The organism is Acetivibrio cellulolyticus CD2, from assembly GCF_000179595.2.
Lineage (GTDB): Bacteria > Bacillota > Clostridia > Acetivibrionales > Acetivibrionaceae > Acetivibrio > Acetivibrio cellulolyticus.
In genome coordinates this window covers 732,532-963,217 of record NZ_JH556653.1, presented here as the reverse complement: position 1 = coordinate 963,217, position 230,686 = coordinate 732,532, and the positions used below count along the sequence as shown (strand labels likewise).

The following is a 230,686-nucleotide window of genomic DNA, read 5'->3' as shown; positions in this document are numbered from 1 at the left end:
GTAGCGCAATTCGCCAGAGCCACAACACCTTTAATTTTACCTGAAGCAATAACATCAACCAAAGGATCAAGTTTGTTTCCTAAAGCACCTAGAACAGCTTCGGTTGAAAAGCCGGCTATTGCTTTTTGAATTCTCTTTGGAACATGAGGTTGAACCTTATTATGACGCTTTTTAAAATTCTCGATTCCAATATCAATTAGCTTTTCAGACATTTCATTTGCATTTTGGGGATTGTATGGGAACTTTTCCTGTGTTCTTGGAACACCAATAATAGTGCTGATTGATACTAAAGCTACCTGATATTTTTCTGCGTAAGAATCAATGGCAGGGGGAGAGCAGTTTTCTTCCATTGCCAAAACATCCACTGCACCAGTCGCAAGCATTGGCTCAATAGCAAGCCAGTTTCCCATAAGTCCTACAAATACTTCATCCATAGGATACCTTTGAAGAAGCTCCTGTCCTGTTTCAATCGAACCTATGACCCTTATGCCTTTTGCACCTGCTGCTCTTCCTTTTTCCTGATATTTAGGATCTTTAAGCTTTTCAATTGTCAGTGCACCAATCCATGGCTGATGACCATTAAATACTATATTTATATAATCAGGGTCGAATATTCCAAGATCAGTATTTACCTCATGTGGTGAGGGAGTACCGAAAATAATGTCCTGGACCATCTCAAGACCGATCTGAGAATTGTAAATGGTCGCCAATCCAAGACGCAATGCCTTTATAGCCAAGGAAACATAATCACCGTCAACATTTGTAAGAGAACTGGCCACACAGTTTTGTTCCTCATGAACTGTTCCAGCAGGGTAAATATTAAGCTTTTTCCACACAGCTTTTCTTTTTTTTGGTGCAAAGGCTTCAACCATAATGTTTTTATCTTCCACACCGATATGCTGTTGAGCTTCAAGAAGTTCTGCCAATTGAACAGCTAACTTGTTTATTTCCTGCTTGTTATCAATTCCGACTTTTTCACACATCCATCTTAGTTTGTTTTCATCCTTTATTTTGAAGGGCGATTTTCCTTCACCAATGGATTTTAAGGTTCTAAAAGCTTCATATGCATGATGACTATATGTTCCGGCACCTAGGGTGTTTTGTATTAAAAGCTTTCTCATTGCGTTTGCATCTGGTCCTATGCCGCAAACGCCCTTATCAATTCCTTTTTCCACATTCCATCTGCACGGTCCATGTGAACAAAGCTGACAGCTTAAACCTTCCAAACAGAATTTACAACGTATTTTCTCCTGTTGGATCCAACGGTCGAATACGTTTGTCATTCCATCTTCCCGTATTTTTTTTATCATTTCTTCAACAGTATCGTGATAACTTATGCGACCTTCGGTTTTCTCATTTATTGTTTCAGCCATGGTATCATCCTTCCAGAATATTTTAATATCTACATAATATAGTCTTCCAAATTTATGATAGAATATTTGATAAACATAAAAATTTCCTAACTACTTTTGATGGGAAATTTCCTGTAAAAATGATATAATTAAAATAGATAATTAGTTACTTCTAAATTTGCTTAAATAAAATCAACTATTCTGGTTAATATTTCTAAAATGAGGTAAAAAATAATGAATATTCTAGTTTTGAACGGAAGCCCAAAGGGAAAATACAGCATTACACTCCAAACTGTGCTGTATATTCAAAAGCATTTCCAAAACGATTGCTTCGAAATTTTACATGTGGGACAGCAGATTAAACAATTTGAAAGAGATATGGAATCAGCTGTTAAGAAGTTATTGGAAGCGGATCTTATATTGTTTTGTTATCCGGTTTATACGTTTATTGTGCCCTATCAGTTGCACAGATTTATTGAATTAGTGAAAGAACATCATGTGGATTTAAGTGGAAAGTTTGCTGCGCAGATTAGCACATCTATGCACTTTTATGATGTTACGGCTCATAAGTTTGTTGAAGAAAATTGTCTGGACTTAAATATGAAATATATTCAGGGTCTTTCGGCTGAAATGGAAGATTTATTATCTGAGCAGGGGCAAAAGGATGCTCTGAAGTTTTGGGAGTACATTCATTTTTGCTGCAAATCGGATTTGTATGAACCATCAAGTAAGATGCCTGAACGTGAGAGGAAGCTCTATATGCCGATTTTGTCTGTAGCTAAAAAATCGGATCAATTTGATACAGTTATTGTTACAAACTGTGAAGACAACGACGAAAATCTTAAAAATATGATTTTGGATTTCCAGAATGTCTATCCATACAATACGAGGGTTATTAATATAAGGGAGTTTCCATTTTCGGGCGGGTGCCTTGGCTGTTTCAATTGTGCCATTTCAGGAAAGTGCATATATAAGGATGGATTTGATGTTTTCTTAAGAGAAGAGATTCAAAAAGGAGCTGCAATCGTGTTTGCTTTTACAATAAAAGATCACAGCATGGGTGCAACCTTTAAGCGATATGATGACCGTCAGTTTTGCAATGGACACCGTACTGTAACTATGGGAATGCCGATGGGATATATCGTCAGCGGTGAATATAGTAAAGAGCACAACCTTAAGATAATTGTCGAAGGACGCTGTGAGGTGGGACACAACTTTTTATGCGGTGTGGCTACTGATGAAAAAGATGCGGCAAAATCGATTAAAGCACTGTCGGATAAATTGACCTATGCACTGCAAAACAAACTAGTACTGCCTCAAAACTTCTTGGGTGTAGGTGGTATGAAAATATTCCGGGATCTTATTTACCTCATGAGGGGGCTGATGAAAGAGGATCACAGATTCTACAAAAAGCATGGAATCTACGACTTTCCGCAAAAGAAAATTGGTACTCTTATCAAGATGCAACTGGTTGGAATGTTGCTGTCAATTCCAGCTGTCTGGAAAAAGTTGGCAATAAGATGAATGAGGGTATGATAGCACCTTACCGAAAGGTTATAGACAAGGGGAATACCCGCTAAGCATCAAGGATCTGCAATATGGTAAAATAGATAATTAGATAATGTAGGACAAAAGAAAAATTCTGACCAAATAAAAAAGTAGATAGTTAATTGAAAAATGCAAAGTAATTTTGTTTGGCGATTTGACAATGTAGGGGGGAAGTCATTTTGGAACTCTATATATTTTGGTATTTTTTTATTTATGCATTTATAGGATGGTGCGTTGAGGTTATATATGCAGCAGCAGATACAGGTAAATTTGTAAACCGAGGATTCTTAAATGGACCAGTATGCCCTATTTATGGCATAGGATTCATTACAGTACTTTATTTATTGAATCCAGTAAAAGATAATTTATTATATATGTTTTTAGGTGCAGTGTTTATTACAAGTACAGTAGAACTTATTGGCGGCTTTTTGCTCGAGAAAATCTTTCACCAAAAATGGTGGGATTACTCGGACAAGCCTTTTAATATTGGTGGATACATTTGTCCAATGTTTTCAATCATGTGGGGAATAGCTTGTATTGTTTTTGTAGACCGCATTCATCCTCTAATTTTCTCCCTTTCAAGTTGGATTCCTAAAACGGCAAGTAAGATTTTACTTATTGTTTTTACAGGTCTATTTATTTTAGATTTGATTGCCACCGTTAAATCTATTTTAAGATTGAATAAAAAACTCGAGGTGATTGATGAAATTACTTCTAAAATCAGGGAAACGTCCGATAGTATAGGGGAGAAAATTGCAAATGGAACTATATCTATAGTACAAAAGAAGGCTAATTTGGAAGAAAGTCTGAGTGCAAAAGGTGAGGTTTTAAAATCAGAGATAGCTAAAAAGATTAACTTCCAGGAAAAAATGGCGGCGCATCAAAATAAAACACTAAGTGATCTTTATAAGAGGAGAAGAGAACTTCTTGAATCTAATCCTTTTGGACAAGCAAGGTTATTGAAAGCATTTCCAGGCTTAAAATCCATTGATCACAAAGAAGCTCTTGAAAAACTAAGGAGTTCTTTTTTGAAAGGGTTGAAAACTCCTAAAAAAATAATAAAGAATAGCAAAAGACGCTAGTGATCACTTTGTTACATTTACAAAGGCTTTATTACCAGACTTCATTAAGCAATTTCCTAAATAGGTCATTTAGAGCTTCGTAATCTGCCATTTTTTCTTTTCTAACAGTTTTTAGATACTGCTCATAGTGATCTAGTTTGTTTTTGAAGAAATCAATGATTATCGGGTTTTTTGGTTCAATATCAATTTCCAGCCCGGAAATCTTTTTTTCAAGCAACTTACTAATTTGGCAGACCAGGGCTTCATCCAATTGCTGATCAGCCATAAGTTTGCAAAACTCCATTGGAGGAGTGGTATTGTTTTTTTCAATCCACATGCATGCCAGAAGAGGCCTTAATATATAGAAGTACCGTTTGATTTTGACTTGATCGGTACTCATTATTTCAGCATACTTGTTTCTGGCTATATGGAGATAATGATATATTGTAGGTACCGAAGAGAAATAAGCAGGCAACAAGTTTCTCAAATTTTGCGCTGCACTGTAGTTTTCCATGTATATGATAGGAGAACTGAGCCATTCCAGTAATGTAGGATTTGACTTTTTGTATTGCAGCAATGCCTTTTTGATATCCCAACCGTTAATATCCAATAAGTCATTGATGGGAACTTCAATAAAATCCTTTTTATCCTCAACGGATAGATACCAGTCAATAGGATGAACATAAATAAACCGGACATCATAGTCGCTATCGGAAGATGCAAATCCCCAACCTCTGCTGCCGGACTCGACAGCATAGAGTATCTTGATATTGTTAGTTTCTTCAATTTCCTTAAGTTTGGATAATATCACATCACGCATTGTTTTATCTCCCAGAAGTTCTGTTTTATATAATTATATCATACTGGAAAGATAAATTTTATATGGAATAGATTGCAAACTTTTTGTCTGTAACTTAAAGAGTGAATAATATATACTCAAAATGTAAACGGAATTAATGAAATAAATTACATAACACTGAGAGATCGGAGGTGCTTATATGTCACCATGAGAGAAATAAAGTATATGCTCTTTTCGATTTTCTCTCCATTTAGATGGAGTAGTGCAGAAATGAGTTACTTCGAATATGATGACTGGTAGAAAAATGTTTTGGTTCTGAATTAAGAAGTGAGAAGGGAAATAGGGTTTTAGGGCTAGAGTAACAAAAATTATTTGTGCTCAATGATACAAAACTGGCAGTTGACGACTGTCGGTTTTGTGTTCTGTTTAGGAACCGTCTGTGATAGAATTGTATATAGATTTTGGTGAGGAGATGTTTCATGTTTAGTGATTTCATAAAACATTACAACATAATAAGGGATATCCTTAGGGACTGCTTTCTTTACGGATGTTTTTCAAGAGATGGATTGGAGAGCAAAAGGAATGTGAGCTCAAGGAAAGTAAGCTATGAAATGTGCCGTATCCAGCAGTATGTAGAAGAGAAGTATATAAAAGTTGATAAGGACGGAAGGTATAAACTTTTAAGTCTTACATATGATTTTATGAGACATTCCGATAATTTCCTTGTAAATACATACATGACTAAGAGCTTTACGAGGACTGACCTTTTGACCTACTTCTTTGTGCTGCTATGCCTTCAATCAGAGGATCGTGCCTGCTCATTAAATACAATTGAAAACAGGCTTATTGATGAAGGTCATATCACCTTCTCCAAAATCAGCAGCAAGACCATTGAGAGAAAGCTTTCAGAGATGTGTGAAGATATCGGAATCCTATCCTGTGAAACTATAAAGAGGACCAAACACTATTCTATTGCAACTGATATGATTGAATCACTTGACAGTAGCGAACTCAAAGAATTGCATACAGCAATCAGCCTTTATAAGAATATTATTTTTCCTGTAACTTCAGGATATTTTTGTGAACATACTTTAAAAAGTTATATGACTTATGAGCGGAACATAAAAGATACGGAGATTAATATATTTAATTACAGAAATGTACATTTTCATCCTATAATTGAGGAGCAGGTTTTGTGGGAGGTTTTAAATGCCATACATAAAAGAAGAAAAATAAAGCTTTTTTATCATACAGCTAAAAGTCGTGACGATTGTGTAAACAGTAATATCTTTAGTCCATATAAAATAAGATATGATGTACGGCATGGAAGGTTTTATCTTATTTCTTTCAATATTAATAATAAATGTGTTGTTTCAAGGCTTGACAGGATAGAAAGTGTTGAAATACTTGAGGATACATTTTCAAGGGATGATTTTAATGAGGAATATCAAAAACATATGTGTTGCAGTTGGTCAAGTGTATCCTTAGATTATGGCAAAACCCCGGAGATTGTGAAACTGGAAATTGTAATTGACGAAGAAACAGAAGGTTATATTGTAGATAGAATTGTGAATGAGGCTCCAAACGGAACCATAGATAAAATAGATGAAGGACGTTATCATTTCACCATGCAAGTTAATGACAGTGGAGAGATTATCCCTTGGATCAGAGGATATGCCGGGTACATCAGGGTTTTAGAAAGTGCAGAGTTTGCCCGAAAGCTTAAAAACGACTGGAAGGAGATGCTTTTATCCTATGGAATTGTTTAATGAAGTAAAAAACAGGTACTTTCAGTTGGTTTATAAAATTATCAACGAATGTGAAAATGGCAAATCCAAAAAAGAAGTACTTCAAATTATTGATGAGGGAGAATTTGAACAGAAGGTCATAGGGAAAAACCAACAATCCTTTGCAGACCTTGTACTAAACAGATGCAACAGTGATGAGAATTTAAGCCTGCTGGTGGAGAAAGACGGAATGTTTTATCCATCTATTGAGAATTCCGGTAAACCACCTCTGCCTATCAGGTTTACAAAGCTTGAAAAAGCTTGGCTTAAGGCTCTTTTAGATAAAGATGGAGTGCGATTGATTTTGAGTAAGGATACCTGTGAAAAGCTTGCAAGAGAGCTTGAAGGCATTGATACTCCGATAAAAGATGAGTATTTTGAGATGACTAACGTAATTAATTTGCCTTCAATTGAAAATGTGGAAGCATATGAGAAAAACTTTGTTACATTACTGAATGCACTTATGCAGGAAAAACCTATAAGATATGACAATACTGATAAAAAAGGAAATGTATACAGCAACAAGTTGGCTTTACCTTTAGGTATTGAGTATTCCATGAGAGATGGAAGATTCCGGGTGTCTATGTACTGTATAGATGATAACAGGCCTATAATGGCAAACATTTTTAGTTTGTCGGCTCTTAGAATTGTTGATGAAGAAGTCAGTATTGACAGGGAAGCTGCTAAAAAATTATTGTTTGAACAGAAATACTCTGAAGAGCCTGTTATTTTGGAGGTAACAGATAAAAAGGCAGCAATGGAAAGGTGTTTTATGTGTTTCTCAGGAATAGAGCGGACTGCACGAAACTTAGGAGACAACAAATATGAGATTAGGCTTAAATATTATTTGTTTGAAGAGGAAAACCTTATCAGGAATATCATTTCACTTGGGCCATATGTCAGAGTGGTTTCACCTCAACGGATTGCCGATGAAGTTATAAGGCGGGTTAGAAAGTCTATTGAATTATACAATGGATGATACCTTGTTCGGCGAAGTATCCGAACAGGGTTAATGAGCAAAATCTAAGCATGTATATCAAAGTATCTATTTTTCATAAACTAGATAAAGTATTAAGAGTGTTAATAGTGCTAAAACAGCCATAATACCAAAAATAATGAGTACTATTTTCCACTCACTTCTTTTTTTATATTTTTTCCACCAACTATAATCTTTGATCTTTTTGTAAAATAAATAGTTACCTTATTATATTGATTACATCGAAAATCCCACAATCCACCACTTACGTCGAATGTTACCTTTTCTTCATCCCCTGGATCGGATATATAGACAGTTGTACTACTTATTCCTAAATAACTATGCGAATCTATAACAGAAATGCAGCAGTTTCCCTCTATTTTATAAACATCGCATAAAGCAAAATCAATCAAGATTTTGCCCAAATTATGGCCTCCAAATAATATAAAAGGCATTGAAAATATCAATAATACTAAAAATGATGCTATATCAGGCTCCAAATTTGCAAATATGTAAATACTAGGGGATATTACAACTAGGTATGCAATAATATTTGGGCAGGTAGCTTTCAATATATCTTTCATTTTATATTCGACTTTTTGCATAATATAAACCTCACTTGGTAAAATATAGTCCAAAAAATAATCATTATATAATAGTTTTATTCAGAATAAAATACGATATATTAACGCTATGTCCGACGTTTTTGGTGGATTATATAGTGGAAAGTTGGGTTGATTGAAATCCAAGTCAAAACAATGAATTCGAAATACTCTAGATATTTTATTTCGAATAATTTTTATACAAAACATTCTCTGCCTGTAATGCTTGAAAGCTTTCCTAAATAATTATCCAGCTGAATATATTTTTCAGAAATATACTGTTACATTTAATATATATTGTAATTTTTTTTGTGCTGTGATATAAAGAATAATGCTAGGCCGCATGCCAAGGTGTTATCGTGTTGTACGTGCAATCTTACCAATGGTAATTGTGTAGAAGATTATCAAAACATTGAAGGGAAGATACATAATGAAAAAGAAGAACCTGAGTATGGAAAAGAAAATAGGAATCATTATTTTGATTGTTGTTTTGATTCTTATAGCAGTATTCGGAGTGTTAAAGTTATTTTCGACACCAGCGATGCAAAGCTATCAGCCGCTCGTAACAAACAAAGATGCTAATGGGGATTCTTACAAAGTAGATAAAAAAACAGATAAAGTTCCAGTTGTCTATATGACAAAAGATATAAGTCCAAAAGGACTTGAAGCTATTTATAATGCTCTTGGTGTAAAAATGGAAGGTAATGTAGCTGTCAAAATAAGTACTGGAGAAAATGGCAGTAACTATTTAAAGCCTGAGTTGATTGGCGATTTTGTTCATTCTGTAAATGGTACAATTGTAGAATGCAATACAGCTTATGGGGGAGATCGTGCAAACTCCGCTTATCACTGGCAAATTATCAAAGACCACGGTTATATGAATATCGCAAAATGTGACATAATGGATGAAGATGGTTCTATGTCATTACCTGTTAAGAACGGTAAATACTTTAATGAAAACAAAGTTGGATATCATCTGGCTAATTATGACTCTTTTATCGTGCTTTCTCACTTTAAGGGACATATGATGGCAGGATTAGGCGGTGCAATTAAAAACATTTCCATCGGTATTGCATCTTCGGAAGGAAAGGTAATTATTCACACTGGTGGTAAGGGTGGAAATATAATGAAGGCTGATCAGGATATATTTCTTGAATCTATGGCTGAAGCTGGGAAGTCTGTTGTAGACTATATGCACGGAAAGATGATTTATATAAATGTTATGAATCGATTATCTGTTGACTGCGACTGTGATGGTTCGCCAGCAGAACCGGATATGCATGATATCGGTATTTTGGCATCAACTGATCCAGTTGCTGTAGATGAGGCTTGTGTTGATTTGGTTTATAATGCTGAGGACGGAAAATCATTGGTTAAGCGTATCGAATCGAAAAACGGTTTGCTGACTTTAAAGCATGCAGAGGAAATTGGACTTGGAAGCCGCGTTTATTATCTGGAAAGCATTGATAAAAAGTAATTTTGTGTAGTCTAATTAGTAACAAAGAATCGTCATTTTCTGCTATGTTTATAGCGATTGACTTTTGATTTATAAAGCAAAGGATGTTACGCTGTGGAAATAATGAAGCGTGAGTTTATATATTTATGGTATTACTTTTCTATACAGTTTGAACAGATTTTCTTTTACTGGGTGTTGGGTATGGTATTTGGCTCTGCTATTTCTGTATTTCTCAAAGATCAGATACACAGCACATTCAGTTCGCTTTGCGAGAAAAGATTAGGAGTTTTCGGAATTGTTATTGCTAGTGTACTTGGTATTGCATCACCTCTGTGCATGTACGGGACAATTCCGATTGCAGCCTCCTTTTCTGCAAAAGGTATAAGAGATGACTGGCTGGCAGCTTTTATGATGAGTTCGGTACTGCTCAATCCCCAACTACTGATTTACAGTATTGCTTTAGGAAAAGCAGCTCTGATGGTTCGTATACTGACATGTTTTTTCTGCGGAATAGCAGCTGGTCTACTGGTGCGTATTTTTTATAAAGGGAAATCTTTCTTTGATTTTAAAGAATTTCATGAACCTAAAAGCCGAGATACAGACACTAATATTATATTTCGATTCTTCAAAAATTTTGGACGCAATATAAGAGCAACGGGACTGTATTTTCTGATTGGCATACTATTATCTGCTTTGTTTCAGCGGTATGTTCCAGCTGGTGCTGTTGCTTCTTTATTCGGTAAGAATAAAGGATTCGGTATACTGATGGCAGCTACCATTGGTGTGCCGTTGTACGTTTGTGGAGGCGGTACAATTCCACTTTTGCAGGCATGGCTGGAAGATGGTATGAGCATGGGAAGTGCTGCATCATTTATGATTACAGGTCCTGCAACGAAAATTACCAATCTAGGAGCACTTAAATCTGCACTTGGGATAAAACGGTTTGCCTTGTACCTTGGGTTTGTTATAATTTTTGCTTTAATAAGCGGAATAACTGTAAACCTGTTAATTCATCATTAATGTGCATAGGAATCAATTCTACAAGTTTACAAAAGCCAATAACCAAAGTGAGCTGTTCACATTGAGGCAGTCCCTTTGGGTGAATAAAACGATGCAATAATTATATTTATTTCTTAATATCAAACAATTTTCCCATAAACAATATAGTATCTGTTGTATCTTCGGTAATGAAGAACAGCAAAGGCCTGTCGGCAATAGTGGGTAATTTTCTCACAGTTTTATCTGAAACTGTGAGAAGTCCTAAACTAACTAATCCGAAATTTTTTTAGACCTTCTGAGTTTGCAATTTATAGCAGTAATTATCCCTTGAATTGCAATAAACAACAGTACACCTTGAATGAATGTAATTAAGTTGAAACTAAACTGGCTGTGATTTGAATCGGATGTTTCCCCTACCTTCATCAAAGGATAAAACTCGTCAACACTATAACCTATTCCTACATAAGAGTTCACTTCACCACCTGAAAAGCATATAGCCGGAAACGGGCTTCCCATGGCAACATGTGTAATATATCCAAATCCAATAAACAGAAAAACCGTTATTATAGATACAACTATGTATCTTCCTATTATCTTCATATTTTTATTTCCTTTCGCTGTTTCTTTTTGAACAATATATATTAACATAACCCTTTCAATGTCTTGCATTGATTTTATCATAATTATTTTATAAACCCAAAGACTTTCTTAGTCTCAAATCTAAGTTTTTATAAAAAGTTTAATGAATAAGTTTTGAAATGATATTGACATGGGCGTAATTAAGTAATATATTACATAATAATAAGTAATATGTTACATAATTGACAGGAGATTCAGAATGGGTGCAAAAACAAAAATGGAGCAAATCGATAACCGTCACTTTCTGTTTGGCTTGCTGAATGCTTTTGCAAACCGCCTTCAGGCTGTAGGAGATGCGTTTTTTGAAGAGATAAGCTGGAAACAATACTTTGTACTGATAGGGGTCGGTATGTTTGAGACACCACCGACCATTAGTGAGGTTGCCGAGTTGACGGGAAGTTCGCATCAGAATGTGAAGCAGATCCTACTAAAGCTTGAAAACATAGGATTTGTAGAATTGTTTACCGATGAAAAGGACCGGAGGAAGTTGAGAATCAGGCTAACCGGCAAAACGGCTGGATTTGTGAAGAAGAACGAAAAGGATGAAGTTAAATTCATGGACGCACTGTATAAGGGGTTAAGCGAAAAAGACATTGCAGTTACAAAGAAAACATTGCTCAGAATGGAACAAAATCTGGATGATGTAAGGAGGTTTTATATATGATCGTTATTTTATCAGACGACAAAAAACAGTCTTTAGGAAATAAAATTTATGAATCAATCAGGTCAAGTGGGATGGAGGCGGAGTACATTTCTACTTCCGGCCTGAATATTAAGCCATGCTATTCTTGCGGCAGTTGTAGCACCAAAACTTATCGCAGATGCGTGATAAAGGATGATATGGATGCGATTCTTCGCAAGTGGGTTCGAGCGGATAAGATCATCATAGTTACTCCTGTTGTCTGGGGATCCTATTCTTTGGACACCAAGAAGGTCCTTGACCGGATTGCGGTAGTCGGAGACTTGCACTATTACGTGCACAAAGGGGAGATTGTCAAGGGGATACAATCCAATATGAAGATGGTGGTGGTCGGAGTGAAGGAACGTTGCTGCAAGGAAGAGAGTGAAGCTTTCAACAGCTTGGTTCATGAGAATATCAATATTATGAATATCTGCGGGAATGCCTTTGTTGCTGATCCAAACAGTGAGACTGCAGCTATTATGGAGGAGGTGTGCGGATGAGCGGACTTTTGATTATTAATGCAAGCCCCCGTAAGGAAGGGACCAGCGCGATGTTCTGCAAATGCTTTGAAGATTCTATGGGAGGCAGGGTCTGCCATTTGTATAAGGATGTTAACAGTGTGGATTGGTTGTTGCCCGAGATTGACAAGGCAGAGACCATTATCATTGCAGGTCCATGTTACATCGATACTTACCCTGCACAGGTGGTTTTTCTTCTTGAAAGGATTGCTGAGCATCCTGAACTTTGTCATGGACAGAAGGTCTATGGTATTATTCAGGGCGGCATGCCCTATGTGCATACGCACGAATCTGGTCTCCGTATGCTGAAGCTGTTCTGCAGGGATTGCAACATGCAGTATCGGGGCGGATTTGTAATGGGATTGGGACCGGTACTGGATGGAAAACCTTTGAAGTTCCATCCGAACGCAAAAAAGATTGTACCTGCTTTTAATGAGTTTATGGACTATGTCCGAAGGGGTGAAGAATCTCCCGACCAACTTTACCGTAATGCAGAAATGAAAATACCAGCTATTGTAACAAAGTTTTTAACGTTCTCGATGAACAGGAGCATTGATAAAAAGTTGAAACAGTGCGGGTTTGATTACAAGAACCCCAGTCCATATTTGGAACGTGAATAAGATATTGATACTCCAATAAAAGATGAATATTTTGAGATGACTAATATAATTAATTTGCCTCCAATTGAAAATGTGGAAGCATATGAGAAAAATTTGTCACTTTACTGAATGCACTTATGGCGAATATTTTTAGTTTGTCAGCTCTTAGATTAGACATATAGAATTCAGAGTATTTGATGTGATATAATAATTTATGTATAAATAGTTACAAACCTTATGTATATTTATATGCCATTTCATGTTTTTACAAAGGGGATGTTATAATGATGAAAAAAACCATTTCACTCATTCTGACTTTATTGCTAATTTTCAGCATTGTTCCGTTGAATTTCAGCATTCAGACTTTTGCAGAAGATAGTGGACAGCTTATGGTCTATCCCGAATATGATGAAAGAATTCCACGCTGCTATGATTATGGTGTAACAGTAAATCAAGGCAATCAATCTAAAACTCTTTCCGTATATAATCGAAACGCAAATGGTGAACAGATGGCTTTCAGATGCTTATCACCTGACTTTGATAGAAGATTCTGCGAATTTGCTTTCACAGGAGAGGTTCGGATTGATATTACCGTTTATCGTGATTTTGAAACATACAGCGTTTTGCCAAGTGCAAAGGGATATCGAAACGAATTTCATGATGGTGTTATCTCTGTATGGCTTGATAAGAATGATACAAACTTTATGATTCGTCTTGATGACGATGATGATACCATTCTTTCGATTTTTGCAGATGCTCCCGAAGATTATGAAATAGACAAAAATGACGAATCTGTTTTATATGTGGATGAGCCATGGTTTGACCCTGATGAAAATAGTGCATATTATACCCTTGATGAAAAGATAAAAACGATATATATTGCGCCGGGATCCGTGTTTTACAGTCGTCTGAATATTTATTCGAATGATGTTACCCTTTGCGGACATGGAATATTACTTGACCCATTTAGTGACGTGTACGACACTTCCGTGACAGAGAATAGAACGAACATCTATATGGACGTGGATGGTAACAATATTACAATTCAAGATGTAAAATTCGTAGATTCTCAAGGATACAACATGTATCTTATTGGTACTACCCATCTCATCAAAAATGTTAAGTGTCTAACTGCAAGAATCCGTACTGACGGTGTTGCAGTCGGTTCTGGAAATGTAACCATTACAAATTGTTTTTGGTATGTCAGCGACAATGGAATTACATATAGTGGTGGTTATGGGTATCATCGCATCAGCAACTGTATCATAGGAACAACCTGTGCCGCATTTTTTCCACAGCATCAGCTTCTCTATGATGTAGAATTTACAGATATGTATGTATTCCGTGCTAATGAGGGAATTATAAATAACTGGTATAACGGAGCAAAGATACAATCTGTTGCAAAGGGAGTTACATTCAACAACCTGGACTGTGTTGATGTTGTCAACACACCATGGATTTTCAGTGGTTTGAATATGGGCGATGCAAACAAGAATTTTTATTTTAACAATTGTCGTTTCAACGCAATCAGAGGTGCATCGATTGTGACTTCATGGAATACTACAGCAGGACAAGCTATTCATGTAATCAATAATGACACACTTATACATACATCAAATTACAAATTAAATTTTCATAACAGCTATATTGATGGTAAATTGATTACATCAGCAAGCGACTTCAAGCCTCAGTATAAGGATGATAATGAACTTGCCATTTCCATAAACAATGACAGTATGAAATCAGAACATCCCCTTGCCTGTGTGCGAAACAAAGTGAACTATACATACAACAAAAAGGTATATATCAACCAAAATTTGCAGAAATTACAGCATCAGCCCATTGGCGATGTAAGTGAAATATTATTACCTGAAACGGAAATCTGTAATTTGCTGGATATCAAAACAAATTCAAACACAAAAGGAATAACGCAAAACGATATCAAATATATTTCTCTTGATGAAATATATCTTTATTATACAAAAGCTGTATATGACAGCGAAAAATCAGCTGTGGTTCTCTCTCCTGTAGTGAATAGCAGTAAAAATCTATTGAAAGACTATTCATTTGCATGCCGATATAATCCTTATAGCAATCTGGGTACATCACTCAAATCATATGTTGATAATGGTGAAGTTGTAATGCGTAGTGTCGTTACTAGTAATATTTACAATCAAGGATTATACACTGTTGTAACAAATGAATTAGAAAAAAATGGCGCAGGGGAATATACCATCAGCTTTGAAGCAAAAAGTTATAACGGAAACAAAACTACGGTAGAGGTACGACCACACTATGTAAGATATGAAGGGTATTCTCTCATCGAAAAAACCCCAAAAAAATCCGTAACAGTGAATGGACAATGGCAGCGATATGAAGTAACCTTTGATATCAGCGACTGGGATTTCAGTGTCGATGCTTCAGCTATTATCCGTATTTGTAGCGACAATACCCCAGGATATGACGTTTTATTCAAGAATATTGCAATGACAAAAGTTACTCCTGAAGTTAAAAAAGGAGATATAGTTTTAGATGGAAATATAAATTCGCTAGACCTGGCGAAATTAAGACAGTATTTGCTTGGAATCACTCAGTTTTATTATGACGAGCTTTCAAGATCTGATGTTAATTCCGACGGTAAGGTAAATTCTATTGATTTCGCATATTTAAGACAATATATAATGGGAATGATTCATATTTTCCCGGGATAAGTTGGAGCGAAACCGACTATTTACATAGCATGCGATTCAACGGTATCATATGTGTTCCGTTGACAGCACAGATACAACACATTTTACAGAAACAGGTGCAAAAGTTGTTGCAAAGCTTTTAGCGGATGCTTTGGGTTCAATCGGAGTTAGTTTCTGTGAGAATGCCTTTTTGTCGAATAGGTACTGCGTACTAATTTTCCGTGTGTACTCGTATGGCCTATAGGTGAGGTCAAATTCTTATAATTTCTTGGTTCGTTTGAATATTCTTTTTTTAGTAACAGGGTCATTGCTTTTAACTTCAACCAGATCCAATATAAACATGAACACCGGAATACCAATAATAAGTCCCCAAACCTTGAAAAAATGCTCTCCAATAAGAAGGATGATAAATGTATAAAACACAGGTAACTCTGTTTTTGATGACATAAGCTTAGGATTCAGAACGTAAGCTTCGAGTGCATGAAGTACAGCTATCATACCCCAAACAAAAAGGACAGTCTTAACACCTCCGGTATTGAAAGCTATAAGGCTTAGCGGAACAAGTGAAATTATGACTCCAGCGACAGGTATAAGCCCTAATACAAAAATCATTATTCCAAGTCCAATAACCTTATCAAATCCCAATATTGAAAGCACTATTGTTGATAGAATACTGTTAATAAGTGCAATAAGAAATTGTGCTTCTATTACTTTACCAAATGAGTTAATAAACTTTTTGCCAAAATACTCGATTTCATTATAAAAAACAGATATTGAGCTGGTCTTGAATTTAAGTGTAAAGCGTGCAATTCTAGTTCTCTCTAGTAGGAAGAACAAACTGAGTATTATCGCAATAAACATATCAAAACTTAACTTACCTATACTGCTTGCAGACTTGGCTAATATATCCAACCCTTTTCCAACATACTTTGATATATCGAGGTTGTCGATATTAAACTTTTTTAAGGCACTTAGCAAATACTTCTCAATAGCTGCTTCGTTTTGCGTATAATAGCTAATAACCTGGTCTATTACATCTTTGCTTTCTTGTATTACTAGAGGTAGAAAGTTATAAATTCCTAAAATAGCAAGAAAAACAAAGATCATATAAAGACAGATAGTTACAACCCTATTACCGACTTTAACAAATTTAGAAATTTTAGAACTTATAAAGCTCTGAATTCTATACATTAAATATGCCATAATAAATGTCAGCAAAAACAGGTTCATCATATCTCTCATTAGATAAAGCAGAAAGAACAGAATTGCAAGAATCATAATTCTTATTGTAGATTTCTTTTTCAAAAAGTTAATAAGTTGGTCCACTAAAGTTTACACCTCCGTTTAGTAGGAATTATATAAGAATATTTCAATTTAAGCAATATTACAAGCATATTGTTAATATAAATTTAAACTATAGGGGACTAAAGGAATAAGTTGTGTATGCAATGGTATGACCTATAGGTGAGACCAGTATTATATGATAAACCCTCTACTTTGATATAAGTAAAGGGTTTGTTTAAGACTAAATCAACTGGGGCTTATTGCTCACGAGATTTTATTAACTTAAACTTTTGAGGAGAACTTTCGCTATTCTTAGAATGAGCGGCTTCAATTTCGATACGGTCCGGAAAATTCTTAACAATAAGTTTTTCTCCTGTTGCAAAGTTTATTGGTATATCCTGATAGTTGTTTTTATCCATACCATAAAAGTATACGGAAAGTGCATTCTTGTTTTTGAAAATATTTCCGATTAAACCGGAATACATATTGACGTTTATCGAGTATAATACCTCTCCTATAGCATTATATGGGCGCATAAAAAAGTTATAGTTGCTTGTATCTATAGGTTCTTCATAGGTTAATGAATTATCACAAGGGTTTTTAAGAGTCTGAATCATAAAATAATAAAGCCCATCCAGTTTTCTTTGCTCCAAATTAATATCATATAAAGGCCAGGCATCTTTTGCTTTATCAGATGATATTTTAGAAATAGTGTACTCATTTGTGAAAGCACTCTCAAATGATTTGTCCAAATTATTAAAAATATCATCTTTTAAATTTGCAACTTCCGTTAAATCATAGTTTATAAAGAAATCCTGATTATCAAAAAAGTATTCCCCAAGTAGTTTTACAATAGCAACATGGCATAGCGAATCTACCAACTTGGTATTTTTCAGAGATAATACTTCTTTTGCTTCATGCCAGGAGTTAATGTATTTATCTACGGCCTCTTGGTTTTTACTTTCAAATCTAAGCTTATTAATTTCCAGAAGTTCAATCTTAAATAGGGTTACCATAGCTGAAAGGATTATTTCATTATCGGCTGACTCTTGTGCAGACGAAGTCAATTCCTCTTCTGAAAAATTATTAGGTATTGCGATAGAATTTGAATTAATATATTGAAATATCTTTATCCTATCATCCTTTGTTTTACTAAGTATTGCGGTTATTTTTTCGTTTTTTAGATCAGTAGTATCAAAGTTGCTAATCAAAGTTTTTTCATCGGTATCAATTTTTTGAACCAATCCATCTAACAATGTATGTAGTTGCTTACCTGAATCGATTTCCTGCACACTCGCAGAGACAGGCGTAAGTTTTGCTTGGAAATCCTTTTCTGCAGGATGAATTAGGCATATGGTGATAAAAAATAAAAATGCAAGATAGGGAATAGCGGTAAAAAGTGCAAGGAATATCTTTGTAACTGTATTTTTAAAAAAACTTACTTTTTTATAAAAGATAGCTGAAAGCAAAAATATCAGCGGAAAGATGAATAACCAATAGGGCTTTTGATCAGCAAAACTTGCTGAAGCTATAAATGCTTTTGTGCACATAAATGAACTGATTGCAAAGGCTATAAATAAATTAATTCTCATATTTTACCTCATAATGAATATTTTTATCATTTATTATAGCATTTGCATATGTATAGCACAAGTTAAGAAATTACTGCGAATTCAAGGAAAAGGTTAGTAAGCAAAAATCTTTGATGGGGATGGAATTTCTATGACAAATGTCATATATAAAATGCTAAAGTCATTACAAAATGCTGTGGTAAGCCGTGATATAATTGATAAAAATACATTTCAAATTACGGACGAATGAGTTTTTATATTGAAATCTAAAATGTTTTGGGGGGAAGTTTATGTTTAGAAGAAAATTATCACTGTTTTTAGTTCTGGTATTACTGTTTCAGTTGGCCAATATAAGTCCAACATTGGCTAGTGATAAGCTTAAAGGTACAATTCAGGTTGATGTTGATGATGCCTGCGAGGTCTATTTTAATGGTCAATTGATTGGTGTAAAAAATGATGACAAGTATTGGTATACATCTCAGACCTTTTCTTTTGAGTATGATCCTGATGAAAAGAACGTAATCGCTGTTAAAGGATGGGATGTCATGGGGGGGTATAATGCCTTTGCAGCTGACATTTTGTACGATGGCAAGCACATTCTGACGAACACAAACTGGAAAGCTACTAACATTCAGGAAGATGGCTGGGAAAAAATTAATTATGACGATTCAAAATGGAACAATGCAACACTTATGACTACCTATCGTTATCACGACGCAGGAATTTCACCTCCAATGGTAAACAGACCTCCTTTTATATGGGGGCCTTATCAACTCAAAACTACATATTTCAGATGTGAATTAGGCAAAGGGACTGGTATCAAGGGTAAGTTGTCATATGAATATACCGTCCCGGATAAGGGGTTAACAACAGGGGGTAAGTATAATTGTCCACTGGAAGATACAAAGGTGGTATTATATGAGAAATATGACATGTTCCAGAAGAAAATAGATGAAGTCACAACCGATAAAGAAGGGAAATTCGAGTACAAGGGATTTATACCTTCAAGAAAGAATTCGGAGGTTTATTTCAAAGTTGAGGCCGAAGATGACAATTGTAAAGTAATGGAATCAGAAACATCCCTTAAAAAAGTAACATTCATATCCAAATCCAAATCTACAAAAGACATGGATGGACAGGTAATGGACTTTGGAAATGTTCAGGTCACACCTGGAGAAGCTTTTAATATATTTAAGGTTATTGATAAGGGCGCCAAATTCTGGTCAGATCAAACAGGAAGAAAACCTTCAAAGAAGCAGGTTTTTATGAACTCCAGTAGCACATTTGCCAGAGGTAGTGAAAGAATATATTTAACACCTGTTAATTATGTGCAAAATTGCACAATTCTTCACGAGTATGGACATTGTATCATGGCGCAATTCACTACTTTTCCAGCATATCCAAAAGATAATTCCCATATATATTCCTTAAACTGCGGGAATAGCGGTATGGCCTATGCTGAAGGCTGGGCAACATTTTTCGCGCAGAGTGTTTTAAATACACCTGTTGTAAACAGATCATGGGGAATGTATAACCTTGAAGACTTGTCTAATGCTCAGAACGATATCATTAACAGGTCCGAACTCAATGAAGTGTCGAATGCGTCAGTTATGTGGGATCTTTTAGATGCAAACAATGAAAATTATTCATCTGTTGATGCTGCTGGGAAAAAATTAAGCGATACTATTATTGACGGTTTTGCAAATAACAGGAATGTTTTTGAATCCAACAGCAGTATTTCTGCAAATCTTTTTTCATTCTACAATCTATATAATAAACTCAACTCCAGACCATATGAGATATGGCAAATTTTCGCCGAATACGGCATGGGTAATTTTGATTATAAAGGTCCTTCAATTAATTCGGTAATGGTTATAAACCCTGATCCAAAAGCTAATGAAATAGAAGCACTTGTTACAGATGATGTGAAAGTTGCTGCAGTAACCTTCAAAATAAGCCAGAGAGGTTATGAAAAAGTGCTGGCAGTTGATGATACTGCCCCATTTACATGTACTATTCGTGCAAGTGACTTTAAAACGGGCTCACATATACTTACAATCGAAGCCAAAGATGCCCAGGGAAATGCTCGATCAAAAAGTGCAAAAATTTACCAGAATAGTCTATCCGCCAAATATTCGGCAAAGCCTGATATAACTGTTTCTTCATCGAATGCTTATTCAGATGAGCCCCTAGATTTAAGTGTAGGAAATTCTACGGATGAAAGCATAAAATATATGGCGGAAAATCCCATTGATGAAAACCCGGAAAAACCTGTTGAAGTAGCTGATGAGGATATTGATGACCTCAGCCAGACAATTTTTGCTTTCAATATTGATAATGGAACCGGTGACATCGTGCTTGAGGATACAAGTATTGATTATGTTAAAGCCAAAGTCATTGAGAATGGCTATGACTGTGTAAAGACTTCAGACGTTACAATGGACTCTGTTAATAAGAGCACAAAAATGGAATTCAATGTTCAGGATGGCTGTGAGTATAATATTATGGTTGACAGTTCATCCGGTATATTTGATCTGGAGCTCTATCAACCTGACGGAACCCTATATAAAAAGTATCACAACCCTTCACCTCCATATGGCTTGAAGCTGAAAGATTTCGCTCCCGGTACCTGGAGTTTTAGTCTGGTACCTTCAAATGTTCCTCTTGGAAAAGCAGATACTGCAATCGGAATTGGTGAGCGCCCGTCAAAAGTAGTTTTATCGCAAATCGCTGATTGCAGTACTACTTCTTCACAGACGATACAAGGATCCGCTATTGGTGCAAACAAAGTGACAATGGAGGTTACATTGCCTGACGGCTCTAAAACATCCTATTCCGAGCCTGTAAAAGACGGATACTTTATATTTGAAAACATCAATTTTCCTGTGGGCAAAAGTACTGCAATATTTAAGGCAATTAACAAAAACAATTTTTCAGGTAATACTGAAGAGAGAACCATAGTTATTGATTCCACTCCTCCTGTTCTTGATGTAACATCTGATTTTGTAAAACCTGTACTGGATGTAGAAGACAAAGATACTGTTGTTTATGATAATAAGGTGAATATAAGTGGCAAAATTTCCGAAATATGTAATATTTCTATTAACAATAAGCAAGTAGAAGTATATAATGATGAGGATGGTGGCTATTTCTTCTCTTATCAAGTTTACCTTGATAACGGCAAAAACGATGTAACCATTAAGGCAACTGATATGGCAGGCAACACTTCAACCAAAGACATGACCTATACAAAAGAGGGAACTAATATTTACGAAGAAGATGAGCCGGTTATTACTCAATTGATTGATATCGGAGGTAACAAATTCAAGGCTGAAGTAATTGATAAGAGCCTATATAGAGTCGAAGCATTCTCAGATGGAAAACCCCTTACTGATCTCGGCGACTATACGTTCTCTTTTAGCGAATGTGAAGATGAGAATCCTTCGATTACAATTCGTGCAACTGATTTGTGGGGTAATGTTGGATATTTCAACATCTATGTTCCCAAAAACAGATATAACATCATAGCTCAAGCCCAAAAGGCTTTTGACTCAGATGATCCTCACAAAATAGAAGCATACGTATATGTTGAAAATCAAAGTATACTTGCTATTAATCCTGGGATTTTAAAGCTAAGATATTATTATACCGTTGATGGAGACAGCCAACAAACGATTGAAAAATTAGGTTCAGATACGAATGTTTATTCTATAGTTAAAATGGAGAATCCTTGCGATAATGCAGACTATTATGTCGAGATTGAAATAAGAAATAACGAAGCTCCTTTTTATCCAGGGGGTTTTTATGGCGGTTTTATAAACATGACAAAAGAAGGTGACTCCATTTATGATGAATCAAATGATTATTCATACAATCCTAATCCTAACCCAGGAAGTTATTATAATAAAGTTGCTGTATATTATGGTGATGTACTTATTGGCGGAACAACTCCAGGTACAATCGCAACAACTCCAACAAGCGGCTCAGACACTCCCGCAACAACTACTACACCATCACCAAGCGATTCCGTTGCTACATCTGCTACCAGCACTATATTAGCTAGCGCTACGGTAACACCAACACCAACAACGACAGAAACAGCAACACCAACACCTGTGCGAAGTGCAGCTGTCATAACTGACAATAAAACTACTCCAACTCCAACAAAGACATCAACCCCAAATAATGCTACACAAGCAACAAGCACTCCAACACCATTGATAACAATTGAAGTGAGTGACAACCCAATACCTGCATCAAAACCTTTAGTTGATATTAAAGGACATTGGGCTGAGACGTATATCATGTCAATGTATGAAAAAGGAATCATGTCAGGATATAATGATTCAACATTCAAACCGGACAATAAAATTACAAGAGCAGAAGTTATTGTTGTATTAATGAAACTATTTGGGTTTAAAGAAGCAGAAAATATAAATTTAAAATTTAAAGATACAGAAGAAATACCGGAGTGGGCAAAGGGGTATGTTCAAACAGCTTTTGATAAAGGCTTTATCAAAGGCTATAATGATAACACCTTCAAAGCGAATAATTTTATATCCAGACAGGAAATTGCAATAATGGTTGTAAAAGCACTGGGCGTTTCGGTCAACAGCCAGAAGACGAAATTTAAAGATGATGGCAAAATTCCTGACTGGTCTAAGGATTATGTCGCAAAAGCTGTTGAATTGGGTATTATAACTGGTTACAATGACAATACATTTAAGGCAAGCGGAAACGTAAGTCGAGCTGAAATTGCAGCAATAGCATTCAAAGTTTTAAAATACAGGAATTAATAATTAGAAGTCTAATAGGAGGCGGCTGATTAGTTTGATGATGTAACAAATTTGTGTATAAATGAATAATTATGCTATTCCTAAATATTTTAGTTTTATATAATTGACCTGTTTCGGCAGGTCTTTTTTACCTCAATGGGGCAAGGTGCATGTATCTTTGTACCATGGCGTAAAGCCACTTCATTTTATACATGAAAAATCATTTTAGGGTATTGAATATGGATAATATTTCTGTTATTATTTGCATTATGTTAATAGTGGTAGCTTTTAGCATTTTATCAAAAAGATACGGAAACTATATCGGGATTTTATCTGATTCATAGATTTTTAATCCGTAACTAATACAAAGTAATGGTTTGGATTCAATATTAGTACTTTACTAGAATGAATATATTAACATTGGGTACTAATCTACACAAATACTTAATAAAACACCCTAATTCGCACGAAAGGAGGATAAATTTAAAACTATTTTTAGGGTTCTATTTGCGTTACAAAAAGTTATCAATTTATACATTACAAAAGTACTTAATGTAATCTATTTAATATAACATAAATAATAAAAAATAGGAGGGTGATAAAATGTTATTTAATACAAAAATAGGAAAAATGGTTTTTGCAGCTTTTATAATTTCTATCATGATTATAGGTTTTGGAAGTATATCTTCTTACGCTGTAACAATAACTGATAAGGAACCGAATAACACATTGAATGATGCAAATTATATTCCTTATAATTATCTAGATCAATGGGTTACTGGTAATATTTCGACAACTACGGATGAAGACTGTTTTTGCATATATCTTTTAGGTAATGCTAATACTAAATATATAATAGACTTTACTAGCAGTGTACCAAATACTAAATTAACGATATATGAAACAAATCAATCTGAGGTTCAAAATGGTACGGCAAGTGTCTATAGTTTTTATACTGATAAAAGGTATCATGGACAAATAATTCATAATTCGGGTGGGCCTTTAGGCTTTACCTATATAAAAGTTAGTAACTCTCAAAATACGGTAGGTAATTACAGTTTCAAAATTAGTGAAGCTTTGCAAGAAAGTGAAGCTCCTACTAGAAATGATACTTCGATTTATGCCAACACGATTCCCTCAGATTATTTTGGGAAAAAAATAGCAGGTGTTATAGATTCTTCTTCAGATGTTGATTACTTCAAATTTACACCTAAAAATACTGGTAGTTATATAATTACTGGTGTTGGTGAGGGTTGTTTTCATGGCGAATTAGGCGAATTAATAGATACTAATTTTGTAAAGCTTGACTATAATGATTATAACAGCAATCAAACTGGCGCATCATTCGAATTAATTGGAGATCTTAAAGCAAATCAAACTTATTATATCAAGATGAGCGATAAAGAAGATTTGACAGGCAATTATTATCTAGAAATAAATCCGAGCGTCCTTGTGTATGATGAGTGGGAAAATAATGATTCTTTTAATACGGCGAATACTTTGCCGAGCTCTGACTTTGCAAAAGAAACAAAAGCATGTATTGGATCGATAGGTGATTTGGATTATTATAAGTTTATTCCTCAAGTAAGTGGTACATATGCTTTTGAGGCAAAGAGCATGTTGAACACACAAGCTTATTTATATGACAGTAATAAGAGTTTACTGATGTATAAGGATGGAGGAGGTGTTTTTCAGAACTTTAAGATAGTCTATAATTTAACAGCAGGTCAGACATATTATTTGAAAGTAGACCTTTTAAATCAATGTGTAACAGGTGATTATAACATTAAAATTACTCCTCCTGATCCTATTGGTTCTGATGGTGCCAACAATAGCTTTTCTAATGCACTTGTTGTTAGTAATAATAGTACTACTAGTGCGCAGTTGAACACATGGAACGATGTGGATTTCTATAAATTTACTGCTCCAACAAGAGGGTGTTATACGATTGAATGTGATAGTCTCATAGATACAGATGGAGAAATATATGCCGGTAATGGTGTAGATTTAATTTCGAGCGATACCGAATCAGCAGATAACTTTAGAATAGAATTAGATTGTACTGAAGACAATCAGATTTTTTATATAAAAGTTAATTCTTTTAGTGAATCAATAGGAAGTTACAAGCTGAAAATCACAAAAGGCAGAATATTACAAGTTCCTTTATATACACAGCAGCCCTATAGTGTTTTATGCGGTGCAGCTAGCACGGCAATGATTTTGTCTCATTATTTAGGAGATTCAAAAAATCGTACAAGAGAATTAGCTGTAAGCAGATACGAAAACAAAGGCGAGTATCCATGTATATTCAATCAAGTATATGCAAATGGTAATCAAATGCTTTCTGCTATCAAGAAATATACTGGAAATGAAGAGTTTCTTTATGGAACTCCTAGTATATTAGAGATTGGTTTAGATAATCTTAAAGACTTGTTTAGACGAAGTATTAATTCTTCAAATCCGATTTTAACAAAAATCTCATGGAAAAGGACTGGTGGTGAACACTTTCATGTTGTAAAAGGATACATAGAAAACGATAATGGTTTTTATATTGTTTATAATGACCCATGGGATGGTAAGGAATACACAAGGCTTCTTTCTGAATATGTTGCCAATGATGATTTTAGCTTAATTTATACCTGTATATATGGAAATAGTGAAAAGGCGGAATCTGTGCTTACCTTTAATGATTCCTTTGAGACGGCAACTATCATTCCACTTTTCAATGGTGAAGGTTATATATATGCTAAAGCAGAAAAAGTTGATGGTCCTGATTACTTTAAGTTTACACCTTTGACCCAAGGCACCTATACAATCGAGTCTTGTGATGATGACTTTAGATTTAATACTGGTAGAATCGTGCAGATACCGGGTTATATTTATAATCAAAATGAGGAACAAATTGGATATTCCGGTGCTATATCCAATTATTTTAGAGTTACATTAACTTTAGAGGCAAATCAGGATTACTATATTAAAGTACTGCCACAAGTCATTGTTGATAATGGAAATGAGTACTATGCAGTGAAAGTCACCAAAAATTAAACTATATATGTTGCAATAAAGAACAACATCAAGTCAATCAAAACTGGCTGTTGAAAACTATGCTTAATTAATTAGTTTTCAACAGCCAGATAAATAAATAGGGGACGGTTCCAAATTCGTTGTACAGTATTTATCATATCACATCGTTCCACATTATCACCTCATTAGTAATGCCAAGAAAAAACGATTTTCAATTGTTTCTTGAGCATTCCTTGTCTAAATGATAGCATTTTTGATTATTGTATTTCTTGACTCTACTTGCTAAATTACCGCATGATCAAAAAATCAGTTTCACTCGTGAGTGTAAGTTTATTGCTTTTTGAAATAAAATATAATTCCGGGCAGTAACAATGCCAATATAACCCCTTAAATCTTATTAAAACATCAAACACATCTGCATAGCTAACAGAATAACTTGAAGTTTCGGAGTAGGGCAAGGATTAGTTTAAATTTTTGTATTCTTGCCCTGCTCCGTCTTGTAACTAACGTTCAATTAATCCTCAAAACATTTCTTAATGTGACACTACATCAATCTTTTTTGCTGTTTCATCCCACGTAACTTTAGCTCCTAATATTTCACAAACCGTCCTAACTGGAAGCATTGTTCTGCCATTTACAATAACAGCAGGAACGTCGATATTCTTCTTTGCACTATCCACTAAAATAACATTTTCACCAATCTTCAAACTGATATTCTTGTTTTCCTTAACAATAGTAACAGTTTTTGACTTGTCGTCCCAGCTGACTTCTGCGTTTAAAGCTTCACACAATACACGGACAGGAATCAATGTTCGTCCACTCTTTACAACTGGCTTAATATCAGAATACAACTCTTTCCCATCTACATTAATTGAAATATCTGCTTCAAAAACTTCATCATTCATAGAATCATACAGTACAATGTCGTTTGTAACAATCTCAACCTTATATTCATCTGATACAATAACTTTTCCGTTATTATCCGATGCACTGATATGATAACTCAACACACCCGTTTTATCAGATCCGGGAATTGTAGCTACATAATAGCATTCAGAACTTTTATCCATTGCAATTTCTTTACCATTACTTAAAATCACCTTAACATCACTTGTGTACGCTAAATCAGTAATTTTAACAATCAGGTTAATTTCCTCATTTACGCCCACAGACTCATAATTTCTATGCTGAATTTTCGTATCCTTCCCCAAATTGCCGGAGTTCAAAGGATTGATTAGATATTCGGGATTATGGCCATCAGGGGCTGTAAATCCAAATGTCATAAGAGTGCCATCTTTTTTCAATGCCCGTACATTACAATAGCCTATATCTGACCATATTACATCGTCTAAAAGCTTATGGGGCTTCAATATTTCAGTTTCTTCGGAATCGATTCCGCATTTCCCTAAAGAGTTGTTGCCCCAAACATAAAAACTGTTGTCTTCCTGTAATGCTGTATAAACCTTATTAACCGGCTCATAGTGTGCCGCCTTAACCTTTTCCAAAAGCTTTACAGGCTCTGAAATTCTATTTTCAGGTGAATCTGATATAGTAAAATGCCATAAGCTACCGTCATTGCATATTGCAATTCCTTTTTGCAAGTTAGTTTCTGCATATTTAACATTATCCAAGACTTTCACATATGAGTTCTTGTTTGTGTTATTATCCTGCACAACACTTCCGGCTTTCACCCATAGCTCACCATTCTTTTTTATATATAGATTTTCATTGTACATAAAAATATCTTCCATATTATCGATATCCTTAAGTAAACTTTTTGCTAAAACCTCAGCGTAATTATCCTTTATATCATCAGGCATTACAAATTCGTCAATTCCCAAACCAGACCAATGCGAGTTATCCTTTTTAATTATACCCATCGGCAAAGTTACCTTGTTATCAAAGGAATCCACATTATCCATAATTAATTTTGGGGTCAATGATATTTTAGAATCTTCAGATACATTAATACGCCATACAAGCAGTTCTCCATTATTGGATATTGCATAAATATATGGATCACATGCCTTGAACTCTTTTATTTCATTTGCTAACTTGACGGGCTTTGAAAGTTGTTTGGTTGCCTCAGAAGAATAGAGATCCCTTTGTCCATTAAGGCTTATCCATAGAGAACTGTCATTTTTAATATAGCAAATTAAGTCATTGGATAAATACGTTTTACTTGCATTAATATTATCGTCAAACTGTTTATAATTCTTTTTTTCACCTTCAATGACCGTATTGTCAAGCCAAAGAGTTTCGTCGTTTTTTAACTGAAAATTAGCATTTAATTGTTTATAGTCGTTTGGAAGTTGTTGTAATATGTGATCATTTGCATCATTGACAATGTATTTCCACTTTGTTCCGTCGATTTTTTCTATTACTTCATCTTCCGTTACACTCTTAACATTATCTGAAATTTTTGTTTTCTCTATTCTGCCAATATAATACTCTAAGAGCCACAAAGAATTGTCTTCTGTTAATATCCAACCGTTATCAAATACGGTCTTAACATTTTTCGCTGCATTTTGGGGAATACTATAATTAGTCTTAGGACAAATAGCCCCAAATCCACACATGGAGCCATCATTTTTTAGGGCTATAACGCTTTGATAACCACAGCTTGCATATTTAACACTGCTCATAATTTTTTGAGGATTATCTTCACGCCCTTTTATTATATAAGGTATGTTGTCATCGTCTAATCCCCAAACCCATAAAGTGCCGTCCTCTTTAATTGCGCAGTTTGAAAGAATATCAGAATCGACATACTTCACATTTTTCAGAACAAGTTTTAAATCAAAGTTTGCACAGTCATTATATTGAATTTGCCATAAGGTTTTATCCTTTTTTATAAAATAGTCACTACTTACAAACTCAACATTATCTGAAATTTTTATTTTTTTAGCTTTCATACTACTGTATAAATCACTATTGATGCTTGGTACTGCATAAAGCACCCCATTATTATCAATTATGTTTATGTAATCGAAAGTTTCCGAAATTCCCTTTGCTCCTTTGTAAATCATTACAGGAGCGTTTGTCTTTGGATCACTACCCAAAAAGCCATTTCTGTTCCACACCCAAACAGAACCGTCCTTTTTAAGCGCTGCTAGACCCGAAACAGCTTTTACATTTTCCATGATTTTTATTGGTGCAGTATTGTCAATAACATTACTTTCAGCTACTTGTGCACTGTCATTTTCACTCCAGACCCAGAGTGATCCATCAGCTTTAATTGCTTTTAATTCAGATCCATTTCCAGCAGAATCAATATCTATAAAGCCGTATGCTAGCTTTTTATTTTGCTCAACATTAAATGGACTGTATTTCCAGATTGAACCATCTGATTTTAAGGCATAGTTTCCTTCAATTTTTAAAAAGCTGTTATCATATTTTTTTGATGAAGTATCTGCAGAGACACACTGCAAATTAGCATTACATGTAAACAATAGTGCAAAAATTAAACTTAATACAATATTAATTCTTTTCACAATTAACCCTCCTAATTCAAATATTTCCAGCTGATTTTATACTAACAGAACAGGTTGTTGAGTGCAATTACAAGAATATTAAATTTTTATATCTTAAAACGATATTTTTGATTTGTTCTATGGTGATATGAAGAACAGATGGATTATCTCATAAATCACAGCTATCAAAAGACACAAGGATAGTAAACCCTTAAATTATAAAAAAGCAATTGGGTTTATTAAAGAATTTTAGTTGCTATTCACTTTTATTTTATCAGTTCTATTTCTGTGTCATCTATAACAGTAGTTTCACAGGCAAGCCTATATCCTTGCCCAAGATTCTTTTTACCTAAAAGATCTTCTTCGCATTTAGTTGGTTCGGAGACTTTTCCGCTTATGACTTTTACGATACACTTTCCGCACTTGCCTTTTCCATTACAGGGTGATTTTATTTTTATACTCAAATCTTCTGCAATATCTAGAATGGTTTTTTCTTTCTTAACTTCAGTTTCTTTAAAAAATTTAATATTCATTGAGATTATTCTCCTTATAATATAAAATGTTTTGTTATTTATACCACAAAACGCAGGATATTATCAAAAGATTAATTGAAATAAAATTTAGTTAAAAAGTAAATATTATGGGTATAGATTAGATATAAATACGATAATGCTGGAAAAGTATTATTTACTTTTGAATTAATTTAACCCCAGCATGAAATAGGAGGAATTGCCGTGTCAAAGGATTTTTATACTGCAGTAGCAGATAGACGTACATTTTATGGAATTAGCAAGGAGACTCTTGTTTCAGATGAAAGAATAAAAGAAATAGTTGAATATACTGTAAAGCATACACCATCGGCGTTTAATTCGCAAAGTGCAAGAGTTGTTTTACTACTTAAAAAAGAACATGATAAATTGTGGGATATTACAAAAGAGGCATTAAGAAAAGTTGTTCCACCAGAACAATTTAGTCCTACTGAAGACAAAATAAATTCATTCCGTAATGGCTATGGAACAATTTTGTTCTTTGAGGACACTACAGTAATTGAATCTTTGCAAAAACAATTTGAATTATATAAAGATAATTTTCCAATCTGGTCACAGCAATCAAGTGGAATGCACCAGTTTGTAGTATGGACAGCACTTGAAATTGAAGGGTTTGGTGTATCGTTGCAGCATTACAATGAACTCATTGAAGATGAAGTGAAAAAAGAATGGAAAATACCAAACAATTGGAAGCTTATTGCACAAATGCCGTTTGGAAAACCAACAGCAAAGCCTGATGAAAAGCAATTTCAGCCATTAGAAAACCGCATTAAGGTGTTTGGATAGAAAGTAAAATTTAAATATGATAATGTGCGCAGAACACAAAAATAAGTAAAAGTTTGCAGCTAAACAAAGGTTGCAAACTTTTTGTCTGTTAACCAGGAAGTAATTCTCGTATACTGAAAATGTAGTGAGCAGTGAAGAAAAGAGTTACTTCATTTGGGTTGATTATTACTCTTTTCGATTTTCTCTCACTTAAATTTATAGGGTAGTGCAAATTAGAGATACTTCGGCATTTAACCGAGAGGTCGCCGGTTCGAGTCCGGTCATGGAATTCCCGTGTAGCTCAGATGGGAGAGCACTAAATAAACTCTAATTGATTTTCTCTCTGTAAAATGCTTGGGCAGTGCAGGTAGGAGTTACTTCGTGGGGCCGGTATGTGAAAACATGTGCAGGTGCAAGTCCTGCTCCCAAAACTTTTGGGATGGCGAAATAAGAAGACGCGCCGGATTATAGTCTCCTTCCGTTTTTCTCTCAGGCAATAATTTAATATGAAAGGAAAATAAATATGTCAAAATTTAATTTTGGAAATGCAAGAACAAATATAACTTACAATAATGAGGGTGCAATTGCCTATCATATGAGTGATAAGGAAAAACTGGTTACACAAGTTTTAACTAGCCTTTTTAATGAAAATAAGTTTTATGGCGATAACTCCAAAGATATATTAGATACTGCAAGAAGTCTAATCAAAAGTGATGCAGGATTTGTTGCAAACTTATGTGTTTTTGCAAGGAACGAAATGCACTTAAGAACAATATCACACGTATTGGTGGCAGAGCTTGCAAAGAGTGAAGAAGGTAAGGATTATGTTAGAAAAGTGTTGAATAAAATAGTTGAGCGTCCGGATGATATGACTGAGGTGCTTGCTTATTACATAAATACTTATGGCAAGCCAATTCCTAACTCCATTAAAAAGGGATTGGCAGACAGCTTAGCCAGATTTGATGAGTATCAGTTGGCAAAATACAACAGGGACAATGCAGTTAAATTGAAGGATATTCTTTGCCTGGTGCATCCAAAAGCTAAGGACGAAAAGCAGAATGACTTGTGGCAAAGGTTGTTGAAAGATAACCTTGAAACACCTGTTACATGGGAAACTGAGCTTTCAGCAAAAGGAAATAACAGAGAGACTTGGGAGAACTTAATTAATGGGAATAAGTTGGGTTACATGGCTATGATGAGAAACCTTAGAAATATCATCAAGTCGGAAGCATCCAATTTAAACAAAGTTTATGAGAACTTAGCAGACGAGAGCAGAGTATTAAAGAACAAACAGCTGCCTTTTCGCTACTACAGTGCCTATAAAGCATTGAAAAAAGAAGGTCTTGGAACATCAAAAATTTATGATGCTTTAGAAATCGCAATTAAAACATCAACAAAAAACATTAATAGATTAGCGGGCAAAACCTTAATTGCAGCTGATGTCTCAGGTTCCATGAATTCAGGCATAAGTTCAAAAAGCGAAGTGACCTGTGCAGAAATTGCAGTATTGATGCTGTCTATTGCAAATTATATATGCGAAGAAACTATTACAACTACCTTTGATAATAATTTATATCCATGTAGCTTGTCTACACAAGGCGGCATCATTGCCAATGCAAACAGTATTAGTGTAAATGGCGGCGGGACAGATATAACCTTGCCTATACGTTATTTGCTTGACAAAAAAATCTTCGTTGACAGAATTATTATGCTTTCGGATAATGAAATAAACAGAGGATATACCTACAGAATTGGATATGGTGGGCCAAAGACCTGCCAGGCCTTGGTAGAAGAATATAAGAAGAAGGTAAATCCTGATGTATGGGTGCATGCAATTGATATGCAGGGATATGGTACGCAGCAGTTTGCCGGTAAAAATGTCAACATCATTGCAGGCTGGAATGAGAAAGTGTTTGATTTTATATCTGCAACTGAGCAAGGCATTGATACCTTGATAGACAAAATCAGCGGTTACTATTTTAAAATAGCTTGTTGACAGATATAAAGATAGTGTAATACAATCTTTTTAAGTTTTAATAAATATATTGGGAATGGAGGATATACAATGTATAGAACTAACTGTTTTGAATTAAGGAAAATTGAAACATTGCGTGAGCGAATTTGTAAACCATTTATACATATACATTGGCTTAATCCTCTATTGTTTAAACGTAAGGCGTATTAAAGTTTTCATTATATAAAAGTTACGTGAAAATACAAACAAGAGTGGTTAAGTCTGAAATATGGATTTAACCACTTTTTATTATGTCCTTTCAAAGAATTGTTTTATGAACGTATGAGTATGATTATGGGGTGAAGAAATGGGAAAATTTAATTGGAATCCGGTATTTAATCTGGTTATGAAAATCAAAAATGATTATAGAGAAACTTTTGGTGATTTAGATACAGATGAATTTGAGAAGTGGCTGTCAAGACTGGGTAATGAGGAATATAATAATGTTTTTGGCCACTTAAAAGTAAAGCAATATAACGATTTTATTATTATAAGATATGGTATGGATGAAATGCATGAAAGTATGTGGACTGATTCTGAAAGTATTTTCAGAGAATGCAGAAGTGTTGTTATTGATGTTGCAAATGAGCAGCTAGTATTGGCACCTTTCAGGAAGTTTTTCAACCTTAACGAAGTTGAAGAAAACAAATTTGAAAGTGTACAAAATGAAATCAAAAATGCCAAGTCCGTTGAAATTACTGACAAGCTGGATGGATCAATGCAAAGTGCCCGATATTATAATGGCGATATTTTTCTTTCCGGAAGCATGGCTTTAGACAGAAATAGCTCATGGCGGCTTAGTGATGGATACAGCAAACTTACTCAAAACCATAAGGATATGATTGTTGAAAATCCGGAATATACCTTTATTTTCGAATATATAAGCGTGAAGGATGCCCATGTGGTTTTTTATTCGCCAGAAGATGAGGGTATGTATCTGATCGGAATGAGAAACGTTTTTACCGGAAAGCAGTTGGCGTATAAAGATGTAAAGAGTTTTGCAGAAAAATACGATGTTCCTATGACAAAGATAGAGAACAAGGATTTTGAAGATATAATTAAGGATGCAAAAAGGTTTAAATCTACCGAGAAAGAAGGCTGGGTGTTAAATATTGACGGGCATATGATTAAACTTAAGTGTGATGATTATGTTCAGCTGCATAGAGTATTAAACAGATTTTCTTCAGTAAATACGATTATAAAAAATATTGCAGACGGAACTTTTGATGACTTAATCAGTAAAGTACCTGAGAACTATTTGGGAAGAATAAACCAGGTTGCTAAGCTTATTTATGAGTATATGAAAAACACCAATAAAAATATTGAGGATTATTATATAAAAGCACCAAAGCAAGATCGAAAGGAATATATGGTCTGGGTAACGAATAATTGTCCTAAGGAAATTCAGGGTTATTTACGCCAGAAATATTTAAATAAAGAGTATCATGTCTTAAAAACCTGCTTTATGAACAGTACAAAATATAGAAAGCTTAATGAAATGGGGCTTGAAGGGACGTATTCTGCTTTGTTTGAGGATTTGGAGGAAGCATAAATGAATAAATTTATTATGATGGTGGGTTTGCCGGGAAGTGGGAAAAGCACATTGGCAAAGGAGTTGGCATTAAAAGAGAATGCGGCCTTACACTCTTCAGATGACTTAAGGGAAGAATTATTCGGCGATGCAAATAACCAAGACAACAATGAATTGGTCTTTCAGGAATTGAATAGAAGAATCAATCAAGATTTATCCGAGGGAAAAAGTGTTGTTTATGATGCCACAAATTTGAGTTATAAGAAGAGAAAGCTCACTTTGGACAGAATTAAGCAGGAGTGTTATAAAGAGTGTATTCTTGTTGCCACACCTTATGAAAAATGCTTGCATCAAAACAATTTAAGAAGCCGGAAGGTACCCGAAACTGTAATAGAGAAAATGTATAAAAGCTTTTTGGTTCCTCAATATTATGAGGGCTGGGATAATATAAAGGTTGAATTTAATACTGATGAAGATTACGATTTGGCTGAGCTGTTTAAAGAGCTGGATGTAATTTCACAGGACAATTCACACCATACATTAACTATCGGCGAGCATTGTAAGAAATGTGCAGAGTATATAGAAGAGCAGCATAATGATGAGATTCTGTTGATGGCAGCATTATTGCATGACATTGGGAAAAAGTTTACCAAAAGATTCGAGGATAGAACAGGAAATCCTACGGAAGAAGCCCATTTCTACAATCACCAGAATGTATCAGCTTATTTGAGTTTGTTTTACTTAAAACATATGCCGGTAGAAAAAATTCTTGAGATAACAAATTTAATTCAATGGCATATGCAGCCCTTTAATATTAAAACAGGAAAAGCGAAAACAAAATCTACTAATCTTTTAGGCAGGGAAGCTTATGATAATTTGTTGAGATTGCATGAGGCTGATGTGAGGGCCAAGTAATAAACGAAAATAAAAGCTAAGGCATGAACGAAAAATTACTTACGCTTTTTAGTATCTAAAGTTTAAATGTTTTATACTTGCAGACCTTAGAGCATAAGGAATAGATTTGGGAAATCATTAAATAAAGTAAAAAATGAGGTTTACAAAGTTACCAAATAAAGGGGTTGAAATTATGATACTTACAATTACTTATACCCAACCGCCGGCAACGGATTTAGGATATCTGTTATACAAAAATCCATCGAGGCCGCAAACCTTTGAACTTAATCATGGGAAAGCACATGTATTTTACTCGGAAGTATCGCCGGAAAGTTGTACTGCAGTACTTTTACTGGATATTGATCCGATTGACCTTGCGCGTGGAAAGAAAGGAACTTCGGGGGAAGGTGGTTTGTTTGACTATGTGAATGATAGGCCTTATGTTGCATCTTCATTTTTAAGTGTTGCAATGTCAAGGGTGTTTGGAACGGCAATGTCAGGTAAGTGTAAAGATAAACCGGAACTTGCAGAGAAAGCTTTACCCTTTCAGGCAAGAATAGTCATGCTGCCATGTAGGGGTGAAGAAGGGATTATCAACCGATTATTTGAACCTTTAGGCTATAAGGTTACTATTGAGGATTATATCTTAGATGATAAGTTCCCAGAATGGGGCAAAAGTAAATACTATACAGTAACGCTTGAGGGAGTAGTCAGGCTTCAGGATTTACTGAACCATATTTATGTCCTTATTCCTGTTCTTGATTTAGAAAAGCACTATTGGGTTGGAGAGGATGAAATTGAAAAATTGCTGCGCCATGGAGAAGGGTGGCTTGCAACCCACCCGGAAAAAGACAGGATAGCCTTCAGGTATTTGAGAAGAAAACGAAGCCTGGTGAACAAGGCGTTTGATCAACTGCTTGAAAAGGAAATGGCTCCGGAAGAGCAAGAGACTGTGGAGCTTCCGCAAAAGGAAGAAGAGCCTGAAAGAAAATTGAATTTAAACCAGCAGAGACTGGGAACTGTAGTTGCTGCACTAAAAAGCGCAAATGCAAAAAGAGTAATAGATATTGGATGCGGAGAAGGAAATTTGCTTTCTTTACTTCTTAAAGACAGGAGCTTTGAGCAAATTGCTGGAGTGGATGTCTCCTACAGTGTACTTGAGAGGGCCATGGATAAATTAAAAATAGACAGACTGCCCGAAATGCAAAAAAAGAGGATTAACTTGTTCCAGGGCTCATTAACTTATAGGGATAAAAGGTTTTCAGGCTACGATGCAGCGACTGTTATTGAAGTAATTGAGCATCTTGATGAAAATAGGCTAGCTGCTTTTGAAAAGGTGCTTTTTAAGTTTGCAAGGCCAAATACCGTTATTGTTTCTACCCCAAACAAGGAGTATAACACGCATTATTCCAACCTTTTTGAAGGAGATATGCGCCATAGGGATCACCGTTTTGAGTGGACGCGTAATGAGTTTAAAACATGGGCACAAAAGGTTGCAACGCAATATGGGTACACTGTGAGATTTGTTCAAATTGGTGAAGGGGATGCTGAATACGGAAGCCCTACACAGATGGGAGTGTTTACATTATGAAATTAACTGTACCAGAGTTATCTTTAATAGTTTTAATAGGCTCTTCAGGTTGTGGTAAATCAACTTTTGCCAGTAAGCACTTCAAACCGACGGAGGTAATATCGTCGGACTTCTGCAGAGCGCTTGTATCAGATGACGACAATGATCAGACTGTTACAAATACTGCCTTTGAAGTTTTGCATTATATTGCGGCTAAAAGGCTTAAGCTTGGGAAGCTTACTGTTGTTGATGCAACTAATGTACAGGAAGCCGCAAGAAAGCCTCTTGTACAACTTGCCAGAGAGTATCACTGTCTGCCTGTAGCTGTGGTATTTGACCTTCCGGAGAGGGTATGCCAGGATAGGAATAAGAACAGAACGGATAGGCAGGTAGGCGAACATGTAATCAGAAAGCATAGCCAGCAGCTCCGAAAGTCAATCAGAACACTTCAAAAGGAGGGCTTCAGGTATGTATATGTGCTCAATTCTCCAGAGGAAGTCGAGCAGGTTGTGTTTGAAAGACAGCCCTTATGGAATAACCTTAAGCATGAACATGGACCCTTTGATATTATCGGAGATGTTCATGGATGCTTTGACGAGCTGAAAAGCCTCCTTGAGAAGATAGGGTATTGTATTGAAAAGGATAATGAGCCTGTAAACGGTGGCTATAGAGTTGTACATCCTGAAGGAAGAAAAGCGGTGTTTTTGGGAGACCTGGTTGACCGTGGTCCGGGAATTGCTGATGTGTTAAAGCTTGTGATGAGCATGGTTAAATCAGGAAGCGCTCTTTGTGTACCTGGTAATCATGATATCAAACTTTTAAAGAAGCTTAAAGGGAGCAACGTTCAGATAACTCACGGTTTGGATAAAACTTTGGAACAGCTTGAAAATGAGTCTCCTGTATTTATCGAGGAAGTGAAGAACTTTATTGACGGGCTGGTCAGCCATTACGTGCTGGATGACGGAAAGCTTGTCGTTGCACATGCCGGATTAAAGGAAGAACTTCAGGGGCGTGGATCGGGTAAGGTGCGTGAATTTGCCTTATATGGCGAGACTACCGGTGAGACTGATGAATATGGCTTGCCTGTAAGATATGATTGGGCATCAGATTACCGTGGAAAAGCGATGGTTATATACGGACACACCCCACAGGCTGAAATCCTGAATACTAACAATACCATTAATATTGACACAGGCTGTGTTTTTGGCGGAAAACTTACTGCCTACAGGTATCCTGAAAGAGAGTTTTTAGATGTAAAGGCTTTAGAGACATACTACGAACCTGCCAAGCCTTTTTTACCTGAAGATGATAAGGTTGTATTTGAAGTAAGGGAAGACAGTGACATGCTAGACATAAATGATGTTTTGGGTAAGAGAATTATTGAGACTCGTCTTTATAATAACATTACAATTAAAGAGGAAAACTCTATTGCGGCTTTAGAGATAATGAGCAGGTTCGCAGCCGACCCGCATTGGCTTATATATCTGCCGCCTACTATGTCACCTTGTGAGACAAGTAAGAAAGAAGGCATGTTGGAACATCCGGCTGAGGCGTTTTCATATTTCAGTAGCCGGGGAGTAGGCAGAGTTGTATGTGAGCAAAAGCACATGGGTTCCCGTGCAGTAGTAATAGTTTGTAAGGATGAAGATGCGGCTAAAAAAAGGTTTGGAGTTGTTGATGGCTCTGCTGGAATATGTTATACACGTACAGGAAGGCATTTTTTTGATGATATGGAGCTTGAGGCCTCTTTAATTGATAGGATCAGAAATGCACTGAATAAGTCCGGGTTTTGGAATGAATTCGATACAGATTGGGTTTGCGTTGACTGTGAGTTGATGCCTTGGTCAGCTAAAGCTCAGGTGCTTTTAAAGGATCAATACTCAGCTGTTGGAATATCCGGCAGAGTTTCTCTGGATGAAGCGGAAAGACTGCTTAAACAGGCATCATGCAACAAGAATATTTCCTTCGACGTAAGTAAACAAACATCTGGGCAAAACGCAGACATAAATTCTTTGTTGCAAAGATTTTCTGAGCGTTCGGATACAATGCACAAGTATGTGGATTCATACAGGAGATACTGCTGGCCTGTGAGTTCTATAGATGGTTTAAAGCTTGCACCTTTCCACATCCTTGCAACAGAGGGAAAGGTATACTCGGATAAAAATCACTTATGGCATATGGATACTATAGCTAAATACTTTACTGGTGATGATAATTTGATTATGGCTACAAACCACATTCTCGTTGATGTTACAGACACTGTAAGCATAGATAAGGGTATTGAGTGGTGGGAGAACCTGACATCCTCGGGGGGCGAAGGTATGGTTGTGAAGCCGTATGACTTTATTGTAAAGAATAATAGAGAACTGCTGCAACCGGCTGTAAAGTGCCGTGGCAGGGAGTATCTCAGGATTATTTATGGGCCTGAGTATACAATGGATGAAAATATCCAGAGATTAAGAAGCAGATCTTTAGGGAAGAAACGCGCTTTGGCTCTAAGAGAGTTTGCACTTAGTATGGAATCACTTGAACGGTTTGTAAGACATGAACCTCTTTATAGAGTACATGAATGCGTATTTGGAGTATTAGCACTAGAAAGTGAGCCTGTTGATCCAAGGTTATAAAAGGAGCAAATAGCCAATGCTCTATCGAAATTTGCGATAGACAAATTTGAAAGATTAATTGAGTATTATTATTTAACTTCCACATAAAAAATGGATTGGAGCTAGATGCCCAATCCATTTTTGACTATTGCTGGGGTCCTAACTTGTCCCTTATTTCCTGGGACGGATCAATGGGTCGAGGTATCTCGACACTTGGAATGTTAGGCTGCGGATTTATAACATCCGGCGCTGGATTTTGGTTTGGGTTGTTTATTCCAGGAACTGTCTGGTTGGAATTGTTTCTGGAATTATTCACATTTTGCAGGGTTTTAATTGCCTTTTCTTCAATATCACTGACTGTGATAAACTCATCAGAATTTGTACCTGAGATCTTTTTGTTTTTTGCCTCATTATATTTTTCTTTGCTTTTAAAGTAGGTATCAATATCAAGATCTGACTGCAAAGCAAGGAGATATTCGTTGAGAGCATCCTCTATGCTGTTAAAATCACTGTTTAATTTAACTAGATAGTATACTGCTTTTTGTTCATCTATTTTTGACAAAAGTTCGGAATATTTGGATGAATCGTCGGTGTTTTCACTTCCAATACCTGCGGGCTCCGTATTAATGCCTCTGAATGTTTCGATTTCATTTAATTGTAGTACTATTCTACTTACATACGATTGCGCAGATTCGATATCCTTTGTGCTATAGCCTTCTGATTTTAGTTTTTCAGTATAATTGATTTCACTTTCAGCTTTATTATTAGTTGAAGCTGGGCTAGTTATAGCAGAGGTTGGCTGAGTAGACGCCTTTTGTGCGGCGTTCTGCTCACAGCCTGTAAGTAAAAGTGCTGCTAATGTAATAGAAATAGCAATGTTTAAATAATAGCTTTTTTTCATAGCGTCCTCCTTGCGTTGTGTGGTATGTTTTTATTATAGCAGATACGAGTAAATGGTCTATACTTTATGAGATAATATTTTTTTGTAAAAATTGTAACCTTCTTATATTGTTTAAGGTCTAATGAGTGTACAGTACAAAGAATTACTTCCTAGCTGGGATTTGAGATGGAGGAGAGGGGTGGCAGTTTGGAAATAGAAAATATAGATGTAGATAAACTTGCAAAACAATCCATTAAAGGCAATGTAAAGGCCTATGGAGAGTTAATTGAAATGTATAAAGACTATTTATATAAGATTGCATTTTCATATACAAGAGATGAAAATATTGCTCTTGATGTGGTAAGAGATTGTGTAATTAATGGTTTTGAGAATATAAAAAAGCTAAGGCAGCCGGAATTTTTTAAAACTTGGATTACAAAAATCTTAATTAATGCAGCAAAGGATGTATTGAAGAAGTCGGAAAAGTACATTCTTTCAGATGCTGTAGAAGCATTAGAACCACTTGAATCATCGCCAATTGAGGAAAAACTGGATCTATATCAAGCTATTGATTTTTTACCTGATAATTATCGTTCAGTAATTGTTTTAAAGTATTTCAGCGATTTAAAAATAAGCCAGATATCTTATATTATGGGTATTCCTGAAGGTTCGGTGAAAAGCTATTTAAATCGCGCAAGGCAGGAATTAAAGAATTATTTGAAGGAGGATTACATTTATGAAGGATAAATTTGACCATATTTTTATTCCGATTCCGGATAGACTGGATGAAGTAATTGAAAGCAGCATGAGAGAAGTAAGAAAAATTCATAAGAGGAGAAAGTTCAAAAGGATAGGAGTCCTTGGGACGGCGGCTGCAGTTATAGTATCAATAGCCATCTGTGCCGCAAATCCTGCATTGGCTTCAAAACTGCCTATTTTAGGAAGAATATTTGCTAATGTTGAAAGAAAAGTAGTGTTTTCGGGAGATTATTCTTCTAAAGCTCAAAGTACATACAAAACAGCAGAGGATAACGGGCTCAAAATGACTGCATCGGAAATTTATTGTGATGGAAGTTCAGCGTACATTTCATTTCTAATAAAAAATAGTAAATCATTTGGAGAAGTGGCAAGTTTATATAGTGGTGCAGAAGGCCCTTTAACTCATCAGTTCTTATATACAGAAGGAAATTGGGGGATTGGAGTAGATGGACAGAAAAAGCAGTTAATGAACAACCATATAGAAGGTACACAAGTTGATAAGAATGCTTTTGAAGGAATGATAAAGTTGGATTTGACCAGCATTTCCGATAAAGCTTTAGATTCATTTGATTTATATCTTTCATTTAGTAAAATATGGGCTGATCAAGCGGACGGGTTTTCTATGTTAAAGATTGACGGGCAGTGGGATTTTATACTACCGATTACTGTTGATAGAGATAATACACGGACAATAGAAGTAAACGAAAAAAATTCAGTTGGCTATGGCATTAAAAATATAATTGTTACGCCATATGAAGTGAAAGTAGATTCGATTATACCAACTAGAGAGCTTTCTCAAAAAGAAATTGAAGGGTACTATGAGAGATTTAAAATAGCGTCGGAAAAACTTGTAGCAGATGGAAAACAACCTATTGATATTGAAAAAGAGATGGAAAATATCGCTAAATCCAAGTTGGCAGAATTTGCGATTACTATTTTTGATCAAGATGGCAATAGACTTGATTTTAATGAACAAAATGGAGCAACAGAGGTTTTTGCGGTAAAGGGTAAAAAATTGACTAAGTTATCTATTTATATAGGTACTGATGGTATTGATACTTTGAAAGAAAAAAGCCAGCAGAAGATGGAGGGAAAAGCTGTCTATAAAAGAGAAATTCTCCTAGACTAGCAGTAGGAGGTTTCCAAAAACACCCTTGCTAATGCGGCAATTTGTGGTATGATTAAGCTAAAAACGAGGGAGCTTGTACGAATGACGGACATCAAGAAAAAAGGACGCGTTTGGGAGATAGACTTTTTACGAGGCTTACTGATCCTTGCAATGATATATTTGCACGTGGTTTTCGATCTGCAGTGTTTTTATGGTATGAATCTTAATTATGATGGTGGGATTAATGATGTGATCGTAAAAATAGTCGGCAATTCATTTATTATGGTTTCAGGTATCAGTACAGCTTTTAGCCGGAGCAGCCTTAAACGTGGATTTTTAGTTTTTTCTATTGCTTTAGGAATAACGGCTGTAACCTATTTGATTAATCCGGAGTTTTTTATTGTGTTTGGTATTTTGCACTTTATTGGAGTTTGTATGATTGCTTCGCCTTTGTTAAAGAAACTTCCTACTCCGTGGCTGTTTGTTTTAAGTGCGGTTATTGCTGCCACAGCGGTTATCGCTGCCACAACGTCTATACTGCCTAACATTAAAGTTACCAATAATTATTTGTGTATGTTCGGATTGTACAATTCTGAGTTTACATCCTCGGATTATTATCCTATTTTTCCTTATGCGTGGGCATTTTTATTGGGAATGGGTTTGAGCAGGATACTTTATAAAGAGAAGAAAAGTATTTTTCCATTTACCATCAAAAGTAGATTTGTAAATTTCATTGGAAGAAATTCGCTATATGTATATATTATACATCAGCCTGTAATATTGGCCGTACTTGGAATTATTATGAATATTCCCAAATAATTGCTTTCAAAAAGTTTCAGTATACAAATACACTCCTCTGAAAAAAATAAATTAAATATTTATTTCAGAGGAGTGTATTTAATTATGGCAAATAAAAACAATAAAACTAATATCAAAGATGAAAGAATTGAAGATGTAACAATGTATGGTGAGTTTATATCATCATTTGACCAATGGATGACACCTGATAGACAACGGAATAGGGCAAGATATTTAGCCGAGGTTACTGAGGAAGTATCTCCAGATGATAAAGTTAAGAAAGACAATAAGAAAAGCAATTAGAAGTTTGGCTAAATAATTATTAATAAGAGTGATATATTTTAATTATTCGGATATTTTTAGCTATTTTTTGTGTTTTGCCTTGTTGAAGACAGGAAGGAAATATTTTATAATATTATTGAAAGTCAAAGAAAGTCAAAATCAATGCGGAAGGTGATGCACATGGCAAAACTTAGTGACTTAATAGAATCTTTTATAAAACAGTTAATCAGTGACACTGATGGGACTATTGAAATTCAGAGAAACGAGCTTGCCAACCAGTTTAATTGTGTACCTTCTCAGATTAATTATGTTATAGATACCAGGTTTACCACCGAAAGAGGTTATTATGTTGAGAGCAGACGTGGCGGTGGCGGGCATATAAGTATTAGAAGGGTTAGTATAGAGCATAAAGGTAAGAATTATCTTATGCACATTATCAATTCAATGGGAGACAATATCTCACAACAGTCAGCACTGGTATTTATAAACAATTTCGTAGACTATAGCGTTATTTCCGAAAGGGATGGATTGCTTCTGAAAGCGGCTACAAGTGACAAGGCATTGTCACTTGTGCCTGTGGAGCATAGAGGAAATATAAGAGCAAGTATATTGAAAAATATGTTGGTCAGTCTGTTGGTTTAGGAAAGATGAAATATAACTTCCAATGCTTTTTAGCATAAGGCTTACTTGATGGCAAATTGTCATGCAAAGAGCGGGAGCATTCATTTAGTCTGGTGGTATTATTAAGCGGATTGGTAAATAAACTTTATTAGATATTAGTAATGTTAAAAAGCGCTAGGAAGTCCTGTGAAAGGAGTGAGGCATATGTTGTGCCAGAATTGTCAAAAGAGGGTCGCCAATATACAAGTTACACAAGTTATAAACAACGCTAAAAATGTAATTTATCTTTGCGAACAATGCGCTAGGGATGAAGGAAAGATAATAATTGGATCTCCGCTTAGTGTTAACGACTTTTTCTCAGGACTGATTGGCTTCCCGGTAAGACCATCAGTTGCAGAACAGCAACTTGTATGCGATAAATGCGGAATGAGTTACGAAGAATTTAAAAAGATAGGCAAGCTTGGTTGTGAAAACTGTTATCAGGTTTACGGAGATAAGTTAATGCCGATTTTGAAAAGATTACATGGAAATCTTCAATATCATGGAAAGGTGCCCAAAAAGGTTTATGAGACTGTTAAAGTCTCAAAGGAAATAGATTCTTTGAAGGAGCAGCTGGATAAGGCAGTAAAAAGTGAAGAGTATGAAAAGGCGGCGGAAATAAGGGATAAGATTAGAGCATTGGAAAGCAGTGCATCATAGTTTGAAGCAGGATTTGGAGGTGGACTTATGGAAGGTTGGTATTATGAAAAGGGACCTGAATCGGATGTAGTTATGAGCAGTAGAGTGCGATTGGCACGTAATTTTAAGGACATTCCTTTTCCTTTTAAGATGAATAGGGAGGAGGGAGAAAAAGTAATAGAAAAAGTGAAGGATGCTATTTTTAATAGCAGCACTGCAACTAGCGATTTTGAATTTAAAGATATGCAGAAGATGAACCCTATTGACAAACAGGTTCTGGTGGAAAAGCATCTTATAAGTCCAAACCTTGCTGGAGGAAGAACTGAAAGTGCTGCAATAATCAGCAGTGATGAAAAGATAAGTATTATGATAAATGAAGAAGATCACCTTAGAATTCAATGTCTGTTTTCAGGCCTGCAGCTTGATAAGGCTTGGGAACTTTGTAATAGAATAGATAGTTTGCTTGAGGAAAATATAGATTACTCATTCAGTGAGAAGTATGGTTATCTGACTTGTTGCCCGACAAATGTGGGAACGGGTATTAGAGCGTCAGCAATGTTGCATCTTCCGGCACTTACAATGACAGGTTATATAAAAGGGATGTTGGAGATTTGCGGCAAGCTTGGTATAGCAGTTAGAGGGATTTATGGAGAAAACAGTGAGGCTTCCGGTAATTTATTTCAGATATCTAATCAGATCACATTAGGGCAATCTGAAGAAGAGATTATAAATAATATCATGAATATTGGAAACCAGATTATTAATCAGGAAAGGATATTAAGGTCGGAGTTGTACAAGCAAAATCCTTTCAGGTTTGAAGATAAAATTTACCGGTCTTTAGGCACACTATCTAACGCGAGAATTATTTCTTCGGAAGAGAGCTTTAAATTAATTTCTGATGTTAGACTTGGCGTAGATATGGGAATAATTAAAGACATAGAAGTAAGTAAGCTTAACGAGATACTTCTTAAGATTCAGCCGGCGAATTTGCAGATGAGTTTCGCCAAAACTTTAAGTCCTGATGAAAGGGATATTAGAAGGGCCGAAATGATACGAGAAAAATTAAATTGAATATATAGTGTTGTGCTTGGGATATTTTGGCGATAAACATATAGATAACGAAAAGTTAAGTTAAATCTATATATCACTTAAACGTTATCTAATTTAGATGAAAAACATCCTTTAAATATAATTTTAGAGTTTTTCATCTATAGTAGACAACAACATGACAATTTAATACGAAGGAGGATTTGAATATGTATGGACGTTTTACTGAAAAAGCAGAGAAAGCAGTAAGTCTTTCGCAGGAAAGTGCAATGACCCTTGGTCATAATTATGTTGGTACAGAGCATTTGCTGCTGGGATTAATTAAAGAAGGAAGCGGAGTAGCTGCCAAGGTATTGCAAAATCAAGGTATTACTGAAGATAAAGTTCTTAAAGAGATAGAAGAATTAATAGGCCATGGAGATTCAACTGGTGAACAGCCGTTAGGGTTTACGCCCAGAACTAAAAGAGTCCTTGAACTCAGCTTTAGAGAAGCGAGAAGGATGGGCCACAATTATATCGGAACTGAACATCTTCTGGTTGGCATATTGAAAGAAGGCGAAAGTGTAGCAGTAAGGATTCTGATGGATTTGGGACTTGAACCGCAAAAACTCTATTCTGAGGTTGTAAAAATGTTTAGTGAAGAAGCGCCAGGTACATCGGGCGTTCCTAAGAATAATGCTACCAGTTCAAATACACCAACGCTGAATCAGTTTGGAAGAGACTTAACTGATATGGCAAGAGAGGCAAAGTTTGATCCGGTAATCGGAAGAGATAAGGAAATAGAAAGAGTAATACAGATATTGAGCAGAAGAACAAAAAATAACCCTTGTCTCATAGGTGAGCCTGGTGTTGGAAAGACAGCTATTGCTGAAGGATTGGCACAGAAGATAGTTGAAGGCAATATTCCGGAAATGTTGAAAGATAAAAGAGTGGTGACTTTAGATCTGTCATCTATGGTGGCAGGAGCAAAGTACAGAGGTGAGTTTGAAGAAAGGCTTAAAAAGGCTCTTGAAGAGATTAAAAAGGCGGGAAATGTAATTCTGTTTATTGATGAAATGCACACAATTATTGGAGCCGGTGCAGCAGAAGGTGCTATCGATGCTTCAAATATTTTAAAGCCTTCTCTTGCAAGAGGTGAAATACAGGTTATAGGTGCAACAACACTTGATGAATACAGGAAGCATATAGAAAAGGATGCTGCATTGGAAAGAAGGTTCCAGCCTATTACGGTAGGAGAACCTTCAAAGGAAGAAGCTATAGAGATTTTAAAAGGTGTAAGGGATAAATATGAAGCGCACCATAGGGTTAAGATAACTGATGAAGCACTTGTAGCCGCTGTAAAGCTTTCGGATAGGTATATAACAGAGCGTTTCTTACCCGATAAAGCCATAGACTTAATTGATGAAGCAGCATCGAGGGTAAGACTTAAGTCATTTACAGCTCCGCCGGATTTAAAACAGCTTGAAGAACAGGTAGAAAAGTTAAGGAAAGAAAAAGAAGATTCTATAATATGTCAAGAGTTTGAAAAAGCAGCCAGGATAAGGGACGAAGAACAAAGGCTGAAGAACGAGCTTGATAAAGCGAAAAATGATTGGCAGCAAAAAAACCAGACTACAACCGATACGGTTACAGAAGAAGAAGTTGCTGGAATTGTTGCTGACTGGACCGGCATACCTGTTAAGCGTCTTGCTGAAGAAGAGTCAGAAAGACTTATGAAGATGGAAGAAACTCTCCATAACAGGGTAATTGGACAGGAAGAAGCGGTTAAGGCTATATCTAAAGCTATTAGAAGAGGAAGGGTAGGGCTTAAAGACCCGAAACGTCCTGTAGGTTCGTTTATATTCCTGGGCCCTACGGGGGTTGGTAAGACGGAACTTAGTAAGGCTCTTGCAGAAGCATTATTTGGAGATGAAAACTCTATAACTAGAATTGATATGTCCGAGTATATGGAAAAACACAGCGTATCACGTTTGGTTGGATCACCTCCGGGATATGTAGGATATGAAGAAGGTGGACAGCTTACTGAGAAAGTAAGAAGGAAGCCATATTCAGTGGTTTTGTTTGATGAGATTGAGAAAGCTCATCCTGATGTCTTTAACATACTGCTTCAGATTCTTGAAGATGGAAGGCTGACCGATTCGCAGGGAAGAGTTGTAGATTTCAGGAATACAGTAATTATCATGACGTCAAATGTTGGAGCAAGGCTTATAACTGAACCAAAAAGACTTGGATTTAGTTCGGCTAATGCCGAGAAGGCAAAAACCTATAGCGACATGAAAAATAATGTTATGGGTGAGCTCAAGAATACATTCAGACCTGAGTTTTTGAACAGAGTTGATGAGATAATTGTATTCCACCCGTTAGAAGAAGAGCACTTGAAGAGTATCGTAGGGCTTATGATTGAAAGTCTTGCGAAGAGACTTAAAGATAATGCCATAGCGTTGGAGGTTACCGATGATGCCAAGCTGCTTCTGGCTAAGAAGGGATTTGACCAGCTTTATGGAGCAAGGCCTCTGAGGAGAGCCATTCAAAGCATGGTGGAAGACAAGTTGGCAGAAGAAATGCTCGAGGGAAGAGTTAGAGCAGGAGATAAGGTAGTCATTGAAAGTAAGGAAGATGATTTGGTTTTGAATAAAGCATAAAAAATAGCCAGGGCGTTCAGCTCTGGCTATTTTAGTATTTGTCAATTCATAAGGGGGGATAAGGAACCTTTGGTAAAATAATAAAAGAGCAGTTCATGGTATTTGAAGTCAATAACTTCCCGTGTTATAATCTGAGAATAATAAAGTAAATGACGTTGGTGAAAAATGCGAAAAGTTTTATGGCTGGTTTTAATTGTAAGTACCATATTTTTAGTCCCTTTAATTAGTTTAAGGTTGTCAAATGAAATAAATAATAATTCAGTTATATTGGCGTGTGACTACCAAAAGTTTATTTCAAATAATAAATTATCGAATCAATTAAACTTTGGTGATCTTAGAGAATATAATATATCAAGCGTTATTTTAAATGAAGAGTCTTTGGGCAGTAATTCTGATAGACTAAATACCGTACTTTGTGAAAAAGTAAATAGCTATGGGCTCCAAATTATACTAAACCTTAACAGCTTATCCCATTCAAAAAGTTATTATAAAAGCCTGGAATCTATTATTCAAAAATACGGAATCAGATATCTGTTATTGTATAATTCGATTAAAGAAAATCCTTATCCCGTTAATCAGAATAGTTATGAAGATATTGAGGAATTAAGGTTATTAGTTATTAGAAATAACCTTATCTTTTTTGTTATGGAGAACGAAGAACAAACAGGTTATATCCCCATACCGGGACTTGATTCGCTTATAACCGGAACAAACTACAGTTTAAACAGGGCTTTTACCATTTCAAATTATCCATCAAAAGTTGCCACTCCGCAAGATGCTTCCTTGATGTGGTTTAGAGCTGTTATGGACAGAAATGTCAGGCTGGTTTGTATTGAGCCAATTTATAACTCAAAAGATTTTACATCTGATAACCGCGTTTTAGAAGTTTCAAAAGAGCTCTCTGAACGACTTACTGAAAGAGGTTTTTCTATGGATACCCCGATAAATAAGGTCAATCCAACTATTCCAGGTATACCTTACAGTATTCCGATTATTATTAATCTTATCGCCTCAATAGCCTTATTTATAAATTATATCGGAATTAAAAAGCCTTGTATTACTATATTTTCAATCATCCTTCCCTCTTTAGCAGGGTTTTTAATATTTGAGTTTATAAAACCAGAAACTAATATTTGGACGGCATTTGCAGCTGCTATTATCTATCCTTCTTTATCAAGTATAATACTTATGAATAGTTTGAAAAATCCATCGAAAAATATTTTTATATGTATTTGTAAGTCACTATTAAGGCTTTTCTTTATTAATGGAATTGGAATTTGTACGGTAATAGCGTCAATGTGTGATGTTCGATATACAATGCACCTTATTAACTTCAACATGGTTATACAGGCGTTTGTTATTCCACTGATTGTGTTCAATATAAACTTTATTTTTATCTCACAGGATCAATACCCTGTATATCAAAGAATAATAAACGATATTAAGCGTACAGGTATTAAGAAGTTTATATTTTCTAACCTTGTTTATATATTAAGTATCTCTGTTCTTATATATATATATTTATTAAGAAGCGGCAATTTTAATATATTGCCAGAATCCGCCATGGAGCTTGAGCTAAGAAAATTCCTGGAACTAACCATGTCAGCAAGACCAAGGACGAAGGAATTTATTATCGGCTATCCATGCCTGTTTGCGTTTTTGTATCTTTATCCCAAAAAGGTGTCCTATAAACTTCTAAGCTTTTTGGGAACTTTCTCTTCAATTATTGGAATATCTATTATAAACAGTTTCTGCCATGGATTTACTCCAGTACTGACTTCATTAAACAGAACTTTCAACGGATTATTACTTGGAATATTAACAGGGTGTGTTTCCTTGATAGCCTGTTCATCTCTATTAAAAGTAAAAGCAATTTTTTCTAAAGAGCAATAAAATAAATGGCAAATTTGAAAAGAAGCTGTCTGCTTTTTAATGGTCAATAATTACATATCTGTAAATGAATCTTTAGGTGGCATTTATATTAAAAGTTTATGGAATATTTCACACATTCTTAAAAAAATTCATATTCTATTATGTAAATAAACATTATGTGTAGTTTATTTCTATCAAACTAATATGAGTCAAAAAAGGAGCGTTAACAATGACAATTGATGAAAAGCTAAATCTGTTGGAAGAAGTATTAGATATTGAAAAGGGTACTCTTGGTGAGGATATTGAGCTAAATAGACTCGGTGAATGGGACTCAATGGCTGCAATATCAGTAATAGCCATGTTTGATGAAAGTTTTGGGCAGACTATAACAACCAGAGAAGTCAAAGGTTTCAAAACAGTGAAAGACATTACTGATATGATGGAGTGAGGTGAAATGCAGTGGCAACAGGAGTGCTTAAGAATGTAGAGATAAAAGGCATAGCGTGTGCTGTACCTGATCGTATTGTAAAAAATGAAGACTATTATGGCGCTTTTGGAGAAGAAAGTGTACAAAAGTTTATTAATATGACAGGTATTAAAACACGGCACGTTGCTTTGGATGAGCAATGCGCTTCGGACCTTTGCTATGCTGCGGCAAAAAGACTAATGGAGAAATTAAATTGGGAGCCATCGTCCATTGATGGTTTGATATTTATAAGTCAAACGCCTGATTATGCCGTACCGGCAACAGCATGTGTGTTGCAGCATAGGTTGGGGATTAGTGAGAATTGCATAGCCTTTGATGTAAATCTTGGCTGCTCTGCATATGTATACGGAGTATGGTTAGCTTCAACTATGGTTTCAACACAAGACTTAAATAGAGTGTTGCTCTTGTGCGGTGATACCAGTAACTTTGGAATTAATCCCAATGATAGTGCTACAGCTATGTTGTTTGGAGACGGAGGAACAGCAACAGCCTTTGAAAGGTCAGAGGGTAAAGAAATAAAATACTTTCTGAAAACCAAGGGGAGCGGATATAAATGTATAATGGTCCCTGCAGGACATGCAAGGAGCAGAAGCAATACAGTAATAGAAGCATCGGATTGTGAATTGGCCATGAACGGGTCAGATGTATTCTCCTTCACTATTACCGATGTACCTAAAGCAGTTAAGGCATTTATGTCACAATACAATATTAAACATGAAGATGTAGATATGTATGTATTTCATCAAGCAAACCTCTTTATTCTCAAACATTTGGCAAAAAAGATAGGTTTTCCTATGGAAAAACTGCCAGTATCTATTGATAGATTTGGAAATACAAGCGGTGAGTCCATACCTCTAACTTTGGTCGATGCATTAGGAGGAGAGAAATCAAAGGAGAGGATAAGGGTATTGCTGTGTGGGTTTGGTGTAGGTTTATCATGGGGAGGCATTTATCTCGAAATGGACAAATGTGCTTGTCTTCCTATGATATATACAAACGACTACTTTAAGGGGGACTAGAGTGAAATGATAAACCCGATGGACCTCAGCGGTAAAAATATTATGGTTACTGGAGCCTCGGCAGGCATTGGGAAAGAAATTGCAATCCACTTAAGTAGCCTCGGGGCAAATATTATTATGGTCGCAAGAGATGAAGAGCGATTGAAGGAAACGTATAATGAACTGGAGCCTGGTCAACATTCATACTATCTTTTAGACTTGACCAATCTGGATGAAATAGGAAAGATGTTTGATAATATTTGCAGTGATGAACTAAAACTTAGTGGGTTGGTACATTCAGCAGGCATATCAAAGACAGTTCCGCTGCAATACTTAAAAACAAGCGATCTCAATAATATAATGACAATAAACTTCTATTCATTTATTGAGCTGGTCAAACATTTTTCGAAGAGGAAAAATAATGACAATGGTGGTAGCATCGTAGCCATATCATCTATTTCAAATAAAGTGGGAGCTAGAGGCCTGACTGCATACTGTGCAAGTAAGGGAGCAATAGAAAGTGCAATTCGATCTTTGGCCTTGGAACTTGTAGCAAAAAAAATTAGAATAAACTCTGTTGCGCCTGGTATGATAGCTACTCGCATATATGATGGTTTGAGAGATGTGGTCAACAACGAAGATTTTGAAGCAGATCTTATTAAACGTCAGATTATGGGCATTGGAAAACCGGAGGACGTTGCGAATTCTGTTGCATTTTTACTTAGTGCTGCATCCGGCTTTATTACAGGAACATCCATCGTAGTTGACGGTGGCTATTTAGCACACTAAAGATACATAAAATCTCAATTAGGAATAGCCTATGCAACCGGGAACCTATTTAGGTTAAATAAGGCTAGACCGTGAAATTATTGCTGAAGTTATATTTTCAGCATTTCTAAACAGTCAAGCATGGTATTGTATTATGTTAATAAATTTTTGTCAATGAGCACTTTTATTGGCCATCAGGGCTGTGTGTCAGGAAGTAAATATTTTTTTGATGTGGTGAACATCTAAATAAGGAAACTTAGGAGGGAACAGTATGAAATACTGGAACCCGACATACGAGTGTATGTCGAGAAAGGAAATGACTGAAGTTCAAACAGAAAGATTAATAAGAACTGTTAATAGGGTTTATAACAATGTAGCGTTCTATCGTGACAAGATGCAAAAAGCCGGGATTGAACCTGGAGATATAAAATCACTGGAGGATTTAAAAAAGCTGCCGTTTACGAACAAGTCGGATTTAAGAGACACATATCCATTTGGGATGTTTGCCGCGCCGATGAGTGATATTGTAAGAATACATGCGTCTTCCGGGACAACAGGTAAACAGACTGTTGTGGGTTATACACGCAGAGATTTGAAGTCATGGGCTGAAGTTGTAGCAAGGTCATTATACAGTGCAGGAGCAAACAAAAAATCAATAGTGCAGGTTGCCTATGGATATGGTTTGTTTACCGGGGGCCTTGGACTTCATTATGGCGCTGAAAGGATAGGGGCCTCTGTTATACCAATTTCGGGGGGGAATACCAAACGGCAGTTACAGATAATGAAGGATTTTGGAACGACTGTGCTAGCATGTACTCCGTCATATGCACTTAATATGGCGGAAGAAATGGATGAATTAGGGATAGATAGGCGCGAACTGAAACTTAAGGTGGGTATTTTTGGCGCCGAACCGTGGTCCAATAACATGAGAAAGGAAATAGAGGAGCGTTTGGGGATAACAGCAATGGATATATACGGCCTTAGTGAAATAATGGGACCTGGTGTGTCGATTGACTGCCACTGCAAGTGCGGTTTGCATGTACAGGAAGACCATTTCATACCTGAAATTATAAATCCTGAGACAGAAGAGGTGCTGCCTGAGGGATCAAACGGAGAACTTGTTTTCACGACAATTACCAAGGAAGGTTTGCCCCTGATCAGATACAGAACACATGATATATCTTCACTGAATTATAAAAAATGTGAGTGCGGAAGAACGCTGGTTAGAATGAATAAGGTTACTGGCAGAAGCGATGATATGCTCATAATAAGAGGTGTAAATGTATTTCCATCGCAGATAGAGAGTGTGCTTTTAGAAACAGGTGAAACTGCGCCGCATTACCTTATAATAGTAGATAGGGTAGATAATCTGGATTCACTCGAGATATGGGTAGAAATGACTCCGAGTATGTTCTCTGATAAGATCAAAAAAGTTGAAGAACTTGAAGCAAGAGTCAGAAAAGAAGTGGTAAGCGCATTAGGTATTAATGCAAAGGTTAAGCTGGTAGAACCTAAGACTATTGAAAGAAGTGAAGGTAAGGCAAAAAGGGTCATTGATAAGCGGAAAATATAGCTGGCTGATGAAAAGGAGCGATTTTCTTACAAATAAGCCCAATTTAAACAACATTAACAAATGTAAATAAGGGAGTGAATATATCTAAGAAATTAAGTATATTCACTCCCTTAATGCTGCGATTATTTCGGAATGCTGAAAATTAACTTGGTATAACTTGTTTAATTACAACATTCCATTAGCTCACTTTTTATTTTGTTAAGAAGCTTTTCAATCTTACTCTTAGAGGTTGCACCTTTGTAATACCCGACTGCAAGTGTCATTATGCCGTTATAACTGGAAGCAACAAGCAGAAATGCGGGAGGACGCACTACAGGTGGGATAAAGTAAGCTTCCGAAACTGCATTCTCACCGAATTTTATAGGAGACTTCGAAATAATGCCTACGTTAGATAATCCGGGAGAACAGAAATTGCAATTTTGTGATGTTACTTCAGAAGTCTTTGACATGAACTTGGAAAAAGCAAGATATTTTAGAAAATCCATTTTTTCTGCACGTTCTGCACCGGTAGCACTTTGATAACCGGGATTTTTACCTTTTTTGCGGTTCATTATGGATTTTACCCTCATCAAGGTTCCCTCAAAAGGCTCACCAAACAATCTGGCTATTCTTAAAACAACCCCTCCTGAAAAATTCCGGATTGCTTCAGCCTTATTATCGGGAAGATATCGTCGCAAATCTATTGTCACACCCATATCCATGGGAATACCGTATGGAGGGTTAGTTAGTTTAAACATTGCCCTATAGAAAGCAGTAAGAATTAGATCGTTGAGTGTTGCTCCTCTTTCTTTTGCGTATTTAGACAATATATCCAATTGTCCGTTAGGAAGCTGGCAGATAACAAAAGGGGTAATATCCTTCTCGCCCCCGCATTTCCAATGAAATGGCCAAACAGTTTTAGGAGACTCTACTACAGAAGGATCTAATTCAGGATGTTTTATTCCAAGAACCTTGAATGCTTTTTCATGATCCGCCCTGCTGCGTACACTTGGTTTTGGTACGTAAATACCGTCTTTATAAAGACACGAATAAATATGCGATAAAAGAAGGATATAATCTTTTGTACCTGCTCCATCAGAACATGTGTGATTGAGTTTGACAACTAAAGTATCATTTTCACCTGAACGTATCAGTTTTACTTTAACCATGAAGTCACGATCCATATCCAAAGGGCTTTCTAAAAACTTGTGGAGAGCTTCTTCAGTGTTTTCTGTTTCCTCCATTATGCAGAGCTTGGAGTTATCAATATCTTCCCTGCGTTTGAAATATGGAGGATTATGTTCAACAAATTTGCACCCTAAAACCGGCTCTGCGTCAACAGATAATCTTACTGCTCTTGACAGCATATCAAAATCCAATTTACCATCGAGTTTCATAACGACTTGAATCTGGAAATTTCCCATTCCGTACCGGGCAACATAATTGCCATAATCATGTGCGTAAGCCGGCATAACATCCGTGCTGTCTGGTATAGCATTATAAGTCGGGTTATTCATATTGATCTGTTTTGTAAATGATTTGCTGATTTTTTTATAATAACTTCTTATCTCCGAGAGATCCTTGCTGGGTTGAATTTTAGTTTTAGGGGATTTAAATTTTAATTTCATATTAATTTGCTCCTTACAAACCAAATTTTTAATACGTATTAGCATGCAGTAATAGGGCTTACATAATTAAGTACGGTTATAACATTACGCCTGCAATACTATATTATGAAGCCATATATGCAAATGACACAAATTTATAATTATGTCAATTTAGAAAAGTAAAAAATTTAATGGGTAAATCCATTTGATAGCGGAATAGTTATTTTACAAGAGTCAACATAATAGGTGTAACCTTTGCGACTAATACCCCATAGTATATAGTATTACAAATATAATGTTCTGTGAGTAACGCCACATTTTTTATCGGTGTTCAGAAAAAATATTATATTTTGAAATTTAATTTATATGGAGTGGAACAGATATGACAATAATATTTGGTAATATCAACGTTAGACTTCCTAATGAGAAGAGTATAGAAAAAATGAGCAACATGGAAAATCCTTTTGAGGCAATGCTGTCAAAAGCTAATCCGTATATGTTCAATGGTTTTTACAAGAATATTTCTCCGAACTTGACTAAGTCTTATAAAGAATTTACAAAGATGATGCAAAAGTATGCCAAAATGGGCAGTGGCGACAAAACCCAGGATTAAAGAGATTGGACTGTAAAAGGAGATAACGAACACTAAAGTTAAATGTAAGCAGCACTTAATCTTCATCTATAAAAAAGCTTGGAGAAGCATATATTTATCTTTACAGTTCGTTATCTCCGATTACCTTCCTAAAAAGTTAATGATGAATTAATAGAGGGATGTGTGAGCAAAATGGCAGCAAAAACTCGTTTCCGTGTTATATATACCGAAATTGATGGAATGGGAATTGTACATCATTCGAAATATCCACTGTGGTTTGAAAAGGGCAGATGGGATTATCTGAAGGAGGCAGGAGCATCCAATTCCCAAATTGCTAAGAGGGGATTATTTCTTCCTCTTTCTGAAATAGAATGTAAATTTAAAAGTCCTGCAAAGTATGGTGATAAGATAATAGTTATTACGAAAATAACATCTATGTCCAGTGTTAAAATAAAGTTTGAGTATGAGGTATTTGAAAAGGAAAGAGGGAAGCTTCTTGCAACAGGAAGAACAGTCCACGCTTGGACAAATCAGAAAATTGAACCAATCAATATTGTAAAGGTTGCTCCCGATATTTATTTGCGGCTTAAGCAGTTTTCCGAGTCACAGGCTGCCACATAGGCCAAGAAACTGCGAAGGGGGATGTGTATGGATAAAGGAGAATTGTTAGGTATAGGCAAAACTGCTGAAGTGTATAAATGGGGACAAGATAAAGTATTAAAGCTTTATTTTAATAATTATGATGATAGTTGGGTAAGACGTGAGGCTCAAATCACGCAGAAGGTACATGAGGCAGGTGTGTCTTCGCCTGCTGTATATGACATAATAAAATTTGAAGGACGTAGAGGGATAGTAATTGAGAGAATATTTGGCAAAACAATGACAAGTGCTTTTGAAACAGAACCATGGAGCATTTTTGACTATGTACAGCAAATGATACGATTCCATTATGAAATTCATAAATATTCTACAGCAGGGATACCAACTCAAAAGGAAAAGTTTGAAAATGCAATTAAACTCTCTTCTAAAATATTGGGCAACAGGATGGAAAGAGTTTTGGACTATATAGATATGCTTCCAGATGGAAAAAGTATTTGTCATGGAGATTTATATCTAAGTAATTTAATTGTATCTAATAATAAACTTGTAGCTATAGATTGGAGTGGAGGTTATAGGGGGAACCCGTTAGGTGATGTTGCCAGAACATGCCTGATAATCAATTCACCAGCAGTACCTCCAGGAACTCCGTATATACTGGCTGCTATGTCTACATATCCAAAATGGTTGTCATGTTGGTACTACTTAAATGAGTATATGAGAATTGCGAATGTAAAATTTGAGGATATTGATGCATGGATGCTTCCGGTGGCAGCAGCCAGACTTAAGGACAATATACCAGGGGAAGAAAAGTGGTTAATGAAGATTATTAACGAGCGGTTGGAACGGCTAGAAAAATAACTTTGAGTTTATCCTGACATTTCCTAATTATGAAACCTTATTTATATGGAGTGGATAGATATGGATGTGAAAACCAAAATTGGCAATAACAAAAGAAAATTTTCTTATGAAGATTTTTGGGAAAGATTCAGAGGTAGCGAAAATCCTTTTGAAGCGATGTTTTCCAAGTCTAGTTTGGATTATTATTACAAGTTCTATGAAAATATGTCCAAAAGCATGTTTGGTTATTATAAAGAGCTAAACAAGGCATTTGTAGGATACTGGGATACTAATGAACATGAAATAGGAAAGATACCTGATGAACCGGATGTCTTACCGGTAAATGGGCATGACATATATAACTATGTTGCACGCCACGGAATGGGGAATTTTCATTCTCAGGCTATTTTGAATCTCGATGGTAGATTGGATTTTGACAAGCTATCAAAGGCAGTAAGATTGTCTGTTGATGCAGAACCTGTTTTGGGATGCAGGTTCATTAAAGGAAATCCGCCATATTGGAAGCGAATGGAGAATATTGATGATGTAGAGTTTTGTTCTTTTGAGGAAGTATCTGATGTTAATGAAGCTGTTAAGAGATTTTTAGATAGCCGTTTGGATATGGATGATGATCCAAAGATAAAAATAAAGCTGATCAGATCTGAGTCATATGATGTGTTGGGGTTTAAAGCCAATCACGCCTGTTGTGATGGAAGCAGCTTTAAAGACTATATCCAGCTTCTTTCAGATATATATTCTGAAATTGATCGTTCAGATGGGGCATATATACCAAAACCAGCTAACAGGGGAAGAAGCGATCAGGACCTATTATTCAACAATCTTGGCATAAAAGTTCCGAATGATTTATGGATTCCAGGGTCAGATGTCTTTAGACCTACATGGGCATTTCCATGGAAGCAGGGTACATCCAGTAATACCCGCGTTGTTACCTGTAAAATTCCTCCGGATCAGTTGGATAGGATAAGCATTTATGCTAAATCAAAAGGGGCCACATATAATGATCTGATTCTTACAGCATATTACAGAGCTATGCTTAGGATGGGTCAGCCAGTGTATGGTGTTCCTATGGGAATAAATGTTACAATTGATTTGCGTCGATATCTTCCTAATAAAAAGACTGAGGCGATACGAAATTTTTCGGGCTCAGTGAATGCTTCTCTTTCCATGGTAAAAGATGAAACTTTTAGCGATACCTTATCCAGAGTTGTTTATATGATGAATGAAATAAAAAGTGGGTGCCCTGGACTACAAAGTGCTATTGGCTTGGAACGTTTGGAAAAGATCAGCTTTAAAGAAGTTCTTGCCTATTATCAGGCTTCATCAAAGACTGATAAAGATATGCCGAATGTTTTCTATGGTAATAGATGTATTCCAACTTTATCTAATCTAGGTATCCTGTCAAAGTCATTAATAAAATTCGGCAATATAGCAGCTACCGATTATTTTATTGTTCCTCCTGTTGTTAGTGCACCAGGATTGTTATTAGCTGTTAACACCTATAATAACGTAATGACAATGGCAATGGGGTTTTTTGAAAATACAGTTCTTTCCAGTGATGTGGAAAGGCTTCTTAACAATATTAGGCACGAACTGTTGGAAGGTTGCAATGCAAATATGTGATGCATTTCCTGGAACCAACTGATTAAAATTCACTTCATGTCAAATTGATTAAAAATTTAAGTTATAAATAAACTTCGAAAGTCTGGTAATATGATATCTATTAAAAGAAGAAGCCCCAAAATAGACTTCTTCTTTCATTATTGAAACAAATTCAAGCCTTTTCCAGATCGCTGATACTTATCTCCCTCGAATGATGAGTGTGGTTCCAATCCTTGTTGTTTTTGCTCAAAAACCCCTGAATGGTTATCGGCATCCAGGTCAGACAGTAAACTGGGTATATCAAAAATGCAACCATAACTTTGGGAGAGAATTTCTTTTCTGTAAGTATTACAAAAGGACCGTAGAAAAACTGCAGTGTAGCAAAAATATACCACACTCCCACGGGGAAAACGTACTTCAGGTTAAAAAACGGGGATTGCGGAAATACGGTTTGAACCCACATCATAATTGTAATTAGGCCTACAAAAATAAACCTTATGGGCTGAAACAAATATACTGCGTTGTCAAAAGAGGTTAAATCACTATCCTTGAACGCTTTTTTGAAAAGTGGGCCCAAAAAACGGCTTGCACAGTCTGCATGTCCTTGCATCCATCGTTTGCGCTGATTCCATGATTGCTTTAGTGTAAGGGGTTTTTCATCATAGACGACAGCGTTATGTGCCCAAGCTACCTTTAAGTCGCTGAGAGCAAGCTTCATTGTAAATTCCAGATCCTCTGTCAGGCAAGTTGCTCCCCAGCCAATCTGTTTCAAAATATCTACATCAATACAAAAGCCTGTACCACACAAACTGCAGCTTAACCCCAGGTTATATCTGGGAAGCTGGAATATGCGGTTTGACAGCCAGAAGGCAATCGAATAGGAGCAGGTTATCCATGAGTCATAAGGGTTTTTACTGTCAATATAACCTTGAACAACCTTATGCCCCTGGCAAAGTTTTGCATTCATCTCCAGCAGAAAATTTGAGGTGACAAGATTGTCGGCATCAAAAACACTGATTGCATCATATTTTTCCGGCATCGAAAATATTTTTGCAAACATCCACTCAAGGGCATGCCCCTTACCACGCAATTCGTTATTGACTCTTTTGTAAACCAGTGCCCCATGATCAGCAGCTATCTGGGCAGTGTTATCCGAGCAGTTGTCTGCTATAACATATACGTCATAAAGGTTCTTGGGGTAATTCTGCTTGAAAAGGCTTTCAATTACATGGCTAATGACCTTTTCTTCATTATGGGCGGCAATAATTAAAGCAAATTTCTTTTGAGGAGTGTAGCTTTTTGGATCATTTTCCTTCTGCTTTATCCAGCCAAAAATGGAAATGCCAAAAAAATAGCACCCTGCAATAAAAATTATCACCTGTATTAATTGTGTAGCAGTATATACTACATTATTTATTAGTGATAACATTTGATTCCTCCAGATGAAAAATTATTATATTTTATAACTCATAGTTTATTTCCTTCATCTTATTTTGTACTTAATAAGGAAAAATATTTATGATAAAAAAATAATAAAATATGTTATAATAATATAGTAAAAAATGAAATTATTTAAAATGGGTTGTTAAATGCTGTTTATTGGGTTCTTGGTAAATCAAAGATGTCTTTTAATTTTGCTTAGTTAAAAATATTAATAATATAACAAATAGTTTCCGCAACGGGGGTAGATTAGATGACAAAGACATACTTCAACGATGCAATAATTGGAAATTCCCGTATGCTTGTATGCTTGAATCAAAAAGGTGAGTTGGAGAGGCTTTTTTGGCCTCATATTGATTATCCTCAGCATGTCGAGAGATTGGTAACGGGTATTTTTAATATCAGGTATAAAAACAGTACATCATGGTTTGGTGAAGATAATTGGCAGAGGGAGCAATCCTATATAGATGATACCAACATATTAAAGACAAGGTTAAAAGATAGTGGAAGGGGACTTCAGGTTGAACAGCTCGATTTTGTTTTACAAGACAGGGATGTTTTTATAAGACAATATGAAATTGAGAATATTGGAAATGAAGAAATCGAATTGGGTTTTGTGCATTATTCGGCAATGATTACAACTACTCCTGATTTAAGAAGCACATTATTTGATTTTAGTACAGATTCGCTTATTCATTATAAGCATGATTACTATATTTCCATCACATCTGATATTGAGGTTTTTCAGTTTCAGCTGGGCAATAACGCTATTGACTCTGCAAGATATACAGAGTTAACCGGGTATGACAGCATAGGAATGATGAGAGACGGAGCTTTGTCGTGGAAGATTGGTGCTCTGAAGCCTGGCGAAAAGAAGCGCTTTAATATGTTTATATGTGCCTCAAGTACGCTTAAAGAAGTAAAAGAATTGAGCAGAAAATGCAAGACTATGAACGTAAGTGAGCAGTATGAAAATACTAAAAAGTATTGGATTAATTTTTTAAACTCTGCAAAGAGCGTAAATACAGGTAATACTGCTGTTGACAATTTGTACAAAAGATCTCTGTTGGTTTTCAAGCTTATGTCCGATGAGCAGACAGGGGGACTTTTGGCATCTGCTGAGATAGATGAGGGCTTTAGCAAGTGTGGAAGATATGCATACTGCTGGGGGAGAGATGCAGCATTTATTACAAGTGCTTTAGATGTGTCAGGTCTTACGGAAGCCGTGGATAAGTTTTACGATTGGGTTGTAAATACTCAGGATGATGACGGCTCATGGCATCAGAGATATTACATGGATGGCAATCTTGCCCCTTCGTGGGGAATGCAGGTTGATGAAACAGGAACACTTATATGGGGTATATTAAAACACTATGAGATAAAGAGTGACAAGAATTTCCTTACAAAGATGTGGAATACTGTTGAGAAAGGTGTAGAGTTTCTTGTAAGGTTTAGAGATTCTGAAACTGGACTTCCAAAGCCAAGTTATGATTTGTGGGAAGAGAGAGTTGGAGAACACACTTATTCGTGTGCGGCTGTTTATGGAGGTATCCGGGCAGGGGTTAAGATAGCAGAAATTTTAAATGTCTCACAGGAAACTATTCAAAAGTGGAACAGAGTTGGTGAAGATATCAAGAAAGCAATAGAAACCAACCTATGGAAGAATGAGGCTAACAGGTTTATCAGAAGTGTCAGGACTAAGCTCAATCCATGGGGAAGTGAGCATTCAAACCGTATTGCTGTAATTGAGGTAAATCCAAAAGGATATCGTAGGGATGTTACATTGGAAGACTGGTCAATAGATGTAAGTTTATTGGGTGTGGCAATTCCTTTTGAAGTTTTCGAAGCAAAGGATAAAAGGGTTGCCAATACAGTTGAGGCTATTGAAAATGCCCTTACTGCTAATCCGGCAGGGGGGATAAAAAGGTATGAAAATGATAATTATATTGGTGGAAATCCATGGGTACTAACAACTCTATGGGTTGCACTTTATCATATTGAAACAGGCAACATGGAAAAAGCTAAGAGCTATTTTGAGTGGGCAGTTAAGTCACGTACAAAGCTTGGACTATTGCCGGAACAGGTTAATAGAGAGACAGGAGAACCTTGCTGGGTCATTCCTTTAACCTGGTCACATGCAATGTTTGTTTTGGTACTTGATAAACTTATCGGAGCAGGAGTTTTTTAGAGGATTAGTTAAAATTAATTATACATTTAAAGCATGGGAGATATAAATGCCTAAACATAAATCTGTTTTTGTATGTCAGGATTGTGGATATGAGAGTAATGGTTGGCTTGGAAAGTGTCCGGCGTGTAATAACTGGAACACTTTTACGGAAGAAATACAGAGTGCTGGAATTAATTCAAAAAAGGATAGTATTCTGTTTGATGTCAAGCCTGTCAATATAAATGATATCCAAATTGAAAGCGAAGAGCGGTATTTGACGGGAATAAAGGAGATGGACCGCGTTCTTGGAGGCGGAATAGTCAAGGGTTCACTTGTCTTGGTAGGCGGAGATCCCGGAATTGGAAAGTCCACACTTATACTTCAAATATGTGATACCGTTAAAATTGATTCCAAGATAATCTATGTTTCAGGTGAGGAATCTATAAAGCAAATCAAAATTAGAGCCGATAGATTAGGCGTAAGGAATTCAAATCTATTAATGGTTTCAGAAACTAATTTTAAGGCTATTGAAGCCTTAAGCGAGAATGAAAATCCTGCTCTTATTATTGTTGATTCAATACAAACGATGTTTAAAGACGAACTTTCCTCTGCACCGGGCAGTGTAAGCCAGGTCAGGGAAATTACATCAGGTCTTATGCGGATAGCTAAAACTAAGAATATAGCAATATTTATTGTTGGACATGTGACAAAAGAAGGGGCTTTAGCAGGACCACGCGTTTTAGAACATATGGTCGATACTGTGCTGTATTTTGAAGGAGAACGACACCTAAGTTATAGAGTATTGAGGGCTGTAAAGAATAGATTCGGGTCAACCAATGAGATCGGCATATTTGAGATGAAAGATGCCGGGTTGATTGAGGTAGAAAATCCTTCAATGATGATGCTTTCTGGTAGAACAGAAAGTGTTCCGGGATCAGTAATTGTATCAAGTCTTGAAGGTACCAGGCCAATGCTGATTGAGATTCAGGCTCTCGTATGTCCTACCAATTTTGGTATGCCAAGGAGAATGGCCACAGGTATAGATTATAACAGAATTACCTTACTGATGGCAGTATTGGAAAAGAGGGTAGGCATGCAGCTCCATAACTATGATGCGTATGTCAATGTTGTTGGAGGTCTTAAAATAGACGAACCTGCATGCGATTTGGGAGTAGTGGCGGCAATTGCTTCCAGCTTCAGAAATAGACCTGTTGATTTGAGCACCGTACTTATAGGTGAGGTTGGGTTGACTGGTGAAGTCAGGGCAATAAATCAGATAGATAAGAGGGTAATTGAAGCTGCAAGGATAGGTTTTAAAAATTGTGTTGTTCCTGCGGGAAATATTAAGGCAATAAAGCAAATAAAGGAGATAAAGGACATAAATATTAGACCTGTTGAAAATGTTGTGGAAGCATTGAGTATTCTTTTGTAGGACCTCTGTACTCATAGTTGAAAGGATTTTGTACATAAATAGACGTATTAGCAGTGTTATAATATTAGCTTTTTGGAGGGGCTGTAGATGGGCAAGGGAAAAAGTAATGATTTGGAGTTTCTTGAGGTGTTACGTTTGGTTGCACCGGGGACACCTCTGAGGGAAGGGCTGGAAAGCATTCTTAAAGCAAGAACCGGAGCGATTATTGTCATAGGAGATTCACAGGAAGTGATGAATCTTGTGGATGGTGGGTTCTTTATAAATAAAGAGTATTCCCAGGCTTTTCTATATGAATTGGCAAAAATGGACGGAGCTATAGTGTTGAGCAAGGATCTCAAGAAGATATTGTATGCAAATGCCCTGCTCATACAGGATACTTCAATATATACAGATGAGACGGGTACAAGACACAAAACTGCACAAAGGGTTTCAAAACAAACTGGTGAAATTGTTATTAGCATTTCTCAAAGAAGAAATATAATTACGCTTTATAAGGGTTCGAGAAAATATATTTTAAAAGAGACTTCTGCTATTCTTACCAAGGCAAATCAGGCGTTGCAGACAATGGAAAAGTATAGAAATGTTTTGGACAGTGCTGTAAACAACTTGAGTGTACTGGAATTTGAAGACATAGTTACGCTTGATGATGTAGCTTTTGTGATTCAGAGAATAGAGATGGTTATGAGAGTGGCTGTTGAAATAGAAAGATATATTTGTGAACTTGGAAATGAAGCTAGATTGATCAGCATGCAGCTGGATGAACTTCTGGCAAATGTAGAGAGTGACGAAATTCTCATAATTGAGGACTATATGGAGGAAAGTGTAAATAGTACTTCTGAACAGATGCAGGAAAATTTACGAAGGCTTTCTTTTGATGAGCTTATGGAGATATCAAATATTTGCAAGATATTAGGCTTTGACAGTGGTGTAAATACATTTGATACGGCTATATTTCCAAGGGGCTACAGACTGCTTAGCAAAATACCTCGAGTGCCATTAACTATAATAAAGAATTTAGTAGATAGATTCCTGAATTTCCAGGGGATTATAAATGCTACAATTGATGAATTGGATGAGGTTGAAGGAATTGGAGAGGTCAGAGCAAGAATGATTAAAGAAGGTTTGAGAAGGGTACAAGAACAACTCTTCTTAGATGCAAGAAGAGTTTAATAACATTTCCTATGGAAAATTTCCAAAACAAAAACAAGGGGCTAAACTAAAATACCCCTTGTTGCTTTGTTATCTTAAATTATATTTGCCGAGCATTTTTATTCTGTCAAGTTCCTTAATTATAATATCATATAAATTAAGGTCCAGAGTATTACATATTGAAGCCAGATAGAAGAGATTTCTTCCAATATCCTTCTCAATAATGTCTCTACAGTTGTTGCATAGCTTTCCTTCTATATGCGTTTTCATGTTATTCCGGATTTCATCGAAATCAGCATCAGGTGGCATAGCCTGTTTTTTGGCATGAACCTTAACGCAACCACATTGGGTAACGGCCTTAATAATTCCGCGGTTTACACGTCCATTTGAGTCTTGATATTTAGTTATTTGATCCAGAATACTTTTATTTCTTACAAGAAGTTCAGCTACAGTATATTGGAATTGATCTACCATAATGTCATTCAATATGGTTCACTCCTTAGATGTATTGATTATTATAACATGCAGAAGTTTTATTGACATTACTATTATAATTGTAAAAATAGGGCTTTGTCAATTAAAATTACAATGGATAAACCTGGAAGAAGTCAGACTCTTCACAAAACGACATGTACTAAATTATGGTACTTTCAATTTAGTAAAAAATTGTTGTTGACATAGATATAGACACATGCTAGAATAAAAATTTTTGACTTTATATTTTCAATGTAGTATACTTAATCTATAGGAATTAGTTGGCATAAGCTTTAAAACACGTAAAGTGCAGGAGATAAATAACAGTTTAGTTTCTCAAAGTTTTCAAAATAATTAAGTTATTGCGAGAAATGTTTAACTTGTTATGTTTTAGTGTTGTTAGCAATAGAAATCAGGATTTGTTATTTGTTTTAGGTAGATAGAATTAGAGAAATTTAGGAAACGAATACAGAGATGAAAATTTCGGTGTTTTTTGTTTACTGGAGGAGTGTATATGTATAATGTAGGTGATAGAATTGTATATCCCATGCATGGAGCTGGGATTATTGAGTCTATTGAGGAAAGGGAAATACTAGGTAGCAAGCAGAGTTATTATGTTGTTAGGATTCCTATAGGAGATATGAAGGTAATGATTCCTACAAAGAATGTTACGGGAATAGGTATTAGAGAAGTAATAAGTGAGCGGGATGCTGATAGAGTTTTTTCTGTTCTTGGAGCGGAGAACAATAGTGCAAATAGCAACTGGAACAAGCGCTATAGGGAGAATATGGTAAAGATTAAAAGCGGAAATATTTATGAGGTTGCTGATGTTGTAAGGTCTTTGATGGTAAGAGAAAAAGAAAAAGGGCTTTCTACCGGTGAGAGAAAAATGCTTAGCAGTGCAAAACAAATACTTATAAGTGAACTTGTATTGGCTAAAAACATGAATGCAATTGAGATAGAAAAGATTATAAGCAAGTTTTTAAATATTTAATATAAATATTCGTATTAGTAAGCTACTGAACTATATATTTTAATATGATTATCAGAATGTAAAATCAAGGTATCTATGGGGTAAGACCATGGATATTTTTATTTACATTTTTTTCAGTTTCTTTTATTATGATAGTATCTTTTTAGTTGGAGCGTTGTCTATGATTAAACATAACAAATTATATGCGAGCCTGGTTGTTGTTGCAGCGGGTAAGGGAACCAGGATGAATATGGATATGAATAAGCAGTACATTAAGGTGGGTGGAACACCGATACTTGCAAGAACCCTTAGAAAATTCGATGACCTAGATTATATAAATGAGATTATTCTTGTAGTGCATTGTGACGATATTTTGTATTGTAAAGATAATATAATTGATGCTTACAAATTTAAGAAAATAAAGTGTGTAGTTACAGGTGGTTTAACTCGGCAGGATTCTGTTTTTAATGGGCTAAAAGAAGTATGTGATGAGGCAGATGTTGTGATTATTCATGATGGAGCAAGGCCTTTTGTTGATGAAGGCAGTATTATTGGATGTATTGAGGCAGCAATAGCATGCGGAGTAGCAACAGTAGCAGTTCCGGTTAAGGATACTATCAAGTCTTCAAATAGTGAAGGTTTTGTTGATTCAACTCCTGATAGAAGTACCTTGTGGGCTGTTCAGACTCCACAGGCTTTCAAATACAATATAATAATGGATTCTCACAAATGTGCTAAGAAAGATAATTTTGTAGGAACAGATGATACTGTTCTTGCCGAAAGGCTGGGTTTTAAGACCAAGCTGGTCATGGGAAACTACAATAATATTAAGATAACAACAAAGGAAGATTTAATATTTGCAGAGGCTATTATAAATGCAGAAGAAGAACTTTGAGAGGACGTGTTCTGACATTGATTAAAATTGAAAATATAACAAAGCAGTTTGGAACCTTTACAGCTGTCAGGGAAGTTAGTTTTCAAGTTGAAAAGGGTGAAATATTTGGACTTTTAGGGGAAAATGGAGCTGGAAAAACTACAACATTAAGAATGCTTGCAACAATGTTAAGGCCTACATCAGGGACAGCAACAATGGCTGGATTTGATATCGTATCCGAGCCTGAAAAAGTCAGGTCAAAGATTGGCATTCTTTTTGGAGGGGAAACAGGTCTTTACGATAGATTGACATGTGAAGAGAATATAAGCTATTTTGGCGAATTGAATGATATGAGCAAAGCAAAAATAGATGAGAGAATAAAAATTCTTGCAAAAACATTTGGAATGGAAGAGTATATTACCAGAAGAGCAGGAAAGTTATCGAAGGGTATGAAACAAAAGGTTGCATTTGCAAGATCAATTATTCATGATCCCGATATAATGCTTTTTGACGAGCCTACATCTGGACTTGATGTTAGTGCTATAAGAGATGTTCATGAATTTATCAGAACATGTAAAAAGGAAGGGAAAACAATAGTGTTTTCCAGTCACACCATGAGTGAGGTTGAAAAGTTATGTGACAGGATTGCGATTATACACAAAGGAGAACTAATAGAGAAAGGTAAGATTGATGATATCAAGGAGAAATATGGCAGTAATGACATTGAAGAAATATTCATCCGATTGGTAGGTGACAAGCATGAATCTTAGGCATATATGGATTGTGTTTACAAAAGAGGTAAAGGATATTGTAAGGGACAGAAAAACTATAATTACAAGCATTGTAGTTCCCATGGTCATCATTCCGCTTTTGAGCATGTTGGCTGGAGGAAGCGTTCAGAATATGCAGAATGATATTGCGCAGAATGTTACCATTGCGCTAAGTCAGGAGTCTAATACAAAAGAAATTAGAGATCTCGTAAAAAACGAGATAATAGCTGACTTTCCCAATATCAGCCTTATAGATGTTGATGACCCTGTAGCTGCTATTACGGATTCAAAGGTGCGTATAGTTCTTGACTTTGAGAAGGATTATAAATCCAAGCTGGAAAAGAGCAAGCCGTTTGTTATTAAGTTGATATATGACAAGTCCCAGACAAAATCGGAAGGAAGTATAGGTATAATTGCAGAGGCAATTAACGCGTTCAATGGAAGAATTGTCAAGGATAGACTAGCAACGGTTGGTATAGATGATGAAATTCTAGAACCGGTGAAAATCGAAGAGGACAATATTGCAAACGAGGGCAAGACAAGTTTAAGCATACTTTCTATGATTCTTCCTATAATGTTAGTTATTCTTATATCAGCAGGAGGTACAGCACCCGCAACTGACTTGGTTGCAGGCGAAAAAGAAAGAAATACTTTCGAACCGCTTCTCACAACAAAGTCTAGCAGGTCTTCCTTGCTAATCGGAAAATATCTGGCCATAACACTATTTTCATTTGTTTCGGTCATAACTTCAATTATGGGTATGGCTTTGGGGCTCATAATAGACCCTGGATCCATTACAATGGGAACAGGTACGCAAATTTCAGCGTTTAGCATTCCCGGTGCCGCAATTGCATTGATTTTATTGATAGCTACGTTGATGGGAATGACCTTTGCTGGAATTCAAATAGCATTAAGCACTTATGCAAAATCCTTCAGAGAAGCGCAAACTTATTTATCTTTTCTGATAATAGTTGCAATGATTCCGGGATATGCAACCATTTTAATGCAGCCAAACGAAATACCTTTATATATGTTTGTAGTACCTGTATTAAATACTATATCTGCATTTAAGATGGTGTTAGGTTTAAACATTAATTATACATATTTAATACTGGCACTTGCCTCTTCAGTTGTATATGTTATTATCTCATTAAAAATTGCGCTTTCACTTTTCAAAAGAGAAAATGTCCTCTTTAGAAGCTAGTTTGGTTCATGCACCAAGAAAGAATTAATAGAGGAATTTTCAAAAAAATGTAGAATATTATATTAAGTTAGTGTTATTTCACATCTTTGATTTTTTGCTTATGAGTTCAATGTATTTCTTGATTTTAAGAAGGTGAAAATATAACTTCAGCTTTGGAGGGGTAGGAATATGTTTTTTAGTCCTAAAAAGCTATTATCCCGTATTCTGCATTCTTCACAAAAACAAAATATGGCTAATGTGTGGAGGCTTAATATTGCCTTTGCATCTATATTTATGTTTTCCATATTGGTAGTAGTTTTTGCATCATTTAATATGATATCAAATTCTATGCTGGAAAATGCGGGTGAGAGTTCTACAGAGCTTATAAAACAAACAGTAAAAAATATTCAAACAGTGTTGGAAGAGCTTGATGACCTTGCAATGACTATGTCTCGAGATGATTCAATAGCCAATAGAGTCTTTGAGATTAGTACTATTACTGACGAACATGAGAAGGCTCAAAATATCAGAAAGATTGGTGAAATTTTAGATAGTTATTGCCAGCAAAGAGAATACATTGTCGATGTTTCCATCATTATGAATGACAATACATTTATTACAAGTGGAACTAAATCATCGCATTTGTATGACGATATTGCATCATACTATGCGGTTAAAACTTTCAGAGGAAAAGGACAAAAGTCTTTATGGATTGATACATATACTACTGATGTAAAGTCAACTTTTAGGCGTAGTGAAAATGGACAGGTATTTTCAGTTGTCAAGGGAATTTACTCATCAAGTAGTCTTCAAAGTCAAGGTATACTTTTAATAAATATCAGAGAATCATACTTATACAGTTTGATTTCGGGCATAAAGCTTTCAAACGATAGCGAAGTTTTTATTGTAGGTAAAGATAGTGACTATGTAATGAATGCACAGAATAGGAGATTAAACGGTCAAATTGTTGAGTATGATTTCGTAAAAGAGCTATTGGACAAAAAAAACGGAGGGGATATAAAGGAAGTTGATGGAAAGAGTTATATCATAACATATAACACTATTCAAAAAATAAAAGCGACTGAGCTTGGCTGGACAATTGTAGATATGACACCTGTTTCTTCAATAACAAAAGGGGTTACAAATGCAAAGATATACCTTTTATTTATAGGACTTGCGTGTATATTGTTGGGATTAATAGTAGCCGCGTTTATAACTAGAATATATAACTCTCAGTTAGATAGGAGATATGCTGAAAAGCATTCTATTGCAATGGAGAGAGAGAGGCTTGCTTCCTTAGGACAAATGATAGGAGGAATAGCGCATAATTTTAAGACACCAATCATGTCTATATCAGGTGGCCTTGAGGCCATTAGTGATCTAATTAACGAATATGACAATTCTATAGGTGATTCGGAGGTGACTCGTGAGGATCATCATGAGATTGCATCTGAAATATCGGACTGGATCGGAAAAATAAAACCTTATTGTTCATACATGTCGGATATAATATCAGCAGTAAAAGGTCAGACGACAAATTTAAGCAACTCAACAAGCCTTAACTTTACGGTGGAAGAACTTATAAAGCGAATAAAGATATTAATGAGCCATGAACTTAAAAAAAATAAATGTGAATTAAATATAGATATTAAAGTCAATGAAAATATGAAAATAACAGGGGAAATTAATAACCTGGTTCAGATACTGAACAATCTTATATCCAACTCAATAGAAGCATATAATGGAGAAGGCGGGAAAGTGGATTTAATAATCAGCAAAAAGGCAAATAATCTGGAGATAGTTGAAAAGGATTATGGCTGTGGAATCCCAGAAAATATTAAAAAGAAATTGCTAAAGGAAATGATAACAACAAAAGGTAAAAATGGTACTGGTTTGGGTCTATATATGTCACACTCTACTATAAAGGGTAAGTTTGGAGGCTCTATGAGCATTGAAAGTGAGGAAGGGAAAGGGACTGCAATAACTATATCTATCCCATGCCCTGGAAAGAACTAGTAGGGTGTTAAATGCAAGGTATGTTTTATCCATTCTTTAACTTTGGAGAGTGAGAAAATGGTTAAGTTTAAAGGAAGGAAAACTATTGGTTATTTGCCTGATATAAATGAAAAGAAGATACAAGTTGCATGGCAATTAAACTTTAGTATTGTGATGATTGTCATATTATCTATTACTGTTGTTGGTTTTATTTCATTTAGAATGATTTCACAATCCATTCTAAACAATACAAAACAAAGTGCAATTCAGCTAGTAAAACAGACTTCAAAAAATGTAGAGACAATATTAGGGAATTTGGATGATTTGGCTCTTACAATATCAAGGGATAATGACTTGTCCGAACTTGTTGCGCAGTTGAATTCGACAAAAGATGAGCATGAAAAGGCTGATTGCATTAGAAAAATAGAAAATATATTAAATAATTATGCTGTAAACAGATCGGATATAGCAGATATAGTAGTTGTTACAAATTCAATGGAGTACATTACTTCAGGTCAGCAAAGACCTAATATATTAAAAGATGTTTCAACATACCATGTAGTGCAGCTGGCTAAAAACAGCGGTAAAAAGTCGGCATGGATTGGCACTTATACATCGGATTCTGATACAACATTCGCAAGTGCAGGCGCATACGGTCAGGTTGTTTCACTTGTTAAGGGAATATATACGCCAACATCCCTTAGCAGTCATGGAATGCTTATAATAAATTATAAGGAGTCGTGTTTGTTTGATTTGATTTCAAGCATTAAAGTAGGCAATGGCGGTAAAATCTATATGGTAAATAGTAGTGGAAATTTCATAATGAATCAATACAATAGAGCTTTAAATGAAGATTTTTCACAGACCGATTTCGCTAATTTCATTAATGACGCTATCATACAGGAAAACGGAAGTATTATGAAAAAAATTGAGGGGAAAGAACATCTTGTGACATTTTGCAACATTAAAGAGGTTAAGGGAACAGTGCTTGGCTGGAGAATTATTTTACTTAAACCTGTAGCTTCTATAACGAGTGCTATAACTAATGTTGGTACAAAGATATTCTATCTTGGGTTGATTGGCGTAACTTTTGGTTTCATTTTTTCTATATTACTAGTAAGGCGATACAGCTTTTCCGTTGACAAAGAGTATTCTGAAAAGCATTCTATAATGATGGAACAGGAGCGACTTGCATCTTTGGGGCAGCTGATAGGTGGAATAGCGCATAATTTTAAAACTCCAATTATGTCAATATCAGGAGGCCTTGAGGCCCTTAAAGACCTTGCTTCTGAATATGACAGCTCTATTGATGATGCAAGTGTTACGGATAAAGATCATCATGAGATTGCTGAAGAAATGAGAGAATGGGTGAAAAAAATAAGACCATACTGTTCCTATATGTCTGATATTATATCGGCAGTTAAAGGACAGGCTGTCAACTGTAATGAATCTTCAGTGGAAAGTTTTACGGTAAGCGACTTGGCTAAAAGGGTTCAAATTCTCATGAATCATGAGCTCAAGAAGTACCAATGTCATTTGGAAACTGATATGAGGACGAGCGAACTTACGGAAATAAAGGGGGAAATTAACAACCTTGTTCAGGTGTTGAACAATCTCGTTTCAAATTCAATAGAAGCTTATAATGGGGTACCTGGAAAAATTGATTTAGTATTTGATAAAAAGATGAGTAATCTTGAAATAACAGTTAGAGATTTTGGTTCCGGAATACCTGAAAAAGTAAAAAACAAATTGTTAAAAGAGATGATTACTACTAAGGGAGAGAAAGGAACCGGCATAGGTCTCTATATGTCGTATTCAACAATAAAAGGGAAATTTGCTGGAACCATGAGCGTCGAAAGTGAAGAAGGTAAAGGAACATCAATAATAATAACTATTCCTTTAAAGAAAAAGTAAATGAGGATTAATCAACTGTAATACAGCTAAAGACCTGAATTCCTTTTCCTTGGCCGAATTGGGTGAGACCTTCTCCTGTTGTAGCGGTGATTCCGACAGCACTTTCAGGTATGCCAAGTAACTCGGATATACTTTTTCGCATTTCAGGTATTTTAGGTGTTATCTTTGGTATAAGACACTCTATGGAAATGGAAATGTGGACTATCTTTTTTTCGTCCAAGTATTTAAGCGCTTCTTTTAAATATACACTGCTATCCTTTATGCCCTTATTCAAGCACAAATCGTCACTTACCGCTCCAAGTATATTTACACATGTTACACCGGAGATTGCATTGGTGATAGAATGGAGAATCACGTCTGCATCACTATTGCCGTCAAGAGGTGGAGCATCTTCGAATACTACTCCTCCAAGTATTAATTTTTTATCATTGTCTTCAAAGTCAAACCTATGACTATCCTGGCCAATTCCCACTATCATCTGTTAATCAAATTCCTTTACAATTCAATATTAAAAAAATTATATATTATCACTGCTAAGATTGCAAGGCAGTGATTGTTTTTTATGTGAAAATAACTTAATGCCTGCGATATCTGTAAAGATTATCATTTTTTTAAAATCTAAAAAAGTTTTTCATTTTCTTGAATTACTATGTAAATAATTCGTTTAAATATGTCAATACTATTGTTTATAAACCAAATATAAAAATATTTATTTGTAATGGAAAATTAAGCAGATTTGGAGGGATTATTATGAACAGGAAATTGGTCTTACTGATTGTTTTGTCGATCATATTTACTGTAGGGTTAGGATTTTCGGGGTTTGACTCAAGGAGTATCAACGCAGCGCCTACATTTGAAAAGGTTAATTTTATATCAGCGGTTGTAACTGCTAACCTTTTGAATGTAAGGCAGGGGCCTTCAACAAATTTCCCTGTTGTATGTGTACTTAAGAAGGGCCAATGGGTAAATGTTATTGGAAAGTTGGGAGATTGGTATGCAGTTTATGAACCAGAATCAAGGTGCGTAGGGGCAGTATCCGGAGAGTTTATCAAAGAGGCATCAACTACTAACAAGACAACTACTAATAAGACAACAACTTCCGGTAAAGGTTCAACAGGAAAAACAAAGACAGTTCCAAAGGTTGTTGCTACACCAAAGCCAACAGCATCAATAATTTCGACACCGATTACAGGGGTAACCCAGGATGATCAGACATTATTGAATCTTGTTAATAAAGCTAGAGCAGATGCAGGAGTGGGCTCACTTCAATTTGATGCTGAACTTATGAAAGTAGCCAGATTGAAAGCAAAAGACATGGTTGATAACAATTATTTTTCACATCAATCACCAACTTACGGCTCACCTTTTGATATGATGAGACAGTTTGGTATTAGCTTTAAGACAGCAGGAGAAAACATAGCAGGGAACAGAACTGTTGAAGGTGCGTTTCAAGCATGGATGAATTCTGAAGGTCATAAAAAGAATATTTTGAATTCAGGATTTAACTATACAGGAATAGGTATTGTGGATAGTTCTAAATATGGTAAAATGCTGGTACAACAGTTTATAGGTAAATAGCTTATGGTTACTATATAAAAGGCATAATGAAAAGTCCCCGAATGAATTTAAACAATCGGGGACTTTAATAGTTGAAATATTACTTCGGATTTTAGATATTTCTTATCGGGAGAATGTTGCTAAAATCCGGCATAACTTTAAATTCTTTTCCGTTGAGATAGTTTAGAATACCTCCGCCTTTACTGAATTCAAATTTCAACTTGTAAGCCCACAGAGCTTGGTATTTTGCTTTAAGTGTTCGGTTTAAAGTGTTGTCGCCATATTTGCCGTCACCCACTATTGGGTGACCTATATATGACATGTGAGCCCTTATCTGATGGGTTCGTCCTGTAACCAGTTCAACTTCCAATAAACTTGCACTGTCATCAGCTGTTATATTGTCAATGATTGAAAGTGTTTTATACTTGGTAATTATCTCAAGAGAGTTCCTCGTTTTATAATCGTTAATGTAAACCCGGCTTTTTCTTTCGTCTTTCTCAAGGTAAGCTTTAAGGATACCTTGGGGCTTTTCCATCTTGCCTCTTACTAAGCATTGGTAATACTTTTTTACTTCTTTGTTTTTGATTTTTTCCAGCATTACCTTTAAGGCTTCATTATTTTTAGCAATAATTATTAGTCCGCCAGTATTACGGTCAAGCCTATGACAGAGTGCAGGTGAAAATCCGGATGTTTTGCTTGTAACTTCTTTTTCTCGTATATACGCAGTTACGAGGTCAATTAAGGTATTCTCTGCCTGATCTTTATCTGGATGTACAGGGATACCTTGTTTTTTATTGACGATTAACAGGTTTTTATCCTCATATATGACTGTAAATGCTTTGAAGTAATCTGTAGGTTCGGATATACTCTTACCTTCCAGAATTTCATCAATTATATATACTTCAACTTTATCGCCAAGATTGGCTATATAATCTTCTTTAACCCTTATACCGTTTACTTTTACATCTTTTTTTCTAAAAGCTTTATACATAAAGTTTTGAGGCATATTTGGGTACTTTTCTTTTAAAACTTTGTCAATTCGTTTATTTGAGCTGTCTTCAGCTATTATCAGTGTTTGCATATTACTCCCTACCTTAAAAGACTCCTTTTTCTATGAATTAATAATTACCTTGATCTTTTCAAGATATTTCTCTGAGATTGTCTCGGCTACGTTTGGAGTTTCCCCCTCCGAATATATTCTGCAAAGTGGAAGGTCTGCATCAGGAAGGATAAGAGCCCAACCGTTTTCAAGTATAAATTTCACACCGTCAAGGAGTTCAACCTTCTCACCATTTTTTTCAGTTATAAGATTTCTCATAACCCGTCCTTTTAGTTCCCATGGACAGAAAATTTTCTTTTTACTTACGTAGAAATCAGGTATTTCTTTAAGTGTTTCAGATAAAGTCGTATCCTTTACACAGAAGAATTCAAGAATTTTCACAAGTCCTGCAAGAGCATCGAAGTTTAGCAGGAACTGATTCATATTTTCCCTGTTTTTAAAAAGATTGTGATTAAGCATTTGTTCCATAACTGCCTGAGGTGAAGTCTTTGTACGTACAACCTTGCCATGGTATTTTTCTGCCATAATTTCAATTATTGATGGAGCGGTTATAGGTACAACAACCTTTGATCCCGGATTGGCTTTAAAGGAGATAAGTGAGGTCAGGGAAATGAACATATCATCCTTTACAGTATTGCCGTTTTTATCGATAAGGACAAGGGTTTCACCGTTACTGTCTATAAAGGCAGCAAAGCTTGCATTGTTACTTTTAATCTCATCGACAATTGTGTCAATCTCATTCAAGTTTGAGGACGAAAAGCTTGCAACCTTACATCCAAGGTCTGTGAGCATAGGCACCACTATTGATATAACGAAGTCTGAAGGTGAAACGATACATATCTTGGGAGCCTTACTTCTTATTGCATCAGTATCTATTTCATTGAGTATGGAACGTACATAGTAATTTTTAAAATCGGTTATATTGTTGAGCCGGCTGATTTCTTCGCCGGAACAACGTTTAAAATCTTCACGGAAGAAGGAATTTTCGATTTTTCGTTCCATAACTCTGCTGATGCTGGCACCTTTTGCATCCATAAAGTCTACTCTCAATTTGTTTGGATTATCGTCGCTTAGCTTTATGTGTATTCCACCTTCAACAGAAAGAAAACTGATTGCATGTCGTGAGATCGGGGTCAAAAGACTGCTCATGTTAAAGACTTCGACACCAACAGACAACATTCCGGAAATAAAAGCATGTTTGAACATTCTTGCAGAGTTCGATGTAGTTGAGCTTACAATAACTTTGGAGCCTTTTTTGAATATAGAACCATAAGCTGCTCCCAAACGGGTCGCAAACTCAGGAGAAATATCCACATTAATTATCCCTGAAAGGCCATTTTCACCAAAAATTGTTTTGGAATGCCTGGAGCCCCATATGATATTTCTATCAACAATAGCTAACGGATCTACTGTCTTTTGAGGCCAAATCTTGATATTAGGCTTTAAAATAGCCCGTTCATTTATGGTGCAATTGTCTCCGACTACTGCATTTTCAAAAATACGTACATAATGTTTTAGATTGATTTTATTACAAAGAATAGCACCCCTTATCTCAGAGCCATATTCGATATAGTTTCCATTCCATAGAACACTTCTCTTAATAGTTGCTTCATCTTCAATTACATTATTGCTTCCAAGAATACTAAAACTATCAATTACTGCACCACTACCAATCCGGCAATTGTCACCAATTACACAGGGCGGATTTAAAACCGCATGAGGATCAATAATTGCGCCATTACCAACCCATATACCTTCTTTGATCTCAGTTAAAGCCATATTCAATTTAACTTTACCCTCGAGGGCATCATAATGAGCTTGGAGGTAAGCCTGAAGGTCTCCTATGTCACACCAGTAATCAGACATTATGCAGCCAAACATGGGCTCTCTTTTATCTAGCAATAATGGAAACAGGTCCTGACTGAAATCTGTCTTCTCGCCCTTTTCCATATAATTCAGAACTTCCGGCTCTAATATGTATGTACCAGTATTGACCGTATCGCTAAAAACTTCACTCCAACTTGGTTTTTCAAGAAAGCCGGTTATGGCGCCCTTTTTATCGGTAATGACAACACCGTACTCTAAAGGTACGTCTACACGGGTTAAAACCAGAGTAGCTTTAGATTTCTTGGATTTGTGGAATTCAATGGCCTGGGCAATATTCATATCTGTGAGTGAATCGCCGCTTATTACAATAAAAGTTTCATCAAGAAACTCTTCTGCATTTTTAACACTACCTGCAGTTCCAAGTGGAGTATCTTCAGTAAAGTAATGGATGTTAACTCCAAAGTGAGAGCCATTGCCAAAATAGTCCTTGATCTTTTGGGGTAAATACATTAAAGTGACGCCTATTTCAGTTATACCATGTGACTTAAGTAAATTAACTATGTGCTCCATTATTGGTACATTCATCACGGGAACCATTGGTTTTGGCATGTCACATGTAAGAGGACGTAATCTTGATCCTTCACCACCAGCCATTATAATTGCTTTCATTTAAGGACCATCCTTTCACAATTCTTATCATAGTGTAAATCATAGAGTCAAGCAAAGCCGTAGGACTCATTAATATTATTTGTTCTTAAATAAAACTTCAACATAAAGTGTTGATTTTAGCACTTGTTATTTTCCTATTTGTCATAATAATTATTTTGCGTGTTTTAATAATAAATCAAACATGAACTTTTTTGCAATATACCCACTTTCCTAAACATAATTATACTTATATTTATATTCAATATAGTTTAAAAAAATCCTTTATAAATGAGGAAAAAATAAAAAGTAAGATGCTTATGGTAAATCAGATACTCAATTTTTAGTTTTTTTAAATGTGGCAATTTTCCACAAAGTGTTTACATATTAAAAATATTTGTATAAAATATAGGGGTAAGAGAAAGGCGCACACTTGAATTAAAGGAATGTACAAAAGTTAATAATTGAAGGTATTATTTTTGCATTTATTATTTAGGCATAAAATGATACAATTATTTTGCTGAATTCTCTAAATTAAAATTAGAGGAACGGGGGATATATTCTTGGGGTTAATCCCGGCTTCGCTGGGAGGGGTTCTCTTCTACCTAACCCGTCAACTAACCTCGTAAGCTTGAGGAGGGATTTAATGCTAAAGAAAAAGGCAGTATTACTGGCAGCATTTGTGTTTTGCTTTGTAAATTTGTTTTCTGTTTGTTCTATTCAGACTTTTGCAGCATCTAAAGTATTAAAGGAAGGCATGAGCGGCAGTGACGTTACATCACTTCAGAAGGATTTGAGGACACTTGGTTACCTCAAAGTAAGCCCGACAGGCTATTATGGAAGTCTAACCAAATCAGCGGTTGAGAGGCTTCAAGATAGCAATGGCTTAGATGGTGACGGTATTGCAGGAAGCAAGACCATATCTTTAATAAGTAAGCTTGTAGATGCAAAGTCAAATACTACTTCCAGATCATCAAGTAGTTCCGGAGCTTTAAAAGAAGGTATGAGTGGAAGTAGGGTTACACAGCTACAAAGTGATTTGAAAAAACTTGGTTATCTTAGTGCAAGCCCAACAGGCTATTACGGAAGTCTTACCAAGGCAGCAGTTAAAAAACTGCAGAAAAAGAACGGCCTTGATCAGGATGGAGTAGCTGGGGATGCAACTTTGACTAAAATAAACAAGTTAATAGGAAGGACTAGCACTTCTACGAAAAAAACAACTGCATCAAGAGGTAGTGTTGACAGAACTGGTGGTTATCTCGTTTCGTGGTATGGCGGAGCGGAAAACATTTTGGGAAAAGGCGATATCGCTGAAGTTTACGATATCAATACTGGGCGCACTTTTAAAATAAAAAGGACATATGGTCATAATCATGCAGACTGTGAAACACTAACTGCAGAGGACACAAAAATAATGAAAAGTATTTATGGCGGCGACTGGGGCTGGGATAGAAGACCTATTATATTAACAGTTAATGGTCGCAAATTGGCAGCTTCCATGGCAGGTATGCCGCATGCAGGAGTAGAAGGATCACCAGCTGATACATATGTAAGCAGTAGAAGTGGTGGCTATGGTGGTGGCGATAATCTGGACGCAGTTAAGGGAAACAAAATGAGTGGCGTGTTTGACATTCATTTCTTAAACAGTAGAACTCATGGGACAAATAAAGTTGACTCAAAACATCAGCAAGCACTTAAAGATGCTGCTGAATGGGCTGAAAAGAACGGCTTTTAGCTTAAAATTTCAATAATTGAAGAGAAGAACAGGATATCGCAATTAGTTGCGGTGTCCTGTTCTTTTTAGGTTGGTGAAAAATGGAGTAATAGGATATAATGTTGTAAGTTCAATAATAAAGAGGATTATTTATTTTCTATATAGGAGGAATACTATATGTCAATTGAAGTTATATCTACAAGTAATGCCCCCAAAGCTATAGGGCCATATTCCCAGGCAATAAAAACTCAAAACATGGTATTTACTTCAGGTCAAATACCTATTCATCCAGCTACAGGCGACATTGTTAGTGGTGGTATTGAGAATCAGACAAAGCAGGTATTGGAAAATCTTAAAGCTGTTTTAGTTGAAGCAGGTACAGGGTTAGAAAATGTTATTAAGACTACAGTTTACATTAAGGATATGAATGATTTTACTCTGGTCAACCAAATCTACGGAGAATACTTTAGGGCACCTTATCCTGCAAGATCATGCATAGAGGTTGCAAGACTGCCGAAAGATGTAATGATTGAAATTGAAGCTGTAGCAATTATCCCTTCGAGTATTTAAAATGGGTATAATTCAAAAATTACAAAGTCTTTACAAAGGTATAAATACCTGCATCTGTTTTTTTATGTTTATTTACTTTTAGATTGGGCAAATATATAGCAGCAGATTATTTACAGCAAGTCAGTATTCTTAAAACAATAAAAGTGGTAAAGGGTGATGGCTAGTGGAATATGTGATTCTTGGTAATGGGGCGGCAGGTATATCTGCGGCTGAAAAGTTGAGACAGCTGAATGATAGCTGTGAAATTACAATTATAAGTGTGGAAGATACACCGGTTTATACAAAGTTTATGCTTCCGGATTACATAGGCGGTAAGATTGTCAAGGAAAAGCTTATATTGAGAGATCTGAATTACTATAATCAAAACAGGATAAAACTTTTGCTTAGCCAGAACATTGATAGTATTGATTACACAAAAAAAATCGTCATGCTCACGGGTGGTGCAGAGCTTGAGTATGAAAAACTGCTTCTAGCAGTTGGGGGTAGTCCTGTAGTTCCAAACATAGAGGGACTAAACGAAATTAAATACTTTACTCTAAATTCGATAAAAGATGCTGATAATATTATAAGAAATGCTGTAAAAGGAGAAAAGGCAGTTATTGTAGGTGCGGGACTAACCGGCATTGAGACTGCGTTTGCCCTCAGAAGATTGGGAATGACCGTTACATTGGTTGAAAGGGAATCAAGGATTTTGTCTCAACAGTTGGATGTTACTGCTGCCCAAATGCTTGTTGAAATGATAAGGAAAGAAGGTATAGAACTTCTACTTGGAAGCAATGTTCAAAGAGTTACTGCGGATAACGGGTTTAATATTGAATTGTCAAATGGAGAAAAGCTGGATTTCAACATGCTGGTTATCTCTATAGGTACAAGACCAAACCTTGACCTTGTAAAGGGAACTGGAATAAAAACCAATAGGGGTGTTCTTGTAAACGATTATATGGAGACAAGCATAAAGGACATATTTGCAGCAGGTGATGTGGCGGAACTTCAGAATAAGAGAGACTCTGGTACAGTTTCAAGCTATATATGGCCTAATGCTCTGGCTCAGGGGAAATGTGCAGCTTCAAACATGGCAGGCCAGATTCAGGAATTCTCCAGTGATGCAGGTTTTAGTAATGCGGTAAGGCTTAGAGATGTTGCATTTTTATCAATGGGTATGATAAATCCTAATGAAGAAGAATATGAATCGCTGGTTTACTGCGATAATGATTTGCATGCATATAGGAAAGTAGTTTTAAAAGATAATATAATTAAAGGCTTGATTCTCTTGGGAGATACGTCATCTGCGAATATATTGGGTGACTTTGCAAAAAAGGGAAGGGATATCTCAGATATCAGAAATATTATTTTAGAAAAGGATTTTGCGATAAAGTTTAAGGCTATGACGTGAAATTAGGGTGCATAAATGAGCTTCTACGACGAGATAGGCAAATACTATGACAAAATATTTCCGGCAGGGGAAGAACAGCTTGGATTTATTGAGGATGCAGCAGGAAGGAAAAGCGTTAGAATTCTGGATGTTGCCTGTGGCTCAGGGACATATTCAATTGAGCTGGCCAAGAGGGGTTATAAAATTACAGCTGTTGATCTTGAAGCTGAAATGATAAGAAAAGTCAGGGAAAAGGCTGATAATGAGAAAGTAGATATAGAGGCATTTGTTTGCAGTATGACTGAACTTGAAGGAAAACTGTCTCAAAAGTATAGTGTTTTATTCTGCATAGGTAATTCTATAGTTCATCTCAGCAGCCTTGAAGAAATAGAGGGTGCACTCAAACAGATGTATAGCCTTATAGAGTCTGATGGTGCTGTTATTATACAGATAATGAATTATGACAGAATTATAAGGCTTGGTTTAAAAGAACTTCCCCCAATAATGGATCAGGAGGCAGGAATAGAGTTTATACGTGAGTATGACTACCAGTCAGGAAGAAATGTAATTAATTTTAATACTAAGTTGGTTGTAAAGGATGGTAATGATACAAGAACATTAAAAAACACTGTAGAACTTCTTCCTGTTCAGAGTGATGAGCTTATAGTGCTTTTAAGAAAAGCAGGATTTAAGAGATATGAATGTTATGGCGATTTTAAGTGTACTCCATATAAAGAGGATTCATATATGTTTGTCTTAAAGGCTTTCAAGTCTCAACAATAGGGTGTATAAACTCTCTTAAAAAATAGAATTTATATTTTGTATTCATATGGATAAAATAGAATTGCGTTTATAAAAATTCGGTGAGGGAGATATATGATTGTAAGACTAGGGTATGTTGCGATGACTCTTAATTTGAAAGATTGTTCACCATCGGGTACTGTTACTGTTAAGACGTTTTCAAGTCTGGCAAGTAAAGAGGCTAAATTGCATAGGCTTAGAAAAATAACGAGGGACAATCTTAATAATACCCTTAGGATACTTCGGTATAATAAGGCTTCTAACATAAGTGTCTACAGATTTACTTCCAAACTTGTGCCATTAGCAACACATCCTTTAATAGAAGAGTGGAATTATATAGAGGATTTCAAGGAAGAGTTTATTGAGATAGGTGATTTTGTAAAGGAAAACGACTTGCGTATAAGTGCCCATCCAGACCATTACACGCTTATAAACTCTCCTTCAGAGAAAGTTCTTGAAGATTCAATCAGGGATCTTGATTACCATGTAAAATTATATGAAGCCATGGGGCTTGCGGACTATAAATACAAGCTGGTTATGCATATAGGCGGTGTATATAAGGACAAGGAGCTATCCATAGAAAGATTTAAAGAAAATTTTATAAAGCTGCCTGACAGAATAAGAAAAAGACTTATATTAGAAAATGATGATAAAGTATATACTGCGATGGATGTATTGGGAATATGCAAGGACTTGAAGGTTCCTATGGTTTTGGATGTACATCATCATAATTGTGCAAATAATGGGGAAGCTTTGGAGGACATGCTACATGATATATTTAAAACTTGGAATGGTGAGTACTTTGCCCCTAAAATTCATTTTTCAAGTCCAAAGACTTTAAAAGAGTTCAGAAGCCATGCTGATGACATTGAACCAAAAGAGTTTGAAAAGTTTTTGAAAACAGCCAAAAAGGCAGAGATGGATTTTGATGTAATGATTGAGGCGAAGAATAAAGATAATGCTTTGTTTAACCTATCCAATAAGGTAAAAGAATTTGAAAATATTAGATGGATAAATGAGGGGCACTTTGAGGTATTATAGATAAGGTGCTATTTTTTTCGTAAATAAATGCGTTGGAAGGTTGGTAAAGTATTATGGCGGGTAAAAACAAATCAAAGAAGAAATCAGACGACCGAAGGGTTGCGCCGGGATTTAGCGATGAGAAGTTTGGAGAAAATGCAACTTCTGAGGATATAAAGAAAGGAAACTACACTAAAGTTGTAAGAGTATTTCTAGATGAAAATGATCCCAGTTGATTTAAGTCAAGGAGGTAGTTAAATTGATTGAAGGCACTGAGTCAACCAAAATGAAAAATTCAGACAAGTTGATAGAGACAATCAGAAGAGCAAGCGGAAGAATGAACTTCGATGAGTATGCAGTAGCAACAGGGCTTGGTAAGGAGTTTATATTCAGCATATTAAAGGGAGAGATTGAAGAGGTAGATAATGAAACCTTGAGGAAACTGTCCCTTACGCAATAATGTTTTCTGCATGGCAAATAAATAATGAAAATAAAAAATAAAGATGTAGGTGAATTAGTTGAATCAGTTGACAGATACTATTTCAGCATTTATTCATACGCGTAATTCATGGCTTAGAATTTTAATTACAGGATTTCTTTTGTATATTACTGCTATTGCGGCGTTTAATCTGACTAATAATCCAAATCTTATCCCTACTGTGATCTTTACAGGGAATTTTCTGGTGCCTGTTTCTTTCGTAGCCTTTTTTTATGAGAGAAGAGATCGGTTTAGTGTGAGAATGTCCTCAACTTCAATAAGCTTTTTTTATGGTGGAATTCTTGGAACAGCTGCTGCAGCATTGCTTGAACCTATTTTTATTGGTGCGCTAACTTTTTCTACATCATTTAGCGTAGGAATTATTGAAGAATTAACCAAACTAATAGGTGTTTTCTTTATAGCTAAAAACAGGAAGTACAATTCCGAGATGGATGGAATTATACTTGGTGCAGCTGCAGGTATGGGTTTTGCTGCTTTTGAAAGCACAGGCTATGCTTTTTCTGCCTTTTTACAAAATGGGGGTAGCATGTCCTATGCAGTACTAATAACACTTATCCGTGGACTGGCATCACCAGTTGGACATGGAACCTGGACGGCTATTTTAGCAAGTGTTTTATTGCGAGAGAGTGTTAGTGGAAAATTTTATTTTAACAGTAAAGTATCGATGGCTTACCTTACAGTTGTTATATTGCATGGCTTATGGGACGGTCTTCCTTTTGTGATAAGCCTTATTGTTCCATCTGTAAATGCTATACTCATAGGGCAGCTGACTATAGGCTTAATAGGATTGGTAATCCTTAATAGAAGGTGGCAGGAAGCAAGGAAGGAATCTTCGATGCGGCTTGCATAGGTTTTAATATGTAAAAAAACGGTTTGGAGCTTCCGAACCGTTTTTTGGTGTTTTTGGAACGCCAATTTAATTATGTTTTCATTTTCAAAAATAGACTATTGTGCTAAAATGATACAGATTTAAATTTATGTAAAGGTGGAGATTGAAATCAAAAAGTTGAATAATAGCGTTTTATTGGGCATCGGACTGATATTGTTATCTCTTACGTTTTATGGTATTCAGTTCCTGGTTTTTAATGACTCAAAAACCACAGTTTTTTATTTTTTTCAGGATATCGCATTTGTTCCGATCAATGTGTTCTTAGTTTCAGTAGTACTGGACCAAATAATAAGCAAGCGTGAAAAACAGGAAAAGCTAAGAAAAATAAACATTGTGATAAGTGCATTTTTTAATGAAATAGGAACTCCTCTAATAAAATTATTAGCACAATATAACCTTAATTTTCATGACTTAAAAGCAAAAATATGTATCAAAAGTGATTGTATCGGTGAAGATTTTGACAGAACTCTAAAAATCGTTGAGAGTTTTGAATTTGACGTGGATAGCCGTATTATGGATTTGACTGTTTTGAAAGAATTTATGCATACGCATAAAAGTTACATACTTGGTATGTTTGAAAATCCAAATTTGTTGGAACATGATGCGTTTACGGATATGCTTTGGGCTGTATTTCATGTCTTGGATGAGCTTGACAGCAGGGAAAGTCTATACGGGCTTCCAGGTAATGATATGGAGCACTTGTCTAATGATATTAAACGGGCACTTAAGCTTGTAATTACTGAGTGGGTTTACTATATGAAACATTTAAAAGCAGAATACCCTTACCTATTCGCATTAGCTGTTAGAAAGAATCCATTTTTAGAGAATATAGATAACGAACAATAAAGTTAAATTTATATGGCACTTAAACGTTATCTACGTTAGATGAAAAACATCCTTTAAATTTAGTTTTAGAGTTTTTCATCTATAGTCAAGTTGTAATTAATTAAAGTTGTAGTTAAAGGCGGTAAAAAGATTACCCTTCAAATAATACAATATGCTATAATCTAAGGAAAGTATGGAATGTAACAGGAGAGTGCGATGATTACAACAGTAGTTTTAAATCCCGCTGTAGATAAGATTTACTTTGTAGATAATTTTCAGGCTGGCAGTATGTTCCGGGTAAAGGAGACAATAAGATCGGCAGGCGGCAAGGGTATAAACGTTTCACGCGTTATTACTGCATTAGGCGGAGATGTGCTATCCATTGGATTTAAAGGTGGTCATACAGGGGAATGGCTGGTTCAACAGTTGAAAAAACTTGGCGCTGTGACGGATTTTATTGAAGTTGATGGAGAATCCAGGACAAATAATAACATAATTGACAAAGTAAACGGAACAGAGACTGAAGTGCTGGAAACAGGGCCATTAGTGACGGATGGAGCTTTGCAAGAATTAATTTCAGTTTATGATAAAGCTCTTCAGAATACAAAGGTTGTGGTCTGTTCTGGAGGACTTCCGGCAGGCGTTGGCAACGATATATACAAGACACTTATTCTTAAAGCAAAAAAGCATGATATAAAAGTTATATTGGATTCTAGCGGGGAAGTTCTGAAGCATGGTATTGAGGCGAAACCTTATATGATAAAACCTAACTTAAGGGAACTTGGCAGCCTTGTAAATAGAGAGTTGAAGGATATGTCGGATATATTGGAGGCTTGCAGGGATATTCAAAGAGAAGGTGTAGAAATTGTTCTGGCTTCATTGGGGGAAAAGGGTGCCATATTGGTTTCAAAGGATGGATCTTTCAGGGCTTATGTGCCCCATGTTGAAGTCGCAAATACCATAGGATGCGGTGATTCAATGGTTGCAGGTATTGCAACAGCATTATCACAAGGTCTTGGAATGGAAGAAGCATTAAGGCTTGGTTCTGCTTGCGGAGCCAATAACGCGCAATATGCAGAAATTGGAGTAGTAAAAAGAGAAGAAGTGTATAAATTGATTAAAGAGGTACGAATAGAGTCAATTACTTAATGGGTGAACTTATCATTTTTTGTATCAGAAGTATCTGTATAGATAAGTTTATATTTTTGCCTGTCATCAATACAAACAGCGCCTAACTCATTTATAAACGCGGCAACTTTATTTCGTCCGGCAGATTTGGCCTTATAGAGAGCTAAATCTGCCTCCTCAAGCAGTTTGCCGGAACTAAAGTTACCAGCAGCTAGCGTTGATGGGGACAAGTTACTTAACCCTAGGCTGAGTGTCAATTTAATGTTTGTGCTGCCTGCTTGAAATATTTCATTTTGGACATTTTCCCGGATTCTCTCGGCAAGTATGGCAGCTCCGCTTATTGAGGTGTTCGGACAGATAACAAGGAATTCTTCACCGCCATACCTTGCTACAATGTCAACATCTCTGACAGATTCAGCAAGCTTTTTAGATAACCTCTTTAATATATTATCACCGGCAATGTGACCGAAGGAGTCGTTTATTTTCTTAAAATAATCAATATCAATAATGATAAGGGATATTGACTCTTTATATCTTGCAGAGCGCGTAAGCTCGCTCTCTAATCTCTTGAGTATATACCCCTTGTTATATAGCTCAGTCAATGAATCGGTAATTGCCAGCTGCTCTAATATTATATTTCTTTTCATCAATTCCCTGTTTTTTTCTTTAAGCTCTTTTTGTATATTGCGGGTTCTAATCTGGTTGTTTACTCGCATAAGTACTTCCGCAAATTGAAAGGGCTTAACGATATAATCACTTGCACCTTGAAGAAAACCATAGACCTGAGAGTGTATGTCGGCATCCTGGGATAATATGATTATTGGTACGTCTGTTAAAGTACTTTTTGACTTGAGTAATGTCAAAAATTCTTTACCATCAGGCGTCTTCATGGAGAGGTCGAGGAGTATCACTGATGGATTTGCTACCTCAATGAGTTTTAATGCTGTATCAACATCAGTAGCTGCCAATACATCAAAACCAACATTGCCAAATCTTCCGGCAAGCTCATTTATTAATAATTTATCTGTATCCAATAATAAAATTTTTTCTTTCTTTGTTAATTCCATATACATCACTCCCAAAAACAAGTAACGAAAAACTACTTATCTATTATTTTATTATATTTACCCTAAAAACATTATTATAATCAGGGCTTGATTATAATAATGTTTTAACTATATAATTAATTGTTTGGAGAATATTATTATGTTAAACATTTGGAGGATTTAGATGCTAGATATTAATGCCAAACTTACAAGTGAGTTTAACTTAAAACCGTTTCAGGTGCAAAATACAGTAAAGCTAATTGACGATGGCAATACAATTCCCTTTATTGCAAGGTACAGGAAAGAGATGACCGGCGAATTAAATGACCAGGTATTGAGGGAATTGTATGACAGATTGATATATTTGAGAAACCGTGAGGCCAGAAGAGAAGAGGTATTAAGGCTTATTGCCGAACAGGGGAAGCTTACTGATGAAATAGCTGCAAAGCTTAATAAAGCTGTGGCGTTGCAAGAGATTGAAGATATTTACAGACCCTTTAGACCGAAGAGAAGAACCCGTGCGACAATAGCGAAGGAAAAAGGCCTTGAGCCTTTGGCACAAATTTTGTTTTCTCAGGAACTCAAGAGTGGAAGTATCGAAGAAATTGCGGCACCGTTTATAGACGCCGAGAAAGCAGTAAATACGGTTGAAGATGCGCTAAATGGTGCAATGGATATAATTGCAGAAGATGTTTCTGATAATGCTGAGTTTAGAAAGGCAATAAGGGAAATGTTCTTTAAGCTTGGTACAATTGTATCAAAGTCAAAGAAAGAGGAAGACTCGGTATATCGCATGTATTATGACTTTTCAGAGCCTGTTGCAAAAATCGCCAATCATAGGATTCTTGCAATCAATAGAGGTGAAAAGGAAGAGTTTTTACAGGTTAAAATTGATGTTCCGAGTGAAAGGGTTACAAGCTATTTAAAGGCTAATTGCATAAAAAAGATCCGTTCTATAACTTCTGAGTACGTTGAGAGGGCCATAGAGGATTCTTATGAACGTCTTATATTTCCGTCTGTAGAGAGGGAAGTGAGGAATGAACTGACAGATAACGCTCAGGAACAGGCAATGAAGGTGTTTGCTGCTAATCTGAAAAACCTTTTGCTTCAACCACCGGTTAAGGACAAGGTAGTTTTAGGACTTGACCCTGCATACAGAACAGGTTGTAAGATTGGGGTGGTTGATGAAACTGGAAAGGTTTTGGAAACAACTGTTATCTACCCTACACCTCCACAGAGTAAGGTTGAAGAAGCTAAGAAGGTAATGAAGCATCTTATTGAAAAGCACAATGTTGATATAGTTTCCATAGGAAACGGGACGGCATCAAAGGAATCGGAAATATTTGTTGCGGATTTAATTAAGGAGCTTGGCAGAAAACTTTATTATATGGTAGTGAGTGAAGCAGGAGCATCGGTTTACTCAGCTTCTAAATTAGGTTCCGAGGAGTTCCCGGATTTTGATGTTGCATTAAGAAGTGCGGTATCTATAGCAAGAAGGCTTCAGGACCCTCTTGCCGAACTGGTGAAGATTGACCCGAAGGCTATTGGGGTAGGGCAATATCAGCATGATATGAATCAAAAAAGGTTGGGTGAATCCTTAGGTGGCGTAGTTGAAGATTGTGTAAACAGTGTAGGAGTTGATCTCAATACTGCATCTCCATCGCTGTTATCATATATTTCAGGCATAAATTCATCTATTGCCCGCAATATTGTAGAGTACAGGGAATCAAACGGAAAGTTTAAAAAAAGAGAAGAGCTTAAGAAGGTTAAAAAGCTTGGAGATAAAGCATTTGAACAATGTGCAGGGTTTTTGAGAATTCCTGACGGAGCAAATGTTTTAGACAGCACGTCTGTGCATCCGGAATCTTACTCTGCGGCAAGTAAATTGCTGGAGAGTATGGGCTATAGCATGGATGATGTAAAGCAAAGGAAGCTTGAAAAACTGAAGCAGGAAGTTGATAAGAAGGGAATAGGCGAAATAGCTTCAGAAATAGGTGTTGGAATACCTACGTTAAGAGATATCTTGAATGAACTTTTAAAGCCTGGGAGGGATCCGAGAGATGAACTCCCCAAACCTGTGTTGCTAACAGATGTCCTTGATATTGAAGACTTAAGGCCTGGTATGGTTCTCACCGGCACGGTCAGGAATGTTGCAGACTTTGGTGCATTTGTTGATATTGGTGTGCATCAGGATGGCCTGGTTCATATATCAGAACTTTGCGACAGGTATGTAAAAAGCCCTATGGAAGTAGTAGCTGTTGGTGATATTGTAAAAGTGAGAATTTTAGATGTTGAGGTGCAAAGAAAAAGAATATCACTAAGCATGAAGGAAATTAATTAATATACTTAAGGAATGCCGAAAATATAACTTTGGCATAAAAAATCCAAAGTAATGCTTCAGGTATTCTTAAAAATAAAAAGTACTAGTGTTATGAAAGAGGGTTAAAATATGAAAGGTATAGGCTATTTTTATAAGCCAATTAAGAAAAGACCGGAATTGCTGCTTATTTTCGGAATAATAACATTTATATATTGTTATATAGAGTATAATTTTATCATGCCTGTTGCTAATGTGTTAACCGTTTTAAAAACAGGAAATATGTTTGACAGCATTATGCATTTGATTCAAATGGTTTTAACAAATATTACAGGTATCAATCCTATAAATATTATTTTCATTTTGTTGGGAATAATAGCTGTTTCTTTGATTGCTGGTTTGATTTTATCCGGGTACCTGAACGTTTTAAATAGTTCATTTGTAGATGCCAAGAGAGAAAAAGGGACATTTGCAAAAGGAGTGCAGAAGCATTTTTTGAAGATTTCACGGATAACATTTTCTGTGATATTAATTTCATTGCTATTCGTGATGTTTATGCTGGTTGTTTCTATTCCTGCAATTGTTATTACCAGAGCGGCTATTACGGAAAAGCCGGAGCTTTTACTTGTATCTGGTATTTTTGATGTTATAACTATTGGAATAATGTTTTTTAGCTTAATGTTTTTCCGGATATATATACTTTTTTGGTATCCTGCAGCTATGAATTTTGATAAGAAATTTTTTGCAAAGGGAAAGCGTGCAGCAGATGCATCATTTTGGGGTATAGTTTGCAGATTTATTTTATTTGATATAATAATTATCGCATTCCAGATTGCTTTATTTTGGGCGAATACATATTTTTTGAGACTACAAGGTGGGTTCGCTCAGGTAGCTAGTGTAGTTGTATTACTTTTTGTAAATTGGATTTTTAAAACGGTACTGTTTTCATCAATAATAAGCTTTATTTTTTCAAAGTTTTTTTCTTATTGGCTTAAGCCTAAACCAGTAGCTAAGTGATTGTTTAGAAGCGTAGAGGACATTATCCTCTGCGCTTTTAATTATAGTATAATAATGTAACCGAAAATATAGTTTTAATTTGGATTCCTATCTGGCAAAAATATGTTTTCCAATTTGCTTGATTATCTCTCTGCTCCAGATCCATTTGCTTGTTGCAGTTACAGGGTTGAAGTAATAAACTGCTCCTTCTGAAGGGTCCCAGCCATTTAAAGCATCTTGTGCTGCTTTGATGGATTGAGAAGTAGGTTCAAGATCTATTTGCCCGTCTGAAACAGCATCAAAAGCCCCTGGTTGATATATTACTCCTGCTATTGTACTGGGAAATCTGCTGTCTGCCGTTCTGTTAAGCACTACCGCTGCTACGGCAACCTGACCGATATAGGGCTCTCCGCGCGCTTCACCATGTATAAGATGGGCAAGAAGGTCTAAATTTCTGTTTCCAGTTGAGGGTGAAGTTGAAGCTGCCTTTGTTGCACCTGTAGAAAGACCTAATGCGGATAGAGTTTCTGGACCCGCAACACCATCAACAGTTAAGCCGTTTTTATATTGAAATGAGCGTACAGCTGTATAAGTCTTATACCCATATTCCCCATCAATAGCTCCATCATAGTATCCCCAATTAGAAAGCTTGTATTGGATATTTTTTACTTCCTGACCTGTTGAGCCGTAATATGATAATGCAGCCTTATATTGGAACAAGGCTTTAATATCACTCCTATAAATGTATGTTGTAGTAATTAATGAAACAATTGCCAATGAAATTGCAGCTAATAATATTTTTCTCTTATGCAAGTTGATTCTCCTTTTCCTTATACTAGTATTTACAATCTCACCATGGAGAATTAGTATTCTATTGACTTTATTTTGCGTATTTTCAATTAAAATATTATAAGAAGAAAAATTTACATGGAATTTGTAGCGCCTGTCAGTGTTAGTGAACACCATGAAAAAACTAAAGGCCTGATTCCGAGCAAAATTCGGAATCAGGCCTAATACTGGAAATTCAATTTTGTATGTTGCTGCTAAGTTTAAAAATCTCTGCCAGCAACTAAAAGATATATCAGCACTATTATTAGAAACTCATCTTCAAGCTTTTCCTGTATCAATATAAATATCAATCCTAAAAGGATTATGTCGTCAGCATGAATATTTCTGATGAAATTATCAATAAACTTAGGTTTGTTATTCCTGACAGCTTCCGGATCATCAGGTGAGGAGTTTTCATTTGGCATAGGAATATTTTCTATCTCGTCTTTGCTAAGTTCTTTTTCAATGTTCTCAATATTAACCATATTGTCCTGCACTTTACTTGTATCCGGCTTTATGTGAGGATATCTCCTAAACCTAGGTACTCTTCTATAATTCATGCTTGACCTCCTAATTGTTCTTTTCCATTTCTGTCATCATTCTCGTTAGCTGCGTCATTTGGAAAAGTTTAATACAGTTGCCTATTTTTTTTTGCCTTGTATTGTTTAAAAAAGGACTTATTGCAGTAAGTAAATTAACCCTTGGGTCGTTGACATTTCTCATGCTGCTCATCATAGTTGTTACTTTTCGCATCATCTCCATATTGTCATCGAGGGGGTTTTTGGGTGACGACTCTTCCTTTATTTCCTTGTGTTCAACTGGAGAGTGGAGATCTTCTGTCTTTGGTGCAGCTTGTTCTTTAGGCGCAGAATTTGCCAACATAGATATTATACTTCCAAGGTTATCAGGTACATTAACATTATCTTTTCCAAGCATTTGAGCTATTTGCTTAAACTTCGCATTGAGTTCGTCATCATTCACTAATTTGTCACCTCCAATGGTGTATCAGTGTTTATTTATTGCTTTCAAGCATTTTTTTAAACTTATCCACCAACTCATCTCCGCGGTCACCTAATAGCTGAGACAGATTGTTTAGATCAACCTGGCCGATTAGTTTTTTCATATCGTCTTTGTCTATATTCAGATTTAAATCATTCAATTTGGATTCATCTATTTCGTCTATTTTATCGATTAAATCGTTTTTATCCATCTTGTTTATTTTTTTTGCAAGGTCATCTACATTACCCTTTTTTAGCATATCCATAGCGGCATTGAGCTTCATCTGAAGCATTTTATCGCCTATTAACTCTCCAAATTTTTTATTTCCTGAATCGCTCATAATATCAATCCTTTCAAATTATTGCTATATTTACTCTGGTGATAAAGGATAGTGTTCACATCCTGAATATAAAAACTGTAGCCGTTGCAAAGTATATAAACTTCTTTAAGGTTAATACTTTTACCTCTTAGTCTACGCCTATGCCCTACTGCTGAAAAAACGAATGTAAATTAGACAAGTCTATGTATTTTTAGGTATTTCCCTACTTAATATATATTATCTGAGTCTATAGAATAGAACTCATATTTATCTGTTGTATGTTTTAAACACAATCATTACTTAAAAAAAGCAGGGCAAATAAAATTATAAAGAATAGTAGAATGCCCTTGTCATTTCCCTCCGATTTGTTTATACAGGCTTCTTCTGAACGGCTTCCATTAAATAAAAACAGAAATACTAAAATGAAAAAAAGAACTTCATCACTGTCTCCATTGAATAGATCGCCTGGGAAATTCATAAAGATACCTCCTTCGATATAATTTTGATAATATAATATGAATAAGTTAGATAAATGTGACAGAATGTAAAAATCAAAAGTAAAATAACTCTAGATAAACGAGCATAAAGAATAATAGGGAACTGTCATTTTTTTCTTTTACATATCTATTTATTCCTATTGGCCTGCTGTCATAAAAAAGTAAAAGAAAGATAAGAATGAAGAATAACATATTACTTTTATTATAAAACCTTATTTGATTAGACATAAAGTAATGCCTCCAAAGCCTTAGGCAGATGATGCTTTTTGCTATTTATATAATATTCTCAGTGCTTTGAGAATGTTACCTGTACTTATGAATTGGTTAAACTAGGAATATAAAGAAAATGGTTAATAAGCTAATTGACGGAGGCAATTATTAATTGTATAATACCTTTAGGGGGTATAATACCTGGTTGGGGTATAAAAATGTTTTTGTATCTAAAATAAGTGGTAAATATAATTTGTGGGAAGGTGGTTTTTTGTGTTATATTCCAATTATTTATTGAGTTTTGTTGAAGGTATAATGACTTTTGTTTCGCCATGTATACTTCCTATGCTGCCTATATACTTTTTTTATCTGGCAGGGGCAGCTGATGAGGATAGTGCTGAACATAAGCTTAAAAAAAGTACTTTAATCGTAAATTCCATCGGGTTTGTCGCAGGATTTACGATAGTATTTGTTTTGTTTGGTGCAACAGCAACATCTTTGGGGGCATTTCTAAAAAGCCATAGAGATGTGCTGAAAATCATAAGCGGTGTAGTTGTGTTTATTTTTGGGTTGAACTTTATTGGACTTATAAAATTGTCGATATTAAATAAAGAGAAAAGATTTGACTACAAGTTTAAAAGGTTGAATTTTATAAAATCCATAGTATTTGGAATAGTCTTTGCATTTGGCTGGACACCTTGTGTAAGCGCATTTTTGGCATCTCTGTTTGCTATGGCGAGTAATTCGAAAACACTTATGGAGGGAATGCTTTTGCTGTTTGTTTATTCTATAGGTTTAGGAATACCGTTTATTATTTCGGCAATTGTTTTTGAAAACATAAAGGGGGCTTTCAGAGTTATCCAAAAGCACAGCAGAATAATAAGTATTATTTCGGGAATTTTATTAATGGCTGCGGGTGCTGCATTAGTATTTAATTTCATTTAAAATTCTAAGTGTATTATATAGAGAGGATGGGATTTATGAATGAGAAAAATTTACTTAAAACCGTTTTGTGGTCAGTAGTGCTTGTGGTTCTATTAGGGGGCGCTTATTTGGTCTACAGCAAGAATGAGCCAAATAACAATCCGGGCAGCAATGTTTCTGATGGTGGACAGAATAAAGCCAATAATAGCAGCTTAAAACCGGCATATGATTTTGAGCTTACGGATCTTGCCGGAAATAATGTAAAGCTGTCAGACTATAAGGGTAAGATTGTCTTCTTGAATTTTTGGGCAACGTGGTGTCCGCCATGTCGATCTGAATTGCCTGAATTTAATGAGGCGAATAAAATTTTTGAAAAAAATGCTGATGCAGTATTACTGGCGGTTAATTTGACAACAGGCGGTGCAAGAGGAGAAACAGAGGATGTAGTAAGACAATTTATTAGCGAAAAAGGTTATACTATGAAAGTACTTTTAGATAAAACAGGAAGTGTGGCTGATAAGTATAGTATTTATAGTATACCAACCACATATGTAATCAATAAAGATGGAAATATATATACCTATTACGAAGGCGCAATAGATGAGAATACACTAATGGACGCATACAATAAATTGAAGGAATAGTGAAAATAATAATAATACTTATTGAAAAAAATTAATACAAAATATACAATAAGTAAAAAGCTAAATGAGGGGTAGAATTCATATGTATGATGTTATAATAATCGGCAAGGGCCCGGCGGGGATTTCAGCGTCACTATATACAGTAAGATCAAACTTAAAGACGCTGATCATCGGAAAGAATGACAGTGCACTTAGAAAAGCTGAGAAAATTGAAAACTACTATGGTTTTGCCGAGGTAATAAGAGGTGAAGACCTCTTGAAAAATGGCGAAAATCAAGCTCTTAGGCTAGGCGCAGAAATAATAAACAATGAGGTTATAGCAGTTGAAAAGAATGACTTCTTTGAAGTTGTTACTCCAGATGGCCGCTATACTTCAAAAGCGCTGATTTTGGCTACAGGTCAGCCGGTAAAAAAGGTGAAGATGGAAAACCTTGAAAAGTTTGAAGGAAATGGTGTAAGCTACTGCACAACCTGTGACGGGTATTTTTACAATAATTTGAAGGTTGGTGTTTTAGGCTTCAACGATTATGTAATTCATGAGGCTATTGAGCTTCAGTCTTATACAAAAGATATTACGATTTTTACAAATGGCAAGGAATTGGCATTGTCGGATAAATATATCGATGATTTAAAGCAATTTGAAGTAAATAAAAAAGAGATTGAAAAGCTGGAAGGATCCGAGTACCTGCAAAAGATCTTTTTTAAGGATGGAACCAGTGAGGATCTAGATGGTTTGTTTGTAGCATATGATAGTCCATCAAGCTTGGATTTTGCAAGGAAACTTGGCATAATGGTTGATGGTAATTCAATACTTGTAGATAAAGACCAACAAACGAATTTAGATGGGATGTTCGCTGCTGGGGATTGTACAGGCGGTTTCAAGCAAATTTCCATATCTGTAGGTCAGGGAGCATTGGCTGGGAAAAGAGCTATTGAGTATATCAGAAGTCAGAAAATTAAACAATAACGAGAAATATTATAAGAACAGTTCTACATCCTCATAAATTTGGTGTGGGCGAGAGGTGGATTCCTCTATATATGCAATTTTGCAACTCAAGAAGTGCTTTAACTATACTTCATAGTAGGAATCCTCTCTTTTTGAACTCCTTACCTATCTTAATACACTGAATAAATAGCTCTTTTCATTCGAAACAATTCTTAATTCTATAAATTTCTTTATTAAGTAATTTCCATTCAAAAGCGTATAGGTAACATAATTCACTTTTATTTTTAGACGTGAGTATGGCGTTGGATAGTTTGCTTTACAAAAATTTCTTCCTCGAAATGCTTTTTATACAATAAAAAGGCAAGCGACTAGAGTAAGTGAGCTTATAAAAATTTTTTAAATGTGTAAAAATAGGCAAATAAATGAGTGCTTTTCCTTTTAAAGTTGCTCAAGGGCATTTAGAAATAATTTTAGAGGTTGACCATAATCGGGAAAAGTGAAAAAATATAAGTAAATAAGGAATAGATGAAATACGTCTTAGTATTCTTTCAAGTTGTCTCTCTAAAACAAACAATTCCATAAGTTAAAATAGTAGCCCAAGTTATATTTTCATCATTCCAAAAAGAAGTTTACTAGTAAATAGTAAATAAAATATTAGGGGGGTAATTTAATAATGTCGAAACAACTCAAGCATGGCAGAAAGCTATTGTCTGTCGTACTATCTTTTCTCATGCTGTTTTCAGCTGTTCCGAATATTATGGCAGCTGAACCAGTCCAAATGATTGATTCAATAAGTAAAGCAAATAGTTGGCTTTCGAAAAGTCAGGGTGTTGACGGTGCATGGAAGGGCAACTATTATACGGAAGATTTGTTTTACACCTCAAAAATCAGCGAGTATTTTAGGCAGGAAGGTCTTTCTGAAGAGGTTATAAACAAAGCCTATGCTTTTTTGCGAGGACTTAATGAAGAAAAAAACAGTAATTATCTCGCTGCATTATTGGCAGGAGTTTTCGAAGGAGAATACCGCAAAGAAGTTATTAATTCTCTTGTTACTGCGCAAAAGACGAATGGTGGTTGGGGTATAACCGACTATTATGAAAGTGATGTGTTGGATACTATTGAAGTTCTCTCTACGCTAATCAGAGAAAATTCAGACATAAATTCAATAAAAAGCGGTGTTGACTACTTGCTTCAGAAACAAAAGTCTGACGGAAGTTGGTCATTTACTACCGACAGTTATGGAAGTACAGCTCTTACTGCTGAGGTGGCAATTTTGCTTAATGAATTCAATAGTGTTACCGGACTTACTTCTGCAAGTCTTGAAGCTTCTATGCTGAAAGCCGGAGAGTTTCTTATGTCCAAACAGGGTAAGGATAGTACATGGGGTATTGATGAGAACAGTATTGAGGATACTTTGCTGGCATACAGAGCGGTATTGCTTACTGTTGGAGTTGAGCCGGTAAAGCTGCTTGAGGACACTATTATCAGTCTTCAGAATGAGAATGGAAGCTGGTATGAAGATAGTTATATAACAATGCTTGCAGCTAAAGCATTAAAAGAGAGAAAAATGCTTCCGATTGCACAAATAAATGATATAAAGCTTTATGGTACTGTTGATGGAATTAAAACTGAGTCATACAGTTATAATCCTTATGAGGCATTTGATATTGATGTTGATTCTAAAACCGACAATATTGAGTCCAAAACATTTGTTTTTATCAATAAACCTGACGGTACGAAAGTCTCAGTATCTTCAAACGGTGAACCATCTTGGAATACTGTAAACAATCTTCCGGGAGAATATACGGTTGAGGCAATTATTAAAGATAACTCAAGTGGCCGGGTAATGGCAAGATATAAAAAGTCTTTCACAATTAATGCAGGTTTTAATGCAGAAAATGTTGTAGTGGCTTTAAATCCTCATTTTACACGTGTAGATAAAGCGGTAAAGGTTAATGCTGAAATTTCAGTCGAGAACAGCTCAAATATTGATAAGCTGGTTGATGTGTGTACAGCAGTTTATAGTGGAGACACTGTAATAAAATATTCTACGAAGACAGTCAAATTTGATTTGACGGATTCAATGCCTGTAGTAGGTGCAATATCCTTTGATCCTGATGTTTCCACTGAAGGTGAATATGTTATAAAGACTTCTGTATTTGATGGAATAAAAAAAATTGCAGAAGGGCAGAATTGTTTCAAAGTATTGCCCCTAGCAGATTCACAATCATTTGACTATACGCTTATGCCAGGAGAGGAAGCATCGGGGGTTCTTAACGTTGTTATACCTGAAATGCCTCCAAAGGCAGATGTTGTGTTTGCATTCGATCTAACAGGAAGTATGGGAGGAATATTAAGCACTGCCAAGACTAAAGCTAAAACAATCATGACTGAATTAAACAAACTGGGTGTAGATATAAATTATGGAGTTGTTTCCTATATGGATTATTTGTATGGTTCCTATGGTTCCGGAGGCGATTATCCGTATAAACTCAATTGTTCAATGACAGAAAGTATGGCTTCGGTATCCGATTCAATCAACTCATTAAAGTTGGGTAACGGTAATGACGGACCTGAATCTTACACAAGAGTTCTTTTTGAAAGTTATGCCGACACAAATATTGGTTGGAGAAGCGGAGCTAAAAAGATTTTTGTAAACTTTGGTGACAATTTGCCTCATGACAATAATCTTAATGAAGGAGTTCCAGGTAAAACAGGAACTTATAATACAGGAATAGATGTAGGCCGGGACGTTAAAATAAATACCGAAGATGACCTTGACCTGCAGACTGTTTTGGCACAAATGGCTGCTAACAAAATTGAACTTATTGCATGCCAAACTAACGGAGCATACAAAGAATACTGGAGTTATTGGGCCGGTTTGACCGGGGGCAAGCTATATGATACCAATTCGGCAAATATGGCAAATGATGTGGTTACAGCAGTAACAGCAAGTTTAATGGCTCCGGATATTAATGACCTCAAGCTGGTTCCTTCTGTTGGATTTGAGAGTTGGTTAATCAATACTGAGCCTAAGTCCTATTCCGGTAAGACAGATACTGTAGTACCGTTTCAAGTAAGCCTTAAGGCACCTTTAGGGACTGAAAAAGGTATGTACACCTATAAGCTTGATGCAATAGATGACAATGGTGTAAAATATGCAACTTACAGCTTTAATATAGATGTTGTTACAGATGAGGTTGCCCCTGTTATCCGTACAGTTGTTTCTACAGATAAGGAGCAGTATTTGCCTGACACTAATGTTGCCATTACAGCATCTTCAAAAAATATAACAAGTTCAGAGGCAGATTTTACAGGTAAAGTTGAGATTATAGACTCTGACGGAAAGCTTGTTAAAATACTTGGTGATAATATTGAAATGCACTGGTTGGCGAATGAAACCAGGGATTTGAGCTATTCATGGAATACAGGAAAAACAGTTTCCGGAAAATATAAAGTAAAAATTACATGGACAAATAAGGAAAACGAGTATTCGTCTTATGCCGAATTTAAAGTTAGTCCTGACGGTGAAGTTAAAAATACTGTAAGTTCGGATAAGACTTCATATTATGCCGACGAGATGGTCAATATATTGGAAACTGTAAAAAATAAAAGTAACAATGCGGTTATGTCCGATTTATATGTAGAAACCAGAATAAAAGATTCCGAAGGCAATTCAATATGGAGCGGTGAAACATTATTAGTGGAACTTTTACCTGGCAATATCGCAAGAGTCAGTAAAAACTGGAGCGTAGAGGATACTGAGCCCGGTAACTATACCGTGACATCAGCCGTGTATGAAGCAGTATATCGTGAAGTGGCTGTTTGCAGCAGCTTTGCAAATTTTGAAATTTTACCTTCAGACGGAACAAGACTTGGAATTATCGGTAAAATTGAGGCGTCACCAAAAATAATAAAACCTGACGGAAGTGTTGTGTTAAGCCGTAGCATTAGTAATACTGGAAACGCAGAAATAAAAACGGTTAAAAGAAAAGTGATTATTTCAGAACCTCTTACCGGTAATGTGCTTGATACTATTGAAGATACGGTATTTCTAGGACTTTCCGACACACTATCCGATTTGATTACATGGAGTAAATCAGGTATTAAAGCAGGAAATTACCTTGTATCTTTTCAGGCAGAGTTACCTGATGGATGTGTGGTGACTTTAGGCAGTACAGGATTTAAGGTTGAGAGTCCGATACCTGTGCCGGCTACGCCAACACCAAGCAAAGTTGTAATTCCTACATATGATATCCCTGCAGCAGGTCCTGTTGACTTAGCTGTATCAATATTAGCCGACAAGGCGGTTTATACGGAACAAGAAGAAATAAAATTTACCGTTAAGTATAGAAATGTGCTTGAAACCGGAACAGGGTCTTTTAAAATAACCGCTGAGATACCGGAAGGTTTGACATTATCCGATGCCGGAGACGGTAAAGTTGAAGGAAAGATCATCTCATGGGAGATTCCGGGTTTTATGGGGAAAAACTCTGGTGAGAAAGTATTCAAGGTACAGGTAGGAAAATTGTCAAAAGCGGAGACTATTATATCAAGTACAGCTAAGATAATTGGGGCCCTCGGATTAGTGAATACTGAGGACGACAGCTCAACAATAAAAGTTATGCTCCGTACTGCAAAATACGGCAGCATAAATCATAAGGCATATATCAAAGGTTATCCCGGAAATTTATTTGGTCCTGACAATGACCTTACAAGGGCAGAGGCTGCCACAATATTTGCAAAAATAATGGAACTCGAACTTTTGGAAAGTGATTCCACGTTATATTCCGATGTTGGTAAAGCACACTGGGCAAAGGCATATATAGAAGCTGTATCAAAGGCCGGTATATTCAAAGGATATGGAGATAATACCTTCCGTCCTGAAGAGAGCATTTCCAGGGCAGAACTGGCAACAGTTACAGCCAAGTACCTTGGACTGAGGAATGTAGATCCCTTTGAAGAAAATTATAATGACATAAAAGGACATTGGGCACAGAATTATATAGAGGAAATACAGAGGTTCAAGCTGGTTTCAGGTTATGAAGACGGCAGTTTCAGACCTGAACTGAAAATTAAGCGTTCCGAAACAGTTACAATAGTAAATAAAATGCTATTTAGAGGACCGTTGGAAGTAGATACTCCTACCTTTAAGGATATAAAAGTTACAGACTGGTTCTTCGGTCAGGTTGAGGAAGCAGCAAGAGGCCATGAAGTAACTTTTGACAACAGCGGCCATGAAGTTCTTATACGCTGATGATGGGCATGGAGAACTAGAAGATGATTAATGATGATAATGGGAGGTATTTTTATGGAGTTTAATAGATCAACAAAAATCATTTCAATATTGGTCCTGGTAGCTTTTGCACTTACTTTTGGACTGCCTTTACAACAAGTTTCAGCTTTGGAGTCTGTACTTGACAGTGTACAGACTCAGGAGAAAACTATACAATATGAGGAACCGGAAACAACTACAAATTTAGGGCTTTTTGCTGAAAAACTCAGTACTTATATAATTAGTTTAAGAGAATCCCTTGAGAAAGGGGATTTGAAACAGTTCGAAAAAGATTTGAAAACTGCAGAGAGTGCTTTAAAAACTTTTACTGATGATGTTTCAAAGGAACTTGCTGAAAACGGAAAGAAGATTGATGAGCTAAAAGCAACTGCAGCGAAAACAAGACAAATTAAATTTGAAGCTGAATTGAAAGACAAACTAAGTGCTTTTGGGAAGTTATTTGAAGAAGCAGATGAGATATATGTTAACGGAAGTATTGAAGATCTGAAAATAAAGGTTGATCAGATTTACGAGCAGCTTATAGGCGAACAACCGGAGCAGACACTTGGAAAATCACTGCCGCACAATAATGTAAGTATGGACCCCGTAGAACCCGTTTTAGGCAATGAGTCAAGTACTTCATATATGAGTACGGGTAAAGATACCGTTTCGTCTTCATTACCGGAAACTCCAGTGAAGGAAGATCTTGCGGAGACACCGGAGACAACACTTGATCAGAAAGCTAAAGAACTTGCGGATTCATTGGATACACCGGTGAAAGTGTACGAGTATGTACGCAACAATATTGATTTTGAACCCTACTACGGCTCAAGAAAAGGTGCTGTAGGCACGTTTAGCCAGTTGACAGGTAATGATTTTGACCAGGCATCACTGCTGATTGCAATGTTAAGATATAAAGGCATACCGGCAAGGTATGTAAAGGGTACTGTTGAAGTACCTATAGAAGAAGTGATGGATTGGACAGGGGCAAAAACTCCTGAAGCTTCCGTTAAAGTATTGGGTATGCTCGGGAATCCGACGGCATCACTTGTTTCGGCAGGTGAAATTGTAGCAGTACGTACAGAACATGTTTGGGTTGAGGCCTATGTGCCGTATTCAAGCCATAACAGAGTCGGTATTGGAAGAGGAAATAAGATATGGGTTCCTTTAGATGCGAGTTTTAAGCAGTATACTGATGAAGAAGGATTGAATATACAGGAAATAACAGGATTTACAGAAGAACAGATTCTTGAGAACTTTAAAATTGACGGTAGCGAATCCAGCGATGGAGATGCGATTACTGATGTAAATGTTGAAAGCGTAAGTACATATTTAGACGGTATAACAGAGAAAATTGAGCAGTATGTTAAGGACAATAAACTAGAAAATGCTGATGCAGCCGAGTTGACGGGAGGTAAAAAAATAGTTTCCCAGACACTTGGAATGCTGCCGCTTTCTTTGCCGAACAAAGTTTTAACAACACTTTCGAAGACAAATACGATAAGTAACGCTGATTGCGAAAAGATAGGCTTTTCCATAAGGGGTAATGATCCGTATAGTTTAAATTTTTCTGATAGAAATCAGTTTAATGCGGAGTTTAAAGCTATCGAATTATACGGGAAGAGAGTAACACTTTCATGGGCACCGGCTACTGAGGAAGACAAAAAGATAATTAAAAGTTATGGCGGATTATATGAAACACCTGCATACATGATTGAGTTAAAGCCTCAGGTCAAGGTAGATGGGAAAGTTGTTGCAGAAGGTAGTGCAGTTGGTTTCGGTAACAGGCAGGAATTTACAATATCCATGGGACATGCAGGAAGTACTGCTGAAAAAGTAACCAATACAGTAACAGCCGGTGGTATATATTGTATTTCCTTTGATTATGGTAAAATTGATGTAGATGAACTGCAATCAATTAAGGACAAGGTTTCAAAGATCCAAGATACAGCTACTGAAGAAAGTATTTATACCGATGAAGTTATGGGTGAAATATTAAACAGTGTAGGTAAAGCATATTTTGCTCAATTAGACGGGATAAATTCAATAATAGAAAATGTTATGGATGTAAGTGCTGTTCGGCAGGTAAGTGAGGCAATAACAGGTTATCAGCCTAAAGTGAAATATATGTTTGGTGCTCCTGTAGAGATTGACGGCGGTTCATTCTACATAGATGTCGATCATGATGTTTTTGGAGTTACAAGTCTTGAAGGTAATAATGAAAATGAAATCGGATATATGACGAACTCCGGAGTAATCGGTTCGGCAATGGAGCACGTTATACACGAACAGGTATTTAAAGTGCCGTCGGTTTCAACAATTAAGATGATTTCTGAAGCAAATTCACGTGGTATTCCGATATACAGCATAGCTAAGGACAATATTGACAAATTGGATGAGATTAAGGTATCATCTACCGTTAAGACAGATTTTTTAAATGCAGTTAACGGCGGCAAAATAGTCATTATTCCACAAGAGGAAATGAATTATTACAAATGGCAGGGAACAGGATATATTGTTTTAGATCCCGAAACAGGTGCAGCAGGTTATATGATAAGCGGAGGAACGGCAGGAGGTTCAACTGCTGAAACCGTTTTAGTTACACTTATTGGCCTGGCATCATTAGTGTTTGCCATAATTGATGTGGTTACGATTGCAATGGCTTTCATAGCTGCAACCAATCCTATATTAATGGTAATATACTTCTCGTTGTATATTGTAAGTGTAATTTCAGTGCTTATGACACTGAACGACCTCATAATGTATTGGCAGACCGGAAATTACGAATATGCAAGGGACTTGGCTCTCGACCTGTTTTTAAATCTGGCAACTATGGGTGTCTTTAAGATAATTGAAAAGATTGTACCTGGAATAAAGGCTCTATTTAAGGGACTTTTGGGCAAAATGGATGAGGTCGTTGAATTCCAGGCCAAACATGGAGATGAAGTTGCTGAAGCTATAGTGAGGATGAACGGCGAAGAGGGCTTGAAACATGCTGATGAATTGATAGATGGACTTAAAGGCACCGGCGTTGCTGATGATGTAGTGGAGAATATTGCAAAACGCGGAGGAAATGAAGCCTTAGAAGAGGCAAGCGAGCTTATAACCAAGTATGGAGACGATGCTGCCAAAGCAATTAATAATGGCATATCTCCTGACATGATTAACAAACTTGATGATTTGGGAATCAAGCCATCTGATTTTGACAACCTGAAAATTAATACATCTGCGGCGGCTGATGCAGTTGAAGCGGCCGTAAAAGAAGGATCACCAAAAACATATAAGGAGTTTGTTGATGCTGCTGGGGGTAAATATGCATCGGCTACAGATGCTTCCGATTCTTATATTGCTTTGGTAAAAGGTGAATCACCTTGGCCTGAAGGGTTTACGCCAAATAAAACGACTCTCAAATCGGGAGATACATTTGAGATGGCATTAGATAATGCTCAACCTGTTACCAGCCCGGGAAATTTTGCTACACCTGATAATATAACTGGAGTTGATTATGTTAGAAATCAACTGGCAGTAAAGTCAAACTGGAAGACTGATTGTGGCAAAGTGGTTGAATATAGGGTTAAAGATGGAGTGGAAATACCTGTTGCGACAGGTCCTGTCGGTCCGCAAATCGACTTGAATGCAGATAAATATTTGCCTGGAGGAGGAAACCAAATTCAACTTTTGCTTGATCGAGGTGTTGATAAAATGGATTACATAGAGGTTGTTTCTGTGCGTTCAATTAACTAAGGAATAGCCGAAGATATTTTCGGCATTCCTAAGTCTAAAATTATACTAGGGATGTGATAAAAGGATGGTTGATAATTTCTTTTGGGACAAAGATAATAAGTGTGTGTGCTGGTCTAATAACGGAAAAGATATTAAGGTCAATGTGGAAAATATGTATTTTGCTTGTTTGGAGATGCAAAAGAAATACATATTTGTTGAAGTGGGTAAAAACTATTCACAAGATCAGATATATTACTTCTCGTTTGATGGAAATAAAATTTTTACAGTTGATAAAGTAACCGGATCAGTTAGTTGGCAATCAAAAGATGAAGTAGTTAATGTTCAATGTGACAATTTGGTTAGTGCTCAATTTTATATTGAACATGAACTGGTTTTGGTTATAACCTCAAATAAGCAAAACGAAAGGTTATTGGGGTTTGCGCTGAACGGAAAGAAATTATTTGAAAAGGGACCTCCTCAAGACTATAATTTTAGGTATTTATCAACATCTGCTAATTTTCCTTCTGTTGTATGTGATGGAGGTAAAACAAATGCTGATGCTTATGGTAGAAGTAACTGGCATTTTGTAATCAATACTTTAACTGGAGATATGACGAAATGTAGTTTGGCATATTAAATTAAGCTTCTCGGATTGCAGTCACATGATAAAATGCTTTAGGAAATTTCTCAAACAAAATTTCTCAAACAAAAAGCTCTACAAGTTTTATTATTTAAACCTTGTAGAGCTTCTTTGTCTGTTTAGTGAGATACTATGATTTATAAGTATGCAAAAAAGCGAACATTTTAAGTTGGATAGTACAATCCGCAATTACCAATCAATAGCATCAATATATACAGAAAACTCTCCAGTACCAATAGTTTTAAACTGTACACCCATTTGTTGTGATAATGACATATCAGTGTCTTCTGGTAATGTTAATGACATCTCATTCCAGGCACCTTTTTTCATGTATTCATATGAATTCCAAGCTGCATTCCAATTAGCTACATCCCATGATGGACTGTGTGGCATAACATAACCCTGGATTTCTGCCAATGGTGCATCAGAAGGTATCCAAACCCTAAAGGTTACTTTTGAACCAGCCTCAATGCTTTCACCATCTAAATAAATTTGTACCATTCCACCATCTGCTGCATTTACATCAAGTTTAAGACAACCATTACCTTTAAAAGCTTTTTCTGTGGTTACAGATAACTCTCCGGTTGTTCCTTTTTCGCCTGATGCTGCAAATCCCTCAGTTGTAGTTTCAAATCCAAAATCAGAATTGTCGCCGGTAGCTGATGTAATTGATATATCTTTGGTAACAGCAGTACTACTAGCACCCATATCATCTGAGACAATCAGTTTTGCAGTGTATTTTCCTGCTTTAGCATATTTATGTTTTGTTGTAATTCCGCTGCCTTCTGTTCCATCACCAAAATCCCATGCATAGTAAGAAATATTTCCATCAGGATCAGAAGATGTAGAAGCGTCAAAACTTATATCTTCATCAGTAACTGCATCCAATTTTGAAGCAGTAAACTCTGCAATAGGCTCTTTATTTTCTGCTGCGGCAATATATGGAAGTTGATTTATTTGTCTAAGTATATAACTTCTTAATATTGAAAAATCTATTGAATTTATTTTTCCATCTGCGTTTGTGTCTGCGGCTTTGTCAATAGTCTTGTCAAATCCTAACAAATATCTTCTAAGAAAAGCAAAATCTAAGGCATTAACTTTTCCGTCTTTATATATATCACCGACTTTTATAGTAGGATCGATAATACTCTCAGTGTCAAGCACTATATGGTAAGCGCTTAATGCAGGAAGAGTATAAGTAAATTTATTGTCAGTGATTTCTGTTATGGCCTGTTTTTCGGTAATATCGGAACTAACCCTGTCAAAACCCCATGCAGTACCTGATTTATATTGCGTACTGCTGTTGATTGAAAGATTGAAAGTTGTGCTAGTGTCATAGTTCTTATTAAGTAAAATAATGTGTAGCTTTCCGTCATCGGTTCCAACTATTGAGGAATATGCGGAAGCAACTTCATCGTTTGATACGGCACATTTAACGTTTGTATCACCATATTTTGAACCTTTACCATCATAGTTTGTATAGAGGTTCATACCGGAAACAATATAATCTTTGTCACCGCTACCCCAGTATGTAGATAAGTACACTCCATACTTACCAAATATACCTAACGTATCAGCTTCAGCTATTCCACCTGTAATATGGTTTCCTCCACCAAAATCGTACTCAGTTATAGCAAGTTTTGTTCCTGGATAATATTTATCTATAGATTCCTGAATCTTTGGAATAATCGGACGGAATTTATCAAAACTGGTCTCATTACCTATCCAGCTGTCTTCCTTAAACGATTCCTGCCACAAAGTTCTTGGAGCTTGAAGACGAGCTTTGTTACAAGCAGTGTTGGTAATGTCTTCGCCAAAATTAACCCTGCTGCCGCCACCTCTTGCCTCAGAATAGTAGTGAACATCAAATACATCCAGCAATCTCTTTCCTTCTTCATCGGATTTTGCCTTCATTTGTTCGAGATAGTAATCAACAAACCAATTGTAGCTATCTTTTAATCCGCCAACCCAGTCTGGCGCACTCTGTAATGTAAGATAAGCACCAAAACCATATAATGCAGGTCCAAATATTTCAGCAGTCGGGTCCACATTTTTAACTGCTTTAGAAAGCTCTGAAGTTCTATCGATTAATTCAGCACATCCAACGGGATCCGGGTGAATTCTTGCATGAGTATGAGCCCATAAAGCGGGTTCATTATCTACAGAATACCCTTTTATTCCTGTTGCTGTTGAAGAACTGCCATATTTATCTACTAAAAAGTTAACATATTCATCCATATAAACATAATCATCAGTTACGTCGGGGGTAAGCGAGAATGGCGCATTTTTTGCAAATTTTACTTCCTTCCATCTTGCTGATGGTGCTTTATCTGCTTCCTTTACTTCTCCGTCCTTATCTGCTGAAACATAACCTGCTGCTTGAAGTGTCATTAATGTATAAGGCACATTTTGGGCTAAAGATTGATCATGGAAAACTGATGCTACTTCACCTGGTTTATCTGAATCAGCCTTAGGTATACCATAATACTCCGGAATGTAGTTGTCGCTTGAATGTATCCAGTCACTTCCTGCATTTGAAGCATTGTTTTCCCAGTTGTATGCTGTTGTTCTATTGCCGCCAAATCTTCTAGCTGTAATTGTTTGGCCCGTAAGATCCTGGTTTACACCATAAATATAAGGGCTAATTGAAGTTCTTTCCATTTCAGTATCAATGCTAACATCAACAGAAGCTTGAGCAGCACTAACAGGAAGAACACTGACTAATGCTGAGCTTGAAACTAATTGAAAACTCAATAAAAACGCAAGTACTTTTTTGTTCACAATAACTCTCCTCCTAATAAAAATTAATAAAATTCTAATGTACATCATTATAAAGTTAAATTTATATAAGTGGCTCCTATAAATCCTCCTTCCATTTAAATTTAAATGATGTACCAAGAAATCTCATTTGTTGATAAAAGTGTATGTAAGAACGCATGAAGGCATTCTTACATTATAGATTTCGTAAAATACCATTATTTTAAGTAGGGGGTGAAATATAATTTTTGATTATTTTTCAATTTATGGTCTAGGAGCTCTGGATGTGGCAGTGGGAGCACCCTGAAGAAGGATGCTCCCACTATGCCTGAATATAAGCTTTCTTAACCAACTTTAAAATCGAGAGGAGTTAAAGATCTGATAGTTTTATTGTAAACTATAGGACTTTATCGATTAATATATTCCTTTTTATATCCAAATCTAAGTCATACGGAGTTGTCAGAGGCCTATTTACTCTGTTATAGTAGATTCTTACAACAGGGCGGGGGCCAAGATTTTTACGGACATTTACAACAACTCCAACCTCGCCGGTTGAAAGACGTACCATAGATCCTAATGGGTATACAGCCAGACTATTCGTAAAGACTTGGACTATGTGTCCGTCAAAAATTTTATTTCGTTCATCAAGAAGATATTCGAGTGCCTTATAATGGGGATAGCCTTCATGATAAAGCAAACGATCGTAATTTTCGCATATTGATACAATTCGTGCTCCTATAGGAATGTCTTGAGAAGATAGACCTTTTGGATAGCCATTTCCGCTCCAATTTTCATGGTGATTGAGAATAATTTCTGCAACCTCTTCGGATAGACCGATTTCCTTAGCAAAATAATAGCCATATGTGGGGTGCTCACGCCATAGAGATTCCTGCTGACTATTTCGCTGCTTGGTGTTTATAACCAAAGGCATTTCACAAAGTCCTATGTCATGCAAGAGGGCTCCTGTCCCGACCTGTTCAACAGTTGCTTCAACCATATCCATGGCGCCTGCAACGAGAAGGGAAATAATACATGTGTTTACTGCATGTTTAAAAAGAAAACAATCATCTAAAAGTTTCATTACAACACAATACTGTACAATATTTCTGTTCTCAATAATTCTCTTTGCTATTTTTCTGGCCAACTTTGATACACTTACCATCTTATCTGATTTATTTGCTTCAGGTATATCTGGAGCCATTTTTAATATCCCATCTTCAAGGAGTCTTCCAAGTTCTTTTGTCATAGTATCAACAGGATCGACAAATAACGTATATTGATCTGTAATAGAGACTATTTGAATTTTACGTGATTTAAGAGATTCAATTATTGCTGTTGTTAGCTTTGAACCGCTATTTAGCAATATGCTTCCCGTATTTGGGCATTTTATGGGTTCTGCTGTTATCATGCCTTCGAGTAGTTGGAATATTTCCAGTTTGATCATTCTGCATCATCCCTGTTTCTATTAGTTATTTTCATTTCAATATTCCTAATCGTTAGAGTAAGAAATTCTAATCATTTCTTCAAGGGTTGTTTTTCCTGATAAAACAAATTTCTTGGCATTATCTCTGAGGGTTTTCATTCCGTGTTCAACTGAAATCTGCCTTAGTTCTCCTTCGGTGCAGTTTTTAGATATAGCCTCCTTGTGATGGGAGGTCATTACCATTATTTCGTAGACTCCCAATCTACCTCTGTAGCCAGATCCCCCGCACATTGCGCAGCCTCTGCCTCTGTACAGTTTTACGTTTTGGTTGGGTTCCATTCCTAAAATTTCAAGTTCATCCTTATTGGCAGGGTAATCTGTAGTACAGTTGGGACATATTTGTTTTATAAGTCTCTGCGATATTACTCCTACTACAGATGATGCAACTAAGAAAGGCTGTATACCCATATCTATCAACCTTATAATGGTACTTGGAGCATCATTGGTATGAAGGGTACTCAAAACAAGGTGACCTGTAATTGCTGCTCTTACAGCGATTTCTGCCGTTTCACTGTCTCTTATCTCTCCAATCATTATAACGTCCGGATCTAACCTTAATATTGAACGCAGTCCAACTGCAAAGGTAAGACCGGCCTTGACGTTTGCCTGTATATGGTTAACCCCTGAAATTGTTGATTCAACAGGATCTTCAATTGTTATTATTTTTATGCTGGGTTTGTTTATTTCGTTTAAGGCACTGTATAGGGTTGTGGTTTTACCACTTCCTGTTGGACCTGTTACCAAAATAATTCCATGAGGATTTAAAAGCATTTTGCTGAATTTGTTTTTATCCTCTTCAGAAAATCCAAGTTTTTCTTTTGGGAGTATAAAAGCATTTTGGTCTGCAATTCTTATTACAATTTGTTCTCCAAATATGGTAGGGGAAACAGCCACTCTAAGGTCGACCTCTCTTCCATCAATTTGAAGGGTTATTCGACCGTCCTGTGGAAGCCGCTTCTCAGTTATATTAAGACCGCTGATAATTTTTATTCTCGTACTAAGAGCGGGGAGAATTCCTATTTCGGCTCTCATTGCTTCATAAAGATGTCCATCTTTTCTATATCTTATTCTTATATCATTCTCAAAGGGTTCGATATGTATATCACTTACCTTTTCTCGTACACCTTGCTCAATTATTGAATTTGCCAGCTTTACCACAGGTGAATTACTGACATTTTCACCATCTACGTCTGTAATGTTGTTTAAGTCTTTTAAGTCTCTTGAATTCTGAGAAGTTTTTTGCACTGCCTGTCCTTTTTTAAACTCCTCAACAGCATTCATTGCCTGTTGTGTTGTATAACATCTGTCAATAGCAGACATAATGTCAGAGTTTATACTTATAACAGGTTGAATTTCCATTCCTGAAAATAGTTTTATATCATCAATGGCTATGATATTTAAAGGGTCGCTCATAGCAACAGTCAAAACTCCATTTTTGCTGGAGATAGGTATTGAGGCATGCCTCCTTGCAAGATGTTCCGGAATCTGAAGATAAGCTGAGGGCTCAATATTATACTTCTCCAGCTTTACGTGGGGTATACCAAGCTGAAATTCTAAAACCTGTATAATATCATCCTGGGTAACAAACTTTTCTTGGACAAGTATATCTCCGAGTTTTTTTCCTGTTCTTTTCTGGATATCAAGAGCAGCCTTAAGGTCATCAGGTCCCAAAAGACCTACTTCTACCAACAAGTCGCCCAACAGTTTTTTATTATTCATAAATACTCATCCCCTTCTATTATATATATATCGGGTAACTTATAGCTTTGGATTACAAAAAATACACCAAAAGTTTGTTAAAGGATTGACAAATGGAAAAGTATATCGTAAAATTATAATATAAGGATATAACAATAGAACGATTTATAGTATGCAAAGGGGGTAACAATATGTCATTTAAAGTAGTTATTGTTGGAGGAGTAGCAGGAGGTGCCAGCGCTGCTGCACGTTTGAGAAGGTTAAATGAAGATGCTGAAATCATACTTTTTGAGAAGGGCGAATTCATTTCATTTGCCAACTGTGGGCTTCCTTATTATATAGGTGAGGTAATCAGGGAAAAGGATAAACTTGTTGTTCAAACACCGGAAAAGATGAAGGAAAGGTTCAATATAGATGTAAGGATTAATAGTGAAGTTACCAAGGTAATACCGGATAAAAAAACTGTTGAAGTATACAACCGTGCAGAGGATAAGATTTATACAGAGACCTATGATAAATTGATACTGTCTCCGGGAGCAGAGCCGGTTAAGCCGCCTCTTCCGGGTATTGATTCAACGAGAGTATTTACTCTAAGAAATATTCCAGACACTTATAGGATAAAGGATTATGTTGATTTGATGAAGCCGAAAAGAGCTGTTGTGGTAGGAGCAGGGTTTATCGGTCTTGAAGTTGCAGAAAATTTACATGCAAGGGGTGTTAAGGTAACAGTTGTCGAACTTGCAGACCATGTAATTGGGCCTCTTGACTACGATATGGCTGCTATTGTTCATCAACACATGAAGACAAAAGATGTAGAGCTATATCTTAAGGATGGTGTTAAAGCTCTAACTCATACAAATACAGGTACGGTTGTAGAACTGAGCAGTGGAAGGTCTCTTAAGGCTGATATGGTAATAATGGGAATAGGGGTCAAACCGGAATCAAAACTTGCGGTAGAGGCAGGACTTAAACTAGGTAAAACAGGCGGAATTTTAGTTGACGAAAATATGCTTACTTCAAACCCTGATATTTATGCTGTTGGTGATGCTATAGAGGTAAAGGATTATATAAGCGGTAGTCCTGCACTTATTCCACTTGCGGGGCCTGCAAACAAGCAGGGAAGAATTGCTGCCAACAATATCTGCGGAATTGAGGAAAAATATGAGGGAACTCAGGGAACCTCGATTGTAAAAGTGTTTGATATTACGGTTGCGCTAACAGGCAATAATGAGAAGATTTTGCAAAGAAACAATATGGAATATGAAAAGTCATTTACTCATTCGGCTTCTCATGCAGGATATTATCCAGGAGCCATACCTATGTCAATCAAACTTGTTTTTGACAAGAAAAACGGCAAGGTATTAGGCGCACAAATAATAGGCTATGAAGGCGTTGATAAGAGAATTGATGTTATAGCAACGGCGATTCGAGCAGGTATGACAGTTTATGATCTGGAGAAATTGGAACTTGCTTATGCACCACCATATTCTTCTGCAAAAGATCCTGTAAATATCGCAGGTTTTACAGCTTCAAACATATTAAAAGGGGACAGCGAGATATTCCATTGGGATGAAGTAAGCTCATTAGACAGTTCAAAGGCATTGCTTGTTGACGTGAGATCTGAAATGGAATTTAGCCTTGGAACTATTGAAGGTGCTGTCAATATTCCGGTGGATGATTTGAGAACCCGCCTGAATGAATTGCCTAAGGATAAGGAAATACTCATCTTCTGTCAGGTTGGTTTAAGAGGATATGTGGCTTATAGGATCTTGAAACAAAAAGGCTTTAGAGTCAGAAATTTGAGCGGAGGCTATAAAACATATCAGCTCGCTGTTCAAAAACAGTCAAATGAGGATATATACGAGTATGACAAGATAACAAAGGCTGATGAGATCAAACCTGCTGATTGCTGTGGAAGTGATTGTAAAGCTGATGCAGACGTTCAGGTTGATGCTTGCGGTCTACAATGTCCAGGTCCTATAATGCAGATAAGCAATAGCATTAAATCTATGAATTATGGAGAGGTATTGCATATCAAAGCAACGGATCCTGCATTTGGTGAAGATGTTAAGTCGTGGTGTGAGAGAACCGGTAACAAACTTTTAAGTTTTGGTTTTGAAAATTCAGCCTTTAACGCCTATATCAAGAAGGAAAAAGAAAAGGAAAGTACTGCAGCCGTTGAAAGAAAAAATGATAAGACTATGGTAGTATTCAGTAATGACCTCGATAAGGCAATAGCATCTTTTATCATAGCTAATGGAGCGGCTTCGATGGGCAGAAAGGTCACAATGTTCTTTACCTTCTGGGGATTGAATATTTTGAGGAAGCATGATAAAGTAAGTGTGAAAAAAGATTTATTTGCCAAAATGTTTGGATTTATGATGCCTAGAGGGTCAAAGAAACTTACACTTTCCAAGATGAATATGGGAGGTATGGGAGCTAAGATGATAAGGCACATAATGAAAGACAAGAATGTATCATCTTTGGAAGAACTTATAGAATTGGCGGTAGCCAATGGCGTAAACCTTGTTGCATGTAATATGTCCATGGATGTTATGGGAATAAAGAAGGAAGAACTTATTGATGGTGTAAAAATCGGAGGAGTTGCGACCTTTCTTGGATCGGCAGAAGAATCGGATATGAGCCTATTCATTTAAAGGACCGGGATATAAGAGCGGAAGTAGCAATATTTCACGCATTCCATAGATATTGATGCGGAGGGAAGTTATGCCATGGAAGATTTGAAGATCTATGAATTGAAGGCTGAAAAATTAAAAGCTCTGGCACATCCACAGCGATTGTGTATTGTCAAGGGATTGATAGATAACAAATGCAATGTGACCACAATACAGGAGTGCTTGGGACTTCCCCAATCTACAGTATCTCAACATCTGGCGAAGCTTAAATCCGCCGGAATTATTGAAGGAACCAGAAGTGGGCTTGAGATTTGCTATAGTGTTGTAGATGAAGAAGTTAGAGAGATAGTCAGAGTTTTGATTAAAAAATAAATAATCGTTAAGGATTACTTCCACTTTTTTTGCGTGACTACTTGAACCAGACAACACTTGAGCAAAAGAAAATAGTGGAAGTTCTGTTTTTATATCACCAAGAGGTGTTAGATAACTTAGTAAGGTATTAATCACTTTATTTACCGGAAAGGAAGATAAGCTTTGGATAAAAAGACTATAGCATCATTGATTGACCATGCGGTTTTAAAACCTGACGCTACAGACAGTGACCTTGAGAGGGAATGTGCAATTGCTTTGAAGTATGGTGTTGCATCGGTTTGTGTAAAGCCGAGTCACGTGATTCTTGCAGACAAGTTGTTGAAGGACTCTAAGGTTAAAGTTAGTACGGTTATAGGGTTTCCACACGGTTCTACTACTACAATGTGCAAGGTGGCAGAGGCCCAGGAAGCCATCGAAAATGGGGCAAGTGAGTTGGATATGGTTATAAACATAGGAAAACTTCTTTCAGGAGAATTTGACTATGTAGAAAATGATATCAGGAGTGTAGTTAATGTAGCACATTCTAAAGGTGTAATTGTTAAGGTTATATTGGAAACAGCACTATTGACTGATGAATTGAAGGCTGTAGCCAGTAAGATTTCAGATAAGTGTGGTGCTGACTTTGTAAAGACCTCAACAGGGTTTAATGGAAGAGGTGCAGACCTAAATGATATCAGCATAATGAAAAATTGTGTGAGTGATAGAGTAGGGCTAAAAGCATCTGGCGGAATAAAAAACTTTGAACAGGCTGCAGTATTTGCGAAGGCTGGTTGCACCAGACTTGGTACAAGTTCAACAGTTGAAATAGTAGGAGAAGGTACTGGTTCTACACTTGTGGACTCAACTTATTAAGGGATAGCTTTCCTAAGAGAGCTTTAAACAAGCAAGGGAAGTACGAAATTTTACTGCAAAATAGAATACTGCAAGTATTATCGGCATAAAAATATCGTATAAAGAATTTATTGTGAGGTGGCCGGTTAATGCAAAGGCAGTTCTGTATTATTCTTACATGCATTATGATAATATCAATGCTTGCAGGTTGTTCTGCGCTACAAAAGTTAGGGTTTAATGACGAGGTTAGTCCTGTCAGCAGCATAGCCCTAAGCGAAGCTGAGGCCCAGCAGATCGCAAATAAAGTGCCGATTTACCTGTACTTTGCAAATGAGGAAGGTACTAAACTTAAGCTTGAAGTACGATATATACCTGTAAGTGAGGCAAAGAAAACTGTTAATGAAATTGCTTCGCTAATTGTAAAAGAGTTAATAAGTGGACCAAAGAGTTCAGGACTAAAAGCTACAATTCCTGCTGAAACAAAGCTGCGTTCTACTGTAAAAATAGACGGTGAGGTAGCTACCGTTGATTTGTCGAAAGAGTTTAAAGAAAAGCATCCGGGAGGAAAGGCTGCAGAACAGCTTACAATTTACTCTATTGTTAATTCTCTAACTGAACTTAAGGAGATTAGTAAAGTTAAGTTTAAGATTGATGGCAAAACTGCAAAGGAATTTAAAGGCAATTTTAAGTTTGACAGTGCATTTCCAAGAAGTGCTCCACTTATCAGCAAGGAAGTGGCACCTTCAGGTACGATAGATAATGGCAGTTCAAAGGGCAAAGCTGAGGAAGAACAGAAAAGTGGGGATAAAACTAAAAGCAGTGATAAAGATAGCAAGGACACTATAAATGAAGAAAACAGCGGAAGTGAAGTTGATGTATTTCAAGAGGATGAGGGTGTAAATACTTCGGAAGTTATTGAGGGCGGAGATAAAACTACATCAGAATCTATAGATGGTGGAGATGTTGAAACTTCGAAAACTACTGAAGGTAAGGATCAGACGACATTTTATCTGCAAGATGAACAGATTGAAGAAGAAATATTGGAATAGCAAAACACTTAAATAAGGTGCAATTAAGAAACAAGGAGAGAATAAATATAACTCCTTGTTTTTGTATTTTAATGATTTTATATGTCTTTGTTGTTGCTTAATGTAATGCGGCAATGGGGACATTCAACGTCCTGGGGTGAAATCTTTTCTTTGCAGGCAGGACAAATATCATATGCAACATTGAGTAGTTGAAAATTATCTTCGAGTTCAAGCTCTTCTTCTTCATTATTTGAACTTGCAAAGTTATTGTCCAAAGCATTTCTGATAAATTTAATGTCTTTTGCCATTTCTGTATCATCAATTGCTGCTCTTACAACATGATATAAAACAAAAAATAAAAATGCTAATACAAAAATCAAAAAAAGTATTTCTATGACAATCCCCCTCCTTTATCAGACAAAATCTGTGTCCAATGAGTAATTCAATTATATTATAATATTTAAATTATTGGTTTGTGAATAAAAATTTTTTATAATAGAAAAAATTTTGCAGGGGTTATCGGATTTTTATCGTCTATATTAATGAATGGGAAAGGAGGGGAGCGATGGACGCAGATGAACTGCTGGTAAAGCGAGCTCTTAAGGGCGATAGCGATTCTTTCAGGAGCATAGTCGAAAAGTATCAAGGACTGGTATATGTGATTTGTTTCAATATAACAGGGCACAGGCAGGAAGCAGAAAATTTAGCACAGGAAACTTTTATACAGGTATATCGCTCTCTATCCCGGTACGAAAATAAAGGTTTTAAGTCATGGATTGGAAAGATTGCAACCAATAAGGCAATTGACTGGAAAAGGAAAATGAAGCTGGAAAATGAGGGGAAGTTAGTTTATCTTGAAGATATTTCTGAGATAAGCACTGATGATAACAGCATTCACGAACAGCTTATAAAAAAGGAAAATGCAAAAAGAGTGTTGGAGCTGTGTAATAAACTTCCTGAAATATACAGCACAGTATTGGTAAAGTTTTATATCCAGTCAAAGTCCTATAATGAAATATCCAAGGAAGATGGCATAAGCATTAAGACCGTAGAGTCCAGACTTTATAGAGCAAAACAAGCGATAAGGAAGCAATGGGAGGAGGTTGAAAAATATGAACCACTATAGCGAAGAAGAACTGCTTCTCTACAGCAAGGCATGTGTTGATGAAGTTCAAGAGGCAGAAATAGAAGAACACCTTCTGAATTGTGATGAGTGCAACGAAAGGTATATTCAAATTATTGAAGGCTTCCATATGACGGATGAAAGCAATCAAGTATCTTTAGAGTTTACAGATAATGTAATGAAGCTGATAAACCGGGATGTTAAGCAGCATAAGGCTGTGAAAAGAAAGAGGGTTGCCCCGGAAGTATTGATATATTACGTTGCTGCTGCATGCATAACCTTAATGTTTTCTCTCAATGGTGTGTTCGATTCCCTGTTTGGTGGATTCTCAGATATGACCACATCTATTGCTCAAACACCTGTAAGCATTGAAAAGGCAGTATCAACCGGTTGGACTGAAAGACTTGCAAATGATACATCAAAGGTGATTTCAGAGCTAAAGCCTGGAAGGTAGATGCGTAGGTGTATTTGGAAGGAAGTTTGTTTATAGCCTAATAATTAAAAAGGAGTGTATATAATTTATGAGAACTAAAAGTAAGTTTGCTACATTTATTTTGTCTCCCATTCCGGGACTTGGACATATTTACCTTGGTTTCAATACCAGGGGAGGAATATTCATGCTTGCTGAGATGGCTGCAATTTTATTGGTCATCGGACTATCCAGCATGGGTATATTTAATGGTAATGCAATGGTTATTCCTGCTGCTTTTATACCAATTGTATGGATAGCATCATTAGTTGACAGTATGACTTTGACAGACAAGGTCAACGCCATTGCCCTAAGCAATGATGAGGAGAAGAAGGCGCTTTTACTTAAACAGCTTGAAGAACAAAACAGGAAGATAATAGCGATGGTTTTGTCTATAATTCCAGGTGCAGGGCACATGTTCTTAGGCCTGCAAAGGCAAGGTATTCAACTTATGTCCATATTCTTTTTCAGCTTCTTTATTACAGATTGGATAAACATCAGCATATTTATGGCGTTGATACCTATAATATGGTTCTTTGGATTGTTCGATGCAATGAACAAAGCTGCAGGAAATGAAAATCAGGATGATGGTGATGTGCTATTTGTTTCATGGTTTAGAACAGAAAAGCCGTTTATCAAAAACGTGAATAAATTTCTTGCTTATGGTTTGATAGCAATTGGCTGTTTCCTTCTGTTTGAAAGGATTGTTTTGCCTGAGCTTGAGAAGGTAATCAGCCTTCGGATAAGAGAGTATACTAATATAGTTTTGCTTTCTATAGCCTTTATAGCTGGAGGGGTTAAGCTGCTTATGGGAAGTAAGAGCAATGAAGTTTTTGAGGAGGGGGATGAAAACGGATGAGACAGTGGAGAGTAGGCACTTTGTCAATGGGGCTAATACTGATAGCTCTCGGAATTATTATGTGGGTTTCGCAGATTTCCGGAATATCAGTGATCGAGCACATTGTTAAGTGGTGGCCTGTTGTACTTATAATATTAGGAATTGAAGTTTTAGTATATATTTTTCTTTCAAAGCAGGAAGAGCCTAAAGTTAAATTTGATATATTCAGCATCATTATTATTTCTATAATAATGATGGCAAGCATCGGGACTTATGCAGTAACCAGCTTAATATCAAGTGGCCATGGCAGCCTGTCAATTAACTCGATGTTTGATAACCATAAATATGAGTCAAAATTTAAGAAGAACTTATCGGTGGATGCAAACAGCAGCAATTTGGTTGTAAGTAATGCCAACGGTGACGTTGAGGTAGTTAAAGGCGAAGGTAAGAAGATAGATGTTGAGGCAAATATAACTATAAATAACAGTGATGAGGCATATGCCGGGAAAATTGCACAGTCACTTGTTGAAATTATTGATAAAAAGGATATAAGAATAAGTTCCAAGGCGGATCAGTATTCCAACAAAGGAACAATCGGATATATAAGGATCGACTATTTAATCAAGGTGCCGGATACTGTAAATGTTGAGGTGGATAATAAGTTTGGAGATGTAGCATTGAAAGATATTGCTCTTTCCGGAAATGTGCGCAATAATAATGGAGATATAACAGTAAAATCCATAGGCGGAACTTTGAAAGTGAACAATTCTTTTGGAGATATAGAAATCAACGATATAAAGGGTGCTGCTACAGTATCAAATACTAACGGTGAAATCCGAGGCAGCCGAATTGGTAGTAAGCTTACTGTTATAAACAATTTTGGAGATGTGATATTCTCGCAAGTTTCAGGCAGTATTGATGTTGAAGGAGGCAATGGGGCTGTTGAAATAACAGGTGTTGGTGAGGATGTAAAGGTTACTAATAAATTTGGAGATATAAAAGTATTAAATGCTAATAAAAGTATAACTTTGAGCGGAAGTAACGGAAATATTTCACTTGAAACAGAAAAGATTATTGAAAAGGATGTCAATATAGAAAATAAATTCGGAGATATCTACTTAAAAGTATCAGGTTCACAAAATGGAAATATTGATGCCAGTACTCAATTTGGAAGTGTTGCAAGCGATTTCGGTATTGCGGTAAATGAGGATGTAAATAAAGAAACAATGAAAGGCACACTTACAGATGATAAGATTAAATTCAAAGTAAGTAATGGAAATGGAGATATTAATATCGAAAAGTTTAAATAGTGTCAAAGAAGGCCTTCTTTTTAAATAAACCTCTATAGTCAAAAGTGCTATAGGGGTATTTTTGTAAAAACATTTGAGGAAAAATTAAGAAATGCCGAAGTATATGGTATAATTATTGTGAATTGTGTATATCTGGATCAAATTAACCGAATGCTTAATTTGATAGTGTAAGGAGAGATGAAAATGTACTGTGATAATAAAATATGGGTTGCAAAAGGAGAAGTTCCTGTTTACCTTTTGCCCAATAAGGCTAACCGGCACGGACTTATTGCCGGAGCAACCGGTACTGGCAAAACTGTGACTTTGAAGGTGTTGGCTGAGTCGTTTAGTGATTGCGGTGTTCCTGTTTTTCTTGCTGACATAAAAGGTGATCTTGCAGGGCTTGCTGTGCAAGGAAGTGAAAACCCAAAAGTACAAGAGAGAGTTGCAACGCTTGGTGTTGAAGGGTTTAAATACAGTTCTTATCCGGTACGTTTTTGGGACATATTCGGTGAAGGTGGGCATCCGGTACGTACTACTGTTTCTGAAATGGGAGCAATGCTTTTGGCGAGGCTTCTGGGACTGAACGATACACAGGCCGGTGTACTGAGTATAGTATTCCGCGTAGCGGATGACAGGGGATTACTGTTAATTGATTTAAAAGACCTGCGGGCGATGATACAATACGTTGGTGAACATGCGAAGGAATTTACTTTGGAGTATGGAACTATTTCTACCCAGAGTGTAGGTGCAATCTTAAGAAATTTGATCTCATTGGAAGATCAGGGCGGAAACCTCTTTTTCGGAGAACCGGAACTGGAAGTTGCCGATTGGATGCAGACAACATCTGAAGGACGCGGATATATCAATATATTACATAGCGTAAAGTTGTACCAGTCACCTGCGCTTTATTCCACTTTCCTTTTGTGGCTGCTTTCGGAATTGTTTGAAAGTCTCCCAGAGGTTGGTGATATGGATAAACCGAAAATGGTATTTTTCTTTGACGAGGCGCATTTGCTATTTAAGGATGCACCAAAGGTTTTATTGCAAAATATAGAGCAGGTGGTGAGATTAATCCGTTCCAAAGGTGTCGGTGTTTATTTTGTTACGCAGAATCCATCGGATTTACCAGATGAGGTACTTGGGCAGTTGGGAAACCGTATTCAGCATGCACTTCGTGCCTTTACACCTTCTGATCAAAAGTATGTTAAAACAGCAGCACAGACATTTAGAGCAAACCCTAAGTTTGATGTTGAAAAAGCTATTTCAGAGCTTGCTACCGGTGAAGCGTTAATTTCATGTTTGGATGAGAACGGAAGCCCGAGTGTTGTGGAACGTGCATTTATATTGCCGCCGCAAAGCCAGTTTGGTACTATTGATGAAGCAGTAAGAAAGCAGATAGTTTCAACTTCGCCTATGGCAGGGAAGTATGACAGGGCAGTTGATAATGAATCAGCCTATGAAGTGCTCCAGGCAGAAGAAAAGCAAGAGCAATACGATACCCAGGAGGATCAGAAAGCGCAAAAACAGCCCGAACAACAATACAACTCGGCAAGGCGTGTTACCGGCAGTGATTATTCAGCTAGGAGGACGACTTCAACAAGGAGAACTTCAACAAGAAGGACTTCAACCGGAAAATCGCTATTTGAAAAAGCAGCCGGTTCGGCAGTTTCATCAATCGGAAGGGAACTTGGCAAAACTTTGATTCGTGGTATTTTAGGGTCACTTAAAAAATAAAATTGTCACCTATTATAAAAATAACCGGAAGCAAGATTATTCTATGAGAAATCTTACTTCCGGTTGATTATTTTTGATTTAGGATATTCAAATATCAATTGGTTAAGATAATATTGAAGTATTGGGAGAAACGCAGATGAGAATAAAAAGAATACTTGATATTTCGGGTGTTATTAATGATAAGACGACAATATGGCCTGGAGATGAAGGGGTTACCCTGAACAGAATACAAAAGATTGAAGATGGGGACTCGTGTAATTTGTCTACCTTGCATATTGGTATACACACTTCAACTCATATAGATGCTCCGCTTCATTTTATTGCTGGAGGGGTGGATGTATCTTCTGCAAACCTGGATAAGTTTATCGGATTTGCAAAGGTTTTTTATATTTCCACGGAAAAATGCATTAAAGCTTCAGATTTATCAGGCCTTGATATACAAAGTGGGGATATAGTCTTATTCAAAACAAGTAATAGTTCTTTAGACATGACTGGTAGTTTTAATACGGGATTCGTATACCTTGATGAATCGGCAGCAAGTTGGCTGGTTGATAAAGATGTAGCAACGGTAGGAATTGACTATCTATCAGTTGAAGACTATTATGCTGGGAATGCTGTTACTCACAAGTTGTTGCTGAAAAAAGGAATTGGAATAATTGAAGGGTTACGCCTTGATGATGTGCCGGAAGGTGAATATTTTCTGTCGTGTGTACCATTAAAAATTGAAGGGGCAGAAGGTTCGCCAGTCAGAGCAGTACTTGTTGAATTTGACAAGGAAATATAGAAGTAAGGTTTTTCAGTTATGTGCCAGCAAACTTTTCTTATATTTTTCTCAAACGAAGATACAAAGGAACAAAAATAAGTTATAATATAATTACATAGAGAAAGTTAGTTTTATATTTATATACTATAAATTTGCAGAGGGGGAGGATATTTGACAGTTTTAATCTATACTGCTTCTTAGTATAGTGTTTTCAAACATTATTATTAAAACTGATTATGGGGAAACACACACATCTTGCTATTAATTGCTAATTAATAATTTTATAGGGTTTGTTAATTAGCTGCTAGTGCTTTTGACATTGCACGTTTCTATAAGATTTCGTACCCATCGACGAAACTGAGGTTAATCTCTTCGCTTTACTCCAATAGACTGTAATATTCAAATAAAATTTCTGAAATAAGTAATGTTAAAATCGCCGGGTATTTTTTATCTATAAAGGGGGTTTTATCGTAATGAAGCAAATGCATTGTAAAAAGTTGAGAATATTGGCATTAACGGCAATTATGACTTTGCTTACATCATTAGTTACTGTTCCTGTTAATGCCGATGAAGCTGCTGCAACATCCGGGCTTACCATACAATATACATGTGGCTCGCTTGCCGACAGATACCAGAGTATGCGCCCGTACATAAAAATATGTAATAACAGTGAAGAAAGCGTCGCTATGTCAGACCTGAAAGTACGGTATTATTACACAAAGGAAGGTATAGCTGATGAAGCGCTTATGTGTTTTTATACTGCAATTGGTGCGACAAACATTAACGCAAAATTTTATCCGGAATTAGGATATGCTGAAATTGGTTTTACAACAGGTGCAGGAAATATTGCACCGGGAGGCAACAGCGGCGTGATGCAGCTGGTACTGAAAAAGGTTACAAATGGTTATTATGAACAGACCAATGACTATTCTTACAGCCCGGAAATAACAGAGTACGCCGACTATGACAAAATGACGCTCTACTATAAGGATAACCTTGTATGGGGAATAGAAGCTCCACCGCCGCCTGAACCACCGGCACCACCGCCAAGTGGAGATGACTGGCTGCATGTAGAGGGGAGCAAAATTTTAGATAAGGAAGGCAAACAGGTTTACCTGACTGGTATCAACTGGTTTGGGTTTGAAACTGACGGAGCAAATGGTTTTTACGGACTGAATAAATGTAATCTTGAAGATTCTTTGTACTTAATGGCTAAACGAGGTTTCAATCTCCTTCGTATTCCAATTAGTGCTGAATTGATTTTGGACTGGAAAAAAGGAGATATTGTAAATACTGCTTTTGTAAGTACTCTTGAAACTCCTACCATTGACGGGATGAATAGTTTACAAATCCTAGACTATACAATAAAAACCTTAAAAGGGACGGGCATGAAGGTAATGCTTGATATGCACGGTGCTGCCAAAGATTCATACCAGAATAATTTGTGGTATGACAAAGTTGTTTCAATGGATCAGTTTGTTGAGGCCTGGGAGTGGATTGTAACCAGATATAAGGACGATGACACCGTTATAGCGGTAGACCTTAAGAATGAGCCTCATGGTAAATATTCCGGTTCGGAAATAGCAAAATGGGACAGTTCCGAAGATCCAAACAACTGGAAACATGCAGCTGAAGTTATAGGAAATGCGATACAAGCAATAAATCCAAACCTTCTGATTGTGGTAGAAGGTGTAGAGGCCTACCCGATGGAAGGTTATGATTACACGACATGTGGAGAATTTACAACTTACTGCAACTGGTGGGGAGGTAATTTAAGAGGCGTTGCCAAAGACCCGGTTGAATTATCTGTTCCAAACAAGCTTATATATTCAGCACATGATTATGGTCCGGATATTTATGTGCAGCCATGGTTTAAGAAAACATTTACAAAGGAAACCCTTTATAAGGAATGCTGGCAGCCGAACTGGTTTTATATTATGGAACAGGATATTGCACCTGTGCTGATAGGCGAATGGGGAGGAAAGCTTGTAAAAGAAAATAATAAAGCCTGGCTAACTTATCTTGGTGAATTTCTGGGCGAAAACAAAGTAAACCATACATTCTGGAGTTTCAATCCAAACTCGGCTGATACCGGAGGGCTGATGCTTGAAGATTGGAAGACTGTAGATGAGGATAAGTATGAAATAGTTAAGGGAGCACTGTGGGGAAAAGGTCTTGATCATAAAGTTCCGTTGGGTGGAATATCCGGGGACGGAATTTTGTCAGGAGATGTTGATGGCGATGGAGCATTGAATTCTATCGATTTTGGATATATGAGAAAATTCTTGCTTGGAAAGATTGAAGATTTTCCTGCACAAAGGGGTATGAACGCTGCAGACATAGACGACAATGGTGAGGTAAATTCTATTGACTTTGGGTATGTGAGACAATACTTTTTAGGTATTATAAGTGAATTGCCCGGTCAAGCCTATAAATAGTTAATATTTTGGCAGCGGCAGTTGCATCAAATTATGCAATTTCCGCTGCTATAATTGTTAATGATGGCAGCATCCGCCGCATTTATGAACATTTGGGCAGTCGGAAGATGACGAACTTTTAGGCTTTGTTATGTTTATATTTTTAAAAACAGAACTTAGTTCATTACTACCGCAGTTTGGGCACTTGATCAACTTGTCAGTTTTTTCGCTCATTTTTGCCATAATATTAAATTCATTTCCGCATTTTTCACATTTCAAATCATAAAAAGGCATTATAACTCCTCCATGTATAAATATAGTATGTATTGATCTTTATGCTATTATAACAAATCTTTGCACAAACTAGTATTCATTTTTTTGCGTTATATTCTCAGTATTCATTAAAGTGTTAAATTTATAAATGCCTGAGGGAGTGTTGTAAAAAATGTAACTGGTTTACAATAATATTGTATATGGACATAAATCCATTTTAATGATAAAATATTAATAAGCTCGTTTAATTTTTCTTAACTTAGAAGTTTCAGTTCAATAGCAATTCCAGAATGGTAATTCATAGTCTTAGCTTTAAGTTTCAGTGTTCTCCATAAACTTGCAGCTTTCCGCAAAGAAGTTCTTTTGTAAGTGTTATTCTTTTTTGTAATCATAATTAGTTATTAAATTTTGGCTATTTTCCCTTTAAACTTGAAGTTGCCGTACTTAAATAGTAAAATGAGAAATATATATTTACTATATGTTTATATGCGTACATATTGATTATATAAGGGGAGACCGAATATGAGTGATAAGAAAAGAGTAATGGTTATTTTTGGCGGTCAGTCGACCGAACATGAAGTTTCAAGATTTTCAGCAACATCAATAATTAATAATATGGATAGAAGCAAGTTTGATGTATCTTTTGTAGGAATTACCAAAGAAGGAAGATGGGTACCATATAATGGTCCAGTGGAAAAGATTGCTTCCGGTGAGTGGGAAGAAATTGCAATAAATGAAATGGTGAAAGGTATACCTTACCGTGATAATATTATTAATGCGATAGTAAGCCGGGGAGCTTCATCGGAAGCAGTAATAAAAAACGAGAATAAAGAAATTAATGGAGGACCTATAGATGTGGTTTTTCCGGTGCTCCATGGTTGTAATGGAGAAGATGGAACTATACAGGGGCTTTTCGAAATGGCAGGTATACCCTATGTAGGCTCCGGTGTTTTAGGTTCAGCGCTTGGAATGGATAAGATATATGCCAAGATAGTATTCGAAAAAGTAGGTGTTCCTCAAGCAGGCTACTTGTTCTTTACAAGAAAAGAAATAAAGGAAAACAGTGATAGAGTAGCAGATGCGATTGAGCAAAGGTTTGAGTATCCTGTATTTATAAAGCCTTCAAATGCGGGCTCGTCGGTTGGTGTATCAAAAGCGCATGATAGAAGGGAATTAGTTGAGGCGTTGAATTTTGCAGCTAAATATGATAGGAAAGTTTTAATCGAAGAGTTTATTAATGGCAGGGAAGTAGAGTGTGCAGTTTTGGGAAATGATAATCCTATTGCATCTACAGTTGGTGAAGTTATTCCATGCAATGAGTTTTATGATTACAATGCCAAGTATATTGACGGAAGCTCAAAAACAGTTATTCCTGCAAACTTGCCAGCGGATACTATATTAAAAATCCGCGAATATGCAGTAAAGGCCTTTAAGGCGTTAGATTGTGCAGGCCTTTCGAGAGTAGACTTTTTCGTGCACAAGGAAACAGGAGAAATCTACATTAATGAAATAAATACGCTGCCTGGCTTTACAAATATAAGCATGTATCCGATGTTGTGGGAAGCTTCAGGTATCCCTTACAGTGAACTGATTGAAAGATTGATTGACCTTGCAATTGAAAGGTTTAATGACAATACAAAGGAAGTAGATAACTAGATTATTTGTTTTTACAGTTGTGTATCTTCGGAAACGCCAAATGAAAAGTAATTATTTGCTGAAATCTTAAAAAAAGATTAATGTGCTATATTGGGGGAAATACTATGGACAATAGACCTATTGGGGTTTTTGATTCAGGAATTGGAGGACTTACAGTCCTTAAAGAAATAAATAGACTATTACCTCAGGAAAGTGTTGTATACTTTGGCGACAGCGGTAGGGCACCTTATGGTACCAAATCAAAAGAGACTGTTATCAAATACACTTTTCAGGACATAAGGTTTTTACAGAACCAGGACATAAAAATGATTGTTATTGCATGTAATACTGCAAGTGCCTGTAGTTTGGACAGGGTAAAACACAGTTTTGATTTTCCTATTGTTGAGGTTGTTCAGCCTGGATCTGCTGCTGCTGCAAAGGAAACACGAAACAACAGGGTTGGAGTAATCGGTACACCGGCAACAATAAGCAGTGGTGTTTATGAAAAAGCCATAACTAGGATTAACAGTTCAATAGAGATATTTTCAAAGCCTTGTCCTATGTTTGTTCCATTGGTTGAAGAAGGCTGGTGGGAGAATGAGATTGCGTTTAAAATTGCAGAGGAATATTTACTTCCTCTCAAGGAACTGGACATTGACACTTTGGTTTTAGGATGTACGCATTACCCGCTTTTGCAGAATACTATTCAGAAAGTTATGGGTGATGATGTTAAATTGGTAAATTCAGCGCTGGAAGTGGCGAAAGTAGTAAAGGAGGGGATAGAAGAAAACAATAATGGCAGGGATGAAAAAGTTAGTCCGGTATGTAGATTTTATACAAGTGATAGTGTTGAGAAGTTTGAATCATTAGGCAATTCCATTTTAAACAGTAAAATACATTCTGCTGAAAAAGTCGATATTGAGAGATATTAGTGCTATATAAGCTGTTTGTATGATATTAAGCTTATATACCGATAATTATTATTTTGCAATGCTTGAAGATTTACGAAGCATTGCAAAATAATATACTATGCAGCATAATCTATGAGGCGAGAGTAATGTACATTGTAAGCAGGAAAGTATTAAATACAAAAGGACGATATTAGGTCCTTATCAAAAATGGAGGCGAAGCTATATGAATAAGAATGTTATTATATCCGTAAAAGGGATTCAAACTTCAGCCAGTAAAGATACAAATACTCTTGAACTTGTTACTGAAGGAAGATATTATAAAAAGGGAAGCACATACTATGTAACATATAAAGAAAGTGAAGTTACAGGCATGGACGGCACAACAACTACTTTGAAGATTTCCAACGGCATTGTGACTTTAATGAGATTCGGTTCGGTAAATACTCAGTTTATTTTCGAGAAGGGTCAGAAGCATATGTCATATTATGATACACAATACGGCACATTTACCGTAGGAGTAATGACAAATGCAGTAACAGTAGATGTTGATGACGCAGGTGGAGAAATAAGGGTTGATTATCATCTTGAAATAGATAATAATAAACAAGGTGGAAATGATTTTCATATGTTTATCAGGGAGGCAGGGCAAGGTAATGACGAATGTAGTGGAAGTGTTGAAATCTCAAATTAGCGAAGTGGTTAAAAACTCACTTTCGAGGGCTGTGGCAAGTGGAGAATTGCCGGAATTTGAAGTGGGTGAAATAGTTATTGAAACTCCAAGGGAAAAAGAACATGGTGATTTTTCAACCAATATAGCCATGCAGGCTGCAAAGGCTGCAAAAAAAGCACCAAGGCAGATAGCGGACATAATAATTAAAAACATGGAGTTCGAAGGTACATATGTAGAAAAGGTCGAAACAGCAGGGCCGGGTTTTATAAATTTTTATCTAAATAATTTGTGGCTTTATGATACATTAAAGACTATTCAGACTATGAAGGATAAATATGGTGAGATCAATGTAGGTAAGGGCAGCAAGGTAATGGTTGAGTTTGTAAGCGCCAATCCTACAGGACCTCTCCATATGGGAAATGCAAGAGGAGGAGCTTTGGGTGATTGTATCGCCAGTGTTTTGTCAAAGGCTGGATATGATGTAACAAGGGAATTCTATGTTAACGATGCGGGAAATCAGATTGAGAAATTTGGAATATCTCTTGAAGCTAGGTACATTCAACAGTTAAAAGGCGAAGATGCAGTAGAATTCCCTGAGGATGGATATCATGGCGAGGATATAATCGAGCACATGAAGGATTATATAGCTATAAATGGGGACAAGCTCCTAAGTGTTGACAGTGAGCAGAGAAGAAAAGAGCTTGTTGAATTTGCTCTTCCTCGCAATATTGAAAGAATCAGAAGTGGAATGGAAAGCTACGGCGTCAAGTTCGATGTTTGGTTTTCTGAACAGTCCCTGTATGACAGTGGAGAGCTTAAGGATACTTTAGAGCTGCTTAAGAATAATGGACATACTTACGAAAAGGATGGAGCGATCTGGTTTAAGACATCCGAGTTGGGAACTGAGAAGGATGAAGTTATAGTTAGAAATAACGGATTACCTACTTATTTTGCTTCAGATATCGCATATCATAAAAACAAGTTTTTAAAGAGGAATTATGACAGGGTTATCAACTTGCTTGGTGCAGATCATCATGGCCATGTAGCAAGAATGAAGGCAGCTGTTAAAGCTATTGATGTCGATCCGGACAAGCTTGATGTAGTGCTGTTTCAGTTGGTACGACTCTATAGGAATGGCGAAATTGCAAGGATGTCAAAGCGTACTGGTAAGTCCATATCCCTCACAGATCTTTTGGAGGAAGTTGGACGTGATGCAGCAAGGTTTATCTTCAATACAAAAGCATCCGGAAGCCATATTGATTTTGACCTTGACCTTGCTGTTAAGCAATCAAATGAAAATCCTGTGTACTATGTTCAGTATGCGCATGCAAGGATTTGCAGTATGATTAAAAGACTTGAAGATGAGAATGTCAAGCTCCAGAGCGTGGATTCTGTGGATCTTACCAAGCTTGTGGCGAAAGAGGAAATTGAATTGATGAAAAAGCTTGCAGAGTATCCGGAAGAAATAAGGATAGCAGCAGAGACTCTTGAGCCAAGCAGACTTACAAGGTATGTTCTGGATGTTGCAGGTTTGTTCCATAGCTTTTATAATGCCTGCAAGGTAAAGGATGCAGAAGGAGATAGCTTGAGGAATGCAAGAGTTGTCCTGGTAGACAGTACAAGGGTTGTTATAAAAAATGTTTTGGATTTGTTAAGTATAAGTGCACCGGAAAAAATGTAAGTGTATTTACAGACAGTTGTTGGAATCCTACGATTTCAGCGACTGTTTTTTCTGTTTAACCCAGAAAGAAAATTGTGTATAAATTATGGAGGAATTATATGAAGATTAAATGGTTTGGGCACTCTTGTTTTCTAATTACATCGGATAAAGGAATAAAAATTGTAACCGACCCGTTTGATGAAACTGTAGGGTATAAACTTCCCGATGTTGAAACCAATATTGTAAGTACAAGCCATGAGCATTATGACCATAACAATGCGGGTATATTTAAAGGTACGCCTGTGCTTGTTAAAGGTTCAGGTAGAATAAATATAAAAGGTATTGAATTAACAGGTGTAGAGACTTTCCACGATGAAGATGCCGGGAAGAAGAGAGGACTTAACACGGTATTCAAGTTTGAGCTGGATGGTTTGAATGTTTGCCATCTGGGCGATTTAGGACATATTCTTACTTCCGGACAAGTGAAAGAACTTGGCAAGGTGGATATTTTGCTGACTCCTGTAGGTGGTATATACACTATAGACCATATTGGGGCAGTAAAGGTTATGGAAATTTTGCAGCCGGCTGTTACCATTCCAATGCACTATAAGACAAAGGCTTTGAAGTTTTCACTTTCAAGAGTTGATGAATTTTTGGATTTGGTAGGGGATTACAAGAAGGTTGATGGGACTGAGATTGAGATTAGTAGGAAGAATATAGGGGATTGTGCTAAAGTTGTGGTGCTTGATTATAAGTAAAGTTTAGATAAGAAGTGGTTTTTAAAGATATGTTTTAACAGGAGACTCAAGAATGGGAAGTACCAATGATAGTTTCATTACTTGTGGTATTTCCTTTCTCATATCATTAATAAGTCAAGGCTTTTGCTGGAATAAAAAATTTAAGGATAATGTTTCTAAAAAAATGGAAAAATGATATAATAGGGACATGAATTTTTAAAAGGACGTGTTTTAAATGGAAGAAAAGATGTTTGAATTAATGACCAAAATGTATAGCGAATTTTCAGAGTTTAGAAAAGAAACAAAGGCCGATATGAATGGGCTTAAAGATGATGTGAATGGGCTTAAAGATGATGTCAATGGGCTTAAAAATGATGTGAATGGGCTTAAAGGTGATGTCAATGGGCTTAAAAATGATATTAATGGACTTAAAAGGGATATTGTGAGGATTGAAAACAAACTTGATACGAATTCAAAAGCCTTATTTGACGGATATAATCAGACATATGAAAAAGTTGTATCTGTAGAAAACGCTGTAAATGCCCTTTCATCCAAAGTAGAAAAACAGGAAGTAGAAATAAAAGTAATTAAAGGCGGTAAATAAGCTAAATCAAGTCTGAACTAACCAAAATCATACTGAACAGTGAAACTAAAGAATGCATATATAGGCCATCCAAAACGGATGGCTACTGATTTTGAAGTACATATTACTTCGTTAAGGGATGTATGACCCGAAAATTGCATAGTTTTTGATTGAGGAGAGGTATATAATGATTTACTGCTGCTAAAACATGCTGACTTAAATGTCAAGTATGTTGTTTTTGATTAGGGAGGGTTTTTATGTTTGAAAAAACTATACGTAAGTACCAATGCCTGTTCATAATGTAAATCACTTAGATGGTAATGCAATCTGGGGGGATGAATAAGATAATGAGTTCAATAAAGTGGAGAAGACCAGGCGAACCTCTAAGGCGTGAAGATATTTCAAAAATAGAGGAGATTTTTGGTATTTGTTTTCCAGAAGATTATGTTAAATGTGTGCAGCAATATCATGGTGCAAGTGTAATACCATATCGTGTAGACTTAAATGGCAATGTTAGAGTATTTGCAAATTTATTATCATTCTCGAATGATTCTATTGATAACATTGTTCAAGCATATAATAATAACAAAGACAGACTTATGGATGGTATTGTTCCATTTGCATGCGATCCTGCCGGGAATTATTTCTGTTTTGATTTTAGAAAAAATAAAGATAAGCCATCAATTGTATTCTGGAATCATGAAATAGCAGTTAATGCAGATGATTATTATCCTGAATATTTAAAGCGTTTTAGTCTTGAAGAAGCTCAAGAAAGAGCAATGGAGAAGGTATGTAATAGTTTTTCAAAATTGCTAAAAATGCTACATGACTAAGAATATGGGTAAATTTATATTGTTTATTGAAAGTTACTAAACATTTATTATCATGCTTTATTTATACTTCCATCAAATTACTTAAACAATTAATGCAAGTTTATTGCTTTGAATTATATTCAGCTAACGCCATTCTAACTGCATGGTCTGCCTGCCGAGTTGTTTCGGGAAGTCGATATTGGGGAGAAAGCCTTAGAACCCATTCACAAGCAGTTTGTAATGAAATGCTATGACCAATAGAAACGTAAACGGGCTTTATATTATCTTGAGTTCTTAATGTATTGCCAATTATTTCGCCATTGTCTATAAGAGGCATATAATCTCCTTTTTTCATTCCTGGTTCATCTGTTTGCCCAAGAAGCCGTGTTTTGCCACATCCAATAGTAGGTATATCAAACAGTATCCCCAAATGACTTGCTAATCCAAATCGCCTTGGATGAGCGATACCTTGACCATCACAAACGATTAAATCCGGCTTTGTCTTCAAGTTACCCAAGGCTTTAGCGATGGATGGTAGTTCTCTAAAAGAAAACAAACCTGGCAAACCAATCTACCCAAAAAAGAAAAGGGCTTAGTTGACCAATAACAGATGCTTTTCGGTAAACAAAATGAACGAAAATACATTTTTGTACATTTTGTTTGCTGAGGGCGACAGTTTCGGCATAGTACAAATAACTGTAAAAAAACACTTCGTGGACAATTTGTCTCCTCCTGCACCTATCGAAGCCGCCTACAAGCGAATCCGGGGAAAACCAATCCCCCCAAAAAGAGGGAAGGGCTTCGGAGTTTACACGTAGCAGCCTTATGAGAAAAATACATTTTTGTACAATCAACAGACGGAGCATCATGTTCGGTTCTTTATCGTAAAAAGCTAGGGGTTAGCTTTTCCCCAAAAGCAGGTTATTCCATCAACGTATCTTCACTGTTTAAAATCTCCACTAATTGGTTGAACAAATGTTTTTTCCTCATTTAAATTTTTCATTGCCGTTAACAGTAGTAATTTCGGTTATTTCAGCGATAATATCTTTTCCTAAACAAATGTGAATGCTGTTATCTTCTCCTTGCCCCAAAAATTTCTATTTTGTGAGTTTTAGAGATAAGATGACCACTCCTTTAAAATCCGCCTTTCTTTTACAAGAATTCTATCCTTCATAAATTCTATTTAGTAATCTTGCACTCTGGTTATTTGTAATCAAAAGAATATTTTCACCTATTTTACTGTATCAAATTCCGGTTTACTTCTTAGAAAACACTTGTCGCAAGGTATTGGGAAAGTCTTTGCTGTTCGCTTCAGCGGCTCTTCTTGCCCGTTTCGGGGTTGCGATTTTTGTCTCCTCCCTATTTCCTAAATTCTCCGAAGTGTTTTTGAAGAGACTTCGAAGAAAAATGGGTAGATCATATATAGATAAATCGAATATAAAATTTTTCAACTCTCTCCCCAAATCGCAGTTTAGCTAATTAGGTAAGCTTTCAAGTAAAGCTTTGTTAATTCCTGTGCTTCTATTTTTAAAGTTAAAAGCTATCATCAGAACAGGTTTTGAAAAAATCGGTTCATTACTTAACCCCTTATTGCCGTTATACTTTATATTAAATATATTTATGAATATTCTTTTGTGGCGGAGCCATAGTTCCAGAATACTCAATTAAATTGGAAGATAATACAATCATAATTATAAAATGATCTTTTCCTTACATATATACACCTCTTAGAAATGACTTTATACTATACCTTTAAGCATATATTGGATATTTATTTACAACTTATTCTGTCATGAAATGTGATCCCCAATAACATAATAAACTATACAACTGTGATTCTATATGCCTTTTCTTAAATTATATATATTATAACTGTTAGAATACACCATGAATTGATATATTCTGATTCATATGTGAGTTAAAAGTAATACTATCATCTAAATAAAGCCTTCCGCAAGAAATTAGTGCATTATCGAAAGTAATCTTTTCTATACCACGTATCTTTTTCCACCTTTTTATATCATTATATAATTTGTATAGTAAATTCGAAATGTCTTTTGCTTTATTTCCTGATAATTTATATTTATATACCAATGCATTTTCATCAAATAGTTTAAACTTAGCAGTATAGTAAGTTACTGTCTTTTTATTATCTTCACTAAATATAGCATCATAAAAAGTTTCACTGCTATTTGATGATTTAGTAAATTTACTCTCTGATAATTTAACATTAATTATTTTTTTATATTTGATAAAATCTTTTTCAGTAATCCAATTAAAACACCCCTTTAAGTCTATATAATCATTTATAAATTCTTGTAGAATAGAAAATTCACGAGTACTAATATACTTTGATATCCTATTTGAATCTAGTAATTCTTCAATGCTACCATTAAAATCATCAAAAATACTAAACAAAAAATAACCGTGGTGTTCGTTATTAGATAAGGCATTAAAAATTGTATCTTTATTCTTATCCAGTTGTCCGTCTAAATCCTCCATCTTTTCATCAAGTTTCGGATTAAATTCGTTATAAAAATGTGTGGTAAAATATATAAACTTTAAAAAAATATCGCCAATATATTTATCAACAACTTGGCTGATGAGTTTAGTTGATTTATACATAAGAATTTTTTGATATAAGTCATATACAATAAACACCAATGGTAATGAAATAAGTGAGGACGCAACGTTAATAATAACTGTTTGTATATGTAAATCTTCTACATTAATAGCTACAACATAACTCAGAGCCGCAATAACATAGCATAACAAATATTTTACTATTACTTCTATAAATAAATACTTTAACATTTTAAATAAAACCCCTATTAGCCTCTTTATCACTTGTATATCATCTCCTTGTTACTTTCAAATCATATTTATAACTCACATTATCATAAGTTTTCAAATGTCAATATTAGTCAACTTAACCAGCTTATGGTTGAAAATAAACATAATCACCTAAAAACTATTTAGGATGGATTAATTTCTGCAAAGATATTTTTCTGTCTCTCTTTAATAAATTTTATATATCAATAAATTAATTATAATTCTGAACAAGGCTTAATTTCTTTGTTTATAGGTTTCTTCATATATCAAAGTTCTGATCGAAATAACTGTTATTTAAGTTTGTTTAATAACTTACTATTTTCATATAACTCTCTCAATATAGCCTTTTGTCCGAATATTTCTTGATACATTTCTTTCTCTGTAATACTAGCAGTAAGAAATACTTGCCCTTTCTCACTCTCATTAAGTTTCTGTAAGAACCGCTTATACTTTGGTAGTTCAATATCCTTATCTTTAGGGGAATCAAAGAAGATAAAACCTATATGGTTAATATCTGCATCCTCAACATCCAAAAGCTGAAATAGTGAAAGAACATAAGATAATCTTGCCGCAACTTTCAAACTTGCAGACGAATTTTGTCTGATTTCCAAATCATCAACATAGGGTGTATAATCTTCTGGGTCTATGTATGTTTTATTTACATCTTTATAAATAAATTTTAAGCATCTATCAAACAAATTCTGCCAAAACACAATATTTTTCATATCTTTCATTGAGTTTTTTTCTTCTTCCTCTAGTTCTGTTCGCAAAGAAGATATTTGTGAGTCCAAATCGCCCTTCTTTTTAACAAGTTTTTGCTTATTTACCAAGTTTCTATGGAATACACCTATTTTTGAGTACTGAGTAGAAAGCTCATCATACCTAATTTTTAAAGAATTAATAATTTCCTCAATGGGACTTCTTAGTTCTTTCAATTCTTTAATATGTTCTTCTCTTATTTCCAACAATGAACTCTCCAAACTAACTTTAAAGTTCTCCAAATCCGAAGTTTCAGACGCAATGCCTTCTTTTGCCTGATCTGCTTCAACTAGCGATTCCTCAAGCATCTTCTTAAATTTTGATATATTATCATAATCATTTTCCTTAATTGTTTGATTGCAGTATGGACACCCTTCGCCAGCCTGTGGCTTTTTCATTATTGGAGACAAGCAAATGGGGCATTGCTCAACTGGTATTTGTGTAAGTAATTGTCTTGCTAGTAACATTTTCTTTAACTGTTCAAGTTCATTTTTGACACTTTCAAAGACAGTTTCTATATCTACCTTCTCTAATTTCAAAGCTCTCAACTTGTCATTTACTTCCAATAACTCCTTGTTATGATTGAGTATTTTTAATTCAACCTTTTCATTCCTAACATTTTGAAGATTAGCAAGGTTCTGAATTTCAGATTCTGTAATACTTTTCTTTTCCTCAATAATTGCCTTTAGCATATCCTCGACTTTTTCAGCATCATTTGAATAATCCTTATTTTCGTTTATTTCTTGTTCTATTAATGTAGTCAAATAATTTATATTTGAATTGACATCTCTTTTTTGAGCTAATGCATTTTGTAGTTCTAACCTCAATTTTAGTATAAGATGGTTGTCTTTATCCAACAGAGACTCAATAATTACTTTTTTTATAAGTGAAACGCTATTGAGATAATCTTTATCTTTACCACCAAGTTCAGAGAATATTTTGTATGCAGTTGTTTCTTGATCTACGAATACAGCTCTTAAAAGAAAATAGAACCTCAATGTAGCCTTTTTATTGTTCCCATACGAAACTGTCTGTGAGTCATATCCTTCTTGGGATAATAAGTAATCTGAATATTCCTCAATGCTCTTAGCATCCATGTTTTCATTATCTAATGAATCATCATCGTTTATAGGTATCATGATAACTGTATCAGAATATGGAAGTTTTCTTATTACTTTATATTTAAATCCAGTTTTTAATTCAATATCAAGTTCTACATAATCACAAAGTCCTTGTTTTGATATTTCTACAATAAAATTATCGATATATGTTCCTAGTCCATAGAGAATAAGTTTCATAAATGTTGATTTGCCAGTCTTATTTTCTCCAAGTAAGATGTTTGTCTTCCCAAAAACCATTTCAAATCCCATTTCACCTTTTACGTTTATTCTGTGAATTAGCATTTTTTACCTCCCTCCGATAAATAGCAAGGGCATCTAATCCTTTATCGGTAATATACAAAGTTGTTCCTAAATCTTTGCTTGACTCTATTTTAATTAAGCATCTACTTAGCAACAATACAACTGAATTATCTAAAGTTTTTAATGCTTCTTTGCCCCTTTTACTTGTCATAAGATAAATTAAATCAATTCGTTTGTACTTTAGTCCCAATTTAGGTCGAGTAGATAGTTTGTCAAGTATCTGCATTGCAAAATAAAACGGATCGAGCTTGGCATCCTCATAGAAGAACCAGTCAGTTTTTCTACTAATAAGCATCTTCGTAATCATGAGACATCCTCTACTTTCCATCTTATTGCACAGTTTGAAGTTGCTATGTAAAGTAACCCGTATAAAAATGCTTCATCGATTGTTAGAAAATCCTCATACTTGATAACTAATTGCTTAAACTCTTCGTAAATACTATCCATATGCTCTTTCAATAGGTCTCCATCATCCATTTCTGCTATAAACTTGCTTTCTATTAATGCAACCAAATTATCATATATATCTGCTACTTTTTGCTTCCCCTCTTCAGATTCACACATTTTTAACAACAAACCGAGGGTCTTTAATTTCCATTTAATAGCGTTTGATTTGAGCCCGATAGCTTTCCCGTCTCGTAACTTTCTTAATAGGGTGGTGTTATCTTTATCACAATTAATATCAAAACTTAGGGTATCTCTGATTGGAATTGAGGCTTTTGCAATATCCCTGCAAATTACAACGTTGGTAACCTTATCCCCTGCAACCTGATCACCATGTACTGTGCTGTTTGATTGATCAATCTTATTTGCCATGTTTATCACCACCAGTTTGATCCCCAAAGACAATACTACCGCTTTGATCTGTTTTCTTATTTATCTTGGATGAAAATTTTACAACAGTTCCACCAGAAATGAATCCAAAAACAAAGGTTAAAATATATCCAATAATATCACCAAGTGTAATCTGATCAAATCCCACATATATCACCCCTTTTATTAATAATAGTTCTCATAATGAAACTTTATAATAAACCAAAATTATTATTTGTAATACCAACTACCGTTTATAGACAGAGCATTCCTAATGTAATCACTTTGAATTATTTCTATTATTTATTTTATATATTAGACTTTTGTATTTCAATAGTTTTTTAAATTTATTATGTAAAATTTTGATATACTGTTTTATATAGGCATATGAGGTTAAGCAGAACTAGATGCATTAGCTTTAGACCCCGCTAACGGTAAAATGAAATTATTAGAAAGAGATGCTGGACTTGGTTGTGAAGGAGATGGACAAATTCCAGGACCTATTACGCGATCCGCCGATCCAATAGCTGATTTCATTGATGTTAACGGGAAGGCGTGGGATGTCAAATCATTTAGTACTGATTGGAAAAATGGATATGATTATAATACTGCTATGTGTGAAATCTTATGATGAGATATTTAACAAAGGACAGAATGTAATAATTGACTCAACCTATCTTGCTAAATGGGCACATGATGAACTAGTGGCAGGGGTAATATCCAAGGGTTGGGGACAGTACGTTCGATTTTATCCTTAAGAAGACGAGGTGCTCTAAATTATGGAAAGAATAGATGATAAGGAACTTAAAAGATCAATTGATGTTCATATACTTTGTTCAAATACATCTGGTAAAGCTGGGGTAAGGTTATATTTATGTAACAAAGATTTATCTGGTTTGGATTTATCAGGTTTGGATTTAGATGGAGCAGCAATGGAAGAAGTGAATTTTGCGAGTTCTAAATTTGTTAATACCATGTTAAATGATGCACATTTAGTTTTCTCTATATTTAATAATGCCGATTTAACTGGTGTTAAGTTAAGCAAAGCAAATATGAATAAAACATTATGCATAAGTGGAATCTTTACTAATTGCAAAGCTATAAGGGCTACGTTCTATGAAGCAAATTTGAAAGGTTCTGACTTTACAAATGCCGAGTTATTGGGGACTAGTTTTAGTAAAGCAAATTTAGATGGCTGTAATTTCAGTAATGCAAACTTAAGAGCGACGATTTTTAACGAAGCAAGGCTATATAATGCAAATTTTAAGGGAGCGACTGGATTAGAGGAAATTTATGACAACCAAACTATAGATATTGGTCCTGAAGGTTCACAAATTATACTTTAAGGTGAAGAAATGAAAAAATGGTTAAGGGAGCAGGCAGCAATTTAGTATTAATGTGGTAGCAGTGGCCCGCTTTCTTTGCAATATTGATAGTCAAATCAATAATCTAAGGCTGAAGGAGTAAAACCCTTAGGCCTTTTTTCTTATTATTTGAGTCTGGGGATTTCCCAACCTTTTTATAAACTAGAATATTATTTTCTTCTGGAATACCAGCAGTGCAAGAGTACTTTACTCATATTGCTTAGTAATAGGTTATAATGGGAATAACAGAACCCAATACCAAAATATTTTTTGTTTATCTAACACTCACAAAGAGTATGCGCCGTATTTTTTTGCTTTTATCCAGAATAAGGACATTTTTTATCAATGTTTGTAGACGTTTTAATATTTGGTATGATAAAATAATTGTAAAAATTATGTATGTTAGTCTAAATGAGGTTTGGATTAATATCAAGGGAAATAACATAGAGTAAGTGGGATAATTAATATATGAAACTTTTTGACTTGTTGCCTAACAACATAATTTATATAAGTATTATTTATCATACATTAGGAGGTCATGCTTATGCCACGTAAAACAAGAAGCGATTGTACTGTTGGAACTTTTGAGCGGAAAAATGGACTTCCTCCTGGTACAATACGCAATGAAAATGGAAGAGATACAAGAAGTGATAAAAAGATTGGTACTATTAGGAAGGAATATGATGAGAAAAATAAATAAGTGTTGATTAACACTAAATTTCTCGAATATTCTATTTATTCCATTTATACAATTTTGAAACATATTGGAAGCAGGGAAAAACTTAAATATTAGAAGTTATTAGGGGAGGAGGCTATGGGTTCTAGTTATATACCTGTTATAATATCAATAATAGGTCTGGTTGTTGCAATAATTACTTTTATTTTGACTTTTGTAAGACCGGCTAAGCTAATTTGCAAAGTTGGTCCATACATAAAAGTCCATTATACAGATTTTGATAAGGGAAGGGTACTTGGCTTATATATTCCAGTGACATTTATTAACACATCAAACAGAATTGGCGTTATTACTAAGTCAGCAATTTCAATAACCAGAACAGATTCTCCTGACTCAAATTATTACACTCCATGGAAGAACTTTTCAAAGGTAGATGGTAACAAGTTTGTTGTAGATGAAATATCCCATTGTATAGCAATATCAGGAAAGTCAAGTGGTCAAAAAAATGTAAGGTTTGCGTATATCAAAAAGGTTAATTTTGGAAAAGAGTAGTTACATAATAAATTTTTTTATTGGTATAAAAAATAAATATCCATATTGTATCATTCATAAATTTCTACTTTTGTTTAAAAGCTTCAACTAGAGGCTCTCGAAACCCTTCGCTTTTTTTGGGGGATTTGGTTTGCTCCGAAATTGCTTGAAGGCGGCTTAGATAGTCACTGGAAGAGACAGTTACCGAAGTTTTTAACAGCTATTTTTTCCTATAGTCTTTCTCTCAAGAATTAAGAAACAAAGACAAGCCTGTAAACGATATTTTTTAGGAATATTATAACCGTAAAATCTCACAAGGCAAAACGACAAGCCGAGCAATCAAGGTTATTACAAGAAGGGTTATAAATATAGTCTTTGGACTCATAAAATCTAAGGATAATGTTCCTAAAAAATTAATTCACATATAAACAGAGATACATACTTCCGTGGAAGATGTGATTGGACAAAAAGCAATTTGTAGGTGACTAACATCATTCTATCGGTGATGTCAATACAAGTATAGATGAAACCGAAAAAGAAAGCTGCCGGGATTGTACCCCGGCAGAATTGACCAGATTTCTCCTATATCCTATGTGCACACGAAGATTCTACAAAACTTTTCTCAGCAATGGCGCCTTCCTCATTATAAAACCAAGAATCCAGCTTAACGAGACACCTAGAACCACATCCAAAAACAGTCTTAATTCAAACGCAACAGGAAGGTATCTGACAAAGTAAAATACTAAAAACATCGGGAACATGTGAAATACATAAGTGCTAAAGCTGCTCTGAGTTAAGGCCTTCGTAAAGGCACCTCCGCCGTTAAAGAACTTCTGAAATATTCCAAGCAGCATTTGGATTAATGAGAACATTGCAATATTGTAAACAATAGATACAATTAGTTTTTGTGGCACTGTAGCAGGGTTAAACATGAACATGATAAAATAAGTATAACAGTAAGCAAGTATTGAAGTAACATAAATTATTGTCCATGGCAAAACTTTAGGTTTATATCCGTCCTTAAACCAATTTCTTTTGTAGGCATATATTCCAAGTGTATAATAGGCTATATATAATGGCAGTGATGTCTTTTGAAAAACTACAGGATAGGACGTAAACCATCCGTAAAAGTTTCCGGTTAATACACCGATAGAAAAATGAGCTATTATACATCCCAAAATAAACAGTACAAAAAATATAGGCGTGGGTTTAGTTGATTTTGTAGGTAAAAGTGATATCTTCTTCTTAAATATATTTAGAACCAGCACTGTAATCAAAATGAAATAAATCAGTACTCCAAGAAACCAAAAATGGTAATGTGCAAAATACTTGGGATTGAAAAAGCCTAAGCATAGTAAAAAAAAGTTGTAGTTGTTTCCATCACTTAAAACCGAGATACTTGCCAATATAGGAGATGTTATAATCACACCAAATAAGAATGGTATACCAAGCATGGTTAACTTATCTTTCAAAAACTTACTAGTGCCTTTTTTAGCTAAGGAAGGCAGTACAAAATAACCGGCTAAAAAAAACATTGTAGACATTAGAAAAGGTCCTTCAAGAAATATTACCCAAAATCCGATTAAAGGTGATTTAGCCTGCACATCATGAATCCATCCGTTAAACGGTGGCGTAGTAAACGGCAATCCTGCATGAAGCACTAACACTAGAAAAATAATAAATGCCCTGAGATTGTCGAGAAAATCAATTCTTTTTGCGTTTTCCATAACCTCATCCCCCTAAATTAAGTTTTTAACTTTCATAATGCTGAAAATGGACTTTCCCTGTTCTATACCTCATAATTAATTCTTTTATGAAACAACGGATTGCAGAAATGAATTTGTAGGATGATATACTATCATGTATTTTGAAAATTCTATAAAATGGAATCGCCTGATTTTATTTTACATACATTTTTGTCATGTTAAAAGATGCGTTGTGTAAGAATATAGCATGCGTTTTGTAACATTTTTTGTAGCGTAAATACTTCCAAAATACCATAATTATCACAAATTTGTTTTACTTGTACTAACTGGGATGATATAATTATAAAAAAACATATTATGGTGACTTATGATAAAAGTTGTAATTGCGGAAGATATGGATATCTTGAGAGAAAGTTTAAAATACATGATTGAAAGCGATAGCGAAATGCAAGTTGTAGGACTTGCACATGATGGCAAAGAAGCATACGAGCTTTGCAGAGAACATAAGGCAGATATTGTCTTAATGGACCTTAGGATGCCAGGTTGCGATGGTCTTGAAGGTACACGACTTATAAAAGCTTCTTTTCCTGACAAAAAAGTACTTATACTTACTACCTTTGAAGATGAAGAAAGTATCTCTAGTGCTATACAATGTGGCGCCGATGGCTATATAACAAAAGACATTCTCCCTAAGCAGCTTCAACAGTCTATTAAGAGCGTTATGATGGGATTAGGTATTGTAAAGAGGAATATAATGAATTCAGTTGTTAGGAATGTTAATTCCACGCATCAAAGCGATGTTAGCATTAGTGCTCTAAATCTTACAGACAAGGAAAAGACACTAATTCGTCTTGTGGTTGAAGGAAAAAGCTATAAAGAAATGGGAAAAGAAATTTGTCTTTCTGAAGGTTATGTAAGAAACATGGTATCAGAGTTACTCATAAAACTTAAGATGAAAGATAGAATTCAGCTTGCAGTATTTGCTGTAAAAAACAAAATTATTTCATAATCAAATTGCCCAGTGCTTTTTAACATTACTAATTTCTAATCTTTCATAATGTTAAAAATGCACTTCCTCTGTTTGTGCCCCGCTTCTAGAAACAAATTCTATTACGGGGCACCAGTAACTTTATTTTATCAGCCAGTTGGGGTGTGTATGTAATGAGAGTAGTTTTTCAAATGATAGTTTGCAGTATTGCGATGATCCTGGCTTTAATTATGATATTTACTGTAATAATTAATGGAAAAAAGACTTCGCTTCGTACTGTCTGGATTGTATATATATTTGGTGGTTTTGTCTGGTCCTCCGGTGAATTTATGATAACTTTGTACTACGCTAACTATAATTGGCTCAGTTCTCACAACCTACTTTTCCTTATAACTCCGATCAACTTTTATAAAATACTGTCTATGAATACCGAATCATCTGTTTGGCTTTTATTCAGTTTGATTTACTCATACAAAACTTTAACATCTACTGAAAAGAAACTTTATAAGTACAAGTGGTTGATTTTTGTTCCAGGCCTTATAACTTACCTATTGTTGGTAAAAAATGAATATCACGGGCTTGTTTACTATTGGGTAAATGAAAATGGAAAATGGCTTGCCTATTTTGGCTTGGCAGCATGCATCAATACAATAATAAATTTAGTTTTTCATCTTATAGGCGCAGCAATACTGTTAAGGCATGTAAAAAACACATATCCATTTAATAGAAAACAGTGGCTTATTATTCTTTTCTCAGGATTAATTCCTAATTTGATAAGCACTATATATTTTTTAACACCTCTGTACCTGAAATATAATAACTTTGATATCATTCCGTCAACATTTTTCTTAAATCTTTTGCTTTATAACCTTGCTATATTTAAATACAAATTTTTAAACATAACTCCTGTTGCATTTCCAAAAATGGCAGATGAACTAAAGGAATCCATTCTTATTATTGATGCAGATAAAATTATAGTTTACTTCAACCGTGCCTTCAAAGAAAACTTCTCGGATAAATGCAAAATCTTGCTTGATGATGACGTAACCTGCTTAACAACCTACTTAAGAAATAATTCAGATAATGCCAATGAAGTAGAAAAGACTATCCTTGCTATTGAGTCGCTCAGTCACGATAAGATAAATGGTGAAATACATTTGTGTACATATAAAAAGCATTTTACAGTTAATATTCAGCCTCTGTATGTAAAAAAGGATTTTATCGGTAATATCATAACTTTTCATGACGTTTCCGATTATAAAAAGCTTCTCGTTGAAATAGAAAACAAAAACTGCGATTTACAATTGGCAAATAATCGGCTTAGAGAGAATGCCAGTGCTGTTGAAAAACTTGCTATTGTCAGGGAAAGGAATAGATTAGCAGGCGATGTACATGATTCTGTAGGGCACACGATGACTGTGCTTATTTCACTCATAGGCGTATGTTCCATTGCTTGCGAAAAAGATATAGAAACAGTAAAACAAAAACTTAATGAAATGATGGATGTGGCTATAAAGGGACATAAAGAGCTCAAAGAGTCTGTTCAGGGCATAATACCGGAAGATCATGTAAATTACGGAATAGTACAAGGCGTACATTCTCTTATTAAAGATTTTGAAAAAACAGGGGTTGTTGTGGATTTCTCAGTATATGGTTATGAAAGCAGCCAGTTTATCTTTCATAGAAGCACTATCTATCGAATATGTCAGGAAGCCCTTACAAACTCATTGAGACACGGAAAAGCCTCCTATGTGGGCATAATACTCAGGTTCTCAGAAGTATTAATTTCACTGTATATTATTGATGACGGTTTTGGCTGCAAAGTTATAAAGAAAAATACAGGCCTTTCAAATATGGAAAAGAGAGTGTCCGAATTAGGTGGTAGAATCAACTTTGGTTCAGATGGCGAGAAGGGATTTAGTATTTGCGCAGAATTTCCATTATAACAAAAACCCTATCGTATACTTTCTTTAGCCCGAAATACTAACCTAAAAAATTGAAAATATATTTAATATGCGCATCTAGTTATTAAGCAAAAGTTTATTATTCAACAGACTGAAAATATGGTATGATAATTAAAAATGTGTAAAGGAATTTAAATTATGAATTATGTAATGTATTAATAAAGTTCAGAAGTTGTTGATTGACAAGTAATAGTATTATTATACAGATATACAGATAAAAACGCTGGATTTTTAATTTATTTTATAAGGGGAGTTAGAAATGAAAAAAAGATTTATTATAATTGCCATAGGACTATTGTTATTTAGTACAGGTTGCAGTACCACAAGTACAAAAAAAGATGACTCAGTACTCACACCTAAGCCTTCTATTTCAACTGGAGCAGATAAATTATCTACTCCATCACCCGAAGAAAATGGTCTTATTACTGCATCTCCAGAAATAATAAACAAAAAGTTTGACTATAAAGATGTATTCAAACTTATAAAACTTACGAAAAAAGAAGTTGAAGAAATCTTGGGAACAGGCTTTGAGGAGGTTGCTACTGGGCCAGAAGGTACTATGATGGGTTACAATTATGAAGATATTGGTATTAACCTGGCTTTTTATAGTTTTGGGGATGGTGAAGAAAGGGTAGAGTTTATATACCTATTTGGAGATGCAAATGTAAACGGCGCAAAAAGCGGAATGAATTTTTCGGAGATAAAAAGCAAGCTGGGTGATACTTCAGTAAAAAATACCTTTGTTGAAATACCTGAAAATAAAGCGTATGAGCTTGAATACGAGATTGATAACTGTATCCTTAGTTTTACGTCGTACCAGCCTGATGGAGAAAATTCTTCTATATCAATCAGGGAAAATTTAAATAGACATATGACACCTGAGCCTTTGGTGTCAAATAAAGTAGATAAGCCAATTTCACAGCCTATAGAGGTATCCTTGGCGCTAGATGGGATTCAGGTTAATAATAGACAGGCTTCTCAAAAATATATGGCATTTAAAAAAGACAATGAGGTGATGATAAATACCGAAATTGTTAAGGAGTTTGCCGAAGTTTCAGCTGTAAAAGAAGGAAAGACTGCTGCATTTGATATAAAATTCGGCAGCCTGATAATGAGGTTTGTAGAAAAGGATAGGAACTATAAGCTTTTGCCAGCAGGTACTAAAAAGGAACTAAAAGCTGCTGCAGGTATATATACAGGTAGCTCAGAGAAATCATCATTTTTTGTACCCGCTTCGGTTCTTGAGCAGGAAACCGGAATGAAAGTAAAACTGGAAGATGACTATCTTGAGGTTAATACATCCCGTGTTTATAATTTCATAAATGACAGCAGTAATATCACGGGTAAAGGGGTATACGATACCTTCGCCGTAAAAAAGGGTGCGTGGATTTATTACAGCAATCCAAATGATGATTCAAAACTATATAAAATGAACATAAGCGGAAATATTAAACGTAAAGTCAAGGATATTTACAATGTGGGTGAGCTTAATGTTTCGGATGGCTGTATATATTTTCTTGCAGCAGGGTATAAATCAAATCTTTACAGGGTTGGAAGGGATGATAATGGGCTTGATATTGTAGGAGAGGACTTTATTACATACATGAGAATTTCCGACAGTTGGATTTATTATGTTGTAAACGATAACGACAAGGGCGAAAAATATAATCTTTATAAGATGAAAACAGATGGCAGCAAACGTACTTTTCTATTAGAGGTAGATGATTGGAACTTTAATAACCTGAATGTCCGGGATGAATGGATATATTTCCAGGCAAGTGATGATGGCAAGAGGGGTATTTACAAAATAAAAACCGATGGTTCTGGCAAAACTCTTATAAATGAGGGAGAACATTACAATATCAATGTTATTGGTAAATGGATTTATTTTTCAGATGCTGATGATGGAGGTCATATCCATAAAACACTTCTTGACGGCAGCAGAGATACAACTCTTAACGATGATAGAAGTGATGAACTCAATATAGAAGGGGAATGGGTTTTTTATCGTCCATCATTTATAGAAGAAACAGGGGTATATAAAATCAGAACCGATGGAAGTCAAAAGACAAGGTTAAGTAAAGATAATCCATTCAGTATAAATATTATTGATGACTGGATATATTACCGAACCTGTCATACTAAAAATGGTTATATAAATGGATTATATAAAATGAAAAAAGATGGTTCACAAAGGGTAGAAATTGAAGTGCTAAACTTACAGGATTAGTTAATTATTGGTCTCAAGCTATTTGATTGTAAACGAAAGATGATCTTGCAGGTTTCAGGGTTTACAGGAAAACAAGTAACTGCGAAACAAAAAATAAAGCCTACCAAAATCGGCAGGCTTATTTTTATTGAAATGTTTTTAACTTATTTTCTTTATCAAATTAACCACTAATACACAATCAAAGTTTATTCCTTACCGTTCCAGCAGTAAGTACAAACCTTATCTTCAGGCAATCCTATTGCATCAATCATATCTTCCAAGGTTTGATACTTTAGTGTTGTGAGGTTCAAACGCTTGCGGATACAGTCAACCATGCAGTTGTGCTTTTCGGTTGATGAATCACAGTATTCATCAAGAGAAGGTGGTTCACTGCCTTCTAATTCCACAATGGCTTGGCGGGCTGCTAAGTCCATTTCTGAACGGGATCTTGAAAAGTTCAGGTATTTACACCCATAGAGAAGCGGAGGACAGGCGGAACGCATGTGAACTTCTTTTGCATTACAATTATATAGTAATTCAGCTGTCTCACGGAGCTGTGTACCACGAACAATTGAATCGTCACAAAACAGTACACGTTTTCCCTGTACGAGTTCGGGAATTGGAATGAGTTTCATCCTTGCAACAAGATTACGCATTTCCTGATCCTGTGGCATGAAACTCCTTGCCCATGTAGGAGTATACTTTATAAACGGCCTGCCGAATGGAACCCTTGACTCGTTCGAATAGCCAATTGCATGGGCTATTCCGGAATCGGGAACTCCTGCAACAAGGTCAACTTCAACATTGTCGTTTTGGGCTAGGGCAGCACCATTACGGTAACGCATTATTTCTACATTCATTCCTTCGTATGAAGAGGAAGGATAACCGTAGTAAACCCATAGAAATGAACACACTCTCATTTTATTGCCGGGAGGTGATATCTTTTCAATGCCATCAGGCGTTAAGAAGACAATTTCACCTGGACCAAGTTCATACTTGGTTTTATATCCTAAATTAGGAAAAGCACATGACTCTGATGCTACACAAAAAGCTCCGTCCTTTTCACCTATAATTAACGGCGTTCTTCCATAAAGGTCTCTTGCCGCATAAATGCCCTTGGAAGTAAGCAGAAGCATTGAGCATGAGCCATCTATAGCCTCCTGGGACTTTCTAATACCATCTTTGATAGAACTCTCCTGATCTATTAGGGCTGCAACTACTTCTGTAGGATTTATTTCACCCTTGCTCATTTCTGAAAAGTGAAGATAGTGTTTTTCAAAAACTTTACTCACTAGTTCCTTTATATTATTGATCCTTCCAACAGTTGTTATTGCATAGTTACCATGATGTGAAAATATTGATAATGGCTGTGCTTCATTATCGCTAATGCAGCCGACTCCAATATTTCCTGACAGACCTGGAAGCTCGCACTCAAATTTAGTTCTGAACTGAGTATTTTCAATATTATGAATAGACCTGCTAAATCCGGTTCCATTCCAAATAGTCAAACCTCCACGGCTTGTCCCTAAATGTGAATGGTAGTCAGTACCGAAGAACAAATCCGTTACACAATCATTTTTTGATGCAACGCCAAAGAGACCCCCCACGAACAAATCACCTCTATTAATTATTTGTAATATTAAGTATTTTAAAATAATAATCGCCTCCAACCTCATGAAATCTATTTCTTTCGAAATAGCCTTTGAGAAACAGAGGCGTTAATCATTATTAAGCACTCACAATAAACATTATAAATCAATGACGCAATAGTTTAAAGTACTAATTTGCATTCTTATGCTGGAATTACTATGCTACAACCATATCTTGGGCTATTCACGGATGTTTTCTGCAAAATTTTTTTTATTGTTCGCCCTACATGGGAAATTGTTTTCTTCCAAACATTACAATTAGCGATAAGTTTAACTATTATTATTGACATTTCATTTTTGTATAGATATAATTTATGCGGACTTTTTAACATTTGACGTTAATGTTATGGGGTTTACAAAAATTATAACAGAAGAGACAAAAACTATGGTACTCAAAAATTTAGTTATAACTGGTTTAATTAGCTGCTTGCTTTTCCTGACCAATTCCGTTTCATATGCTGTATCAACTAATCAGTATCTAAACTTTAATATTGGCAATGGTTCTGAGGTAAGTGTAGAAAATAGAGAGGTAGCTAATTTAATTGGTGAAATTTCAACATATTTAGATAAAAAGCAATACGATAAATTTATCTCATTGACATCCGGAGATTTAAATTCCAGCTTCTCTGATCTATTTTTAGGACCTGATAGCTATGAATATAGGAAGAAGAACATTGGGTTGTGGAACCTTAACAGGTTTAAAACAATAAATTATAAACAAGTGTCAAATGATCAGGTACCAAGGAGCAGCGTTAACTATAATGATTATACGGAATATGCTGAGCTTGTTACATATTATGTATGCTGTGATATTACTACAAAAGAAAACAATAGTGATATGTGCAGCGGTATGAATAATTTCATATTTGTCTTTGGCAAGGATAATAATGGTGAATATAAATTATTGCAGTGGTCACAGCACATTATCAAAGAAATGCAGGAAAGTAATTTGGCATCTGTTTGCGAGATCGGAGCTCTAAAGAATAATATTATAAATGGAAGATTGGATGGAACCGCTTTAGGCAGCAAAAAAGAACAGAGCTGGAAATATGATGATTTAGCTAAAATTGAAAATGATCCTTTCTATTGTCCTATGCCTTCTCAAATCAGAGTCAAAATTAAAGGAACTGGTGAAATTTCAACCGTTGATTTCTATTACTATATAAAAAATGTTTTACCTAATGAGTGGACAGCGTTGGCTGACCCTATGGAATCATTAAAAGCCGGGGCTATGGCAGTAAAGATGTATGGCTGGTATAGATGTTATAATTATAAGTATTATGGTATGGGGTTTGATGTATATGATACTACAGTAGATCAGGTTTATAAAGCTGGTAGTGAGCATGAAAGAAGTACTGAGGCAATTAATGCTGTGGCGGGAATAGGAATAAGAAATGCCTCTGGGCTTATTTTTGAGACACAATATAACGCTCATGATCAGAAGCAGCATAGTGGTTATATAAGTCAAATAGGAGCAAATAGTTTAGCGGATAAAGGTTATTCATGGGTTGATATTTGCAATTATTATTATTCAAATTCCAATAAATCTACTGGAAACATTTCAAGTTTTGATTATTATTCGATATGGGGTGTAAAAAACAAGTTTGAATTAATCATGAAAGCTTTGCTTGATTGATAATCCAATTCTTCTCTCGTTGTATTCTTTCATCAAAGATTTATCCCATTTTCAATATGTATAAATTATAAAATATTTTCGACAAGTAATATAGTCCAATGAATAATATAGTCCAATAAATAATAATATACAATTGTTTTAGAAGCTTAAAAAGGGTAAAATATAATTAATATAAGTTTATTAAGAATGTTTGTAAATATAGGTTTTAGGGTGGTGAGCAGTTTCATTTTTTACAATTCTTTGTATTTATTTTTAAAGGAGTTGATTAGAAAAATATTGTAACATTGAATAATCGTATCTAGTTTAATATTAAAGGGAGAGATATTGTGAAAAAAGTATTAATATTTTTTACGGTCGTAAGTATGCTTACATATTTGTCACTAGCTAGTGTGTGTTCTGCTTCTATTTCTTTGCCAACGTCAAACGCATACCCATATGGTATAAAATCTTTAGCAACTGATCAGAATAGTGCTAATGCTATGTTGTTGAGAGAATGGGAAGATTGGAAAAGCAGTCGTATAACTACAAGTGGAGCAGGTGGGTACAGAAGAGTACAAACATCAGGATCACAGGAATTTACAACTTGTTCAGAAGGAATGGGTTATGGTATGTTGCTCTCGGTTTATTTTAATGAGAGGGATTTATTTGATGATCTTTACAGTTATGCAAAGAAATACTTTAATGGAACTGGACTTATGGACTGGTCTATTGACGCAAATGGTAAAGTTGCTTCAACAGGAGCTGCAACTGATGGCGATGAAGACATGGCAACGGCACTTGTGTTTGCACATAAAAGATGGGGTTCAAGTGGTACTATTAACTACGAGCAGGAAGCAAAAAATTATATAAACAACCTGTTTAAATATTGTGTAGAGCCAGGTACATATGTACTGAAGCCTGGTAATTGGGGAGGTTCTGATGCACTTAATCCTTGCTATTTTGTTCCTTCCTGGTATAGGATTTATGCAGATTTCACAGGTAACAAAGATTGGTTAAAAGTAGCTGACAAGTGTTATGAAGTCTTGGATCAGATTGAGAAATTCAATAACAAGACAGGACTTGTACCCGATTGGTGTAAAGCAGATGGAACCGAACAGAGGTTGGCAGTGTGGAACGGTACAAGCAAATATGAATATAGCTATGATGCAGCACGTATGCCGTGGAGGATTGCACTTGATTACTCCTGGTATGGTACAGAAAAAGCTAAGGTTTATTGCGACAAAGTTTCTGCGTTCTTCAAAAACATTGGTCCTGAAAATATTGTAGACGGTTATTCCTTAACAGGTCAAAAGATAGGCCAATATCATAATCCTGCATTTGTGGCTACAGCTGGGGCAGGTTGTCTTACCGGAGAGGATTTGGATTTTGGTCAGAAAATGTTTAATGAGAGCGTGAAAGTTAAGGATTCAGCACCTTATGATTATTATGGAAATACTTTAAGAATGCTGACTTTGTTATATATGTCAGGTAATTTCCCGAATTTATATAATGGTTCACTGTCACCTACTATCACCCCTACTGCCACTGCTACTGTTATTACTCCTACTCCTACATCCAATAAATACGTTGTTGGTGATTTGAATGGGGACAATAGTTTTAATTCAATTGACTTCGGTTATTTAAGAATGTATATTTTAGGAATGATTAATAGTTTCCCATCTGAATATGGTATGTTGGCGGCAGATGTTGATGGAAATGGGCAAATTAATTCATTGGATTTTGGATTTATGAGGCAGGTTTTAGTAGGCATGAGGTCTGAATTGCCTAAAAAAAATTAACGATTTCATTCCAGCAATAGTAAAAGTCCGGTGCATGAAGAGCTACCGGACTTTTTGTTTTCTATCTTTGTTATTGCATTATTTCCCGTTCCATACGTGAAATCAAACACAACTAAATATATAACAGAGGCCTTTGTTGCCTCCCTTTAATCAATTATAAATATAATATGTGTAGACGAGATAATTTGAATTCTATATGATAAAATATTTTTAGGGGGGTGCATATATGTTCGATTTTATAAAAAGAAAAAATATCAGGTGTTTTTGCTTTATAATGCTTTTATCTGCTGTGCTTTTAAGCCCTGATATGTCAATTCCTACAAGTGCAGCAGAAAATATTGAAGGTACCAAAGACTATGAAATTATTAATCCTTATGAATCTGTTAATTGGAGTGCATTTGGGAAGTACAAAGCTTGTTTGCATATGCATACCGATGAGAATGGTGGATTACAATCTCCTAAAGAGATGATTGAGGATTGTTATAAAAAGGGCTATGATATCGCTGCAATTACCGATCATGATATTACAAACACTACCTGGGATAGAAATGACAGAAATACTGATAAATACTTGACTACTGAGAGGTTAAATGAAATCAAAGATGGTACTGACAGGAACGGAAGGGGAATGATAGGAATTCCGCTTACAACGGAGCAATCAGTATTTGATCATGTAAATACATTCTGGGCTAATTTCGTAAACGGAAGTGATGCTACAATAGAGAGTAAAATTGCAAAGTGTGAAGAGCTAGGTGGAATTTCCCATATAAATCACCCGGGTGATGCTTCAAGTAGTTTGTGCTTTGATGGTGATCAAATTACTGAAATGGGTAGAGGGTTTGTTGATAAATACACCAAAATATTTTTAAAGTATCCGTCTTGTGTAGGAATTGAAGCTTTTAATGCGGGCTATGGTAATAGGGAAAGTTTTAGACTTATCTGGGATCATATCCTTATGAATACAATGCCAAAACGTATGGTATGGGGATTTTCAAGCGATGATACTCACTATACAACCGGAACCGGTTTTAACTTTAACATCATGCTTATGCCTGAGAATACAGAAGAAAATATACGTTATTCTATGGAAAATGGAACATTCTATGCAGTAGCAGCATTAACAAATACTGCAGATTCCCAAGACTCTTTTCCAGTAATTGATAATATAGTTGTTAACCAGGATAAAAATTTGATCACAATTACAGGCGAAAATTATGATGTTATTGAGTGGGTTGCGGACAGTAAAATTATTGCTACCGGTAACAGTATAGATCTAAACAACTTTGAAGATAAGGTTAATAATTATATACGGGCGCAGCTTAAGGGACCAGGAGGTATGAGCTTAACACAGCCTTTTGGTATAATTGAGAAATCCACTGCTAAAATTGGAGATATTGATGGAATTGGAGAAGTAAATGCAATTGATTATGCACTTTTGAAAAGACATCTTCTTGGTTTAGGAAAACTCTCAGTACAACAAATTCAATTTGCTGATGTTGATGGAAATGGATTTTTGAATGCTATTGACTTTGCATTTATGAGACAATATCTTCTTGGCATGATTAAAGTTTTTCCAGCCGAGCAGGCAATAAGATAGCACCAACTTAAAGTGAAAAGAGTATGAACTCTGATTTTAAAATTAAAAACACTATTGAAAGATTGGTACTTTTACTGCTAAAATAAAAAAGCAAGTAAAAATGGGTATTTGAGAAGCCATTTTTATTTGCTTTATATTTTAAAATTCTTTTCATAAGAGATGAGATTTACCAGCAAGTTAATTTCCTAATAATGCGTTGCGTTCATCCTTAAATGTATTTTCAATTTTATCTGTTATATTCTTAATTGCTGTTTTTGAGTCGATATTTTTGACAGTTGCATCAGAAATATCTTTTGCAAATATTTCTGTTGCCGAATCATCCAAGGGTGTTAATTTGTATTGTTTCATTTTGTCACCTAATTCTTCATATAGTGGCTGAGTTGATTGATTTAAAAATAAATTTCTTGAATCCATTTGCTTAGGGTTTCTTCGTGCTGGTTTATAACCATTTATCATATTATAATTTTCTCCACCATTTTGATGAGTAAAAACGTATTCAACGAATTTCCATGCATTTTCCTTATTGCGACTTTGTGAGCTTATTGCTATTTTTGTATCTGACTGCCAGGCGTATATCCCAAGTGGAGGCTTGGCAGCTTTCCATTTGCCGGCTTGATCTGGTGCATAGCTCTGTATGGATCCAAATCCCCAGGAACCCAAATTAAACAACATAACCAGCTTGTTATCCTGTATAGCTTTTTTACCTGCGGGTTCCCAAAAACTAGCTTCAAGCTCGAAACCAGATTTATGTGATTCTTTTGCAATATCGAGCACTTTCACAAAATCATCAGAATTTCTCACAAACCTTAAATTTTTGTCAAATACCCCTACGGATGATCCTAGCAAGTTTGGAAGGTCTGTAGGCCACTGAAAGATATATTGACCATTTGATTTTAATTTCTTTGCTATAGCAAGAAGGTTTTCCGGTTTTTCTATAAACTTACCAAACTCTTCTGGCTCCGATGGAAACCCATTTTCCTTCATTATGTCATCACGATAAAAAGTTACAAATGGAGATGTCAAAAATGTCATTGCCAAAATATTTTTTCCATCGACAGATTTATTGCTTTCCCAAACATCCTCTGGAAAATCTTTTTCATATTTGCCAGCTGAATATGGTTCTTTCAGCAAATCTTCAAGAATGCCATCTACAGTATATTGATCAAAGAATGAACTGTCAAAAAACAAAATATCTGGTCCAGTTCCTGCAGATAATGCAGAAAGAGTTTCAGTGTTGAATTTATCTATTGAATCAAACTTTGTGATGTTTATTTTAATTTTCGGATACATTAACTCGAAAACTAACTTTATGCGATCTAATCCACCATTGGATGTCCATACATTTACCTCCGTATTTGTGGGGGATTCTTCAGGAACAGCAGTTTGCGTCAATGGAGTTGTACTTGAAAGCGGTTTGTTTGGATTTTGTACGCAACTACATAAAATCATGAAAACACAAAGTAACAAAGAAAAACGAATAACATTTGAAACTTTCATTTTTATTCCTCCTTGTTATATTTATATAAGCCTCTTTGTAAGCAAAAAGTTTAAATCTTAAATTATTAGCAGAGAAGTGGATGGCAATAAACTATCTATAATTCAAATGTTGTTTTTCGACTATTATAATTCATAACCCACTTTTCAAAACTATTTTTATCCATAGGAACACTTAGCAAAAAACCATGTATATCGTCACAGTTCATATTTTTAAGAAGGGCTACATTTTCTGGAGTCTCAACACCTTCTGCAACTGCTTTGATACCCATGGAATGAACCAAGTCAATCATTGCCTTAACTATCAGTTCGGATTTCTTATTAGTTGATAACTTCTCAATAAATGTTTTGTCAATCTTAATACAATCTACTTGCACATCTTTTAATAAAGAAAAAGATCCACCTCCTCCAAAATCATCAATTGAAATATATACGCCAAGTTGCTTTAAATCACTTACTGTCTTTTCAACACTGGCAAAATTACTGAGGAAATAAGATTCAGTTATATCCAATCCAAGCAGTTCAGGATTTACACCTGTTTCATCCAATACTTTTTGAACAGTATCAATAATATATTGACTCAGAAAATTATCACTGGACATATTTACCGTAACACGTGTGTTTATAATCCCCATGTTTCTCCATGTATTAATTTGGGTGCAAGCTTCCGTTAATACCCAAAATCCAATTTCATGCATCAAACCGATTTTGCTGGCAATAGGAATGAACTTTGACGGTAGGATCAAACCTAGTTCAGGATCATTCCAACGGAGGAGAGCTTCAATTGCGGTAATACCACCGCTTTTAATATTAAACTGAGGTTGATAATAAAGGACAAGTTCCCTTCGCTCCAAAGCACCTTTCAGCTTCATTTCAAGATACATTTCTTCTTCTTTGTTACCCTTACTAATTTCTTCATAAAAACGATAGGTATTTCCACCTTCTTTTTTTGCAGTATACATTGACATATCGGCATTTTTTATAACACTATGGATATCATTTGAGTCTAGGGGATATAGTGATATACCAATACTCCCTGATGTAAACAAATCCATCCCTTTATTATTGAAAGTAACACTTATCTTATCAGCCAAAACTTTGTTAATAAAACTAGCTGTTTCAGCTGCTTTTAATTTATCTGCATTTTTTAATATAACAACAAATTCATCGCCTCCAATTCTTGCAATGAAAGTGTCATTATTACTAATTGACTTAAATCTTTTTGCTACTTCCTTTAAAAGCATATCTCCTACTTCATGCCCGAGTGTATCGTTTACTTGTTTAAAGCGGTTTAGGTCAATATACATGATAGCAAGAATCAAATATTTATCTTTATTTGATTCTAGAGTCTCTTTAATATATTCAATAAAATAGAGCCTGTTGGGCAAATCGGTAAGGGCGTCGTAATAAGCTAAATGCTTAAGTTCTTCTCTGGATTTTTTTAACTCATCCGTTTGAATTTGAAGTTTATTATTCATTTCTTTTTCTTTAGAAAACAACTGCTCAAGCTTATTTGACATTTCAGCAAAGTTAACGATTAAAGACTTTATTTGACTTATGGCAGTATTTGGCCAAGCTATTTTCTCCTGACGGCTTAATTTATTAGGTATATCAGTAGTGGATTCAGCTAGTTTTAAAAGTATACCAGACAAAAATCCACTGATTATAATGGACAAAATAGTAGCTATAATACACGCAATTATAATGATATAAAATTTATTTAAATAACTGTTCCATATGTCTTCTGAGTATTTTGAAAGAGGTATTTTGATAACAAGCTCCAAGTCAATATCTTTAAATTTTGCCTCTTTTATAAAGAAAGCTTTTTTCCAGGCTGCTTCATCAGTGTAATAATTGATCAATTTAGGACGCCATATATACAAATCATCACTAAACTTGGTTACTATTCCTTCGGATTTCCAATTTATACTACTAAGGTATTTATTTGCTTGTTCATTTGATACATAGATTTTTCCTTTCTCATCTTGAATCATTAATCCAACAACACTGCCTTCAGGTTCGTTGTCTAAAATCTTTTTTACCTTGTTTATTTGAATGGGGGAGTTTACCTTGATTTTACGTAGGTCAGTAATACTCCAGTCTTTCAGTTGTTCAGATATTTCATAATTTTTATTTTCCATAGCCTGGATTATAGTTTTACTTGTATCTCTATCAATATTTGAACCATCTATAAAAACATATGCTGTAAATGGTACTAAAACAGAGACTAATGTGAAATGAAAAATCAACAAACTAAAATCTATTGTATAGCTCGAATTAGCTCTGAAAAATCTAAATGGATTTATATATGATACTACTACATCTGCAAGCAAAGAATTAATAAGTCCAATGATGAATTGATTTAAAATTGCAATGATAATTACAGTACCTAATTCCTCACCCATAATTAAAAAATACAGATAAGTTACAGGACAACCTAATATCAGCCAGTAAATTACTTCTGATAAAAATAAATTGCGTATTTTATATTTATAAAGCATTCCTACAACGAGTATTTCCAAAGAAACAAATAATGAAATTCCATCAGGATGTAAAAATGATATTGCAATAACATTTACAATTAGGCTTGATATTAAGGCAACAGCAGTTCCGTTTAATCTTAATATGACAAATAGAAAAAAAGGGGCAAAACTTATGTATACACCATAAGACAATGGCACCTTATATATCTTGGCTATAATACATAAACAAGTTAATAATATAAACTCAATAATAAATTTTGGAGATTTAATTGTCTTCCCAAGGCTTAGATTTCGCATCTTCCAATTTATTCTCCTTAAAAAATATGGAATGAGTTACTATAATTGCCAAATGAATCTTCTTTTTCTCGATTACTTTTATTATCGTCATTTTTGAGTTTTAGGTTAATAAAAAATTATGTTAATTCGATATCTAGAACATGTAACCGTTTTGTAACATATAAGCATTAAAAAATCTTGAAAAATTAGCCGATATAGAATTACAGGCTAATTTTTCTTATACAATTAAAAAATAGCAAAACTATTTACGAACTATATAAAGAGGACAATCTTCCTGCCACAAGAATTGAAAACACAAGCTATACCTGCATTTCAAAATAATTAAACAGAGGTAATGCTGTTATGAGTAAAAAAACTAATCTATCTAAAAAAACTATAGCTCTAGCCTTAACTCTACTTCTTTCATTTACATTTTTAACTCCTGCATACACTGAAGAGGTGGCAGAAAAGACCTATATAGGAATTAATACCGTAAATACAATTCTTAACAATGTCGACTACCGGGATGTAAAAGGCTCCAAGGTATGGTCGAAGGAAGCTATATGCGATGTTAGTGCTCTTGAGATAATGAAGGGCTATGGAAATAGAACCTTTGGACGGACAAATTCTGTCACAAAGGAGCAGGCGCTGGCTATGGTTTATAATGCGGTTGGAAGAGAGGTTGAGGCACAAATGGCAGCTGAAGTACTGGATGCCGCAAGAACTGCCGCTAACAAAAAAACATATGCCCCAGCAATGTGGTCTGATGGGTACCTGCAGCTTGCAGCTACCGATGGGCTTATTAGTGCGCAAGACCTTACTGACGCTTTAGCATCAGACAGAAGTGCTTTTACAGCTGCCAGCTTTTATAGGGAATCGGCAGCGAAAAGGCAGGATGTTGCCTTCTGGATAGCAAAGGCATTAAGTCTTCCTCCTGTATATGGGCAGCAGAAGATTTTTAACAGCTACAGTGACTGGTCGGAGGCAGATCCTTTAAAAATTCCATACATTGAAGCAGTGCTTCAAAACAATATAATGAGCGGGTTGGGGAATGGAAAATTCAAACCTCAAGGAAATGTTACGAGAGAACAGGTGGCACAAATAATAAAAAATGCTCTTCCCGTCATTTTGCCTCTCAGGGGATATGAAAAGGAATTAGGAACTATTGAGAGTATTGAGCCTGCTAAAGATTTTGTTGACGGACAAAACATAACGAAAAATACATACAGTGTGAGAAACAGCAACGGGAAGCTGCATCAGATTGTTACCAGGATATTGAATAAACAGTCTGAAGATTACAGGAATGAACAGAATGGAAGTTTAAAACCAATAGAAAATATTGATTTGATTGTATATAAAGACGGATGGCTTGGGAAAAGCAGCGCTTTAGTGACGGGAGACCGTGTAGAATACACGACAACAATTGATGGAAGGGTAGTATATGTAAAAGTCATATCAAATACTGCAAATACAAAATATTTGGTTGCAAGAGTGAACACTATTGATACTGCAAAGCAAACTTTAAATATCTCAAAGGTGTTCGATTTAAAGTACCCAGAGGTAAATATTGAGGATAATAACTTCTCTTATGACAGTAATGGGAAAAATGTAGATGTTACATATATATACAGTGCCAATTCAGAAGTGATCGTAGATAATATAAAATCCACTATAGATGCAATTGAACCTGGGATGGACGTTATTCTGGCTATAAAAGATAATATGATATCGGGAATAAAATCGGTAACGCTCAGGTTGAGAGAGCAGGGAGTAGCTAACGGTATAGTAGAAGATATCAATCCTCAACTTGGATATATCACACTGTATAATGAGGATTCCCCAGGAGACGGAACGACTCCAGACATTAAAACATATAACTACTCAAACCCTAAAAATATCAGTGTGCTGAAAAATTATAAACCGGCAAACATTGAAGATGTTGAAGGTGGTGATTCTGTCTATATTAAATTTGATGACAAGGGAAACATTGAGGTTATAAGTGCTGTAGACAACTATATTGAAAAGCAGGGAAAGGTTATGTCAAAAAATCCTGCATCACTTGCAGTACAATATGATGATGGCACCCAGCAGATATTGACGACTGATGAGAAAATACCTGTAATGCTTGATAAAAAATTAGTGGGATATGATACCTTAAAAGAAGGGGACAGGGTCAAGCTACTCATTAATATAACTGACGCCTTTACAAGGTTGAAACAGATAACTATCGAAGGAGACGAGCATTTCGTTACGAACATATACAAGGGTGTTGTAGTTAAACTGGATGATATTTCAAACAGCTTGATACTCCAGAACATGGAGATACTTAAAAATGGAAGCTGGGAAAGAGCTGATCAAAAGGGATTTTCAACTATTAGTCTGGCTGACGATAATGATATATTTTATAACAGTGAAAATATAGGGGCAGATGCTATTAACAGTAATTTAAGAAGCACTGAAGCATATATCGCTGTTGAAAATGATTATGGAGGAGATGAAAAGGCTGTCTTAGTATCTTTTAAGAACAAAAGTGACACAGAATTGGCTGCATTTGACGACAGTATTGTATCAAATACTTTAGGAATTGAGGGTGAGATATCGCTGGAGAAGGAAACAAGTAATATCTCATATGATAAAGGAACCATTGTTGTTAAGGATAAAAGGCTGGTTACGGGCAGCAGTATTTCTCCTGAGGATATGGCTTATGTTATAGCAAACAGGGAGTACTCCGATGGAAAATACTATGCAAGTGTAGTTGATATAAGCCCGAGGTCTGACCCTAATTTCATAAGTATTTACCGTGGAAGGATAGCAAGTATTAATGAAAATAAGGATTTTACCGTAAGCTCATTTTCACAGCTCAATGGCGTAAATTGGGACTTTTACAATACTCCAAAGACATTCAGAATTACTTATGCTACAAGTATAATTGATGATTCGGGAATCGTTGGACAGCGCAATTTTACGGATTATGGAGATTCAAGCTATGAAGACCGTACCGTTTATATATTGGCAAATGGCACAGATGCAGTCATGGTTAATACGGTTCCGTATGGAACTGTTTCAGCAAAGGGTGATATATACGAAATAACAGGAGACAGTGAGCCAACAGGGTTTACAATGTTCAGTGCAAAAATTTATGATCCGACTACGAATATGTGGAAGGATAGTAAAGATATGAGCCTTAACATTCTTGATAACAGCATTATACTAAAGGACAATAGAATTGCAGAACCATCAGACCTTGAGAAAGGAGATAAAGTCAGGGTAATCAAGAAGGACGACAGCGAAACTGGAGATGCGTACATTATATTTGTTGAATAAGGAATAGCTGAAATATAGCTTTGAATTCAATCCGGTATTTTGGAGGGATCATAATATGTCAAAACTGTTGAAATTGATGTCACTGACTATTATTATAGTATTAGGAATTTCAAATATGGAGGCATATGCAAGAAGTGGTGACAGCGGATTTGAAGGTGGAATATCTTCAGGAGAAGTGGTTGGTAAGACTACATACGATTATAAGGAAGTTATATTTTTGACAGGGGAGCCTGTTGTGTTTACAGGGACATTGACAATAAAGAAAACAGTGAAGCAGGATAGTACAACAGGTAAGCAAATTATAACTGCAAACTACACATATAAGCTTACCAATGATGAAAGGTCCGGTACACTGACAAAATTCCTCTCTTATAGTACTGTGCTGACAAAAAAGGACAACGGCCAGACAATAGAAGAGACCAGTCTAAACCCAAAATACACAGAAGTTATTAAAGTTGATGATGCGACGTACACCTTGAAAAACTATGATTTTACAAAGACAAATATAACTGATTCAAAGCCAGCAGTTGACTATCTGGCGGGCAACCTTTGGGGTAGAAAAACTTACGAAATAGGAACAGACGAAGGCTCGGTTACTGTTGATATTACAGGTGATTTCTATGGATATAACCAATATTGGGGAACAACTGAAACACAGGTGCTGGAATACATGATCCAGAGTGAGGGTAAAAGCGGCGATACTGTTGACAAATGGGGCGGTACAGCAAGTGTAAGCCTCTCCAATACTTCTGCAAAACAGATAAAGTATGTAGAGAATGAGCCTGAGACTATCAGCTTTGAAGGCGGATTTGTGCAAACTCAGTACAATAACAGCGTTCTTAAGTATTCAGCCAGTCTGCCGGAGTTTGACGCCCAGGGAGTTTCGACAGACAGATTAATTGAAACATCAGACAGCCTTAAAATTGAAAGTTTTCCAGTTAAGACAAGGCTTATGGTTCCAAATATAAATAAACTTAAAGGGCATTGGGCTGAAAATGATATAAAAGCTCTTTACAGCCTGGAGGTTTTCAGTGAGGATCCGGGGAATTTCAATCCTCAGGAAGTAATGACAAGAGCCGAGTTTGCAGATGCTATTGTACTGGCGGCAAAAGAGGTTCCAATAGATTCCACCCTTGTTACTTCCAAGACCAGCAAAACTTCTAAAAGCAAACAACAAATTCTTTCACCTTTTGTAGATGTAGCGGCAGATAGCAAGTATTTTGAAAATATCAACAATGCTTATAAAAGGGGAATAATAAGTGGCCGTGGAAACGACATGTTTGCTCCTGATGATTATTTGACTATGGCGGATGCTATTACAATTATTATAAGGGCTCTGGGATTGGAAGCTTTGGCTCCAGCTGGCGGTGTGACGACTTCGTTTATAGATGATGGTGATATTCCTGCATATGCTAGAAATCATATATATGTAGCACAAAGGATAGGTCTTGTGCTGGGGGATGAAAAAGGATATCTGAAACCACGAGAATATCTTACTAAAGCTAGAGCTGCAGTTGTTATAAACAAACTGATAAATTATATGAGAGATGATCTCAAGAAAGACTATAGGGAAAGAATAATTAACTATTAAGGGGAAATTAATCATGACTAAAACTTTTGTTAGAATTGCAAGTGCTGTTTTGGTATTGTGTCTATTAACAGCGAACGTATCCTTTGCAGCTGAAAGTCAGGTTGAAGAAAGTACCATAGATATGGATTACTTGCAGAGCATTATGGACTCGATAAAGGAAAAATATAAGGATAAGGTGACCGATAAACAATTGATTGAAGGTGCGATAAACGGTATGTTTGACACTATGGACAAGTATACCGATTACTACACCCAAGAAGAGGCTGAAAGCTTCTTTTCCGACGTGGATGGTTCTTACGTGGGAATTGGAGTGAGAATATCATCAGAAACAAAAGCTATATGCATAGTTGAGGTTTTTGAGTCTTCCCCGGCAGCTAAGGCTGGAATTATCAAGGGTGACATTGTCCTCAAGGTTGATGGACAGAGTGTTGAAGGAAAAAGCACTGATGAAGTGGCACAGCTAATTAGAGGCAAGGCAGGAACAAAAGTTTCAATTACAATGCAAAGGTTAGGTGAAAAGGATGCACGTACTTTTGAGGTAGAGAGAGCAGAAGTGGTTGTTAATCCTGTCACTTACCACATAAAGGACGAAATTGGATATATAAAGCTTGATATCTTTAGCTCTAATTCAAACCTATATATGACTAAAGCACTTGAAGAAATTGATAAAAGTAAAATTAAGAAGCTGATATTGGACTTAAGGGACAATCCTGGCGGAGAGGTAAGTCAGGTAGTTAAAATAGCGGAAAACTTTGTTCCAAAAGGTTTGATTACAAAGCTGGATTTTAAATCTGAAGAGAAGGATGATGAGGCATATTATTCGGAAAATAAAGATTTGAAGTATAAATTGGTAGTATTGGTGAATGAATCAAGTGCGAGTGCATCAGAGATACTAGCAGGAGCTGTTCAGGATACAGGTTCGGGAACTTTAGTAGGTACTAAGACCTATGGAAAAGGAAAGGTTCAAAACATTTTTCCTATACTTTCACCAGAGGCTTATAAGAAGTATGAGGAAGAACTTGGAGTCAAGATAGTTGATGGCTATGACCTGATTAATAATCATGGCATTAGACCTACAGATGATGAAATACTCGGATGGACAAAGATTACAACGGGTGAATATTACACTCCTAAAGGAAGAATGATAGATGGAACAGGCCTTCAGCCCGATTATTACATTGAAAATGAGGAATTGAAAAACGAGGTAGACTTAAGAACTATTGATAGCCTTGAAAAGAGGGTTAAGCCTACGATAAATGACAAGAGTTTGGATGTTTTCAACGCAGAGAAAATTCTCAAGTTTTGCGGATATGAGGTTGATTCTCCGGATATGTTTCTAGATGGAGAAACTTCTGATGCTATCTACAAGTTCCAAAAGGATAATGGGTTGTACCCATATGGAGTTTTGGACTTCTCTACTCAGCAAGCTCTCAATAATAAGCTTGAAAAATTGCAGTCTGAATATGACAAACAGATGGCTAAGGCTTTAGAATTATTGAAAGATTAATTTTAGGGTTGTATTAAGAGGTAGGTTAAACAGCACTCAATTAAAATAGTTAATATTTCCTATTTCAAAATAGTTTTGTGGTTGGATGGAGTTTCCAGATATTAGATGTACAATGATAATAGGGAATATATTTATTTTTTGAGGTGTTTATAATATGAAAAGGATTAACGTGATACGAAGCAGAAAAGGTACTACGTTGGTTTTATATGTTATTATGTTTTCTGTGATTGCAGCATGTGCTTCTATTGTTATAGATATAGGTGTGGTGGCATACAAAAAGGCAGATACGGTTAAAGCAACAGATGCTGCGGCATTAGCATCAGCACAGTCGCTTTTTTACGGTGATGAGAATCCGGTTGTGGTAGCTACGGAATACCTGGAAAAAAACGGTGTAGATCCGGATGATGCCCAAATAAATATCCTTGATGACGGTAAAGGTATTAGTATAAAAACAAAAATTGAAGTCAGCTATTTATTTGCCAAATTACTTGGGTTTGACAGTGGTGAGATTAAGGCAAATGCTACTGCTAAGGTAATGGGAGTGACAAGCGTATTCAAGGATATCAGACCTTTTGCTATTGAAGACCAGGAATTTGAGTTTGGGAAATTATATACTCTCAAGGAAGGCGGAGGCAGCGGGAGTAATGGAAATTATGGATGTCTTGCACTCGGGGGTAGTGGCGCATGTAATTACAGGTTTAACATCTTAAATGGTTATGACGGCGAACTGAAAGTTGGAGATTACGTTGAAACTGAACCAGGTAACATGAGCAACCCTACAAAGTCTTCCATAAACGAGTTGGTAAATGACTGTGACCATTGCCCAGAATGTACATACAGCAGTTTTGATCCTGAATGTTCAAGAATTATAACAGTAGTTATTGTAGATAGTCTTGATGTAAATGGAAGAAGCTCAGTACAAATACGCGGCTTTGCATCATTTCTAGTAAAAGCTGTTACGGGGCAGGGAAATAAATGCATAGTGGAAGGATATTTCGTAAAGAACATAACTCAGGGAGAATTGAGTGAAGGGCAGAAAGACTATGGGCTTACAGGTGTTAGATTGACAGAGTAAATATTTAGTTTTTTTAGCTGGCATCATTTAGTTGATTTGTAAACGAACTGTTGACAAGTTGGAATATTTTTGATATCCTTATATTAACAAAATGATTTTAGACTTTTTTGACCGACTTATCTTGTTGACAAAATGACTTTAGTTTTTAGTTGTTTAACTTGGTTATTTATGCAATCTTATACTGTACTTTGGATCTGAATGTTTTTATTTATAATATATGTTGAATAGTTAGCATAAAATAATAATAAATATTAGTATAGGGAGGGATGTATAAGCAGTCTAAGTACTTTATGTTACTATATAGAGAAGGCTGTTAACTTCGTAGTCCAAGCTCCATTTTATGTATAGTTTTTGAAAGAAGTATATTTATCTTCTATAAAATGGGATTATTACGGGGAGCAAGTTTGAAGAGAGATTTGCAAGCGTATATTTTAATTTTGCTTGGATGTAAGGGTAAGGACGAAGGATTTAGGGGAGAGAAAAATATAAGATTTATGGGAAACAAATTTTGATTTAAATTTTATTTTAATTGAACGGAATTAAAAAAGAAGAAATAGAAAGTTTTTGGGGGAGGAAGAATATAGAGTAATTAATTATTCTATATTATCGGAATTAATGTATTTTTGTATTAACTATTGTGGTCTTGGGCTACGAAGTGAGCAGCTTTCAAATTAAATTTAAATATTTCTAGGACAGCATATATTGCTGTCTTTCTTATTTTTTATGTCACAAAATTAAATCTTCTTATTGACACTGCATTTTAGCAAATATACAATATAAGTTGTATGTTTTATTGATGAAAAATTCTAAAACTAAATTTACAAGGATGTTTTTCATCAAAATTAGATAATGATTAAGTGCTGTATAGATTTACTTTAGTATTCGTTATCTATAAAATATGAATAGACTTTAGTTTATTAAATATATTGTCAGCCGAGGAGCGCATCTAACCGGCTGAAACTGTTTTTGGAGGATAAGAAATCATGTCTGTTAAGTACATTTTTGTAACCGGTGGCGTTGTTTCCGGCCTGGGTAAGGGAATAACAGCTGCATCTTTAGGGAGACTTCTTAAGGCAAGAGGACTGAGGGTGACAATTCAGAAATTTGATCCTTACATCAATGTTGACCCTGGAACTATGAGTCCATATCAGCATGGAGAGGTGTTTGTAACTGATGATGGGGCTGAAACTGACCTTGATTTGGGGCATTATGAAAGGTTCATTGACGAGAACTTAAGTAAGAACAGCAATGTTACTACCGGAAAGATCTATTGGTCTGTTATCAGTAAGGAAAGAAAAGGCGACTTTTTAGGTGGCACAGTACAGGTAATACCACACATCACTAATGAAATAAAAGATAGGATTTACAGAGTAGGGAAGACTGATCATACCGATGTTGTTATTACAGAAATCGGCGGAACAGTTGGAGATATCGAAAGCCTTCCTTTCCTTGAAGCTATAAGGCAGGTTTCTACTGAAAAAGGACGGGAGAATGTTATGTATATACACGTTACTCTTGTTCCTTATCTTGGAAAGTCTGGAGAACTCAAAACAAAACCTACACAGCACAGTGTAAAGGAATTGAGAAGTATAGGTATTCAGCCTGATGTTATTGTTTGCCGTACTGAAAAGCGTTTGAGCAAGGACCTTAAAGACAAGATAGGTCTATTCTGTAATATTTCAGGAGATTCAGTTATACAGAATCTTGATGCAGAAATACTTTATGAAGTTCCATTAATGCTTGAAGACGAAGGACTTGCAGCTAATGTTTGCAAACGATTGGGATTACAGTGTACTGAACCGGACTTGGCCGAATGGAAGAGTATGGTTGAGAAGCAGAAAGGTATCAGTAGTTCTGTTACCATTGCACTTGTTGGCAAATATGTGGAACTGCATGATGCGTACTTAAGTGTAGTGGAAGCTTTAAAGCATGGCGGTATAGCAAATAGTGTTGATGTTAAAATCAGCTGGGTAAATTCTGAGGATTTAAATGAAGGAAATGTAAAAAGCCGCCTTTCAAAATGTGATGGCATTTTGGTTCCAGGAGGCTTTGGAGATAGGGGTATAGAAGGAAAAATACTTGCAGCAAAATTTGCAAGAGAAAATAAAAAGCCTTATTTCGGTATTTGTTTGGGTATGCAAATGGCAGTTGTAGAATTTGCACGTAATGTAGCAGGTCTGGAAGGTGCCAACAGTTCAGAGTTTGATGTTGAGTCACCATACCCTGTAATTGACCTTATGCCTGAGCAAAGGGATATTGATGAAATGGGCGGAACCATGAGACTTGGTCTCTATCCTTGCAAAATAGGTGAAAACACAAAGAATTTTGAGATATATAAAGATGAATTGGTTTATGAAAGACATAGGCACAGGTATGAATTTAACAATGAATATAGGGAGATGCTGACTTCTAAAGGTCTTATTATATCTGGATTATCACCGAGTGAAAGACTGGTTGAGGTTATTGAACTTGGAGATCATCCATGGTATGTGGGAGTTCAGTTCCATCCCGAATTTAAATCAAGGCCGAATAGGCCACACCCGCTTTTCAGGGACTTTATTAAGGCGGCAGTTGAAAACTCTGGAAAATAGTAGAGCATTAAAATAGTAATTTTTCTAAATAATAGATTTTGTACTAAAATATTTTATGTATAGTATAAATCCTTTCAATCTTGTAAATAATTATACTAAGCAATAAAAGTTACTGTTGCTAAAATAATTAAAATAAGGAGTCTATTTGCAATTATATAAACATTCAAATAGTTCCTTGTCAAGATATGGGGGGATTTTTATTATGATAAAGGGTTTAAAAAATTCAAGAAAATTGAAGTTGGTATTTAAAGGGATTGTAGCTGTTGTAATGGTATCGCTGCTAATAACGGGAATAGCATTTGCGTCATATTCTGATGAGGTCAACAGCGGATTATCTGATAACCTTTTGAGGCTTCATGTTATAGCCAATAGCGACTCACCGGAGGACCAACAACTTAAAAGGGATGTTAGAGATGTAATACTTGGTTATATGAAGAGTGAGTTTAAGGATTTTGAGGACGTAGAAGCTGCAAAATTACAAGTCAACAATAATTTGGATAAAATAAAGGCTCTTGCAGAAGATGAAATAAAGAGGCAAAAGAAGAATTATAGTGTAAAAGTAATGCTTGGTAATTTTCCTTTTCCGACTAAGATGTATGGTGATATAACACTGCCTGCCGGAACGTATCAGGCTCTTAGAGTAGTTATTGGGGAGGGAGAGGGTCAAAACTGGTGGTGCGTGATGTTTCCTCCGCTATGTTTTGTAGATGCTACACACGGTACTGTCCCCGATTCGGTCAAAGAGGATTTAAAGAGCGTTCTTAGTGAAGAGGAATATAATATAGTAGCTTCAACCGATGAAGAAGATCAAATACCGGTGGAAATTAAATTCAAAGTTGTAGAGTTTTTTCAAGGCTCTAAAATAAAAGTTAAAGGGGCTATTAATAAATTATTTAGCACCGTATATGAAAAGTTGAGTTTTAACTAGGATTATATCCACTAAGGCGGCTTGGGAACAAGCCGCCTTAGTTTGTTTATAGCTCTAACAAAATTGAGTTATTATATTACTAAAATATGATATACTATTATATATAGATAACTTTTCTCTTGTAGATATTCTATTAATCTGAAACATTAGAGGTGAATAAAGTGATGGGTATTTTAATGGATATAAACTTTGAGTTCTACTTTATTACCGCATTCAGATTGCTTCTGGCTTGTATTCTCGGTGGGTTGATTGGTTATGAAAGGGAAAGTATGAATAGGCCTGCGGGATTTCGTACGCATATTCTCGTATGTCTTGGAGCTGCCCTTGTAATGCTTACTTCCCAATTTATTTTTGAAAAGTATAAAGGGATTACCAATATTGACCCGGCACGTCTTGGTGCCCAAGTAATAAGCGGTATCGGTTTTCTGGGTGCAGGGACAATAATAAGAGAGGGCATGAGTGTTAGGGGGCTTACTACTGCTGCAAGTCTTTGGGCGGTGTCATGTGTTGGAATAGCTGCAGGGATAGGTTTTTATGAAGGTGCTATTATAGCGGCTCTTGTTATTTACTTAACTCTTATTGTACTGAAAAAGCTGGAAATTAGTTTTGCTAAAAAAAGGCAGCTCAATATCTTATATGTGAAAACCCATAACATACCTGGCCAGCTAGGGAACATTGGATGCCTATTCGGGAAGCATGATATAACGATAAAAAATATAGAGTTTCTAAACAGTGACGATGATAACGATGCGTTGATTAAATTTCTTGTAAAGTTGCCCGGCAATGTCAAGAAGGAAGATATAATCGGTGAACTTCAGCTTATTGAAGGTATTAGCAAGGTTTACGAAGAATAAGTTGGTTTACAAAAAATATTGTTATAAAAAATGTTTGACTTTTTAAATCCGTTATCCTATAATTCATTTGTTTATTAATTTTTTCTCTAACGGAGGTTGGCCATAAAATTGGTTGGAAGTGAGGGATGAAGGAGTGGCAAGATTAGCTCAATTCAAGACACCGCTTTTTGATGCGGTAAAGAAGTATGTGGATGATAACGTGGTACAGTTTCATGTTCCCGGTCACAAAAAGGGAAATGGACTTCAGGAGTTCAGAGATTATATCGGGGAACGTGTATTCCAGATGGATGCAAATGGTATGCAGGATCTGGATTTTGCAAATAACCCTACAGGAGTTATTTATGAATCTGAAAAGCTTTTAGCACAGGCTTATAGTGCTCAGAATGCATTTTTCCTGGTGGGGGGTACTACTGTGGGCGTTCAGGCAATGATTATGAGTGCGTGCGAGCCAGGTGACAAGATACTAATTCCAAGAAATGCTCATAAATCAACAATAGGTGGTATTATCCTAAGTGGAGCAATGCCTGTATATATACAGCCTGAAATAAACGAGCATCTGGGAATTGCAATGGGAATAACTGAAGAAAGCTTGAGAAAAGCAATTAAGGAAAATCCACATGCAAAAGCAGTATTTTTGATCAACCCCACTTACTATGGTGCAGCATCAGATTTAAAATCTCTTGTAAGAATAGCACATAGACATGAAATGGCTGTATTGGTAGATGAAGCTCATGGAGCACATATGTCATTCCATGATGATTTTCCGCTAACTGCTATGGAAGTTGGAGCTGATATGAGTGCGGCTAGTATGCATAAGACTGCAGGGTCGTTAACTCAAAGTTCAGTTCTTCTGTTAAGAAGCAATTTGATTTCTCCTGATAGGGTGAAAGCGGTTTTGAATTTAACGCATACAACAAGTTCGTCGTATTTGTTGATGTGTTCTTTGGATATTGCAAGAAAGCAGATGGCTACTGAAGGCTGTGAAATGTTGGAAGAGGCATTAAGACTTGCAAGAATGGCAAGGGATGAGATAAATAAAATAGAAGGCCTATACGCTTTTGGAAAGGAACTTATAGGTACACCTGGATGCTATGATTTTGATGAGACCAAGCTTGGTATAAATGTAGAAGGTCTTGGTTATACAGGATATGAAATGGAAGCAAAGCTCAGGAGCGAATATAATATTCAAATTGAGCTTTCAGATATGCATAATATAATGGGTATTGTAAGTTTGGGTGATACAGAGGAAAATATTGTTGCCCTAATTAATGCACTAAAGGATATATCGTCAAAAACTGAGGTTAAAGAATGCAGGAAGCATACAATAATTCCGCAGAATCCAAAGATGATTGTTTCACCAAGGGACGCTTTTTATAGCAAGAAAAAGTCAATTCCACTTAAGGAATCAGTGGGAGAAATAGCAGGTGAGATGATTATGGCTTATCCTCCCGGTATACCTGTTATTGGTCTTGGGGAGCGTATAACTCAGGATATTGTTGACTATATTGAGGTTTTGAAAAATCAAAGATGTCAAATGCAAGGTACCGCTGATCCGCATATAAATTCAATTATGGTACTTGGTACAGATTAATAAAATGTTTGCAGTAAAGGACTTCCATACGTGTGGTAGTCCTTTTTTAGATGAGTAATAGTTAATTGTTTATTGTTCCTTAATGTTATTGTAAATAAATAAAAATTTATTGGTATTCAATAAAAATATATTGATAAATAACAAATAACGGTTTATACTATACTTAGGCGTAAGTATGAAAAGGAGGTTGTTATATGAAGGTTTTAGGAGCAGATGGATTGTCAGGTATGGTAAAAGTATTGTTGGATGCAGTTTTAATTGGAGGAACGGCTATTTTTGTAACCTTGCCGTGGTGTCTTAACCTTGCATTTGATCTTATAAAAAGTACATATGATGAAAATTATTACTTTTTACTGGGGTTCTTTTACATTACTGGCCTATTTGCTTTAAGTTTGGTTTATGAGATAAGAAAGATATTTAAGAACATAAACCAAAGAAATCCTTTTACTAAGGATAATGTCAAGAGCTTAAAACGTATGGCTTATGCATCCTTTATAATTTCTGGATCATATGTTGTAAAAATAGTTTTCTTTCCTTCAATCCTTACAATCATAATGTCGATGGTGTTTGTAATTGCCGGATTGTTTTCAATAATACTGGCTGAGGTTTTCCACCAGGCTGTAATTGTAAAAGAAGAAAACGACCTTACTATATAGAGGAGGGGCTTTATGGCTATACTGGTAAATTTAGATGTCATGATGGCGAAAAGGAAGATGAGTTTATCTGAACTTGCATCTAAGGTTGACATTACATTGGCTAACCTGTCAATACTCAAAACGGGCAAAGCCAAGGCAGTGCGTTTTTCAACTCTTGAAGCAATTTGTGAAGCCTTGGATTGCCAACCGGGAGATATCCTTGAATATGATTCTGAAAAGTTAAAGGGGGAATAGTTTATGGAAGAATTAAATAACCCGAAAATTGAAATAAGTAGTGTTGGTATGGAAGAAAATATAGTGAAAAAGGAGAATATTTATCTTCTGATAGGTTCTATTATACTTGCAGTGGTCTATAACATCTTATTCTATGAGAAAGAATTAGGTATTTCATATCCGATTTTTGTTTTGGCTTTTTACGGTGTGCTGTTATTTACTTTACGAGATAAAATAGTATTTAAAATTAATTTTGGAACGATGTTAACCATTCCGATTGTTATGTTGTCTTTTGCCTATATGTTTTTTTCAAATGCGATATTCATGTTTTTTAATTTTCTGATAATACCAATGCTAATATTCATGCAGACACTGCTTATAACAAATAACAACGATTACAAATGGTTTGATGCCAGATTCATACTTGATTTATTGAATGCGTTATTTGTTAGAACCTTTTCTTATATATTAAAGCCTTTCAGTTTAATATCAAAAATTTTGAAAAAGAAAACTAATTCAGGAAAGGCTTCGGTTATAAGCAAAGTGGTCATAGGCTTGTTATTATCCGTACCGTTAATAGCAGTGGTAATTGCTCTGCTTTCTGAAGCTGATGAGGTGTTCAGCCATTGGATGGGGAATATTTCCGATTTGTTTATAAACTTAAGCATTGGAGACTTTACTGCACAGTTGATTATTGGGCTAATAATAGGCTCATTAATATTCAGTTACCTTTGGAGCCTTTATTATCAAAATAACAGGCAAACAGGTAAAAATATTGTGGACAATGTTCAAATAAGGAAGGTTTGGGATCCTGTAATAGTTTTAACTATGCTGATATCAGTGAATCTAATATATGTTGTTTTTACAATAATACAGTTTACGTATCTTTTTGGAAGTATAAGCTCGTTACTGCCACAGGGTGTTACTTATGCTGAATACGCAAGAAGAGGATTCTTTGAATTGGTTGCTGTTACATTAATAAATGTCAGCATATTGACAAGTATAATAAACCTCACCAAAAATGATAATGCAATTGTATCTATGGCCTTAAAAGTTTTGAATACACTGCTGGTTGCATGTACAATGGTTATGCTTTTATCTGCTCACTTCAGAATGTCGCTTTATGAGGAAGAATACGGGTATACTTACCTTAGAGTTTTTACACACGCATTTATGATATTTATATTTGTTATACTCATTGCAACTTTGATCAAAGTTTGGAGAGAAAGTTTTTCATTACTAAAATCATATATAGTTGTTGCGATAATCGCATATATTGCAATAAACTATTTTAATGCAGATGTATTCATTGTAAATAACAATATCAGAAGGTTTGAAACTAACACAGGAGAAATCATCGATACTTATTATCTGACCAGTCTTTCAGATGATGCAGTGCCTTATATGGTAACGCTTCTTGGTAATAAAAATGAACAAATTTCAAGTGATATTAGACATGAGCTTAAGTTAAGGAAAGAGAGACTTGCAGAGAAAAATGACTGGCAGTCTTTTAATTTATCACATTACAGAGCAAAGTTGGTTCTGGATGAATACGGACTAAATTAATTATATTGACTTTTGATAAGGCAATAAAATATAATTGCTTGTAATTGGAAAAAATAAAGGAGGAGATATTTTGTTGAAAAAATATTTATGTATGTGCGTTGCTGTTCTGACCGTTTTGCAGATAACCCTAGGTGTAAGTGCTAGTGAGCAAATGCCGGTAAAAACTATGGCTAATACTGAGATTAAGATGCTCAATGCGGATTACTGGATTGACAAAATAGAGGATAGGGACAAGGTTATAATGTCTCTTGAGGAAATCCAGACATATAACAAGGAAATAATGGAGACGATGTCAAACGTTTCATATGATCTTCCAAATTTTTCTGAAAAGATTACCAGAAAGTCGCTGACTGCACATGTAGATATAAGCTTTCCAACAGCTCCGTGCTTTATTAATGGAATAGAGGTTGGAGAAGAATATTGGGATAAACTAAGGGCGCAGATTAATACTGCTGCTATCAAGGATGAAAATGAAGTAAAATTTGGATTCACGGTAACAAGAACAAACTTAAAAATATTTCCCACCTCTGATATAGTAAGCGATGCAGCAAATGATTTTGCATTTGATCAATTCCAGAACACAGCTGTACTTGCTTATGAACCTGTACTAATACTTCATCAGAGCCTTGATGCAAAATGGTTGTACATATATATGCATAACTGCTCAGGATGGACTTTGGCTTCAAATATAGCATTTTCTAAAGATAAAGCAACTTGGCTTGCACAGCAGAAGAGTGTTGAAGAAGGACAATTTCTTGTTGTTACAGGAAATAAGATAAAGCTTGATTACAACTTTGAATCCCCGGAACTGTCCGAACTGGAATTTTCAATGGGAACAATTCTTCCATTGGCAGAGCAATCTGAAATCCCTGCTTTTGTAGATGGAAGGGCACCTTATGACAGCTTTGTTGTAAAGTTGCCGGTAAGGAATGAAAAGGGTGAAGTTGTTTATAAACTTGCTTTAGTACCGGTATCAAAAGATGTATCTATTGGGTATCTGGAATTTACCCGTGAAAATATACTTAACCAGGTATTCAAACTGCATGGTGACAGGTATGGCTGGGGAGGAATGCTTAATGCACGCGATTGTTCTTCACTCGTACTTGAAGTTTACAGGTGCTTTGGATTTAGGCTGCCAAGAAATACAGAATCCCAGGTAAAATGTCCTGGTAAGACGCTTAACGTTGAAGGCTTGAGCGTAAAGGGAAGAGAAGCTATGCTGGATGAACTGCAGCCGGGAGCGGCGCTATACTTTCCAGGTCATACAATGATATATCTGGGAAAAGATCAGGGACGTTACTATGTTATCAGTGCACTTGGAATGTATGCAGAATTCCCTGATGGCTCAAAAACTGCAAATATAATTAGAACCCGTACGGTAGTTGTAAACGATCTCAATGTAAAAAGAGGAAGCGGAAAGCTCTGGATCGAGTGCTTGACTGCCGGAAAACAGTTTGAGAAAACTGAATTTGCAGATTTGACTGGCTACAGCAAAAAAGAAGAAATAGAAAATCTTGCGGACAGGTTTATTGTAAGCGGAAAGAACGACAACATGTTTAATCCACTTGGAAGAATAACACATTCGGAGATTTCCAAAATACTATCAATAGGTTTTAAGGTTGAGCAAGACAAGGAATATGCCTTATCGACCTTTAGAGACCTTAAAGACAGCTGGTGCAGCGGATATGCCGGTGGCCTTGCGAAAGCAGGATATGTTGATATCCCTAACAACAAGATGTTTGAACCGAATAGACTGGCTGATTTTGATTATATGAAATCCATTGTAACTCTTGTTTTGAAAAAGAACGGCATAGACACAACTACAACTGAAGGAAGTCAACTTGTGACAGAGATTTTAAAAGTTGATGAAAGCTCTTATAAAGGTATTAAGAACAGCTTGATGACGAGATACAAAGTTGCTGTAATAGTCGATAATTTACTAAAAAGCATAGCTGAGTTGAAAAAGTAACACCGATCAAGTTTTTATGCAGGTCTCTAAAGCTAATTTGGGGACCTGTTTTTATCCTTCTTGGAGTGAAATGAAAGAGGCTAAGTTAAGGAAAAAATAGAATTTACCCGTGAGGAGTTGAGTCATTCGATATGATTAAGTTGGAAAAACATGAAATGAATAAAATTGAGGCACTATTTAAAGATATAGAAGAAACTATGATTTGGTCATGCTTGCAGGGACATATGGGTAACGCATGGGCAGATAGTAATGAAGATCCTACATGTGCACAAATTCTTACAGGGGATTTTTGTTGTTATGCAGGGGATACATCATCTTATGAATCACGTTTGCTAGTTGGAAATATACCGGCTTTCTTCAGTAAGCCTAATATTTTGATGATACCTCAGAATAAGTTCTGGGGAGAGCTGATTGAGGATGTGCACAGTAATAGATTTAAGAAGTTTAATAGATATGCTACAAAAAAGGAGAAGGATGTTTTTGACATAAACAAACTTAAAGGCAATATTGATAAACTTCCGAATGAGTTTGAACTGGTGCCAATTAATGAGCGTTTATACAATCAGTCCATTGAAGAAGAATGGTCGTATGATCTTTGTTCTCAATTTTTATCTTATAGTGATTACAGCCAGCGAGGGATTGGATTTGGTATTTTACATTCCGGCAAGTTGGTAAGTGGTGCATCATCTTACACTATTTATGATGAAGGAATAGAGATTGAGATCGATACCAGGAAAGAGTACCGCAGAATGGGATTGGCAAAGATTTGTGCTTCCAGGCTGATAATTGAATGCTTGAATAGAGGTCTTTATCCAAGTTGGGATGCCGCCAATAAAGAATCTTTAGCGTTGGCTGAAAAGTTGGGATATCATTTTGACAAGGAATATGCTGCCTATATTGTTGAGTGTTGAAAAGATAAAAGGGATTTACGATATAAAATTGTTAAATAGAAAACTAATGAGTTTATAAAAGTTTAACATATTAAGAATAGGTGTTTACTTGAGATTTATTTCTATTAGTGTTAAAATATTTACAAAGCATCGAAACAATATTTTAGCAACACATTAGTCCTTTCAATTTACAATTCCACTGAGCTACTTTCTAGAAAAATGTTTTTTATAATTCAGGTGATTTATTTTAATTATATTATTTAATTTATACGAGGGAGTTGATTATTATGAAGCGAGTTATTTTGATGTGTCTAGTGGCCCTGACATTTATTATGTCCTGTTGTACTGTTTATGCTTTGGATCTACCACCTAGTATTAGTGGCGCTATAACTTTGCCAAATGGCAAGGTGGCACCAAAAGGGGGTATTAAGCTGAAAGTAATTGCAGAATCCTCAACATCCACTTCTAGCCATGAATATGTTATCAATGAGGGGGAGAGAGGAACTGTCTATTCTATGTATATTTATTCTCTTGGTACCGGAAATAAGGTTAGGTGTGAACTAACGGAACCTATCGAGGGGTATTATGATGTAAGTTATTATACCGGAGATAGCCAGCAACCATTCGAATATTTTGCTAAAACATTAACTGAATATGAAAACTATTCTGATATAAATATTACTTTAGTAGAGAGCAGAAAAGTGACAGGTACATTAATACTTCCCAATGGATTGACTTCTCAAAGTGACTCATCGGTTAGCGTAAAAATATCAGCACAAAGTGATCCCCATTTTGTTTTTGACGCTGATCCACAGAGGTATTTATATTTTTCTGAGAGTGTCAATGCAGTTATTAGAAAAGGTGAAAGCGAGGGAACCTTTGAAGTTAATCTCCCATTGTATTCTCCAGGATACTATTTCAATTACAAGATAAATGATTATATTTCTGGCGTACGTCCAGACTCAAGTATACTTGATGACAGAATTGCTGTTCTTGAGGATATGCAATTAAGTCTGCCACTCGAAAGAGGGGATATTATAAAAGGTAAAGTAAGCCTCCCAGATGGTGAAATTGCTGGAACTGGAGGTTGTGCTGTAACAGTATCAGCATTATACTACACAACACATACAACAATCGCAGGACCAACACAATATGAAAATTATATAGATCGTGAAGTGGTGATACCCGAAGGGGCTAACTCTGCCAATTATGAAATTACTGTATATCGTGAATATTATGAATATTATATGCTTTATAGTCTAAAATCAAATAATTATATTGATAGAGGATACTATTCAGCGACTGGTACATTAACCCAGCTTGATGAGAGTGTATGCAATTTGGAAGTTAGCGGTGATATGGATAATATTGATCTCTGTATATTAAAGGGTACAAAGCTGGGAGGCAGAATTATATATCCTTATGGGCAAGTATCTCCAGATGATTTAAAGGGTAGTTTGCAAATAGTTTCTAATAATTCTATTTTTAGAGATTATGATTTCACTATTAAAAAAGGCAGCACATATACAGATTTTGAATATACTATGCCGTCTGATTTGAAAGATTTTACATTACAATATTATATAGAAAATGGTAATAATATATGTCCAAGATACGGTTATTATGGTGATATGGGGACAACTACATATAGTTCCAAAACTCAAAAGCTGGATGCTCAAAAGGACACAATAAATAATTTGCAGATACCAATTCTTGGATACGAAAAAATAACAGGAACAATAAAATTACCTGATGATATGGATAGCTTTGATACAAATCAAGTATTAGAAGTTAACGCACAAGATAAAAATGATGATGGTTTAAATTTCTATAAGTATATGGACGCTTGTCTGCTGAAACCTGGTGAGCGTAGTTCTTCCTTCGAGATACTAGTACCTCAGGATTTTGATGAAGTTATTTTATCGAGTTCAGTTTCAAGGGACTTTACTAGTGAGGCAAAATTAATTATTGGTGGATATCTTGGTGACGATGGTATGGTTCTTGATAAGGAAGATGCAATTTTTATTAATCCCGGTCAACCAAATTCTACAGGTCTTGAGATAATACCAATTAAAGGTGAAAGAATATGGGGCACTCTAACAGTATCAGATAGTTTATCGGATATGAGAAAAGGAGGATTTTACCTTGATTACAGTTTTGTAAATGTAAATGGGGAAGATTCAAGCGACAGTAAATATTACTCATGGGTAGACGATACAATTAATTCCAAGAAATTCTTCATAAACATTCCCCCTAGATATATGGGAGAAAAATTTGTGTTAAAAATACGTTTAAATAATTATAAAGGGCATGAATTTTATTTAGGTGAAGGCTGTGTTACTGAAAATCCTAAAGAGGCAAAATTGTTTACATATGATGGTACAGACCTTAAAGACCTGGTTATAACTATAGGAGAGCCAATAGAAGTATTATATGGGGACGTAAATAGCGATGGTAAAGTCAATGCCATAGATTTAGCAAAATTCAGATGCTATCTTTTAGGAACAGTTAAATTGAATGAAATTAGTTTCACTAATTCTGATCTCAACTTGGATGGTTCTCTAAATTCAATTGATTTTGCATGGTTAAGATATTATTTACTGGGTATGATTGAAAAGTTGCCAGTTAATTAGTCTTAGGCTTTTGAAGGACCACACAGCATACTGAGGCATAAAGCACTCTTTGCTGTGTGGCCTATTGCTTCAATATTTTCAGCATTTCTAAAGAGGGTATCTGTTTTTTTGTCTTCCTTATCTACACTAAGTTTAATCTACATGTTATAATACTGGTAAATAAATACTTAGTTGATAGAAAATATTTCCTTGGGAAATAGGGAGGAACCTACAAATGAACAAAAACCGATCTTTAGCAGTTATTTTTACCTTGATATTTATGATATGCTGTCAATTAACAAATGTATATGGTCTAGAAAATGGTGCAGGAAATGCTAATGACTATGGCTCTGCAAACTCTGTTGACTTTGAATATATAACACAAAAGTTCCTCAAAATATTAATAAATTTTTTACCTGCTTCAACTCAAAAAACTGTTGTAATTCCAACCTTTGTAGTAACTCCAGCTCTTGTAGCAACTCCAACACCTGTCCCATCAGTTTATCCAACTTCTGCTACTATACCTACAGTATATTTAGCCGGTGATTCTACTGTTCAGACTTATAACTCATCTTATTCTCCGCTGGCGGGTTGGGGACAAATGATCGGCAATTATTTTACCTCTGATGTTAAGTTTGTGAATAAGGCAATCGGTGGAAGAAGTTCAAAGAATTTTGTAACGGAAGGAAGGTTAGATGAAATTCTCAATGCAATTCAAAAAGGCGATTATTTGTTTGTTCAATTCAGCCATAATGATGCAACTTCGAAAAACCCTGACTGCTATGCTGACCCCTTTACTACATATAAGGAATATCTGGCAAAATACGTTGACGGTGCCCGTAAAAAGGGAGCCATACCTGTATTAATAACACCTGCTGCACAACTTAGTTATAGGAATGGTACATATATTAATGATTTTCAGTACTATTGTTATGCTATGAAGCAGGTAGCTTATGAAAAAAATTGCGCTATAATAGATCTAATGACAAAATGTTTAGATTATTATGCAACCCTTGATTATGACCAAGTCTATACGTTCTATATGGTTTCATCTAATGGAAAAGACTTCACTCACTTTACTGAGACAGGAGCTTTAGAGGTTGCCAGATTGGTATCAAATGGCGTCAAAGAAATAAATGTTCCTATTTCAAAGTGTGTTAAGTAATTATAAAGTTAAATACAAAACAGCCAAAGCTTGGAGGTTTATGGATTGGTTCGTGTAAATAGCCAATTGATATGAAGACTTATGCTTTGTAAATTCATCAAATAAAAAGTGGTTAAGTCCATTTGCTGAGCTTAACCACACAATTTTTATAAATGTTTTTTCATATATACCTTAGTATTTGCCAAAATCCATATCACCAAGAGAGATGTTCTTTTTATTATTCAATTCCTTCTTTTTTAAATTCTGTTTGCTATTTTTGCTTGCGCCCTGCATATATCCAATAATTTCTTTATCCAGAAGTTCATATCCTGACTTTTCACTAACATTTTTCCTTACTTTAAACCTGCTTACCATTTCATTAAGAGTGTCTGCCTGACTTGATAATTCCTGACTTGATGCTGCACTCTCCTGTGAGGTTGCTGAGTTTGTCTGCACAACCTGTGAAATCTGCAATACCCCCTGATTAACCTGTGCAATTCCCGTAGCCTGTTCGTTTGATGAATTAGCTATTTCACCAACTAAAACTGCAGCTTTTGAAACTCCATCAACTATTTTGTTTAGTGCTGATGCAGTATCTTTAGCTATTGTCATACCGTTTTCTGTCTTTCTGACCGTTCCCTCTATTAAAGCGGTTGTCTCTTTGGCAGCTTGTGAACTTCTTCCTGCCAAACTTCTAACTTCATCAGCTACCACAGCAAACCCTTTTCCATGCTGTCCTGCTCTAGCAGCTTCAACAGCAGCATTTAGCGCAAGGATATTGGTCTGGAAAGCTATATCGTCTATCACCTTTATAATTTTAGATATATTTGCGGATGCTGATGCTATTTCATCCATTGATTTCAACATATCTTTCATCTGGTCATTACCTTCTACTGCATCTTTTTTTACTTCCATAGCAAGTTCGTTTGCTTCTTTGGCATTGACTGCGTTCTTTTTGGTTTTCTCAGATATTGTATCCATTATTGATGATAACTCCTCCACTGCACTTGCCTGCTCTGTTGTGCTCTGTGAAAGCATTTGAGATGAATCTGCAATCTGCTTTGAACCTGCTGATACCTGATATGCTGCATCACCAATATTAATCAACACATCATTGAAAGCATCTATAATGCGGTTTAGCGAATTCTTAATTTCAACAAAATCACCTTTAAACTCACTATTTATTGTGATATTCATATTACCTTCAGACATTTGAGATAGCACATATGTAATTTCACCGATATACGTCTTTAAGTTATCTACTGTTTTATTTAGTGCATCCTTTATTAGTGCATGTTCACCTTTGTAGTCTCCATTCATTTTGACCTGCAAGTTTCCTTTCTCCAATCCAGCAAGTACACTTGAAGCTTCGCTTATAGGGTCTATTACTGCATCTAAGGTTTTGTTTATACCTGAAATAATATCCTGATATAGTCCGTTGAAGTTTTCTTCTCTTCCACGAACTTGGAGTTTTCCTTCAATAGCTGCACTAGTTAAAGTATTTGCCTCATAAACAAGGCCTTTTATTGAGTCTACAGTTTTTTTGAGTGCAGGAGATAATTCATCCTCGCTGTCTTTAATATTCAACTCGAAGTCAAAATCTCCGACTGCTATCTTATTAATCGGGACAACAATGAATTTTTGAAGGTCATCAGCATAATGATCCATAGTATTTGCAAGTTGGCCGATCTCGTCTTTTCTGTTTAAATTCAATCGGGTTTTCAAATGTCCTTTCTCTATTTCTTTAATCATTGCTACTACTGACTCAAGCGGTTTTGAAATGCTTTTGATTACTATATAACCAAATATAAATATAAAAATAATCATAATAAATAAACCAATAACAATATTTGCAATATTATAGGATCTTTTCTTATTATATACTAATTGTCTCTCTTTTGTTGCTGTGTCTAATAGCATTGTAATTTCATCCAATTCTCCACGTGCCGTTTCGAATGAACCTTCCCACTCTTTAACCATACTTTTATTTTCAATTACTTTGTTTGAAATCGCAACCCAATTATCTATATCAGTATCGAATTTTTCAAAAAGTTGAAATGCTGTCAGATTGCTTGTTTTTCCTTTATAGTCAACCCATTCCTTATTGCTGTTTTCCATTATCAACTTTGAATTTGCAACTCTTTCTTTTGCGGTCTTAATATTATCGTTAAAAAATGCCTTTAGTTTCTCAAAGTCTTCCTTAGAATTGTCTGCTAAAGCCAGTGCTTGTACTGCAGTATATGCCTGATGCAAATCTCTGTCAGCTTCTAATATAGTAGTCTCTGCAGTTCTTGCAGATTGCTCCAAATTTAGTTGACTATTTTGAGTTGCACTACTCGATTGAACTGCAAGAACTCCAAAAATTGCAACAGCGAATACAATAAAACCTAAAAGCAGATAGATTTTTTTACTTAATGACAAGTCTGAAATCCATTTCATCACTTTCAACCACTCCTTTTATTTTATAAAGTCTGGAAAAGTACCAAAAATGATTGATAAACTTATAAAAAACAACATAAAAAGATATACCACTAAATATTTCGGATAACTTTAAACAAATACTTATACTTTTTATAAATTAATGAGAGGGAAGTTTAGGTAAGAGAGAAAGATGGCTGGATTTATTTAAGTTTACAAGGTAAAAAGCCTTGTGAAAGTTTGTATTATCAATGTGAAAGAGATGAGTTTAATGGCTTGAAAGAAAATTGGACAAAAAAAATAGGTGTAACAATGAAATATAAATAATCATATTTTATATCAAAAAATGATTTAAAAACTGAATAAGTTTCGCTATTGGGGGAAGTGTTAATGAGTCTCAAAAAAAGGAACATAACTTGTTTATTATTTACTGCTTTTGTTATTGCTTTATTTATAAATACTACAACTGTATTTGAAGCTGCAAACCCAGGTGATATTTTTTTGAGTAAGACAGCTAATCAGGTTCCGGTAGCTTGCAGAACCTACGAAGTTACACTAAGAATAAATGGCACCCCTGTCTCCGGATATGGAAATGTTGATGTCGCTATTGTAATTGACAAGTCATTAAGCATGAGTACAGATTTGAATGCTGTTGAAAATATAGCAAAGCAACTTACAAATACAATAAATACTGCTTCTGGAAATCAAGTCAGTATAGGAGGGCCTTAGTTTTGACGATGCAAAGGTACAACTCGATAATTTGATTGCAGCACATCCATAAACGTTTAGGTTTACAATTAAGAAATACTCAAATCAAATAGCTGGTAAGATTTATATTGGGGGCTGAAGTTTAGCCCCCTGTACTGCACGAGAAATGACCTTGGCGACTGTTATCAAGGTTCAAATCACCAAAAAGCATATCATTTTCAGTATCTTCAATTATTAAGGTGTCAGGTAAAGCATTAATAATTTCTTCATATCGGATGTTACGCTTTGATATCTAAAATTTAGGGCTAATTCAAAGGAAATTTATCAATCATGCCAAGCAGATACTGTCTCATATAAGCGAAATCTATGGCATTAAAGGTTCCACTTCCATCTACATCAGCAGCTTTATTGCCTGTATTATTAGGGAATGACTGAATGGCACCAAGCAGGTATTGTCTCATAAAAGCAAAGTCAAGGGAGTTGATTGCTTTATCACCATTTACATCACCATATATAATTGTGCTTGCTGTCGCCGTTGGTAAATTTGTATTGGTCGGTGTAACATTAGGCTTTGGAGTCATAGTCGGTGTGGTGGTTGAATTTGAAACAGAAATAAGTTCAATACCATTTCCTGTACCAAGATTTCTGGTATATTTTTTGTCATTGGCATTATTCCAGTGTTCATGGACTCCAAGGCTTTTCAAAGCAACTCCATCCGGTTTATAGGATGTTCCAGAAGGTGGAGCATCGATTTTTGCTGCTTCATGGAGGTAATTATCTGCATTCTTCAAAAGCGTCCATTGTGATCTCATAAAATCAAGTCCGACAGAATCAATAGCTACAGGATCTTGGGATACCAATATACTTGAAGGCCAATCGTTGTTGAATGGTGCACCTGTCCATTTTTGTGGTTTGCTGTTCCATAGGTTACCGGAATATAATCCATCAACTATGTAAAGAACGGTTTTGCCGCCAAGATTTTTACTTCCCATAAGGTCAACAATTGGAGTGTAGCTTGCGCCCGATTCATTCCAATCACGCAAATCAACATGTAATGATTTAATATCTCCAGTTGTCCCAACGAGATTTTTTCCACACAGTGTAACACCAGTATTTCCGTTTGATTCTATCCAGTCACTTTTTGGCATACCATGTCTTTTAAGTATTGCCATATTGATTAAGTATTTGGCATTAACAGCAGGAGAACCAAGCTTTCTGGAGTTTGCACTTGTAATTGATTTTGAATATGTAATGCTATTCTCTGCTAATGATGTATCATTATAAATTACATTTGGAAATGAGCCGCTGCATCTGGATTTAATAGGTGCAATATTCGTTCGTGAGGAATCAAATACTGTAATATCAGATTGTTTCACACCTACCACATTAACAAGATGATTTAATACAGCATAAACCATATGTGGAGTCTGATCAATCATATTACCTGAATATTTATTATTGAGATTTACCTTTATGGCAATTTTTTCACCGGAAGTATAACCTACATTTCCATTTCCCTTGTTATTGTTGCAGTATTTAAATAAAGCATCCCATGCAGAACTAACATCATTTTTATTTACTACTGAACATACAACTTTATCAAACATACTATTTACAACAGTCTGGTCGGTGTTATTATCCGAATACCAGTAATTTGAGCTACCATCCCATTTTGTTGCATTAGGATCATGTATCCATGAAACACGTCCCGCCATAATGCCTTTAGCTGTTCCAATTGGCTCATTTGCTGCTTGATCAGTATAAGGTTCTGCAGTCACTGCAGAAGCCTCTTTATTAAAAACATATGCAGAGGAAACTCCGGCTAAAACTACTGCAACAACCAATAAGGAAACTCCTGTTATATACCGATACTGACGAAGAAATTTTCCCGATTTGCGAAGAAGTACAGAAGAACCAAATATTCCTGTAAGCCACACAACAAAACTTGCAGCTAATGGTGCTGATGCACGTTGGCATGGATAACTGGCCCTACTAGGTTTGGGAATTACGCGAATTAAAAACCATATTAGAGCTACAAATCCGGTAAACGGAAACAGCCATTTTGACCACTTTTTTTTAGGTTTTGATCTTATTACTTTTCCTGTCTTGGGACAAACAAATACATCTTGTTCTTCTTTATTAAGCATTATAAGGACCTCCCTCAAAAAATATGAAAATTACAATATTGTTCATTTAATACTTCCTCTATATATGCGAAACTATATTTGATTTTTGAGGGTACAAATTGCAATTATAACTCCATATTCTTGAAAATGTACCCCACAAAAATTTATTTATAGCGCATATATAGACGTAGAGAAACATGACTTAGGGGGTGCAATGTTTTGAAAAAGTTTTTATCAACCATATCTGTAGCTGCATTTGTTTTAGTAAACTCTTTGCCAATCACTGTTTCAGCGGCGACAACAGATGCAACTTTAGTAAAATCAATAAACATTAGTGATGCAGGTTCTGCATGTCGATTGCGTCTAGGTGACCTTAACGGCGACGGCCGTCTGGATTTTCTTATGGTACAAGCTACTTCAGACAATCCAAGCCAGGTTAACGCTTTGACTGCCTTTGATCACACTGGTACCAAAATGTGGAAAATCGGAACCGACAACAATCAGTCAGGTACTGACCGCGACGAACCTTGCCAGATTTATGACATTGATAACGATGGTGATAACGAAGTTATTGCTGTTATGAGCAGAAAAGTCAAAATCTTAAACGGTAAAGACGGCAAAGAAGAAAGAGAGTTCAATCTTCCTGCAAATGATGCCTGTGATGCCATACTTATCTGTAACGTTTCCGGTAATACATATCCGTCTGACATGATCTTCAAGAACAGGTACGGTAGTGCTTATGTTGTGGATAAAAACGGCAAGCTTTTATGGTCTTTCAAAGGTACAACCGGGCACTATCCATGGAATTATGATTTTGATGGCGACGGCAAAGATGAAATTATGATGAGCTATACCATGCTTGATCATGACGGAAAATCACTATGGACTGCTAAAAATCCTATTGATCATGCCGATTGTGTCCAGATAGGTGAGCTTGACGGGAATTCCTCAAACGGTTTGGAAATAGTACTTGGTACACAAGGTGATTATACCGTTCAGGCATACAACTGGAAAGGAAACTTCTTATGGTGGAGTAACCAGTTGGTTGAAGGCCAGCAGGTTGTACTTGAAGATTTTGATAAAAACAGTCCAGGACTTGAGGTTTTTGGATTGGATCGTATAAATCGAAGTACAAACGGACAGGATGCTTTGTTTGCTTTTAATTCATCAGGAAAATTAGTTTGGAAAGAAAACCCTACCAATAAGGGAGGATATGCTACAGTTATAAGGAAAGTTTCAAATTGGGACGGCTCCAATACTCCGTATTGTCTGGCATACAGAAGGGGAGGCGGCGCTAAACCAGGTTTGTATGAAATTTCCGGCAATAAAGCATTCCAGTTTGCAACCGATGGTAATGCCGAAGTAGGTGATATTTGCGGTGACGGCAGCGAAGAGGTAATATTCTACGACAATACCAAACTTAATATCTATGCACATAGTGACGAAGATTATTCTCAACCTGCTCCACAACCAGGTAATACAAGAAAACAGATTAAACAACACTATAATTATTCCAGATATGTTTCAGGTGAATGTCTTAAGAACGGAAACCAAACTACACCTACTCCAACTAAAACAACACCGCCTACACCAACACCTACTCAAACCAATGATCTCAAAGGAGATATAAATGGTGATGGCGCGATAAACTCAATTGATTTTGCTTATTTAAGAAGTTATTTACTGGGTATAAATGTTCCATTTCCGAATGTTACTAAAACCGGAGATATCAATAATGACAATTTTGTTAACTCTATTGACTTCGCAATATTAAGGCAAATACTTCTTGGTATAAGCACCAATTATTAATTAATGAAAAATATTTTACACAAACATGAAGTTTTGATTTGTTTAACGTTAAAGCTGTTCTCAATTATACAAGTGCTAAAGAATGACTGAAAGATAACTTACACTTTTTCTAAGTGGCTATTTTGCTTCAAATAAGCCTTTAGCAAAAATAGTAGTGAAAGTTATATTTTCAGTTTTCAAAAACACTTGTAGATTCAATAATATAGATGTTTTTTCATGAAAAATATCCTACCAACCTTTAAAAAGGGATTTATTCCAAACATCCCTTTTATTTTTTTGCTCTTTTCTCGTAAATATAAGCGTTATTTTAATTCTCATCAAATTATTACATTTTTATAAACAATAACCAAATTTGCTGAAAAAACATTTTTAATACATTAATATAAAATGTGTATGGTAGTTTATGTAAAAAAATCCAGGAGGTGATTTATTAAAATTCTTTTGTTTAGTGTTTTAAACATGACTCATGAATAAATACACTATAAACTATTGCTTTACAGAGTTTCGAGGTACATAACATTAATTTTAGGAGGTCACATCATGTTGAAAAAAGCAGTTTCAGTAGTTACAATTGCCTGCATGTTATCATCAGCGCTAACCTTCAATGTATTTGCGCAGAATAAGGTGCCGGATAGGAGCAGCAAAAGATTTGATACTAATTTGAGCATTAATTCGAAAAGCCCCAGAAAATCTGGACAGTTAATTATTAAATATAAGGACAAGGCATCATTAAAAGCAAACAAGAGCTCTATAATTAAAAATCAGGGAAAAATTGTAGAATCAGAAAATAGTGGTTTGGCACTTGTAGAAATTAATGATGACAAACTTTCAGAAAAAGTCAGGATATTCAGACAAAACAAAGATGTTGAATATGTTGTTCCGAACTACATAAGAAAAGTTACTGAGTTTCCGGAGGATGATCCAAATGATCCTGATTACAAAAACCAATGGGCTCTACAAAACATAAAGGCAAAGGATGCATGGATTACCCTTGGTGATACTTCTTCTATGGAAGAAGTAAAGGTAGCGGTTATCGATACCGGACTGGATATTGCACATGAAGATTTGAAGGATAGAGTAACCGCAGGTTATGACTTTGTTGATATGGATGAAGATCCTTCACCTGGACCGGTTGACGAAGAACATGCTTCACACGTTGCAGGAATAATTGCGGCTTCTACAGATAACGGAATCGGGGTTGCAGGAACTGCTGGTAAAGCGCCAATAAAAATAATGCCGCTAAGAGTTTTAGAAGCCGGATCCGGTGATGATTTCACTATAGCAAAAGCTATATATTATGCGGCAGACAATGGTGCAAAAGTAATCAACATGAGTCTTGGCGGTTATGGTGAAAGTCCTTTGCTTACAAATGCGTGCAATTACGCTTTCAGCAAGGATGTTGTAGTTGTGGCTGCTGCAGGAAACAGTGCTGATGATACAAAGAACTATATTCCTGCATCCATACCTGGAGTTATTACAGTATCTGCTACAGATATTAATAATAAGACTGCGAGCTTCTCAAATTATGGAGCTGAAGTTAAACTGGCTGCACCAGGAGTAGATGTCCTAAGTACAATACCTGGAAATAAATACGATTCCTATAGCGGTACATCCATGGCAACACCAGTTATAAGTGCAGCATGTGCCATGTTGATTTCTAAAAACCCTTCACTTTCTGTCATTGAAGTAGAGCAATATCTTACTGATTCAGCACAAGATTTAGGTGATGCGGGTAAAGATATAAAATTTGGATATGGTCTTCTTGATCTGAATAATGCATTAAATATAAAAGAAATCAAACCTAGATTGGAAATAACAAATCTTGCAAATAAGAGTTCGGTATTCGATGTTGTTGACATACAAACGAGATTTACCTATCCTGAAAAGATTGTTAAAACAGATTTATACATTGATGAAACTGTTGTAGGGTCTGTAGAAAACACATCTGACGTCAAGCCTGAAGACGAGTCTGTTGTAAAAACTGATGAAGAGTCTGCTGAAGGTTCGGTTGACGAGTCAGTTGCTGAAGCTGTTTACGAAAATAAAATGTTTACAAACTTCGAGCTCGATACAAATAAGTTCATTGATGGTATGCATACACTCAAGGTAGTTGCAACAGATAAAGAAGATCAAACGTACACTAAAGAAATTAAAATTAGTATAAGAAATACCGTTTATACAGGACTTAGAGTAAAATTGACAAATGAAGGCGAGCCAGTTAAGGGTGGTTATGTTGAAGTTTATAACAAGCACACTGAAAATGGAGAAACATACTATGATTACATTTATTCTGGAATGACTTCTAAAAGCGGTGTCGCAATAATTCCAGGATCTACAGCACCAAACGGAAACGATTATGTTGTTGTTGCAAATTACGGAATTCAAAATGGCGATCAATATTCTTATGCTACAGAAGTAAAAGAAGCTAAAGCACCCGGTGTAATTGAAATGGACGGAAGTGATCTGGTGCCGGTTACCATTGATGTGGGGCTAGAAGAGCAGTCTTCCGATTTGTTTGCATCATATAAATTTCCTGGTTCTGAAAATAGCTTTGATTTCTTTATGTTTTCAAATACTGAAGGTGGCTTAATAGAAACATATCTAAATCCGGGAACGTATTCTTTTCAGGCAATTAGCTACACTGTTGAAGTGCTGGATGAAAATGTTTCTGGAAATGCAGGAATAGATGCTATATATCTTCTTAATACCGATGATGTTGAGGTGAATTCAGATAATTCATATATAGCAATGGATTCTGATATTTCAAATCTGGCTAAAGTAGATGCCTCATATAAGAATATCCACGGTTTTACAACTCAAGGTGGTTCTATTTCGTTGGGGCTTAAAGACTCACATCTTACCTGTGGATTCGGGGTTGATGATATGTTAAATCTGCCTGATGTATATTTGACACCTGGCAGCTATGTATGTGGTTTGGATATAACAGGGGAAAAAGATGGTCAATTGGCATACGTTTCTCTTCAAAGTACTGAGCTAGCGCTTGAAAGCGGTAATGAAAACTCTATAAGTTTTGGAGGCACACTAACAGGAAAAATTGAATTGGATAAGACTAAATTTATTCCAGGAGAAGAGCTTAATGTTAATAATTCTATAATTGATAGTTATGGCAATGAACTTGTATTTATGATTTCTGATTTTGAGGAATTATTTGGTTTACTTAATAATAAAAACATTTTGACTTATAAAACCGGAGCAAATAAAGTTAAGATTAGAACGCTTGACTCTGTTAGTAATGCTTTCAGAGAAACAGAAGAACCCGAAGAACCTGTAGAAATCGAGTTAAAAAGCCCAGTTACATTAACTCTTGTTGACAGTAAAGATAATGTGATAATGAGTGAAAATCTATTCTATTACTTTAGTGGTGGCATCTACATGCAATTACCGCAGAGTTTGGCAACAGATAAATATAAGTTGAAATTGGTTGCGGATCTTCCGTACTTGATTCAAGCCGAGACTTCGCTTAGCGTTAGTAGGGAAGTTAAGAGTGATGCTGTAAAGTTCATAATAGAACAACCGGATAAAACAAAAGCAACATCAGCTTCAGTTGAAGCAATAAACACATTGACAGGCGAAACCTACTATTTTGATGGCACAAACCTTCTAAATGGTGAAATGTTTGTTTCATTGCCAAAAGCAAATTATAAATTTGTTGTGACTTCAACTACTTATGAATCAAATGGTGAAATATCGGATACTGTAAGTAATGATGTTTATGGTGAGCTTTCTGTTGTTATGAATAACACCATATATACAAAAGATGGTAAATCTCCTGCGATTTATAATTTATCGTCAACTCAATTGCAGAAAGTCGATCTTTCGGCAAAAGATGAGGATGGAAAAACAATTGATAACCCAAGTGTTTATTTTATATCAATGCCTTGCGGTACATCAACCTATTCAGCATTGTTAGGTATTGATGCTCAAGCAGTTGGTATTGATATGGGCAAGATATATGTTTCTAAGGGAACTTATAACTTAGAAGCAGATATAATTTCAGCAGATTTATTATCAACAGAACGCATAATATTTAAGCCTAATGAGTCAATTGGTTTAAAAACAAAAAATCCTCAGCCAGTGGAATTTACTCCTGATAACCTTACTGAGGTTAGTCTTGATAGTAAGTCGGAGAAAGATGCTATTGATGTTGTTATAAGTGACTCAAAGACAGGTTTCAGTTCTTCATTAAGCCTTACAAAGGATAGAGCTGTTAAAGTATCAAAAGGTCTCTACGATTTGGACATTCTTTGTGCAAACGCAGAATACGGCAATTCGTACCTTTATGAATTGAAGTCACAGAAAGATTTTTCCGGTAAAAGCACTGTTATAAATTGTGGAACTGATTTTAGTATGTCAATAAAGCCAAACAAGTCAATTTACAAAGCAGGCGAAACATTAAAAACTACAAACACAATAGCAGACAAATATGGCAATAGAGTTGTTAAGATTTATGACAATAGCTATTTCTGGTTTTACTCCGAGAAAATTCAGTCTTCTAAAGGTAGAGTAATGTTGAGGAAAGTAAATGGAGAAATTAAGCTGTTTGATATTGTTACAAGAGAGTATATAGATATACCATACTATGATATAAGGGCACCTTTCATTAATATCAAGGATTCCTTCGATGATGTGATTTTCTCAGCAAAATCCCCGGATTTCTATACAAATTCTGCTATTAAGCTTGATCCACAATTGATAGAAAGCGGAATTTACAAGATAGAATTGACTGTAGACATAGACGCTGATGGAAATATGTCCGCAGAATCCTCATTTAAAGTAAAATAAAAACTTTGGGACAAAAGTATATACGTTTCTTGAATTTGAGAGGGCAACCATAGAGGAAGCCCTCTTTTATTTTAGAAAGTTGCAAAGCAAATCTTAAAGCAGCTGTTATATGTAAAATTCCAAATAGTGCGAGCAATAATAAAAATCAGGAGATGTCTTTTACTCTGAATTTTTTAATCGCAAAAATAATCATTACGGGAATATATGCCAATATGTAGATAAGCATCCATATGCTTGGAGTTGTGCCCGCTGTTCCGTTTACTAACCCAAAGGGATTAGTAATACCAAGGTTTGAGAATATTGATGAAAGCATTTGCCGGTATATTATATCAAAAGGGGAAATCAGGCTTGAAACAATTGCCCAGTTTACAAGGCCTTGATTTTTGAGAAGTGTGCCGATTTGTTCCATGACCCCGCCTATAAGTCCTAGAATGTAGATTGAAACAACAAATATTCCATTGCTTAGTGTTTTAAAGGAAGCGCTTCCGAAAATAGAAAGCGATAGAATTGCGATGGGTTCAAGCACGAAGAATAAAAGACCTTTTATTACATTCATAGGTTCGAGTGTTTTGACTATCGGCAGCTGGAAAATTGCACAGATTGAGATTATGGCTGCGAAAAGAAAAATACTGTATGATACTGTTAGGACTCCCAAACCAAGATATTTTCCAAGTACATAACTGGAGCGTTTAATCGGTCGGGTTATTACGGAATGTATCACACCGCTTTCAACTTCTGAAGAGATCGAACCGACAGAAACCATAATGGTGAGAAATGCTACAAGCATGCTTGAAAAGTAAAAACCGAGGAAGGATACTATTTGTGAACATACAACAATAATGCTTAATGTCTCTTCAGTGCCAATGTCTCTTTTTACAAAATAGGTGATTAACCCAAATATAATAAGATATATAAGAGTAAGGAGTGCAACGAGTAGGAGCAGTTTTTTTCTTAAAGCTTCCTTGAAGGTTGCTGTTGCTATTGTAATCATCTCTTATCACCACCTTCTACAAGATTTATAAATACGCTTTCAAGTGAGACTCTCTTTGGTGATAGCTCATATAACTTTCCGCCACCGTTAACAATTATTGAGGCTATATGGTGTATGACAGTTCTGTCCTTAATCTCCATTTGTACCATGTTGTTTGAATATGTAAGGCCGCTGTCAAAGTTCCTAAGTTTATTTAAGACCTCATTATTTAAGTCTTCTGCATGTATCTCAAGTATTAATTTGCTTTCAAGTATATCATCCATTTTTCCGTACTTAATTACCGAACCTTTTTTTATTATTGCTGCACTGTCACACACGGCTTCCACCTCACTGAGCAGGTGACTGTTAAGTAATACTGTTTTGCCCCTTGACTTAAGTACTGTCATTATGTCCCTTACTTCTTTCCTGCCTACAGGATCAAGCGCGGAAGTGGGTTCATCCAAAAAAAGAAGATCGGGGTCGGGAAGGAGGGCACAGGCTAAACCTATACGCTGTTGCATGCCCTTGCTGTATGTACCTACGCGATAGCGCTCATGGCCTTTAAGCTTGACAAGGTCAAGCACCTCTTCTATCTTTGATGAAGAGATTTTTTTATCTAATTTATACAGGGAAGCATGAAAGGACAGGAGATCTTCTCCTGTCATCCAATCCTGGTATTTGAAGTTTTCTGGCAGGTATCCGATTTTCTTTCTTACATCTACATCGCCAATAGGTTTACCGAGTACGAAAGCCTTGCCGCCGGTAGGGAACAAGAGCCCTACCAGCATTTTAATAAATGTACTTTTACCAGCCCCATTCGGGCCGAGGAACCCAAAAATATCACCTTCGCCTACAGATATTGTTATATCCTGGCAGCCAATTTTATTTCCATAATACTTTGTCAGCTTTTCTGTCTCTATTACCAATTAAGTCACCTCATTTTCAAAGTATTATCTCATCGACCTGGCAATATTCAGAATTTCGGCACTATCTATTCTTCCGGATACAGTATAGATAATACCATTATTACACCAGATGACCCATGAGTAAGGAAGATTTTCTGGATCGCTTTTATTGGAGGAAACATAACCTTTTACACCGTTTATATCAACTTCTGTCGATTCAGACTCTACCACAGGGATGTAAAGGGTGTTTTTCCAGTCTTTTATGGACTTTAACTGTGACTGCAGGTTGTTCGGAAGTATGGGCATCTCTACGACAGCATTATATACCTCATCAACATTTACACCTTCAGGGACTGTTATTTGAGGTGCTTTTGTCTGTGTAATTCCAATAGATTTGTTATCTATACGGTAGTTAATGGTTACCTGTGAAGCAAAATCTATATTGAAGGTTTTGCCGTCAATATTGTCAGGGAGAAGCTTTGTGGCTCCATAGGATTTCATTATCTGGTTTACATTATTTGCATTAAGTGTAAAGTCGATGGATGAAGGTTCAACAATATTAACGTTTGGTATTTCGCCGGAAAGGACGGATGGGAAAGTGACAGCAATATCAGAAAGTTTCTTTACGTCTTCCGGTGAAGAGGTCCTTTTCTCGCCGCCTTGCATCTTTATGCTTCCCATTTTGTCAAGGCTTATCTCGCCCTGACCGTTTGAAAGCTTCTGCTGGATCTGTTGTATGTCTTCAAGAGTTAAATTTATTCCTTTTACATTCTCAACCCTGAAAATAGACAGTGCACTTGCAAGTGTTGCCCTAACGGGTTGAACGGTAATACATACTGTGACTACCAATGCTGCACACGCTGCAGCGACAAACTTTCTATTCTTTAACATATGTTTAAACACTCCTTTATTGTGTATAATAATATTCTTGGTATTTACCTCATGCTGTGTGCTGCAAGGCACATTGCACTCTTCAAAGTGCTGCCTGTAGTTTTGGAGCTTTGCGAAAACAAAATCGTCATTTTCTTTGAGGACTGCCAGCAGATTTTTGCATTTATCACAGTCAGCAAGATGAGTTTCAATATTTTTTCTGACGCCTATTTCCAGCTCACCATCTATATAAGCCTGAAGCACATCATTTCCCGGACATTTCATAAAGTTTTTGCCTCCTTTAAATACAATTCCTTGAATTTTTCCTGAGCCCTTGAAAGGATTTTTCCGACAGAGACCTTTTCTATGCCTGCTATTTCTGCAATTTCGTTGTACTTATATCCTGAAAACTTAAGCAGAAGGCAAAGCCTATCGCGGTGATTGAGGAGGTTTAATATTTTTCTTGTCAGCCTAACCTCCGAGTCCTTAATTGCTATTTCCTCGATAGATATCACATTATTTTCGTCATGCTCCTCAGCTACCGGCTCTTTACTCCGCCTTGTCTTCTGGTCTCTAATATAATTGTAAGCAAGGTTGGTTGCCACTTTTGAAAGCCAGGCTCCTGTATTACCATGGTCCGGGGGAGAATTATAAAGCTTTATAAAGGTTTCCTGGGCTATATCCTCTGCTGACTGGACATCTCCGGTAAGATACGCGCAATGTCTGAAAACTACTGCATAATACTTCTCATAGGAAGTATTGAAGTCTTCAGGAACACTTTCAGGCTCCTTTTTGTGTATCGCATTAAACAGTTTTATATTTCTCCCTCCCAGTAGTTATTTATATTGTTAAACCGCGGTTATGTAGATAACCAAACCTGCAGATTTAGCTATCTGTAATATAAACACATAATAACACAGTTTTGTGACACCTTTATAAAAAGTTTTTATGATCACACTGTAATATCGGATTTTAACCTGTGTTAAATGTAATAGGTTTATTGTGTGTTGATGTGTTTTTGTGGAATATGGAATAGATTTCGAGTATAATTATAAAAGTGATTTTTTTACTAAATGGGTAACGAGTTTTATACATTCTTTGTTTATGATATATGAAATATAAGTTAAATTGGAGAAATATATGAACGATGAATTAAATCTTTATCCCTGCGAAGAATCTATTGAAGACGATATTGCTAAAGAAAGAATTATTAAGTCAATAGGAGATTTTATCGACAAACTTATATTGCTAGAAAAAGAACTGGGCCGAAAGGTTGCACAAGAATTTCTTGACTCTAAATCACTTGATTTTGCAAATATTTCCGATAATGATGCAATTGATTCTGTTGCCAATAAAATAGCGAACTTTTTAGACCTACCCAATAAAATACATGTAAATATAGACGATCTTTCCTTCGATACAGGTGGAAGTATTAGACCTACCTCCGACTATAATGTTACTATTAATCTCAATAAAAATTCACTAAAAATGAAAGATGCTGTGTTAGGTGTTTTGGCTCACGAATTGACTCACCAGTATCTTTTTAACCATGGAATCGACTTAAGGCATAAGTCAATTTTAGATAACGAACTATTAACCGATATTGCAGCGATATATCTGGGGCTGGGAAATCTAATTCTTAATGCTCATAGGAATGAAAAAACAGTATATAAAAATAAACAAGAAGTTACTTACAAGATGGAGATTGGCTATGTAAAAACTTTCTATCTTGGATTTGTCTATAAAACAATTTGCAGCATGCGAAACATACCAGAAAATGTTTATAATGCACAATTATCTTCACAGAGTAAAATTTACATTACTCAAGCTATGAATCATAATGAATTTTCACCATATTTAAAACAAAACTTTTTTGATGCCAATAACACAACTAAAACGTTAATGGATATAAAAGAGGTAATTTATAGTATTCAGGTGTTATTATCCGATATAGATAAAAATTTAAAAGCTGATGAAATTCGATCTGCTAAAGAAATTGAACCCTTCTTGGTAAAAACCCATCGAATGCTTTTTAAGTATTTTGAATATATTACAAATTTCTCACTAGATGATACACCAAATAGATGTTTGAAGTTTCTTTATAGCATGAAGGCGTATCAAACTTTAGAGGAAATGTTGGTTTGTTTAGGTACAGCATATAATTCGGCAAAATCATACTTAAACTATCTTACAGATATCCATATAAACCTAAATACAGCTTTAGTTTCAAGTTCTGAATCGAATATGTGCAAAGTTGTATGTAGAAAGGATGGAACTATATTTCCACAAATTACTGGGAAATCTCTATTTGTTGTTAAATGTCCAAATTGCGGTTATCAGTTTGTTGCAAGTACCGATAATACATTGAACCATGACAAAGTAAAGAACTTTATGTTTCTTTATAATGAACATTTTGTACATACCGAATCAACAAATAAAATAGTCGAGGATCAAGGATTTATCGAACCTATTTTCTCATTTTTAAAATCCCATACATACCTGTCACTTGCTCTAATATTTCTTACAATAGGAATAATAGTCCTAATTATATCGCATGTTTACTTTTCACTCATATTTTTTGCATTAGGACTTGTTTTTATCATTATCGACGTATTTAATCTTGCTGAGTTATGATATCAAACCCAAGGTATATTTCTTATCTTGCAGGCCCATTCTAACAGATAAAAGTAATACATTTCTACCCTGAAATCAACGAAAACCCTTGAAATCAAATCAAGAACTTTCGTTTTATCAAAACCATAGTGATCTAGTGGCATCTTCGCGTTTGTTTATTCAAATTTCTTTATTGTCCTTATAGTTCAAAAAAAGAAGATGGTATCTAAAAAATCAATCAAGATACCATCCTCTTTACTATCTTTTATAACTAATTTAATATCTAGTTTTTTTGGCAAAGCTAGTACTCAACTAGCTTTGCTAAAAAACATAAGTTTACCTTTTTTATTTATGAAGTTATAGAGCCCATCCATTCTTACTCTTGCCAATCCATAAAGAAAATACTTGGCTTCTTCATATATTGGCTCAATCTTTATTTTTCCCGTCTTGTCAATAAAGCCGTATTTGCCATTTACTTTTATGCGGGCCAAATCGTTAAAAAATAAATCAGCATCTTCAAATTGTGGAGAAATAATTACTTCACCTTTTCCATCTACATAACCATACTTACCGTCCTCGCAATAAACATTCATGTCATCGGGGCTATACAAAAAAATATACTCATCAGACATCGGACTAATAAGATAATTACCTTCAAGATCTATAATTCCATATTTACCATTTACTTCAACGGATAAATAATCGTCATAAGAATCAATCCCTAACATATCGTCGAATTTAGGTTCAATAACCCAATCGCCATTAATATTTATCGTCCCCCAAAGGCCATTCTCCCAGTCACCTTGACGTGCACTAAAAAAAACTCCTTCTTCTGTCTGCCTATATCCTTCAATGTGATCAAACTTAGGTTCTACTACAAAATTTCCTTTTCTATCAATTATTCCAAATAACTCCTTGCCTCCAACATCCTTTGAAACACTGGCATAATCTCCATAAAAAGAATCAGCAGATTCAAATTGGGGCTCTATTTCAAAATCACCATTTTTGTTTATATACCCATATTTACCATCTGATTCAACAACCGCTAGACTATTTTGAAAGCCGTACGAAAATTCATATTTTGGCTCAATTACAAAATTTCCCTCTAGGTCAATAAAACCGAATTTATCATTTACTTTTACATCTGCAAGACCTTCAGAATAAAAAATTGGCGACTCCGAAAAAGGTTTTATAATTTCTTTACCAGTAGAATCAATTATGCCCCATTTTTCAGTACCATTATCCAATACCAAAACACTTGCTGTTCCATCAAAAAATTCATCAATATGATTATATTTAGGTTCTACTACGTATTTTCCTTCCATATTAATTATCCCCTGATAGCCATTAGGAGCAATCATATTGAGAAGAATACGGTCCTCAAAAAACTGAGCATAATGTTTTGTTAACTCATCTGCATATTTGGGATTAATAGTTTTCCCTTTGTCGCTGATAAGAACTATTCGGTTATTATAGTAGACCTCTTTATCCAGGACCTGTTCTGCAATTACACGTATAGGCAAAAAAAGCCTTCCATTTAATATTTCTGGCACAACATCCATTTTTATATTTTTCCCATCCATGCTTAAAAGTGCTTTTTTCAAATCAATAAGATAAGCTTTTCCATTAATATCTATGGAAACGGTAGAATTTTTCCCATTCCACATAATACTTGCACCGCTGGCTTCAGTAATAAATCTCGCTGGCACCAATAGTCTACCATTCTTTATGTAAGGTTTAACCAATGTATTGTCATCATCAATTAATCTGTCATCCTTATTTACTAATGAAATAGGGCAATCAACCTTCATCATAATGGCATGATCAAGTAAATCATAAAACTCTTTCAATTTCTGCGGATTATTATATATAGAATCCTGTAGATCATCAGCATAGACTGCATTGGCTAGAAGCAAAGCAGTAATAATAAAAGTTATAAAAAACCTCGTAATTATTTTCATGTTATTTTATCCATCCCTTTTATAATTAATTATAACCAAAGTGGGTTACGCCCAAAATCCAATTTAAAACCAAACTTCCTTTGAACAATTGAAAAATGCGTTGCCAATCACTTATAATGAATTCGCTAAAAAACAAAGATAAGGATAAGGAGCAATTCTTGAATACATTATTACATAAATTTGAGGAACTAATCAAGGGGGGTTGAAGATTTTGACAGGTGGAAGCATAATTAACATTTTGAATTGCTGCGTTTTTGTGGAATATGGGATAAATTTCGAGTATAATTATAAAAGCGAGTTTTTATTGATGGATATAAAAGAGGTAATTTATAGTATCTAGGTGTTATTATCCAATATAGATAAAAATTTAAAAGCTGATGAAATTCGATCCGCTAAAGAAATTGAACCCTTCTTAGCAAATCTCTTTATTGTCCTTATAGTTCAAAAAAAGAGGATGGTATCTAAAAAATAATCCAGATACCATCCTCTTTACTATCGTTTGTAAGTACAGTTAAACTATAATCCTATAAATATAGGTGAAGGTGAGTTTGTGGTAATACGGGGTGGCGTCGAATCCAGGTCAATTATTCCGGTAACTGGTGTTATTTTGTTGCCCGATGAGTCCTGAGCATCAATTGTGTAAGTGTATTTGCCATCTGGAACAATTATGCCTTTTTCGTTCTTACCGTTCCAAGTTACCGAGTTTGTACCGGCATTTATATTTCTTTCAGCTACAGTTTTAACAAGGTTATTGTTTGAGTCATATATGTTTATTGTTACATATGCGGATCTTGACAGAGTAAACTTAATTGTACTTACTCTTGTACCATTTGCACCAAATGGGTCTGGAGCATCACTTACTGATGATACAGTTAGGTTGGTTATCTTGACTGTGAATAAACCTATTACAGTTGTAGACGCTGAATTATCGCTTTTTGCTGCAAGTATAACATATTTGTATGTTCCCGAAGTAACCATGCTGCCGGATGTGTTAGTGCCATTCCATGATGCCGAATTGCTGCCGGCATTCTTTGCAGTACCGTTTTCGAGAACTTTAATTAGGGTGTCCGTGTTATCATATATGGCAACAGAAACCTTTGCTGATGCAGATAATGTATATGTTACAACAGCAGTTTTATGTATTGATGGATCAAATGGATTCGGATTTATGTTGTATTTAGTTATAGTAAGTGCATCAGGTGGAGGTGTTTCCGGTGTGCCAGGTTTTGGTGTAGGAACTGTACCGGGATTTGATGGTGTTGGCGTAGGTGTTGAATCTGCCGGAGAAGGTGTTGTCGTTACGGGCTTAGGTGTTGAATTCACTGGAGCAGGTGTTGAGTTAACAGGCGTAGGAGTTGAACTGCCAGGTGCAGGTGTAATGGTTGTATTACCTGATCCCGATACTTTATAGCCGATTGATTCAAGCCATATACCTGCATAAGGTGCCTGCGTTGCTTCCAAGGTTACTTTTGCAATATTGGAGCTTCCGGAGGATATTTTTACTTTTACAGGTGTCAGGTCTTTATTGGTAACGCCCATAAACGTCTGTGTTTTACTTCCGACCATTTTGTTATCTGAATCGAGAGCTTTTACAACTACAGTTGAATATTGGTTATTTAGAAGTCGTCCTGAAGAAGTCGATTCGGGTAGTGTTGTTAACTCAACTTCAACGCTGCCTGCTGGTCCTTTCAATAGGTCAATAGTGACGGTTTCACTATCGCTTATACCGTAATCACGCTCAATGAAGGTTGGAGATATAAAGCCTACACATACTCCGGTTGAATTTCCTGAATCTCCAGAGATTTTGGTTGCAGTTACAAACCCATTTGGTGTTCCACTAAAGTCTATGCCTTTACTGTTTATCCAGGTTCTGTTGGCTTTTGCCTCGCTAGATGTTTTGCCGTAATTGGGATTATAGGTTATAAGCCATGCCGATGCCAGGGGGTCTTTCTGGAAGTTTGCATCATCGAGTGTTACAATGCTTGTGAGAGTCGTTGGATCGTATTTTTCAACTGATATAATATCAGATACCATAGGTGACTGATTGCCTGTAAGGTCTTCAGATTCAACTTTGTAAGTATAGGTACCGGCACTTACTATTCGTCCTGAAGAGTCTTTGCCATCCCAGGTTATCCAGTTTTCTCCTGCTTTCTTCAAAGATGCAGTTTCCAAAGTCCGGACTAGTTTTCCAGAACTGTTGAATATATTTACAGATACATTGGCATCTTCAGATATATTATAGAATATGGTTACTTGATTGCTGCCTGATGGTGTGAACGGTATAAGGCTTACTTTTGTTTCGGATATTATTGCGCCTGTCATATCAACTGTTATAGTTCCTTTTACAGGATATGCAGCATTTCCGAACAAATCTACAGCCTCTATAATATATGTATAGGTTCCTTCGGGTACAATGCTGTATGCCAGGTTTGTTCCATCCCAGGCTGCAGAATTGATTCCGCTTGTTATATTACCTTCGAATACCGTCTTTATAAGTTGGTTGGAATAGTCATATATATTGATGGATACTCTTGCGTCCTTAGTTATGGAGTATTCAATGGTATTAATACCGGTATTAGGATTAAATGGATCCGGACTGTCTTTTACCTCTGTAATTTGTGGCAATGCCTGTTTAAGCGTTATTATCCCGGATGCTTCAGATTGGTTTGACCCATCCGATGCAGTAACTTTTACAGTATATATACCATTCCCCGCTAAGGCACCTGATAGATTTCTGCCATCCCAGACAGCGGTGTTTACTCCGGACAGTTTTTGACTGTTAGTTTCAATTGTTTTTACAAGGCTGTTTGAACTGTCATATATTGTTATGTTTGTATAAGCCGGCTTTGAAAGAGTGTATACTATGGAGGCTGAAGTGTTGCAACCCGGTTCAAAAGGGTCGGGACTTATTGAGTTGATTTTAACCTTAAGAGTATCCGAACCAACTGTGATTGTGCCTGTCAAATGTGAGGATTCTTTTTCGTTGTTTGTGGTGGCGTCCAGCACATAGGTGTATATTCCGTCTTCAACTATTTTGCCGGAAGCATTTTTACCATCCCAATTGAAGCTCTGCGCACCTAGCTTGAGCTTTCCTTCATACAATGTTTTGATGAGTATTCCATTTGGGTCATAAATACTAAGGACTGCATTACATGGCTTGGAAGTACTGAAGGATATTGTGTTATAATTACTGCCTGTAGGGTTGAATGGATCAGGGCTATCAACGATAGTAGTTACAAGTGTATCAGATTTTATCACATGGATAGTTCCGCTTTGTGTTTGTGATTGAACTCCCGTACTTGAAACTGCATAAATCTTAAAAGTATATTTGCCGTCAGGAACGACCTCACCAGAGGAATTCCTGCCATCCCAAAAAGCTTGATTTGCACCGAAGTCTCTGGATTTAGCATTTTCAAGTGTTATTACAGGTAACATATTTTTGTCAAATATTTGTATAGTGGTTTTCGCGTTTGTGTTCAATTGGAAGAAAATGTTTTCTAAACCCACACCGGCAGCCTTATAAGGATTTGGACTGATGCCTATAATAGTTACCGTAGGGACATCGGTTCCAATTGATATTGTACCTTTAACTGTTGCGGATTTGCTTCCAAAAGAATCGGTTGCTTCTATACTGTATATATAGGTACCGTTAGCAACTATCTTGGCAGAATCATCTTTCCCATCCCAGTCCACTTTGTTTAAACCATAAGGAAGTTCTCTGTTCACGAGATTCCTGACAGTATTTCCGTTTGTATTCTGGATGGTTAGATTTACATTGGCTTTTTCGGATAATTTAAAGGAAATAGTATTGCTATTAGTTCCGTCAGGTGAAAAGGGATCGGGACTATCGCTTACATCTGTTATGTAAGGTGATTTTCCATTAATTATTAAAACTCCTGTAACAGGCTCGGCTTTGAGACCTACACGGTCTTCAGCTTCAATTTTGTATGTATAATTACCATCGGGTACAATAAACCCTGATGTACTTATACCATCCCATACAGATTTATTGATTCCGCTGCTTTTGAGAGTATTGTTTTCCATAGTCTTAATAATGGAATTCGAACTATCAAGAATATATATGCTTACATAAGCTTGCTCGGACAATGAATAAGAAAGCACACCGTTGTTGGCACCGGTTGGCGTGAAGGGATTGGGATTAAAGCTTGCACTGCTGATTTTAGGAACTTCAAAATCGACTGTTATGGATCCGGAGTATACCTGGCTTACTTTATTGGCGGCATTAGCAGCTTGTATTGTATAGGTGTATATGCCATTTTCTACAATCGTGCCAGATTCGTTTTGACCGTTCCAGCTTACAGAGTTGTGCCCTGTATACGCTTTGCTGTTTACAAGCGTTTTAATCAAGGTACCACTTTCGTTGTATAGGTTCAGAGTCATGTCAACATCTTTAGACAGAGAAAAGAATATCGTGCATACACTGGATCCATTTGGTGCAAATGGATCAGGAATATCAGATACAGAGTAAATTAAAGGGACGTTTTCATTGCTTACATTAATTAGACCTATTGCCGGAACTGCGCTTTGTCCCGCATCATCCACTGCATCTATTCTATAAGAATAACTACCGGCTGCAACTATTCTGCCGGACGAATCCCTGCCATCCCAGTTGACGGAATTAACTCCTGCCTGTATGCGGACTTTATTTTGCAGTGTCTTAACAAGCCTTCCCGTACTGTCATAAATGGATACGCTTATAAGACCACTCTCCGATAGCCTGTATGAAATGGTTGAATGATTGGTTCCTGATGGAGCAAAAGGGTTGGGGTTTGCATTATCCTCACTGATAATAGGCTTACCGGAGTCTGTTCGGATTGTTCCGGATACACTCTGGCTTTTTCCGTCATAAGAGCTTGTAGCACTGATTGTATAAGTGTATATACCATTAGCTACAATGGTTCCGGAACTGTCCTTTCCATCCCATTGTATACTATTTGCACCTGACTTTGCGGTATTATCATAAAGTTTTCTTACAAGAGACCCACTGCTGTTATAAATATTAAGCTTTAAGTTTGCATTAGCAGAAAGACTAAAGGATATTGTTGAGGTATTACTGCCATTTATTATAAATGGATCGGGGGAATCGGTGACTCCTGTTATAAGCTGGGTATCTCCACTGTTGTTTTGCCCTGTTACTGCTATGCTGCCGGTTAGTGGATCTGCTTTAAGACCGTCCTTATCCACTGCGGTTATTACAACTGTATAGCTTCCTGCTGGTACGGTGAAACCAGCTAAATTATTACCCTGCCAGGTTACACTTTGTGAACCTGCACTCTTTGAAGCATTGTCTTCTAAAGTTTTAATAAGGTTATTTGTCAAATCATAAATACGCACACTCACTGAAGCTGCTTTTGAAATACTATAGGTGATTGTAGTATTATTGCTTCCGTCAGGAGTAAATGGATTTGGAGCCGCTTTAAAATTACTGATAACCGGGAAGTCCAATTCACCTATGGAAATAGTTCCTGTTACTGTTTTTGATGGTTTGTCATATGCATCGATGGCATTAATTTTATAGGTATAGGTTCCGTTTTCAACTAACTGCCCATTGTTATCCTTTCCATCCCAGAAAGCTTTATTACTGCCAATGAGCGCATCTGTACTTCCAAGATCTCTTACCAATAAACCGTTTTCTTTATAAAGGGAAATATTTACAACAGCGTTTTCGGATACTGTATAGCTTATAGTATTTTGTTTATCACCCGTAGGATCAAAGGGATCCGGGCTGTCCATAACTGCAGTTATGGATGGATTTAAGCGTTCAACGATAATGGTTCCGGTAATTGGCTCTGATTCTAAACCCGCAAGGTCAACAGCAACAATTTTATAGGTGTAGACTCCATCGGGAACCATTTGTCCTGCTGAGTTTTTACCATTCCAATTGACAGAATATTCGCCGGCCTTTTTAAGAACATTGTTCTCTAAGGTCTTTACAAGTGCATCAAAACTATCATAAATTGTAACTGTTACATAACAGTCTTCAGAAAGATTATAACTTATGCCGCCTGCACCAGGTTCTGGTGAAGGCAGGGAAGACGGCACAGGGGTAGCAGCACCATCTCCTACTGTGAATAACACAGGAAAGAGCGGAATCTGGTTACCTTTTGAAGATGTTTCGCGTATTGTAAGAAGGTGACTTCCGTTTGTTAGCTTGGAGGTATCTAGATCATAATGAAAACCGCAGTTTGAGTTTCCATACTGTGGGAACATGGCACCAATGTCCAGCCTTGAATCGCCGTAGGTGGCGTATCCTATAAATTTATCGTCAACTAGAACTTCAATTGTGCTTACGCCATCAATATCTAAAAACCAACCGCTGATAGTATATATACCGCTTATAGGTTCAGCATTTATAGGCTTTTCTAAGTTCCCTAAAGGTTGAAGCAAAGGATCTGGCATCGGAATACCGCTTGGACCTGGTGTTGGCATAATATCAGGTGAAAGTCCGGGATTACTTTCTGGGCTTGGTGTAGGTGTTGGACTGGTACCTGGTTGAAGAGTACCTGAAGGAGTGCGGATTGCAGTCGAAGATGGGTTGGCTGTGTTTGTTCCTTCCGGCGGCGCAGGCTCAATAACCCGGATAGCTTCATAAACATCTACCAGACCATAGCCAAAGGCATCATCTCTTCCGGTTGAACCTATATCATAAGCGGTGCTCTTCAATATACTTTCAATTTCCGAGGGGCTTTTGTTGGTATTCAAGCTCCATACCAAAGCAGCAGCACCCGATACAAAGGGACACGCCATTGAAGTTCCCGACTTGTAACCATATGCACCGTCAAAAGTAGTGCTGTAAATGCTTAAGCCAGGGGCAGCGAGATCAATATAGGAACCATAATTTGAAAAGGTTGCTTTGGCGTTACTTCTGTCAGTAGCTGATACTGCAATGACGTTATTAAGAGCTGCTGGGTAAGAAGGTACATTTGTACTTGAGTTCCCTGCAGCTGCCACGATTAGAGCTCCTTTATCATAAGCGTAATTGATTGCATCCTGGAGGTAATTATCGTAGCTTGATGAACCAAGGCTTAGGTTTATTACTTTGGCACCATGGTCGGCAGCCCACATAATCCCTTTCCCAATATTGGACGTATAGCCTGATCCGGTAGAATCAAGCACTTTTATAGGCATGATTTTACTTTTACCGGCAACGCCTGCTATACCTTTAGAATTATTTATTATTCCTGCAGCGATTCCGGCTACATGTGTTCCGTGACCATTATCATCATCTATGCTATTGGTATTGTTTATCGCATTATAGCCATATACCAGGCTGGAAGCAAGATCCGGATGGTTAATATCAACTCCGGTGTCTGCTACAGCAACTACTATATCTTCTGAACCAAGAGATATGTCCCAGGCTTTGTCTGCCTTTATTCGTGGCAAACCCCACTGAAGGCTGTAATTTGGATCGTCTGGGGTACCTAAGGATTTATATATATAATTTGGCTGGGCGTATACTACTGAGGGATCTTTTTTTAACTGGGAAATAACACTATCCCTATTCTTGTTACTTCTGAATTTAACTTTCTTGGACTGAAGTTTTGTAATGCTTTCAGAGAGCTTCAAGTCATATTTTGAAATCAAACCTGAAACATTAGCTCCATCCTTAAATTTTATGAGAATTTCCTCTTCACTATAAGTAGAGGCAGCAGCACTTACACATGTTACGCTATTGAGTATGAAAGCTGTAACGGTAAGGATGACAAGAATAATTTTAAAGTGGGATCTTATTGGCAAGTACCTCATAATAGATCTCTCCTTTTTTCAGAGAAAAAACAGTGCTTCAACCGACCTGATTGAACCAATTCACAGGTCTCCCAAGTTTGATCAAAGTGGCTGTCTGATCTCAGGAATTTGATGAAAAGCATACTGGATAAATAATAGCGATTGTTCTACCAGGTACAATATCATTCTCCACACAAAAAAAGAAAAGTATATATTTGGTATGAAAGTGAATTATATTAATTGCACGAACATAAACAAAATTTTAGATATTATTATTGTATCATGTCAGGCAGAGTATAGAAAATAGTATAGAAGTACTATTATCAGATCCTTTGGTATGTCCAATAGAGCTTTACAATATGGATGCCATGCAGCATAAGGAATCAATCAGAGAATTGGCGTGCCTTGAAAATATTGTATAGAAAATAGTATAGAAGTACTATTATCAGATCCTTTGGTATGTCCAATAGAGCTTTACAATATGGATGCCATGCAGCATAAGGAATCAATCAGAGAATTGGTGTGCCTTGAAAATATTCAGTTGGTATGTACAGGGCATAGGGGATATTCTGAAAAGTTTAAAGAAGCAATTAGCCACTGGAGATAGATTAGGCATAAAACAATGAATTTCCGTATTCCGAAGGTTTGTTTTATTTTTATTCAAATTGTTGAGGGGGCGTATGCCCCCCAACAATTTGCAGGTCAAAAAATTTATTTATTACTTTCCTATTCCGTCACTCAATTCTAAACAATTCGATATAACTGCAAAAGCTTCTCCACGTTTAATATTATTTTGGGGTTTAAAAGTTCCGTCTGAGTACCCTTTAATAATCCCTTTCACAACAGCAGCATTAACATGACCTGCCGCCCATGATGGAATAACATCAGAGTCCACAAAACTTTTGTTATTTGTGCTTACAGGCTCTATTTTATATGCTATTGCTACAGAAGTAATCAATTCTGCTCTTGTTATTTTGTTGTTTGGTCTAAAACTACCATCTTCATATCCGACAAAAATTCCTTTTTCACTTAAAGCATTTACTGCTTGTATCGCAAATTCAGGTATGTCGTCAATATCCTTATAAGCTGCTTTTTTTGCGTATTCTGCATCAAGACCTAAGGCTTCAGCCAAAATAACTGCCATTTCAGCACGAGTTATTTCATTATTGGGTTTTATTGTACCATCAGGATATCCACTAATTATCTTTTTCGAGTAAAGACTATCAATATAATCCTTTGCCCAATGATTTATTGAATCTGTAAAAACAACGCTAGAAGGAAAATCACTACCCGGTTCTTCTGTCTTATCATTTCCAGAAGCAGGGGTATTGGTTGGCGTTGTTGGAGTAGCGATTGGTGTTGATGTTGGCACTTGTTTTGATTCTGAAGTTGATGATTGTACATTTATATAAAAAGGTACTTCAACAATTGTTGCGTTGTTCCACCTATCAATAATAGTGCAGCTAAATAAATGTTGTCCCGCATTTTGATTCTTAATTAAAAACTCATTTCCGTTTGTAGATGATAATTCAATATCATCAATTGCAGCAATGATAGTATAATTACTTTCATCTTCTGCAATTATTTTTACCGTATAATCATCCGATATAACCTGATTGTCTGACAAGTTCATGCTAACAATTTTAGGAGCATTTGTTTCATATGATATTTTGTCGTCTCTGATAATCCTTAAAGTCTTTATAGATTCATTACCTGCTTTATCTGTCGCCTTTATTGTATAAACATTTTCACCTTTAATAAGATTTACATTCAAATTGAAATGTGGGGCAGTACCTGCTTTGCCATAAGTTATATCAGCAATTTCGTCATTAATTGATACAATACAATCCTCAGACACAGAACCTGATATCTCAACAGTGTCAGTAAACACATTTTCAGTAAATTCATTGTCCAATATTATTTGAGGGTTTGTAAAATCACAATTTATAACATATTCACGTATTATTGAAGCTGTATCACCATATACACTATTGCTAACACTCGTGTTATATACACTCCCACTTACAGTGAGTTCATTTCTGCCCTCGGATAGCAATACATCAGATATTATAAACTTACTATCATAGACATTGGTATTATACTCGCTAGAGTTTTCACCATTTTCCACTTTCAATTCGATCCCTGCATATCCTGGAGAAGAACCCTCTATATCAATAGACTTTTTATTTGTTTGTTCTGATAGGTTTGCAATACTTGGAGCCCTTAACTTTTCACCGATTCCGACTACAAAAGGCGTATCTTCAAAATACACTTCTTTAGCGGATACCTTATATCCCCATTCTCCGGCTTCAGGATTCATAATTTGTATACCATTTGACAGAGTAGGATTCTCAATTGTAGCATATAAATTTCCATCAGGTTTGTACAAATCAATATTATAGTATCCGCCATAACTATCCATTGTCAGGATATAGTCACGACCTTCTTTGCAACTAAATTTAAATATCTGAGATTCTTCATTTTGATCTAGTGTTGAAAACATAGTACTGAACATGGAATAATCAAAAGAATTCAAAACATCATTAACATTGCTTTCAGGAATGTTTTGTGTAACTTTAAGAACAAGATATTCAAGTATTTTTGTCACTTCACTTGCTAATTGTCTTTCATTATGGAAAGTAGTATAGATAACCTTGCCCTTACCATACGGAAAGGAAACCAATAAAGGTTTATCAGTCTTTAAGTCGTTACTACTATAATCATAATAACTTCCCTTAACATGAGTTGTAACCTCCGAACTTACAGAGTCAATCACAACCCAACTACCCAAATCATAATTTATTTCTATATTATTCATTCCAATGTAATTGGCCATTCCCAAATCAGTAATTATTGCATTTACCTTTTGAGCACTTCCTATAGTAGGAGTATCCGGAAATAATAAATATCCTGGAAATGCTTCTTTCACATAAGCATACGCATAATCTGATGCGTATATTGTTCCGCCTTCTTCTACAAATTTCTTAATAGACGAAGCTGCATCAGTTGAATATCTAGAAGCAGATGAATTACAGTTTAAGAAAATAGAATCATAATTTTTAATGTTATCATATGTTAGCAGCGATTCGTCAGTTATTTGACTAAAACTTTTACCCATTCCAGTAAGAATACTGCCAATATCATCCCAGCCTTTTTGTGTAACAGCTAATGCATCTTCCCCATCATCTATTATAAACGGCTGGTAAGCAACACCAAAAGCCAGTCTAATTTGCTGTACCAATGTATTTGTAACAAAATCCAAATTAGTTATCACACCCAAAATCGGTTTTGCAGAAGTTTTGCCAGACGCTGGTTCTACCATCTGAAACCCACTATTTGTAGTTGTCTGAGAAGCACCTGCAGGGTCATACGCCTTTGCTTGAAGTATATGCTTTCCTTTAGAAAAATCTTTCTTCTTTATAAGAAATTTATACGGTGGGTTTTTACAAGTTGATTTTAAAACACCATCGACATAAAACTCTATCTTTTCAACCTTTATATTATCTGAGGCATTTACTTCGACTTCAGTATCAGCAGAAATCTTTGGACTTACGAGTTTTTTAAATGATACTTTAGGCGGCTCATTATCAAATTGCATTCCATGGTTATTGAAAATTTTCCATATTTCATATTCTTTTCCCTTTGCATATCCGTTCGCAAACCAATTTTTCCATAAGTCACAAAGACCTTGATTGTATTTACCTGTAGATGACACTTTTTGGTGTAACAAATTTTGTATATATGTAAAACTTTCAGTCAATGAATCATGAGCTTCATTAGTCGAATCGGTTATATCCCACAAGGTTGCAGAATTAGCATATTCATTGGCTTCATTTGGAACATTAGGATTTGGTAACTCAATATCACCTGATAGTACGCTACTTGAACTCGAATCACTGTAATTAGGTGAGCCATCGACATACTGTCCGAAGTATGTTGCCCACCCCTCTGAATACGCCAGACCCTTGTTGTAAATTCCGCTTCCTACGTGAGTTAACCCGGTTCCTTTTGGAGACTCTGCAAAATTACGCATTAAAAAGTGTCCATATTCATGCAAGATTACATTTGCATCCCATTGATCACTGTCCGAAGCAGTTGCCTGAACATACATTGTGTCTTTTCCACAGCGTGTTCCACCATTCTCTTCACCATTTCTCCAAATCACTTTAATTTTCGGAGGATAGCAGCCAAAATTGGGCTTACTATCAATCCATGTATCTGCCGCTTTATGAATAGTATTTACTATATGAAATGCACCATTTAGGCCTATATTAACATTTCCAAAATTATAATCCTTTGTAATGTTATCTACCTGTTTTGACTTGAATTCTGTAGTATCTTTAAAAAGTCCATCTTCCATAACATATGAAAACTCATCTTCGGCTTTAACTACAAAATATAGATCTAATCCCCCTGCAAGCCATCCATCATTCGCATTGACCCCTCCGAAAATAAAATTTCCATTGCTATCGGTTTTAGTAGTTCCCATCAAATGAGTGTGACCAATATCCTGATCATATAACTTCACAGTATAATTTTCTAATGGAGCTGTTTTTTCTGAGCCTGACATTGAATTTTTATACTTGTAAGTTAAGCAACCGGATACTTTTAAAGTAGTTGGTGCCGACGCAGCAAAACTGACATCAGCAAATATGATTTGCATTAAAAAGACTAAAATTACTAGTACTGAGTATTTCTTTCTCATTTTTTACTTTCCCCCCAAATTGTATGCTAACACCAGTCCTTATTACTGAAGTTAGTAAATCTAAAATAAATATTGCTTCATACTATCTATGAGCTGTACGTAAAAAATTTTTACATTTATTTCGTCTCTTAGAATAAAAATAAGAGGTAAATTTGCAACGTAAATACTTTTCAACGTTATATATAGTTATCTAATTTCCAACTTACATTTGTTTATTTAAAAAATGACTAAGCACTTTTTTTAGTTTATAACTTTTACCTCCTTTCCTGTAAGCCGGTCAAGTATAACAAACTCAGTAGATCGATCTGTTTTTGTAGAAACAAATATTATTTGATTACCTGAAATGAATATTTCTGACTCAATTATTCTGCTTTTATAATTCCAAACCTCTTTATAATCATTAATTCCGTACGCATATAAACTTCCATCAGTTCCTAACACGTACAATAAATCATCCTTAATTTTTATTGATTTATAGTATTTGCTGGCCGTACTTAAAGAATTTAACGGCTTTTTATTTATAATGTCATAAAAATTAATGGTTCCATCATCACATACAATTATCGCAATGTCATTATATATGTTTATCTTAATTATAGCCTTATTAGTTGTCTCATCGTAAGTTTTACTTCCTGTATTCTTGTCTAAAAAGTACACTTGACCTTCGGTGTGAAAGAAAACCAATGTATTATCAAAAAGAGCCATATTACAATATAAATCCCGTTGCTCTTTGTTTGTAGCATACGTCCAAATAGTTTTACCTGTATCTTTATTAAGAGATGTAATTGTACCTTCTGCATCACTAAAAATAACACTATTCTCAGAAGTGAAAAGACTAGGAAGTAATCTTGTCTTTGATTCATATGCCCAAAGTTCATTACCATTGGTAATATCTACAGAGTAAATCTTGTGCTCAATTGCCCCCTGAACATACTTAGAACCATTAAAACGCCATTGGAAAATGAGAGAATCTCCTGATGTAACAGGTTCTAAAAGTGCTGCGTTACGATACTTTTTTGACCACAATTTTTTATTACTCTCTTTGTCGAAACAACAAATCAAATCATTTTCTGTACTGACTACTATATATTTTTCATTATCATCCGCAAATATCCAACTAATACTACCGTCCAATCTCGATTTCCATAGTTTTTTACCAGTTTTTAAGTCTATATGTATCAATTCATTCCCGACTGCGAAAATCAACTTATCTTCACAAATATGACTTGAAGTATTCTTACCATAAATCGAGAATTTTTGATTCCACAAAACGGTTTGATTACTAATATCCAAACATTGCAATAATCCATCAATTGATAAACAAACCAGAAATTTTCCCGTTTGCTCACATATTTCAACAGAACTAGATTTAGTCTTATTACCTAAATTTTTTCCGTTATTACATGCAGTTAAATTTAATACCATTACAAAAATTAATAGTAATTTAATAATATTATTATTCAACATCTTAATGCACCTACCTTTTCAGTTGCGTTTTTGGAAATAAAATCTAGTCTTTATAATAGTATCAACACCACAATAACATAATCCATTAAAAAAGACCACCCAAAAAATGATTATTGCACTTTTTAGCAAGACTGATTAAGACACGTTTTTCTTCTTTATCAGTTTCATATTCCGAAGCTTTCATATATTCGTATTCAGCACATTTTCTAATATTATCAAGAGTTAATCGATATCCTGCAATTACAAAGCCAGGATTTTCTTTTATTTTGTTATTTCTAAAAAGTTCTAATACTTCGGATAAAAACTGGGCTTTTACCAGATGTACCAATCCATTTTCGACCAAGATATTATCAAAACATTTTTGAGCTGTTTTTATTGAATCAAGGTCAATATTAGATTTATCCAACATTAATACTTTTATAATCGATATATTTGCAAGAGTTGACATGCTATGGCTGTTAGGTACCAATTCAAGCAACTCAATTGCAAGCTTTTGGAGGCCTTCTCTTATTGCGCAGCGTGCTGCACCAAAACATGCTGTCGTATAATTGGGATCAACTTTTGCTACATGCTCGTAATAGGACTTTGCCAAATGAAAGTACCGCTCTGTTTCATAGCAATAACCCAAAACAAGCTTTGGAGCAAGTTCACCCGGGATCTCATTATCCACTTTTTCAAACTCAACTATTGCGGATTTAAAGTCATTATTTTTGATATAAAATAATCCGAGAACCCAGTTGACTTTCCAATTATATTTATCAATATGTGATAAAACTTTAATTTGCGATTCAGCCAAATCAAGATTTCCAATTTCAATATTTAGTTCACATATCCTAAATAATAACTCAAAGGTCATCTTTTCAAGATGTAATTCAGAAACTGAATCGGCTTTCTGACTGCTCATAATTGATTTAAGCCTCAAATGAGGGTCGTTTTCAGGAATGTTACTGTAAATGTCGGTAATTAATTTAGCAGAGCTGTCATTTAGATCAATTTTTACCGAGGGGATATATTTTGCATTAAATTTTTCAATCCCTTCAGTTTCATCAGCGTCTATAAGTTTATCATATGTAAAGAAATCACTTTTACTATACCTTGGATAACTTTCTAATGAAACGATTTCTCTTAAGATACCTTTCAATTGTGAAATCATTTCATCAGCTGTTTGATATCTTAGATTTGGATCATTATTAGTAGCTTTTAGTAAGAACTTATACAAAGACTTATTTTCTGATAGTATCTGTTGCTCTTTTGGTTCAGGCAATGAGTATTCGTATTTTTTTTGATAGTCAAATTTCATAATCATAACTGCAAGAGTTCTTCCAACCGAATATAAGTCAGAAACTTCAATAGGGTGTTGATCTGCTTCGGGAGCCATAAAGCCTCTGGTTCCGTATATTGCAGCATTCTTATCATCTACTTTTCTTACTCCTCCCAAATCAACCAGCTTGACATCCTCTTCAACCATACAATTATCAGGTTTAAAATCACAATATACAAAACCTCTTGAATGCAGATATGAAAAAGCGGGAAGTATTCTTATTATATAGCAGATAGCTTCTTTGACCGGAATTGTAGTATTTTCTTTTAGCATTGTGCCTATACTTTTTCCACCGCAAAACTCCATTACGATAAAACCTTCATTATTATAATTTATGAAGTCATAGATTTCTACTATATTCGGATGGTTTGTTGCACCTAAAACAATACGCTCATTGCGGGCTATTTCTACGGAACTATCATCATACTTATTAATCAGCCCTTTAATAATAACCCATCTTTCAAGGATTTTATCAAAGGCTAAGTATATCCAGTCCATTCCACCGAGTGCTACAGGGCCTTTGATTTCGTATCTGTCAAAAATAATATCGCCAGTTTTTAATGAAGGCATACAATCGTATAATTTGCCACAAGTCTTGCAAGTTCCAGAAGCTTCAGTTATCTTATGTTTACACCAGGGACAAAATATCTTGTTTTCCTGTAAGTAGGGCATTTTCATCAACAAACTCAACGGTCTTATAGGCTCGGGCGGAGAAATGTTAACTAAGCCTAAGCCGAGAGGATTATTTTTATCTATAGAGCGATTTATTTTTCTTGTATATGCCGGTACTAAAGGCTTTGAAGAAGCAAAAACTTGCGAATTGTTTTGATTGTCATCCGATAACTTAATTACTTTGTCTTCATCCGACTGTGGTCTTCCACATTCATCACAAAACCCGTCAATTACTGTACCGTAGCAATTTTTAAATTTACATTTAATCATATAATTATCATCCTTTTAGCACCCTTATATTATCATCAAAAATCCGCTTTTCACTGCCCAAAAGCAATATACATTCTTCATTTAACTTTGTAAGCCCGATTTTTACAGGTTTGTATTTGCCAAGCTTAAAATATTTTTTTAAATCATAAACCCAGGCATTTATAAATTCCATACGGGAATTGTCTAAGGGTTTTATCAAGGTTTTGCTAAGGGCTAATTGCCCAAGATTTTCACCAGTTATTTGTCTTGATTTTGAGGTTAAATTGTTTAGTTCTTTTATTTTACTGTCTACACTGTTAAATAACAAGTCAAGATAATTATATTCATCCGAAGCATCAGATAATTCAAGTTCAAATTTGCTAAACAGCAGGTTGATTTTATCTGTTACAGCTTGTATATCTAAAGGGTTCGTTTTCAATTCGAGGATTAATCCATCGAAATCAAATTTCGATATTGGGTAATTTAATATATTGGCTCTATTTTCAAGAGATTTGTAGCGTTCATTAGTTTTATTGCTTAAAATTTCTGCTTTTCTTACAGCATCGACAATTATTTTTATATTGTTGCAAATATTTTTGAATGAAAATTCCAGGTGCTCAAACATTTTTTCCGGTGTTATTTTTATTTCATTACATGTATTTTCGAATAATCCGCGTTCTTCGACAGGAACAGCTTTAGATGTAATTGTCAAAGAATCACCCTCAATTAGAGCTTTTATTTTTTCCATGTTACTGTTAAAAATGTGCTGGTTTTCACTTAATGCTTCAATACTATGTACTAAATCAGTCAGATTGGAATAATTAATAAAAAGGATATCTATATCTTCAATAATACTTAAGGCTTTATTCCTGGTAATACCTATAAATGGAGTATCACAAGAATTCAGCATTTCTGAAATCATTTTATAAGAATCTGAATTTTTTAATTCAATTATATTTTTGCCTGTGACAGAAATTTTATCAAGCCAGTTTTCTAAAATCTTTTTCATACTAAGAAATACTCCTTATCAAGCAGTTTCAAAAAGATACTATTAACCATTAATTCGAGTGCGCTGTAACAGAATTAATGTCAAAAAGCACTAGACCTTTTGAATTTTTATTCTTGTCCAAATGCCGATTATCAGTTCATCTTGGTCTTGTAGTGAAATATTTACGCCTGGTTCAAGGTCATTGCTATTTAGTTTTGTTCCGTTTAAAGTATTTAAATCCAAAACTTCGAGGTTTCCTTCTTTATTATATATTAATTTTAGATGCCGATGTGAAACACCAGGATCATTAATATTTATATGGGGAAAAATCCCTTGTTCAGTAGAACTCCTGCCTATTAAAGTCTCTTGTAAATCTAAGGGAACAACTATTGGAGATGCGTTTAAAGGGAATTTTTTAAGCAAATCCTTTTCGCAAAGTGCTTTATCATAGTTGATAACTATATTAAAATAAACCTCATGCTTATTAAATGTATTTCTTAATATTGTACGAGTTCCAATTGCCGGTTTGTAAGCTTCACCCATTACAAAGTTATATTTGCAAACCTCACAAAATTCAGATTTTTCAATTTTATCTATTCCACATTCCGGGCAAACAATGATTTCTTCTGCCATAAGAAACTATTCTCCTTAATATTACACTTTAATTTATTCGGCAATACGCCTTCTGACAGTTCTGGTACCGCCAAGGTCAAGTTCCAAGTCCGCCGCTTTGTTTTCTAATTTACCACTCGAACGAAGCCGTACTGTGCCTTCCGATTCATCGAGCACTTCAATTACTTTCTTAAGCCTCATTGTCGCTTCATCATTACCTGATTCATTTGCGAGTTTGTATGCTTTGCCAAGCAAGAGCGTTGCTTGTTCTGTATCTCCCATATTTTTTGCATCCAAGCCTTTTCGAATTGTTATAGAAAGTTCTTCTTGTCCTTTAAAATGTTCTACTTCTTCATTTTCTTTTGAAGATAAATCCACTCGAGAGGTCCATGTAATAACAACTCTTTGTCCATCAAATGTTTTCTCTTCATTATCCGTTATATAAGAAATTTTAGGCCTGCATACCAGCATTTCTTCACCTTCTTCTTGCGGTTCAACTTCAAAAGAAATATGATAGTCTCTGATTTCTTGCCCCCAAGGCCCTAAAGATATTTCATAGTTTTTTTCATCAACCGTTTTTAAATATTCAGTAATATCAAGTATTTCAGGGCTCATCTGCTTAATATTGTTAATTCTAATGGTTTTTGGGACTTGAAGTTTTAATGTTGCTTTTAAAATTGACTTTGAAAAAAGTTCACTAAGGGATTTCTGGAATTTTGAGGCCATTTCGTCAGGTGCTGTTATAGCTTCTGCTGTTCCGGCAAAATTATCTGCTATCCTTTTAAGTTCTTTTGGATTCCAGTCTGTGCCGAGGCCCCAACAGCTGAGGTGGAATTTACCCTTATTTCTTTTAAGAGCAAGGTTAAGGTTGTTAATATCTGACTGTGAGTTATTACCGTCAGTAACGAAATAAGCAATTTTTAAATAGTCATCATACCCCGCAAAAACCAATGAGGCTGTATTTAAAGGAGCAGACAATTTTGTTCCTCCGTATACTTTTATGTCCGCAACCAATATATGAGCTTTTTCTTTTGCCTCAATACTTGATTTCTCCATAGGAAATATAGTAGTAGTACTTTCAGAAAATGTGAGAATACAGAAATGGCAGGAATCATCAAGCAAGTCTATGCATGTATGGAGAGTTTTAATGGCATTTTCAATTTTACCGCCTGCCATTGACCCTGAGGTATCTATAATAAAAATAATGGCTTCTTTAATTTGTTGTTTATCGGATAAACCAAGTGCTTCTTCTTTTTCTTTTGCTTCAATGCTGATTATGGCATCAACTTTTCTAGACATAACAGGGAGGTAAGGGTTATAATAATTTGACATTTTAAAATCCATTTTTATTTCTCCATTCTATTAGGTAATATAACAATTTACTAAGGGATAAAACTGGTATTAGTATTTATAAATAGCCACAGTTATATCATCATTACTGCCAAGCAGTTTTGCTTTATCAACAAAGCTATTGCAGAGAATTAACAAATCTTCCAAGTTGTATTCATTAACATGGTCTATAAAACTATTATCATTTTCAAAACAATTCCACAGACCATCAGAGCAAAGAAGCAATAGCTGGCCCTTTTCAATCTCTGTTTGAATTATATGAATATCAACATCCTGGTTACTCGTCCCTAATGATTGAGTAATGCAGTGAACAAATTTATTTTCTAAAGCTTCCTTATAGCTCATTTTGCCAGCGCTTACTGTTTCTTCGAGCCAAGAATCATCAATTGTAAGTTTAATATCTTTGTCACATATCATATATGCTCTACTGTCTCCAACCCAGCCTATAGTAACGGTATTATTCACAACTAATGCAGCAACAACAGTACATTCAGCACTTATAGAAAAGCCTTCAGTACTATGCTTTTTTTGAATTTCGATATTAGCAGTCTCTATGGCATTTCTCATAACTTCCTTAGGGTCAGTATCAGGAGTATATTCCAATAATAGACCACAGACGGTATTAACTGCTGTAGTTGAAGCGTAAGATGCATCTTCTGTAGCTGAAACACCGTCAGACACTACCATAACGATATTTTCATCTTTAATAAGGACATTACCGTAATCCTGATTTTCACAATGATTTAAACCTATACTACTTACTAAAGCTAGATTTGGAGTGGCTGAAATTTCAAAATGATTTCTGGAATTATCCTTAAGCACTTTATTAAGTTTAGGTTTGCACAGAAGTCCACAGTTCTCACAGTATCCGTCAACATCAGGGCTGCTTTCGCCTTCTTTACAATTACATAATCTCATATTGGGTCTCCTTTATTATAAGCAATATACAATTATAGCTGCAATAGTATTTCTATAAATTAGGTAAAACCCCTGCTTTATTTATAAAAATTGGGTGCTGGAATTTCCAGCATCAGGTCCTGCTTGTTACCTAACAAATGAGGAAATGGGCGAATGTAATTAAATGGGAAATAAGACGTTATGGTTTATATCTATTTTTTTTAGATAGTTATACTTTACAGTTCCACAACTTTATTTGGTTTGGTTGAAATTATAGAGAAATATTTTTATGTCAAGAAAAATCAGAATTTTCTGATTTTTCTTGACGTAAAAATATTTGAAGAATATAATTTTGATATTGGAGGTGCTTGCCTATGAAAAGAAAAATTGAACAAAAACTTCTAGAATGGAAAGATAAATCCGACAGAATGCCATTAATAATCAATGGTGCTCGTCAGGTTGGAAAAACATATATATTGCGTGAATTTGGATATCGATATTATAAAAATGTAGTGTATATAAATTTGGAGATAAATTATGCAGTTGCTTCATATTTTACAGAAACAATATCACCGGAAAAGATAATTCGTTATCTTGAAGCGACAGTAGGAGAGGAAATTGTTCCAGGGCAGACTCTGATTATTCTTGATGAAATACAATCCTGTGAGCGTGCTCTTACATCTTTAAAGTATTTCTGTGAGGATGCTCCTGAATTTCATATAGTTGCTGCAGGAAGTTTACTTGGAGTTGCAATTAACAGGCAAAACTATTCGTTTCCTGTAGGTAAGGTGGAAACAATAACTCTATATCCCTTTGACTTTGAGGAATTTCTTTTTGCTATGAATGAAGAACTTTTGATTAAAGAGATAAAACGTTGTTTTGATGGTATGGAACCTATGCCTGAAGGCCTTCATAAAAAGGCAATTGAACTCTATCGCATGTATCTTATTATTGGAGGTATGCCAGCATGTATAAATGCTTTTAATAAAAACAAAAAGCTATTGGATGTTCCTAATATTCAAAAAGAGATTTTAGATAACTATATTGCTGATATGGCGAAATATTCAAGCAATACAGAAAGCGTAAAAATAAGGGCTTGCTATAATTCTATTCCAACACAGCTTGCAAAAGACAATAAAAAGTTTCAGTATAAGGTTGTGCAGAAGGGCGGAAGTGCTTCTGTATTCGGAGTATCTATTGAATGGTTGTCTCTTGCAGGAGTTGTTTTGAAATGCCAGAAGATTGAGCATGCTTTTGAGCCTATAGCAGTATATGCTGATTTGTCATCCTTCAAGCTTTATATGGGTGACGTAGGGCTTTTGGGCTTGAAATCGGGTATTTCTCATCAGAGTATACTTTCGGGTGATGGTAATATATTTGTAGGTGCTATGACTGAAAATTACGTTGCACAGGAATTGACAGCAAAGGGTTACAATATTTTTTACTGGAGCAGTGAACATTCAGCTGAGCTTGATTTTGTGATTCAGAAGGAAAACCGTATATATGGTGTTGAGGTCAAGAAAGGGGAGCATACCAAATCGAAAAGTCTTGGAGTGTTTAGTCAGAAGTATGGAGATGCTATTCCTATAAGAGTTTCTTCAAAGAACTTTGGTATGACAGATAAGGTCAAAGCAGTTCCGCTGTATGCTGTGTTTTGTATTTGAAGTTATATATTACATGAATCAGGAGACCTTTATGAAAAAAGCTTTAATGTATTTAATTATTTCAGGTTGCTTTTTTATACTTTTCGGATGCAGCAATAAAGGGAACATCACACAGGTTTCCACTGATACACCTGACAGTAACTCGGGTGAAATTCAATTACAACAGGTTACACCGGTAAAAATGGAGGTTACTGAAAATCCTACTGGAAATTCTTCACCCGCAGTTATGAATACAATCAGTCCTGAAAGTACTGCATGTTATGCCAGCCCGACACCTGCAAAAGATAATGATAAAACATATAAAGATAAGTGGGATAAACTTACAGAAAAATCGGGAGATAGCATAGAATATGCATATGATACTATTAATTGGCTGGAAGAAGCCGTCAATAAGGAGACCGACCCGATTTTATTTCTGTGTGAAGGAATGAAACATGAGAATCCCGTAATCCGATGGTATTGTGCAAATAAGGTTATTGAGTATTATAACAAGCCTGGCATTAAAAATGCCCTTGAGCCTTTGAACAGGCTCCTTAAGGATGAGAATTCTATTCAGGATTCTGCAGCTTTAAGTATTTCAATTATTAAAAGGACCTATAACAATAAATATCTGGTAAAAAGTCATAAAGGTAATAGATACCTGTTCACAAAATTTCATGGTTCAGGGTATGGTGATGGTAAACTATGGATTATTGACAATGGGGAAATCAATTGCATTGTTGAAAGTTATAGTATAGGTGATATCGGGTGGTCACCCGATGACAAATGGCTGTTTGCAAATCCTTATGGCAGGATTCAATCCGAAATGTTGGTTGTAAATGTTAAAAGCAGAGAAGTATACAACATTCCTCTGTTTCAATATATTTGCGATAACAGCGGCAAATTGGGCTACAAGGTGGGCAGCAACCAAAGACCGGACCCTTGGATCAAATTTATAGAATGGAACCCTGACAGCAGCAGGATTTTACTATCCTACTGGTTTCGTGATGACAACTTCACAGGTCAAAAAGGGATTGCTGTTTACAATATTGAGAAGCAATCCATTGAAAAGACAACTCCCTTGGGATCAACCGAAGGAGACTATGAAGTAGTTGATAAGCCGGCCGATTTTAGTTGGAATTAATTTTCTCATACTTTGTTAAAACTTTTGGGCTGAAATGGTTCTGCATAAATTTTGCTCACAATTATGCACAATGGAAATTCCTTTGTGCATAATTGTGTTGACTTCTGCACAAAACAGTAATAGAATTGTGCATAAACATGGTGCGTTGTGCAGAAAGAATGTGAAAGTGGGTGTTACAATGAGGGGATTTAACTATAAAATTATACAAAATGAGTTGTTTTGCAGCGAAATAATGAACCTCGTATCAGCTATACATGAGTTTAAAGGAAAACAGGAATTATTCATTGAAGCAAAATCGGACATCTTAAACTCAATGCTTGAGATTGCAAAAGTTCAAAGCACTGGTGCCTCTAACAGAATTGAAGGAATATATACTTCAGATGAGCGCCTTGATGCAATAGTTAGAGACAAGGCTGAACCTCGTAATCGTTCGGAATCGGAAATAGCAGGCTACAGAGAAGTACTGCAGTTGATTCATGAAAACTATGATTACATGACACCGAGAACAAACATTATTTTACAGCTGCACCGAGATCTTTACCAATTCAGTCCTTCAACAATTGGAGGACGGTATAAAAACTCTGATAACGTTATTGCTGAAACAGACGTTGAAGGCAATAAAAAGATTCGATTTGAGCCAATATCTTCATTTGATACACCGGAAGCAATGGAAAGGCTGACGGATACATTTATTGAGGCAATAAATGAAGAAAAGCATGACCCTTTGCTCCTAATACCAATGTTTATTTTGGACTTCTTATGCATACATCCGTTCAATGACGGAAATGGACGGATGAGCAGACTGTTGACTCTTATGCTACTGTATAGATCAGGATATATAGTTGGTAAATATATAAGTATGGAAATGATTATCGAAAAAACAAAGGAAACCTATTATGACGTGCTGCAGTCAAGTTCTCAGTTTTGGCATGAAGGAAAAAATAATTATTTTCCTTTTGTTAAGTATTATTTGGAGATTATTCTAAGTGCATATAAAGAATTTTCTTCAAGAGTTGAGCACCTGAAGAACCGGAACTTATCAAAGCCGGAGAGAATAAGGCTGCTGTTTGAAAATACCTTGAAGAGACTGTCCAAACGGGATATTCATGAAAAGTGTCCGGATATAAGCACTTCAACAATAGAGGTCACACTTAATGGACTGCTGAAGGACGGATATATAATAAAGACTGGAGCGGGGAAAAACACAGCATATATCAGAAATACTGATTATGAGAAGTGATTCTGTCCTTTTTATATGGTTAGAATTGCGGTTCATGCAACGCTGAGAGGGTATGTAAGGTGCATGAAGGATAGTGAAAATGCGAAAAGTTATATGGATTCATCGAAGTGGAAGTTGTTAAGGTCCATATAATTGCTTAATTATGTCATCATTATTTGCGTACTTGAAAGTTTCTTCTTTAAACACTGAATTCTCTTTGGTTGTAATCTTTTCAGCAGCTTTTCTATTCATTTCAGTAGTTGCCCGGGCAAAATCTTATGACAAGCTTCATAAAAATTTGCGTAATTACTGATTATAAAGATTCAAAACTGCGGATAAGGAAAGGTACGAAGAGGATTTTACCGATGAAGATGGAGAAATGCCGGACGAGATACCGGCCCCGGAAATCAATCGATTTATTTTCAACCAAAACACCGTTGATAACGTTATCAACGATCTTATGACAAATGGTTTGAAGGATGCAAGCGGTAATAGGTTGGGAAAAACAATTATATTTGCTCAAAACAAAACTCATGCGCAGTATATTGTTGACAGGTTTAATATTCTTTATCCTGAGTATAATGGCGAATTCTGCAAGCGTGTTGTGTGTGATGATGATTATGCCCAGGATTTAATCAAGCAGTTTAAAAATCCGTTGAAAGAGCCGCATATTGCAGTATCTGTAGACATGCTCGATACGGGAATCGATGTCAGGGAGATTGTAAACCTTGTGTTCTTTAAGCGCGTACGTTCAAAAATCAAGTTCTGGCAGATGATAGGCAGAGGTACAAGGATTAGGCCGGATTTGTTTGGAAAAGGCAAGGATAAAGAGAACTTTTATATCTTTGACTATCTGAGAAATTTCGAGTATTTCAGAGAAAACAAAAATGGTATTGAACCAACGGCAAATACTTCAACACAGGCAAGTATTTTCGCAAAGAGAGTAAGGCTGATTTTTCACATGCAGGACTCAGCGTTTAGTGAAGAACAATACCAGAGATTAAGAAATTCATTAATAGATGAAGTCGTTGGACAGATATTAGCACTGGTGCCTGAGAGGGTTGATGTGCAATTGAAGCGTAAATTTGTTGATAAATACAGGATGAAAGACGCTTTTCTATGCCTTACTGAAAAGGATAAGAGTGACCTTATTGAAAACATTGCAGATCTTGTATTTATGGATGACAATGATGATAAGGCTGTTGAATTTGATAATCTGATGTATGGCATGATGCTTGCCCAATTAGATAATAAAAGCATTACACGGTTAAAAAACACTGTTGTTTCAAAAGTATCGATACTTTTGGATAAGAAATCTACACTTCCTCAGGTTAAGGGAAAAATACCATTACTTAAAGAAGTGAGGGAAAATGAGTTTTGGGATAAATGCGATATTTTAAATTTTGAAAGAATCCGCACAGAGCTTAGGGAGCTTATGAAATTTGCAGTCTTAGACGGGCGCAATTATATTTATACAAACCTTGCAGATGTAGATCTGGAACGCACAGTAATGAAAAGCTTCCAATCTGACTATACCTTTGAGAATTACAAGCTGAAAGTCAACAAATACATAGAGGAAAACAAGGATAATATAGCTATTCACAAACTGAGAAACAATATTCCTCTAAGTGAAGGCGATTATAAGATGCTGGAAAAAATATTTACCGGGGAACTTGGAACTAAAGAGGATTATGAAAAGAATTTTCATGATACACCCTTTGGATTGCTTGTAAGAAGGGTTGCCAAACTTGAGAGGAATGCAGCTATGGAAGTTTTTTCTTCGTTTATAAATGATCAGAAGCTTAATGCAAATCAGATAGCATTTGTAAACAAAGTGATTGACTATATAGAGCAAAATGGTTATGTTGAGAGCATAGCTGAGCTTACCAGACCGCCTTTTGACAAGCCCCAAAGCTTTATCAAATTGTTCGATGAGGATAAGCGAAAGGAATTTGTTAATATAGTTAATGAGGTTAAAGACAATGCCACTAGAATTATAAGCTAGCGGAGATGGAAAGCTAACTATTATGATAGCAAGCTATTTGAACTGCCCTATGAGGTTTTTGGGCGATTTTTTTGCTCTTTCCATGTCGGCATTCTATGATTTTCGCCCGTAAATAGCCTTTAGCGTCAAGCCTGCTCCTGCCGCAGCCATTCCAAACATTATAAGACCCTGATAAAGTGATACAGGCTTAAAGTATATCTTCAATCCCATAATAATACCTAAAACAATCGTAACTAACCCCAATATGGTCAAAAACCAGCCAATAATTGACTTTTCATTAAAAAACAAGACTCCTACCCCTATGATAAAAGGTATAAGAACAATACCAAAAGGTGGAGTAAACCCCATTATGTCAAGAAGAGTAAAATTTGTATATAGGGTAGTATTTTGAAATATCAAAAAAATACCCCCACAAAAAAGTGCTAATCCCACAAGAAAATAAACGAACCTTTTGCCCAAGCTTTCTGACTGTCGATCTTTGTAAAGAATTTTCTGATTATCTTCATCATCTTTTACAGCCAAAGGGTTTATTTCACTATTTTTCTTCATATACACGCTCCTTTTTGTAAGGCTACTCTATATATCGAGGATTACAAATTCTACATGACAATTATATCATAAAGAATTAATATTCTGCAATTTCTATGAAAGAGATTTTAGTTAACTATTCATTGCAGCAAGTCTAAGCTTTTTTGTCAGGTTTTTGAGCCTTTGATACCCAGCTTTATAACCTGAAACATTTGAACCTGGTTCAACTGGTGCCTTAATTTCCTTTATTTCCTTAATTTCCTTTATTTCGACAGGGTGATTTGTTATAATAAGTTTAAACGTTAAGTCCTTTTATATTATAATGACACTAAGTAGCGATTCATAACCAGTTATTATATGCATATAGGCTGTTTTTTCAAAGGTAAATCCTTTGAAACTCTACAAAACTAAATTGGAAATGGGTTCTTACTTAGTCCAAAAAATTAAAATTCTATTAAACAATGGGGGGTTATGCATTTGAAAAAGAGTTTAGCTTTATTTCTTATGGTTATGCTGTGCTTTTCATCTTTACCGGCCAGTGTTATTTCTACAGCTCAAACTGCAGATGAAGAGAATATTTCAACATTCGACCTGGATTCAGTACCGAAAAACATTAAAAAAGTATTAAAGACAGATAATGTCAAAGGAATCACCAATATTGGCAAGACTGACCTTTATTCCATTGATGTTGTCAATACCGACGGCCAACACACCGTGTGTACTTATCAATTTCCGGTCAAATATGTTGATGATGGCGGCAGTATTCAATATATTGACAATTCAATCGTTTCACACAGCAAAAAAAGGAAAATAAAAGGGAAAAGTTTTGCCTATACGAACAAGGGGAACCGGATAAAGACCTATTTCCCTGAAAACATTGCTGAAGGCGTCCTTTTAAGCGATGACAAATACCAAGTATCCTTTTCGCCAGCCGGAAACATTAACAATGCTTATGCAGAGAATAAAGAGGTTTCTTTTAACAATGAAGTTGAAAATGTAGTTGAATATTCCAATGTGTTCGGCGAAGGTACAAAACTCCAGTACGTCCCTACATATACCGGATTAAAGGAAAATATCGTATTGGAGAAATATTCAGGCAACAATATATTTGAGTTTACAATTAATACAGATGGTCTTGTACCTGCTTTTGAAAGTGGCAATTCCATTCCACTGAAAGATCCTTCTACAGGAGAGATTGTATCAGTATTGGGGCAGGTTGATGCAAGGGATTCATATAAAGGCACTAATGAAAACAACGACAAGCACTTTACTATCAATAACAAACTCTCCATATCTCCTGCTGAAGATGAAAATACATATGTCCTTACTGTAACGGTAGATAAAGACTTCCTTGAAAGCGCCACCACCGTTTACCCTGTTGTTATCGATCCAATTCTATCGGTATACAGCTCCAACCACATGGATACTACAATTTATGCAGCCCAACCCAATACACAGAATTTTTATGCAGATGCATATAATTATGTTGGTAACCGTGGCGGCGAGTATGGCATCAATGCAGTTACTCTTGTAAAATTCAATTTTAATTCCAGTTCCCTGCCGACTACAATAAATCCTGACGCTGTCACAAAGGCTGAATATTTTGTGTATGAAGCGTCTGGAACGACTTACCCTACTAGAATTGATGCCTATCCCCTTGAATCAGCCTGGAGTGATACAACGGTAACCTACAACAGTTATTTAAGTAACAGTATGCGGAATATAAATTGGTTACTTGACTATAAAATAGTCAAGTCATCAGGTTGGTACAAATACAACCTTACATATATGTAAGCGTAAAATACAACCCGTCTACAATTACTACTCCTTCTGTTGTAAAATCTTATTATTAAGTCTGCAGGATTCAGGCAAATCATCCGACCAAGGCATTAAGGAATCCAGCACACTCTGATCTTTGACATCTACATTTGGAAGCGTTTCCAGCAAATAAGTCAGATATTCAAAAGGCTTAAGATTATTTGCTCTGGAAGTTTCAATAATACTGTAAATCATTGCACTTGAGGTAGCTCCGCTTGGAGTATTGCAAAACAGGAAGTTTTTACGTGATATAACAAATCCTTTTATACTCCGTTCCGAAATGTTATTATCGCAATAAAGTCTACCATCAAGTAAGTAATTATTAAGCTTATCCCATTGGTTCAAACAATAATTAACAGCTTTACCAGTGGCACTCTTAGGTGTAATTCGAGGTCTTTGCTGCTTGAGCCATTTGTAAAACTCATCCAATATAGGCTTGCTTTTTTTGAGTCTGCCTTCATATCTTTCGTCTGGGCTCGCATCTTCAAGCTCATGCTCAATACTATAAAGTCTGTTGCAAAATTGAAGTCCTTCTTTTGCAACACACGGTTTATCTTTAACCTCTTTTGGCAATGACTTT

The 230,686-nt window shown here is 35.6% G+C and carries 170 protein-coding genes and 1 riboswitch (1 of these 171 cut by a window edge); of the genes, 117 read left to right on the top strand and 53 right to left on the bottom strand.

What is annotated here, in order from left to right:
• Window positions 1-1,373: the 5' portion of an anaerobic carbon-monoxide dehydrogenase catalytic subunit gene (gene cooS, locus ACECE_RS0206415; RefSeq protein WP_010245672.1), read on the bottom strand. 541 nt of this gene lie to the left of the window's left edge; 1,373 of the gene's 1,914 nt are visible here — the first part of the coding sequence; the start codon lies at window positions 1,371-1,373; its stop codon lies off the left edge, out of view.
• A gap of 213 nt (window positions 1,374-1,586) precedes the next feature.
• Here cooS and ACECE_RS26775 point away from each other — a divergent pair, with 213 nt between their 5' ends.
• Window positions 1,587-2,876 (top strand): NAD(P)H-dependent oxidoreductase, encoded by a 1,290-nt coding sequence (locus tag ACECE_RS26775; protein WP_010245670.1) that lies wholly within the window; start codon window positions 1,587-1,589, stop codon window positions 2,874-2,876.
• 203 nt (window positions 2,877-3,079) lie between these two features.
• Window positions 3,080-3,982 carry a putative ABC transporter permease gene (locus ACECE_RS0206405; protein ID WP_010245667.1) on the top strand — a complete coding sequence of 301 codons (903 nt, stop codon included), beginning with the start codon at window positions 3,080-3,082 and terminating at the stop codon, window positions 3,980-3,982.
• A gap of 31 nt (window positions 3,983-4,013) precedes the next feature.
• On the opposite strand, the gene ACECE_RS0206400 is transcribed toward ACECE_RS0206405, so the two are convergent.
• Window positions 4,014-4,781: a nucleotidyltransferase domain-containing protein gene (locus tag ACECE_RS0206400; RefSeq protein WP_010245664.1), complete on the bottom strand. Its 768-nt coding sequence runs from the start codon at window positions 4,779-4,781 to the stop codon at window positions 4,014-4,016.
• A gap of 458 nt (window positions 4,782-5,239) precedes the next feature.
• Here ACECE_RS0206400 and ACECE_RS0206395 point away from each other — a divergent pair, with 458 nt between their 5' ends.
• The gene (locus ACECE_RS0206395; RefSeq protein WP_010245661.1) at window positions 5,240-6,529 is read left to right on the top strand and encodes a WYL domain-containing protein; all 1,290 of its coding nucleotides are present in this window, start codon (window positions 5,240-5,242) and stop codon (window positions 6,527-6,529) included.
• Window positions 6,516-7,526: a WYL domain-containing protein gene (locus ACECE_RS0206390; RefSeq protein WP_010245659.1), complete on the top strand. Its 1,011-nt coding sequence runs from the start codon at window positions 6,516-6,518 to the stop codon at window positions 7,524-7,526. Before ACECE_RS0206395 ends, ACECE_RS0206390 begins: the two co-directional genes overlap by 14 nt.
• A 143-nt stretch (window positions 7,527-7,669) precedes the next feature.
• Here ACECE_RS0206390 and ACECE_RS0206385 read toward each other — a convergent pair whose 3' ends face one another.
• Window positions 7,670-8,128 carry a hypothetical protein gene (locus ACECE_RS0206385; protein WP_010245656.1) on the bottom strand — a complete coding sequence of 153 codons (459 nt, stop codon included), beginning with the start codon at window positions 8,126-8,128 and terminating at the stop codon, window positions 7,670-7,672.
• A 427-nt stretch (window positions 8,129-8,555) separates the two neighbouring features.
• Here ACECE_RS0206385 and ACECE_RS0206380 point away from each other — a divergent pair, with 427 nt between their 5' ends.
• Window positions 8,556-9,602 carry a DUF362 domain-containing protein gene (locus ACECE_RS0206380; protein WP_010245653.1) on the top strand — a complete coding sequence of 349 codons (1,047 nt, stop codon included), beginning with the start codon at window positions 8,556-8,558 and terminating at the stop codon, window positions 9,600-9,602.
• A gap of 102 nt (window positions 9,603-9,704) precedes the next feature.
• Complete coding sequence (locus ACECE_RS0206375; RefSeq protein ID WP_040428210.1) at window positions 9,705-10,601, top strand: permease; 897 nt, start codon at window positions 9,705-9,707, stop codon at window positions 10,599-10,601.
• A gap of 249 nt (window positions 10,602-10,850) precedes the next feature.
• On the opposite strand, the gene ACECE_RS0206370 is transcribed toward ACECE_RS0206375, so the two are convergent.
• The gene (locus ACECE_RS0206370; RefSeq protein ID WP_010245647.1) at window positions 10,851-11,261 is read right to left on the bottom strand and encodes a hypothetical protein; all 411 of its coding nucleotides are present in this window, start codon (window positions 11,259-11,261) and stop codon (window positions 10,851-10,853) included.
• A gap of 157 nt (window positions 11,262-11,418) precedes the next feature.
• Here ACECE_RS0206370 and ACECE_RS0206365 point away from each other — a divergent pair, with 157 nt between their 5' ends.
• The 4 genes from ACECE_RS0206365 to ACECE_RS0206350 all read left to right on the top strand — a co-directional run bounded on the left by ACECE_RS0206365 (window position 11,419) and on the right by ACECE_RS0206350 (window position 15,729).
• Window positions 11,419-11,883 carry a MarR family winged helix-turn-helix transcriptional regulator gene (locus tag ACECE_RS0206365; RefSeq protein ID WP_010245645.1) on the top strand — a complete coding sequence of 155 codons (465 nt, stop codon included), beginning with the start codon at window positions 11,419-11,421 and terminating at the stop codon, window positions 11,881-11,883.
• Complete coding sequence (locus ACECE_RS29125) at window positions 11,880-12,401, top strand: flavodoxin family protein (RefSeq protein WP_010245642.1); 522 nt, start codon at window positions 11,880-11,882, stop codon at window positions 12,399-12,401. The genes ACECE_RS0206365 and ACECE_RS29125 overlap by 4 nt, the downstream gene beginning before the upstream one ends.
• Window positions 12,402-12,451: 50 nt before the next feature.
• Window positions 12,452-13,039: a hypothetical protein gene (locus tag ACECE_RS0206355; RefSeq protein ID WP_162862498.1), complete on the top strand. Its 588-nt coding sequence runs from the start codon at window positions 12,452-12,454 to the stop codon at window positions 13,037-13,039.
• Window positions 13,040-13,302: 263 nt separating this feature from the next.
• Window positions 13,303-15,729: a dockerin type I domain-containing protein gene (locus ACECE_RS0206350; protein ID WP_010245636.1), complete on the top strand. Its 2,427-nt coding sequence runs from the start codon at window positions 13,303-13,305 to the stop codon at window positions 15,727-15,729.
• 237 nt (window positions 15,730-15,966) lie between these two features.
• On the opposite strand, the gene ACECE_RS0206345 is transcribed toward ACECE_RS0206350, so the two are convergent.
• Both ACECE_RS0206345 and ACECE_RS0206340 read right to left on the bottom strand, forming a co-directional pair.
• Window positions 15,967-17,034: an AI-2E family transporter gene (locus tag ACECE_RS0206345; protein ID WP_010245633.1), complete on the bottom strand. Its 1,068-nt coding sequence runs from the start codon at window positions 17,032-17,034 to the stop codon at window positions 15,967-15,969.
• A 215-nt stretch (window positions 17,035-17,249) separates the two neighbouring features.
• Window positions 17,250-18,584, bottom strand: coding sequence for a hypothetical protein (locus ACECE_RS0206340; protein ID WP_010245630.1), 1,335 nt, complete (start codon window positions 18,582-18,584; stop codon window positions 17,250-17,252).
• Window positions 18,585-18,853: 269 nt separating this feature from the next.
• Here ACECE_RS0206340 and ACECE_RS29120 point away from each other — a divergent pair, with 269 nt between their 5' ends.
• Both ACECE_RS29120 and ACECE_RS0206325 read left to right on the top strand, forming a co-directional pair.
• Window positions 18,854-23,359 carry an S-layer homology domain-containing protein gene (locus ACECE_RS29120; protein WP_010245627.1) on the top strand — a complete coding sequence of 1,502 codons (4,506 nt, stop codon included), beginning with the start codon at window positions 18,854-18,856 and terminating at the stop codon, window positions 23,357-23,359.
• Between the two features lie 582 nt (window positions 23,360-23,941).
• Window positions 23,942-26,383: a C39 family peptidase gene (locus ACECE_RS0206325; protein ID WP_010245624.1), complete on the top strand. Its 2,442-nt coding sequence runs from the start codon at window positions 23,942-23,944 to the stop codon at window positions 26,381-26,383.
• A 512-nt stretch (window positions 26,384-26,895) separates the two neighbouring features.
• Here ACECE_RS0206325 and ACECE_RS29115 read toward each other — a convergent pair.
• Window positions 26,896-29,856, bottom strand: a complete 2,961-nt coding sequence (locus tag ACECE_RS29115) for a stalk domain-containing protein (RefSeq protein WP_010245621.1) — start codon at window positions 29,854-29,856, stop codon at window positions 26,896-26,898.
• A 245-nt stretch (window positions 29,857-30,101) separates the two neighbouring features.
• Window positions 30,102-30,368, bottom strand: a complete 267-nt coding sequence (locus ACECE_RS0206315; RefSeq protein ID WP_010245619.1) for a 2Fe-2S iron-sulfur cluster-binding protein — start codon at window positions 30,366-30,368, stop codon at window positions 30,102-30,104.
• Between the two features lie 201 nt (window positions 30,369-30,569).
• On the opposite strand from ACECE_RS0206315, the gene ACECE_RS0206310 reads away from it, so the two are divergent.
• The 6 genes from ACECE_RS0206310 (at window position 30,570) to ACECE_RS0206285 (ending at window position 39,781) form a co-directional block, all read left to right on the top strand.
• On the top strand, window positions 30,570-31,169 hold the full coding sequence (locus tag ACECE_RS0206310; RefSeq protein WP_010245617.1) for a nitroreductase family protein: 600 nt from the start codon (window positions 30,570-30,572) through the stop codon (window positions 31,167-31,169).
• A gap of 502 nt (window positions 31,170-31,671) precedes the next feature.
• Window positions 31,672-33,144, top strand: a complete 1,473-nt coding sequence (locus ACECE_RS0206305) for a TROVE domain-containing protein (RefSeq protein ID WP_010245614.1) — start codon at window positions 31,672-31,674, stop codon at window positions 33,142-33,144.
• Between the two features lie 325 nt (window positions 33,145-33,469).
• Entirely contained in the window at window positions 33,470-34,714 is a 1,245-nt protein-coding gene (locus ACECE_RS0206300) for a T4 RnlA family RNA ligase (RefSeq protein WP_010245611.1), read from the top strand.
• A complete protein-coding gene (locus ACECE_RS0206295) occupies window positions 34,715-35,608 on the top strand; it encodes an AAA family ATPase (protein ID WP_010245608.1) in 894 nt (297 codons plus the stop codon).
• A gap of 172 nt (window positions 35,609-35,780) precedes the next feature.
• A complete protein-coding gene (locus ACECE_RS0206290; RefSeq protein WP_010245605.1) occupies window positions 35,781-37,178 on the top strand; it encodes a 3' terminal RNA ribose 2'-O-methyltransferase Hen1 in 1,398 nt (465 codons plus the stop codon).
• A complete protein-coding gene (locus ACECE_RS0206285) occupies window positions 37,175-39,781 on the top strand; it encodes a polynucleotide kinase-phosphatase (RefSeq protein WP_010245602.1) in 2,607 nt (868 codons plus the stop codon). The genes ACECE_RS0206290 and ACECE_RS0206285 overlap by 4 nt, the downstream gene beginning before the upstream one ends.
• Window positions 39,782-39,905: 124 nt before the next feature.
• On the opposite strand, the gene ACECE_RS29110 is transcribed toward ACECE_RS0206285, so the two are convergent.
• Window positions 39,906-40,661, bottom strand: coding sequence for a hypothetical protein (locus ACECE_RS29110; RefSeq protein WP_010245599.1), 756 nt, complete (start codon window positions 40,659-40,661; stop codon window positions 39,906-39,908).
• A 186-nt stretch (window positions 40,662-40,847) separates the two neighbouring features.
• Between ACECE_RS29110 and ACECE_RS0206275 the strand changes: the two genes are divergently transcribed.
• The 13 genes from ACECE_RS0206275 to ACECE_RS0206215 all read left to right on the top strand — a co-directional run bounded on the left by ACECE_RS0206275 (window position 40,848) and on the right by ACECE_RS0206215 (window position 54,273).
• A complete protein-coding gene (locus tag ACECE_RS0206275) occupies window positions 40,848-41,387 on the top strand; it encodes a sigma-70 family RNA polymerase sigma factor (RefSeq protein ID WP_235715917.1) in 540 nt (179 codons plus the stop codon).
• The gene (locus ACECE_RS0206270) at window positions 41,377-42,528 is read left to right on the top strand and encodes a DUF4179 domain-containing protein (protein WP_010245593.1); all 1,152 of its coding nucleotides are present in this window, start codon (window positions 41,377-41,379) and stop codon (window positions 42,526-42,528) included. Before ACECE_RS0206275 ends, ACECE_RS0206270 begins: the two co-directional genes overlap by 11 nt.
• A gap of 48 nt (window positions 42,529-42,576) precedes the next feature.
• Entirely contained in the window at window positions 42,577-43,326 is a 750-nt protein-coding gene (locus tag ACECE_RS0206265) for a heparan-alpha-glucosaminide N-acetyltransferase (RefSeq protein WP_456048994.1), read from the top strand.
• An 84-nt stretch (window positions 43,327-43,410) separates the two neighbouring features.
• On the top strand, window positions 43,411-43,608 hold the full coding sequence (locus ACECE_RS26755; RefSeq protein WP_010245587.1) for a hypothetical protein: 198 nt from the start codon (window positions 43,411-43,413) through the stop codon (window positions 43,606-43,608).
• Window positions 43,609-43,767: 159 nt separating this feature from the next.
• Window positions 43,768-44,229 carry a CtsR family transcriptional regulator gene (locus ACECE_RS0206255; RefSeq protein WP_010245584.1) on the top strand — a complete coding sequence of 154 codons (462 nt, stop codon included), beginning with the start codon at window positions 43,768-43,770 and terminating at the stop codon, window positions 44,227-44,229.
• 183 nt (window positions 44,230-44,412) lie between these two features.
• Window positions 44,413-44,907: a UvrB/UvrC motif-containing protein gene (locus ACECE_RS0206250; protein WP_010245581.1), complete on the top strand. Its 495-nt coding sequence runs from the start codon at window positions 44,413-44,415 to the stop codon at window positions 44,905-44,907.
• Between the two features lie 27 nt (window positions 44,908-44,934).
• On the top strand, window positions 44,935-45,957 hold the full coding sequence (locus tag ACECE_RS0206245; RefSeq protein ID WP_010245574.1) for a protein arginine kinase: 1,023 nt from the start codon (window positions 44,935-44,937) through the stop codon (window positions 45,955-45,957).
• Between the two features lie 185 nt (window positions 45,958-46,142).
• Window positions 46,143-48,575, top strand: a complete 2,433-nt coding sequence (locus ACECE_RS0206240) for an ATP-dependent Clp protease ATP-binding subunit (protein WP_010245571.1) — start codon at window positions 46,143-46,145, stop codon at window positions 48,573-48,575.
• Window positions 48,576-48,740: 165 nt separating this feature from the next.
• Complete coding sequence (locus ACECE_RS0206235) at window positions 48,741-50,468, top strand: DUF5693 family protein (protein WP_010245568.1); 1,728 nt, start codon at window positions 48,741-48,743, stop codon at window positions 50,466-50,468.
• Window positions 50,469-50,676: 208 nt separating this feature from the next.
• Window positions 50,677-50,895, top strand: a complete 219-nt coding sequence (locus ACECE_RS0206230) for an acyl carrier protein (RefSeq protein ID WP_010245566.1) — start codon at window positions 50,677-50,679, stop codon at window positions 50,893-50,895.
• An 11-nt stretch (window positions 50,896-50,906) separates the two neighbouring features.
• Window positions 50,907-51,953, top strand: coding sequence for a 3-oxoacyl-ACP synthase III family protein (locus ACECE_RS0206225; RefSeq protein ID WP_010245564.1), 1,047 nt, complete (start codon window positions 50,907-50,909; stop codon window positions 51,951-51,953).
• A gap of 6 nt (window positions 51,954-51,959) precedes the next feature.
• Window positions 51,960-52,721: an SDR family NAD(P)-dependent oxidoreductase gene (locus ACECE_RS0206220; RefSeq protein WP_010245561.1), complete on the top strand. Its 762-nt coding sequence runs from the start codon at window positions 51,960-51,962 to the stop codon at window positions 52,719-52,721.
• 250 nt (window positions 52,722-52,971) lie between these two features.
• On the top strand, window positions 52,972-54,273 hold the full coding sequence (locus ACECE_RS0206215) for a phenylacetate--CoA ligase family protein (protein ID WP_010245558.1): 1,302 nt from the start codon (window positions 52,972-52,974) through the stop codon (window positions 54,271-54,273).
• A gap of 161 nt (window positions 54,274-54,434) precedes the next feature.
• On the opposite strand, the gene ACECE_RS0206210 is transcribed toward ACECE_RS0206215, so the two are convergent.
• Window positions 54,435-55,880, bottom strand: a complete 1,446-nt coding sequence (locus ACECE_RS0206210; RefSeq protein ID WP_010245556.1) for a condensation domain-containing protein — start codon at window positions 55,878-55,880, stop codon at window positions 54,435-54,437.
• A 361-nt stretch (window positions 55,881-56,241) separates the two neighbouring features.
• Between ACECE_RS0206210 and ACECE_RS0206205 the strand changes: the two genes are divergently transcribed.
• The 4 genes from ACECE_RS0206205 to ACECE_RS0206190 all read left to right on the top strand — a co-directional run bounded on the left by ACECE_RS0206205 (window position 56,242) and on the right by ACECE_RS0206190 (window position 59,529).
• The gene (locus tag ACECE_RS0206205) at window positions 56,242-56,472 is read left to right on the top strand and encodes a hypothetical protein (RefSeq protein WP_010245553.1); all 231 of its coding nucleotides are present in this window, start codon (window positions 56,242-56,244) and stop codon (window positions 56,470-56,472) included.
• A 171-nt stretch (window positions 56,473-56,643) separates the two neighbouring features.
• A complete protein-coding gene (locus ACECE_RS0206200) occupies window positions 56,644-57,072 on the top strand; it encodes an acyl-CoA thioesterase (protein ID WP_010245550.1) in 429 nt (142 codons plus the stop codon).
• A gap of 27 nt (window positions 57,073-57,099) precedes the next feature.
• Complete coding sequence (locus ACECE_RS0206195) at window positions 57,100-57,909, top strand: phosphotransferase (protein WP_010245546.1); 810 nt, start codon at window positions 57,100-57,102, stop codon at window positions 57,907-57,909.
• 60 nt (window positions 57,910-57,969) lie between these two features.
• A complete protein-coding gene (locus ACECE_RS0206190) occupies window positions 57,970-59,529 on the top strand; it encodes a condensation domain-containing protein (RefSeq protein ID WP_010245543.1) in 1,560 nt (519 codons plus the stop codon).
• A 151-nt stretch (window positions 59,530-59,680) separates the two neighbouring features.
• On the opposite strand, the gene ACECE_RS0206185 is transcribed toward ACECE_RS0206190, so the two are convergent.
• Window positions 59,681-60,937, bottom strand: a complete 1,257-nt coding sequence (locus ACECE_RS0206185) for a glycosyltransferase family 2 protein (RefSeq protein ID WP_010245540.1) — start codon at window positions 60,935-60,937, stop codon at window positions 59,681-59,683.
• 264 nt (window positions 60,938-61,201) lie between these two features.
• On the opposite strand from ACECE_RS0206185, the gene ACECE_RS0206180 reads away from it, so the two are divergent.
• From ACECE_RS0206180 to disA, 3 genes are all read left to right on the top strand, one after another.
• Window positions 61,202-63,136, top strand: coding sequence for a glycoside hydrolase family 15 protein (locus ACECE_RS0206180; RefSeq protein WP_010245536.1), 1,935 nt, complete (start codon window positions 61,202-61,204; stop codon window positions 63,134-63,136).
• Between the two features lie 46 nt (window positions 63,137-63,182).
• Window positions 63,183-64,547: a DNA repair protein RadA gene (gene radA, locus ACECE_RS0206175; RefSeq protein ID WP_010245533.1), complete on the top strand. Its 1,365-nt coding sequence runs from the start codon at window positions 63,183-63,185 to the stop codon at window positions 64,545-64,547.
• A gap of 87 nt (window positions 64,548-64,634) precedes the next feature.
• On the top strand, window positions 64,635-65,717 hold the full coding sequence (disA, locus tag ACECE_RS0206170) for a DNA integrity scanning diadenylate cyclase DisA (protein WP_010245530.1): 1,083 nt from the start codon (window positions 64,635-64,637) through the stop codon (window positions 65,715-65,717).
• A gap of 69 nt (window positions 65,718-65,786) precedes the next feature.
• Here disA and ACECE_RS0206165 read toward each other — a convergent pair whose 3' ends face one another.
• On the bottom strand, window positions 65,787-66,182 hold the full coding sequence (locus ACECE_RS0206165) for a nucleoside triphosphate pyrophosphohydrolase family protein (protein ID WP_010245527.1): 396 nt from the start codon (window positions 66,180-66,182) through the stop codon (window positions 65,787-65,789).
• A 502-nt stretch (window positions 66,183-66,684) separates the two neighbouring features.
• On the opposite strand from ACECE_RS0206165, the gene ACECE_RS0206160 reads away from it, so the two are divergent.
• The 6 genes from ACECE_RS0206160 (at window position 66,685) to ACECE_RS0206135 (ending at window position 73,879) form a co-directional block, all read left to right on the top strand.
• Window positions 66,685-67,164, top strand: coding sequence for a CarD family transcriptional regulator (locus ACECE_RS0206160; protein WP_010245524.1), 480 nt, complete (start codon window positions 66,685-66,687; stop codon window positions 67,162-67,164).
• A 160-nt stretch (window positions 67,165-67,324) separates the two neighbouring features.
• Window positions 67,325-68,038, top strand: a complete 714-nt coding sequence (gene ispD, locus ACECE_RS0206155) for a 2-C-methyl-D-erythritol 4-phosphate cytidylyltransferase (protein WP_026073723.1) — start codon at window positions 67,325-67,327, stop codon at window positions 68,036-68,038.
• 17 nt (window positions 68,039-68,055) lie between these two features.
• Complete coding sequence (locus tag ACECE_RS0206150) at window positions 68,056-68,787, top strand: ABC transporter ATP-binding protein (RefSeq protein ID WP_010245518.1); 732 nt, start codon at window positions 68,056-68,058, stop codon at window positions 68,785-68,787.
• Window positions 68,777-69,991 (top strand): ABC transporter permease, encoded by a 1,215-nt coding sequence (locus ACECE_RS0206145; RefSeq protein ID WP_010245515.1) that lies wholly within the window; start codon window positions 68,777-68,779, stop codon window positions 69,989-69,991. The genes ACECE_RS0206150 and ACECE_RS0206145 overlap by 11 nt, the downstream gene beginning before the upstream one ends.
• Before the next feature lie 168 nt (window positions 69,992-70,159).
• Complete coding sequence (locus ACECE_RS0206140; protein WP_010245513.1) at window positions 70,160-71,986, top strand: sensor histidine kinase; 1,827 nt, start codon at window positions 70,160-70,162, stop codon at window positions 71,984-71,986.
• Between the two features lie 57 nt (window positions 71,987-72,043).
• Window positions 72,044-73,879 carry a sensor histidine kinase gene (locus tag ACECE_RS0206135; protein ID WP_010245511.1) on the top strand — a complete coding sequence of 612 codons (1,836 nt, stop codon included), beginning with the start codon at window positions 72,044-72,046 and terminating at the stop codon, window positions 73,877-73,879.
• Between the two features lie 7 nt (window positions 73,880-73,886).
• Here the strand turns inward: ACECE_RS0206135 and ispF are convergent, their stop codons facing one another.
• The gene (gene ispF / locus ACECE_RS0206130) at window positions 73,887-74,357 is read right to left on the bottom strand and encodes a 2-C-methyl-D-erythritol 2,4-cyclodiphosphate synthase (protein WP_010245508.1); all 471 of its coding nucleotides are present in this window, start codon (window positions 74,355-74,357) and stop codon (window positions 73,887-73,889) included.
• Window positions 74,358-74,629: 272 nt separating this feature from the next.
• Between ispF and ACECE_RS0206125 the strand changes: the two genes are divergently transcribed.
• Window positions 74,630-75,457: a CAP domain-containing protein gene (locus tag ACECE_RS0206125; protein ID WP_010245506.1), complete on the top strand. Its 828-nt coding sequence runs from the start codon at window positions 74,630-74,632 to the stop codon at window positions 75,455-75,457.
• A 91-nt stretch (window positions 75,458-75,548) separates the two neighbouring features.
• Here ACECE_RS0206125 and ACECE_RS0206120 read toward each other — a convergent pair whose 3' ends face one another.
• Together ACECE_RS0206120 and ACECE_RS0206115 are read right to left on the bottom strand one after the other, a co-directional pair.
• Window positions 75,549-76,517: an RluA family pseudouridine synthase gene (locus tag ACECE_RS0206120; protein WP_010245504.1), complete on the bottom strand. Its 969-nt coding sequence runs from the start codon at window positions 76,515-76,517 to the stop codon at window positions 75,549-75,551.
• Between the two features lie 30 nt (window positions 76,518-76,547).
• A complete protein-coding gene (locus ACECE_RS0206115; RefSeq protein ID WP_010245501.1) occupies window positions 76,548-78,992 on the bottom strand; it encodes a mannose-1-phosphate guanyltransferase in 2,445 nt (814 codons plus the stop codon).
• Window positions 78,993-79,476: 484 nt separating this feature from the next.
• Window positions 79,477-79,614: riboswitch (cyclic di-AMP (ydaO/yuaA leader) on the top strand.
• On the opposite strand from ACECE_RS0206115, the gene ACECE_RS0206110 reads away from it, so the two are divergent.
• The 10 genes from ACECE_RS0206110 (at window position 79,615) to pfkB (ending at window position 87,807) form a co-directional block, all read left to right on the top strand.
• Entirely contained in the window at window positions 79,615-80,703 is a 1,089-nt protein-coding gene (locus ACECE_RS0206110) for a peptidoglycan-binding domain-containing protein (RefSeq protein ID WP_010245498.1), read from the top strand.
• Window positions 80,704-80,859: 156 nt separating this feature from the next.
• The gene (locus ACECE_RS0206105) at window positions 80,860-81,252 is read left to right on the top strand and encodes a RidA family protein (protein ID WP_010245495.1); all 393 of its coding nucleotides are present in this window, start codon (window positions 80,860-80,862) and stop codon (window positions 81,250-81,252) included.
• Window positions 81,253-81,415: 163 nt separating this feature from the next.
• Entirely contained in the window at window positions 81,416-82,645 is a 1,230-nt protein-coding gene (locus ACECE_RS0206100; protein WP_010245493.1) for an NAD(P)/FAD-dependent oxidoreductase, read from the top strand.
• A 15-nt stretch (window positions 82,646-82,660) separates the two neighbouring features.
• Entirely contained in the window at window positions 82,661-83,407 is a 747-nt protein-coding gene (locus ACECE_RS0206095; protein ID WP_010245491.1) for a class I SAM-dependent methyltransferase, read from the top strand.
• Between the two features lie 93 nt (window positions 83,408-83,500).
• Entirely contained in the window at window positions 83,501-84,466 is a 966-nt protein-coding gene (gene uvsE / locus ACECE_RS0206090; RefSeq protein WP_010245488.1) for a UV DNA damage repair endonuclease UvsE, read from the top strand.
• A 53-nt stretch (window positions 84,467-84,519) separates the two neighbouring features.
• A complete protein-coding gene (locus ACECE_RS30995) occupies window positions 84,520-84,681 on the top strand; it encodes a hypothetical protein (RefSeq protein WP_162862496.1) in 162 nt (53 codons plus the stop codon).
• Between the two features lie 23 nt (window positions 84,682-84,704).
• Window positions 84,705-84,905, top strand: a complete 201-nt coding sequence (locus tag ACECE_RS0206080; protein ID WP_010245486.1) for a hypothetical protein — start codon at window positions 84,705-84,707, stop codon at window positions 84,903-84,905.
• A 58-nt stretch (window positions 84,906-84,963) separates the two neighbouring features.
• Window positions 84,964-85,794, top strand: coding sequence for a PrsW family intramembrane metalloprotease (locus ACECE_RS0206075; protein ID WP_010245483.1), 831 nt, complete (start codon window positions 84,964-84,966; stop codon window positions 85,792-85,794).
• A gap of 135 nt (window positions 85,795-85,929) precedes the next feature.
• A complete protein-coding gene (locus ACECE_RS0206070) occupies window positions 85,930-86,679 on the top strand; it encodes a hypothetical protein (RefSeq protein ID WP_162862495.1) in 750 nt (249 codons plus the stop codon).
• 195 nt (window positions 86,680-86,874) lie between these two features.
• Window positions 86,875-87,807, top strand: a complete 933-nt coding sequence (gene pfkB, locus ACECE_RS0206065) for a 1-phosphofructokinase (RefSeq protein WP_010245476.1) — start codon at window positions 86,875-86,877, stop codon at window positions 87,805-87,807.
• Here the strand turns inward: pfkB and ACECE_RS0206060 are convergent.
• Window positions 87,804-88,853, bottom strand: coding sequence for a diguanylate cyclase (locus ACECE_RS0206060; RefSeq protein WP_010245473.1), 1,050 nt, complete (start codon window positions 88,851-88,853; stop codon window positions 87,804-87,806). The two genes, pfkB and ACECE_RS0206060, sit on opposite strands and share 4 nt — an antisense overlap.
• Window positions 88,854-89,016: 163 nt before the next feature.
• Here ACECE_RS0206060 and ACECE_RS0206055 point away from each other — a divergent pair, with 163 nt between their 5' ends.
• Complete coding sequence (locus ACECE_RS0206055; protein WP_010245469.1) at window positions 89,017-91,173, top strand: Tex family protein; 2,157 nt, start codon at window positions 89,017-89,019, stop codon at window positions 91,171-91,173.
• Window positions 91,174-91,281: 108 nt separating this feature from the next.
• Window positions 91,282-92,166, top strand: coding sequence for a hypothetical protein (locus ACECE_RS0206050; protein ID WP_010245467.1), 885 nt, complete (start codon window positions 91,282-91,284; stop codon window positions 92,164-92,166).
• A gap of 87 nt (window positions 92,167-92,253) precedes the next feature.
• On the opposite strand, the gene sleB is transcribed toward ACECE_RS0206050, so the two are convergent.
• The 5 genes from sleB to ACECE_RS0206025 all read right to left on the bottom strand — a co-directional run bounded on the left by sleB (window position 92,254) and on the right by ACECE_RS0206025 (window position 94,769).
• Window positions 92,254-92,916, bottom strand: coding sequence for a spore cortex-lytic enzyme (gene sleB, locus ACECE_RS0206045; RefSeq protein ID WP_407636654.1), 663 nt, complete (start codon window positions 92,914-92,916; stop codon window positions 92,254-92,256).
• A 278-nt stretch (window positions 92,917-93,194) separates the two neighbouring features.
• Complete coding sequence (locus tag ACECE_RS26750) at window positions 93,195-93,533, bottom strand: hypothetical protein (RefSeq protein ID WP_010245461.1); 339 nt, start codon at window positions 93,531-93,533, stop codon at window positions 93,195-93,197.
• 10 nt (window positions 93,534-93,543) lie between these two features.
• Window positions 93,544-93,954 (bottom strand): hypothetical protein, encoded by a 411-nt coding sequence (locus ACECE_RS0206035; protein ID WP_010245458.1) that lies wholly within the window; start codon window positions 93,952-93,954, stop codon window positions 93,544-93,546.
• Between the two features lie 31 nt (window positions 93,955-93,985).
• Window positions 93,986-94,312 carry a hypothetical protein gene (locus ACECE_RS0206030; RefSeq protein ID WP_010245456.1) on the bottom strand — a complete coding sequence of 109 codons (327 nt, stop codon included), beginning with the start codon at window positions 94,310-94,312 and terminating at the stop codon, window positions 93,986-93,988.
• A gap of 262 nt (window positions 94,313-94,574) precedes the next feature.
• Window positions 94,575-94,769, bottom strand: coding sequence for a hypothetical protein (locus ACECE_RS0206025; RefSeq protein WP_010245453.1), 195 nt, complete (start codon window positions 94,767-94,769; stop codon window positions 94,575-94,577).
• 502 nt (window positions 94,770-95,271) lie between these two features.
• Between ACECE_RS0206025 and ACECE_RS0206010 the strand changes: the two genes are divergently transcribed.
• The 6 genes from ACECE_RS0206010 to ACECE_RS0205985 all read left to right on the top strand — a co-directional run bounded on the left by ACECE_RS0206010 (window position 95,272) and on the right by ACECE_RS0205985 (window position 107,147).
• Window positions 95,272-95,943: a cytochrome c biogenesis CcdA family protein gene (locus ACECE_RS0206010; protein ID WP_010245450.1), complete on the top strand. Its 672-nt coding sequence runs from the start codon at window positions 95,272-95,274 to the stop codon at window positions 95,941-95,943.
• A 35-nt stretch (window positions 95,944-95,978) separates the two neighbouring features.
• Window positions 95,979-96,566 (top strand): TlpA family protein disulfide reductase, encoded by a 588-nt coding sequence (locus tag ACECE_RS0206005; protein ID WP_010245447.1) that lies wholly within the window; start codon window positions 95,979-95,981, stop codon window positions 96,564-96,566.
• 82 nt (window positions 96,567-96,648) lie between these two features.
• Complete coding sequence (locus tag ACECE_RS0206000) at window positions 96,649-97,533, top strand: NAD(P)/FAD-dependent oxidoreductase (RefSeq protein ID WP_010245444.1); 885 nt, start codon at window positions 96,649-96,651, stop codon at window positions 97,531-97,533.
• A 652-nt stretch (window positions 97,534-98,185) separates the two neighbouring features.
• Window positions 98,186-102,769, top strand: coding sequence for an S-layer homology domain-containing protein (locus ACECE_RS0205995; RefSeq protein WP_010245441.1), 4,584 nt, complete (start codon window positions 98,186-98,188; stop codon window positions 102,767-102,769).
• Between the two features lie 54 nt (window positions 102,770-102,823).
• Entirely contained in the window at window positions 102,824-106,531 is a 3,708-nt protein-coding gene (locus ACECE_RS0205990; protein WP_010245439.1) for a transglutaminase domain-containing protein, read from the top strand.
• Window positions 106,532-106,595: 64 nt separating this feature from the next.
• Window positions 106,596-107,147 (top strand): hypothetical protein, encoded by a 552-nt coding sequence (locus tag ACECE_RS0205985; protein WP_010245437.1) that lies wholly within the window; start codon window positions 106,596-106,598, stop codon window positions 107,145-107,147.
• Window positions 107,148-107,339: 192 nt separating this feature from the next.
• Here the strand turns inward: ACECE_RS0205985 and ACECE_RS0205980 are convergent, their stop codons facing one another.
• From ACECE_RS0205980 to ACECE_RS0205970, 3 genes are all read right to left on the bottom strand, one after another.
• Window positions 107,340-109,976, bottom strand: coding sequence for a glycoside hydrolase family 44 protein (locus ACECE_RS0205980; protein ID WP_051033531.1), 2,637 nt, complete (start codon window positions 109,974-109,976; stop codon window positions 107,340-107,342).
• Window positions 109,977-110,304: 328 nt separating this feature from the next.
• Window positions 110,305-111,351, bottom strand: coding sequence for an HD-GYP domain-containing protein (locus tag ACECE_RS0205975; protein ID WP_010245433.1), 1,047 nt, complete (start codon window positions 111,349-111,351; stop codon window positions 110,305-110,307).
• Between the two features lie 45 nt (window positions 111,352-111,396).
• Window positions 111,397-113,109 (bottom strand): GspE/PulE family protein, encoded by a 1,713-nt coding sequence (locus ACECE_RS0205970; RefSeq protein WP_010245424.1) that lies wholly within the window; start codon window positions 113,107-113,109, stop codon window positions 111,397-111,399.
• 170 nt (window positions 113,110-113,279) lie between these two features.
• On the opposite strand from ACECE_RS0205970, the gene ACECE_RS0205965 reads away from it, so the two are divergent.
• The 4 genes from ACECE_RS0205965 (at window position 113,280) to ACECE_RS0205950 (ending at window position 117,976) form a co-directional block, all read left to right on the top strand.
• Window positions 113,280-115,745 carry a CoA-disulfide reductase gene (locus ACECE_RS0205965; RefSeq protein WP_010245420.1) on the top strand — a complete coding sequence of 822 codons (2,466 nt, stop codon included), beginning with the start codon at window positions 113,280-113,282 and terminating at the stop codon, window positions 115,743-115,745.
• A 75-nt stretch (window positions 115,746-115,820) separates the two neighbouring features.
• Window positions 115,821-116,096: an ArsR/SmtB family transcription factor gene (locus ACECE_RS0205960; protein ID WP_010245417.1), complete on the top strand. Its 276-nt coding sequence runs from the start codon at window positions 115,821-115,823 to the stop codon at window positions 116,094-116,096.
• A 162-nt stretch (window positions 116,097-116,258) separates the two neighbouring features.
• A complete protein-coding gene (gene deoC / locus ACECE_RS0205955) occupies window positions 116,259-116,948 on the top strand; it encodes a deoxyribose-phosphate aldolase (protein WP_010245414.1) in 690 nt (229 codons plus the stop codon).
• Between the two features lie 128 nt (window positions 116,949-117,076).
• Window positions 117,077-117,976 carry a GerMN domain-containing protein gene (locus ACECE_RS0205950; RefSeq protein ID WP_010245411.1) on the top strand — a complete coding sequence of 300 codons (900 nt, stop codon included), beginning with the start codon at window positions 117,077-117,079 and terminating at the stop codon, window positions 117,974-117,976.
• Window positions 117,977-118,053: 77 nt separating this feature from the next.
• Here ACECE_RS0205950 and ACECE_RS0205945 read toward each other — a convergent pair whose 3' ends face one another.
• A complete protein-coding gene (locus ACECE_RS0205945; RefSeq protein ID WP_010245408.1) occupies window positions 118,054-118,335 on the bottom strand; it encodes a zinc ribbon domain-containing protein in 282 nt (93 codons plus the stop codon).
• 185 nt (window positions 118,336-118,520) lie between these two features.
• On the opposite strand from ACECE_RS0205945, the gene ACECE_RS0205940 reads away from it, so the two are divergent.
• From ACECE_RS0205940 to ACECE_RS0205910, 7 genes are all read left to right on the top strand, one after another.
• Window positions 118,521-119,081, top strand: coding sequence for an RNA polymerase sigma factor (locus ACECE_RS0205940; protein WP_010245406.1), 561 nt, complete (start codon window positions 118,521-118,523; stop codon window positions 119,079-119,081).
• A complete protein-coding gene (locus ACECE_RS0205935; protein ID WP_010245403.1) occupies window positions 119,068-119,532 on the top strand; it encodes an anti-sigma factor in 465 nt (154 codons plus the stop codon). The genes ACECE_RS0205940 and ACECE_RS0205935 overlap by 14 nt, the downstream gene beginning before the upstream one ends.
• A gap of 67 nt (window positions 119,533-119,599) precedes the next feature.
• Window positions 119,600-120,406 carry a hypothetical protein gene (locus tag ACECE_RS0205930; RefSeq protein WP_010245399.1) on the top strand — a complete coding sequence of 269 codons (807 nt, stop codon included), beginning with the start codon at window positions 119,600-119,602 and terminating at the stop codon, window positions 120,404-120,406.
• Entirely contained in the window at window positions 120,403-121,695 is a 1,293-nt protein-coding gene (locus tag ACECE_RS0205925) for a LiaF transmembrane domain-containing protein (protein ID WP_010245396.1), read from the top strand. The genes ACECE_RS0205930 and ACECE_RS0205925 overlap by 4 nt, the downstream gene beginning before the upstream one ends.
• A 183-nt stretch (window positions 121,696-121,878) precedes the next feature.
• Window positions 121,879-123,411, top strand: a complete 1,533-nt coding sequence (locus tag ACECE_RS0205920; protein WP_010245393.1) for a helicase HerA-like domain-containing protein — start codon at window positions 121,879-121,881, stop codon at window positions 123,409-123,411.
• A gap of 136 nt (window positions 123,412-123,547) precedes the next feature.
• Window positions 123,548-124,195: a cyclase family protein gene (locus tag ACECE_RS0205915; RefSeq protein ID WP_010245390.1), complete on the top strand. Its 648-nt coding sequence runs from the start codon at window positions 123,548-123,550 to the stop codon at window positions 124,193-124,195.
• 452 nt (window positions 124,196-124,647) lie between these two features.
• The gene (locus ACECE_RS0205910; RefSeq protein ID WP_010245387.1) at window positions 124,648-126,612 is read left to right on the top strand and encodes a cellulase family glycosylhydrolase; all 1,965 of its coding nucleotides are present in this window, start codon (window positions 124,648-124,650) and stop codon (window positions 126,610-126,612) included.
• A gap of 57 nt (window positions 126,613-126,669) precedes the next feature.
• On the opposite strand, the gene ACECE_RS0205905 is transcribed toward ACECE_RS0205910, so the two are convergent.
• Window positions 126,670-126,885: an FmdB family zinc ribbon protein gene (locus tag ACECE_RS0205905; protein ID WP_010245385.1), complete on the bottom strand. Its 216-nt coding sequence runs from the start codon at window positions 126,883-126,885 to the stop codon at window positions 126,670-126,672.
• 501 nt (window positions 126,886-127,386) lie between these two features.
• Between ACECE_RS0205905 and ACECE_RS0205900 the strand changes: the two genes are divergently transcribed.
• From ACECE_RS0205900 to ACECE_RS0205865, 7 genes are all read left to right on the top strand, one after another.
• Window positions 127,387-128,520 carry a D-alanine--D-alanine ligase family protein gene (locus ACECE_RS0205900; RefSeq protein ID WP_010245383.1) on the top strand — a complete coding sequence of 378 codons (1,134 nt, stop codon included), beginning with the start codon at window positions 127,387-127,389 and terminating at the stop codon, window positions 128,518-128,520.
• Between the two features lie 104 nt (window positions 128,521-128,624).
• Window positions 128,625-129,431, top strand: a complete 807-nt coding sequence (gene murI / locus ACECE_RS0205895; RefSeq protein ID WP_010245381.1) for a glutamate racemase — start codon at window positions 128,625-128,627, stop codon at window positions 129,429-129,431.
• Between the two features lie 202 nt (window positions 129,432-129,633).
• Complete coding sequence (locus tag ACECE_RS0205890) at window positions 129,634-130,101, top strand: DUF1934 domain-containing protein (RefSeq protein WP_010245379.1); 468 nt, start codon at window positions 129,634-129,636, stop codon at window positions 130,099-130,101.
• Window positions 130,064-131,761, top strand: a complete 1,698-nt coding sequence (gene argS, locus ACECE_RS0205885; protein ID WP_010245376.1) for an arginine--tRNA ligase — start codon at window positions 130,064-130,066, stop codon at window positions 131,759-131,761. The genes ACECE_RS0205890 and argS overlap by 38 nt, the downstream gene beginning before the upstream one ends.
• A 98-nt stretch (window positions 131,762-131,859) precedes the next feature.
• Window positions 131,860-132,498: an MBL fold metallo-hydrolase gene (locus ACECE_RS0205880; protein WP_010245374.1), complete on the top strand. Its 639-nt coding sequence runs from the start codon at window positions 131,860-131,862 to the stop codon at window positions 132,496-132,498.
• A gap of 214 nt (window positions 132,499-132,712) precedes the next feature.
• The gene (locus ACECE_RS0205870; RefSeq protein ID WP_010245372.1) at window positions 132,713-133,081 is read left to right on the top strand and encodes a hypothetical protein; all 369 of its coding nucleotides are present in this window, start codon (window positions 132,713-132,715) and stop codon (window positions 133,079-133,081) included.
• Window positions 133,082-133,407: 326 nt separating this feature from the next.
• Window positions 133,408-133,893, top strand: coding sequence for an SMI1/KNR4 family protein (locus tag ACECE_RS0205865; protein WP_010245370.1), 486 nt, complete (start codon window positions 133,408-133,410; stop codon window positions 133,891-133,893).
• A gap of 100 nt (window positions 133,894-133,993) precedes the next feature.
• On the opposite strand, the gene ACECE_RS26745 is transcribed toward ACECE_RS0205865, so the two are convergent.
• Window positions 133,994-134,428, bottom strand: coding sequence for an endonuclease V (locus ACECE_RS26745; protein ID WP_456049006.1), 435 nt, complete (start codon window positions 134,426-134,428; stop codon window positions 133,994-133,996).
• Between the two features lie 73 nt (window positions 134,429-134,501).
• Here ACECE_RS26745 and ACECE_RS32550 point away from each other — a divergent pair, with 73 nt between their 5' ends.
• Window positions 134,502-134,690: a hypothetical protein gene (locus ACECE_RS32550; RefSeq protein WP_162862494.1), complete on the top strand. Its 189-nt coding sequence runs from the start codon at window positions 134,502-134,504 to the stop codon at window positions 134,688-134,690.
• A gap of 1,057 nt (window positions 134,691-135,747) precedes the next feature.
• Here ACECE_RS32550 and ACECE_RS0205855 read toward each other — a convergent pair.
• The 5 genes from ACECE_RS0205855 to ACECE_RS30985 form a co-directional block, all read right to left on the bottom strand.
• On the bottom strand, window positions 135,748-136,686 hold the full coding sequence (locus ACECE_RS0205855; protein WP_010245366.1) for a hypothetical protein: 939 nt from the start codon (window positions 136,684-136,686) through the stop codon (window positions 135,748-135,750).
• Window positions 136,687-136,994: 308 nt separating this feature from the next.
• The gene (locus ACECE_RS0205850) at window positions 136,995-138,866 is read right to left on the bottom strand and encodes a hypothetical protein (protein ID WP_010245358.1); all 1,872 of its coding nucleotides are present in this window, start codon (window positions 138,864-138,866) and stop codon (window positions 136,995-136,997) included.
• Window positions 138,835-139,191, bottom strand: a complete 357-nt coding sequence (locus ACECE_RS0205845) for a hypothetical protein (RefSeq protein ID WP_010245357.1) — start codon at window positions 139,189-139,191, stop codon at window positions 138,835-138,837. The genes ACECE_RS0205850 and ACECE_RS0205845 overlap by 32 nt, the downstream gene beginning before the upstream one ends.
• Complete coding sequence (locus ACECE_RS0205840) at window positions 139,188-139,700, bottom strand: hypothetical protein (protein WP_010245356.1); 513 nt, start codon at window positions 139,698-139,700, stop codon at window positions 139,188-139,190. Before ACECE_RS0205840 ends, ACECE_RS0205845 begins: the two co-directional genes overlap by 4 nt.
• Window positions 139,690-139,866: a hypothetical protein gene (locus ACECE_RS30985; RefSeq protein ID WP_162862493.1), complete on the bottom strand. Its 177-nt coding sequence runs from the start codon at window positions 139,864-139,866 to the stop codon at window positions 139,690-139,692. The genes ACECE_RS0205840 and ACECE_RS30985 overlap by 11 nt, the downstream gene beginning before the upstream one ends.
• 391 nt (window positions 139,867-140,257) lie before the next feature.
• Here ACECE_RS30985 and ACECE_RS0205830 point away from each other — a divergent pair, with 391 nt between their 5' ends.
• The 4 genes from ACECE_RS0205830 to ACECE_RS0205815 all read left to right on the top strand — a co-directional run bounded on the left by ACECE_RS0205830 (window position 140,258) and on the right by ACECE_RS0205815 (window position 142,289).
• Window positions 140,258-140,455, top strand: a complete 198-nt coding sequence (locus ACECE_RS0205830; RefSeq protein ID WP_010245354.1) for a hypothetical protein — start codon at window positions 140,258-140,260, stop codon at window positions 140,453-140,455.
• A 21-nt stretch (window positions 140,456-140,476) separates the two neighbouring features.
• Window positions 140,477-141,043 carry a pentapeptide repeat-containing protein gene (locus ACECE_RS0205825; RefSeq protein ID WP_010245353.1) on the top strand — a complete coding sequence of 189 codons (567 nt, stop codon included), beginning with the start codon at window positions 140,477-140,479 and terminating at the stop codon, window positions 141,041-141,043.
• 562 nt (window positions 141,044-141,605) lie between these two features.
• Window positions 141,606-141,761 carry a hypothetical protein gene (locus ACECE_RS30980; protein ID WP_010245349.1) on the top strand — a complete coding sequence of 52 codons (156 nt, stop codon included), beginning with the start codon at window positions 141,606-141,608 and terminating at the stop codon, window positions 141,759-141,761.
• 114 nt (window positions 141,762-141,875) lie between these two features.
• Entirely contained in the window at window positions 141,876-142,289 is a 414-nt protein-coding gene (locus ACECE_RS0205815) for a hypothetical protein (protein WP_010245346.1), read from the top strand.
• 587 nt (window positions 142,290-142,876) lie between these two features.
• Here the strand turns inward: ACECE_RS0205815 and ACECE_RS0205810 are convergent.
• A complete protein-coding gene (locus ACECE_RS0205810; protein WP_010245344.1) occupies window positions 142,877-143,995 on the bottom strand; it encodes an acyltransferase family protein in 1,119 nt (372 codons plus the stop codon).
• A 346-nt stretch (window positions 143,996-144,341) separates the two neighbouring features.
• Here ACECE_RS0205810 and ACECE_RS0205805 point away from each other — a divergent pair, with 346 nt between their 5' ends.
• The 3 genes from ACECE_RS0205805 to ACECE_RS0205795 all read left to right on the top strand — a co-directional run bounded on the left by ACECE_RS0205805 (window position 144,342) and on the right by ACECE_RS0205795 (window position 149,156).
• Window positions 144,342-144,983, top strand: a complete 642-nt coding sequence (locus tag ACECE_RS0205805; protein WP_010245342.1) for a response regulator transcription factor — start codon at window positions 144,342-144,344, stop codon at window positions 144,981-144,983.
• Between the two features lie 152 nt (window positions 144,984-145,135).
• A complete protein-coding gene (locus ACECE_RS0205800; RefSeq protein WP_010245340.1) occupies window positions 145,136-146,908 on the top strand; it encodes a sensor histidine kinase in 1,773 nt (590 codons plus the stop codon).
• A gap of 277 nt (window positions 146,909-147,185) precedes the next feature.
• Window positions 147,186-149,156: a DUF5050 domain-containing protein gene (locus tag ACECE_RS0205795; RefSeq protein WP_010245333.1), complete on the top strand. Its 1,971-nt coding sequence runs from the start codon at window positions 147,186-147,188 to the stop codon at window positions 149,154-149,156.
• Window positions 149,157-149,341: 185 nt separating this feature from the next.
• On the opposite strand, the gene ACECE_RS0205790 is transcribed toward ACECE_RS0205795, so the two are convergent.
• Window positions 149,342-150,742: an amidophosphoribosyltransferase gene (locus ACECE_RS0205790; protein ID WP_010245330.1), complete on the bottom strand. Its 1,401-nt coding sequence runs from the start codon at window positions 150,740-150,742 to the stop codon at window positions 149,342-149,344.
• A 388-nt stretch (window positions 150,743-151,130) separates the two neighbouring features.
• On the opposite strand from ACECE_RS0205790, the gene ACECE_RS31445 reads away from it, so the two are divergent.
• The 3 genes from ACECE_RS31445 (at window position 151,131) to ACECE_RS0205775 (ending at window position 155,795) form a co-directional block, all read left to right on the top strand.
• Window positions 151,131-152,420 carry a SpoIID/LytB domain-containing protein gene (locus ACECE_RS31445; protein WP_010245327.1) on the top strand — a complete coding sequence of 430 codons (1,290 nt, stop codon included), beginning with the start codon at window positions 151,131-151,133 and terminating at the stop codon, window positions 152,418-152,420.
• Window positions 152,421-152,782: 362 nt separating this feature from the next.
• Complete coding sequence (locus ACECE_RS0205780) at window positions 152,783-154,198, top strand: glycosyl hydrolase family 8 (RefSeq protein WP_117385778.1); 1,416 nt, start codon at window positions 152,783-152,785, stop codon at window positions 154,196-154,198.
• Between the two features lie 226 nt (window positions 154,199-154,424).
• A complete protein-coding gene (locus ACECE_RS0205775) occupies window positions 154,425-155,795 on the top strand; it encodes a dockerin type I domain-containing protein (RefSeq protein ID WP_010245322.1) in 1,371 nt (456 codons plus the stop codon).
• Between the two features lie 177 nt (window positions 155,796-155,972).
• Here ACECE_RS0205775 and ACECE_RS0205770 read toward each other — a convergent pair whose 3' ends face one another.
• Together ACECE_RS0205770 and ACECE_RS0205765 are read right to left on the bottom strand one after the other, a co-directional pair.
• On the bottom strand, window positions 155,973-157,292 hold the full coding sequence (locus tag ACECE_RS0205770; RefSeq protein ID WP_010245319.1) for an ABC transporter substrate-binding protein: 1,320 nt from the start codon (window positions 157,290-157,292) through the stop codon (window positions 155,973-155,975).
• Window positions 157,293-157,387: 95 nt separating this feature from the next.
• Entirely contained in the window at window positions 157,388-160,069 is a 2,682-nt protein-coding gene (locus ACECE_RS0205765) for a putative bifunctional diguanylate cyclase/phosphodiesterase (protein ID WP_010245316.1), read from the bottom strand.
• A gap of 342 nt (window positions 160,070-160,411) precedes the next feature.
• On the opposite strand from ACECE_RS0205765, the gene ACECE_RS0205760 reads away from it, so the two are divergent.
• The 15 genes from ACECE_RS0205760 to ACECE_RS0205685 all read left to right on the top strand — a co-directional run bounded on the left by ACECE_RS0205760 (window position 160,412) and on the right by ACECE_RS0205685 (window position 182,580).
• Complete coding sequence (locus ACECE_RS0205760) at window positions 160,412-163,372, top strand: S-layer homology domain-containing protein (protein WP_010245313.1); 2,961 nt, start codon at window positions 160,412-160,414, stop codon at window positions 163,370-163,372.
• Window positions 163,373-163,427: 55 nt separating this feature from the next.
• Complete coding sequence (locus ACECE_RS0205755) at window positions 163,428-164,963, top strand: S-layer homology domain-containing protein (RefSeq protein ID WP_010245310.1); 1,536 nt, start codon at window positions 163,428-163,430, stop codon at window positions 164,961-164,963.
• Between the two features lie 13 nt (window positions 164,964-164,976).
• Window positions 164,977-166,470, top strand: coding sequence for a S41 family peptidase (locus ACECE_RS0205750; RefSeq protein WP_010245301.1), 1,494 nt, complete (start codon window positions 164,977-164,979; stop codon window positions 166,468-166,470).
• Between the two features lie 154 nt (window positions 166,471-166,624).
• On the top strand, window positions 166,625-167,545 hold the full coding sequence (locus ACECE_RS0205745) for a hypothetical protein (RefSeq protein WP_010245300.1): 921 nt from the start codon (window positions 166,625-166,627) through the stop codon (window positions 167,543-167,545).
• 983 nt (window positions 167,546-168,528) lie between these two features.
• The gene (locus ACECE_RS0205735) at window positions 168,529-170,136 is read left to right on the top strand and encodes a CTP synthase (protein ID WP_010245299.1); all 1,608 of its coding nucleotides are present in this window, start codon (window positions 168,529-168,531) and stop codon (window positions 170,134-170,136) included.
• Between the two features lie 202 nt (window positions 170,137-170,338).
• Entirely contained in the window at window positions 170,339-171,064 is a 726-nt protein-coding gene (gene spoIIR, locus ACECE_RS0205730; RefSeq protein ID WP_010245298.1) for a stage II sporulation protein R, read from the top strand.
• 164 nt (window positions 171,065-171,228) lie between these two features.
• Entirely contained in the window at window positions 171,229-171,918 is a 690-nt protein-coding gene (locus tag ACECE_RS0205725; RefSeq protein ID WP_010245297.1) for an MgtC/SapB family protein, read from the top strand.
• A gap of 133 nt (window positions 171,919-172,051) precedes the next feature.
• Window positions 172,052-173,509: an aminotransferase class I/II-fold pyridoxal phosphate-dependent enzyme gene (locus tag ACECE_RS0205720; RefSeq protein ID WP_026073716.1), complete on the top strand. Its 1,458-nt coding sequence runs from the start codon at window positions 172,052-172,054 to the stop codon at window positions 173,507-173,509.
• Between the two features lie 194 nt (window positions 173,510-173,703).
• Window positions 173,704-174,165 carry a DUF2975 domain-containing protein gene (locus tag ACECE_RS0205715; RefSeq protein ID WP_010245292.1) on the top strand — a complete coding sequence of 154 codons (462 nt, stop codon included), beginning with the start codon at window positions 173,704-173,706 and terminating at the stop codon, window positions 174,163-174,165.
• 12 nt (window positions 174,166-174,177) lie between these two features.
• On the top strand, window positions 174,178-174,399 hold the full coding sequence (locus ACECE_RS0205710) for a helix-turn-helix domain-containing protein (protein ID WP_010245290.1): 222 nt from the start codon (window positions 174,178-174,180) through the stop codon (window positions 174,397-174,399).
• A gap of 3 nt (window positions 174,400-174,402) precedes the next feature.
• Entirely contained in the window at window positions 174,403-175,944 is a 1,542-nt protein-coding gene (locus ACECE_RS0205705) for a DUF4153 domain-containing protein (RefSeq protein ID WP_010245288.1), read from the top strand.
• 70 nt (window positions 175,945-176,014) lie between these two features.
• The gene (locus ACECE_RS29100; protein ID WP_051033530.1) at window positions 176,015-177,913 is read left to right on the top strand and encodes an SH3 domain-containing protein; all 1,899 of its coding nucleotides are present in this window, start codon (window positions 176,015-176,017) and stop codon (window positions 177,911-177,913) included.
• Window positions 177,914-178,044: 131 nt separating this feature from the next.
• A complete protein-coding gene (locus tag ACECE_RS0205695) occupies window positions 178,045-178,824 on the top strand; it encodes a GNAT family N-acetyltransferase (RefSeq protein ID WP_010245282.1) in 780 nt (259 codons plus the stop codon).
• A 266-nt stretch (window positions 178,825-179,090) separates the two neighbouring features.
• On the top strand, window positions 179,091-181,436 hold the full coding sequence (locus ACECE_RS0205690) for a dockerin type I domain-containing protein (protein ID WP_010245279.1): 2,346 nt from the start codon (window positions 179,091-179,093) through the stop codon (window positions 181,434-181,436).
• Window positions 181,437-181,650: 214 nt separating this feature from the next.
• A complete protein-coding gene (locus ACECE_RS0205685) occupies window positions 181,651-182,580 on the top strand; it encodes a rhamnogalacturonan acetylesterase (protein ID WP_010245276.1) in 930 nt (309 codons plus the stop codon).
• A gap of 171 nt (window positions 182,581-182,751) precedes the next feature.
• On the opposite strand, the gene ACECE_RS0205680 is transcribed toward ACECE_RS0205685, so the two are convergent.
• Window positions 182,752-184,998, bottom strand: a complete 2,247-nt coding sequence (locus ACECE_RS0205680; protein WP_026073713.1) for a methyl-accepting chemotaxis protein — start codon at window positions 184,996-184,998, stop codon at window positions 182,752-182,754.
• A gap of 369 nt (window positions 184,999-185,367) precedes the next feature.
• Here ACECE_RS0205680 and ACECE_RS0205675 point away from each other — a divergent pair, with 369 nt between their 5' ends.
• Entirely contained in the window at window positions 185,368-185,706 is a 339-nt protein-coding gene (locus ACECE_RS0205675; RefSeq protein WP_010245268.1) for a hypothetical protein, read from the top strand.
• Between the two features lie 284 nt (window positions 185,707-185,990).
• On the opposite strand, the gene ACECE_RS26730 is transcribed toward ACECE_RS0205675, so the two are convergent.
• Complete coding sequence (locus ACECE_RS26730) at window positions 185,991-187,832, bottom strand: dockerin type I domain-containing protein (RefSeq protein WP_010245267.1); 1,842 nt, start codon at window positions 187,830-187,832, stop codon at window positions 185,991-185,993.
• A gap of 198 nt (window positions 187,833-188,030) precedes the next feature.
• Here ACECE_RS26730 and ACECE_RS26725 point away from each other — a divergent pair, with 198 nt between their 5' ends.
• Together ACECE_RS26725 and ACECE_RS29095 are read left to right on the top strand one after the other, a co-directional pair.
• Window positions 188,031-189,620 (top strand): rhamnogalacturonan lyase family protein, encoded by a 1,590-nt coding sequence (locus ACECE_RS26725; protein WP_010245266.1) that lies wholly within the window; start codon window positions 188,031-188,033, stop codon window positions 189,618-189,620.
• 540 nt (window positions 189,621-190,160) lie between these two features.
• Window positions 190,161-194,423, top strand: a complete 4,263-nt coding sequence (locus tag ACECE_RS29095) for a S8 family peptidase (RefSeq protein WP_010245265.1) — start codon at window positions 190,161-190,163, stop codon at window positions 194,421-194,423.
• A 145-nt stretch (window positions 194,424-194,568) separates the two neighbouring features.
• Here the strand turns inward: ACECE_RS29095 and ACECE_RS0205655 are convergent, their stop codons facing one another.
• Genes ACECE_RS0205655 through ACECE_RS0205640 form a run of 4 tightly spaced genes read right to left on the bottom strand, consistent with a single transcriptional unit; the run spans window position 194,569 to window position 197,968 of the window.
• Entirely contained in the window at window positions 194,569-195,414 is an 846-nt protein-coding gene (locus tag ACECE_RS0205655; RefSeq protein ID WP_010245264.1) for an ABC transporter permease, read from the bottom strand.
• Window positions 195,411-196,319: an ABC transporter ATP-binding protein gene (locus ACECE_RS0205650; protein ID WP_010245262.1), complete on the bottom strand. Its 909-nt coding sequence runs from the start codon at window positions 196,317-196,319 to the stop codon at window positions 195,411-195,413. The genes ACECE_RS0205655 and ACECE_RS0205650 overlap by 4 nt, the downstream gene beginning before the upstream one ends.
• A 24-nt stretch (window positions 196,320-196,343) precedes the next feature.
• Entirely contained in the window at window positions 196,344-197,453 is a 1,110-nt protein-coding gene (locus ACECE_RS0205645; protein WP_010245260.1) for a DUF4367 domain-containing protein, read from the bottom strand.
• The gene (locus tag ACECE_RS0205640; protein WP_026073712.1) at window positions 197,450-197,968 is read right to left on the bottom strand and encodes an RNA polymerase sigma factor SigX; all 519 of its coding nucleotides are present in this window, start codon (window positions 197,966-197,968) and stop codon (window positions 197,450-197,452) included. The genes ACECE_RS0205645 and ACECE_RS0205640 overlap by 4 nt, the downstream gene beginning before the upstream one ends.
• 340 nt (window positions 197,969-198,308) lie before the next feature.
• Between ACECE_RS0205640 and ACECE_RS0205635 the strand changes: the two genes are divergently transcribed.
• Window positions 198,309-199,802: a CpXC domain-containing protein gene (locus ACECE_RS0205635; RefSeq protein WP_010245248.1), complete on the top strand. Its 1,494-nt coding sequence runs from the start codon at window positions 198,309-198,311 to the stop codon at window positions 199,800-199,802.
• A gap of 287 nt (window positions 199,803-200,089) precedes the next feature.
• Here the strand turns inward: ACECE_RS0205635 and ACECE_RS0205630 are convergent, their stop codons facing one another.
• Window positions 200,090-201,742, bottom strand: coding sequence for a WG repeat-containing protein (locus ACECE_RS0205630; RefSeq protein WP_010245245.1), 1,653 nt, complete (start codon window positions 201,740-201,742; stop codon window positions 200,090-200,092).
• A gap of 516 nt (window positions 201,743-202,258) precedes the next feature.
• A complete protein-coding gene (locus ACECE_RS26715) occupies window positions 202,259-209,509 on the bottom strand; it encodes a FlgD immunoglobulin-like domain containing protein (protein WP_010245240.1) in 7,251 nt (2,416 codons plus the stop codon).
• Between the two features lie 433 nt (window positions 209,510-209,942).
• On the opposite strand from ACECE_RS26715, the gene ACECE_RS32545 reads away from it, so the two are divergent.
• Window positions 209,943-210,095 (top strand): hypothetical protein, encoded by a 153-nt coding sequence (locus ACECE_RS32545; RefSeq protein ID WP_162862492.1) that lies wholly within the window; start codon window positions 209,943-209,945, stop codon window positions 210,093-210,095.
• A gap of 111 nt (window positions 210,096-210,206) precedes the next feature.
• Here ACECE_RS32545 and ACECE_RS0205605 read toward each other — a convergent pair whose 3' ends face one another.
• From ACECE_RS0205605 to ACECE_RS0205575, 7 genes are all read right to left on the bottom strand, one after another.
• Complete coding sequence (locus ACECE_RS0205605; RefSeq protein ID WP_010245235.1) at window positions 210,207-214,193, bottom strand: S-layer homology domain-containing protein; 3,987 nt, start codon at window positions 214,191-214,193, stop codon at window positions 210,207-210,209.
• Between the two features lie 240 nt (window positions 214,194-214,433).
• Entirely contained in the window at window positions 214,434-215,660 is a 1,227-nt protein-coding gene (locus ACECE_RS0205600; RefSeq protein WP_010245233.1) for an outer membrane protein assembly factor BamB family protein, read from the bottom strand.
• Window positions 215,661-215,745: 85 nt separating this feature from the next.
• Window positions 215,746-217,923, bottom strand: coding sequence for a serine/threonine-protein kinase (locus ACECE_RS0205595; protein ID WP_010245230.1), 2,178 nt, complete (start codon window positions 217,921-217,923; stop codon window positions 215,746-215,748).
• Between the two features lie 7 nt (window positions 217,924-217,930).
• On the bottom strand, window positions 217,931-218,911 hold the full coding sequence (locus ACECE_RS0205590; protein ID WP_010245228.1) for a hypothetical protein: 981 nt from the start codon (window positions 218,909-218,911) through the stop codon (window positions 217,931-217,933).
• Between the two features lie 90 nt (window positions 218,912-219,001).
• Window positions 219,002-219,523, bottom strand: coding sequence for an FHA domain-containing protein (locus tag ACECE_RS29090; protein WP_010245227.1), 522 nt, complete (start codon window positions 219,521-219,523; stop codon window positions 219,002-219,004).
• A 33-nt stretch (window positions 219,524-219,556) separates the two neighbouring features.
• Complete coding sequence (locus ACECE_RS0205580) at window positions 219,557-220,846, bottom strand: VWA domain-containing protein (protein ID WP_010245226.1); 1,290 nt, start codon at window positions 220,844-220,846, stop codon at window positions 219,557-219,559.
• Window positions 220,847-220,903: 57 nt separating this feature from the next.
• Window positions 220,904-221,770, bottom strand: coding sequence for a PP2C family protein-serine/threonine phosphatase (locus ACECE_RS0205575; protein WP_010245225.1), 867 nt, complete (start codon window positions 221,768-221,770; stop codon window positions 220,904-220,906).
• Between the two features lie 353 nt (window positions 221,771-222,123).
• Here ACECE_RS0205575 and ACECE_RS0205570 point away from each other — a divergent pair, with 353 nt between their 5' ends.
• The 4 genes from ACECE_RS0205570 (at window position 222,124) to ACECE_RS26705 (ending at window position 227,760) form a co-directional block, all read left to right on the top strand.
• Window positions 222,124-223,413, top strand: a complete 1,290-nt coding sequence (locus tag ACECE_RS0205570; protein WP_010245224.1) for an ATP-binding protein — start codon at window positions 222,124-222,126, stop codon at window positions 223,411-223,413.
• A 31-nt stretch (window positions 223,414-223,444) separates the two neighbouring features.
• Window positions 223,445-224,536 carry a hypothetical protein gene (locus ACECE_RS0205565; protein WP_026073711.1) on the top strand — a complete coding sequence of 364 codons (1,092 nt, stop codon included), beginning with the start codon at window positions 223,445-223,447 and terminating at the stop codon, window positions 224,534-224,536.
• A 70-nt stretch (window positions 224,537-224,606) separates the two neighbouring features.
• Window positions 224,607-225,776 carry a Fic family protein gene (locus ACECE_RS0205560; protein ID WP_456048993.1) on the top strand — a complete coding sequence of 390 codons (1,170 nt, stop codon included), beginning with the start codon at window positions 224,607-224,609 and terminating at the stop codon, window positions 225,774-225,776.
• 358 nt (window positions 225,777-226,134) lie between these two features.
• The gene (locus ACECE_RS26705) at window positions 226,135-227,760 is read left to right on the top strand and encodes a type I restriction-modification enzyme R subunit C-terminal domain-containing protein (protein ID WP_010245218.1); all 1,626 of its coding nucleotides are present in this window, start codon (window positions 226,135-226,137) and stop codon (window positions 227,758-227,760) included.
• A gap of 93 nt (window positions 227,761-227,853) precedes the next feature.
• Here the strand turns inward: ACECE_RS26705 and ACECE_RS0205550 are convergent, their stop codons facing one another.
• A complete protein-coding gene (locus ACECE_RS0205550) occupies window positions 227,854-228,309 on the bottom strand; it encodes a hypothetical protein (RefSeq protein WP_010245214.1) in 456 nt (151 codons plus the stop codon).
• 456 nt (window positions 228,310-228,765) lie between these two features.
• On the opposite strand from ACECE_RS0205550, the gene ACECE_RS0205545 reads away from it, so the two are divergent.
• Window positions 228,766-230,082: a DNRLRE domain-containing protein gene (locus tag ACECE_RS0205545; RefSeq protein WP_010245211.1), complete on the top strand. Its 1,317-nt coding sequence runs from the start codon at window positions 228,766-228,768 to the stop codon at window positions 230,080-230,082.
• Window positions 230,083-230,109: 27 nt separating this feature from the next.
• Here the strand turns inward: ACECE_RS0205545 and ACECE_RS26700 are convergent.
• Window positions 230,110-230,686: IS66 family transposase (locus ACECE_RS26700; protein WP_010245208.1), on the bottom strand; the 577-nt coding region annotated here is incomplete at its 5' end.

Coding starts and splice junctions, on each gene's coding strand:
- ACECE_RS26775 (WP_010245670.1), top strand. CDS start 1,587: ATGAATATTCTAGTTTTGAACGGAAGCCCAAAGGGAAAATACAGCATT.
- ACECE_RS0206400 (WP_010245664.1), bottom strand. CDS start 4,781: ATGCGTGATGTGATATTATCCAAACTTAAGGAAATTGAAGAAACTAAC.
- ACECE_RS0206395 (WP_010245661.1), top strand. CDS start 5,240: ATGTTTAGTGATTTCATAAAACATTACAACATAATAAGGGATATCCTT.
- ACECE_RS0206390 (WP_010245659.1), top strand. CDS start 6,516: ATGGAATTGTTTAATGAAGTAAAAAACAGGTACTTTCAGTTGGTTTAT.
- ACECE_RS0206385 (WP_010245656.1), bottom strand. CDS start 8,128: ATGCAAAAAGTCGAATATAAAATGAAAGATATATTGAAAGCTACCTGC.
- ACECE_RS0206380 (WP_010245653.1), top strand. CDS start 8,556: ATGAAAAAGAAGAACCTGAGTATGGAAAAGAAAATAGGAATCATTATT.
- ACECE_RS0206375 (WP_040428210.1), top strand. CDS start 9,705: ATGAAGCGTGAGTTTATATATTTATGGTATTACTTTTCTATACAGTTT.
- ACECE_RS0206370 (WP_010245647.1), bottom strand. CDS start 11,261: ATGATAAAATCAATGCAAGACATTGAAAGGGTTATGTTAATATATATT.
- ACECE_RS0206365 (WP_010245645.1), top strand. CDS start 11,419: ATGGGTGCAAAAACAAAAATGGAGCAAATCGATAACCGTCACTTTCTG.
- ACECE_RS29125 (WP_010245642.1), top strand. CDS start 11,880: ATGATCGTTATTTTATCAGACGACAAAAAACAGTCTTTAGGAAATAAA.
- ACECE_RS0206355 (WP_162862498.1), top strand. CDS start 12,452: ATGTTCTGCAAATGCTTTGAAGATTCTATGGGAGGCAGGGTCTGCCAT.
- ACECE_RS0206350 (WP_010245636.1), top strand. CDS start 13,303: ATGATGAAAAAAACCATTTCACTCATTCTGACTTTATTGCTAATTTTC.
- ACECE_RS0206340 (WP_010245630.1), bottom strand. CDS start 18,584: ATGAGAATTAATTTATTTATAGCCTTTGCAATCAGTTCATTTATGTGC.
- ACECE_RS29120 (WP_010245627.1), top strand. CDS start 18,854: ATGTTTAGAAGAAAATTATCACTGTTTTTAGTTCTGGTATTACTGTTT.
- ACECE_RS0206325 (WP_010245624.1), top strand. CDS start 23,942: ATGTTATTTAATACAAAAATAGGAAAAATGGTTTTTGCAGCTTTTATA.
- ACECE_RS0206315 (WP_010245619.1), bottom strand. CDS start 30,368: ATGAATATTAAATTTTTTAAAGAAACTGAAGTTAAGAAAGAAAAAACC.
- ACECE_RS0206305 (WP_010245614.1), top strand. CDS start 31,672: ATGTCAAAATTTAATTTTGGAAATGCAAGAACAAATATAACTTACAAT.
- ACECE_RS0206300 (WP_010245611.1), top strand. CDS start 33,470: ATGGGAAAATTTAATTGGAATCCGGTATTTAATCTGGTTATGAAAATC.
- ACECE_RS0206295 (WP_010245608.1), top strand. CDS start 34,715: ATGAATAAATTTATTATGATGGTGGGTTTGCCGGGAAGTGGGAAAAGC.
- ACECE_RS0206290 (WP_010245605.1), top strand. CDS start 35,781: ATGATACTTACAATTACTTATACCCAACCGCCGGCAACGGATTTAGGA.
- ACECE_RS0206285 (WP_010245602.1), top strand. CDS start 37,175: ATGAAATTAACTGTACCAGAGTTATCTTTAATAGTTTTAATAGGCTCT.
- ACECE_RS29110 (WP_010245599.1), bottom strand. CDS start 40,661: ATGAAAAAAAGCTATTATTTAAACATTGCTATTTCTATTACATTAGCA.
- ACECE_RS0206270 (WP_010245593.1), top strand. CDS start 41,377: ATGAAGGATAAATTTGACCATATTTTTATTCCGATTCCGGATAGACTG.
- ACECE_RS0206265 (WP_456048994.1), top strand. CDS start 42,577: ATGATTAAGCTAAAAACGAGGGAGCTTGTACGAATGACGGACATCAAG.
- ACECE_RS26755 (WP_010245587.1), top strand. CDS start 43,411: ATGGCAAATAAAAACAATAAAACTAATATCAAAGATGAAAGAATTGAA.
- ACECE_RS0206255 (WP_010245584.1), top strand. CDS start 43,768: ATGGCAAAACTTAGTGACTTAATAGAATCTTTTATAAAACAGTTAATC.
- ACECE_RS0206250 (WP_010245581.1), top strand. CDS start 44,413: ATGTTGTGCCAGAATTGTCAAAAGAGGGTCGCCAATATACAAGTTACA.
- ACECE_RS0206245 (WP_010245574.1), top strand. CDS start 44,935: ATGGAAGGTTGGTATTATGAAAAGGGACCTGAATCGGATGTAGTTATG.
- ACECE_RS0206240 (WP_010245571.1), top strand. CDS start 46,143: ATGTATGGACGTTTTACTGAAAAAGCAGAGAAAGCAGTAAGTCTTTCG.
- ACECE_RS0206235 (WP_010245568.1), top strand. CDS start 48,741: ATGCGAAAAGTTTTATGGCTGGTTTTAATTGTAAGTACCATATTTTTA.
- ACECE_RS0206230 (WP_010245566.1), top strand. CDS start 50,677: ATGACAATTGATGAAAAGCTAAATCTGTTGGAAGAAGTATTAGATATT.
- ACECE_RS0206220 (WP_010245561.1), top strand. CDS start 51,960: ATGATAAACCCGATGGACCTCAGCGGTAAAAATATTATGGTTACTGGA.
- ACECE_RS0206215 (WP_010245558.1), top strand. CDS start 52,972: ATGAAATACTGGAACCCGACATACGAGTGTATGTCGAGAAAGGAAATG.
- ACECE_RS0206210 (WP_010245556.1), bottom strand. CDS start 55,880: ATGAAATTAAAATTTAAATCCCCTAAAACTAAAATTCAACCCAGCAAG.
- ACECE_RS0206205 (WP_010245553.1), top strand. CDS start 56,242: ATGACAATAATATTTGGTAATATCAACGTTAGACTTCCTAATGAGAAG.
- ACECE_RS0206200 (WP_010245550.1), top strand. CDS start 56,644: ATGGCAGCAAAAACTCGTTTCCGTGTTATATATACCGAAATTGATGGA.
- ACECE_RS0206195 (WP_010245546.1), top strand. CDS start 57,100: ATGGATAAAGGAGAATTGTTAGGTATAGGCAAAACTGCTGAAGTGTAT.
- ACECE_RS0206190 (WP_010245543.1), top strand. CDS start 57,970: ATGGATGTGAAAACCAAAATTGGCAATAACAAAAGAAAATTTTCTTAT.
- ACECE_RS0206185 (WP_010245540.1), bottom strand. CDS start 60,937: ATGTTATCACTAATAAATAATGTAGTATATACTGCTACACAATTAATA.
- ACECE_RS0206180 (WP_010245536.1), top strand. CDS start 61,202: ATGACAAAGACATACTTCAACGATGCAATAATTGGAAATTCCCGTATG.
- radA (WP_010245533.1), top strand. CDS start 63,183: ATGCCTAAACATAAATCTGTTTTTGTATGTCAGGATTGTGGATATGAG.
- disA (WP_010245530.1), top strand. CDS start 64,635: ATGGGCAAGGGAAAAAGTAATGATTTGGAGTTTCTTGAGGTGTTACGT.
- ACECE_RS0206160 (WP_010245524.1), top strand. CDS start 66,685: ATGTATAATGTAGGTGATAGAATTGTATATCCCATGCATGGAGCTGGG.
- ispD (WP_026073723.1), top strand. CDS start 67,325: ATGATTAAACATAACAAATTATATGCGAGCCTGGTTGTTGTTGCAGCG.
- ACECE_RS0206145 (WP_010245515.1), top strand. CDS start 68,777: ATGAATCTTAGGCATATATGGATTGTGTTTACAAAAGAGGTAAAGGAT.
- ACECE_RS0206140 (WP_010245513.1), top strand. CDS start 70,160: ATGTTTTTTAGTCCTAAAAAGCTATTATCCCGTATTCTGCATTCTTCA.
- ACECE_RS0206135 (WP_010245511.1), top strand. CDS start 72,044: ATGGTTAAGTTTAAAGGAAGGAAAACTATTGGTTATTTGCCTGATATA.
- ispF (WP_010245508.1), bottom strand. CDS start 74,357: ATGATAGTGGGAATTGGCCAGGATAGTCATAGGTTTGACTTTGAAGAC.
- ACECE_RS0206125 (WP_010245506.1), top strand. CDS start 74,630: ATGAACAGGAAATTGGTCTTACTGATTGTTTTGTCGATCATATTTACT.
- ACECE_RS0206120 (WP_010245504.1), bottom strand. CDS start 76,517: ATGCAAACACTGATAATAGCTGAAGACAGCTCAAATAAACGAATTGAC.
- ACECE_RS0206115 (WP_010245501.1), bottom strand. CDS start 78,992: ATGAAAGCAATTATAATGGCTGGTGGTGAAGGATCAAGATTACGTCCT.
- ACECE_RS0206110 (WP_010245498.1), top strand. CDS start 79,615: ATGCTAAAGAAAAAGGCAGTATTACTGGCAGCATTTGTGTTTTGCTTT.
- ACECE_RS0206105 (WP_010245495.1), top strand. CDS start 80,860: ATGTCAATTGAAGTTATATCTACAAGTAATGCCCCCAAAGCTATAGGG.
- ACECE_RS0206095 (WP_010245491.1), top strand. CDS start 82,661: ATGAGCTTCTACGACGAGATAGGCAAATACTATGACAAAATATTTCCG.
- uvsE (WP_010245488.1), top strand. CDS start 83,501: ATGATTGTAAGACTAGGGTATGTTGCGATGACTCTTAATTTGAAAGAT.
- ACECE_RS30995 (WP_162862496.1), top strand. CDS start 84,520: ATGGCGGGTAAAAACAAATCAAAGAAGAAATCAGACGACCGAAGGGTT.
- pfkB (WP_010245476.1), top strand. CDS start 86,875: ATGATTACAACAGTAGTTTTAAATCCCGCTGTAGATAAGATTTACTTT.
- ACECE_RS0206060 (WP_010245473.1), bottom strand. CDS start 88,853: ATGGAATTAACAAAGAAAGAAAAAATTTTATTATTGGATACAGATAAA.
- ACECE_RS0206055 (WP_010245469.1), top strand. CDS start 89,017: ATGCTAGATATTAATGCCAAACTTACAAGTGAGTTTAACTTAAAACCG.
- ACECE_RS0206050 (WP_010245467.1), top strand. CDS start 91,282: ATGAAAGGTATAGGCTATTTTTATAAGCCAATTAAGAAAAGACCGGAA.
- ACECE_RS26750 (WP_010245461.1), bottom strand. CDS start 93,533: ATGAATTATAGAAGAGTACCTAGGTTTAGGAGATATCCTCACATAAAG.
- ACECE_RS0206030 (WP_010245456.1), bottom strand. CDS start 94,312: ATGAGCGATTCAGGAAATAAAAAATTTGGAGAGTTAATAGGCGATAAA.
- ACECE_RS0206025 (WP_010245453.1), bottom strand. CDS start 94,769: ATGAATTTCCCAGGCGATCTATTCAATGGAGACAGTGATGAAGTTCTT.
- ACECE_RS0206005 (WP_010245447.1), top strand. CDS start 95,979: ATGAATGAGAAAAATTTACTTAAAACCGTTTTGTGGTCAGTAGTGCTT.
- ACECE_RS0206000 (WP_010245444.1), top strand. CDS start 96,649: ATGTATGATGTTATAATAATCGGCAAGGGCCCGGCGGGGATTTCAGCG.
- ACECE_RS0205995 (WP_010245441.1), top strand. CDS start 98,186: ATGTCGAAACAACTCAAGCATGGCAGAAAGCTATTGTCTGTCGTACTA.
- ACECE_RS0205990 (WP_010245439.1), top strand. CDS start 102,824: ATGGAGTTTAATAGATCAACAAAAATCATTTCAATATTGGTCCTGGTA.
- ACECE_RS0205985 (WP_010245437.1), top strand. CDS start 106,596: ATGGTTGATAATTTCTTTTGGGACAAAGATAATAAGTGTGTGTGCTGG.
- ACECE_RS0205980 (WP_051033531.1), bottom strand. CDS start 109,976: ATGTACATTAGAATTTTATTAATTTTTATTAGGAGGAGAGTTATTGTG.
- ACECE_RS0205975 (WP_010245433.1), bottom strand. CDS start 111,351: ATGATCAAACTGGAAATATTCCAACTACTCGAAGGCATGATAACAGCA.
- ACECE_RS0205970 (WP_010245424.1), bottom strand. CDS start 113,109: ATGAATAATAAAAAACTGTTGGGCGACTTGTTGGTAGAAGTAGGTCTT.
- ACECE_RS0205965 (WP_010245420.1), top strand. CDS start 113,280: ATGTCATTTAAAGTAGTTATTGTTGGAGGAGTAGCAGGAGGTGCCAGC.
- ACECE_RS0205960 (WP_010245417.1), top strand. CDS start 115,821: ATGGAAGATTTGAAGATCTATGAATTGAAGGCTGAAAAATTAAAAGCT.
- ACECE_RS0205950 (WP_010245411.1), top strand. CDS start 117,077: ATGCAAAGGCAGTTCTGTATTATTCTTACATGCATTATGATAATATCA.
- ACECE_RS0205940 (WP_010245406.1), top strand. CDS start 118,521: ATGGACGCAGATGAACTGCTGGTAAAGCGAGCTCTTAAGGGCGATAGC.
- ACECE_RS0205935 (WP_010245403.1), top strand. CDS start 119,068: ATGAACCACTATAGCGAAGAAGAACTGCTTCTCTACAGCAAGGCATGT.
- ACECE_RS0205930 (WP_010245399.1), top strand. CDS start 119,600: ATGAGAACTAAAAGTAAGTTTGCTACATTTATTTTGTCTCCCATTCCG.
- ACECE_RS0205925 (WP_010245396.1), top strand. CDS start 120,403: ATGAGACAGTGGAGAGTAGGCACTTTGTCAATGGGGCTAATACTGATA.
- ACECE_RS0205920 (WP_010245393.1), top strand. CDS start 121,879: ATGTACTGTGATAATAAAATATGGGTTGCAAAAGGAGAAGTTCCTGTT.
- ACECE_RS0205915 (WP_010245390.1), top strand. CDS start 123,548: ATGAGAATAAAAAGAATACTTGATATTTCGGGTGTTATTAATGATAAG.
- ACECE_RS0205910 (WP_010245387.1), top strand. CDS start 124,648: ATGAAGCAAATGCATTGTAAAAAGTTGAGAATATTGGCATTAACGGCA.
- ACECE_RS0205905 (WP_010245385.1), bottom strand. CDS start 126,885: ATGCCTTTTTATGATTTGAAATGTGAAAAATGCGGAAATGAATTTAAT.
- ACECE_RS0205900 (WP_010245383.1), top strand. CDS start 127,387: ATGAGTGATAAGAAAAGAGTAATGGTTATTTTTGGCGGTCAGTCGACC.
- murI (WP_010245381.1), top strand. CDS start 128,625: ATGGACAATAGACCTATTGGGGTTTTTGATTCAGGAATTGGAGGACTT.
- ACECE_RS0205890 (WP_010245379.1), top strand. CDS start 129,634: ATGAATAAGAATGTTATTATATCCGTAAAAGGGATTCAAACTTCAGCC.
- argS (WP_010245376.1), top strand. CDS start 130,064: ATGACGAATGTAGTGGAAGTGTTGAAATCTCAAATTAGCGAAGTGGTT.
- ACECE_RS0205880 (WP_010245374.1), top strand. CDS start 131,860: ATGAAGATTAAATGGTTTGGGCACTCTTGTTTTCTAATTACATCGGAT.
- ACECE_RS0205870 (WP_010245372.1), top strand. CDS start 132,713: ATGGAAGAAAAGATGTTTGAATTAATGACCAAAATGTATAGCGAATTT.
- ACECE_RS0205865 (WP_010245370.1), top strand. CDS start 133,408: ATGAGTTCAATAAAGTGGAGAAGACCAGGCGAACCTCTAAGGCGTGAA.
- ACECE_RS32550 (WP_162862494.1), top strand. CDS start 134,502: ATGAACGAAAATACATTTTTGTACATTTTGTTTGCTGAGGGCGACAGT.
- ACECE_RS0205855 (WP_010245366.1), bottom strand. CDS start 136,686: ATGTTAAAGTATTTATTTATAGAAGTAATAGTAAAATATTTGTTATGC.
- ACECE_RS0205850 (WP_010245358.1), bottom strand. CDS start 138,866: ATGCTAATTCACAGAATAAACGTAAAAGGTGAAATGGGATTTGAAATG.
- ACECE_RS0205845 (WP_010245357.1), bottom strand. CDS start 139,191: ATGATTACGAAGATGCTTATTAGTAGAAAAACTGACTGGTTCTTCTAT.
- ACECE_RS0205840 (WP_010245356.1), bottom strand. CDS start 139,700: ATGGCAAATAAGATTGATCAATCAAACAGCACAGTACATGGTGATCAG.
- ACECE_RS0205830 (WP_010245354.1), top strand. CDS start 140,258: ATGTCAAATCATTTAGTACTGATTGGAAAAATGGATATGATTATAATA.
- ACECE_RS0205825 (WP_010245353.1), top strand. CDS start 140,477: ATGGAAAGAATAGATGATAAGGAACTTAAAAGATCAATTGATGTTCAT.
- ACECE_RS30980 (WP_010245349.1), top strand. CDS start 141,606: ATGCCACGTAAAACAAGAAGCGATTGTACTGTTGGAACTTTTGAGCGG.
- ACECE_RS0205815 (WP_010245346.1), top strand. CDS start 141,876: ATGGGTTCTAGTTATATACCTGTTATAATATCAATAATAGGTCTGGTT.
- ACECE_RS0205810 (WP_010245344.1), bottom strand. CDS start 143,995: ATGGAAAACGCAAAAAGAATTGATTTTCTCGACAATCTCAGGGCATTT.
- ACECE_RS0205805 (WP_010245342.1), top strand. CDS start 144,342: ATGATAAAAGTTGTAATTGCGGAAGATATGGATATCTTGAGAGAAAGT.
- ACECE_RS0205800 (WP_010245340.1), top strand. CDS start 145,136: ATGAGAGTAGTTTTTCAAATGATAGTTTGCAGTATTGCGATGATCCTG.
- ACECE_RS0205795 (WP_010245333.1), top strand. CDS start 147,186: ATGAAAAAAAGATTTATTATAATTGCCATAGGACTATTGTTATTTAGT.
- ACECE_RS31445 (WP_010245327.1), top strand. CDS start 151,131: ATGGGGTTTACAAAAATTATAACAGAAGAGACAAAAACTATGGTACTC.
- ACECE_RS0205780 (WP_117385778.1), top strand. CDS start 152,783: ATGCTTACATATTTGTCACTAGCTAGTGTGTGTTCTGCTTCTATTTCT.
- ACECE_RS0205775 (WP_010245322.1), top strand. CDS start 154,425: ATGTTCGATTTTATAAAAAGAAAAAATATCAGGTGTTTTTGCTTTATA.
- ACECE_RS0205770 (WP_010245319.1), bottom strand. CDS start 157,292: ATGAAAGTTTCAAATGTTATTCGTTTTTCTTTGTTACTTTGTGTTTTC.
- ACECE_RS0205765 (WP_010245316.1), bottom strand. CDS start 160,069: ATGCGAAATCTAAGCCTTGGGAAGACAATTAAATCTCCAAAATTTATT.
- ACECE_RS0205760 (WP_010245313.1), top strand. CDS start 160,412: ATGAGTAAAAAAACTAATCTATCTAAAAAAACTATAGCTCTAGCCTTA.
- ACECE_RS0205755 (WP_010245310.1), top strand. CDS start 163,428: ATGTCAAAACTGTTGAAATTGATGTCACTGACTATTATTATAGTATTA.
- ACECE_RS0205750 (WP_010245301.1), top strand. CDS start 164,977: ATGACTAAAACTTTTGTTAGAATTGCAAGTGCTGTTTTGGTATTGTGT.
- ACECE_RS0205745 (WP_010245300.1), top strand. CDS start 166,625: ATGAAAAGGATTAACGTGATACGAAGCAGAAAAGGTACTACGTTGGTT.
- ACECE_RS0205735 (WP_010245299.1), top strand. CDS start 168,529: ATGTCTGTTAAGTACATTTTTGTAACCGGTGGCGTTGTTTCCGGCCTG.
- spoIIR (WP_010245298.1), top strand. CDS start 170,339: ATGATAAAGGGTTTAAAAAATTCAAGAAAATTGAAGTTGGTATTTAAA.
- ACECE_RS0205725 (WP_010245297.1), top strand. CDS start 171,229: ATGGGTATTTTAATGGATATAAACTTTGAGTTCTACTTTATTACCGCA.
- ACECE_RS0205715 (WP_010245292.1), top strand. CDS start 173,704: ATGAAGGTTTTAGGAGCAGATGGATTGTCAGGTATGGTAAAAGTATTG.
- ACECE_RS0205710 (WP_010245290.1), top strand. CDS start 174,178: ATGGCTATACTGGTAAATTTAGATGTCATGATGGCGAAAAGGAAGATG.
- ACECE_RS0205705 (WP_010245288.1), top strand. CDS start 174,403: ATGGAAGAATTAAATAACCCGAAAATTGAAATAAGTAGTGTTGGTATG.
- ACECE_RS0205695 (WP_010245282.1), top strand. CDS start 178,045: ATGATTAAGTTGGAAAAACATGAAATGAATAAAATTGAGGCACTATTT.
- ACECE_RS0205690 (WP_010245279.1), top strand. CDS start 179,091: ATGAAGCGAGTTATTTTGATGTGTCTAGTGGCCCTGACATTTATTATG.
- ACECE_RS0205685 (WP_010245276.1), top strand. CDS start 181,651: ATGAACAAAAACCGATCTTTAGCAGTTATTTTTACCTTGATATTTATG.
- ACECE_RS0205680 (WP_026073713.1), bottom strand. CDS start 184,998: ATGAAATGGATTTCAGACTTGTCATTAAGTAAAAAAATCTATCTGCTT.
- ACECE_RS0205675 (WP_010245268.1), top strand. CDS start 185,368: ATGAGTCTCAAAAAAAGGAACATAACTTGTTTATTATTTACTGCTTTT.
- ACECE_RS26730 (WP_010245267.1), bottom strand. CDS start 187,832: ATGCTTAATAAAGAAGAACAAGATGTATTTGTTTGTCCCAAGACAGGA.
- ACECE_RS29095 (WP_010245265.1), top strand. CDS start 190,161: ATGTTGAAAAAAGCAGTTTCAGTAGTTACAATTGCCTGCATGTTATCA.
- ACECE_RS0205655 (WP_010245264.1), bottom strand. CDS start 195,414: ATGATTACAATAGCAACAGCAACCTTCAAGGAAGCTTTAAGAAAAAAA.
- ACECE_RS0205645 (WP_010245260.1), bottom strand. CDS start 197,453: ATGAAATGTCCGGGAAATGATGTGCTTCAGGCTTATATAGATGGTGAG.
- ACECE_RS0205635 (WP_010245248.1), top strand. CDS start 198,309: ATGAACGATGAATTAAATCTTTATCCCTGCGAAGAATCTATTGAAGAC.
- ACECE_RS0205630 (WP_010245245.1), bottom strand. CDS start 201,742: ATGAAAATAATTACGAGGTTTTTTATAACTTTTATTATTACTGCTTTG.
- ACECE_RS26715 (WP_010245240.1), bottom strand. CDS start 209,509: ATGAGGTACTTGCCAATAAGATCCCACTTTAAAATTATTCTTGTCATC.
- ACECE_RS0205605 (WP_010245235.1), bottom strand. CDS start 214,193: ATGAGAAAGAAATACTCAGTACTAGTAATTTTAGTCTTTTTAATGCAA.
- ACECE_RS0205600 (WP_010245233.1), bottom strand. CDS start 215,660: ATGTTGAATAATAATATTATTAAATTACTATTAATTTTTGTAATGGTA.
- ACECE_RS0205595 (WP_010245230.1), bottom strand. CDS start 217,923: ATGATTAAATGTAAATTTAAAAATTGCTACGGTACAGTAATTGACGGG.
- ACECE_RS0205590 (WP_010245228.1), bottom strand. CDS start 218,911: ATGAAAAAGATTTTAGAAAACTGGCTTGATAAAATTTCTGTCACAGGC.
- ACECE_RS29090 (WP_010245227.1), bottom strand. CDS start 219,523: ATGGCAGAAGAAATCATTGTTTGCCCGGAATGTGGAATAGATAAAATT.
- ACECE_RS0205580 (WP_010245226.1), bottom strand. CDS start 220,846: ATGGATTTTAAAATGTCAAATTATTATAACCCTTACCTCCCTGTTATG.
- ACECE_RS0205575 (WP_010245225.1), bottom strand. CDS start 221,770: ATGAGATTATGTAATTGTAAAGAAGGCGAAAGCAGCCCTGATGTTGAC.
- ACECE_RS0205570 (WP_010245224.1), top strand. CDS start 222,124: ATGAAAAGAAAAATTGAACAAAAACTTCTAGAATGGAAAGATAAATCC.
- ACECE_RS0205565 (WP_026073711.1), top strand. CDS start 223,445: ATGAAAAAAGCTTTAATGTATTTAATTATTTCAGGTTGCTTTTTTATA.
- ACECE_RS0205560 (WP_456048993.1), top strand. CDS start 224,607: ATGGAAATTCCTTTGTGCATAATTGTGTTGACTTCTGCACAAAACAGT.
- ACECE_RS26705 (WP_010245218.1), top strand. CDS start 226,135: ATGCCGGACGAGATACCGGCCCCGGAAATCAATCGATTTATTTTCAAC.
- ACECE_RS0205550 (WP_010245214.1), bottom strand. CDS start 228,309: ATGAAGAAAAATAGTGAAATAAACCCTTTGGCTGTAAAAGATGATGAA.